Annotated in this window: 203 protein-coding genes and 2 tRNA genes (2 of these 205 cut by a window edge); 117 read left to right on the plus strand and 88 right to left on the minus strand. The window is 33.8% G+C overall.

Annotation, left to right across the window (positions count from 1 at the left end; genetic code table 11):
* The 14 genes from GWR14_RS15350 to GWR14_RS15415 form a co-directional block, all read right to left on the minus strand.
* Positions 1-599, minus strand: the start of a protein-coding gene (locus tag GWR14_RS15350) for a nicotinate phosphoribosyltransferase (protein ID WP_163409959.1). It extends 871 nt beyond the left edge of the window; 599 of the gene's 1,470 nt are visible here — the first part of the coding sequence; the start codon lies at positions 597-599; the stop codon falls past the left edge of the window.
* Positions 596-1,540 (minus strand): ADP-ribosylglycohydrolase family protein, encoded by a 945-nt coding sequence (locus tag GWR14_RS15355; protein WP_163409960.1) that lies wholly within the window; start codon positions 1,538-1,540, stop codon positions 596-598. Before GWR14_RS15355 ends, GWR14_RS15350 begins: the two co-directional genes overlap by 4 nt.
* 78 nt (positions 1,541-1,618) lie before the next feature.
* Complete coding sequence (locus GWR14_RS15360) at positions 1,619-2,071, minus strand: nucleoside 2-deoxyribosyltransferase domain-containing protein (RefSeq protein ID WP_163409961.1); 453 nt, start codon at positions 2,069-2,071, stop codon at positions 1,619-1,621.
* Positions 2,072-2,073: 2 nt separating this feature from the next.
* The gene (locus GWR14_RS15365; protein ID WP_163410151.1) at positions 2,074-2,805 is read right to left on the minus strand and encodes a metallophosphoesterase family protein; all 732 of its coding nucleotides are present in this window, start codon (positions 2,803-2,805) and stop codon (positions 2,074-2,076) included.
* Between the two features lie 34 nt (positions 2,806-2,839).
* Positions 2,840-3,442 (minus strand): macro domain-containing protein, encoded by a 603-nt coding sequence (locus tag GWR14_RS15370; protein WP_163409962.1) that lies wholly within the window; start codon positions 3,440-3,442, stop codon positions 2,840-2,842.
* A gap of 9 nt (positions 3,443-3,451) precedes the next feature.
* Positions 3,452-3,994, minus strand: coding sequence for an RNA 2'-phosphotransferase (locus GWR14_RS15375; RefSeq protein WP_163409963.1), 543 nt, complete (start codon positions 3,992-3,994; stop codon positions 3,452-3,454).
* Positions 3,995-4,008: 14 nt separating this feature from the next.
* The gene (locus GWR14_RS15380; protein ID WP_163409964.1) at positions 4,009-4,479 is read right to left on the minus strand and encodes a macro domain-containing protein; all 471 of its coding nucleotides are present in this window, start codon (positions 4,477-4,479) and stop codon (positions 4,009-4,011) included.
* 90 nt (positions 4,480-4,569) lie between these two features.
* Positions 4,570-5,076: an O-acetyl-ADP-ribose deacetylase gene (locus tag GWR14_RS15385; RefSeq protein WP_163409965.1), complete on the minus strand. Its 507-nt coding sequence runs from the start codon at positions 5,074-5,076 to the stop codon at positions 4,570-4,572.
* Positions 5,073-5,486, minus strand: coding sequence for an ADP-ribosylation/crystallin J1 (locus GWR14_RS15390; RefSeq protein ID WP_163409966.1), 414 nt, complete (start codon positions 5,484-5,486; stop codon positions 5,073-5,075). Before GWR14_RS15390 ends, GWR14_RS15385 begins: the two co-directional genes overlap by 4 nt.
* Before the next feature lie 6 nt (positions 5,487-5,492).
* Entirely contained in the window at positions 5,493-6,020 is a 528-nt protein-coding gene (locus GWR14_RS15395) for an NADAR family protein (RefSeq protein WP_163409967.1), read from the minus strand.
* A gap of 46 nt (positions 6,021-6,066) precedes the next feature.
* On the minus strand, positions 6,067-6,900 hold the full coding sequence (prs, locus tag GWR14_RS15400) for a ribose-phosphate diphosphokinase (protein ID WP_163409968.1): 834 nt from the start codon (positions 6,898-6,900) through the stop codon (positions 6,067-6,069).
* Positions 6,901-6,974: 74 nt separating this feature from the next.
* Positions 6,975-7,667, minus strand: coding sequence for an NUDIX hydrolase (locus GWR14_RS15405; RefSeq protein WP_163409969.1), 693 nt, complete (start codon positions 7,665-7,667; stop codon positions 6,975-6,977).
* A 108-nt stretch (positions 7,668-7,775) separates the two neighbouring features.
* Positions 7,776-8,141 (minus strand): PKD domain-containing protein, encoded by a 366-nt coding sequence (locus GWR14_RS15410; protein ID WP_163409970.1) that lies wholly within the window; start codon positions 8,139-8,141, stop codon positions 7,776-7,778.
* Between the two features lie 86 nt (positions 8,142-8,227).
* Entirely contained in the window at positions 8,228-9,133 is a 906-nt protein-coding gene (locus tag GWR14_RS15415; RefSeq protein ID WP_163409971.1) for a LysR family transcriptional regulator, read from the minus strand.
* 86 nt (positions 9,134-9,219) lie between these two features.
* Here GWR14_RS15415 and GWR14_RS15420 point away from each other — a divergent pair, with 86 nt between their 5' ends.
* The 3 genes from GWR14_RS15420 (at position 9,220) to GWR14_RS15430 (ending at position 12,656) form a co-directional block, all read left to right on the plus strand.
* Entirely contained in the window at positions 9,220-9,981 is a 762-nt protein-coding gene (locus GWR14_RS15420) for a type 1 glutamine amidotransferase domain-containing protein (protein ID WP_163409972.1), read from the plus strand.
* A gap of 146 nt (positions 9,982-10,127) precedes the next feature.
* Entirely contained in the window at positions 10,128-11,285 is a 1,158-nt protein-coding gene (locus GWR14_RS15425; protein ID WP_163409973.1) for an iron-containing alcohol dehydrogenase, read from the plus strand.
* Between the two features lie 375 nt (positions 11,286-11,660).
* Positions 11,661-12,656: an NAD(P)H-dependent glycerol-3-phosphate dehydrogenase gene (locus tag GWR14_RS15430; protein WP_163409974.1), complete on the plus strand. Its 996-nt coding sequence runs from the start codon at positions 11,661-11,663 to the stop codon at positions 12,654-12,656.
* A 72-nt stretch (positions 12,657-12,728) separates the two neighbouring features.
* On the opposite strand, the gene GWR14_RS15435 is transcribed toward GWR14_RS15430, so the two are convergent.
* From GWR14_RS15435 to GWR14_RS15470, 8 genes are all read right to left on the minus strand, one after another.
* Complete coding sequence (locus tag GWR14_RS15435) at positions 12,729-13,475, minus strand: tetratricopeptide repeat protein (protein WP_163409975.1); 747 nt, start codon at positions 13,473-13,475, stop codon at positions 12,729-12,731.
* 44 nt (positions 13,476-13,519) lie between these two features.
* Positions 13,520-15,271 carry a BatD family protein gene (locus tag GWR14_RS15440; protein ID WP_163409976.1) on the minus strand — a complete coding sequence of 584 codons (1,752 nt, stop codon included), beginning with the start codon at positions 15,269-15,271 and terminating at the stop codon, positions 13,520-13,522.
* A 98-nt stretch (positions 15,272-15,369) separates the two neighbouring features.
* Positions 15,370-16,149: a tetratricopeptide repeat protein gene (locus tag GWR14_RS15445; RefSeq protein ID WP_163409977.1), complete on the minus strand. Its 780-nt coding sequence runs from the start codon at positions 16,147-16,149 to the stop codon at positions 15,370-15,372.
* 42 nt (positions 16,150-16,191) lie between these two features.
* A complete protein-coding gene (locus tag GWR14_RS15450) occupies positions 16,192-17,226 on the minus strand; it encodes a vWA domain-containing protein (protein ID WP_163409978.1) in 1,035 nt (344 codons plus the stop codon).
* Positions 17,227-17,393: 167 nt separating this feature from the next.
* Positions 17,394-18,395 carry a vWA domain-containing protein gene (locus tag GWR14_RS15455; RefSeq protein ID WP_163409979.1) on the minus strand — a complete coding sequence of 334 codons (1,002 nt, stop codon included), beginning with the start codon at positions 18,393-18,395 and terminating at the stop codon, positions 17,394-17,396.
* Positions 18,395-20,029 carry a hypothetical protein gene (locus GWR14_RS15460; RefSeq protein WP_163409980.1) on the minus strand — a complete coding sequence of 545 codons (1,635 nt, stop codon included), beginning with the start codon at positions 20,027-20,029 and terminating at the stop codon, positions 18,395-18,397. The genes GWR14_RS15455 and GWR14_RS15460 overlap by 1 nt, the downstream gene beginning before the upstream one ends.
* A 126-nt stretch (positions 20,030-20,155) precedes the next feature.
* The gene (locus tag GWR14_RS15465; RefSeq protein ID WP_163409981.1) at positions 20,156-21,019 is read right to left on the minus strand and encodes a DUF58 domain-containing protein; all 864 of its coding nucleotides are present in this window, start codon (positions 21,017-21,019) and stop codon (positions 20,156-20,158) included.
* Positions 21,020-21,098: 79 nt separating this feature from the next.
* The gene (locus tag GWR14_RS15470) at positions 21,099-22,103 is read right to left on the minus strand and encodes an AAA family ATPase (protein WP_163409982.1); all 1,005 of its coding nucleotides are present in this window, start codon (positions 22,101-22,103) and stop codon (positions 21,099-21,101) included.
* A gap of 224 nt (positions 22,104-22,327) precedes the next feature.
* Between GWR14_RS15470 and GWR14_RS15475 the strand changes: the two genes are divergently transcribed.
* The 3 genes from GWR14_RS15475 (at position 22,328) to GWR14_RS15485 (ending at position 25,324) form a co-directional block, all read left to right on the plus strand.
* The gene (locus GWR14_RS15475; protein WP_163409983.1) at positions 22,328-23,200 is read left to right on the plus strand and encodes an aldo/keto reductase; all 873 of its coding nucleotides are present in this window, start codon (positions 22,328-22,330) and stop codon (positions 23,198-23,200) included.
* A 124-nt stretch (positions 23,201-23,324) separates the two neighbouring features.
* Positions 23,325-24,077, plus strand: coding sequence for an SDR family NAD(P)-dependent oxidoreductase (locus tag GWR14_RS15480; RefSeq protein WP_163409984.1), 753 nt, complete (start codon positions 23,325-23,327; stop codon positions 24,075-24,077).
* Between the two features lie 107 nt (positions 24,078-24,184).
* Entirely contained in the window at positions 24,185-25,324 is a 1,140-nt protein-coding gene (locus tag GWR14_RS15485) for an ATP-binding protein (protein WP_163409985.1), read from the plus strand.
* 22 nt (positions 25,325-25,346) lie between these two features.
* Here the strand turns inward: GWR14_RS15485 and GWR14_RS15490 are convergent, their stop codons facing one another.
* On the minus strand, positions 25,347-26,090 hold the full coding sequence (locus GWR14_RS15490) for a DUF3298 and DUF4163 domain-containing protein (RefSeq protein ID WP_163409986.1): 744 nt from the start codon (positions 26,088-26,090) through the stop codon (positions 25,347-25,349).
* Between the two features lie 105 nt (positions 26,091-26,195).
* Between GWR14_RS15490 and GWR14_RS15495 the strand changes: the two genes are divergently transcribed.
* Positions 26,196-27,338: a cystathionine gamma-synthase gene (locus tag GWR14_RS15495; RefSeq protein WP_163409987.1), complete on the plus strand. Its 1,143-nt coding sequence runs from the start codon at positions 26,196-26,198 to the stop codon at positions 27,336-27,338.
* Positions 27,339-27,388: 50 nt separating this feature from the next.
* On the opposite strand, the gene GWR14_RS15500 is transcribed toward GWR14_RS15495, so the two are convergent.
* A complete protein-coding gene (locus GWR14_RS15500) occupies positions 27,389-28,174 on the minus strand; it encodes a THC0290_0291 family protein (RefSeq protein ID WP_163409988.1) in 786 nt (261 codons plus the stop codon).
* A 325-nt stretch (positions 28,175-28,499) separates the two neighbouring features.
* On the opposite strand from GWR14_RS15500, the gene gdhA reads away from it, so the two are divergent.
* The 10 genes from gdhA (at position 28,500) to GWR14_RS15550 (ending at position 46,660) form a co-directional block, all read left to right on the plus strand.
* A complete protein-coding gene (gdhA, locus tag GWR14_RS15505; protein ID WP_163409989.1) occupies positions 28,500-29,843 on the plus strand; it encodes an NADP-specific glutamate dehydrogenase in 1,344 nt (447 codons plus the stop codon).
* Between the two features lie 170 nt (positions 29,844-30,013).
* Complete coding sequence (porZ, locus tag GWR14_RS15510; protein ID WP_163409990.1) at positions 30,014-32,293, plus strand: type IX secretion system anionic LPS delivery protein PorZ; 2,280 nt, start codon at positions 30,014-30,016, stop codon at positions 32,291-32,293.
* Positions 32,294-32,367: 74 nt separating this feature from the next.
* Complete coding sequence (gene recO / locus GWR14_RS15515) at positions 32,368-33,081, plus strand: DNA repair protein RecO (protein ID WP_163409991.1); 714 nt, start codon at positions 32,368-32,370, stop codon at positions 33,079-33,081.
* 129 nt (positions 33,082-33,210) lie between these two features.
* Positions 33,211-36,612 (plus strand): isoleucine--tRNA ligase, encoded by a 3,402-nt coding sequence (ileS, locus tag GWR14_RS15520; protein ID WP_163409992.1) that lies wholly within the window; start codon positions 33,211-33,213, stop codon positions 36,610-36,612.
* A 7-nt stretch (positions 36,613-36,619) separates the two neighbouring features.
* Positions 36,620-37,000, plus strand: a complete 381-nt coding sequence (locus GWR14_RS15525) for a TraR/DksA family transcriptional regulator (protein ID WP_163409993.1) — start codon at positions 36,620-36,622, stop codon at positions 36,998-37,000.
* Between the two features lie 91 nt (positions 37,001-37,091).
* Positions 37,092-37,691, plus strand: coding sequence for a lipoprotein signal peptidase (locus GWR14_RS15530; RefSeq protein WP_163409994.1), 600 nt, complete (start codon positions 37,092-37,094; stop codon positions 37,689-37,691).
* 132 nt (positions 37,692-37,823) lie between these two features.
* Entirely contained in the window at positions 37,824-40,982 is a 3,159-nt protein-coding gene (locus tag GWR14_RS15535) for a UvrD-helicase domain-containing protein (protein WP_163409995.1), read from the plus strand.
* Between the two features lie 81 nt (positions 40,983-41,063).
* On the plus strand, positions 41,064-42,257 hold the full coding sequence (gene kbl, locus GWR14_RS15540; protein WP_163409996.1) for a glycine C-acetyltransferase: 1,194 nt from the start codon (positions 41,064-41,066) through the stop codon (positions 42,255-42,257).
* 112 nt (positions 42,258-42,369) lie between these two features.
* Complete coding sequence (locus GWR14_RS15545; RefSeq protein WP_163409997.1) at positions 42,370-43,830, plus strand: OmpA family protein; 1,461 nt, start codon at positions 42,370-42,372, stop codon at positions 43,828-43,830.
* Between the two features lie 64 nt (positions 43,831-43,894).
* Positions 43,895-46,660, plus strand: a complete 2,766-nt coding sequence (locus GWR14_RS15550; protein WP_163409998.1) for a PD-(D/E)XK nuclease family protein — start codon at positions 43,895-43,897, stop codon at positions 46,658-46,660.
* Positions 46,661-47,347: 687 nt separating this feature from the next.
* On the opposite strand, the gene GWR14_RS15555 is transcribed toward GWR14_RS15550, so the two are convergent.
* Both GWR14_RS15555 and GWR14_RS15560 read right to left on the minus strand, forming a co-directional pair.
* A complete protein-coding gene (locus GWR14_RS15555; RefSeq protein WP_163409999.1) occupies positions 47,348-48,127 on the minus strand; it encodes an alpha/beta fold hydrolase in 780 nt (259 codons plus the stop codon).
* Between the two features lie 25 nt (positions 48,128-48,152).
* Entirely contained in the window at positions 48,153-48,692 is a 540-nt protein-coding gene (locus GWR14_RS15560; RefSeq protein ID WP_163410000.1) for a sigma-70 family RNA polymerase sigma factor, read from the minus strand.
* A gap of 167 nt (positions 48,693-48,859) precedes the next feature.
* On the opposite strand from GWR14_RS15560, the gene GWR14_RS15565 reads away from it, so the two are divergent.
* The 3 genes from GWR14_RS15565 (at position 48,860) to GWR14_RS15575 (ending at position 55,410) form a co-directional block, all read left to right on the plus strand.
* Complete coding sequence (locus tag GWR14_RS15565; protein ID WP_163410001.1) at positions 48,860-49,999, plus strand: FecR family protein; 1,140 nt, start codon at positions 48,860-48,862, stop codon at positions 49,997-49,999.
* Between the two features lie 220 nt (positions 50,000-50,219).
* Positions 50,220-53,543 carry a TonB-dependent receptor gene (locus tag GWR14_RS15570; protein ID WP_163410002.1) on the plus strand — a complete coding sequence of 1,108 codons (3,324 nt, stop codon included), beginning with the start codon at positions 50,220-50,222 and terminating at the stop codon, positions 53,541-53,543.
* A gap of 4 nt (positions 53,544-53,547) precedes the next feature.
* Positions 53,548-55,410 carry a RagB/SusD family nutrient uptake outer membrane protein gene (locus tag GWR14_RS15575; RefSeq protein WP_163410003.1) on the plus strand — a complete coding sequence of 621 codons (1,863 nt, stop codon included), beginning with the start codon at positions 53,548-53,550 and terminating at the stop codon, positions 55,408-55,410.
* A gap of 255 nt (positions 55,411-55,665) precedes the next feature.
* Here the strand turns inward: GWR14_RS15575 and GWR14_RS15580 are convergent, their stop codons facing one another.
* Complete coding sequence (locus tag GWR14_RS15580; protein ID WP_163410152.1) at positions 55,666-56,469, minus strand: TIGR00266 family protein; 804 nt, start codon at positions 56,467-56,469, stop codon at positions 55,666-55,668.
* 303 nt (positions 56,470-56,772) lie between these two features.
* Between GWR14_RS15580 and GWR14_RS15585 the strand changes: the two genes are divergently transcribed.
* Positions 56,773-57,129, plus strand: coding sequence for a hypothetical protein (locus GWR14_RS15585; protein ID WP_163410004.1), 357 nt, complete (start codon positions 56,773-56,775; stop codon positions 57,127-57,129).
* Between the two features lie 89 nt (positions 57,130-57,218).
* Positions 57,219-57,737, plus strand: coding sequence for a ferritin (locus GWR14_RS15590; RefSeq protein ID WP_163410005.1), 519 nt, complete (start codon positions 57,219-57,221; stop codon positions 57,735-57,737).
* 257 nt (positions 57,738-57,994) lie between these two features.
* Here the strand turns inward: GWR14_RS15590 and GWR14_RS15595 are convergent, their stop codons facing one another.
* Positions 57,995-59,287 carry an aminopeptidase P family protein gene (locus GWR14_RS15595; protein WP_163410006.1) on the minus strand — a complete coding sequence of 431 codons (1,293 nt, stop codon included), beginning with the start codon at positions 59,285-59,287 and terminating at the stop codon, positions 57,995-57,997.
* 650 nt (positions 59,288-59,937) lie between these two features.
* On the opposite strand from GWR14_RS15595, the gene GWR14_RS15600 reads away from it, so the two are divergent.
* The 6 genes from GWR14_RS15600 (at position 59,938) to GWR14_RS15625 (ending at position 64,151) form a co-directional block, all read left to right on the plus strand.
* The gene (locus GWR14_RS15600; protein WP_163410007.1) at positions 59,938-61,326 is read left to right on the plus strand and encodes a hypothetical protein; all 1,389 of its coding nucleotides are present in this window, start codon (positions 59,938-59,940) and stop codon (positions 61,324-61,326) included.
* A 126-nt stretch (positions 61,327-61,452) separates the two neighbouring features.
* Positions 61,453-62,019 (plus strand): hypothetical protein, encoded by a 567-nt coding sequence (locus tag GWR14_RS15605; RefSeq protein WP_163410008.1) that lies wholly within the window; start codon positions 61,453-61,455, stop codon positions 62,017-62,019.
* Positions 62,020-62,060: 41 nt separating this feature from the next.
* A complete protein-coding gene (locus GWR14_RS15610; protein WP_163410009.1) occupies positions 62,061-62,432 on the plus strand; it encodes a hypothetical protein in 372 nt (123 codons plus the stop codon).
* Positions 62,433-62,508: 76 nt separating this feature from the next.
* Positions 62,509-62,688 (plus strand): hypothetical protein, encoded by a 180-nt coding sequence (locus GWR14_RS15615; RefSeq protein WP_163410010.1) that lies wholly within the window; start codon positions 62,509-62,511, stop codon positions 62,686-62,688.
* Positions 62,689-62,943: 255 nt separating this feature from the next.
* Positions 62,944-63,678, plus strand: coding sequence for an alpha/beta fold hydrolase (locus tag GWR14_RS15620; RefSeq protein ID WP_163410011.1), 735 nt, complete (start codon positions 62,944-62,946; stop codon positions 63,676-63,678).
* A gap of 14 nt (positions 63,679-63,692) precedes the next feature.
* Complete coding sequence (locus GWR14_RS15625; protein WP_163410012.1) at positions 63,693-64,151, plus strand: SRPBCC family protein; 459 nt, start codon at positions 63,693-63,695, stop codon at positions 64,149-64,151.
* Positions 64,152-64,210: 59 nt separating this feature from the next.
* Here the strand turns inward: GWR14_RS15625 and GWR14_RS15630 are convergent, their stop codons facing one another.
* Positions 64,211-65,572 (minus strand): hydroxymethylglutaryl-CoA synthase family protein, encoded by a 1,362-nt coding sequence (locus GWR14_RS15630; RefSeq protein ID WP_163410013.1) that lies wholly within the window; start codon positions 65,570-65,572, stop codon positions 64,211-64,213.
* Positions 65,573-65,933: 361 nt separating this feature from the next.
* Between GWR14_RS15630 and GWR14_RS15635 the strand changes: the two genes are divergently transcribed.
* From GWR14_RS15635 to GWR14_RS15650, 4 genes are all read left to right on the plus strand, one after another.
* Positions 65,934-66,599: a succinate dehydrogenase cytochrome b subunit gene (locus GWR14_RS15635; protein ID WP_163410014.1), complete on the plus strand. Its 666-nt coding sequence runs from the start codon at positions 65,934-65,936 to the stop codon at positions 66,597-66,599.
* Between the two features lie 11 nt (positions 66,600-66,610).
* Positions 66,611-68,611: a fumarate reductase/succinate dehydrogenase flavoprotein subunit gene (locus GWR14_RS15640; protein WP_163410015.1), complete on the plus strand. Its 2,001-nt coding sequence runs from the start codon at positions 66,611-66,613 to the stop codon at positions 68,609-68,611.
* A gap of 94 nt (positions 68,612-68,705) precedes the next feature.
* On the plus strand, positions 68,706-69,452 hold the full coding sequence (locus tag GWR14_RS15645) for a succinate dehydrogenase/fumarate reductase iron-sulfur subunit (protein ID WP_163410016.1): 747 nt from the start codon (positions 68,706-68,708) through the stop codon (positions 69,450-69,452).
* Positions 69,453-69,531: 79 nt separating this feature from the next.
* Entirely contained in the window at positions 69,532-70,299 is a 768-nt protein-coding gene (locus tag GWR14_RS15650; protein ID WP_163410017.1) for an amidohydrolase, read from the plus strand.
* Here the strand turns inward: GWR14_RS15650 and GWR14_RS15655 are convergent.
* Positions 70,296-71,987, minus strand: a complete 1,692-nt coding sequence (locus GWR14_RS15655) for an Ig-like domain-containing protein (RefSeq protein WP_163410018.1) — start codon at positions 71,985-71,987, stop codon at positions 70,296-70,298. The two genes, GWR14_RS15650 and GWR14_RS15655, sit on opposite strands and share 4 nt — an antisense overlap.
* A 169-nt stretch (positions 71,988-72,156) precedes the next feature.
* Here GWR14_RS15655 and GWR14_RS15660 point away from each other — a divergent pair, with 169 nt between their 5' ends.
* The 5 genes from GWR14_RS15660 (at position 72,157) to GWR14_RS15680 (ending at position 76,520) form a co-directional block, all read left to right on the plus strand.
* A complete protein-coding gene (locus tag GWR14_RS15660; RefSeq protein ID WP_163410019.1) occupies positions 72,157-73,161 on the plus strand; it encodes a hypothetical protein in 1,005 nt (334 codons plus the stop codon).
* A complete protein-coding gene (locus tag GWR14_RS15665; protein WP_163410020.1) occupies positions 73,121-75,475 on the plus strand; it encodes a hypothetical protein in 2,355 nt (784 codons plus the stop codon). Before GWR14_RS15660 ends, GWR14_RS15665 begins: the two co-directional genes overlap by 41 nt.
* A gap of 11 nt (positions 75,476-75,486) precedes the next feature.
* Positions 75,487-75,891, plus strand: coding sequence for a methylmalonyl-CoA epimerase (gene mce / locus GWR14_RS15670; protein WP_163410021.1), 405 nt, complete (start codon positions 75,487-75,489; stop codon positions 75,889-75,891).
* A gap of 137 nt (positions 75,892-76,028) precedes the next feature.
* Positions 76,029-76,102: transfer RNA gene (locus tag GWR14_RS15675), tRNA-Ile, on the plus strand.
* 169 nt (positions 76,103-76,271) lie between these two features.
* Entirely contained in the window at positions 76,272-76,520 is a 249-nt protein-coding gene (locus GWR14_RS15680; RefSeq protein ID WP_163410022.1) for a hypothetical protein, read from the plus strand.
* A gap of 33 nt (positions 76,521-76,553) precedes the next feature.
* On the opposite strand, the gene GWR14_RS15685 is transcribed toward GWR14_RS15680, so the two are convergent.
* Positions 76,554-77,144 (minus strand): riboflavin synthase, encoded by a 591-nt coding sequence (locus tag GWR14_RS15685; RefSeq protein ID WP_163410023.1) that lies wholly within the window; start codon positions 77,142-77,144, stop codon positions 76,554-76,556.
* A gap of 57 nt (positions 77,145-77,201) precedes the next feature.
* Here GWR14_RS15685 and pdxA point away from each other — a divergent pair, with 57 nt between their 5' ends.
* The 9 genes from pdxA (at position 77,202) to GWR14_RS15730 (ending at position 87,528) form a co-directional block, all read left to right on the plus strand.
* Complete coding sequence (gene pdxA / locus GWR14_RS15690) at positions 77,202-78,251, plus strand: 4-hydroxythreonine-4-phosphate dehydrogenase PdxA (RefSeq protein ID WP_163410024.1); 1,050 nt, start codon at positions 77,202-77,204, stop codon at positions 78,249-78,251.
* Between the two features lie 106 nt (positions 78,252-78,357).
* Entirely contained in the window at positions 78,358-78,900 is a 543-nt protein-coding gene (locus tag GWR14_RS15695; protein ID WP_163410025.1) for a YceD family protein, read from the plus strand.
* Between the two features lie 9 nt (positions 78,901-78,909).
* Positions 78,910-79,104, plus strand: a complete 195-nt coding sequence (gene rpmF / locus GWR14_RS15700) for a 50S ribosomal protein L32 (protein ID WP_008465217.1) — start codon at positions 78,910-78,912, stop codon at positions 79,102-79,104.
* A gap of 172 nt (positions 79,105-79,276) precedes the next feature.
* Positions 79,277-80,275 (plus strand): beta-ketoacyl-ACP synthase III, encoded by a 999-nt coding sequence (locus GWR14_RS15705; protein WP_163410026.1) that lies wholly within the window; start codon positions 79,277-79,279, stop codon positions 80,273-80,275.
* 23 nt (positions 80,276-80,298) lie between these two features.
* Positions 80,299-80,784 (plus strand): acetyl-CoA carboxylase biotin carboxyl carrier protein, encoded by a 486-nt coding sequence (gene accB, locus GWR14_RS15710; RefSeq protein WP_163410027.1) that lies wholly within the window; start codon positions 80,299-80,301, stop codon positions 80,782-80,784.
* A 98-nt stretch (positions 80,785-80,882) separates the two neighbouring features.
* Complete coding sequence (gene accC / locus GWR14_RS15715) at positions 80,883-82,229, plus strand: acetyl-CoA carboxylase biotin carboxylase subunit (protein WP_121359945.1); 1,347 nt, start codon at positions 80,883-80,885, stop codon at positions 82,227-82,229.
* Between the two features lie 125 nt (positions 82,230-82,354).
* A complete protein-coding gene (locus tag GWR14_RS15720; RefSeq protein WP_163410028.1) occupies positions 82,355-84,187 on the plus strand; it encodes a cytochrome-c peroxidase in 1,833 nt (610 codons plus the stop codon).
* A 129-nt stretch (positions 84,188-84,316) separates the two neighbouring features.
* The gene (locus GWR14_RS15725) at positions 84,317-86,476 is read left to right on the plus strand and encodes an alkaline phosphatase PhoX (protein ID WP_163410029.1); all 2,160 of its coding nucleotides are present in this window, start codon (positions 84,317-84,319) and stop codon (positions 86,474-86,476) included.
* A gap of 149 nt (positions 86,477-86,625) precedes the next feature.
* Positions 86,626-87,528 carry a leucine-rich repeat domain-containing protein gene (locus GWR14_RS15730; protein ID WP_163410030.1) on the plus strand — a complete coding sequence of 301 codons (903 nt, stop codon included), beginning with the start codon at positions 86,626-86,628 and terminating at the stop codon, positions 87,526-87,528.
* A gap of 155 nt (positions 87,529-87,683) precedes the next feature.
* Here GWR14_RS15730 and GWR14_RS15735 read toward each other — a convergent pair whose 3' ends face one another.
* Positions 87,684-88,946 (minus strand): OmpA family protein, encoded by a 1,263-nt coding sequence (locus GWR14_RS15735; RefSeq protein ID WP_163410031.1) that lies wholly within the window; start codon positions 88,944-88,946, stop codon positions 87,684-87,686.
* A gap of 580 nt (positions 88,947-89,526) precedes the next feature.
* Here GWR14_RS15735 and GWR14_RS15740 point away from each other — a divergent pair.
* The 5 genes from GWR14_RS15740 (at position 89,527) to GWR14_RS15760 (ending at position 92,236) form a co-directional block, all read left to right on the plus strand.
* Entirely contained in the window at positions 89,527-89,823 is a 297-nt protein-coding gene (locus GWR14_RS15740) for a hypothetical protein (RefSeq protein ID WP_163410032.1), read from the plus strand.
* Positions 89,824-89,850: 27 nt separating this feature from the next.
* Positions 89,851-90,141 carry a hypothetical protein gene (locus tag GWR14_RS15745; RefSeq protein WP_163410033.1) on the plus strand — a complete coding sequence of 97 codons (291 nt, stop codon included), beginning with the start codon at positions 89,851-89,853 and terminating at the stop codon, positions 90,139-90,141.
* Between the two features lie 21 nt (positions 90,142-90,162).
* Positions 90,163-90,456 (plus strand): PepSY-like domain-containing protein, encoded by a 294-nt coding sequence (locus GWR14_RS15750; protein ID WP_163410034.1) that lies wholly within the window; start codon positions 90,163-90,165, stop codon positions 90,454-90,456.
* Positions 90,457-90,474: 18 nt separating this feature from the next.
* Positions 90,475-90,771, plus strand: coding sequence for a hypothetical protein (locus GWR14_RS15755; RefSeq protein ID WP_163410035.1), 297 nt, complete (start codon positions 90,475-90,477; stop codon positions 90,769-90,771).
* A gap of 124 nt (positions 90,772-90,895) precedes the next feature.
* Positions 90,896-92,236, plus strand: a complete 1,341-nt coding sequence (locus GWR14_RS15760; protein ID WP_163410036.1) for a sigma-54-dependent transcriptional regulator — start codon at positions 90,896-90,898, stop codon at positions 92,234-92,236.
* Here the strand turns inward: GWR14_RS15760 and GWR14_RS15765 are convergent.
* Together GWR14_RS15765 and GWR14_RS15770 are read right to left on the minus strand one after the other, a co-directional pair.
* Positions 92,233-94,674, minus strand: coding sequence for a hybrid sensor histidine kinase/response regulator (locus GWR14_RS15765; protein WP_163410037.1), 2,442 nt, complete (start codon positions 94,672-94,674; stop codon positions 92,233-92,235). The two genes, GWR14_RS15760 and GWR14_RS15765, sit on opposite strands and share 4 nt — an antisense overlap.
* A 137-nt stretch (positions 94,675-94,811) precedes the next feature.
* A complete protein-coding gene (locus GWR14_RS15770) occupies positions 94,812-96,713 on the minus strand; it encodes a S9 family peptidase (RefSeq protein ID WP_163410038.1) in 1,902 nt (633 codons plus the stop codon).
* Between the two features lie 291 nt (positions 96,714-97,004).
* On the opposite strand from GWR14_RS15770, the gene GWR14_RS15775 reads away from it, so the two are divergent.
* From GWR14_RS15775 to GWR14_RS15790, 4 genes are all read left to right on the plus strand, one after another.
* Positions 97,005-98,117: an NAD(P)/FAD-dependent oxidoreductase gene (locus GWR14_RS15775; protein ID WP_163410039.1), complete on the plus strand. Its 1,113-nt coding sequence runs from the start codon at positions 97,005-97,007 to the stop codon at positions 98,115-98,117.
* Entirely contained in the window at positions 98,117-98,884 is a 768-nt protein-coding gene (gene mtgA / locus GWR14_RS15780; RefSeq protein WP_187356537.1) for a monofunctional biosynthetic peptidoglycan transglycosylase, read from the plus strand. The genes GWR14_RS15775 and mtgA overlap by 1 nt, the downstream gene beginning before the upstream one ends.
* On the plus strand, positions 98,874-99,830 hold the full coding sequence (locus GWR14_RS15785) for a lipid A deacylase LpxR family protein (RefSeq protein WP_163410040.1): 957 nt from the start codon (positions 98,874-98,876) through the stop codon (positions 99,828-99,830). The genes mtgA and GWR14_RS15785 overlap by 11 nt, the downstream gene beginning before the upstream one ends.
* A 114-nt stretch (positions 99,831-99,944) precedes the next feature.
* On the plus strand, positions 99,945-100,274 hold the full coding sequence (locus GWR14_RS15790; RefSeq protein ID WP_163410041.1) for a YegP family protein: 330 nt from the start codon (positions 99,945-99,947) through the stop codon (positions 100,272-100,274).
* Positions 100,275-100,487: 213 nt separating this feature from the next.
* Here GWR14_RS15790 and GWR14_RS15795 read toward each other — a convergent pair whose 3' ends face one another.
* Entirely contained in the window at positions 100,488-101,051 is a 564-nt protein-coding gene (locus tag GWR14_RS15795; RefSeq protein WP_163410042.1) for a DUF6642 family protein, read from the minus strand.
* Between the two features lie 165 nt (positions 101,052-101,216).
* Between GWR14_RS15795 and GWR14_RS23725 the strand changes: the two genes are divergently transcribed.
* Positions 101,217-101,393, plus strand: coding sequence for a hypothetical protein (locus GWR14_RS23725; protein ID WP_187356538.1), 177 nt, complete (start codon positions 101,217-101,219; stop codon positions 101,391-101,393).
* Between the two features lie 146 nt (positions 101,394-101,539).
* Here GWR14_RS23725 and GWR14_RS15800 read toward each other — a convergent pair whose 3' ends face one another.
* From GWR14_RS15800 to GWR14_RS15810, 3 genes are all read right to left on the minus strand, one after another.
* The gene (locus GWR14_RS15800) at positions 101,540-103,810 is read right to left on the minus strand and encodes a cation:proton antiporter (protein ID WP_163410043.1); all 2,271 of its coding nucleotides are present in this window, start codon (positions 103,808-103,810) and stop codon (positions 101,540-101,542) included.
* A gap of 212 nt (positions 103,811-104,022) precedes the next feature.
* Entirely contained in the window at positions 104,023-104,742 is a 720-nt protein-coding gene (locus tag GWR14_RS15805) for a LytR/AlgR family response regulator transcription factor (RefSeq protein ID WP_163410044.1), read from the minus strand.
* A complete protein-coding gene (locus tag GWR14_RS15810) occupies positions 104,705-105,466 on the minus strand; it encodes a sensor histidine kinase (RefSeq protein WP_163410045.1) in 762 nt (253 codons plus the stop codon). The genes GWR14_RS15805 and GWR14_RS15810 overlap by 38 nt, the downstream gene beginning before the upstream one ends.
* Before the next feature lie 260 nt (positions 105,467-105,726).
* Here GWR14_RS15810 and GWR14_RS15815 point away from each other — a divergent pair, with 260 nt between their 5' ends.
* The gene (locus GWR14_RS15815; RefSeq protein ID WP_163410046.1) at positions 105,727-108,102 is read left to right on the plus strand and encodes an efflux RND transporter permease subunit; all 2,376 of its coding nucleotides are present in this window, start codon (positions 105,727-105,729) and stop codon (positions 108,100-108,102) included.
* Between the two features lie 213 nt (positions 108,103-108,315).
* Here the strand turns inward: GWR14_RS15815 and GWR14_RS15820 are convergent, their stop codons facing one another.
* Together GWR14_RS15820 and GWR14_RS15825 are read right to left on the minus strand one after the other, a co-directional pair.
* Entirely contained in the window at positions 108,316-108,570 is a 255-nt protein-coding gene (locus GWR14_RS15820; protein ID WP_163410047.1) for a GIY-YIG nuclease family protein, read from the minus strand.
* A gap of 56 nt (positions 108,571-108,626) precedes the next feature.
* Positions 108,627-108,700, minus strand: a tRNA-Ala gene (locus tag GWR14_RS15825).
* A gap of 104 nt (positions 108,701-108,804) precedes the next feature.
* Between GWR14_RS15825 and GWR14_RS15830 the strand changes: the two genes are divergently transcribed.
* The 3 genes from GWR14_RS15830 (at position 108,805) to GWR14_RS15840 (ending at position 111,039) form a co-directional block, all read left to right on the plus strand.
* Positions 108,805-109,569 (plus strand): enoyl-CoA hydratase/isomerase family protein, encoded by a 765-nt coding sequence (locus tag GWR14_RS15830; protein WP_163410048.1) that lies wholly within the window; start codon positions 108,805-108,807, stop codon positions 109,567-109,569.
* Positions 109,570-109,733: 164 nt separating this feature from the next.
* Entirely contained in the window at positions 109,734-110,186 is a 453-nt protein-coding gene (locus GWR14_RS15835; protein ID WP_163410049.1) for a 6-pyruvoyl trahydropterin synthase family protein, read from the plus strand.
* A gap of 109 nt (positions 110,187-110,295) precedes the next feature.
* Positions 110,296-111,039, plus strand: a complete 744-nt coding sequence (locus tag GWR14_RS15840; protein ID WP_163410050.1) for a UDP-2,3-diacylglucosamine diphosphatase — start codon at positions 110,296-110,298, stop codon at positions 111,037-111,039.
* On the opposite strand, the gene GWR14_RS15845 is transcribed toward GWR14_RS15840, so the two are convergent.
* The 4 genes from GWR14_RS15845 to recJ all read right to left on the minus strand — a co-directional run bounded on the left by GWR14_RS15845 (position 111,040) and on the right by recJ (position 115,827).
* Positions 111,040-112,254, minus strand: coding sequence for a cytochrome c3 family protein (locus GWR14_RS15845; protein ID WP_163410051.1), 1,215 nt, complete (start codon positions 112,252-112,254; stop codon positions 111,040-111,042).
* Positions 112,255-112,327: 73 nt separating this feature from the next.
* Positions 112,328-112,684 (minus strand): hypothetical protein, encoded by a 357-nt coding sequence (locus tag GWR14_RS15850; RefSeq protein ID WP_163410052.1) that lies wholly within the window; start codon positions 112,682-112,684, stop codon positions 112,328-112,330.
* A gap of 172 nt (positions 112,685-112,856) precedes the next feature.
* Positions 112,857-114,137: an MFS transporter gene (locus GWR14_RS15855; protein WP_163410053.1), complete on the minus strand. Its 1,281-nt coding sequence runs from the start codon at positions 114,135-114,137 to the stop codon at positions 112,857-112,859.
* Complete coding sequence (gene recJ / locus GWR14_RS15860) at positions 114,127-115,827, minus strand: single-stranded-DNA-specific exonuclease RecJ (protein WP_163410054.1); 1,701 nt, start codon at positions 115,825-115,827, stop codon at positions 114,127-114,129. The genes GWR14_RS15855 and recJ overlap by 11 nt, the downstream gene beginning before the upstream one ends.
* Before the next feature lie 187 nt (positions 115,828-116,014).
* On the opposite strand from recJ, the gene ade reads away from it, so the two are divergent.
* On the plus strand, positions 116,015-117,667 hold the full coding sequence (ade, locus tag GWR14_RS15865; RefSeq protein ID WP_163410055.1) for an adenine deaminase: 1,653 nt from the start codon (positions 116,015-116,017) through the stop codon (positions 117,665-117,667).
* A 73-nt stretch (positions 117,668-117,740) separates the two neighbouring features.
* Here ade and GWR14_RS15870 read toward each other — a convergent pair whose 3' ends face one another.
* The 4 genes from GWR14_RS15870 to GWR14_RS15885 are packed head-to-tail and all read right to left on the minus strand — an operon-like array spanning position 117,741 to position 120,343.
* Positions 117,741-118,088 (minus strand): HopJ type III effector protein, encoded by a 348-nt coding sequence (locus tag GWR14_RS15870; RefSeq protein WP_163410056.1) that lies wholly within the window; start codon positions 118,086-118,088, stop codon positions 117,741-117,743.
* Positions 118,089-118,147: 59 nt separating this feature from the next.
* Positions 118,148-118,600, minus strand: a complete 453-nt coding sequence (locus tag GWR14_RS15875; RefSeq protein WP_163410057.1) for a hypothetical protein — start codon at positions 118,598-118,600, stop codon at positions 118,148-118,150.
* Positions 118,600-119,322 (minus strand): 16S rRNA (cytidine(1402)-2'-O)-methyltransferase, encoded by a 723-nt coding sequence (gene rsmI, locus GWR14_RS15880; RefSeq protein ID WP_163410058.1) that lies wholly within the window; start codon positions 119,320-119,322, stop codon positions 118,600-118,602. Before rsmI ends, GWR14_RS15875 begins: the two co-directional genes overlap by 1 nt.
* Positions 119,323-119,365: 43 nt before the next feature.
* A complete protein-coding gene (locus tag GWR14_RS15885) occupies positions 119,366-120,343 on the minus strand; it encodes a hypothetical protein (RefSeq protein WP_163410059.1) in 978 nt (325 codons plus the stop codon).
* Between the two features lie 231 nt (positions 120,344-120,574).
* Here GWR14_RS15885 and GWR14_RS15890 point away from each other — a divergent pair, with 231 nt between their 5' ends.
* Together GWR14_RS15890 and GWR14_RS15895 are read left to right on the plus strand one after the other, a co-directional pair.
* Positions 120,575-121,165 carry a thymidine kinase gene (locus GWR14_RS15890; protein ID WP_144337108.1) on the plus strand — a complete coding sequence of 197 codons (591 nt, stop codon included), beginning with the start codon at positions 120,575-120,577 and terminating at the stop codon, positions 121,163-121,165.
* 26 nt (positions 121,166-121,191) lie between these two features.
* Positions 121,192-121,611, plus strand: a complete 420-nt coding sequence (locus GWR14_RS15895; protein WP_163410060.1) for a hypothetical protein — start codon at positions 121,192-121,194, stop codon at positions 121,609-121,611.
* A gap of 105 nt (positions 121,612-121,716) precedes the next feature.
* Here the strand turns inward: GWR14_RS15895 and rpoN are convergent, their stop codons facing one another.
* The 8 genes from rpoN to pyrH form a co-directional block, all read right to left on the minus strand.
* On the minus strand, positions 121,717-123,177 hold the full coding sequence (gene rpoN / locus GWR14_RS15900; RefSeq protein ID WP_163410061.1) for an RNA polymerase factor sigma-54: 1,461 nt from the start codon (positions 123,175-123,177) through the stop codon (positions 121,717-121,719).
* A 92-nt stretch (positions 123,178-123,269) separates the two neighbouring features.
* On the minus strand, positions 123,270-124,715 hold the full coding sequence (asnS, locus tag GWR14_RS15905; protein ID WP_163410062.1) for an asparagine--tRNA ligase: 1,446 nt from the start codon (positions 124,713-124,715) through the stop codon (positions 123,270-123,272).
* A 310-nt stretch (positions 124,716-125,025) separates the two neighbouring features.
* A complete protein-coding gene (locus GWR14_RS15910; protein WP_163410063.1) occupies positions 125,026-125,325 on the minus strand; it encodes a hypothetical protein in 300 nt (99 codons plus the stop codon).
* A gap of 260 nt (positions 125,326-125,585) precedes the next feature.
* Positions 125,586-126,689 (minus strand): carbohydrate binding domain-containing protein, encoded by a 1,104-nt coding sequence (locus GWR14_RS15915; RefSeq protein WP_163410064.1) that lies wholly within the window; start codon positions 126,687-126,689, stop codon positions 125,586-125,588.
* Positions 126,634-126,771: a hypothetical protein gene (locus GWR14_RS15920; protein ID WP_163410065.1), complete on the minus strand. Its 138-nt coding sequence runs from the start codon at positions 126,769-126,771 to the stop codon at positions 126,634-126,636. Before GWR14_RS15920 ends, GWR14_RS15915 begins: the two co-directional genes overlap by 56 nt.
* Before the next feature lie 296 nt (positions 126,772-127,067).
* Positions 127,068-129,563 (minus strand): DUF5686 family protein, encoded by a 2,496-nt coding sequence (locus GWR14_RS15925; protein ID WP_163410066.1) that lies wholly within the window; start codon positions 129,561-129,563, stop codon positions 127,068-127,070.
* A gap of 116 nt (positions 129,564-129,679) precedes the next feature.
* Positions 129,680-130,243, minus strand: a complete 564-nt coding sequence (gene frr / locus GWR14_RS15930) for a ribosome recycling factor (protein ID WP_163410067.1) — start codon at positions 130,241-130,243, stop codon at positions 129,680-129,682.
* 160 nt (positions 130,244-130,403) lie between these two features.
* The gene (gene pyrH / locus GWR14_RS15935) at positions 130,404-131,111 is read right to left on the minus strand and encodes a UMP kinase (protein ID WP_163410154.1); all 708 of its coding nucleotides are present in this window, start codon (positions 131,109-131,111) and stop codon (positions 130,404-130,406) included.
* Between the two features lie 191 nt (positions 131,112-131,302).
* On the opposite strand from pyrH, the gene GWR14_RS15940 reads away from it, so the two are divergent.
* On the plus strand, positions 131,303-131,920 hold the full coding sequence (locus tag GWR14_RS15940; RefSeq protein WP_163410068.1) for a thioredoxin family protein: 618 nt from the start codon (positions 131,303-131,305) through the stop codon (positions 131,918-131,920).
* Between the two features lie 345 nt (positions 131,921-132,265).
* Here GWR14_RS15940 and truB read toward each other — a convergent pair whose 3' ends face one another.
* From truB to GWR14_RS15960, 4 genes are all read right to left on the minus strand, one after another.
* On the minus strand, positions 132,266-132,955 hold the full coding sequence (truB, locus tag GWR14_RS15945; RefSeq protein WP_163410069.1) for a tRNA pseudouridine(55) synthase TruB: 690 nt from the start codon (positions 132,953-132,955) through the stop codon (positions 132,266-132,268).
* Positions 132,955-133,752 carry an undecaprenyl-diphosphate phosphatase gene (locus tag GWR14_RS15950; protein WP_163410070.1) on the minus strand — a complete coding sequence of 266 codons (798 nt, stop codon included), beginning with the start codon at positions 133,750-133,752 and terminating at the stop codon, positions 132,955-132,957. The genes truB and GWR14_RS15950 overlap by 1 nt, the downstream gene beginning before the upstream one ends.
* 89 nt (positions 133,753-133,841) lie before the next feature.
* On the minus strand, positions 133,842-134,090 hold the full coding sequence (locus tag GWR14_RS15955; protein ID WP_163410071.1) for a DUF3098 domain-containing protein: 249 nt from the start codon (positions 134,088-134,090) through the stop codon (positions 133,842-133,844).
* An 80-nt stretch (positions 134,091-134,170) separates the two neighbouring features.
* Positions 134,171-135,046, minus strand: coding sequence for a cell division protein FtsX (locus GWR14_RS15960; RefSeq protein WP_163410072.1), 876 nt, complete (start codon positions 135,044-135,046; stop codon positions 134,171-134,173).
* A 464-nt stretch (positions 135,047-135,510) separates the two neighbouring features.
* Between GWR14_RS15960 and GWR14_RS15965 the strand changes: the two genes are divergently transcribed.
* The 5 genes from GWR14_RS15965 to GWR14_RS15985 all read left to right on the plus strand — a co-directional run bounded on the left by GWR14_RS15965 (position 135,511) and on the right by GWR14_RS15985 (position 141,136).
* Positions 135,511-138,132 carry a T9SS type A sorting domain-containing protein gene (locus tag GWR14_RS15965; RefSeq protein WP_163410073.1) on the plus strand — a complete coding sequence of 874 codons (2,622 nt, stop codon included), beginning with the start codon at positions 135,511-135,513 and terminating at the stop codon, positions 138,130-138,132.
* A gap of 287 nt (positions 138,133-138,419) precedes the next feature.
* The gene (gene modA / locus GWR14_RS15970) at positions 138,420-139,193 is read left to right on the plus strand and encodes a molybdate ABC transporter substrate-binding protein (protein ID WP_163410074.1); all 774 of its coding nucleotides are present in this window, start codon (positions 138,420-138,422) and stop codon (positions 139,191-139,193) included.
* On the plus strand, positions 139,190-139,594 hold the full coding sequence (locus tag GWR14_RS15975; RefSeq protein ID WP_163410075.1) for a TOBE domain-containing protein: 405 nt from the start codon (positions 139,190-139,192) through the stop codon (positions 139,592-139,594). The genes modA and GWR14_RS15975 overlap by 4 nt, the downstream gene beginning before the upstream one ends.
* Positions 139,587-140,261, plus strand: a complete 675-nt coding sequence (gene modB, locus GWR14_RS15980; RefSeq protein WP_187356539.1) for a molybdate ABC transporter permease subunit — start codon at positions 139,587-139,589, stop codon at positions 140,259-140,261. Before GWR14_RS15975 ends, modB begins: the two co-directional genes overlap by 8 nt.
* A complete protein-coding gene (locus tag GWR14_RS15985) occupies positions 140,261-141,136 on the plus strand; it encodes an ABC transporter ATP-binding protein (RefSeq protein ID WP_163410076.1) in 876 nt (291 codons plus the stop codon). The genes modB and GWR14_RS15985 overlap by 1 nt, the downstream gene beginning before the upstream one ends.
* Positions 141,137-141,213: 77 nt before the next feature.
* Here the strand turns inward: GWR14_RS15985 and GWR14_RS15990 are convergent, their stop codons facing one another.
* The 5 genes from GWR14_RS15990 to GWR14_RS16010 all read right to left on the minus strand — a co-directional run bounded on the left by GWR14_RS15990 (position 141,214) and on the right by GWR14_RS16010 (position 148,084).
* Positions 141,214-141,729, minus strand: coding sequence for a molybdopterin-dependent oxidoreductase (locus GWR14_RS15990; protein WP_163410077.1), 516 nt, complete (start codon positions 141,727-141,729; stop codon positions 141,214-141,216).
* 44 nt (positions 141,730-141,773) lie between these two features.
* A complete protein-coding gene (locus tag GWR14_RS15995) occupies positions 141,774-142,877 on the minus strand; it encodes a cytochrome-c peroxidase (protein WP_163410078.1) in 1,104 nt (367 codons plus the stop codon).
* 83 nt (positions 142,878-142,960) lie between these two features.
* Entirely contained in the window at positions 142,961-144,958 is a 1,998-nt protein-coding gene (locus tag GWR14_RS16000) for a TonB-dependent receptor plug domain-containing protein (RefSeq protein ID WP_163410079.1), read from the minus strand.
* A 93-nt stretch (positions 144,959-145,051) separates the two neighbouring features.
* A complete protein-coding gene (locus GWR14_RS16005) occupies positions 145,052-147,610 on the minus strand; it encodes a TonB-dependent receptor (protein WP_163410080.1) in 2,559 nt (852 codons plus the stop codon).
* A 126-nt stretch (positions 147,611-147,736) separates the two neighbouring features.
* Complete coding sequence (locus GWR14_RS16010; protein ID WP_163410081.1) at positions 147,737-148,084, minus strand: winged helix-turn-helix domain-containing protein; 348 nt, start codon at positions 148,082-148,084, stop codon at positions 147,737-147,739.
* Between the two features lie 228 nt (positions 148,085-148,312).
* Here GWR14_RS16010 and GWR14_RS16015 point away from each other — a divergent pair, with 228 nt between their 5' ends.
* Both GWR14_RS16015 and GWR14_RS16020 read left to right on the plus strand, forming a co-directional pair.
* Positions 148,313-151,501: a leucine--tRNA ligase gene (locus GWR14_RS16015; RefSeq protein ID WP_163410082.1), complete on the plus strand. Its 3,189-nt coding sequence runs from the start codon at positions 148,313-148,315 to the stop codon at positions 151,499-151,501.
* Positions 151,502-151,956: 455 nt separating this feature from the next.
* Positions 151,957-152,643, plus strand: a complete 687-nt coding sequence (locus tag GWR14_RS16020) for a zinc metallopeptidase (protein WP_163410083.1) — start codon at positions 151,957-151,959, stop codon at positions 152,641-152,643.
* Positions 152,644-152,843: 200 nt separating this feature from the next.
* On the opposite strand, the gene GWR14_RS16025 is transcribed toward GWR14_RS16020, so the two are convergent.
* The 3 genes from GWR14_RS16025 to GWR14_RS16035 all read right to left on the minus strand — a co-directional run bounded on the left by GWR14_RS16025 (position 152,844) and on the right by GWR14_RS16035 (position 154,936).
* Complete coding sequence (locus GWR14_RS16025; protein WP_163410084.1) at positions 152,844-153,314, minus strand: Lrp/AsnC family transcriptional regulator; 471 nt, start codon at positions 153,312-153,314, stop codon at positions 152,844-152,846.
* A gap of 186 nt (positions 153,315-153,500) precedes the next feature.
* Entirely contained in the window at positions 153,501-154,250 is a 750-nt protein-coding gene (locus GWR14_RS16030; protein ID WP_163410085.1) for a uroporphyrinogen-III synthase, read from the minus strand.
* Between the two features lie 11 nt (positions 154,251-154,261).
* Complete coding sequence (locus GWR14_RS16035) at positions 154,262-154,936, minus strand: DUF4271 domain-containing protein (protein ID WP_163410086.1); 675 nt, start codon at positions 154,934-154,936, stop codon at positions 154,262-154,264.
* A 105-nt stretch (positions 154,937-155,041) separates the two neighbouring features.
* Here GWR14_RS16035 and GWR14_RS16040 point away from each other — a divergent pair, with 105 nt between their 5' ends.
* The 3 genes from GWR14_RS16040 to GWR14_RS16050 are packed head-to-tail and all read left to right on the plus strand — an operon-like array spanning position 155,042 to position 157,613.
* Positions 155,042-155,767 (plus strand): polyprenol monophosphomannose synthase, encoded by a 726-nt coding sequence (locus GWR14_RS16040; RefSeq protein WP_163410156.1) that lies wholly within the window; start codon positions 155,042-155,044, stop codon positions 155,765-155,767.
* A gap of 10 nt (positions 155,768-155,777) precedes the next feature.
* Positions 155,778-157,118, plus strand: coding sequence for a dihydroorotase (locus tag GWR14_RS16045; RefSeq protein WP_163410087.1), 1,341 nt, complete (start codon positions 155,778-155,780; stop codon positions 157,116-157,118).
* A gap of 6 nt (positions 157,119-157,124) precedes the next feature.
* Complete coding sequence (locus tag GWR14_RS16050; protein WP_246236329.1) at positions 157,125-157,613, plus strand: DUF4296 domain-containing protein; 489 nt, start codon at positions 157,125-157,127, stop codon at positions 157,611-157,613.
* 4 nt (positions 157,614-157,617) lie between these two features.
* On the opposite strand, the gene GWR14_RS16055 is transcribed toward GWR14_RS16050, so the two are convergent.
* Entirely contained in the window at positions 157,618-158,616 is a 999-nt protein-coding gene (locus GWR14_RS16055; RefSeq protein ID WP_163410088.1) for an NAD-dependent epimerase/dehydratase family protein, read from the minus strand.
* A 228-nt stretch (positions 158,617-158,844) separates the two neighbouring features.
* Between GWR14_RS16055 and tyrS the strand changes: the two genes are divergently transcribed.
* The gene (tyrS, locus tag GWR14_RS16060) at positions 158,845-160,140 is read left to right on the plus strand and encodes a tyrosine--tRNA ligase (protein WP_163410089.1); all 1,296 of its coding nucleotides are present in this window, start codon (positions 158,845-158,847) and stop codon (positions 160,138-160,140) included.
* A 141-nt stretch (positions 160,141-160,281) separates the two neighbouring features.
* A complete protein-coding gene (locus GWR14_RS16065) occupies positions 160,282-160,626 on the plus strand; it encodes a hypothetical protein (protein ID WP_163410090.1) in 345 nt (114 codons plus the stop codon).
* Here the strand turns inward: GWR14_RS16065 and GWR14_RS16070 are convergent.
* The 4 genes from GWR14_RS16070 to GWR14_RS16085 form a co-directional block, all read right to left on the minus strand.
* Positions 160,623-161,603: a LuxE/PaaK family acyltransferase gene (locus tag GWR14_RS16070; RefSeq protein ID WP_163410091.1), complete on the minus strand. Its 981-nt coding sequence runs from the start codon at positions 161,601-161,603 to the stop codon at positions 160,623-160,625. The two genes, GWR14_RS16065 and GWR14_RS16070, sit on opposite strands and share 4 nt — an antisense overlap.
* A gap of 91 nt (positions 161,604-161,694) precedes the next feature.
* Entirely contained in the window at positions 161,695-162,033 is a 339-nt protein-coding gene (locus tag GWR14_RS16075) for a T9SS type A sorting domain-containing protein (RefSeq protein WP_163410092.1), read from the minus strand.
* Between the two features lie 107 nt (positions 162,034-162,140).
* Positions 162,141-163,355 carry a hypothetical protein gene (locus GWR14_RS16080; protein ID WP_163410093.1) on the minus strand — a complete coding sequence of 405 codons (1,215 nt, stop codon included), beginning with the start codon at positions 163,353-163,355 and terminating at the stop codon, positions 162,141-162,143.
* A gap of 131 nt (positions 163,356-163,486) precedes the next feature.
* Positions 163,487-166,303, minus strand: a complete 2,817-nt coding sequence (locus GWR14_RS16085; protein WP_163410094.1) for a TonB-dependent receptor — start codon at positions 166,301-166,303, stop codon at positions 163,487-163,489.
* A 233-nt stretch (positions 166,304-166,536) separates the two neighbouring features.
* Here GWR14_RS16085 and GWR14_RS16090 point away from each other — a divergent pair, with 233 nt between their 5' ends.
* From GWR14_RS16090 to GWR14_RS16100, 3 genes are all read left to right on the plus strand, one after another.
* Positions 166,537-167,220: a response regulator transcription factor gene (locus GWR14_RS16090; protein ID WP_163410095.1), complete on the plus strand. Its 684-nt coding sequence runs from the start codon at positions 166,537-166,539 to the stop codon at positions 167,218-167,220.
* 233 nt (positions 167,221-167,453) lie between these two features.
* Positions 167,454-168,533 (plus strand): sensor histidine kinase, encoded by a 1,080-nt coding sequence (locus GWR14_RS16095; RefSeq protein WP_163410096.1) that lies wholly within the window; start codon positions 167,454-167,456, stop codon positions 168,531-168,533.
* A 166-nt stretch (positions 168,534-168,699) separates the two neighbouring features.
* The gene (locus tag GWR14_RS16100; RefSeq protein ID WP_163410097.1) at positions 168,700-169,998 is read left to right on the plus strand and encodes a porin; all 1,299 of its coding nucleotides are present in this window, start codon (positions 168,700-168,702) and stop codon (positions 169,996-169,998) included.
* A 1-nt stretch (position 169,999) separates the two neighbouring features.
* Here the strand turns inward: GWR14_RS16100 and GWR14_RS16105 are convergent, their stop codons facing one another.
* From GWR14_RS16105 to GWR14_RS16125, 5 genes are all read right to left on the minus strand, one after another.
* Complete coding sequence (locus GWR14_RS16105) at positions 170,000-171,070, minus strand: glycosyltransferase (protein ID WP_163410098.1); 1,071 nt, start codon at positions 171,068-171,070, stop codon at positions 170,000-170,002.
* A 283-nt stretch (positions 171,071-171,353) separates the two neighbouring features.
* A complete protein-coding gene (locus GWR14_RS16110) occupies positions 171,354-171,866 on the minus strand; it encodes a hypothetical protein (RefSeq protein WP_163410099.1) in 513 nt (170 codons plus the stop codon).
* A gap of 63 nt (positions 171,867-171,929) precedes the next feature.
* Positions 171,930-175,361, minus strand: coding sequence for a hypothetical protein (locus GWR14_RS16115; protein WP_163410100.1), 3,432 nt, complete (start codon positions 175,359-175,361; stop codon positions 171,930-171,932).
* A 168-nt stretch (positions 175,362-175,529) separates the two neighbouring features.
* Positions 175,530-176,789 carry an aspartate kinase gene (locus GWR14_RS16120; RefSeq protein ID WP_163410101.1) on the minus strand — a complete coding sequence of 420 codons (1,260 nt, stop codon included), beginning with the start codon at positions 176,787-176,789 and terminating at the stop codon, positions 175,530-175,532.
* A gap of 106 nt (positions 176,790-176,895) precedes the next feature.
* Complete coding sequence (locus tag GWR14_RS16125; RefSeq protein ID WP_163410102.1) at positions 176,896-177,372, minus strand: GNAT family N-acetyltransferase; 477 nt, start codon at positions 177,370-177,372, stop codon at positions 176,896-176,898.
* A 174-nt stretch (positions 177,373-177,546) separates the two neighbouring features.
* On the opposite strand from GWR14_RS16125, the gene fbp reads away from it, so the two are divergent.
* Both fbp and GWR14_RS16135 read left to right on the plus strand, forming a co-directional pair.
* Entirely contained in the window at positions 177,547-178,554 is a 1,008-nt protein-coding gene (gene fbp / locus GWR14_RS16130) for a class 1 fructose-bisphosphatase (protein ID WP_163410103.1), read from the plus strand.
* 63 nt (positions 178,555-178,617) lie between these two features.
* Positions 178,618-178,992: a hypothetical protein gene (locus tag GWR14_RS16135; RefSeq protein WP_163410104.1), complete on the plus strand. Its 375-nt coding sequence runs from the start codon at positions 178,618-178,620 to the stop codon at positions 178,990-178,992.
* A gap of 132 nt (positions 178,993-179,124) precedes the next feature.
* Here the strand turns inward: GWR14_RS16135 and GWR14_RS16140 are convergent, their stop codons facing one another.
* On the minus strand, positions 179,125-179,556 hold the full coding sequence (locus GWR14_RS16140; RefSeq protein ID WP_163410105.1) for a TerB family tellurite resistance protein: 432 nt from the start codon (positions 179,554-179,556) through the stop codon (positions 179,125-179,127).
* A 171-nt stretch (positions 179,557-179,727) separates the two neighbouring features.
* On the opposite strand from GWR14_RS16140, the gene GWR14_RS16145 reads away from it, so the two are divergent.
* From GWR14_RS16145 to GWR14_RS16165, 5 genes are read left to right on the plus strand one after another with little or no spacing between them, the layout of a single operon-like run.
* Positions 179,728-180,321 carry a HupE/UreJ family protein gene (locus GWR14_RS16145; protein WP_163410106.1) on the plus strand — a complete coding sequence of 198 codons (594 nt, stop codon included), beginning with the start codon at positions 179,728-179,730 and terminating at the stop codon, positions 180,319-180,321.
* Positions 180,322-180,328: 7 nt separating this feature from the next.
* Entirely contained in the window at positions 180,329-180,760 is a 432-nt protein-coding gene (locus GWR14_RS16150; protein ID WP_163410107.1) for a deoxycytidylate deaminase, read from the plus strand.
* A complete protein-coding gene (locus tag GWR14_RS16155) occupies positions 180,761-182,338 on the plus strand; it encodes a S41 family peptidase (protein ID WP_163410108.1) in 1,578 nt (525 codons plus the stop codon).
* A 17-nt stretch (positions 182,339-182,355) separates the two neighbouring features.
* Positions 182,356-182,721, plus strand: coding sequence for a nuclear transport factor 2 family protein (locus GWR14_RS16160; RefSeq protein WP_163410109.1), 366 nt, complete (start codon positions 182,356-182,358; stop codon positions 182,719-182,721).
* Positions 182,722-182,738: 17 nt separating this feature from the next.
* Positions 182,739-183,050 carry a hypothetical protein gene (locus GWR14_RS16165; RefSeq protein ID WP_163410110.1) on the plus strand — a complete coding sequence of 104 codons (312 nt, stop codon included), beginning with the start codon at positions 182,739-182,741 and terminating at the stop codon, positions 183,048-183,050.
* Between the two features lie 121 nt (positions 183,051-183,171).
* On the opposite strand, the gene GWR14_RS16170 is transcribed toward GWR14_RS16165, so the two are convergent.
* From GWR14_RS16170 to GWR14_RS16180, 3 genes are all read right to left on the minus strand, one after another.
* Positions 183,172-183,777: an FAD-dependent oxidoreductase gene (locus GWR14_RS16170; protein ID WP_163410111.1), complete on the minus strand. Its 606-nt coding sequence runs from the start codon at positions 183,775-183,777 to the stop codon at positions 183,172-183,174.
* A gap of 1 nt (position 183,778) precedes the next feature.
* On the minus strand, positions 183,779-183,979 hold the full coding sequence (locus GWR14_RS16175; RefSeq protein ID WP_163410112.1) for a hypothetical protein: 201 nt from the start codon (positions 183,977-183,979) through the stop codon (positions 183,779-183,781).
* 86 nt (positions 183,980-184,065) lie between these two features.
* The gene (locus GWR14_RS16180; RefSeq protein WP_163410113.1) at positions 184,066-184,644 is read right to left on the minus strand and encodes a MarC family protein; all 579 of its coding nucleotides are present in this window, start codon (positions 184,642-184,644) and stop codon (positions 184,066-184,068) included.
* 317 nt (positions 184,645-184,961) lie between these two features.
* Between GWR14_RS16180 and GWR14_RS16185 the strand changes: the two genes are divergently transcribed.
* The 19 genes from GWR14_RS16185 to GWR14_RS16275 all read left to right on the plus strand — a co-directional run bounded on the left by GWR14_RS16185 (position 184,962) and on the right by GWR14_RS16275 (position 210,563).
* Entirely contained in the window at positions 184,962-185,531 is a 570-nt protein-coding gene (locus GWR14_RS16185) for a DUF3109 family protein (protein WP_163410114.1), read from the plus strand.
* 335 nt (positions 185,532-185,866) lie between these two features.
* Positions 185,867-186,844, plus strand: coding sequence for a ribonucleotide-diphosphate reductase subunit beta (locus tag GWR14_RS16190; protein WP_163410115.1), 978 nt, complete (start codon positions 185,867-185,869; stop codon positions 186,842-186,844).
* Between the two features lie 266 nt (positions 186,845-187,110).
* Positions 187,111-189,501: a ribonucleoside-diphosphate reductase subunit alpha gene (locus tag GWR14_RS16195; RefSeq protein ID WP_163410116.1), complete on the plus strand. Its 2,391-nt coding sequence runs from the start codon at positions 187,111-187,113 to the stop codon at positions 189,499-189,501.
* Positions 189,502-189,763: 262 nt separating this feature from the next.
* On the plus strand, positions 189,764-191,161 hold the full coding sequence (locus GWR14_RS16200) for a DUF1800 domain-containing protein (RefSeq protein ID WP_163410117.1): 1,398 nt from the start codon (positions 189,764-189,766) through the stop codon (positions 191,159-191,161).
* A gap of 11 nt (positions 191,162-191,172) precedes the next feature.
* Positions 191,173-192,339: a DUF1501 domain-containing protein gene (locus tag GWR14_RS16205; RefSeq protein WP_163410118.1), complete on the plus strand. Its 1,167-nt coding sequence runs from the start codon at positions 191,173-191,175 to the stop codon at positions 192,337-192,339.
* A gap of 915 nt (positions 192,340-193,254) precedes the next feature.
* Positions 193,255-194,094, plus strand: coding sequence for a prephenate dehydratase (locus GWR14_RS16210; protein ID WP_163410119.1), 840 nt, complete (start codon positions 193,255-193,257; stop codon positions 194,092-194,094).
* A gap of 80 nt (positions 194,095-194,174) precedes the next feature.
* A complete protein-coding gene (locus GWR14_RS16215) occupies positions 194,175-195,320 on the plus strand; it encodes a pyridoxal phosphate-dependent aminotransferase (RefSeq protein WP_163410120.1) in 1,146 nt (381 codons plus the stop codon).
* A gap of 45 nt (positions 195,321-195,365) precedes the next feature.
* Entirely contained in the window at positions 195,366-196,220 is an 855-nt protein-coding gene (locus GWR14_RS16220; RefSeq protein ID WP_163410121.1) for a prephenate dehydrogenase, read from the plus strand.
* Positions 196,221-196,233: 13 nt separating this feature from the next.
* Entirely contained in the window at positions 196,234-197,316 is a 1,083-nt protein-coding gene (locus GWR14_RS16225) for a bifunctional 3-deoxy-7-phosphoheptulonate synthase/chorismate mutase type II (protein WP_144217355.1), read from the plus strand.
* Positions 197,317-197,581: 265 nt separating this feature from the next.
* A complete protein-coding gene (gene rsgA / locus GWR14_RS16230; protein WP_163410122.1) occupies positions 197,582-198,559 on the plus strand; it encodes a ribosome small subunit-dependent GTPase A in 978 nt (325 codons plus the stop codon).
* Between the two features lie 143 nt (positions 198,560-198,702).
* The gene (dtd, locus tag GWR14_RS16235; RefSeq protein ID WP_163410123.1) at positions 198,703-199,155 is read left to right on the plus strand and encodes a D-aminoacyl-tRNA deacylase; all 453 of its coding nucleotides are present in this window, start codon (positions 198,703-198,705) and stop codon (positions 199,153-199,155) included.
* A gap of 63 nt (positions 199,156-199,218) precedes the next feature.
* Complete coding sequence (locus tag GWR14_RS16240) at positions 199,219-201,126, plus strand: DUF3857 domain-containing protein (RefSeq protein WP_163410124.1); 1,908 nt, start codon at positions 199,219-199,221, stop codon at positions 201,124-201,126.
* 25 nt (positions 201,127-201,151) lie between these two features.
* Complete coding sequence (locus GWR14_RS16245; protein WP_163410125.1) at positions 201,152-203,170, plus strand: DUF3857 domain-containing protein; 2,019 nt, start codon at positions 201,152-201,154, stop codon at positions 203,168-203,170.
* Between the two features lie 3 nt (positions 203,171-203,173).
* Entirely contained in the window at positions 203,174-205,144 is a 1,971-nt protein-coding gene (locus GWR14_RS16250; protein WP_163410126.1) for a DUF3857 domain-containing protein, read from the plus strand.
* A 2-nt stretch (positions 205,145-205,146) separates the two neighbouring features.
* Positions 205,147-205,473: a nucleotide pyrophosphohydrolase gene (locus tag GWR14_RS16255; RefSeq protein ID WP_012022600.1), complete on the plus strand. Its 327-nt coding sequence runs from the start codon at positions 205,147-205,149 to the stop codon at positions 205,471-205,473.
* Between the two features lie 99 nt (positions 205,474-205,572).
* Entirely contained in the window at positions 205,573-206,802 is a 1,230-nt protein-coding gene (locus tag GWR14_RS16260) for a 3-phosphoshikimate 1-carboxyvinyltransferase (protein WP_163410127.1), read from the plus strand.
* Positions 206,803-207,167: 365 nt separating this feature from the next.
* Entirely contained in the window at positions 207,168-208,217 is a 1,050-nt protein-coding gene (queA, locus tag GWR14_RS16265) for a tRNA preQ1(34) S-adenosylmethionine ribosyltransferase-isomerase QueA (protein WP_163410128.1), read from the plus strand.
* Positions 208,218-208,634: 417 nt separating this feature from the next.
* Positions 208,635-209,909 (plus strand): kynureninase, encoded by a 1,275-nt coding sequence (gene kynU, locus GWR14_RS16270; protein WP_163410129.1) that lies wholly within the window; start codon positions 208,635-208,637, stop codon positions 209,907-209,909.
* A 228-nt stretch (positions 209,910-210,137) separates the two neighbouring features.
* The gene (locus GWR14_RS16275) at positions 210,138-210,563 is read left to right on the plus strand and encodes a YMGG-like glycine zipper-containing protein (RefSeq protein ID WP_163410130.1); all 426 of its coding nucleotides are present in this window, start codon (positions 210,138-210,140) and stop codon (positions 210,561-210,563) included.
* 56 nt (positions 210,564-210,619) lie between these two features.
* Here the strand turns inward: GWR14_RS16275 and GWR14_RS16280 are convergent, their stop codons facing one another.
* Together GWR14_RS16280 and GWR14_RS16285 are read right to left on the minus strand one after the other, a co-directional pair.
* Positions 210,620-212,416, minus strand: coding sequence for a hypothetical protein (locus GWR14_RS16280; RefSeq protein WP_163410131.1), 1,797 nt, complete (start codon positions 212,414-212,416; stop codon positions 210,620-210,622).
* Between the two features lie 216 nt (positions 212,417-212,632).
* Positions 212,633-214,189: a hypothetical protein gene (locus GWR14_RS16285; protein WP_163410132.1), complete on the minus strand. Its 1,557-nt coding sequence runs from the start codon at positions 214,187-214,189 to the stop codon at positions 212,633-212,635.
* Positions 214,190-214,304: 115 nt separating this feature from the next.
* Here GWR14_RS16285 and GWR14_RS16290 point away from each other — a divergent pair, with 115 nt between their 5' ends.
* Positions 214,305-216,695, plus strand: a complete 2,391-nt coding sequence (locus tag GWR14_RS16290) for a penicillin acylase family protein (protein ID WP_163410133.1) — start codon at positions 214,305-214,307, stop codon at positions 216,693-216,695.
* A gap of 108 nt (positions 216,696-216,803) precedes the next feature.
* On the opposite strand, the gene GWR14_RS16295 is transcribed toward GWR14_RS16290, so the two are convergent.
* Both GWR14_RS16295 and GWR14_RS16300 read right to left on the minus strand, forming a co-directional pair.
* Positions 216,804-217,253: a hypothetical protein gene (locus tag GWR14_RS16295; RefSeq protein WP_163410134.1), complete on the minus strand. Its 450-nt coding sequence runs from the start codon at positions 217,251-217,253 to the stop codon at positions 216,804-216,806.
* Positions 217,254-217,433: 180 nt separating this feature from the next.
* Positions 217,434-217,913, minus strand: a complete 480-nt coding sequence (locus GWR14_RS16300) for an SLATT domain-containing protein (protein WP_163410135.1) — start codon at positions 217,911-217,913, stop codon at positions 217,434-217,436.
* 303 nt (positions 217,914-218,216) lie between these two features.
* Here GWR14_RS16300 and GWR14_RS16305 point away from each other — a divergent pair, with 303 nt between their 5' ends.
* On the plus strand, positions 218,217-219,557 hold the full coding sequence (locus tag GWR14_RS16305; protein ID WP_163410136.1) for an FAD-dependent oxidoreductase: 1,341 nt from the start codon (positions 218,217-218,219) through the stop codon (positions 219,555-219,557).
* Between the two features lie 93 nt (positions 219,558-219,650).
* Here GWR14_RS16305 and GWR14_RS16310 read toward each other — a convergent pair whose 3' ends face one another.
* On the minus strand, positions 219,651-221,168 hold the full coding sequence (locus tag GWR14_RS16310; RefSeq protein ID WP_163410137.1) for a helicase HerA-like domain-containing protein: 1,518 nt from the start codon (positions 221,166-221,168) through the stop codon (positions 219,651-219,653).
* Between the two features lie 379 nt (positions 221,169-221,547).
* Between GWR14_RS16310 and GWR14_RS16315 the strand changes: the two genes are divergently transcribed.
* The 8 genes from GWR14_RS16315 to GWR14_RS16350 all read left to right on the plus strand — a co-directional run bounded on the left by GWR14_RS16315 (position 221,548) and on the right by GWR14_RS16350 (position 228,036).
* The gene (locus GWR14_RS16315; protein ID WP_163410138.1) at positions 221,548-222,372 is read left to right on the plus strand and encodes a MotA/TolQ/ExbB proton channel family protein; all 825 of its coding nucleotides are present in this window, start codon (positions 221,548-221,550) and stop codon (positions 222,370-222,372) included.
* A 54-nt stretch (positions 222,373-222,426) separates the two neighbouring features.
* The gene (locus GWR14_RS16320) at positions 222,427-223,053 is read left to right on the plus strand and encodes an ExbD/TolR family protein (protein ID WP_163410139.1); all 627 of its coding nucleotides are present in this window, start codon (positions 222,427-222,429) and stop codon (positions 223,051-223,053) included.
* Positions 223,054-223,072: 19 nt separating this feature from the next.
* On the plus strand, positions 223,073-223,618 hold the full coding sequence (locus GWR14_RS16325; RefSeq protein WP_163410140.1) for an ExbD/TolR family protein: 546 nt from the start codon (positions 223,073-223,075) through the stop codon (positions 223,616-223,618).
* 40 nt (positions 223,619-223,658) lie between these two features.
* A complete protein-coding gene (locus GWR14_RS16330) occupies positions 223,659-224,462 on the plus strand; it encodes an energy transducer TonB (RefSeq protein ID WP_163410141.1) in 804 nt (267 codons plus the stop codon).
* Positions 224,462-224,692 (plus strand): hypothetical protein, encoded by a 231-nt coding sequence (locus tag GWR14_RS23910; protein WP_163410142.1) that lies wholly within the window; start codon positions 224,462-224,464, stop codon positions 224,690-224,692. The genes GWR14_RS16330 and GWR14_RS23910 overlap by 1 nt, the downstream gene beginning before the upstream one ends.
* 2 nt (positions 224,693-224,694) lie before the next feature.
* Positions 224,695-225,624, plus strand: coding sequence for a PstS family phosphate ABC transporter substrate-binding protein (locus GWR14_RS16340; protein ID WP_163410143.1), 930 nt, complete (start codon positions 224,695-224,697; stop codon positions 225,622-225,624).
* Positions 225,625-225,635: 11 nt separating this feature from the next.
* Positions 225,636-227,303, plus strand: coding sequence for a tetratricopeptide repeat protein (locus GWR14_RS16345; protein ID WP_163410144.1), 1,668 nt, complete (start codon positions 225,636-225,638; stop codon positions 227,301-227,303).
* 100 nt (positions 227,304-227,403) lie between these two features.
* A complete protein-coding gene (locus GWR14_RS16350) occupies positions 227,404-228,036 on the plus strand; it encodes a 7-carboxy-7-deazaguanine synthase QueE (protein ID WP_163410145.1) in 633 nt (210 codons plus the stop codon).
* An 84-nt stretch (positions 228,037-228,120) separates the two neighbouring features.
* On the opposite strand, the gene GWR14_RS16355 is transcribed toward GWR14_RS16350, so the two are convergent.
* Positions 228,121-228,828, minus strand: coding sequence for a class I SAM-dependent methyltransferase (locus GWR14_RS16355; RefSeq protein ID WP_163410146.1), 708 nt, complete (start codon positions 228,826-228,828; stop codon positions 228,121-228,123).
* Between the two features lie 73 nt (positions 228,829-228,901).
* Here GWR14_RS16355 and GWR14_RS16360 point away from each other — a divergent pair, with 73 nt between their 5' ends.
* Both GWR14_RS16360 and GWR14_RS16365 read left to right on the plus strand, forming a co-directional pair.
* Positions 228,902-229,396, plus strand: a complete 495-nt coding sequence (locus GWR14_RS16360) for a YkgJ family cysteine cluster protein (RefSeq protein ID WP_163410147.1) — start codon at positions 228,902-228,904, stop codon at positions 229,394-229,396.
* A 112-nt stretch (positions 229,397-229,508) separates the two neighbouring features.
* Positions 229,509-230,686 carry the 5' portion of an ABC transporter permease gene (locus tag GWR14_RS16365; RefSeq protein ID WP_163410148.1) on the plus strand. It continues 58 nt past the right edge of the window, so only the first 1,178 of its 1,236 coding nucleotides appear in the window; it begins with the start codon at positions 229,509-229,511; the stop codon falls past the right edge of the window.

The following is a 230,686-nucleotide window of genomic DNA, read 5'->3' on the forward strand; positions in this document are numbered from 1 at the left end:
GCTGCAGAAGTTAGCGCAGCTTCAATTCCGCCCATTCCTCTCATTGAGAAATCATGTGCCTGCCAGTCTACAAATTCTGGCACAGAAGAAGTTTCTCCCGCGTACTTATCTAATACTTTTCGATATTCTTTAGCAATAGTCGCTGAATTACAAGGAAGCCAGATTACGGCTGAAAGCAAGGTTTCGAAATAATTCGTCAACCAGAAAAATTCCGGAATTGTATTGTACATCGTAAACATAGGAACTCTTAACGGAACACTTGCTCCTTCTGGCAATGCTTTAAAAACCATCGGAGTATATCCTAAATCGTGTAAATCTTCGATATGTTTGGTACCAACTTGGTTTTCGCCTAAATAATTATTGATTCTTCTAGCGTATTTTGCAACAACTTCTTCTTTTGATTTTTTAAAGAAATACTCTTCAAAATCGTGAATAATATATTTTTTAATGAAATACTGTAATCCGAAAAACACAACTTCGTCAAGACCTTCAATTCTTGATTTACGAGGTGTCCAGTTAGAATATACTAATGTTGTTCCGTCTGGGTATTGTCTTCTGTGGTCAACTTTGTAACCGTCGGTTAATAATAATGGGTTCATATATTTTTATTTAGGTTTTCTAATAATCTTTCTGCTAAATCTTTTATTTCATTGGATTTGACTAATCGGTCAATCCATTTTTCGGGAATATTTTCAATTCCATAATAAATACCTGCCAATCCTCCGGCAATTGCGCCAGTTGTATCTGTATCTTCTCCCAAATTAACTGCTTTTAAAACTGTTTCTTCGTAAGTATCAGAATTTAAAAAACACCAAAAACTTGCTTGTAAACTATCCAGAACATAACCAGATGAATGAATATTTTCTTCTAGATATCTTGAAATATCATTCATTAAAATTCTATCAAACAATTGAATTTCAATAGGATTGTATTTTTTATCTTCTAAAAATTTAGAAAGAATACTTTGCATTTCTTTATAAGCTTCGAATTTATCTTTCCCTTTTAATATTTCCAAACAATAAATCACATAAATAAAACAAGAAAATACCGAACGGAAATGCGCATGAGTTATAGATGAAACTTGTTTTACTTTTTGATAAATAACTTCATCGTCTTTTTCATTTTGAAGATAAAAAACCAATGGCAAAATACGCATTAAAGAACCATTTCCGTTATCTCCTTCTGAAAAACCTCCGCATAAATCTGGCTGATGTCCTTTTGCTATATTAAGAATAGCGTGTTGAGTAGCAATTCCGATATCGAAAACTTTTCCATGTGGTGTCCATAAATTGCCACTATACCATTTCACGAAATTCTTCGCAATATCATTTAAGTCATAACCTGAGCATAAACTTTCTGCAAGACAAAATGCAAGTGAGCTGTCATCGCTCCAAGTTCCAGCCGGCTGATGATGTGTGCCAAAACCAAACATTTCTGTAACTGGGTTTTCTTTTAAATAATTTCTTGATTTAAACTCAACGGGAACGCCTAAAGCATCACCCACTGCTAAACCAAATAATCCAGATTCTATTTTATTCATTTTTTAAAGTTTTGGAGACCTAACAGGTTTTTAAAACCTGTTAGGTCTGAAAAGAATAATCTCTTCTTATTCATACTTTTAGTCAAGGAGATTTAGGATTAACTCGCCTAAAGTTTTAAACTGCTCTATTCCGTATCTCTCACACACAACATCTATATTTCCCTTGCGCCAAAAACCTTCTTCTACAACCACTTTCATTTTATTAGATTGAGCATAAAGTCCGAACTCCAGTAAAGATATTGGTGACATTGTATTTCCTACAAAAAACATAATAATTATGTCTGCTTTTTCTAATGCATTTAATTCCCAGTTAACCTGTTCTTTAAAATTATCATTTTCGATCGTTTGTAACCAGCTGCCGTCCCATTCATTTCTTCTAGGGTTGAAAATAATATATTTGTCTTGCAATTGCTCTTCACAATGTAATTGCCAGTTCACCGCTTTATCCATTTCTATAGAACCAGCCAAAAAGATGGTTTTAGCATCAGTCTGTAAAAGTATTTCTTCAGGTGCTCTAAAAATTCTTTTCATGATTACTTATTTCTTCCTTTTTCATTTGGATAAAATGACTGGACAACATCACTCTGCCAAAATTCTTTTGTTTCAATATCCATACAACTCAGTTTTCCATAAAAACCTGCTCCGGTATCCACATTCCAAACATTACAACCCTGCATCGGAATTTCTACATCATAATGTAATGTTGGTGTATGACCGATATAAATTTCATTAAAAAGCAATAATCGTTTTGGGTAAGAAAGAGAATCTTTTTTGATTCTTTTATCCATTGTTAAAGCCATTTCCCACAATGTTCTGTCCCAGGAATAATTGGTTTTATAATGCTCTTTTTCCGGACCGTGCATGGATGAGAAACCAGCGTGAATGAATAAGTTGTTATTTTCATCTACAAAGTAATCTTTCATTGCATTGAAAAAATTACGATGTCTTTCTTTTTCAGAAAGAGCAATTCCTGTATAACTCTCTATTGTTGACTTTCCTCCGTGCAGAAACCAAATATCGTTTACAACATTGTCTTCTAGCCATTCCTGACACCAGGCATCATGATTTCCTTTTATAAAAATACATTCCTGTTTTTGAGACAATTCAATAAGAAAATCAATCAATTGTTTTGACTCGCTCCAACCATCAACATAATCACCAAGAAAAATAAAACGGTCACTTACTGAATATTCAATTCTTTCCAACAATTGAGTTAAAGCTTTCAAACCGCCGTGAATATCTCCAAAAACTAAGGTTCTCATTATATTTAATTATAAATAAAGTAGTGGTTTTTAGTACTTAATAATCCCAGATTAATCCTTTTTCGTTTAGTGTATATTGGTACTTTTGGGCATCTCCGAAAGTTTTATATTCTTTGTAATTTTTATTTATAATTTCATCATAAGCCAAAAACATTTGATTTGAAGCTGTATGAAAAGGCATTCTTCCACATCCAGTACATAACCCCGGAATTGTGACTGTTTCTATTTTAGGATTATTTATACAGGCTATCAAAATTGCTTTCATAGCTAGATAGGCATTTACTGAAGTTGCAATATTAAAGCTCATTGGAACTCGCATAGTTGGAGCTGAAATCAAAAAAGGAACTTCACTATCTCCCGTTTCTAATGTGATTGATCTTCCAATTAAGAGTTCTCTTTCATCAAGTTGAGCAATTTTTGTTTGAAGTTCATCTTGCAAATGCCATCCAAATCTTTCTGATAAATGCCAATCTAATCCACCGTCCATGAAGCCGAATGAATTTGCCGGACTTACAACTGCATCCGATTTTATTTTTGTAATATCCCCTTTTATTATACTGAGATTCTCACATTCTGAAAAATCATTTCTCCATGAATTGCCAAGTTCATCTTCTAAGTAAACCAATTTTATATGTAGCATAATTTTGAATTAAAATTGAATATATTTTGCCGGAACCTCATCTGTCAGCCAAACATTATTTTCAGACAAATAAAATTTGAATCCGTCTCTATACATGGCACCGCTTCTAACGGTTAAGATTTGAGGAATTCCACGACGGCTTCCTACTTTTGTTGCCGTTTCTTTGTCTTTGGAAAGATGTACGTGCTGACGGCTCATTTTCTTCAAACCTTCTTTTCTGATACTTTCCATAAATTTTCCAACGGTTCCGTGATATAAATATTCTGAAGGTTCTGTTTCAGGTAAGTCTAATTCAACCGAAATAGAATGTCCCTGACTTGCACGGATTTTGGTTTTATCTTCGTTATAAGCAAAACGCTTTTTATCGTTATTTTCTACAACGTAGTGTAAAAGGACTGCGTCTAATTTATTTCCTTTTTGTGAGCATTTCAAGATCAATTCTTCTACATCTGCCCAGCCATTTTCGTCTAATTTTAAACCGATTTTTTCTGGCGAATGTCTAAGTACGAGACTTAGAAATTTGCTTACGGTTTTTGCTGTTTGTTCATTCATTTTTATTTCTTTATCTAAAAGTCATATACAATGACTTCAATATTGTTATCTAAAAGCGTTTTAAGAATGATTGGTTCAATCATTTCCCATTTTCCGCCTGCTAATCCGCATCCAATTCTTGGCATATGAATAGATGCTTTATTTGTTTTTGCAAAATCAGAAACCGTTTTTAATCCCTCTTCAATAGCGTTATATCGAATTGGAGCGCCGCCGTTTTCGTCTTTATTTATTTTATGCTGTCCTATTAAATTGGCTACCCATAAATCTTCTTCGACTTGGACAAACTGCACTTTACCTAATTCAAAATTATTTTTCGTTTTAAACCATTCACGATATTGTTTTTCAGGTTCTTTCCATCTTTTTGAAATTGCCATAACAAATCCTTTTCCCCAACCACCTATATCATTACAAACATGAACGATTATTTTGTTTCCCGAATTCTTAGGTGATGTTGCATCTCCTTTTATATATTGAATGTCTTTCATTTTTATTCTTATTACAATCAAACGTTCCTACGAAACGTAAATAACAACTGATAATTTTTATTCTACCGACGAAATGTTCCGATGGAACATTTACAATAGGTTTTTGTAAATTTTGTAATTTTCATCATCGAAACAGACAAATATTACTTTTTCTATTTCAATCGATTTTTCAAAATCTTTTACTGTTTTTACTGCTATTTCTGCGGCTTTATCTTTTGGAAAATGATAAATTCCAGTACTAATATTTGGAAAAGCAATAGATTTTATTCCATTTTGAATGGCTAGATTCAGACTATTTTTATAGCAGTCAGCCAACAGCTTTGATTTTTCTTCTTTATCACCATTCCAAACTGGTCCAACAGTGTGAATTACATATTTAGAAGGCAGATTTCCTGCTGCTGTTATAACAGCTTCTCCTGTTTTACAACCTCCTTGTTTATTTCGAATTTGAATACATTCATCTAAAATTGCTTTACCTCCTTTACGATGAATTGCTCCATCAACACCTCCGCCTCCAAGTAAGGAAGTATTAGCTGCATTTACTATTGCATCAACCTTGATTTCTGTTATGTCTGCTTTTAGAAGTTCAATTGTCATTTTCTGAATCTGTTTAATCGAAGCATTAATTCTGCATTAGTACTTTCGATGGAACGATTTGTAAAATAAACGTTTACCAATTCAATTTCTCCAACAATATTAGAATTGAAATCATCTAAATCTTCAGACGGAATCCAAAGTTCATTATGATTTTTATCGCCTACATTTTGAATTTCATATTTCTCCAGAAAAGCAATTTTTACTTCAAAGACAGTTACAATTCCAATAAATCCTGAAAATTCATCGACGGTATTCCATTCAAAAGCAATTTGATCTGCATATTGCTGATTCGTTACTGGATAAAAAATAGGTTGCCATTCTAATCTTGGCGGAAATGATTTATAATCGGACTCTGCGATTAATTCCATCTCTTTTAATCCTACCGGACGATATAATCTTGTTGTTTCCATAATCCTTTATTTCAATTCATCCCTAACTTCCATCAAAGCAAAACCTAAAAGATTCAAGCCTCTCCATTTTTCAGGAATTAAAATATCTTTATGATCTTCAGCCATTCCAATTCCCCAGATTGGATCTACGGGGCTTGCTTCAACCAAAACTCTTTCTTTTGTATTTAAAAGAAATGTTTTTAAATCTTTATTTTGGCTGAACTTATGATAGTTCCCTTGTTTTACAATCTCAAATCGGTTTTCTAGCCAAAGGTTGTCATCATAATTTCTTACCTCACGACCCAATTTTTTGGCTTCGGCAGGAGAATCCGCTTGAAGGATTTTTTCTAAGATTTCTTCATCCTGAAACAATTCGGCTTTTTTGGCCATCATCCAGTGTTCGGCCGTTTTATAGGTCACTTTTTCAACTTTAAAAGAACTTAACCACCATTGACTAAAACAGGTTTTGGTAATTTTTCCGTCTTTATTAGGTTGATGTCCCCAGAAAAATAAAAACTTACTTTCTGGAGCTATATTTTCTGTATTGTATTTCATTTTTTTCAAGTTTTAGGTTTCAGGCTCTTAGAGAACTTGAAACTTTTTAAATTAATTGATCTAATCCAATTACTTGAACATTTTCTCCGTCAAAGTCTTTAAAAGAGTTCGTTGTAAAAATGCCGTCAAAGCAATTTAAAACTTCGAATCCTTTGTTGAAAATTCCGTGGCTTACTGCTAAGTAAAGTTTTCCGGCATTTTTCTTTTTTAGTTCTTCTGCTAAACCAACGAAAGTTCCGCCGCCGTCACAGATATCATCTACAATTAAACAATCCATTCCCTGCAAATCCTCTTCATAAACTTTAAATCCAGATAATTTTCCTGTTTTTACATCTCGGCTTTTACTACATTCTACAACTTCAACTCCGCCTAAATATTCAGAAACTTTATAGATTTTCTTCAAAGCACCGCCGTCTGGAGAAATCAATTTTACGTTTTGACCAATCTTATTTAGCACTTCTTTTATAAAAGTATAGTTCGGAATTACGGTACTATTATTCAACAAAGCCGGAGTTACTTCAGAGTGAGCATCAAAAACAAATACTTTATTCAATTGCATGGCATTGATAATATCAGCATATACTTTTACAGATAATGGCTCACCGGGAATCATAACACGGTCTTGTCTCGCAGCTGGAAAATACGGAATAAAAAGATCGATAATCTTAACGTCCATTCTGCGTAACGCATCTACTGTGATACACAACAATCCCAAATCGTTGAAAGAATTTAATCTATGTGTAATCGTTACTTTCTGGTTTACATCAAAATCCGGATTAATTTTGATATGAGGTTCTCCTCCAGAAAAGGTAAAACTTTGAAATTTGATTTCTTCCTGATCTTGAATAGGAGCAAATTTTGGGTCGAGATTTAGTATCATAGTTTTTTAGTTTGCGTTAATTATAAGCAAATGTAGAATTAAATTTTAAATAAACAATTTATTTTGTGTAAAAATTACGCAAACTTTATTTCGAAGTGAAAACCTTTTTCAGTTAATTCATTATATTTCAATTTATTAAACTTAAAAAGCTTGGCTGGACGACCGGTTTTTATGGGTGAAAATTTTTCGGTTTCTTCTAAAATTCCGTAACTGAGTATTTTTTTTCTGAAGTTTCTGCGGTCAATTTCTTTTTCTAAAATCGTACAATACAGGTTTTCGAGATCTGAAAAAAGGAATTCTTCCGGAAGTAAATCAAAACCAATTGGCTCGTATGTCAATTTTGATTTTAATCTGTCAATTGCTTTTTGTAATATCAAATTATGATCGAATGCCAAAGGCGTAATTTCATCAATTTTAAACCATTGTACTCTTTCGGCATCCGTATTGGCTTTAATATCTAAATTAGAAGCATCGACTAAAGCATAATACGCCACCGAAATAACACGATTTCTGGAGTCTCTGTAAATATCATCTCCAAAAGTATAGAGCTGCTCCATAAAAGTAAGTTTTACATTGGTTTCTTCGTGCAGCTCGCGAATAACAGCATCGCTCAAAGATTCTGAATTTTGAACTAAACCGCCAGGTAAAGCCCAATATTTTTCTGAAGTTCCAAATTGCTGTTCAATCAATAGCACATATAAACCATTGTTTTTATATCCAAAAACAATCGCATCTACAGCAATTCTAATATTTTGTAAATTTTCCATAATCAAAAATCGTATCAAACAAATATAACGAATGAGAGCCAATTTTATAATCTAAAGCTTTCGCCTAAATCATAAAATTGACTCTCCGTATTTTTTATTACTATTTATTTAATCTATCACTACATCTTTATCTAAAGTCATTGTACAACTACTTCCTAATCTTGAAAGTGTTATATCGGCTTTAACCTGATAAGTTCCTGAACCGGCATAAGTATGCGGAACAGCACCTGGTGTCTTAATATTTTTTACTGGTGTTCCATCGCCAAAAGTCCATTTCACATAAGTTATTTTGTTGGTTCCGCTGTATTGTATAGAATAATTAATAACTTTTGAATTGGATGGATCTGGCGAATGTTTCAGTTCTGTCAGAAGTGAATCTTCAAGACAATCTACTATATGTTCGTCATCGTGTTTACAAGAATTCGCGATGAAAGACAATGATACAAGCATCAAAATTGCTGTAAACTTTTTCATAATCAGTTTGTTTTTTTAATCCCTATATCAAATTTATTCTTTTTAGAAACAAATCGGGAATAAAATTCTGATTTTCAAATAGTTTATCACAGTCTGTTTCCAAAAAACAATTTAAGTTCCTTTTCAATAATATCAAAAAATGATTTCAAGTTATTGTTTTTGGGAGCCAGCAAATACACAAATTCTTCAGGTACGTGAAAACTATTCCACAATAACTGCAATTTGTTTTTCTTAATAAAATCTCTTGCGTTACAATTCCATGTAGCAGCAACTCCTTCATTTTTGCCTAAAAGTCGAAGCATTTCAGATTCTGAAGGAATAATGTAATTAGGAACCATTGAAGGTCTCTTTTTATTGAAAGCATGAAGCCAAAATAACTTTATATGCGGAATTCTCGCATCGTGACTGTACCATTTTTGCGCATTCAGCCATTGTTCGATTTCGGTAAAATTATCTGATTTTAATTTTTGACGGAATTCGGTTATATCTAAAGAAGTTGGAGCAACTAATATCAATTTAATTTTTCCGACAATTTCATAAGTAGTATCAAACGTATCAAACCTTTTTGTTGTAATGGCAAAATCCAGTTTTTTGGCATCGACCAATGCAAACAGTTCATCATTTTCTGCGAAAGTAAAATCAATTAAATCAAATTTTGAAATTAGAAGATTTCCAACGCATTCAAAAAGGTGTTTAGAGATCCCAACAGAAATTAAACGATTTGCATCTTCTGCTTTCGCTCTAAAACTGGTTTCGACACTTTCGAGACGATCAAGTGCATCTATAATCAAATTATTCAGTAACTTAGCGTATTCTGTTGGTTCAACACCTTTTGATTTTCGGTTAAATAATTTATTACCAACATGCGCTTCTAACATAGAAATTTGCTGACTAACCGCAGGCTGACTCATAAACAACTCTTTGGCGGCAACCGAAAAATTACCATTTTTATAAACCGCTTTAAATGTTCTGTACCATTCTAGATTTACCATGATATAATTTTATTTATAACAAACATAGTTTATTTTATTTTTACTGATATCACTTAAGGCGTAAATTTGTTAAAAATTTTAATCTTATGAAGAAAATAGCATTACTCGCAATAATTGCATTTACAGCTGTAGGTACGTGTGCCTTTGCTCAAAAATCAAATAAAAAAGGAATGAAAAAAGTATTATTTGTTGTTACCAGCAACGATAAGCTGGGCAACACTGGAGAAAAAACTGGGTTTTGGTCTGAAGAGTTTGCTGCTCCTTATTATGAATTGTTAGATCAGGGTGTAGAAATTGCAATTGCTTCTCCCCTTGGAGGACAACCGCCAATTGATCCTAAAAGTGCTGATCCTTCTTCGGCAACTGAAGACACAAAACGTTTTGACACCGATAAAGTTTTACAGCAAAAATTAAAAAACACTTTAAAACTTTCAACCGTTAATCAAAAAGATTACGATGCTGTTTTTTATCCGGGAGGTCATGGTCCGCTTTGGGATTTGGTTGAAGATAAAAATTCAATTGCTTTAATCGAATCTTTCTACACGCACAACAAACCGGTAGCTTTTGTATGTCACGCTCCTGCTGTTTTGAAAAATGTAAAAGTAAAAGGAGAGTATTTAGTAAAGGGTAAAAAAATAACCGGTTTTACGAATGCCGAGGAAGAAGCAGTTGGTTTAACGAAAGTGGTTCCGTTTTTATTAGAAGATGCCTTATCTGCAAACGGAGGAATTTTTTCGAAAGGGCCCAACTGGCAGCCTTATGCTGTAGCAGACGGACTTTTAATTACAGGTCAAAATCCGGCATCATCTAAATTGGTGGCTGGAAAATTGCTACAGAAATTGAATTAAGAGGTGCTAAGTTTCTGAGTTGCTAAGGGACTAAGATTTCTTTTAGCAACTTAGACTTTATTAAAAAATTAAAAGAATAAAATTAACCCGATGCTAAGAAAAACTTAGAATCTTAGTAGCTTAGCATCTTAGAACCTAAAAAAAAAATGCTAAACTTTGAATTATATAATCCGACAAATTTAGTTTTCGGAAAAGGACAAATTGAAAAACTTTCAACTCTGGTTCCAAAAGATGCCAAAATTCTTTTGGCTTACGGAGGTGGAAGTATCTTTAAAAACGGTATTTACGATCAAGTAATCGCTAACTTAAAAGGTTTTGAAATTGTTGAATTTGGCGGAATTGAGCCGAATCCAAGATTCGAAACTTTGATAAAAGCCGTTGATGTGATCAAAGCAGAAAAAATCGATTTTATTCTCGCAGTAGGAGGTGGATCTGTAATTGATGGTGTGAAATTTATTTCGGCTGCGGTTAATTTTGAAGGAAATCCAATTGATATTCTTCAAAAGAGAATTTTAATTAAAGAAAATGCAATGCCTTTCGGAACTGTTTTAACTCTTCCTGCAACGGGAAGCGAAATGAATTCAGGATATGTGGTAACGATTGAAGCGACTCAGGAAAAACTATCTTCAGGAGGAAGTGCTTTGTTTCCGAAATTTTCAATCTGTGATCCAACTGTTATTGCTTCTTTACCAAAAAGACAAATCGAAAATGGTGTTGTAGATGCTTTCACACACGTGATGGAGCAGTATTTAACCTATCCGCACGATGCTTTCCTTCAGGATAGAATTGCAGAAGGAATTTTGCAGACTTTGATTGAAATTGGTCCCGGAGTGGTTCAAAATCCAACCAATTATACTTTGGCATCCAACTTTATGTGGAGCTGTACGATGGCTTTAAACGGATTAATTCAAAAAGGGGTTCCGAGCGACTGGGCAACTCACATGATTGGTCACGAATTAACAGCTTTGTATGAAATTGACCACGCCAGAACTTTGGCTATTATTGGCCCAAGTTTGTATACAATAATGTTCGAAACTAAAAAAGGAAAACTGGCTCAGTACGGAAGACGTATTTTTAATCTTTCCGGTTCTGATGAAGTAGTGGCAAAAGAAGCCATCAACAAGACCGTTGAGTTTTTCCATACGATGGGAATGGATACCAAACTTTCTCAATACACAAGCGATTACGACAAAACAGCAGAGTTTATTGTAGACCGTTTTGAAGAAAGAGGATGGAAAGGTTTAGGAGAAAATCAACTGGTAACTCTGGATAAAGTAAAATCTATCGTAGAAATGAGTTATTAATAGAATAAATTCCAAAGTTTTTTAAAGTTCCAAATTCTAATAATCTTGTGTTATTGGTTTTTGGGATTTTTTATTTGGAATTTAGGAATTGACATTTAAACAAAAAGGCGCTCTTAAAATTTTTTAGGAACGCCTTTTTAAAATACTAAAACAAAACTAACTAACTCAAGTCTTACTAAATTCATTTAATAATCTAATTAATAATAGGTTACAACGCAACTGTTTGTTTTTTATTATATGAAGAAGAAAATATTTTTTAATTTTTTTGAAATTCTTTAAAAAGTCTTGTATTTAAAAGCTGTTTTTAAAATTCTTAAATCACATTTTGTGATATTACTGCATTATTAAGTACTTTTGCTTTAAATTATCTGAATAATGAGTCAAAATTTAAAATTTGCAGTAATTGGTGGTGGGAGCTGGGCAACAGCTATTGCAAAAATGTTATGTGTGAATCTGGATGAAATTTCGTGGTACATGCGAAATGATGCTGCGATAGAGCACCTTTTAAAATACAAGCATAATCCAAATTATTTAAGTTCAGTAGAGTTTGATACCAATAAACTCAAATTAACCAACAATATAAACGAAGCAGTTGAATATGCAGATTATTTAATTTTTGCGATTCCTTCCGCTTTTTTAAATGCAGAATTAGAGCAGTTAACTGTTTCTTTAGAAAATAAAATTATCTTTTCAGCTATTAAGGGAATTGTTCCTGAAACGAGTTTGATCGTTGGAGAACATTTTCATATTCAATATGATATTCCATACTACAATATTGGTGTTATTACAGGACCTTGTCATGCTGAAGAAGTTGCTTTGGAGCGACTTTCATACTTAACGATTGCATGTGGTGATCCGGAAAAAGCATGTATGGTTGCGAAATCCTTATCCAGTAATTATATAAAAGCTAAAATTTCAGACGACATCATCGGAACAGAATATGCTGCAATGCTGAAAAATATTTATGCGATAGCTGCGGGAATTGCGCATGGTCTTGGGTATGGCGATAATTTTCAGTCTGTATTGATGAGCAACGCAATCCGTGAGATGCGAAAATTTATCAAGAAAGTACACAGAATGAAACGAAACATCAATGACTCTGCATATTTAGGAGATTTATTGGTAACAGGATATTCAGTATTTTCAAGAAACCGAATGTTCGGTAATATGATTGGAAAAGGTTATACCGTAAAAAGCGCCATGATGGAGATGAGTATGGTTGCTGAAGGTTATTACGCTGCTAAAAGTGCTTATAAATTAAATCAGGGCTATGGTGCTAAAACGCCAATTATTGATGCAGTGTATGCTGTTTTATATGAAGGTAAAAACGCAAAAACTGTATTTAAAAAGCTAACAGAATCTTTAGATTAAGATATAAATTCAATACATAAAAAAAGAGTCCGTTGCTGTATAGAAACGGACTCTTTTTTATATATGATTTATTTATTTTACTTCTTTGATGGCAGAGGCATCAATCCAGCCTTCGGTACCATCTGTCAATTCGATTTTTTTCCAATTTTCAAGGCTTTCGGTTACGTAAACTTTTGCGCCTTCGTGTAATAAGAAAATGCCAGAAGCTGCCTTTTGAGGTTCGCTTCGCACTTCTGTCATTTCAGCAAAAACTATAGCAGGGCGGTCATTATCGTAATGTCCTTTTTCAGACATTCCCGCTGAAGCACTTAATAATAAAGCAAATAATAATACAATCATTCCGATAAAATAAATCCTTTTCGAAAGTGTAAGCTGTGAAAAATAATAACCAATAAAGCTAAGCAGAAATGCAAATGCAATTCCTACCGAAATCCATGCCCAGGTATTGTAATTAAAAATGCCTGTAAAATTCTGAATCAGTTTTGCAAAACCAACTTTTGGAACTTCCTTAATTTCGTCAATAGTTAGCTTTTTGGCAAATTTCAGGTTGTTCAAAGTTTCGGGATCATGTGGTTTAAGTACGAGTGCTTTTTCATAATTATAAATAGAAAGAGCTACTTTATTAAGTTTATAATAACAATTTCCTAAGTTAAAATACAATTCAGCCGAATGTTGTTTGTCTTCTTTAACAATGCTTTCATAAACCTGAGCAGCCTGCTGATATTGTCCCTTCTGATATAAAGCATTTCCTTTTTCAAAGCTGCCCTGAGCAAAGAAAACCTGTGTGATTAATAAAAAGAGATATACTATATTTTTCATTTTCGTGGTTTGTAAATTTAACCTTCGCAAACTTGCGGCTGAGTTTAAACAATTTGTTTTTCTAATTCTGAGATAATCAAAACAGCTTTGTCATAATCCTGTTGGATAGAAGCACTTGATGCAGGTGCATAACGGGCAAATTCACAGTTTTCGGTCAGATTAATAAAACTCTGAACTGTTTCAGGATTCGCATTTCTTGATAACAGCAATTCGCGGATATTGTCTTTGCTCATTTCTGATGTTTCAATATGTAATTTGGCTTTCAGGAAATTATGCATTGCTTTTTCCAGTGCAATATAAAATGGTTCTTTATTGTTAAGCTGTTTTTTGGCTTCAGATAAATATTTTTTCGCCAGTTTATTATTCATTTTAATTCGGTTACCTGTAACATCACTGTCAATTGCCTCTTTTTTCTTCTTGGCAATAATAATAATCGGTAAAATCACGAAAGGCAATAATAATAAGCTGTAATATAAATCAGAGCCATAGAAATCATCTTTTACTGTCGAAACTAAAACAGTTTTTGGCTTAATGTATTTAAACTGTTCTGATTTCGTGATTACATTTTTCGATGCATTGTTGGATCCAGCAGCTTCAGCCTGAACAGGGCCATCTAAGACATCAATCATAATTTCAGGAGAAGTTATGGTTTTATAACTTCCTGAATTTAAATCGAAATAAGAGAATTCCATCGGTTTTATAGCATACTTTCCTTTGAATTGAGGTATAATGGTATACTTGTCTGAAATTTTTCCAGACATGCCGGCAAGTGATGTATTTACTTGTTCGTCATGAACAGGGTCATACATTTCTAATGCATTTGGTACAACAGGTTTTGGCAATGTAAACAATTTCATGTTGCCAGTTCCTGCTGCACTAACAATTAAATCAAGGCTTTCTCCGCTTTTTAAAGTAGTTTTTGAAGGGGTTACTTTGAAATCAAATTTACCAACTGCTCCAGTAAAACCAATAGGTTTATTTGCTTCCGGAAGTGCTTTTACATTAATTGTTTTGGCGCCTGCAGAAACTGTTTTGTTTCCGTCATCAAATACAATCTGACCAAACATATTACGACCTCTCGGTATCTGAACACCTATGTCTAAAGAAAGTGGTTCAATAGTGAGATTCCCTGATTTTTGAGGGTATAAAATTGTTTTTTTAAGCACAACAAAATAACAACGTTCCCCTTTGAATATTCCTTCTTCAACCTGTAGTTGTTTGATGTCAATGTTCTGATTCCAGAAGTCTTTGTATTTTGGTTTTGCAAGTTCTTTAAAACCGGTTACATTAATACCATTGAAATACAATTTATAAACAACCGTTATAGGCTGATTTATATAAGGATTTGTTTTTGAAATCTCTGCTACAAGATTCAGAACCTCATTTCCACCTCCTTGCTGTTGTTGCTGATAATTAGGATCTCTTTCCTGAGCTACGGCATTGGTAACGGTTATTTTTATAGGAGAGGTTTTGTAAACCTGGCCGTTGTATTCAATTGAAGCCTGTTTAATTGTAAAAGTTCCTTTTTGATTAGGTAACAAAAAGTAGGAGTATATTTTTTGGAATGAGCTGCGTCCGTTAACCCATGACTGACTTATCTGCTGGCTTGGTCCGGCTACAATCCTGAAACCGTCAAACGAAGGCTGATCGAAGTTATCTCCATCAACATTCATGATAAAGTCAATACGAAGTCTTTCATTAACCCCAAGTGTATTCTTGCTTACTCTGGCTTCAAACTGAACCTGAGCCATAAGCCCCTGAAAAGTAAATAGTAATAGAATTAAATATCTTTTCATTACTTGTTTAATCGTTTGTTTAAATCTTTTTTAGTTAAAAAATATATCCTTTTTTGTCCGGTTAAATGGATTCCAAACCTCCATTTAGGACGATAATTTTACCAGTCTTTTTCTGCTTTTCTAGGGCTTCCTTTTACTTTTTGTGCATTTACCTTGTCCTGAATTTTCTTTTCTTCATTATTTACAGCATCGAGTAAATTTTGGACACGATCTTTTGAAATTCCGCCCGGCATAGGTTTTGGCTCTCCGTTATTGTTTGATTTATCATCTTTTTTCGGATCGTTTTTACCGTCTTTTTTGTCTTTGTCCTTATCGCCTTTGTCGTCTTTCTTCTGATCGTCTTTCCCGTCTTTTTTATCTTTATCCTTATTGTCGCCGTCCTTTTTCTGGTCGTCTTTTTTGTCGTCCTTTTTATCCTTGTTCTTGTCTTTGTTTTTATCGTTTTTAGGAGGATTCTCTTTTAGTTTTTGTTTGGCCAAAGCATAATTATAACGTGTCTCATCATCTGCAGGATCATTACGCAGTGCATTTTTATAAGCTTCAACAGCTTGCGAATAATCTTTCTCTTTCATAAGTACGTTTCCTAAATTATGAAAAGCTTTGTGTTTCTCAGGTCTGGTTTTGGCATTTTTAATCGCTTTTGCATAAGCATATTTTGCCTCTGATATCTGATTTTGTTTGTAAATAGTATTTCCTAAATTATACGAAGCAGTAGCTTTTTTAGGGAATTTTGATTGTGAAATCCTATAATCTGCCTCAGCATCAACAAATTTATTCTGTTTATATTCTTCATTGGCTTGAGGCAATGTTTTATCTTTTTCCTGGGCACTAATTGCCAAAGAAAAGCTTAGTAAAATATAAAGAAGTAAATTTTTCATTCTGTTTTTTTATTTTTTGTTTCCGTAATTTATCCGAAACAATTATTTCTTTTCGTTAAATAAATTCAACTCGTTTATCCAGTTTGTTTTTCTTTCCAGAAGGAAAATATCCAAAAACAACAGTAGGAAGGCAAAACCTAAAAACCACTGAAATTGAGATTGAAATTCGGCCATTTGTGTAGCTTCAAATTCTGTTTTCTGAATATTATTTAAAGCATTCTTTACGTATTCCAGAACTTCTTTTGTGCTTCCTCCGTAAACATACCCGCCTTTGGTTGCTTTTGCAATTGCTTTTAAACCTTCCTGATTTAATTTGGTAATAACAGTTTCACCGTTTTGATCCTGCTGATAGCTTCTGATTACACCATTTTCTTTTAACGGAATTGTAGCTCCTTTTTCTGTCCCAATACCAATAGTAATGATTTTCATTCCAATTTTATTGGCTTCTTCTGCTGCGATTTCAGCTCCTTCTGAGTGGTCTTCACCATCAGAAATCAGGATTAACAGTTTACTCGTTTTGCTTTTTTCATCAAAATAAGTTGCTGATAATTTTATTGCTTCGTCAAGTGAGGTTCCCTGCGATGATACCATTCCGGGATTCATGCTCTGAAGGAACATTTTGGCAACACTGTAATCTGTTGTAATCGGTAAAACCGGAAAAGCACTTCCGGCATAAGCAACAATTCCAATCCTGTCGCTTCCTAACTGATTGATGATTTGAGAAACCAACTGTTTGCTTTTTTCCAAACGGCTTGGCGCCACATCTTCTGCAAGCATACTTTTTGAAACGTCAACAGCAAAAACAATATCAATTCCTTCACGCTTCACGGTTTCCATTTTAGTTCCAATTTTTGGATTTACCAAAGCTATAATCAGACAGGTTATGCCCAAAAGAAACACAATTAATTTTAAGACTGGTTTAAAAACAGAGCGTTCAGGGCTTAGTTTTTTTACCATTTCCAAATCACCAAACTCACGTTGTTTTTTTCTTTTCCAATATAGATTAAAAAGAAAAATACATACCACAATCGGGATGAGAAATAATAGATATAAATATTTTTTTTCGTCTAGTTCCATATAATTTTTAAATTCCAAAAATTAAATTCCAAATTCCAATCTTTGTTATATCTAAATATTAATTTTTAAATTTCAATTTTTTGTTTGTTTTTACTTTTTATATTCCTTGTTTGAAGCTCAAATTTGTTATTTGGAATTTCAAAATTGGAATTTTTTGATTTGAAAAATCAAATAAAGCTTCTGTAAACTGTATTTCTTAAACCAACTTCTAATAGTAATAAAACCCCGGCAATCAATACAAAAAACCTATATTTTTCATCGTAATCATAGAATTTTAATTCCTGAATTTCAGTGGTTTCAAGTTTGTTGATAGAATTGTATATTTCGGCTAGTTTATCGTTACTGGTTGCTCTGAAATAAGTTCCATCTGTTTTTCTGGCGATGCTTTTCAGTAATTGTTCGTCAATTTCTACCTTTTGCATTTTGAATAAAAATCCGCCATTTGGAGCGTATGCATAAGGAAATTCAGCCATTCCGTTAGTTCCGATTCCAATGGTATATACTTTTATTCCGTATTGTTTTGCAATGTCAGAAGCTGTTTCAGGCTCAATGAATCCTGCATTATTTACACCATCTGTCAAAAGGATGATAACCCTGCTTTTTGCTTTACTGTCTTTAAGTCGGTTTACGGCAGTTGCAAGTCCCATTCCAATTCCGGTACCGTCCTGCAATACATTATCGTATTTGATTTCTTTAATAGCTTCTAAAATGATGGCTTTATCACTTGTAACAGGAGTCTTGGTATAGGCTTCAGAAGCATATAAAACCAATCCGATTCTGTCATTTGGTCTTTCGTTAACGAAATCAGCAGCAACTCTTTTCAAAGCTTCCATACGGTTAGGCTTTAAATCTTTTGCCAGCATACTTCCGGAAACGTCAATTGCCATTACAATATCGATTCCTTTTGTTGTTTTAGTCTCATTGCTGATGTCAACCGTTCTTGGTCTTGCCAAAGCAATAATCAATGAACACAAAGCGATAATTCTGAAAACATATAAACAAGGTTTTAATTTTGTTAAAAGGGATTCACTATTTTTGAAACCCTGAGTTGAACTCATTTTTAAGGTAGCAGATTGCTGGTTACGTTTCCAGAAAAACCATCCTATTGCAATTGGGATTAGTAAAAACAGCCAAAAAAATTCCGGATTTAAAAAAGTTATTTTTTCCATTAGTTGCTCGCTCTTTTAAGTTCAACAGAATTTAAAATTCGATCTGAAATATCATTGGCATAGGTGTCTCCTTCTTCATGGAATATAGCAATTTGCTGCAATCCGCCTTCTTGTTTAAACATTAGGACTTCATAGTAAATTTTAGTACTCGATTTTAGGGTTTCGTTAATAAGAGTAAAAGTTCCGTAACCTTTTATACCAGTAATTCCTTCTTTGGTTTCAAAATCTTCCTGCTTAACAATCATATTTCTGGCTCCCTGGCTTTCGATAATTTTCAAATTACCTTCAAGCGCTTTTGATAAATCAATTTCTGTTTCGGCTTTAAATTTTGCTGTAGAAACCGTAATGTAAAAGTTGTCTAATAAGCTTCCATAACCAAAAAGCTGCATTTCTTTTATGAGTGCCATTGCTTCTTTTGGCAGTACTTTTTGAGTATCTAATCGTTTTAAAACTTTAGGAGTTTCAACTAAAACCCCGGGATTTCCGTATTCGCTTTTTACCCATTCTCCTTCCAGTAATTCCTTTGTTGGATGCCCAATCAAATTGTCTTTTACAAACTTGAATCCTTTTGTAACAATAAAGTAAGTAGTAGTAGCAGTTATTAAAAACAATACTGTGCCCACTGTAATTGCAATACGTTTGTTTTTTTGTTTTTTTAACTGAAGCTTGATTTGTTTTTGTTTTTGCGCTTCATTTAATAACTGATCAGCTTCCTCAACAGGAACTTCTGTTGGAATAGCATTATCCAGCGTTAAAATTGCCTTCTGAATTTTATTTCTGTCTTCTGTAATTTCGAATTCTAATGGTTTAGATTTTGCAAATTTTACCAAATCGGCCTGTCTTAAAACGCGTTCCAGGTTTTCTACAGTTTCAGGAGTCAGACTCATTTTCTTTTTAGTAGAAGCCGCTTTAAGTCCCTGAATCAATTCAGAAGTTGTGCTTTCCATCGCTGGAATCTGAATTGCCTCTTCGATATAATTTCGGGCAATATCAGTCAGTTCGCTATAATATTCTTTCACTTCACCTTTTTGCCAAAGTTCTTTTTTCTCTAATACATTTAGCAAACTCGTAGCTTTTTCGATTGGTGTTTTATAAACCTCCTCTTCAATTTTTTTCTTCTGATGTTTTTTGATGTACCAGTAAACAAAAGCACCAATTCCGATGATTGTAATTATTGTTAAAAGATAAATCCAGCAGTCACCAATGCCATTTTCTACAGTAGAAATGTCTTTAATGTCATACATTTTTTGCTGAAGGGTATCTACTTTTATGCTGGCAACTTCAACAGAAACAGGGTCACTTAAATGAGGTTTTTTATCAATCAGGATTTTAACCGGAGGAATAACATATCTTCCGGAGTCAAATTGTGTTAAACCATACTTTTTAATAAGCTCATAAGTGCCGTCTTTTTTAACGGTATCAACTGGATACGATTGAATAACTTCTAACGGGCCAATGTTTTTTAAAGCAGGAAATACAACTTTAGATTTTGAATTTACTATGGTTTTAAGGGTTAGCTTAAACTCGGCGCCAATTTTATTTTTTGTAGTATCAATAGTGGTCTCAATCTGCTTGCTTTGTGCAAAAACAGCTGAAGAAAGTAAAAATAGAAATATGTAAAATTTTAATTTCATTTGGTTTTGATTTCAGATTTTAGTCTAAAATGAATATTTAAAACGGATTCAGCTTAAGCGATTTTATTTATGATTATTTCAAATTAATCTAATATTCTAACAATCTAAGATGTCTGATAATCCAAATTATCTCGATTTAAAATAACCCAGTAATTTGGTTACATAACTTTCGTCCACTCTTGTATGCACAACTCCGGCTCCTGATTTACTAAAAGTTTCTTTGAAATAATTTAATCTTTCCTGATAATGTTTTTCGTAATTCAGGCGTACTTTTTTTGAACCGGTATCTACCAGCTGAATTTTACCACTTTCAGCATCAAGCATAGAAACCATTCCTAAATTCGGGATTTTTTCCTCACGGATATCATATACACGAACACCGGTAATATCATGTTTTTTAGAAGCAATTTTTAAGGTATGCTCATAATTTTCAGACATGAAATCTGAAATCATAAAAACAATAGCTTTCTTTTTCTGTGTTCCAGATAAAAATTTCAAAGCTTCACCGATATCGGTTTTCTGGCTTTTTGGTTCAAATTCGATTAACTCACGAATGATTCTCAAAACATGTGAGCGGCCTTTTTTAGGAGGAATATATAATTCGACATTATCAGAAAACAATATCAGACCAATCTTGTCGTTATTTTGTGTAGCCGAAAAAGCCATCGTTGCTGCAATTTCGGTTACGATGTCTTTTTTAAACTGACTTTTTGAGCCAAAGCCTTCAGAACCGGAAATATCTACCATTAAAACCATGGTGAGTTCGCGTTCTTCTTCAAAAACTTTTACATGGGCTTCGTTATAACGTGCGGTTACATTCCAGTCGATGTTACGAATATCATCGCCATATTGATATTGACGGACCTCGCTAAATGTCATTCCTCGTCCTTTAAATGAAGAGTGGTATTCTCCCGAAAAGATATGATTGCTCAGTCTTTTGGTTTTGATTTCTATTTTCCGTACTTTTTTTAAAAGCTCTTTTGTATCCATTTTTTAATTTGGTTTATGGTTTATGGTTGTTGGTTGATGGCGTATATACCATCAACAAAAAACTATCAACCATCAACTTTTAAGGTACTTCAATCTCGTTTATGATTTTGTTGATGATGTCTACAGAAGTAATATTTTCAGCTTCAGCTTCATAAGTGATTCCAACCCTGTGGCGGAGAACATCATGTACAACGGCACGCACATCTTCAGGGATTACATAGCCACGACGTTTGATGAAAGCATAACATTTTGCTGCATTGGCTAAATTGATACTTCCACGAGGAGAAGCTCCAAAACTGATAAGAGGTTTTAGATCTGCCAGTTTGTATTTCTCAGGATAACGGGTTGCAAAAATGATATCAAGTATGTATTTCTCAATTTTTTCATCCATATAAACTTCACGAACAGCTTCCTGCGCACGCAAAATCTGATCAACAGAAACTACAGGATTTACTTTTTCAAAAGATCCTTTTAAGTTCTGACGGATTACAAAACGCTCTTCATCGATTTTAGGATAATCGATTACAGTTTTAAGCATAAAACGGTCAACCTGAGCTTCGGGAAGCTGATAAGTTCCCTCTTGCTCTACAGGGTTCTGGGTTGCTAATACTAAAAACGGACGGTCAAGTTTGAAAGTCGTGTCACCGATAGTAACTTGCTTTTCCTGCATCGCCTCCAAAAGTGCAGACTGAACTTTTGCAGGAGCACGGTTAATCTCATCGGCAAGTACGAAGTTGGCAAAAATAGGTCCTTTTTTTATAGAGAATTCGTTTGCTTTGATGTTGTAAATCATTGTTCCGATAACATCAGCTGGTAATAAATCCGGCGTAAACTGGATACGGCTGAAAGAACCTTGTACTGCCTGAGACAATGTGTTTATCGCTAAGGTTTTTGCTAATCCCGGAACTCCTTCCAGCAAAATATGCCCTTGTCCCAAAAGCCCGATTAATAAACGCTCGACCATGTGTTTCTGACCCACAATAACTTTGTTCATTTCCATTGTAAGAAGGTCTATAAAAGCACTTTCTCTTTCAATTTTTTCATTTATCGCTCTAATGTCTAAAGTCGTTGTATTTTCTTCCATATAAATATTTTTAAAAACCTTTTAAAACTCTTGATTTTTATGCCTGATTTTTGAGAGTGCAAATTGAATATTTTTTGAGAAGTAAGATGTTAAAGAATGGTTAAAAATTCGACCAAAGACCTAATTTTAAGGACGAATTGTGAATCTATTTTTATATTTTTAAGAACTTTGATGATTATGCTTTAATGAAGCATGTTTACTACTAAAAATAATACAGCAAAACCATGAGCAAAACGTTACTATCACCTGTAATTTCAGGTATCAGGAATTGGGGGGTGTGGGATAAAAATCTGTCTCCTAAAGAAATGGAAAGTATGATACAGCTTTGTATCGAAAATAAAATTACCACTTTTGATCATGCCGATATTTATGGAGATTATACCACTGAAGCCGAGTTTGGAAAAGCGCTTCAGGATAGTAAAATTTCACGTGAAAAATTACAGTTAATTACAAAATGCAGTATTCAGATGGTGAATACAAACCGTAATAATAAAATCAGACATTATGAACATTCTAAAGAATACATTATCTGGTCTGCAGAAGAGTCCCTGAAAAAATTAAGAACAGATTATATTGATGTTTTTTTACTACAAAGACCAAGTCCGTTGATGCAGGCTGATGAAATTGCAGAAGCAGTAGAAAAATTAAAATCAGAAGGGAAAATTATTGATTTCGGGGTTGGAAATTTCAGCAATTCACAAGTTGAATTAATTCGTCAGAAAACAGAAGTCAGTTATCACTCTGTACAGTTTTCGGCAACGAATTTTGAACCGATGACAGACGGAACTTTTGATTATGCACAAATTCACGGTATCTGTCCATTGGCATGGAACCCACTTGGAACTGTTTTTAGGGAAGATACCAAACAAACACGCCGTCTGAAACAATTGCTTTCGGTTCTTGTAGAGAAATATCATTTAGGTTCAGACACCCTTTTGCTGGCATGGATTTTAAAACATCCGGCAAAAATAATTCCAGTTGCAGGTACAGTAAACGTAGCCAGAATTCAATCACTGATGAAGGCAGTCGAACTGCAAATGGATAAGGAAGACTGGTTTGCCATTTGGGCAGAAAGCAGAGGAGAAGAGTTGCTTTAAATAAGTGATTTTCAATTATACGAAATTTTTAAGTTTCGCTTAAAGCGAAAAAATATTTGCCACAGATTATCAGGTTTTAATTTGTAAAGTATACGTAATCTGTGGCTCAAAAAACTCAAACAGAATGAAAAAAACAATTTTAATCACGGGTGCTACAAGTGGTATTGGCAAGTCAACAGCACAAATATTTGCGCGTAACCATTATAAAGTGATTATTTGCGGAAGACGAAAAGAAAGGCTGACCGAACTGGAAAAAGAACTTTCAGAATATACAGAGGTGCATTCATTAGCTTTTGATGTCAGGGATAAAAATGCTGTTTTTGAAAGTATAAATTCATTGCCGGAATATTTTTCGGAAATTGACGTTTTAATTAATAATGCAGGGAATGCCCATGGATTAGACCCAATTCAAAATGGAGATGTCGAAGATTGGGATGCCATGATTGATATCAATGTAAAAGGACTTTTATATGTTTCGAAAGCTATTATTCCGCAAATGACAAAAAGAGAATCCGGGCATATTATCAATATTGGTTCAACAGCCGGAAAAGAGGTTTACGCCAACGGAAATGTATATTGCGGATCAAAACATGCAGTAGATGCTATTACTCAGGGAATGCGAATCGATTTGAATCCATACAAAATAAAAGTAAGCGGAATCCATCCGGGTTTGGTTGAAACAGAATTTAGTGAAGTACGCTTCAAAGGTGACGCTGAAAGAGCTTCAAATGTCTATAAAGGTTTTGACCCTTTGAAAGCAGATGATATAGCTGATATTATTCACTTTGTGATTTCACGACCATATCATGTAAATATTGCCGATTTGATTGTTATGCCGGCAGCACAAGCATCATCAACAATTGTGAAAAGAGACTAGCTTAGATTTTAGACTTATTAGATTTAGCTGTTTAATAATCTGAGAAGTCTAAAATAAAACAATCTAAGAACTCTAATAATCTAAGCCAGTCTAATATCTAATAAGAAATGATTAACAAACGCCTTTTAATTAAAAATCTTCTCGCTCACAATGACGAGAGTAGTTTTTATGATAAAAAAAGGCAGCTGAATTTACATTCGCGTGAAGGAAAAGGAAAGTTCCTGAAACACATTTGTGCATTGTCAAATTCAAATCCGGCAAATAATTCTTATATTGTTGTTGGTGTTGAAGATCATGATAACGAAATTGTAGGGGATGATTTTTTTGATGACAGCCGGATTCAGAATCTTGTCAATGCGTTTTTAGAAAATCCGCCTAAAATTCAGTACGAAAATGTACCTTTCCCAAACCTGCCGAAAGACAAGGTTATTGGACTGGTTACCATTAAACCCAAAAGCCAGATTTCATTTTTCAAAAAAGGAATTCATACTATTCCTGCTAATAGTATTTTTGTCAGGCGCGGCAGTAATTCGGTTCCTGTAGAAGGTGAAGTTGAAAAAAATTATCAGAATACAGAAACCGTTATTGGAATAGAAAACAGTTCCCGAAACAGTATTCAGTATACGCTTGACGGTGTTTTTGATTTTATGAATTTCAGACATAAAGATATGTCACCAAAATATCGGGTTTTTAAAGAATTGTTTGTGATTTGCTGGGCTGGTGTCCCAAAAAAATCAAGAGATAAAACTTTTCTTTCACGTGTCGATATCGAATTGATAAATGAACAGATTAAGCTTTTTTACTCAGCACAGGATGTTGTTACAATTGTTTTTGATGATGATACTTTTACTATAACTGAATATGTTCCTCTGGGATTAAATGATAAAACCAGTTATTATCCATTGGAGAAGCAAACCATACATTTTTTTGATAACGGATATTATAAAATTGACCGGCAAATGCTTTTTCAGCCTCCGGAATTCAATAAACGAATGTTGTTTCATATTTATAATTCAAATATTGCCCTGCTTCAAAAATTACAAAAAGGTTTTGCTTTATCAGAACGTGAATTAAAAGATTTAGAGAACCTGCCTTCTACTTTTATGATTTGTTATCTGAATGGTTTTGATGAAGCCAAACAAAAACTGATAGATGCCAAATTACTTTTAAAACCTTTTGGGCATGTGTATTTGTCTTTTAAGGAAGCATTACGGGTTTTACGTAAAATGAAATACGACGTTCAATAATCTAATCAATTTATATTTAGATCTATAGAAGTTTTAAATATTTACTCACCTGTTCATACGGAAATAAAATCTCTTTTGGCCCGTCTGCATAAGAAGCTGCTTCATAAGAGTTGTAATATAAAAGCAGGCCTTCTGTAGTATAAAAAATATTCTGTGGCAGTTGAAACTTATCATTTTCAAACATCAAACCGGTTGAATTTATATTTACATTGTACGGAATTTTATATTTTTTTCGGAATTCTTTTTCGGCAAAATCTTTAAATTCCTTTTCGCTTTTAAACAAATCCTCATTAAAAATGGTTTTTCCGGTATTGGGGTTAAAGATAAGAGAGCTATAACCCTGATAGCCATGAGCACCTCCGGTAAAAGTATAGTGATCAATTTTTATGTTTAAAATCTGATCAGATTGATATTCGATATTTCCTGTGATTTTTGCTTCCCAGCCAAAAGTTTCAGTTGGAAATTTTTTATGCATTTCTTCATATGAAGCAATAAAAGAGTTAGCAATCGAATTATAATCTTTTACAGTTGATGGTTTTTCACCAAAATAGGCGATTTCTTTTAAAGTATTTAATATTTTTTTGTTGATGCTGTCAGCGGTTACAGGAATATTTTTTGCAACTGGTATATCGATTGTTATTTTAGGGCAATCTTTTTTGCAGGGTATTTTGGATTCTTTTTCAAAAATCTCGTTTTCAATTGTTAGCGTTTTGGTACAGCCGGTGAGTAATATAATCACTATGAGAAGAAGAGTTAAGTATTTCATCTTAAGAAGTGTTAATTATATACAAAGGTAGTGAGTTGTGTCAGGATTTGAATAAATTTAGAGGTAAATTTGTGAAAGAATTATGTAATAAAAATTTGTAACTATATGAAATTCAATACTAAAGTAATACATGGTGGACAACATCATGATCCAGCCACAGGAGCAGTAATGCCTCCGGTTTATCAAACTTCAACTTTTGTTCAGAGCAGTCCGGGAAAGCCATTAGGTGATTACGAGTACAGTCGTGCATCGAATCCGACCCGTACAGCATTAGAAAATGCTTTGGCAAGTATTGAAAACGGTACCAGAGGGTTAGCATTTTCGTCAGGTTTAGCAGCGACAGATTGTATTTTGAGATCTTTTAAAGCCGGGGACGAAGTAATTGCTATGGATGATTTATATGGCGGAACTTACAGAATGTTTTCAAGAATTTATAAAGATTCGGGGATTAAATTTCATTTTGTTGATATGACTGATATTGCAAAACTGAAATCATTAATCAATGAAAATACCAAATTGATCTGGATAGAAACACCAACCAATCCTTTGATGAAACTGGCCGATATCGAGGAAGTCGCCAAAATCACAAAAGGAAACAAAATCTGGCTTGCAGTTGATAACACTTTTGCAACACCTTATTTGCAAAAACCGCTTGATTTAGGAGCAGATATCGTAATGCATTCGGCAACTAAATATTTGGGCGGGCATTCAGATGTTATTGCCGGAGCTATAATTGTAAATGATGAAGCTTTAGGAGAACAATTGCATTTTCAGCAATTTGCAACGGGAGCTAGTTTGGGACCAATGGATAGTTTTTTGGTTTTGAGAGGAATTAAAACGCTTTCATTGCGAGTACAGAGGCATTGTGAAAACGGAGAAAAAATAGTTGAATTTTTAAGTAATCATCCTAAGATTAAAACGGTTTATTATCCGGGTTTAGCAAGTCATCCTTTTCATGAAATTGCAAAAAAACAAATGAAAGCTTTTGGTGGTATGGTGTCTTTTGATTTTGTTTCAGGAAAAAAAGAAGATGCTATTGCGTTTTTAGAAAAGCTAAAAGTATTTACGCTGGCAGAATCCTTGGGCGGAGTAGAATCTTTAGCAAATCATCCGGCTTTAATGACCCATGCTTCCATTCCGGTAGATAAAAGAGCTGAAGTTGGAATTACAGATGATCTGGTACGCTTGAGTGTAGGGATTGAAGATGCCGAAGATTTAATAGCTGATTTAGAACAGGCTTTAGCATAAAAAAATAACCCCTAACTCGAAAGAATTAGGGGTTGTTTTTATATCGTTTTTTAGAATTCTAAATAATGTGAATATCCAAAATTAAACCAGACCTGTGAGTCATTTGCTTTATTTTCTTTGTAAAGATCTCTGTTAGGGTTTAATCCATCAATCCAGTCAGAATTGAATCCCTGGTAACGAACTTCAAAAAGTAAATCGTTCATTTCATCCAGTTTATATTGTACGCCAACTCCAAGAAGTACAGAGAATGTTATACCGCCTTCACTTGCAAAACCGTATTGATGACCGTCTGAAGGTGTTAGATATTTATTAAAAGTTGTAGCTGATGTTCCTAATGGTCCAAGAGAAGAATTGGCTTTAGTGTCATAATAACTCGCCATAGCGCCTACACTAAAGTAAGGGTAGAAACTCCCCACATGTTTTTCAAATTCATGAATTGTCATAAAAGGAGAATAAGTTAACTGAGCACCAATGTTTAATGTGCTAGTTTTTCCACTCATGGCTTTTAGTTTATCTTTTTCCACTGATGGTTTGCCTTCAATCCATTTTCCATAATGCTGGAAATTGGTGTGAGTGAAAGAAATTTCAGAACGAACTTTAAAGTGTTCGTTGAAATATTCGTTTCCGTTTGCTGCAGATGAAAAATTTATCCAGTGTACCGCTCCAATTCCAAACCCGGTATTTCCGATGTTGGTGGATTGATCGTTTCTTTGTCCATAGTCAGACTGAAAAGCTACAGGACCGGCAAAGAATCCAATTTCGTAGGCTAATTGTGCATTTGATACCGTGGAAATACCAAATAATGTAAAAAAAGTAAATACTATTTGCTTGAACATGAGTTTTTGGGCTTTCAAATCATTGGCAAATATATAAAAAACATAACCGACTTTGAAATAATTAATTAGCCAATTAAAAAATAACTAATAAAACACTTAAAAGGCTAATCATAATTTTAGGTTTGATTTAGAATATAATAGTTGCTTTCATGTATTGTAGTTTTGTTTGAAAAATATATAATTCTTATAAAAATGTTATAAAAATGAATTTTGAAATATGATTTTGCTTTACCTTTGTTATTAATAACGAAAACGTTTTCTTAATGATGTTTTCTTATTTAACTGATACTATAAATGATTTGTCAGCGTAATTTATTTCAAAATGATGAAACAAAAAATAAATGAATTTATGGCTCTCATAGAGTCAAAAAATCCAAATGAACCTGAGTTTCTTCAGGCAGTAAGAGAGTTTGCAGAAACGGTAATTCCGTTTATCGCAGAACAAAAAAAATATGATGGGAAAAACCTACTTTTAAGAATAGCAGAACCCGAACGCTCGATAATATTTAGGGTTCCATGGGTAGATGATAAAGGTGAAATCATTGTAAATAGAGGATTTAGAATTCAGATGAACTCAGCAATCGGACCATATAAAGGAGGAATAAGATTTCATCATACAGTAAACCTTTCTGTGCTGAAATTTCTGGCATTCGAGCAGGTTTTCAAAAATAGTCTTACGACCCTGCCAATGGGAGGAGGAAAAGGAGGGTCTGATTTTGACCCGGAAGGAAAATCTGATGCTGAAATTATGCGTTTTTGCCAATCCTTTATGACAGAGTTATGCCGTCATATTGGGCCAGACCTGGATGTTCCGGCTGGGGATATCGGTGTCGGAGCAAGAGAAATCGGTTATTTGTTCGGGCAGTATAAAAGGATTAGGAATGAATTTACAGGAGTTTTAACTGGAAAGGGTTTGGCTTACGGAGGTTCATTAATAAGGCCTGAAGCTACTGGTTATGGCGTAGTATATTTTACAGATCAAATGCTCCGTACTATAGGGCATGAAATTAAAGGTAAAAGAGTTGCTATTTCAGGTTTTGGAAATGTTGCCTGGGGAGTAGCTTTAAAGGTAAATGAACTCGGAGGTAAAGTAGTGACACTTTCTGGTCCTGATGGCTATATTTATGATGAAGAAGGAATTTCCGGAGAAAAAATCGACCATATGTTGGAGATGAGAGCAACCGGGGATAATAGGGCAGAAAGATATTTAGAGAAATACCCGAATGCTGTTTTTCATAAAGGGAAAAGTCCCTGGGAGGTAAAAGTGGATATCGCAATTCCATGCGCAACACAAAATGAATTAAATGGTGAAGATGCCCAAAAACTTATTGATAATGGCGTTTTGTGTGTAACCGAGGCTGCAAATATGCCTTCGACATTAGATGCAATTAAATTATTTTTAGATAATAAAGTGCTGTTTGCACCTGGAAAAGCTGCAAATGCCGGTGGAGTTGCTGCTTCCGGATTAGAAATGACGCAAAATTCTATTCGTCTTAACTGGACAAGTGAAGAAGTGGATTTGAGACTAAAGGACATTATGATTGGAATTCACAATCAATGTAAAAAATATGGAGTTGAAAAAGATGGTTATGTGAACTATGTAAAAGGAGCTAACATTGCCGGATTTGTTAAAGTTGCTGATGCTATGCTTGCTCAGGGAGTAGTGTAAATATTTATAGAATTTACAAAATGCCTTCATTCATTCTTTAATAAGGATAGAATTGGAGGCATTTTTGTTTTCCGAATTTTGTTCTGCTTTAAAAAAGAATAATTTAAAACAGAACAAAAATCAAATACTTTCGTTTGTAGTATATTTGTCAATCTGAATCTTTCAAACAAATGAAAAAAAAGTTTCTATATATTCTGTTTTTTATAGCTGTTCAAAATTGTTTTTCGCAGGGATCATCTTCCTGGCAAGGTTATTTTTCATATAATGCTATTAAAGATATTACTACTGGGCCTACAAGCATTATTGCTGCTTCTGAAAATGCTCTGTTTTCAAAAAATTTAACGACTAATGTTCTTAAAACTATAACAACTATTGACGGGCTTTCAGGGCAGACTATATCAGTAATGCATTATAGTGAAGCTTTAAAAAAAATGATAATAGGTTATGAAAACGGGTTGATTATTGTTGTAAATGAAGATGGGAGTATGCTTAAAGTGGTAGATATAATTAATAAACAGTTACCGTCTAATCTAAAAAAAATCAACCATTTCATGGAATATAACGGATTGATTTATGTTTCCTGTGATTTCGGAATTGTGCAGTTTAATTTAGCAACTTCGAAATTTGGAGACACTTATTTTATTGGTGATGGCGGTGCTGAAATTAGTGTAAAACAAACTACTTTTTTTAATGGCTTTATTTATGCGGCTACTTCAAGCGGGATAAGACGAGCAGATAGTACTAATCCAAATTTAGTCGATTATAATCAATGGGCCGTTGTTAATTCCGGTAATTGGTCGAGTGTAGAAACGTTAGACACAGAACTCATTGCAATTAATTCTTCCGGATACATTCATAGGTATAATTCAAATTCTTTTGTTGGTTTTTTTCAGCTTCCACAATCTTCTTCAGATATGAGGGTGGTAAATCACCAGTTGTTTGTTACAACTCCAGGTACAGTTTATATTTATACTAATCAAATGATTCTGAGTCGTCAGATTTCTAATACTCAGGTTCTCGATGCTGGGGTAAATTTTAGCTGTGCAACTGCAATTGGAGATACGATTTATATTGGTACAACAGAAAACGGGGTGTTTAGTTCGTCTTTGTTTGCTGTGTCTGTTTTTGAGAATAGTACGCCAGAGGGACCTTTGCGAAATAATATTTTTTCAATAGATGTATTTGCGAATCAGATATGGATGGTTTATGGGGATTATACTATGACTTATAATCCTTATCCTTTAGATAGTTACGGAATAAGTAAATATAGTTCTTCTGGTTGGCTCCATATTCCTTATTCTCAGGTTTTTGATGCTAAATCAATGACTAGAATTATAATAAATCCGAACAATGTAAATCAGGTTTATGCCAGTTCTTTTTTTTCGGGATTACTTAAAATTGAGAATGAGGTACCATCGATTTTATACAATGAAAAAAATAGTGGCTTGGAAAGCTTAACATTTGCCGGGGCGAACTATATAGATATCCGGATTAATGGAACTGTATTTGATAAATCAGGGGATTTATGGATTACCAATAGTTTAATTAAAAATGGATTAAAAGTTTTAAAAGCCAATGGTCAGTGGCAAAGTTATTCAATGACAGGAATTCTTGATAATGCAGAAGGTACTTCTTATTCTGATATTGTTATTGATAAAAATAATACAAAATGGATAGCAACAAATATAAATGGGGTTGTCGGATTTAACGAAAAGTCTAATACTTATAAAAAGATAACTACAGGGACTGATGATGGCAATTTGCCAAATCTTTATGTAAGTTCACTGGCAGTTGATATTAAGAATCAGCTTTGGATAGGAACATCAAAAGGACTTCGTGTGTTGTCCAATGTAGGGAATTTTCAAACGGATTCACAATTAAAAACGAATCCAATTATTATAATGGAAGATAATTTGGCTCAGGAGTTGCTCTATGAACAATTTATAAGTTCTATTGTAGTAGACGGTGCCAATAACAAATGGATAGGTACTGCTGATTCGGGTGTGTTTATGGTGTCTTCAGATGGTCAGGAGACAAAATATCACTTTACTATAAACAATTCTCCTCTTCCAAGTAATACTATAAATGATATTAAAATAAACAATATTACTGGTGAAGTTTTTATTGTAACAAATAAAGGTATGATTTCCTTCAAAGGTGTATCAACAGAAGCAAATGAAAATTTAAACAATGTTTATGTTTATCCTAATCCCGTACGTCCTGCTTATTCAGGTACAGTAAAAATTGCGGGATTGATTGATAAAGCCAATGTAAAAGTGACTGATATAGAAGGAAATTTAGTTTATGAAACAATATCAGAAGGAGGAACAATCGAGTGGGATACAACTGCCTTTGGCAAATATAAAGTAGCTTCGGGAGTTTATATGATTTTTATTTCTGCACAGGATGGTAGCGAAACTAAAGTTAAAAAAGTGATGATTATAAGGTAGTTAAAAAGTCTGAAAGTCAAAAGTCGGGAAATTTAAAATAGTATAACATCTAAGAAGTCTAAAAATCTAGAATTTTGCTTGTCAAAACCAAAGCCATAGTAATTTCATCTTTAAAATTTCAGGAAAAAAGTCTGATTGTAAAATGCTTTACACTTTCAAACGGACTGAAATCTTATTTTGTTCGTGACGCTTTTTCGATCAGAAAAGCAAGCCAGAAGATTGCTTATTTTCAGCCTTTTTCGATTTTAGAAATTGAGGCCGTTCATAAGAATAAAGGAACTTTAGAAAATTTTAAAGAAATAAAAAGTGCGGTTCCGTTTCAGAGCATTCATACGAATATTGTAAAAAGTACGATGGTGATGTTTCTTTCAGAAATGCTTCATTATTCCATTCAGGAAGAAGAAAAAAACGAACAGCTTTTTCTATTTTTAGAAACAGCGCTGACCTGGTTGGACCATCATCACGAAATTTCTAATTTTCACTTAATACTACTTTTAGAGATTACTAAATATCTCGGATTTTATCCTGATGTTTCAGAAACTGATTTGCCTTATTTTGATATGAATGAAGGTGTTTTTACACTTTTTCAAAAAGGGAATGTGCTATCTGAACATGAGACTAATTTGTTTAAAAAATTATTGGAATTAAAATTCGATAACGATCAAAAAGTCTTTCATGTTTTAGAAAGACAAATTCTTCTGAGAGTTCTAATTGAGTATTACGGTCTGCATCTTGACGGATTCAAAAAGCCCAAATCATTAGAGGTTTTAAAAGAAATTTTCTCTTAAATCAATAAAAGAGTCAATTTTTGTTGTAGGTTCTGTTCTAAATTTACCGAAATCGGTCTTTTTTACTACATTTTTATCTATTTTCCTCAAAATTCCTTACTTTCGCACCTCGTTTAAGAAAAGGATAAAATGAGTACAAAATTTACTGAATACAAAGGACTTGACTTACCAACTGTAGCGTCTGAAGTTCTTGATTTTTGGAAGAAAGAAAATATATTTGAAAAGAGTGTAACAACTCGCGAAGGTGCTGAACCTTTTGTGTTTTTTGAAGGTCCGCCTTCAGCAAACGGATTACCTGGAATTCACCACGTAATGGCACGTGCGATTAAAGATATTTTTTGCAGATATAAAACTCAAAAAGGTTTTCAGGTAAAAAGAAAAGCCGGATGGGATACTCACGGTTTGCCTGTAGAATTGGGTACCGAAAAAGAACTTGGAATTACAAAAGAAGATATTGGTAAAACAATTTCGATCGAAGAATATAACGAAGCGTGTAAAAAAATCGTTATGCGTTATACCGATGTATGGAATGATTTGACCGAAAAAATGGGGTATTGGGTTGATATGGATGATCCGTATGTGACTTATAAACCGAAATATATGGAATCGGTTTGGTGGCTTTTGAAACAAATCTATGATAAAGGTTTGTTGTACAAAGGTTATACAATTCAGCCTTATTCTCCGAAAGCAGGAACTGGATTGTCTTCTCACGAGGTAAACCAGCCTGGAGCTTACCGTGATGTTACGGATACTACAATTGTGGCACAGTTTAAAACACTTTCAGAAACTTTGCCTTCATTCTTGCAAGGTTTTGGAGATATCCACATTTTAGCTTGGACGACAACTCCTTGGACACTTCCATCGAATACCGCTTTGACAGTTGGTCCAAAAATCGATTATGTTTTAGTAAAAACTTTCAATCAATATACTTTTGAGCCAATCAATGTTGTTTTGGCGAAAAACTTAGTTGGAAAACAATTCGGAAAAGGATTTTTCTTAAGCGAAGACGATGCTGATTTTGAAAACGTTAAAAACGGCGACAAAAAACTTCCTTACAAAATCTTAACCGAAGCAAAAGGAGCAGATTTAGTAGAAATCCGTTACGAGCAATTATTGCCTTATGTATTGCCATACCAAAATGCTGAAAATGCATTCAGAGTAATTTCAGGAGATTTCGTTACAACAGAAGACGGAACAGGGATTGTACATACAGCGCCGACTTTTGGAGCAGATGATGCTAAAGTAGCAAAAGAAGCAAAACCGGAAGTACCGCCGATGTTGGTTTTGGATGAAGAAGGAAACGCGGTTCCGTTAGTTGATTTACAAGGAAAATTCACTTCTCATTTGGGTGATTTAGCTGGTAAATATGTTAAAAACGAATATTACGATGCAGGGCAAGCACCAGAGAAATCTGTAGATGTTGAAATCGCTATTCGATTAAAAGAAGAAAATAAAGCCTTTAAGGTTGAAAAATACGTACATAGTTATCCACACAGTTGGAGAACTGATGAGCCGTTATTATATTATCCACTAGATTCTTGGTTCATAAAAGTAACCGATGTAAAAGATAGAATGTTCGACCTGAACGAAACTATCAATTGGAAGCCTAAATCTACTGGTGAAGGACGTTTTGGAAACTGGCTTAAAAATGCCAACGACTGGAACTTATCTCGTTCTAGATATTGGGGAATTCCGTTGCCAATCTGGAGAACTGAAGATAAAAAAGAAGAAGTTCTGATTGGTTCTGTTGAAGAATTATACAATGCGATCGAAAAATCTATCGAAGCTGGTTTTCAAAAAGAAAATCCATTCAAAGGTTTCGAAATCGGAAATATGTCTGAATCAAATTATGATTTAATTGATTTGCACAAAAATGTAGTGGATGGAATTACTTTAGTTTCAGCTTCTGGGAAACCAATGAAGCGCGAAAGTGATTTGATCGACGTTTGGTTTGATTCTGGAGCAATGCCTTATGCACAATGGCATTATCCTTTCGAAAACAAAGATAAAATTGACGAGAATAAAGATTTTCCAGCGAATTTCATCGCAGAAGGTGTAGATCAAACTCGTGGATGGTTTTATACTTTACATGCTATCGGAACTTTGGTTTTTGATAAAGTAGCGTATAAAAATGTAGTTTCAAATGGTTTGGTTCTGGATAAAAACGGACAAAAAATGTCTAAACGTCTTGGGAATGCAACAGATCCTTTTGAAACAATTGCAGAATACGGCCCGGATGCTACTCGTTGGTACATGATTTCAAATGCAAATCCTTGGGATAACTTGAAATTTGATATCGAAGGAATTGCTGAGGTACGCCGTAAGTTCTTTGGAACACTTTATAATACCTATTCATTCTTTTCGTTATATGCGAATATTGATGGATTTAAATATGCAGAAGCTGAAATTCCATTAAACGAAAGACCAGAAATCGATCAATGGATTATTTCTGAACTTCATACATTGATAAAATTTGTTGACGAATGTTATGAAGATTATGAGCCAACGAAAGCTACAAGAGCTATTTCTGACTTCGTGCAGGAAAACTTGAGTAACTGGTATGTTCGTTTATGTCGTCGTCGTTTCTGGAAAGGGGAATATGCAAAAGATAAAATTGCAGCTTACCAAACGCTTTATACTTGCTTATTAACGATAAGTAAATTAAGTGCTCCTGTTGCTCCTTTTTTCATGGATAAATTGTACAGAGATTTAACTGCTTCGACAGGAACTGAGGATTTTGCCAGTGTTCACTTGGCTGAGTTCCCAAAATTTGTCGAAAACTTTGTTAATAAAACGTTAGAGAGCAAAATGCAGAAGGCGCAAACGATCTCATCTTTGGTTTTATCGCTACGTAAAAAAGAAATGATAAAAGTTCGTCAACCTCTGCAAAAGGCAATGATTCCGGTACTTGACGAGAATCAGAGAGCTGAAATTGAAGCTATTTCTGACTTGGTAAAAGCCGAAGTAAACGTGAAAGAAATCGAACTTTTAGACGATGCTTCTGGTATCTTGGTAAAACAGATTAAGCCTAATTTTAAAGCATTAGGACCACGTTTTGGAAAGGATATGGGATTGATTTCTAAGGAGATACAAGGTTTTTCTGCAGAACAGATTAATCAGTTGGACAAGCAGGGGACGTTAGATATTGTTATTTCTGGAAATAATGTAACTTTATCACTAGAAGACGTCGAGATAACATCTCAGGATATCGAAGGATGGCTGGTTGCTAATTCAAACGGAATTACGGTTGCGCTTGATATTACAATCTCCGAAGAATTGAAAAACGAAGGTATCGCGAGAGAATTGGTAAACAGAATTCAGAATATCCGTAAAGATTCAGGATTTGAAGTTACTGATAAGATCAAAGTACAAATAAAGAGAGACGGTATTTTAGAAGAAGCTGTTTCAAAAAATGAAGACTATATTAAGTCTGAAACATTAACAGACGAACTGGTTTTTGCTGACACGTTAGAAAACGGCACAGAAATTGAGTTTGATGACATTAGAACCATTATATTAATTTCAAAATAGTTAGAAAATGATAGATGAAATTACAAGATACTCTGATGCAGATTTAGCAGAGTTCAAAGAGATAATCCAAGCAAAAATTAAAAAAGCACAAGAAGATCTTGATTTGATCAAAAGTGCCTATATGAACGATTTGAATAACGGAACTGACGATACTTCTCCAACTTTTAAAGCTTTTGAAGAAGGAAGTGAGACCATGTCTAAAGAAGCAAACTCTCAGTTAGCTATCAGACAAGAGAAATTCATTCGTGATTTAAAAAATGCTTTATTCCGTGTAGAAAATAAAACTTACGGTATCTGCAAAGTAACAGGTAAATTAATTAGCAAGGAAAGGCTTAAAATTGTCCCTCATGCTACAATGAGTATCGAAGCTAAAAACTTGCAGAAATAATATAGAAATTTCTATTTTAGATAAAAGAAACGCTCCTTGTAGGGGCGTTTTTTGATTTAATTGTTATTTTTGCCACATTAAAATTCAAAAAATGTCATTAAGAAAAGCATATCTCCTTATATTTCTAATATTATTAATTGATCAGGTTTCTAAGATCTATGTAAAAACGAACTTTATTCTCGGTGAAGAAACTCATGTTTTTAATTGGTTTAGGATACATTTTATTGAAAATGAAGGAATGGCCTGGGGAACTAAGATTCCTGGTGAATACGGAAAATTAATTTTGACGGTTTTTAGGATTTTTGCTGTTTTTGGAATAGGGTATTGGCTTTACGATTCTGTAAAAAAGAATGCTTCTTCTTATTTGGTTGTAGCTATTGCACTTATTTTGGCAGGTGCGGCAGGTAATATATTAGACTCAGTTTTCTACGGTGTTATTTTTGATGACAGTTATAATAATCTGGCAACTCCTTTTGCAGCAGAACCATACGGAACATGGTTTCATGGTTTAGTTGTGGATATGTTTTATTTTCCTATTTGGAAAGGGAATCTACCTGGTTGGATACCATTTTTCGGAGGAAAAGAATTTGAATTTTTCAATGCTATTTTTAATGTAGCCGATGTAGCGATTTCTACTGGAGTTGGGATTTTGTTAGTTTTCAACAAAAAAGCTTTTCCAAAGCACGGATAATCAATTTAAAATTTTAGAAATTCTAAATTCCGAATATCAGTTTCAATTGCGGCAGATATTCGGAATTTGGAATTTTGCTTTATTGGGTTTTAATGTTTAATGTGTTATTTTTACCATATTAAAACCAAACTTATGCAAAGTCCGTCTTTTTCTATTTATGATGCTTCTGCAGGTTCAGGAAAGACTTATACTTTGGTAAAAGAATATCTTAAAATTATTCTTTCCTCTCCAAAAAACGATGCTTATCGAAACATTCTGGCGATAACCTTTACCAATAAAGCGGTTCATGAGATGAAAAGCCGTATCGTTGGAAGTTTGTCTGAATTTGCGAAGGACTATCCTTCGGCAAAAGCTAGCGATTTAATGGAAGACTTGTCTCGTGAAACGGGGCTTTCGATAATTCAAATCAAAACAAAATCCCAAAATATTATCAAGCATCTTATTCATAATTATGCTGCTTTTGATATTTCTACTATTGATAAATTTACACATAAAGTAATCCGGGCTTTTGCGCACGATTTAAATCTTCCAATGACTTTTGAGGTTACTTTGGATACCGAAAATTTATTGATTGAAGCTGTGGATGCTATTATTGCTCAGGCTGGTCAGAATGAAACTTTGACAAAATTGCTGGTTGATTTTACGATGGAAAAAACCGACGATGATAAAAGTTGGGATGTTTCTCGTGAAATTCTTGAAACAGGCAGATTGGTTTTGAATGAAAATAACCGAAATGAAATTTTGCATTTTCATGACAAATCAATTGAAGAATTTGTTGAAATCAAAAAGAAAATGGCAGTTTTGTGCGCTGATTTAGAAAAAGAAAATGCTGATTTTGCGATAGAAGTTCTGACTTTGATTGATGAAAACGGAATTGATTTAAAATCATTTTCAAGAGGAACTTTTCCAAATCATTTAGAAAGTATTCGGGATGGTAAATTCAATCCAAGAAACAAAACTTTTCATGAGTTTGAGGATATTGCAATCAATAAAACAGCAAAAGACCGGGCTTTGATTGAAAATATTATTCCTGATTTTCTTAAAATATTAGAAAAGGTTTATAAAAATTTCGAGAAGAGAGATTTTTATAAGGCGTTTCTAAAAAATATTACCCCTCTTTCTTTGCTGAATACGGTTAGTAATGAATTGTCAAAAATTCAGTCCGAACAAAATATTTTGTCGATTTCAGAATTCAATGCCATCATTCATCGTGAAATTCAAAACCAGCCGGCGCCTTTTATTTATGAGCGTTTGGGCGAGCGTTACCGTCATTTTTTTATTGATGAATTTCAGGATACTTCAGAAATGCAGTGGCAAAATTTAATTCCTCTTATTGACAATGCACTTTCCGGACAGGATGATTTCGGTAATAAGGGAACTTTGATGATTGTTGGTGATCCGAAACAATCTATTTATCGCTGGCGTGGTGGAAAAGCAGAGCAGTTTATCGAATTAAGTAAAGATGTAAATCCGTTTAATAATCCTGATAAATTAATTAAACATTTAGATACAAATTATCGAAGTTATAGTGAAGTTATTGAGTTTAATAATGCTTTTTTTAAGCTGATTTCGAATGAATTTTTGAATGAAGATTATAAAAATTTATATGAAAATCATAGTTTCCAGAATACAAATTCTAAAAAAGGAGGGTATGTCAATATTTCTTTTCTGCCCATAATTGAAACGAATGATTTTGCCGATGAAGAAGAAATTATTGAAAAATCAGACTTGTATGTTTTGGCTACTCTCAATACGATTCAAAATGTAGTTCGTGAAGGTTTTGAGTATAAAGATATTGTAATTCTAACCCGAAAAAGAGATCAGGGAATCGTAATTGCTAATTACCTCACGGAACAAAATATTCCAATTTTATCGTCAGAAACACTGATGATTCAAAATGCAACTGAAGTGCGTCTGATTATTCATTTGCTAAAATATCTGAATAATAGTATTGATTTAGAAGCAAAAGCGAACTTTCTGCATTTTTTAGGAAATACAAAAGAAATTGAGATGTCGATTCATGATTTTATTGCGGAAGGAATGAATCAGAGGCTTGAAAATGATTTTGAACAATGGCTTTTGGCTTTCGATGTTTCGCTCTCTTTTGAAAACATCCGAAAAAAATCACTTTATGAAGCGGTAGAAATTATTATATCAAAATTTATTCTTCCTTCGGAGGGAAATGCCTATGTGCAATATTTTCTTGATATTGTTCTGGAACGAGATATGCGGAATCAGGCAGGAATAGCTGATTTTTTAACTTACTGGGATAAGAACGGAGAGAAATTCAGTATACCGTCACCGGAAGGAAAAAACGCAGTGCGGATTATGACTATTCATAAATCAAAAGGATTGGAGTTTCCTGTCGTAATTATGCCTTTTGCAGAAGAAGATTATAACAGAAAACCAAAAGACAAGTTATGGCTTGATGCAGAAGACGAAGGTTTGGGAGTTCCAAAAGCATTAGTTGATAACAGCAGTGCGGTGGAAGGTTTTGGAGAAAGCGCATCGGCTGTTTTTAATTTGAAAAAGCAAGAGGAGTTGCTGGATAATATTAATGTTTTGTATGTGGCGTTAACGCGTGCAGAAGAACAATTATATATTATTTCGCAATCATTGAAAGAAAGGAAAGATGGGGATTTTCCAAATAATATGGCTTCGTTTTTTATTAAATACTTAATTCATAGAGGTGTTTATAATTCAGAGAAATTGGAATATGAATTCGGAAACAGATTCAAGCTTTCTGCTTCTGATAAATCTTTAGATCAGGTAAAAACAATTCCGATAGTTACAGAAGTTTTAAATCCGAAAAATATAAAAATTGCCCAACGCGAAGCTTTAATGTGGGGTACACATCAGCAGGAGGCAATTTCGTACGGAAATATAATTCATGAAATTTTGGCTTTTATAAAAGACCGGTCGGATATTGATTTAGCACTTACCAAAGCAATAGAAAACGGATTGATAACTTTCAGCCAGCGGGAAGTTGTTTTGAAAACCCTGCATGAAATTGTACATCATCCGGAAATTAGTATTTGTTTTGATGGAAAAAATATGATTTTAAATGAACAGGCGATTATTCAGAAAGAGGGTAAAACATTAAAACCGGACAGAATTGTTTTGACGGACAACAAGGAGGCTTATTTACTGGATTATAAAACCGGAGCAAGAAATCCTAAATATATACAGCAAATTCACGAATATCAAAATGCAATTGAAGAATTAGGATACAAAGTGTTAAAAAGGGCTTTGGTGTATATAGGAACCGAAATTGATGTGGTAAATTTGTGATAAAATTAATCAGATGTTAAAGGATTTACGTAGCTTAATTTTTGCTAATGTATTAATTTTTAACATTTTAAAAATATAAAGATGTACGGAAAAATTAAAGAATATCTGCAAAGTGAGTTGCAGACTATTGAAGAAAACGGGATTTTTAAAAAAGAACGTATTATTACTTCAGCACAGGGTGCAGAAATCACAATTTCTACCGGAGAAACAGTTTTGAACTTTTGCGCAAATAATTATTTAGGACTTTCTTCGCATCCAGAAGTAGTTCAGGCTGCAAAAGAGGCAATGGATACTCATGGTTTCGGAATGTCGTCAGTTCGTTTCATTTGCGGAACTCAGGATATTCATAAAACATTAGAAAAAAAGATTGCAGATTTTTATGGTACCGAAGATACGATTCTTTATGCAGCAGCTTTTGATGCTAATGGAGGTGTTTTTGAACCTTTATTGGGGGAAAATGATGCTATAATTTCGGATAGTCTTAACCATGCTTCAATTATTGACGGAGTGCGTTTGTGTAAAGCTGCACGTTACCGTTATGAAAATAATAATATGGAAGATCTGGAGCAACAATTAATTAAGGCAAACAAAGCAGGAACTCGCTTTAAACTGATTGTTACTGATGGTGTTTTTTCTATGGATGGACTCGTTGCGCCGTTGGATAAAATCTGTGATTTGGCTGATAAATATGATGCCTTAGTAATGGTTGATGAATGTCATGCTGCCGGATTTATTGGTGCTACTGGAAAAGGGACACTAGAGGTAAAAGGGGTTATGGGCAGGGTTGATATTATAACCGGCACGCTGGGAAAAGCTCTGGGAGGAGCAATGGGTGGCTACACCACAGCTAAAAAAGAGATTATCGAATTATTACGCCAGCGTTCAAGACCGTATTTGTTTTCAAACTCCTTAGCGCCTGCTATTGTTGGAGCTTCGATTAAAGTCTTTGAGCTTTTGGAAAAAGATACTTCCTTAAGAGATAAGTTAGAATCGAATACCAATTATTTTAAAGTTGGAATGAAAAAAGTCGGTTTTGATATTATAGACGGAGATTCGGCCATTGTGCCAGTTATGTTGTATGATGCAAAATTATCCCAAATGATGGCTGATGAACTTTTAAAACAAGGGATATATGTAATTGGATTCTTTTATCCTGTTGTGCCTAAAGAAAAAGCAAGAATCAGGGTTCAATTGTCTGCGGCACATTCAAAAGAACATTTGGACAAGGCAATTAATGCTTTTGAAGTTGTCGGGAAAATGTTAAAAGTTATATAATTGCCATTTTATTCAATTTTTGTAGGTTTTTTTTAACATTACATTTTGTATTTAAAAAATTAGGTGTTACTTTTGTCTGTAATTAACTAAATTGTAATTAAAAAAAATAAGTATGAAACATCTTAACAAACTTTTTGTTGCTGTGTTAATGGCGATGGGTTTAAATTCCCAGGCACAAGACAGTAACAACCCATGGGCGATCTCTTTTGGGGTTAATGCCGTAGATACCAGAACAAGTTCTGGTTCAGGAAGTGGTTTTTTTGATCAACACTTTTCTCAATTATTTGCTGTAAAAGATAACTGGAATATTCTTCCTTCTTTGTCTTACATCGGAGTTAACAGATATGTAGGGCATGGTTTTTCTGTTGGCCTACAAGGATCTGTAAATAAAATTGATAAATATGTTATTTTTGATCCATCTAATGCAGATGCTGATTCAAGAGGAAATGTTGTGTACAATCCAGGTGATTTAATGTATTACGGGATTGATGCGACTATTAAATATAGCTTTCAGGAATTAATTAAATCTAAGGTGGTTGATCCTTCGTTATCTGTTGGTGGAGGTTATACTTTCTTTGGCGATAGTAGTTTTGGAACGGTAAACCCAGGTATTGGTGTGACTTTCTGGTTTACAGATGCTATTGGTCTTGAGCTTGCTTCAAGATATAAATGGGCTGTAGGTGGTGATAGAGATACAAATGGTGAGCCAGATGCTCCATCTCACTTCCAGCATACTGCAGGTTTAGTGTTTAAATTCGGAGGTAAAGATACTGACGGAGATGGAATCTATGATAAAGATGATGCTTGTCCGGATGTTGCTGGTTTGAAACAATTCAACGGATGTCCTGATACTGACGGAGACGGAATCGTTGATGCTTCTGATGCTTGTCCAGATGTATTTGGTTTAGCTGCATTAAACGGATGTCCTGATACTGACGGAGACGGAATTGCTGATAAAGATGATGCTTGTCCAGATGTTGCTGGTTTAGCTGCTTTAAAAGGATGTCCTGATACAGACGGAGACGGAATCGCTGATAAAGATGATAAATGTCCTACTGTTGCAGGTCCGAGAGAAAATGGTGGTTGTCCGTTCTTAGATGCTGACAAAGATGGTGTAGCTGATAAGGATGATGATTGTCCTACTGTAGCTGGTCCAGCTAGTAACAGAGGTTGTCCAGAAGTAACTACAGAAGCTTTAGAAGAACTTAAAGTTCAGGCAAGAGCGGTTTACTTCAACTCAGGTAAAGCTACTTTCAAAACAGGAGATAAAGAAACTCAGGCTAGATTAGATGCTATCAAACAAATCCTTGTCAACTATCCAAATGCTAAATTCAGCATTGAAGGACATACAGATAGTACAGGTTCAGCTAAAGTTAATCAAAAACTTTCTGAAGACAGAGCTGCTGCTGTTAAAAATGCTTTAATTGAAAGAGGTGTAAATCCTGAAAACTTAGAATCTAAAGGATTTGGATCTTCTCAGCCAGTTGCAAGCAATAAAACTGCTGCAGGTAAAGCTCAGAACAGAAGAACTGAAATTAGACATATTGGTTCAAAATACGAAGGTAAATTATAATTTACTTTTAAAATAAATATTAAAAAGCCATTCTTAATTGAATGGCTTTTTTTATTTTTATCAAATGATAAACACTTCTTTTTTGCAGAAAATTGCTGCTTCTGTCATTCATAATTATTCTGGCAGGTTAACGGAGCTTACGATTATATTGCCTAATAAAAGAGCAAAGGTGTTTTTGATCGAAGCGTTAAAAAAACAGACTGCTGAAACAATTCTTTGTCCCAATATTGTTTCAATTGAGGATTTTGTACAAGAAATCGCTTTTATTCGTTCTGTCGATTCGGTTGAATTGTTATTTGAATTTTATGAAGTGTATCTTTCAATCACAGAAAAACAGAATCAACAGCCGTTTGAACTCTTTGCTAATTGGGCAAAAACACTTCTTCAGGATTTTAATGAAATTGATCGTTATCTTTTAGATCCGTCTCATGTTTTGTCTTATCTGAAAGATATTGAAGATATTAAAAGATGGGGTATCGAAGTGGAGAATAAAACAAAACTTCTCGAAAATTATATTGATTTTTGGAAACTTCTGCCAAAATATTATGATGCGTTGTATCAACATCTGCTGAATAAAAGTATCGGTTATCAGGGGCTTATTTATCGAGAAGCAGTAAATAATCTTAATCATTTTTCGGATAGAAAACCCGATAAATTATTTGTTTTTGCGGGTTTCAATGCGTTAAATGCTGCGGAAGAAAAGATAGTGCAACATCTTTTAGCGTTGGATCAGGCTAAAATTTATTGGGATGCTGATCAAACTTTTTTGAATGACCCCTATCATGATGCAGGGCTTTTTTTAAGACGTTTTAAAGAAAGCTGGAAACATTATAAAATGCATCCTTTTGAATGGATTATGAATGATTTTTCTCAGTCTAAAAATATTAGTGTAATTGGTACTCCAAAAACTATTGGACAGGCAAAACTTGCAGGAAGTATTATTGAAAAAATTATTAAGGATAACCCTGTTACAGCTCTCGACAAAGTTGCAGTTGTGTTGGGGGAAGAAAATTTATTATTGCCTGTTTTGTATTCATTACCTGATGCAGTGGGGGCATTAAATATTACAATGGGTTTCTCTGGAAAAAATAATCCATCACAAATTTTAATTGCAAAATTGTTCAGAATGCATGTTAATGCACTTTCCAGAAATAATACAAGTTATGTTTTGTATTACAAAGAGGTACTTGAAATCCTGACACATCCTTTGATTCAGCCTTATGCCAGAACAAGCCAATTGGTTAAAATTATAAAAGAGAACAACTATACTTTTATTACACATTCTAAATTAAATGAACTCAATTTTAATCCTTCTGAGTTGTTTAATTTACTATTTCAAAAATGGGATAATGGGGCTTTGGCTGTTCTGGAAAATATTTCTGAACTTTTGCTTTTGATAAAAGAAAATTTTAGTAACGATAATGAAGAGGAAAAAATCGCTAAAACTTTTGTGTTCTCTGTTTTCAAAGTGATTAACAAATTGATTAGTTATTACTCCAGATATAATCATATCGATGATATACAGACATTGTATGCAATCTATAAACAGGTTATTGATGTTGCAGAAGTGTCATTTGAAGGAGAGCCTTTGAACGGATTGCAGATTATGGGTGTTCTGGAAAGTCGTGTTTTGGATTTTGATACAGTGATTGTTACGTCAATGAACGAAGGAAAGTTTCCGGCTGGGAAATCTCAAAATTCTTTCATTCCGTATGATGTGAAAAGAGAGCTTGGCTTGCCGACTTTTAAGGAAAAAGATGCTATTTATACCTATCATTTTTATCATCTTTTGCAAAGAGCAAAGAATGTTTATTTGATCTATAATACTGAAAATGATGGATTAGACGCTGGGGAACGCAGTCGTTTTATCACGCAACTGGAAGTAGAGAAGCAGTCAAATCATAATTTAACCTTTGATATTTATAATCCGGTTTTGCCTGCTACTGCTTATCAGCCGATGGTAATTCCAAAATCTAAAGCTGTTATGGACAGGCTGAGAGAAATTGCCTTGTTGGGTTTTTCTCCTTCGGCATTGACTAGTTATATTCGGAATCCAATCGATTTTTATTTTCAAAAAATTCTTAGAATTCGCGAGGTTGAAGAAGTTGAAGAAAACATTGCTTTAAATACCTTAGGGACGATTATTCATGAAACATTAAAAGTGCTTTATGAACCTTTTATAGGAAGATTTATTTCGGAAACAGATCTTTTAAATTGTTTTAAATTGTTAGATGATGAGGTTCTCAAACAATTCAAATTGGTTTATAAGGAAGGCGAAATTAAAAAAGGACGAAATTTACTGGCTTTTGAAGTGGCGAAACGAAATGTTTCTAATTTTTTGAAAATGGAATTGGAAGAGGTTCGTAATGGTGATGCAGTTAAAATTATAGCTTTAGAGAAAACATTTGAAAGGTTTTTAGAACATCCGGATTTGCCTTTTTCGGTTTTAATTAAAGGAAATGTTGATAGAATAGAGTTACGTAATGGCAAGGTAAGAATCATCGATTATAAGACCGGTAAAGTAGAAAAAACGAATGTGGTTCTGAAGTCCTGGAAAGGATTGACTCAAGAGATTAAAAACGATAAAATTATTCAGGTTCTGGCTTATGCTTTCATGTTTGAAAAGGAGGCTGGAGATTTGCCTATTGAAGCTGGAATTATTTCTTTTAAAAATTTAAAATCGGGTTTCATGCCATTTGGTTTTAAAGAAGATAAGGATTTGTGCACTACGATCAGTAATGATGTTCTGAAAAGTTATCTGGAAGAAATCGTTTTGCTTCTGACTGAGATTTTTAATCAGAATATCTCTTTTAAAGAAAAGATAAACTAATTTTGATGTAATAATATATTAGACAAAGAGCTTCGATTATACATGATCGAAGCTCTTTGTTTTTTACGAAATATATTTTTGAAAGGTTCTCTTTTGGTTTCTGAATATATTATTTATAGGCTTGTTTTTTAAAACGAAATCTTCTTAATTTTTATAAGTCAAATGAGTTAAAGATTATTTGTTTAACGGTTTTCATATTGCAATTTTCCTAAAATTTGGAAAAACTTCTTTACTAACCGGAATATTTATAATTTCTACATTAAATTTTATTAAAAAAATACTTCATTTTTTAAACAGATTCATTTTTTCAGTAAATTTTTTTTATACATCTTATTTTAAAAATCAATAAAAATTAAGGGATAAATAAAAGTTAATCAATGAGTTATAATAAGACCTGTTTTTAACATATGTTTATAGGTGGGTTTCTGTTAAAAAAAATAACTTTGGCACTTCTAAAAATGATTATTTAACAAGTTATTTTTACCCAAAAGGATTAGCTGAATATTAAGGTTGGAAAGGCCTATTAGGTGTTTAGTATGTAGATCAGAAAAAGGATTAATTTAGCATTGACAAGAATAGTTTTGTCATAATTTAAGAAGATATAATTTTAAAGTTATAATAATTTTTGCCCCCAATTAATGAGGAAAAGGCTGTTTCATTTATTTTGAACAGCCTTTTTTGATTTTATTAATTGCTGAAAAATTCCAGGAGCATGGTTTTCAGTTCTTCTTTGTTTTCAATGTGGCTCATGTGGCCATCTTCGAATGAAACAAGTTCAACTATTGTATTTTCAATCTGAGAAAGACTCTCTTCGTAACTTAATACAGGATCCTTTTTGCCTAAAATCAGTAATACCGGAAATAATTGTTTTTGTAGTAAATACTGTCTGTCTTTTCTGGCTTTCATTCCTTCCAAAGAAGCAATAATTCCCTGTAATGGTGTTTTTAAAGCCTCGGTTTTTACTTTTTCAATTTCGTCAGCGAGACGAATTCTGTTATTTTCACTGAATAAATTGGCAATCGCCAAACTAACAAAGTTGATATAGTTTTGTTTTACTGCTTTAATCGCACGTGTTCTGTTTAGTTTTTTCTCGGCACTGTCTTCTTTTGAAGTTGAATTAAGTAAAACCAGTTTTTGTAGTTTTTCAGGGAATAATTCGGCGAAAGCCAGAGCAATATAACCACCCATAGAATGTCCAAGAATTGTGGCTTTTTTAATTTTTAAATGTTCTAAAACTTCATTGACAACTTTAGCATTGTCTTCCATTTCGTGAACATAGCCCAGGGAGTCAGATTCACCGTGACCTAATAAATCAATCGTGATTACACGATAAGTTTCAGAGAACAAAGAAACATAATCTTTCCACATTTTTTTGTTTTCGAGAAAGCCATGAAGTAAGACAATTGCAGTTCCGTTTCCGGTATCGGAATAGGATATTTTGGTGTTTTTGTATAGGATTTGATTCAAAACGGAAATTTATAGCAAAAATAAGCTATTTTATGAGCCACATGAAATATATGATAAAATTTAAACGTGAGGTGTTTTTTGATTCTCTCAGGGATGCATAAGCTCTTTTCATTTGTGTTTTTACGGTGTTTACAGAGATATTACAGTTTTCTGCAATTTCTGCATAACTAAGTCCTTCAACAACATGAAGCATAAAAATTTCTCTTCTGGACTGAGGAATCTTTTCGATTAAAGTCTGAATTCCGGATTTTTTATCTTCTGTATTTTCAAAAACAATTTGTTCTTCAGATTTTGGAAGTACTATTTTGTTATTCTGCAAGCTGATTGTTTTGTTTTTTTCTAAGTGTTGGAGGCTTAAATTTTTTACTGCTTTTGTACCGTAAGCTTTAAATGAAATACTAAAGGTTGGAGCTTCTTCTTTTTCCCATAGATAAATAAAAAAATCCTGAACAATATCTTTTGCGACATCTTTATCCTTGACTATGTTGAAAGATACTAAAGAAAAAAAGACAAAATGTTCTTTGTATAAGGTTTCAAATATTTTTAAATCTTTATGGTTCAGCATCTAAAAATAAAGTTTATTCTTTTTGTAATGGATTACACGGTGTCAAAAGTAGAATAAAAAGTTAGTTTTTTTTTGTAATGTGTAAAAAAAATCAAAATTTATTGATTAGTTGTCACCCTAAAAAACTTTTTTTCTAACATAGATAAATAACCATTCATAATGAAACAATGAATCCAGACCCAAAATTGATTAATATTCTAAAGGAAATAGCAGGTAAAGGAGATCTTGATACTTCTAAAATGGCATTGCTGTCTCAGGAAGAGCAGGAACTGATAAAAGATCTTCAGCGTAATGGCTTGCTTGAAGAAGCATTGGCATATGTAGAATCCATGGATACCGATAAAAGCTGGGAAGAATTAAAAGAGAAAATAAATGGAAATGAAAAGCCAGTTGTAATTAACTGGAGAAGTATTTTTCAATATGCAGCAATTTTTCTCTGTCTGTTAGGTTTGGTTTATGTTTTTCAATACAAAACGGGTAAACAGACTGAGATAAAAGTTCCTTCCGATGCCATTCAATTGGTTTTAGAAAATGGCGATATCCAGATATTGAGTCCTAATGGAGAGCAGCAGATAATTAAGAAAAACGGAGAAGTAGTTGCTTCTCAAAAAAATAATGAAATTAATTATCGTTCGTCTAATTCACTAAATAAATTGGTTTATAACGAAATTAAAATTCCTTACGGAAAAACCTTCAGAGTAATGTTATCGGATGGTACAATGGTAAATATGAATGCAGGTTCTTCTTTAAAATACCCAGTTCAGTTTATTAAAGGACATAATAGGGAGGTTGTGTTAGATGGAGAAGCTTTTTTTGATGTTGCAAAAGATAAATCACATCCATTTATTGTAAAAACAAGGGGTGTTGCTATAAAGGTCTTGGGGACAAAGTTTAATGTGAGCTCTTACAAAGAAGACATGGATATTAATACAGTTTTGGTAGAAGGTTCAGTTAGTTTGTTCGCTATTGCTGATGCAAATAGAAAAGCAATGCTGGCTCCGGGTGAAAAAGGATCCTGGAATAGTAAAAACACTGAGATAGCGGTAGAAGAGGTAGATACCCGTTTTTATACGGAATGGATAAATGGGGAAATTGTTTTCAGAAAAACTGCTTTTAGGGATATTATAATAAAATTAGAACGAACCTACAACGTCACTATTGAAAACAACAGAAAAGATATTTTAGATAAAAAATTCAATGCCAGTTTTAATAAAAACATTGAAAGTATAGAAAAGGTATTAGAAACAATGAGCAAAATTCAGGGCTTTACTTATCAAAAAGAAGGAAGGCTTATAAAAATAAACTAACTATTTATTAACCAATTAAAAAACTTTATATGAAGTGAGGATGTAATTTTTTTAAGAAATACAAAAAAGAAATCGGAAAATAGTACCAGTATTTCCCGATTTAGTAATGTGTTTTTAAACGACGTATCGAGATTAAATCATTTAAAATCAATCCAAAATTATGAAAAAAATAATTAAGAGGAATTGGCTTAGTCCTTATTTGCCTAAAATTAGCCTAAGAATGAAACTAACCACACTACTATTGATGCTTTCTTTGATGAAAATCCAGGCAAGTGTCTATTCGCAAAATACAAAGCTGACATTAAATATAAATAATGCTCCTGTTGAGAAGCTGTTCAACAAAATAGAGTCTGTTTCTGAATACAGATTTATTTTTGAAAGCAGTATAATTGATCTAAACAGAAAGGTTACTATTAATGTTAAGAAAAAAGGAATAACTGAAATACTCGATAAGGTATTCAGAGAGACTAACATTTCTTATACTATAAATGATCGTCAGATTATATTGGTAAAGAAAAAACAACAGGTAAATCCGCAAGAAAAAAGCACTGTTCAGAAAGTAGCTGAACAAGGTATTGAAATTACAGGAGTAGTAACCGATTCGAAAAATATGCCGATACCCGGAGCTAATGTTACAGAAAAAGGAACTACTAATGGAGTACAAACTGATTTGGACGGAAAATTTACAATCCGTGTAAATGGATCAAACAGTGTTTTGGTTGTTTCTTTCATAGGGTTTGAAACCTTAGATGTAACAGTGGGTCAAAGTAAGTCATTGAGCGTAATCTTAAAAGATCAAAATTCAGCATTAAATGAAGTTGTGATTGTCGGGTATGGGGCGGTAAAGAAAAAAGATTTGACAGGAGCTGTGGCGACAGTGAAATCATCTGATATTGTTCTGAATCCTGTGGCTAGTCCAATGGAAGCCCTTCAGGGAAGAGTTTCAGGTCTTGATATTCAACGTGGATCAGGTAAAGCAGGAACTGCCCCAAAAGTCTTACTGAGAGGAAACAGATCTTTGACAGCCAGTCAGGATCCGCTGTATATTGTGGATGGAATTCCTTCAAGTATCAATAATCTGAATACGAATGATATTGAAACTATTGATGTTTTAAAAGATGCTTCATCTACTGCAATATATGGTTCTTCAGGAGCCAATGGAGTTATTATTATTACAACTAAAAAAGCAAAAGCAGGAAAACTCCAAATAGACTTAAACAGTTATTTTGGACTTAATGGTTTTTCGTCTTTTCCTGCTCCGCTTACGGGAGATAAATGGCTGAATTACAAACGCGATCGGTTTTATCTGGATAATGGTTACGAAGCTACAAATTTAACCGATTTAGGTTTGAATGCTGCGGCTGTGGCTGCAATTGAAAAAGGACAATATGTAAACTGGATTGATGAAACTTTGCAGGTAGGCACACAGCAAAACCATAATCTTTTTATGAGAGGAGGTTCAGAAAAAGTTCAGGGTTATTTCTCTTTAGGATATGTAGGTGAAGAAGGAATTTATAAAAATGATAAAGTAAACAGTATAAATTCAAGAGGAGGGGTTGATCTTAAATTTAGTGATAAATTCAAGACCGGTTTTCAATTGATTTTAAATTATCGAAAAGGAACCACTACAAACAGTAGAATTAATAAAGCGTATAGTGTTTATCCTTTGGGAGTACCATTTGATGAAGATGGTATTGTGAATCTTTATCCGTTAGAAGGAGACCCTAACAACATCAGTATTTTGGCGAATAATTATCCGGAGGCTTTTGCTGACGAATCTATGAGTTATAATATTCAGTTTAATCCTTATATGGAGTTTGAATTTGCTAAAAACTTCAAGCTGAGATCTAATTTAGGAACAAGATTTTCAGGAAGCAGAGCGGGTACTTTTCAGAATAAAAATTCATACAATTTGTTAACGGAAGGAAGAACTGCAAGTGAAGCAACGTACAACATGGAATTGGATTACAGTTATATTTGGGAAAATATCCTGAATTATAATTTTAAACTTGGCAAAGATCATGATTTTGGTTTGACAGGAATTACTTCATGGGCTGATAGCAGATCCGAAGGAACTTATTTAGGTGGGAACGGTATAGATTATGACGACTTTAAGTTTTATAACATGGGAGCGATAAAAAATCTAACCACCAGAATGAATACATATAGCCAGTTTAACAGAATGTCATTTGCCGGACGTTTTAATTATAGTTTTAAAGGAAAATACCTGTTTCAGTTAACCAATCGATGGGATGGAGTTTCTCCGTTAGCAGAGGGTAATAAATGGGCATCGTTTCCATCTGCGTCTTTAGCCTGGCGTATTAGTGACGAAAGCTTTATGGAAGGAACAAGTTCATGGTTAAATAATTTAAAACTGAGACTGGGTTATGGAATTTCAGGATCGGCAAATATTGATCCGTATTCCAGTTTGACCCGTACTTCAACTAAAACAAGCAGCCTTTCTCTTGGTGGTGGTACAGCATTGCCTATGTATGTGCCTACTGAGCATATTTCAAATCCGGATTTAACATGGGAGCGTTCAACCAATACGAACTTAGGTTTGGATGTTTCGGTATTGCATAATAGAATTGATCTTGTAGCCGAATATTATTGGACGCATACCGACGGTATTTTATGGGATCGCCGTTTACCTACCAGTTCAGGTGGTTATGATGCCAAAACACCTTATAAAAAGACTTCTAATATCGCTTCTTCTGAAAACAGAGGATTTGAACTTGCCATTAATACTAAAAATGTTGATAATGAAAATTTCAAATGGAGTACTTCGTTTACCTACACAAATGCTGAAGAAAAGCTTACTAATATAGATTTAGGAAATTTAAGCGTTACTCAGTTAATTTCAGAAGGTCTTTTTATCGGAGAAACTCCGGCATCACAAGGGGTATTTTATGATTATAAAAAAATAGGGATCTGGCAATTAGGTCAGGAAGCAGAAGCGGCGCTGTATGGTGCCAAACCGGGAGATATTAAACTACAGACTGTAGAGCAGTTTGATGCCAATGGTGTGTCTGATAATGGCGTACATGTTTATTCTACAAAAGACAGAATGATTGTAGGGAGTAATGTTCCGGATTATTTCTTTGGTTTACAAAATACATTCAAGTATAAGAATTTTGATCTTACGGTATTTGTAAACGGAAGATATGGCGGAATGATGCGCGCTCAGGTACTTGGATACTGGAATAAAGAAGCACAGCCGGAAACCTATAATTACTGGACACAAGACAATCCTACAAATGATTTTCCAAGGCCGGGAGGTAGTTTTAATACCCAATTTCAGTCGGCACTAGAGCTTGTAGATGCTTCTTATGTGAAAATCAAGAATATTACTTTCGGGTATTCAATGCCGGAAGAATTTCTTAAAAGAACAGGTATGAGCAGTATGAGGCTTTATCTGACATCTTATAATCCTTTTGTTTTTAGCCGCAGTCATTTATTGAAGGATGTAGATCCGGAAAACGGAGGATCTGATTCATTCCCATTATTTAAACAAGTCGTTTTTGGTCTTAACCTATCATTATAATAGTATGAAAAAATATATAAACTTAAAAACAGTAATTGTTTTACTGTTTTTTACTGCCGGATTACTTCAGTCCTGTAGTTTAGAAGAAGAAAACCTTACCACTATTTCCCTGGATAAATCCTATAGTGAAAGACCGGGATTCGAAGGATTAATTAACAGCTGTTATGAGAATTTGTATTTCTTACACGGAAAGGTTGATTATATAGCACCAACAGAAGCAGGAACTGATTCCTGGGAAAATGTAAGTACTAGCGGAATTGGTTATGCACAATATGCCAGCCAGTTAAATCCGGACGATGGAAACATTAAAGTGATTTGGGGAACGACATATGCGACTATAAATCTTTGTAATACGGCGATTTATTATTCAAAAGATGTTCAGGGTTATTCCTCTACAGATGAAATGAATGCTAAATTGGCGGAAGCCTATTTTCTAAGAGCTTTTTGTAATTTTATATTGGTAGAACAATTTGGAGGTGTCGTTTTAAGAACAAAATCATCCATTATTGAAGGAGCTGATAATGCCCCTGTGCGAAGTTCTGAAGAAGCGTTTTACGATTTAATTATAGAGGATTTAAAATTTGCCTGTACACATCTTCCGGTTCAGCAGACTTTACAAGGGCGTGTTGCCAAAAAAGCGGCGTATGGTTTGCTGGCCAAAGTTTATCTGCAAAGAACACGATTAGGAAACGTTTCGGAATATGCAAAATTAGCGTTGGAAACTGCTGAAGAATTAATTAATAATCCTTCCAAATATAATACTGCTTTGTATTTAAGCGATAATACCAAATCGGGATTTAAGAAGCTGTGGGAGGGCAACAATAACAAGAAAAATACAGAATTTTTGTTTACCCAGGGAATTGATCCGGGAGGTCTTAATCCGGAAGGTTTCAACAGAGGAAGAACAAGACAGTATTATTTGCCTGATTTAGCAACCAGAGGTGCCGAATGGGGTGCAGGAGCAACCAGTATTTTGTACGGAAGAGCCAACAGTCGTTTGCTAAAACCAAGTAAATATTTGCTAACAGAGGTGTTTTCTCCGGTAGAATCGCCTGCAGATACACGTTTTGCGGAAACGTTTACGTATAAGTTTTATGCCGTAGCAAACAAAACGATTACACAAACAATGGCTACTGCTTATAAAAAAGATGCCTCAGTAGTGGGTTATACCATTAAAAATACTTTAGCTCAGGCACTTCCAACGGTTAATTTTTATTCGCAAAAAATAGAGGAACAAATCAATATGAATAATGATGAAGGTTTGTCTGTTTTTACGCCTAACTGGAACATCGATCCTGCTGTGAAAAGTAAAATGCCTGTACTTGTTGCTGATCCAAGTGATCTCTTTGAACCGGGAACAAATAGATATAAGGATCCAACATTATATCCAAACGACCCAAATCTTATCAATATTTTTCCGGCTATGCGAAAATTTTCTGCCGCATTGTATTGCCAGAGTAATCAGTATTGGTTAGGTGATATCCCTATTATTCGTTTGGGAGAAATTTATCTGGTTGCAGCAGAGGCCGCTATCTTAAATGACAATAATCAGACTAAGGCTGCGGGTTATGTAAATACTTTAAGAAAAAGAGCTGCTTTGACATCAAGAGAAAACGAAATGTTAGTCTCAGATTCTCAAATGAATATTGATTTTATTTTAAAAGAAAGAGCAAGAGAGTTATCCGGTGAACACACAAGATGGATTGATCTAAAACGTACGGGAAAATTAAACAAAGCTTATCTGGAGCAGACAAATCCAATTGCAGGAACAAATTTTGTTGACAATAAACATAAGGTTAGGCCAATTCCAAGATCCTTTTTGGATGCCATTTCAAATGCAAAGGAATTTGGTAATAACGGATATTAAAAATAATTTTTGGTTGGTTGTTGAAGGCAGGTCGAAAGGTCTGCCTTTGGCTTTTTATGAAAAACGGCTTCCATTTCTGAATCAGAAGGAGTAAAAGGTTTTAAAACAACAATTCGTGAGAAAATTTTAGAAGTGCTAAGTGAAAAGAAATAAAAAAAATCTGCTCAATCTGCAGAATCTGCGAGAGTAAATTTTTCACGCAGATTTAGCAGATCAGGCAGATAAAATGCATCAGCAATAAACCATTTTTATAAATTAGAATCGATTGTCCCCATCCAAAAGATTTCCTAGTCCGCCCAGCAGGCTTCCTTCGTCACGGCTATTTCCACCGGATCTTGGTGCTGATGCAATAATGCGGTCTGCCAGTCTTGAAAAAGGCAATGATTGTATGTAAACTGTTCCCGGACCTTTCAGGGTAGCATAAAATAAACCTTCGCCACCAAAAATGGAGTTTTTAATTCCGCCAATAAATTCAATGTCATAATCAACGTCTTTAGTAAAACCAATAATACATCCTGTATCTACTTTCAGGACTTCGCCGTGAGCTAATTCTTTTTTAGCCATTGTTCCTCCAGAATGTACAAATGCCATTCCGTCTCCTTCGATTTTCTGCATGATAAAACCTTCACCGCCAAATAAGCCGCGTCCCATTTTCTGAGAAAATTCTATCCCAACAGAAACACCTTTGGCAGCGCATAAAAAAGAACTTTTTTGACAGATAAATTTGCCCTGAAATTCGGTTAAATCAATCGGAAGGATTTTTCCCGGATATGGCGATGCAAATGAAACTTTACTTTTTGTGTGACCCTGATTTAAAAATGCGGTCATAAACAAGCTTTCACCGGTAAGAACTCTTTTACCTGCATTTAAAAGTTTGCCAAACAAACCCGACCCCTGTTGTTGTGAACCATCGCCAAAAATGGTTTCCATCTGGATATTGTTTTCCATCATCATAAAGCTCCCGGCTTCGGCAATTACAATTTCCTGTGGATCAAGTTCTATTTCAACATATTGCATTTCTTCTCCAAAAATCTGATAATCTATTTCGTGTGCCTGCATAATTTCTAAGTTTTTTATTTTTAAAATTAGACGAAACATGATTCCGAATGTTACAGTTCTTTGTATTCTTTGTTTTTAGATAAAAAATTATTTAAGGAATAGTGTCATCCTGAGCGGAGTCGAAGGCTTTAAACAAAAATTCTTCCGGCTAAATTTGTCTTTCACAAAGCGGAATGAATGAGGTTTAGACCATCTTTTTTAAATTTTAAAAACATTAACAGCTTTTGTTATTTTAAATTAGTCTTAATTACGTGTTTATTTGATGTAAATTATATATTTTTGCACCGTTATAATTTTATCAGAATGGCATTAGTTAGCGATTTGACCACCAACATATTGTTTGAAACCGAAAAAGGATACAGTTATCAATGTGATTTGACAAACAGTATCATCATTAATTTTATTGATACAGTATCAAATTATAAAATTCATGATTTTTTGATTTTCCAAAGAAAGGTCAATAGCGTTGATATTCTGGATATGCTTTATGATTTGTCTGATCAGTCAGATGCACAGCTGATTGAAACTACTAAGAAAAATTTCTCCAGAAATCTTACCATCTGCGAAATAGTTCAGCTTCGTGAATTATTAAACGGAACTAAGTTTACCCTCAATTTGCATTCTATGCTCTGCAATATTGTGAATGTTGAGCTTATTTAGAATCTTACTTAGATTAAATCCAAATTTTCAGACATTTAGGGCTGCTTTCTTAAGTTTTTGTAATTTTACAATTATAAAAATTAAAGGTTATGAAAGATTTACTAAGAACAAGCACTTCATTAACTGAAGGCGTAGAAAATATATTGAATTTACAGGCAAAATTAGAAAGTGACGCTTCTAACAAATATTTGGCTATGGCTGCATGGCTTGATAGAAATGGTTATGCAAATACCGCATCGTATATGTATAAGCAGGCAGAAGAAGAAAGAGAGCATTTTCTAAAAGTTTTCAAATATATTACAGACATGGGAGGGATTGCAGTTACGCCATCTATTCCGGAAGTACAGCAGGAATTTGCTTCTTTCAGAGAAGTATTTGAAACTGCTTTACAAAATGAAATTGCAGTTACTCAGGCTGTAAACAAAGTAATCGCAAAATGCAGAGCTGAAAATGACTATGCTACAGAAGATTTTATGATGTGGTATGTAGCTGAGCAAAGAGAAGAAGAGAAAAATGCAAGAAGAGCATTAGAACTTTTCGAACTAATCAACGGAAACGAAGCTGACGGTAAATTCCAATTAGACCTTCAGATTTCAAAAATCGGATAATAACCGGTTTATAAAATTTAAAAAGCCCTTAATATTGTTTTATTAAGGGCTTTTTTATGTGTTTTTAGGAGCAGAAATATCAGGTGTTTTAGAGACATCGTTCCTGCTCTCCACTATATCTTTGCTTTTTTAAAGAAAAAAAGCAAAGGATGCCGTTGCGATCAGGGCTAAGACAAGTAAAGTATTCTTTATTTAAATTAAAAAAAAGACAGTTTTCAGTAATGAAAACCGTCTTTTCTCTTTATTCTATTCTCTAATTAAGAATTCATCAAAGTCTCAATCTCATCCACTTCAACCGGAATATTACGCATCAGGTTAAAAGGTTCTCCTTTTTCCTGAACCACAACATTGTCTTCCAGACGGATTCCGAATTTCTCAGCCGGAATGTAGATTCCAGGTTCAACTGTGAAAACCATATTTGCCTTCATTGGCTCATGAAGCAAACCGTAATCGTGAGTATCCAGTCCCATATGGTGAGACGTTCCGTGCATGAAATACTTTTTGTAAGCAGGCCAGTCCGGGTTTTCGTTCTGAACATCGGCTTTGTCGATTAAACCCAAACCTAATAATTCAGAAGTCATGATTTTTCCCACTTCAACATGATATTGTTTCCAAAGCGTTCCTGGCGTAAGCATTTTTGTAGCTTCGTTTTTTACTCTTAAAACCGCATTGTAAACCGCTTTCTGACGATCAGAAAAACGTCCCGAAACCGGAATCGTTCTCGTCATGTCGCTGGAGTAATTGGCATATTCAGCAGCAACGTCAAGCAGAATCAAATCTCCTGCTTTACATTGCTGGTTGTTTTCGATATAATGTAAAACGTTCGCATTGTTCCCCGAAGCAATAATTGGCGTGTAAGCAAAACCTTTAGAACGGTTACGGATGAATTCGTGTGCCAGTTCAGCTTCGATTTCGTATTCGGTAACATTTGGTTTTACGAATGACAATAATCTGCGGAAACCTTTCTCGGTAATATCACAGGCGTGCTGAATCAAATCAATTTCTTCGCTTTCTTTTACAGAACGGATTCTTTGTAAAATCGGGTTACTTTTTGCCACATTGTGTGCCGGGTATTTTTCTTTCCACCATTTTACAAAACGGGCTTCACGTGTTTCAGTTTCAACAGCAGCGCGGTAATGCTCGTTGGTATTGATGTACATCGTATCAGCATACGTCATCATTTCGTTCAAAACTTTATGAAAATCCTGCAGCCAGTAAACCGTTCTGATTCCCGAAACCTGAAAAGCACGTTCTTTGGTCAGTTTTTCGCCTTCCCAAATGGCGATATGCTCGCTGGTTTCTTTCAGAAAAAGCATTTCTTTCTGGTTTTCATAAGGTGCATCCGGAAACAAAAGCAAAATACTCTCTTCCTGATCCACACCGCTTAGGTAAAAAATGTCTCTGTGTTGTGCAAAAGGCAAAGTACTGTCGGCACTAACAGGGTAAATGTCGTTTGAATTGAAAATGGCAACAGAATTAGGTTTCATTTCTGCCGTAAATTTTCTGCGGTTTTTTACAAAAAGATTGCTGTTTATTTGATGATATTTCATAATTGTTTCATTTTTGAACTTGGAATTTCAAAATTACATATTTTAAGTCATCAACGTAAAATTGATTTCTTAAAGTTTTATTATTTGTTTGGGATTTTTTATTCGTTCTAATTTTAGCCGCAAAGTTCGCTAAGGTTTACCAAAGCACGCAAGTTTTTTTGCTCGCAAAGACGCGAAGTCGCATAGTTTTTCTTCAATCTTGTCATTCGAGGGATGAGGACATGAGCGAAAGCGAATTGGCGAAGTTAATCCCCGCAAGTAAACTCGACAAAGCTTAATAAGCGCAAAGTTCTGTCAATTTCGACGGAGGAGAAATCACACTCGTAAATCGACAAATATTAGTTATTCTCTTTGCGGAGTTTCTGTTATGATTTTTCCTACTTCGAAATGACAATATTGTGAAAATCCCAGCAACTTAGTTTCTAAGTACTTTAAAAGTTTTAGAATGGCGTGTCCCAAGAGCCGGGGCTTTCGGTTTTATTACCAATTAACAAAAAGTAGGGTTAAAAAACTTGTTTTTCTAAGTTGGGAGATACTGCCTCTATCCCTAACGCAATTCTCAATTTCATAAGGAATTTATTTTTTTAATATAGGAATAATTTTTTCAATTGTGGGAATTTGTATATTGGTGTAATAAAACAACAATAATAATGATAGAATTAATTATAGAGAATAAATTTGACAAGCTAAAAGAATATTTGAAAGATTCCAAAGATTTTCAAATACATAAATTTCTTTTAGAAGTTTTAGAAGGCAATGAAAAAATTGAAATTGATGGTGAAAGTTTTGATGCTGTAAAATTTCAGGAAGAATTTTTAGAAGGTTTGAGAATATATTTAACTCTTCAAAAATCAAATCTAAACGATTTTCAATTTAAAGCATATTCTTCAGTTTTGGTTGAATTGACTTTTAAAATGTGTGGATTTATAAGATTAATGGCAGATAAAGCAATGGAAAATGGAGTTTATTTGTCTGATCTGGAAGATGTCTACAAAGTAAACCCTGTTATCAGACAAGAGTTGCAAGTTTTTATTGATGTTTTGAAAAGTAAAAATGAAAGTAATTCAGTTGCAAATGTTGCTGCAGGTAAAGCGCAGGTGACTAACTCAATTCAAAACTTACTTGAAAAATTTGAAATAGGTGAAGACATGTTGCAATTTGCTGAAAGTTACGAGAAGGTGGGACAAATAGAATTTGCTGCTGATATTTATAAAGGTATAATCAATGATTTTGAATGTGACTCTGTAAAATTTTCTAGTGGGATATTTCCTGAAATTTCCCATATTGATACTCGTTCACAAAAAGAAATTGATGTTTTTGAAAAAGCTAAATTAAATTTAGTAAGGATAATAGGGGAAAATGTCCAAAATGAAGCTCCGAATATTGAAGATAATGATAAAAATAACAACAAATATTTAAATGATAAAAGAATCAACGATAGACTTTATCAAGAAATATATGACTCATCGGTATTACTTTTAAAAAGCGAAAAGGATGCTAGTTTAGGGCTGCTGGATGCACTAAGCTATTTTAGTAAAGTTTCAACAAATGAGGATTTAAATGATGTTACTGATATTTATATATATGAAGAATCTTTTAGTAAAAGTGATGATCAAATAAAAAACACATTTTTACATGCAATAACTGCTCTAATTACAGATGATTATAAAGTAGATAATTTTAAATATCTTGAAGAAATTATATTAAAAGATAAAACAAGATATGGAGAAGGAGCATTGCGTTTTATTTTGAATATTGGTAGATATAAAGAAAAATTCAAAAGTGATATTTTGAATTTTTTAGATAAAAATTTAGCGTCACTTTCAAAAAATCAGACAAGTATACTGGCTTACTTTTTAGTTGAATTATATGTGAGTGACTATAATGTTGTTAATTTACTTAATAAAATAAATAAGAAAGAGGGAGTGTCACTTCCCACAGTTCCCCAAAAAAAATTAAACCCGATAGTTGAAGAAAAAACTATAGTTACTCAAACAAAAAGTTTTGAGATGGCAACACCATGGTGGAAATTCTGGTAGTTTAAAAGAAAAGTAAATATTTTACAAATTATAAAAAAAAGGTGGATTTGTAATCCGTGCCCAAAAAGAATATAAAAACCTGTAACAAACCCCAACTTCACAAGTCTTTACAATAAACCAAAATCTATGAAACCAAAAACCATCTGCTTAATCGGACTGTTCTTCTTTGTGCTGAGTTATATTATGTTTTCAAACAGTGCTGCTTTTGAGTATTTCAAAAAACCGGTCGATTTTGCGCATTGGTTTAATTTAATTGGGGCTTGTCTGCTGTTGTCATTCAATAATGTATTTCCAAAAAACAGATTAAATTCGGTTGCTTCTTTCATCACAGCTTTAGGAGTTGCGGCTCACGTAGGACTTTGTACAATCGATTTTATCATGTGGAGTTACGGCGACAACGAAGCTGCAAAAGCTCTCTTGACTGAACATATCAGTAATACGCCTTCTATTTTGTTTCCGTTTGTTGTTGTAGGGCCATCGTTGCTTTTTGTAGGGTTGGCGGTACATGCTGTAAACTTTATCAAAACGCATACAATAAATGCTTTAATGGTAATTGTGGGAGCGCCATTGGTAGGGGTTTCATTCTTTGTATTAAAAAATGGAATTTTAATGTTGTTGAGCTGTCTTGTTTTTTCTTTGGGATTGGTTTTGCTTCTTCATAGAAAAGAAAACAGAGAAGCGGTAATTGTTTAAAATTAATCTACTTTTGCAGTATTCTTTTAAAGTACACGGATTTGAAAAACCACTTAAAATACCTGGTTTCGCTCTTTATGGCTTTAGTCGTGATGACAGGTGACGGTATTTTGTGTTCTCAGTCTCATGTTCCCGAATATTACCAGTCTTCTTATGTCACTTCTGGAAAAGAAACTGATCTAAAGAATATTCGGTTATACGTTTTCAATCGTATAAAATCATTTGAGAAAATTTTATTTCCGATACTTTTAAGTTACCTTGAGTTTAAAGAAGTTTTCAGTCTGCAGACTAAAATTCTTTTGCAGGTTTGTAGCAATCTTCATCAAAATATTATTTCATTTATAAAGCAGTTTGTTTTTATAAACGAACATACTATTTCAGCCAACTTCAGAGAAAGTTTATACAGCGCTTAAGGAATTTCTTCCTCAGTAATTATGCTATTTCAAAGCATAAGATGATTCATAATGTCTAATCATTTATCATTTTATAATGTATAAACAAAATCATAAAAAAGGTTTAGAGCAATCTAAACAGCCGCTTCATTGGCTCAAAAGAAAAATTATTGTAATACTAACCGCCTTCATGTTAGGAATGGTAAACGGAATGCACACAGAAGATACCAGAATTAAAGGCAATCAAAATTATACCGAACAGCATAAAAAAGATTGATTTCAGTTGTTCAGAATTTCAGAGTGAAACCGAAGTAATTTCTGCTTCGGTTTTTTTTGTAGAGTTATTCAGAGAAATGCTAAATTTGAGTATTTGTATTTTTATAAGTGATATATTATTTGCAATTTAAGGAATAGATGTCATCCTGAGCGGAGTCGAAGGCTTATGAATCCGAAAAGGCTTCGAATAAGTTTATCCTGAGCGAAGCAGAATGGACTCAGCCTGACACTCTTTAATTTAATAAACCAACTTGATATGGCAGGAAAAACATGGAAGCTGAAAAAAGTTTTAAAAACAATCTGGATTACAACAGGAGTTCTGTTTACCATCTGGCTGTTTTATTCTTATGAATCGGATGGTGTGGACAAGTCTTTTTTGCAAAGCAATGATTTGGTTAAAGTTGAAGAAGTTTCCGATTACTATTTATTTGCGCCTAAAAAAGAATTTAAAAATGTTGTTATCTTTTACCCCGGTGCAATGGTAGAAGCAGAAGCTTATGTTCCGCTTTGTCGAAAATTAGCTGATCAAAACATGAAGGTTTATTTAATCAAAATGCCATGGCGACTAGCCTCAAAAGGATATAATAAACCCAAAGATTTACATCTTTTTGGCGATGATTCTAAAACATACATTCTGGCAGGACATTCGCAGGGCGGAAAAATGGCAGCGCAGTTTGTATATGAAAATCCTAAATTAATAGACAAACTGATATTGATAGGAACTTCGCACCCAAGGGATATTTCTTTAGCAGATGCTGAAATTTCAATATTAAAAATTTACGGTTCAAAAGACGGTGTGGCAGATGAAGGATCTGTTTTGAAAAACAAATCGAAACTGCCTGAAACTGCAAGATTCATAAAGATACAAGGAGCAAATCATTGTCAATTTGGTTATTATGGGTTTCAGTTAGGAGATGACAAAGCTGATATTAGCAGAGAACAGCAACAGAAAGAAACTTTAAGCGCAATGGTTTCATTTATAAATGAATAATCAAATGAAAAATTATGCCATCAAACAATATTTCAGCAAAATCCGAAAACGAAATCGTATCAACCAGAATTGTAAATTTCGCTCAGCAACTTGTTTACTCCGCATGGACAGAACCGGAACATTTAAAAAGCTGGTGGGGACCAAAAGGTTTTACCAATACGTTTAATGAATTTGATTTGCGCCCCGGCGGGAAATGGAATTTTATAATGCATGGACCTGATAAAGGGAATTATGCCAATGAATGCGAATTTCTAAAAGTAGAAAAACCTGATTTTTTAAGTTGGAAACGATTCTCAAAACCGCTTTTTCAGGTGGCTGTATCATTTGAAAAGGTTTTAGATAATGAAACAAAAATTATTTTTAAAATGATTTTTGACACTCCCGAAGAATGCAATAAACTGAAACCATATGTAGTTGATAAAAATGAAGAGAACTTTGATAAACTGGAAGCTGAATTATCTAAAATGATTTAATGAAAGTCAAGATATAAAAAAACCGAAGCCTTAAACTTCGGTTTTTTAGAATTTGAATTTTAATTCACCCATTTATAATAACGAGCGCCAATTAAGGTTGAAATTTCTTTTTCGATTCGGTCTAAAACCCATTCGTTTTTTGGAGTTCGAACACTTTGCTTTTGTTCTTTTTTGTGAAGACTTTCGTAAGTATTGAAATCAATTTCTGTGCTTTCTGCTAAGTTTTCAAAAAGTTTCACATTTATTAAAGCTGATTTCCATTCCGGTTGAATTGTACCTTCAAAAACTTTTGATTTTGATCCGCTTCCGTAAGCTAAGAAACCAAATTTAGTTCCTGTAACTTCTTTGTTTGTATCATTAAAATGAGCCAGAGTTGATAATAATCCCATGAAAATAGAACCGGTGTAAAGATTTCCAATTAAAGAAGAAGCTAATTCAGCAGGCTGTAATTTCTCGGTTACAAATTTTCGGTATTCATCAGATTTTGCTACTTCCTTAATTTTAGTCTGATAATCAGCAGAGGAAATGCCATCAGCAATAACTTTTTCAGCACCGTCTAAAGCATAAATTTCAGATAACATTCGTCGCCCCTGAAAAGAATACGGCAAGTGCATCACAATACTATGCCAGGTGTTGTATAAAGTTTCGGTAGTATTTTTTAATTTTTTGAATGAAAAGTAAGCGTTTCGTGTACGATCCATATAACATTGGTTTGAATATTGTCCGTCAAAAACCGGCTGATCTTTATGGATTTCGATTTCAGCTTCTAAATTGTCAAACCAGGAATCGTTATTTGTGTTTTGTGTAATGGCTTCTTTTGAAATGCTTCTGTAAGGTTTGAAAAAGTCAAAAACACCTTTTGTGCTGGTTGCCCAATTGTCATCAAACGCAATGATTTTTGGATCTGAAGTAATCAGCATCGCAACAGCTCCGGCACCCTGAGTGTATTCTCCGCCAGAATTTAAATCGTATTTTGCAAAGTCACTCGTTACTACGATTGCTTTTTTAGCCGGATTTAATTTTATAAAGTCAAGACAGTTTTGCAAGGCATCAACTCCCCCGATACAAGCGAAAGTAAAATCGACAACGTCGCATTCGGCTAAAGCGTCTTCACCAAATTTTTGCTCCATTAAATTGATCAGATAAGAAGCAATTGGTTTTGAACTGTCAATACCACTTTCGGTACCAACATAGATTCGGCTTATTTCGTTTAGATTGATTTTATTGTCAATGATCAATTTTGTTAAGGCGTTTGCTCCAAAAACTACTGCGTCCTGATGAACGTCAGGGAAAGTCATTTTTAGTAATCCTAGACCTTTTTCCAGTTTTTCTGGTTCAATATTTCTGGCAACAGCCAATGTTTTTATGGGTAAGTGTATGTTGGCTACATCAAAAGAAATAGCATCAATTCCTGTTTTCATTCTCATTTTTTTTGAAGGCGGTAAAGGTAAAGTTATTAGAATGGAATGGCAATTTTTTACGTGTATAAAATTCCTGTTGAACAGTACTTTTGTAGAAAACAAGTCAAAAGTTGGAGTAAAATAATAATTTAGTAAACTTTTGTTATTTTTTTGTGCGATGCATATTTTTTGAAATAAATCGACTTAATTATAGATTTGAAAATTTTTATAATAAATTAATGAGTAATTCATTTTTTTATACGTAAAAGTACGTATACGTAGTCTATTTTAAAATGATTATAAATAACAACGAAATGGTTGTAGTTGACGTGTATTTGAGTTATTTTTGCCTAATTTTTAAAACAAAACTACTTAAACACTTATGGCACAATCTGCACTATTGAATGCTTCCATCTTAAAGAAAGTAGCTATGGCTCTTTCGGGAATATTCTTAATCACGTTTTTAGCGCTGCATGTTACCTTAAACTTCATTTCTATTATTAGTGAAGACGTTTTTAACGAGGCTTCACACTTTATGGGTTACAATCCGCTAATACAATTTGTAATGCAGCCAATTTTGGCAATCGGAGTAATTTTCCATTTCGTAATGGGATTTATACTTACTGCTCAAAACAGAGCTGCAAGACCTATTGCGTATGCGAATTACAATGGGGCTGCAAACGCATCATGGAGTTCCAGAAATATGATTATTTCCGGATTGGTTATTTTAGCATTCTTAGGACTGCATTTTTATGATTTCTGGTTTCCTGAAGTTACGTATAAGTACATAGCAGGTACAGCGCCAGATGCTACTAGGTATTATGGAGAGTTAGTTCATAAATTTCATGACCCGATCCGTACAGGATTATACTGTGTGTCTTTTATCCTTTTAGGATTCCACTTATGGCACGGGTTTGCATCTTCTCTTCAGTCTGTAGGGATGCACAACAAATATTCTAGATTTTTAGCAAAAGTTGGTTACTGGTTTTCAGTTGTAGTTCCTGGTCTTTTCGTAATTATCGCTTTATTTCATCATTTCAATAATTAATATCAATTATAATGGCATTAGATTCAAAAATTCCAAATGGTCCTATAGCGGACAAATGGACAAATTATAAAGATCATATTAATTTAGTAAACCCGGCTAACAAACGTAATTTAGATATTATCGTTGTTGGTACAGGTTTGGCTGGAGGTTCTGCTGCGGCTACTTTGGCTGAGTTAGGATATAACGTAAAAGCATTTTGCTTTCAGGATTCTCCACGTCGTGCACACTCTATCGCTGCACAAGGAGGTATTAATGCTGCAAAAAATTATAAGGGAGACGGTGACTCAGTTTACAGATTGTTCTACGATACTGTAAAAGGAGGTGACTACCGTGCACGTGAAGCAAACGTTCATCGTTTGGCTGAGGTTTCTGCAAACATTATTGACCAGTGTGTGGCTCAAGGGGTACCATTGGCTCGTGAATATGGTGGATTATTAGATAACCGTTCTTTCGGAGGAACTTTGGTTTCACGTACATTCTACGCACAAGGGCAAACAGGACAGCAATTGTTGTTAGGAGCTTATTCTGCAATGAACCGTCAGATTGGTCGTGGAAAAATAAAAATGTACAACCGTCATGAAATGCTTGAATTAGTAGTTATTGACGGAAAAGCGAGAGGAATTATCGCTCGTAACTTAATTACAGGAGAAATTGAAAGACATTCTGCTCACGCGGTAGTAATTGGTTCTGGAGGATATGGAAACGTATTTTTCCTTTCTACAAATGCTATGGGAAGTAACGCAACAGCAGCCTGGAAAATTCATAAAAAAGGAGCGTTTTTCGCAAATCCTTGCTACACACAAATTCACCCAACATGTATCCCGGTTTCAGGAGATCATCAGTCTAAACTGACTTTGATGTCTGAATCGTTACGTAATGACGGTCGTATTTGGGTTCCTGCAAAATTAGAAGATGCTCAGGCAATCCGTGAAGGAAAGAAAAAAGCAACTGATTTATCTGAAGAAGAAAGAGATTATTTCTTAGAAAGAAGATACCCTGCTTTTGGTAACTTAGTACCTCGTGACGTTGCATCCCGTGCAGCAAAAGAAAGATGTGATGCTGGTTTTGGTGTTAACAAAACCGGTGAAGCAGTTTACTTAGATTTTGCAGCAGCGATCAAACGTTACGGAACTGAAGATGCTTACGTAAAAGGTTTAGATGATAAAGATGCTGCTTTGGTCACTAAATTAGGAGCTGCAATCGTGAAAAGTAAATATGGAAACTTATTCCAGATGTATTACAAAATCGTTGATGAGGATCCTTATACGACTCCAATGATGATTTACCCGGCGGTTCACTACACAATGGGTGGTACCTGGGTTGATTATAACTTAATGACTACAATTCCTGGATGTTTCTCAATTGGAGAGTCTAACTTTTCTGACCACGGAGCAAACAGACTAGGAGCTTCTGCTTTGATGCAGGGATTAGCTGATGGATATTTCGTATTACCTTATACTATCGGAGACTATTTAGCTCCGGATATTAAAATGGGTGAAATTTCTACAGACTTACCAGAATTCGTTGAAGCTGAAAAATCAGTAAAAGATTTAATCAACAATTTTATCAATAACAAAGGAACTCATTCTGTAGATTATTTCCATAAGAAATTAGGTAAAATTATGTGGAATAAAGTAGGTATGGCCCGTAACGCTAAAGGTTTAGCTGAAGCTATGGAAGAAATTGCCGCTTTACGTGAAGAGTTTTATAAAGATGTAAAAGTTCCTGGAAGCGCTAACGAATTTAATCAGGAATTAGAAAAAGCAATCCGTGTTGCCGATTTCTTGGAATTAGGAGAATTGTTTGCGAAAGATGCTTTACACCGTAACGAATCTTGTGGAGGTCATTTCCGTGAGGAGTACCAGACAGAAGAAGGAGAAGCACTTCGTGATGATGACAACTTTGCATACGTTGCAGCCTGGGAGTACAAAGGAAAACCAAGTGATGCAGTGTTGCACAAAGAGCCTCTGAATTACGAAAACATTAAATTAGTTCAAAGAAGTTATAAATAAGAATTTGGTCGAAAGCCCAAAGTATTAAAGTCAAAAGGCAGAATGTGCCAGCGACTTTCGACTTTCGACTTTATGACTTTCAAACGAAAAAGGTATGAAACTTACATTAAAAATATGGCGTCAAAAAAACGCTCAAGATAAAGGAGGGATTGTAGAATATCCTATCGATGGAATCGAACCAGACATGTCTTTCCTTGAAATGTTAGACGTTCTTAACGAAGGTTTAATCAACAAAGGAGAAGAGCCTGTAGCATTTGACCACGATTGTCGTGAAGGGATTTGCGGAATGTGTTCTTTGTTCATCAACGGTGAAGCACACGGACCGGACAGGGGGGTTACAACTTGCCAGTTGCACATGCGTATGTTTAAAGATGGTGATACAATTTTTATCGAGCCATTCAGAGCAAAAGCTTTCCCTGTAATTAAGGATTTAGTTGTTGACAGAAGTTCTTTCGACAGAATCCAGCACGCAGGAGGATTTATCTCGGTAAATACTTCAGGAAACACAATCGATGCGAATACTATTCCGGTACCAAAAGTGGATGCAGATAAATCATTTGATGCTGCAGCTTGTATTGGTTGCGGTGCTTGTGTGGCAACTTGTAAAAACTCTTCAGCAATGTTGTTCGTTGGTGCAAAAGTATCTCAATATGCTTTATTGCCACAAGGTAAAGTTGAGGCTACAGAGCGTGTATTAAACATGGTTCACCAAATGGATTTAGAAGGTTTTGGTAACTGTACCAACACAGGAGCTTGTGAAGTAGAATGTCCTAAAGGAATTTCTCTTGAAAATATTGCACGTATGAACCGTGAGTATTTAGCAGCAAGCTTAAAAGGATAAGTAAAATACAACTTAGTTATAGAAAAACGCATTCAAATTATGAATGCGTTTTTTTTATCTTTATATTAAAATAAACAACATGAAAATTGCCCTTATTCAATCAAATCTTGTTTGGGAAAGCTCAAAGGATAACAGAGTTAATTTCGAAGCTAAAATAAACGAAATAAACGCTTCTGTTGATTTGATTGTACTTCCGGAAATGTTTTCGACAGGTTTTAGTATGAATGCTTTAAAAATGGCTGAAACGATGCAGGGAGAAACTGTTTTGTGGATGAAGGCTTTAGCGAAAAGCAAAAATTGTGCGATTGCAGGAAGCCTGATTATTTTTGAGGACAATAAATACTATAATCGGTTATTGTTTGTTTTTCCGACTGGGGAGATTCAGTATTATGATAAAAGACATTTATTTACACTGGCAGGAGAAGATAAAATTTATACTGCCGGGACTAAAAAACAGATTGTTGAGTATAAAGACTGGAAAATTTGTCTTCAGGTTTGTTATGATTTACGCTTTCCGGTCTTTGCCAGAAATGTAGATAATTATGATTTGCTTTTGTATGTTGCCAACTGGCCAAAAGTAAGGATTAATGCGTGGGATATTTTGTTAAGAGCCCGAGCTGTTGAAAACCTTAGTTATGTCATTGGAGTAAACAGGATAGGAGAGGATGCGAATAACTTTGAGCATAACGGTCATTCGCAGGTTATAGATTATTTAGGTAATTATATTTTAGAACCTCAGGAAAATGAAGGTGTTTTTCTAGTAGAATTAGACAAAAATATAATGCTCGAAACTCGTAAAAAAATGAATTTCCTTAATGATAAAGACAGCTTTGAAATTAAAAATTAAAACGCAGTTTTCTTTTTCTTTTTTTCTGCCTTTAATTTTGCTTCTTCATTCTTCTTCGCCAGTTCAGGACTGTAAGGAATGCTTAAATCTATAGATTCAACTTTGTCCCAATTCGCATGTAAATCAATTTCTTCCTGATAATAAAATACCTCTTCTGCATATCTTTTTTCTAAATAGCTTCCGGTATCGTATGTCCTGTTTTTATTGTCGTCATAAATAACTCGTACAGTATATACACTTGGTTCTAAAAGAAGAAAATCAAATTTAGTCTGGTTTTCAGAATAATCGCTCGCCATTACGACGTCTCCTTTTTTATTGGTCAGTTCCACTATAACCGGGAAACGTTTCACATTTTGTAAATTCAGTGTAAGATTACCGTATTCCTCAATTTCTCTTGTTGTGAGTTTGTATGATAAAGTGTCATTCGATTTCTCGTAAAAATCGGTTAATGCACCCGGTAAAAAAGTAAAATTGTACTTTTCAGAAGGCTCTTTTTTTAAATCGATGTATAGTTTTTGTTCAAACTCATCATATTCTGTTGTATAAGCCACTGCTGTAGAGTCTTTATTGACTAATTTTATTTTTGATTTATCAAATTTAATAAGCGGTGTAGCAGTTTCCAGTGTAAATCGGTCTCTGAAATTTATAATCCCATTTTGTAAAGCAGTAATATTCAGGGTGTCTTTTTTCTGGTTTTTAATTTTAAATGTAAACTTTTTATCATAGTTGTCCTTGTTGATTTCTAACGATAATGAATCTACTTTTAAAGGTTTGTACCAGACTTGTAAAGAGTCCTTTTTTGGAAATTGAGTTATAATGGTTTCAAGAACATCATTGCCATTTTTAAGCACAATTTTAGGTTTCGAATCTTTAAAGTTTCGTTTTCCTTCATACGGAAGTAATAATCGGTTTCCGGAAGCCTGTATTGGTTTGAATGCTTTTAAAGGAAGCTGCTCCTTGAATAATTCCAGTTCAAAAACAGTATCGTTTGGTATGGTTATAGGTTGTTTTAGGAAACCTATTTTGTCATCTTTTGGATTGAATTTATTATTGCTTCCCTTGTCTTTTAATGCAACTAAAAGATATTTTCCGGCTTTAAGGTTCTCTAATCGGAAAGTGGTTAAACTGTCTAAAGTATTGGTAATATAACGTGGATTTTCTTTGTAGATAACAGAGTCTTTGAATTTGTCATTAACCTCATATAACATTACAGATACAAAGTTGTCTGCATTTTTTTCATAGGAATCCTTAATTCTTCCGTTTAGCGCAAGTGAATCAATATAAGAACCTGTTGAAAAAACGTATTTGAATTGATTCAACGGATTCCCTTCGTTGTTGTCAGCAATACTTTGCCCGAAATTAAAGCTGTAAGTGGTATTAGGCTGTAAAGTGTCTTTAATCTTGATGCTGATAAATTTACTTGCGTTAGTAGGTTCAATAATTGGTGGGTTTTTCAAAGGAGGAGAAACAATCAGCTGTTTATTGGCGTTTTTAAGTTTTACATATTCATCAAACGTCAGAATGATTTCATTAGCCTTGAAATCAGTACTGAAATTTTTAGGAGAACTTGATTTTAAAATTGGAGCAAGTGTGTCTTTTAAACCTCCTGTTATGCTGCCACGCTTTGCGCAGCTTATCATTAAAAATACGAATAAAAAAGAAAAATATTTTAAACTGTTTTTCAGCATAACGATTTGTGATTTAATTCCACAAAATAACAATTATATTTGCTTTAATCGAAATTTTTTATCGTTTTATTGGGTTTTGAAACTTAGCTTAAATTCAATATTTTTTTATGGTAATCTGTAATCAGTCTATAATATTCTTACATTTGAGTTAGAATTTAATATTGCAGGTTTGAAAAAGAATTCCTTTTTGGTATTGCTCTTCCTTTTGTTGGTTTCGTGTAATGAAAATACTAAACCAATTGTTTCATTTTACTATTGGAAAACTATTTTTAAGTTATCGGAAACTGAAAAAGAAGTTATTCATGAAAATGATGTCCGAAAAATTTATATCCGTTATTTCGACATTGATTTAAATTCGAATGATCAAAGTCCTATTCCTTTAGCTCCGGTTCGTTTTCAGGAAGCAATGAATAATTTTGATATAGTTCCTGTGGTTTATATCAAAAATAAAGTCATGCTAAAGCAAAATATTGATTTAGAAGATTTGGCTCAAAAAACTATAAAACTGATAAATGAGATCAATTCAAAAAATAAAATTTACAACAAAGAAATTCAAATCGACTGCGACTGGACGCTTTCAAGTAAGGACAATTATTTAAAATTTATTGAGGTTTTGAAAAAGCTTTCGCAGAAGAAACTCTCTGTAACAATACGATTGCATCAGGTAAAATATTTCATGAAAACCAAAATACCAAATGCTGATTCGGGAGTTTTGATGTATTATAATATGGGATCAATTGCTCCTGATTCTTTAAATTCTATTTACGATAAAAAAATCGCAGAACGTTATCTTAAAAGTTTGAAAAGATATCCGCTGCATCTTAATTTTGCTTTGCCTATATATTCCTGGGCAGTTCATATCAGAAATAAAAAAGTGATTGGACTGTGTTCAAAACTGAATGTTTCGTCTCTCAAAGAAGATAGAAATTTCGAGCAAATTAATTTGACTTTTTTTAAAGTTAAACACTCTAATTATAAAAATGGCATTTTTTATGAAGAGAATGATTTGCTGAAAACAGAGTCTGTTTCTCAAGAAGATTTGAAAGAAATGGCTCAGGATTTGGAAGAGAACCTGGTAGAGTCTCCAAATGAAATTATTTTTTACGACCTAGATGAATTCAATATAAAAAACTATGAAAAGAATATTTTTAAACAAATTGTTTCTTATTTCTAGTGCTTCTTTGCTTTTTGCTTACGGAGTAATATTCGCCTGTGCAGACGGAGATTTTGGGTATTTTGGAGGAGATTCCAATTTTACACCTGAAACATTTGTTGATGAATCCTATACGCCGCTTTTTTTGTCTGGTGATATTTTTTACGGAATCGGTTTTGATACCCGGCATAATTCCAGATTTAATAATGAAATCAAATCAGACTGGAATAAATATTTAAAATCAAAAGTTGATACAACTGCCGTAAATTATTTTTTGATAGGAGAAATAGAGACGCGCTCTTATTCTGAAGAAAAGAAAGTTTCTCAAAATAAAAAGGATATTACACATCTGCATGTTTTTCTTAAAACCAAAAAGCAAAATCAGGTTGCTTTAAAATGGGGTAAAAAAATGGATTTGAAAGATGCGAAAGTTAAAAGCTTCATCGAGTTTCTATATTTGGCGCAAAAAATAGAAATGGTTTCTGTAAATACAGATTATTGGAGTTATGAGCCCGTCGTGGCTAAAACGTTTAACGATTTGAAAATGATTCAGTCTATTGAAAATGTTTACAATACAACTTCAGATCCTTTCCTGAAAAACAGATATTGGTTTTTGACTATGAAGGCTTATTTTTATAGTAACAACAAACAGAAAGCAATTACATTTTTTAATAAAACTGAAAAATCAGTGCCGAAAAACAGTTTGTATTACAGGGCTCTGGCTTATGTTGCTGGAATTCAATATAAATCAAAACAATATGCTGTTTCGAACTATTTGTATGCTTTGGTTTTTGATAAATGTCCTGAAATGCGAATTGTTACGGCGTATAGTTTTCGTCCAAAAAATGAATCTGACTGGAATAAATCATTGGCAATGGCTAAAAATAATGATGAGAAAGCGGCACTTTGGGCTATTCATGGTTATTATAAAGATGAAATTCAGGCGATAGAAAAGATATATGAATTAAATCCTAAAAGCCAGCATCTCGATTATTTGTTAACGAGATTGGTAAATAAACAGGAGCAGCAAATAAATAATAACTTTTATGAAAGATCTGCCGATTATAAAATTTCAAAATATCTGACTGTAGCAGAAAATAAAGTGGAGAATAAAAATAAAATAAATGCAAAAGCTTTTGAACTGGTTACCAAAATTGCAGCAGGCGGAAATACAAAACAGCCTTATTTATGGGATATTGCTTTGGGGTATTTGCAAATTTTAAAAGCAGATTATACAAAAGCAGATACAAATTTTGATAAAGCCGAAAAGACAATGCCAAAAACAGAACTTTCACTTTATCAACTGCGGTTGCTTCGATTTGTAAATAATCTGAGCAAAATTGACAAGCTTACGACTAAAAATGAAAAGACAATTTTAGCTGATTTGAATTGGTTGTATCAGGAATTACCTAAGACATATAGGGGGCAGGAGTTTCGTTATGAAAATGCTTCGGCGTGGAGCAAGAGATATCTGGCAGCACTCTACAAAGAAGAATCAAATCCGGTTATGGCAGAATTGTTTGGAAACTCACAGGATTATTATTGGGGAGAAGGAAATTCTTTTTATGATAATGAAAAAGATTTACTGACCATGAAAAAGTTTTTGGCTAAGACAAATAAAACTGAAATAGAGAAAATTGGTTCGGAGATTTATAGGTTGAAGCTAAAAGATGTTAATAATTTTCAGGCTGTTCAGGCGACTTTCAAAAATAAAATTAATGAAGCTATTGGGTTTATGAAAGAAACAGATTCGATTCAGAATATTCTCTTTTTAGGAAATCCGTTTAACGGAAGTATAAAAGATTGCCACGATTGTGATCATGCTGCTTATCAAAAGAAGAAATATTCGTTTATTGATTTTTTGAATACTATAAAAATAATGCAGGATAAAGTTGCTCAGAAAGAAGATGAGTATATGAATAATTTACTGCTTGGAAATGCATTTTATAATATTACTCATTTTGGAAACGGAAGAACTTTTTATGAAACGAATATTGTAGGCTATGGCTCAAGTCCATATTCTTTTAGAGATCCAATGAAAGAAATGATAACAAATTGCAGTGTTTCGAAAATGTATTATCAAAAGGCATTTGAAGCGGCTGCAACAAAAGAGCAAAAGGCAAAATGTGTTTATTTGATGGCTAAGTGCGAACGCAATCAATATTATAATGATAAATACAGTGCAGCTAAAAGCTGGTGGGAAATTCAGGATGATAAAATTAATTTTATAGCCTGGAACGGATTTAAAACACTACAAAAAGAGTACTCAGACACAAAATACTATCAGGAGGTAATTGCAGAATGTGGTTATTTTAATACTTATGTCAATCAATAAATTGTAATAATATGGTGAACAGAATTGAACATATAGGAATCGCAGTGAAAAACATGGATGATGCCAATGTTTTGTTTGAAAAATTATTAAGTGTTGCATCATATAAAACAGAAACGGTAGAAACAGAAAAAGTTGTGACTTCTTTTTTTCAGACAGGAACTAATAAAATTGAACTTTTGATGGCAACCGACCCCGAAAGTCCAATTGCGAAGTTTTTAGAGAAAAAAGGAGAGGGAATACATCATATTGCTTTTGATGTTGATGATATTTTTAGAGAAATAGAACGTTTGAAAAAAGAAGGTTTTGTTCTTATAAACGATGTTCCCAAAAAAGGTGCCGATAATAAATTAGTAGTTTTTTTACATCCTAAGAACATAAATGGTGTTCTTGTTGAACTTTGTCAGGAAATTAGATGATTTTTTTGAATGTAATAATTGATTGATAATCAATTTGATTTCAAAGAAGAATTGTTAATATTGAAATTAAGTATAAATGATAGTGCAAAATATTTGGAGCAAATAAAAAATAGTAGTAATATTGCAAACTCTTAACCGGTCCTATAGCTCAGCTGGTTAGAGCACCTGACTCATAATCAGGTGGTCCCTGGTTCGAGCCCAGGTGGGACCACAAAAAAAAAGCTTCATAATTTTTTATGAAGCTTTTTTTGTTTTTGGGTAATGTTTTTTGAATAAAAAGCATACATTTGTGGCAGATTTTTGTGAAAGAACCACGCTTTTGTAGAAATTCAAACAAAACATTTTTAGTATTATTCTAAGATTTTAAATTGTCCCATTCTATGAAAATACCAGGTAAAATTGCAATTTTGTTGCTGATGTTGTTTAATGCGGTAATGGTTTTTGCTGAATCAGCTTCAACTCCCCCGCCTCCTTCTACTGCTAAAGGAGCTGCAGTTGCAGCAGGTCCTCCTCCTACTCCCGAGGTGCCAATTAATGGTGATTTCTTGTATGGATTAATTACAGCAGGTTTGTTGTTAGGGATTTGTGTAATATATAAACATAAACTAAAAATAAAAGCTTCAGTATAAAACTGAAGCTTTTTTTATAAATGTTTGTCGGGACTATTTATTTATAGCGTATAATTTTGAAATATATTTTCCGACAACATCAAATTCTAAATTTATTTTAGTACCAATTTTAAAATTTTTGAAATTGGTGTTTTCAAAAGTATAAGGTATTATCGAAACGCTGAATTCGTTGGTTTTAGAATTTACGACAGTTAGACTGACGCCGTTTACGGTTATTGAGCCTTTTTCGATGGTGATGTTGCTTAAATTTTTGTCGTATTCAAATGTGTAATTCCAGCTTCCGTTTGCTTCTTCGATTTTGCTGCAGGTTCCGGTTTGGTCAACATGACCTTGTACAATATGTCCGTCAAGACGGTCGCCAAGCTTCATTCCTCTTTCCAAATTAACAATATCATTGATCTTCCAGTCGCCAATGTTGGTTTTTAAAATAGTCTCGTTAATAGCTGTTACGGTATAAAACGTGTCTTTTATGGTGACTACTGTCAGGCAGATTCCGTTGTGGGAAACACTTTGGTCGATTTTTAATTCGTTTGTAATAGAAGAGTCTATCGTAATATGGAGGTTGTTCTGGTCTTTCTGTATTTCGTGAATCCTTCCTAAGGTTTCTATGATTCCTGTAAACATTGTTGGTTTATTTTACTAAATTTGCACATCAAAATTAGTAATAAATAATTGGAGGTCATGAATAAAAAAGCAGAAAATATAATTGTTGGAATTTCAGTCGGAGATTTAAATGGTATTGGAAGCGAAGTTATCTTGAAAACATTCGAAGATTCCCGTATGTTAGAATTGTGTACGCCCGTTATTTTTGCAAATGCCAAGATACTTTCTTTTGTTAAAAAGAGTTTTACCTCTACGGTTCAGTTTCATGGCGTAGATAAATTAGATCAGGTGATTCCGGGAAAAGTAAATGTTTATAATCTTTGGAAAGAAGGGGTTGATATTAATTTAGGGACAAATGATGAAAAAATAGGTCAATATGCTATTAAATCGTTTGTTGCAGCTACCAAGGCTTTGAAAGAAGGAGAGATTGATGTTTTGTTGACAGCTCCAATAAATAAATATAATATCCAGTCGGAAGATTTTAAATTTCCCGGGCATACAGACTATCTGGATCAGGAGCTTGAAGGCGATGCGCTAATGATGATGGTTCATGATGATTTGAGAGTTGGGTTGCTGACGGATCATGTTCCTTTGAATGAAGTTTCTTCTCATTTGACTGAAGAATTAATTGCAAGAAAAATCGAAACTGTCAGAAAATCATTAATTCAGGATTTTAGTATTGTAAAGCCTAAAATTGCTGTATTGAGCTTAAATCCACATGCTGGTGATGGAGGTGTAATAGGAAAAGAGGATGATTTAGTGTTGAAGCCAGTTTTAAAGAAAATATTTGATGCCGGGACTATGGTTTTTGGCCCTTTTCCTGCAGATGGTTTTTTTGGAAGCGGTCAGTATGAAAAATATGATGCAGTTGTGGCAACATATCATGATCAGGGATTGATTCCTTTTAAAACATTGTCATTTGGGAAAGGAGTAAATTATACTGCAGGTCTGAATAAAGTAAGGACTTCTCCTGATCATGGTACAGCTTATGATATTGCAGGAAAAGATATGGCAGATTATAATTCTTTTAAAGAAGCAGTTTATCTGGCAATTGATGTATTTCGTTCGCGCAATCAGTATGAGGAGATTAGCAAAAAAACTCTTAAAATAAAAGAAAAACAGTTATAAACAAAAAAAGGTGAATAAGATTATTAGTTTTATAATAATTTTATATCTTTGCACCCCAATTCAGGTATCTGAGTTTTAGATCCTAATTGTACAAATTGATGTTGAAATGAGCAAGACAAAAGAATTTTTAATTCCTTTCGTAGGGTTAAAGCTGGGAAAACACAATTTTGAATATCAAATAAATAAGAAGTTCTTTGAGGACTTTGATTACGATGAATTTCAAAATTCAGATATCAAAGTCGGTTTAGTTTTGGACAAGAAAAGCAATATGCTGGAGTTGGATTTTAAACATAAAGGTACGGTAAATGTTCCTTGTGATCTGACCAGTGAAGATTTTGATTTGCCTGTGAAAGGAAAGATGAAACTCATCGTTCGTTTTGGAGAAGAATTTAATAATGATAATGAAGAATTGCTGATCTTGCCTCATGGTGAATTTGAAATAGATGTGGCGCAGTACATTTTTGAGATGATTGCATTGTCAATTCCTCAAAAAAGAGTTCATCCAGGAGTGAAAGACGGGACTTTAAAAACTGAAGCCTTGTCAAAACTAAATGAGTTAAAAGTCAGAGAAGCAAAAGAAGAGAGTAAACAAGAAGAAGATATTGACCCGCGTTGGGAAAAATTAAAAAAACTATTAACGGATAAATAATATAGTAAAATGGCACATCCTAAGAGAAAAACCTCGAAAACAAGAAGAGATAAGAGAAGAACACATTATAAAGCTACTGTAGCTCAAATCGCTACATGTCCTATTACAGGTGAAGCGCATTTATACCACAGAGCTTACTGGCATGAAGGTAAAATGTATTACAGAGGGCAAGTTGTTATCGATAAATCTGAAGCGGTTGCTTAATATATTTTTGTAAATGATATTGGAACTCTCACTATGTGAGAGTTTTTTTTGTTGGATAAAACTTTATTTTTTAAAGAAATTTACGACAATACGTTTAGATTTTTTTTTGTAATTTTCACGTCTTTTAAAAATTTTTCAAATAGAAATATTTGAAAGGAAATAATAGAATATAATGAATACAATCACAGCCGCAATTACCGCTGTTGGAGGATACGTTCCTGACTTTGTACTTTCTAATAAAGTACTAGAAACAATGGTTGATACCAATGATGAATGGATTACTACCCGTACCGGAATAAAAGAAAGAAGAATTCTTAAAGATGCTGATAAAGGAACTTCCTATCTTGCTATAAAAGCAGCACAAGATTTAATAGCAAAAGCCAATATTGATCCGTTAGAAATTGATATGGTAATAATGGCAACGGCAACACCGGATATGATGGTGGCTGCTACAGGTGTATATGTTGCTACAGAAATTGGGGCAACTAATGCATTTGCCTACGATTTACAAGCTGCCTGTTCAAGTTTTTTATACGGAATGTCAACTGCTGCAGCCTATGTGCAATCTGGACGTTACAAAAAAGTGTTATTAATTGGTGCTGATAAAATGTCATCAATTGTAGATTACAAAGACAGATCTACCTGTATTATCTTTGGTGATGGAGCGGGAGCGGTTTTGTTCGAGCCAAATTATGAAGGTTTAGGTTTACAGGATGAGTACTTAAGAAGTGATGGTGTAGGGCGCGATTTTCTTAAAATCCCTGCAGGAGGTTCTTTAATTCCTGCTTCTGAAGAAACTATTAAAAACAGACAGCATAATATTATGCAGGATGGTAAAACAGTATTTAAATATGCTGTTACTAATATGGCTGATGCAAGCGAATTAATTTTGCAAAGAAATAATTTGACAAAAGAAGATGTAAGCTGGTTAGTGCCACATCAGGCAAATAGACGTATTATCGATGCTACCGCAGGCAGATTAGATCTTGAAGATTCTAAGGTGCTTGTGAATATCGAAAGATATGGTAATACAACTTCAGGAACTTTGCCATTAGTGTTAGCAGACTTTGAGCACAAGTTCAAAAAAGGAGATAATGTTATTTTTGCCGCTTTTGGAGGTGGATTCACATGGGGATCTATTTACCTGAAATGGGCTTACGATAAAAAATAAATTAAAACTAAAAACGAATCATTATGGATTTAAAAGAAATTCAAAACCTAATCAAATTTGTAGCAAATTCGGGTGTTGCAGAGGTAAAGTTGGAAATGGATGATGTGAAAATTACCATCCGAACAACTTTGGAGACAAATTCAACTGAGGCTACTTATGTACAGCAATTACCAGCTCAGGCTGCTTTACCTCAGGTTGCAGTTCCTCAGGTTACTGCTCCGGTAGTTGTAAATGTAACTCCGGAAGCACCGGTTGCTAACGATTCTAAATATATTACTATAAAATCTCCTATCATTGGAACATTCTACAGAAAACCTTCTCCTGACAAACCTGTTTTTACAGAAGTAGGAAGTACTGTAGCAAAAGGTGATGTTCTTTGTGTAATTGAAGCAATGAAATTATTCAACGAAATCGAATCTGAAGTTTCTGGTAAAATTGTAAAAATTCTTGTTGACGATATGTCTCCTGTAGAATTTGATCAACCTTTATTCTTAGTAGATCCATCTTAATTTTAGATCGTTAGATTTTTAGATTTTAGACTTTTTCGAAAGTGCTTAAAATCTAATTATCCAATTGTCTAATTATCTAATTATATAATTTTAAAAAGATGTTTAAAAAAATATTAATTGCGAATAGAGGAGAAATTGCACTTCGTGTAATTCGTACTTGTAAGGAAATGGGAATAAAGACTGTAGCAGTTTACTCTACAGCGGATGCTGAAAGCTTACATGTGAAGTTTGCTGATGAGGCAGTTTGTATTGGTCCTCCTCCAAGTAACTTATCGTATTTAAAAATGTCAAATATCATTGCTGCTGCAGAAATTACAAATGCAGATGCAATACATCCAGGATATGGTTTCCTTTCTGAGAATGCTAAGTTTTCTAAAATTTGTCAAGAGCACGGAATCAAATTTATTGGTGCAGCTCCTGAAATGATTGACAGAATGGGAGACAAAGCTTCTGCAAAAGCTACAATGAAAGCTGCAGGAGTTCCATGTGTACCAGGTTCAGATGGATTATTAGAATCTTATGAGCATGCACAAAAAACAGCAGCAGAAATTGGTTACCCGGTTATGATGAAAGCTACTGCTGGTGGTGGTGGAAAAGGAATGCGTGCGATCTGGAAAGAAGATGAGCTTTTAAAAGCATGGGAAAGCGCACGTCAGGAAGCTGCTGCAGCGTTTGGAAATGATGGAATGTACATGGAGAAACTTATCGAAGAACCACGTCACATCGAAATTCAGGTTGTTGGGGATTCTTACGGAAAAGCATGTCACCTTTCTGAAAGAGACTGCTCTGTTCAGCGTCGTCACCAAAAACTTACCGAAGAAACACCTTCACCTTTCATGACGGATGAATTGCGTACGAGAATGGGAGAAGCGGCTGTAAAAGCGGCTGAATTCATTAAATACGAAGGAGCCGGAACGGTAGAATTTCTTGTAGACAAACACAGAAACTTCTATTTCATGGAAATGAATACACGTATTCAGGTTGAGCATCCTATTACTGAACAAGTAATTGATTACGATTTAATTCGTGAGCAAATTATGGTTGCTGCCGGAATTCCAATTTCTGGAAAAAACTACCTTCCAGAATTACACGCTATCGAATGTCGTATTAATGCCGAAGATCCTTATAATGATTTTCGTCCTTCACCAGGAAAAATTACTACGCTTCATATGCCAGGAGGGCACGGAGTTCGTTTAGATACTCATGTTTACTCAGGATACAGTATTCCTCCAAATTACGATTCAATGATTGCGAAGTTAATTACAACAGCACAGTCTCGTGAGGAAGCTATCAGTAAAATGAGAAGAGCTCTTGACGAATTCGTAATCGAAGGGGTGAAGACTACAATACCTTTCCACAGGCAATTAATGGATGATCCAAAATACATTGCGGGAGATTATACGACTGCTTTCATGGATACTTTCAAAATGAATAGTCCGGAATAAATACCTAAAACCTCATTGAAAAATGAGGTTTTTTTATGTATTGGTTTAACTGAAAAATGCCGATTATTTAATCCAGATTTAAAATTAGGATGAACTAAAGAAAATATTTTTGCAGACAAAAAAATATGAAATCTTTTTTGTTCCTCGGTATTGCACTTTTTACAGGTTTTGTAATAATGTCATTTAATCCCGGAGATAATGAATATATCACAACAAATGCATTAGTTAACCACGGTTTAAAGACCTTTAAAGATCAGTTAGGTGTTTTAAAACTGGATGTCCGTCTCTTTCAGCGACATAAGATTTCAAAAGAAGACTTACAGGAATCATTAAAAAAAACCAGAAATTCATATAAAGAAATAGAATTTTATATCGCTTATCATTATCCTGAATTTTCCAAAACGCATCTTAATGCTGCACCATTATTTCATATAGAAGGTACGGGAACCGCTTCTAATACTTTGCCTCCGGAAGGGTTACAGGTTTTGGATGAACTTATCTTTTCAGATGAAGTTAGCCTGAAACAAGACAAGATTGTTGAAATAACAGACTTTCTTTATAATAGTTATAATGATTTTTACCTGAGCGCATCAAAAAATGGCTTTTCAAAAGAAAACAATAAAACACTGCCATTGCGTATAGAACTTATCAGAATTTATACAATGGGGGTTACAGGGTTTGATACACCGGGATCACTTAATGTTTTTGAAGAAGCTGTCCATGCCCTGACTGGAATCGATAATTACATTAAAAAAGACGATTATTTTAAAAAATTTGATACTCAAAAAGTCGAAAATTTATTGAAAGGCTGCATTGATTATCTTTCTAAAAATACCAATTTTGATACTTTTGACCGAATAGAGTTTTATAAAGTTTATCTTCAGCCTTTATATGAAGAATTAGGAAAATGGGATAATTCTCCAGATGATTTGAAAGAGGTTTCGGGCTGGAACATCAATAATAAAAACTTTTTTAATGATGATTTTCTGGATCCTTATTTTTATACACTCTTAAAACCATCTGAAGATAATGCTGCATTAAGGTCTTTAGGAAAAGAGATTTTCTATGATAAAAGTTTAAGTAATAATGAAAAAATGAGCTGTTCCTCATGTCATTTACCTGAAAATGCTTTTACCGATTTAAAAACAAAATCCTTAAGTAATGTAGAAGGTAAAACTGTCTTAAGAAATTCTCCTTCTTTATATAATGCTGTTTTTGCTAAAAGATTCTTCTATGATTTACGCGCTTTCTATCTTGAACAGCAGGTAGAACATGTGATTTATAATGAACAGGAATTTAATACCAGTTACGAAAGCATTATTAAAAAACTGAGAACAAATCCGCAGTATAAAAAAGCTTTTAAAAAGGCCTTTAAAAATGGAGACATCACTAAACAAAATTTCTCTAAAGCATTAAGCTCTTATGTGGCTTCGTTATATTCTTTCAATAGTGATTTTGATAAATTCATGAGAAACGAAAAAGAAATTTCTGAAGATGCCAAAAAAGGATATAATCTTTTTATGGGTAAAGCTGCCTGTGCAACTTGTCATTTTGCTCCTCATTTTTCAGGATTGGTACCTCCGTTTTATAATGAAAATGAATCTGAAGTTTTGGGGGTAACAAAACAACCATTACAAATATTTCCGATTGAAATAGATGATGATAAAGGCAGAATAAACAGCAATGTGAAAAAAGAAAATTCATGGATTTATGAAAACTCTTTTAAAACAATGACAGTAAGAAATGCGACTCTTACAAAACCGTATTTCCATAATGGAGCATTTTCAACCTTAGAAGAAGTGATTACTTTTTATAACGAGGGCGGAGCCGAAGGAATGGGGCTGGAAATTAAAAACCAGACGTTAGCTCCGGATAAACTTAATCTTGATCAAAAAGAAATAAAACAGCTTATTGCTTTTATCAATTCTCTGACTGACATTAGTAAAGTGCAATACTAACTTAATCTTAACAGATTAACATTAAGTTTAAGATTTACTAATTTATCTCTATAGTTATTTAAAATAAGCTTAATATAAAGTCCGGCAGAGGAAAATAACTTCGCACTGTATAACAAAACAAACTATACCGTGAAAAGAAAATTACTTTCAGTTGCAGCTTTTTTATTAATGACTAATTCAGTTATTCAGGCTCAAACCACAATTTTTGATAAAGGTTCATCATGGAGTTATGATGATAAAGGGGTACAATTGGCAGACCAATGGAAAGATCCTGGATTCGACATTTCTGGCTGGTTATCAGGAAATGGACCATTAGGATATGGTGATCCCGTGACTACAACCATTACAAAACCTTTAAATACAGCTTATTTTACAAAAGATTTTACCGTTAATTTAGCAGATCTTACTGAGACAGTGGAGCTTGGAGTGATGAGAGATGATGGTATCCTTGTCTTTTTAAATGGAGTAGAAGTAGTAAGGGATAATATGCCTGCCGGAACAATTACCTATGCTACACTTTCAAGTACAACAATTGACGGAGCAAATGAAAGTGTTTATAATGTTTTCTCTATCCCAAAGGCAAATTTTGTACAGGGAACCAACAGAATTTCGATTGAGTTACACAACAGAGGTGCAAGTAGTTCTGATTTGAGAATGGATGCTTATCTTAAAAATACAACGCCACCAGTAGTTATACCACCGGATACTTCTTGTAATGACGGAAACCACATTAGCTGTTTTACATCTATAGTTCCTACAGCGCAGACTTCAAAATTAATTATTCCTATACAGCATAAGTTTCAATTGATTCTTAAGGAGGGGGATAGTTATACTGAAGGAGGAGGATTTGTTGGTGGACAAAATGATTTTACAGGGTATGTTGCTAAAAAAATAAGTGGTGCGCCGAGCAGTACAGATGGATATCTTTCTGTAAATCATGAAACAAATCCTGGAGGTGTTACAATGGCGGAAATTAATTTTAATGCCACTACCAAACTTTGGGAATTGACAAAATCAAGAGCTGTAGATTTCTCATCTGCTAGTTTAGTACAAACTATAAGAAACTGTTCAGGAGGTGTTACGCCATGGGGTACAATTGTTACTTCCGAAGAATCTGTAGCTGGAAATGATACAAATGGAGATGGTTACAAAGATTATGGCTGGTTAGTAGAAATTGATCCTGCAACTGCTCAGGTTATTTCTAAAAATACTAATGGGACTAAAGGTAAACTTTGGCAAATGGGTATTATGAATCACGAAAACGTGGTGATTAATGATGCTGGTACAACAGCTTATTATGGTGAAGACGGAGGAACTCACATGGTTTACAAATTTGTGATGGATACACCAAACGATTTGTCTTCAGGGAATTTATATGTTTTAAAACTGGATCAGGGTTTAACAAATGGAGATCCTGTAGCTACAACTGCAGTTTGGATTCAGGTTCCTAATAAAACACAAGCTGATCAAAATAATACTGCCTCCTTGGCCGAGTCTTTAGGAGGAACTAAATTCAATGGAATAGAAGATGTAGAAATAAGTCCGTTAGATGGTAAAATATATTTTACAGCAAAAGGACTGGATAAAGTATATCGTTTAAAAGATAACGGAACGACAGCTTCGGAAGTAGAAGTTTTTGTTGGAGGCGGATCAACGGTTTATAATTTGTACACAGCTGATGGGGTTAAAACAGAAGCTTGGGGAGATGGAAATGACAACTTGACCTTCGATGAGTTAGGAAATCTTTGGGTACTGCAGGATGGTGGAAAAAACTATATTTGGGTAATAGCTCCGGATCATACTCAGGCAAATCCTAAAGTTAAGCTTTTTGCTTCAATGCCGGCTGGTTCTGAGCCTACTGGTCTTACTTTTACACCGGATCATAAATTCGGATTTTTCTCTATTCAGCATCCAGGTTCTGGAATTGATACAGATGTTGATGCAACAGGAAACACTATCGATTACAAAGGGAAATCGGCGACTATTGTTATTGCACTTAAACAAAATCTTGGTGGCGGCTCTTTAGGAACTATCGATCATACAATAAATAATGTGGTTGTATCTCCTAATCCAACTTACGGAATAGTAAACATTAATACGGAGAATCTTAAAAACCTAAATGTTACCGCATATAACATGCTTGGTCAGATTGTATATAAAAAATCTTTTGCTGAAACAAATGCTGTTTTGGAATTAGATTTCACAACACAGCTGCAATTTTCAAATATGCTGATTTTAAATATAGAGGCAGACGGTTTCCAAAAAACTGTAAAACTTCTTAAAAAGTAAGTACTAACTTTATTTTTTAGCTGCCGGCAGTAAATGCCGGCAGCTTTTATATTTATGAAATCGCTACTAACAAAGCGTTTGTTGAAAACAAACACCAATAAGAAAAAGCGATACCATATATGACTTCTTAAAAATAAAAAATTACATATATGAAAAATATACTTTTATTTATTGCAATTGTTTTTTCAGTCTCTAATGTAAAAGCACAAATTGATCCGGTTAAGTATCCTACATATACCGATATTGATATGGCGCTTTTAAGTAAAAAAACGGTCTACAGTATGAGTTTTAGGGATAAAGGATTATACAACCTTCCTCCAGATCTTGCAAAAATGGATTCCCTTTTTTTTCTGAATATAATGGCAAATCATTTAGAGAAAATGGATAAAGTAATATTCTCTCTAAAAGAACTCGAAATTTTGAATGTAAACGAAAATAGTATCCGATTTATTCCGGATGGAATTGGCGAGTTGAAAAAGCTAAAAACATTATCGATGAATCTTAATAGTCTGACGGCTATAAATTCAGAAATTTCAAAACTTAATAACTTAAAGATTGTACATTTTGACTCCAATAATTTAAATGTTTTTCCTGAAGCGCTTTTAAGCTTACCATCACTGGAAGAAATAAATCTGCACAGTAATCAGATAAGTAATGTTTCTGATCGGTTAGACAAAATAAAAAACTTAAGATACCTGAATCTTTCTTCCAATCAAATTAACGATTTAGGAGAAATGAAATTACCGAAATATCTGAAATATTTAGAATTACAAAAAAATCGTATTGTAAAAGTTCCTGAAACAGTATTTCAGTCAAAAAATATTGAATATCTGAATATAAGCGATAATGTCATAACGCAGATTTCTCCAAAAATAGGTCAATTGAAAAATGTAGTAAGTATGAATTTGGCCAATAATAAACTAAAAGAGCTGCCGGAAGAAATTAAGTATTTAAAACAACTCAAAACTCTAATCCTGGTTGGGAATCCGATGAGTAAAGAATCTGTAGCTAAACTGAAAGTTTTGATGCCTGAAACAACTATTTATTTTTAATAATAGTTTGCAAATTAAAAGATATTTGGATAAAGATAAAACCGCACAGTAATATGCGGTTTTTTATCGTGTAATTATAAATCCAACTTTTCAGTATAAAAAAAGCTACATCTTCATTGATGTAGCTTTTGATTGTAAGCTTTAATTAGCTAATATTAGTTCTTAATTTTGAAAGTAACTCTTCTTGCTAATTTTCTAGCCAAAGCAGAATCCTTGTCTACAGAAGCATCTATACCTCCACTTGTAACAGTTATTCTTTCAGGAGCAATTTTAGCTTTCGTTAAAATGTTTTTCACATTGTCTGCTCTTTCGTTTGCTAACTTTTCGTTGTATGCAGAATTTCCAATCTCATCTGCATAACCGGTAATTTCAACAGTAGCTGAAGGGTTGTTTCTTAAATAATTTAATACAAAGTTAATTCCGTCTAAAGAAGAATCCGTTGGAGTTGATTTGTTGAAGTCGAAATAAGCTGCAACATAACCTCCGTTAACAAATTTTGTAATTGATTCTTTATCACTTATAGGGTCATCACCGCTTGTAGCTCTAGGATACGTTTTTGTTAAGTAACGCTCTAATTCATCAGGTATTCCGTTATTATTATTGTCAACAGCTCTTCCTTTAGAGTCTACCATAAGTCCTGCAATAGTATTTGGTTCTAAATCCAAGTAATCAGCTACACCATCTTTATCAGAATCTATCAGCATTTTTTCAAGTTCGTCAACCCTGTCTTTTAAATCAGTAGCTTCTCTGTCAGCAAGGATAATCCAGTCTGCATGTTTTTGATTTTTACCCAAATATACTGTTAAACCTAAAGTAGTATTAAATAAAGCTCCTGTAAAACCTTTACTTTTTTCAGTGTTTTTAGCTGCCCCATCATAGGTATATTCCTGAAGTGCGTTAAAAATTGTTGTGAAATCAGCTGTCAGTGCTAATCTGTCTGATAATTTAATTTGTGTTGTTACACCAAGCATGTAGTTGATCATTAGGTCGTCTAATGAAGAATTTTTGTCTTCAAAATATGCGGCTCCAAATCCCGTATGTAATAATAAACCAACAGTGTTAGTCCAGGTTTCAAAATCCATAATTCGGCCTAAATTAGACACACCCTGGATATCAAATCTGTAATACTTTGTGTCAAAAGGTTCTGATCCTTTTCCTTCCTGAAAACTGTTGTAACCCAAATCAGCTTTTAAACCGAATTTAGTGTTAAACATATATCTCGCACCGAGATCTACAACGTACGGACTTACCTTTTCCGTGTAGTATCTCATTGGCTGAACTGGCTTGTTGATCCCACCAGCAAATTCGATAGACCATTTATTGAAATCTACATTTGTTAAACTTTCACCAATGCTTGTCTGAGCGTTAACTTTCCCCAATGTTGCAATTAGAACAAGTAATAGTATTAATTTTTTCATTTAAATTACAATTTTTAAAATTTGACGTAAAATTACGATATAAATGTTAATAATTAAGGCGTTGGACGCAATTCTACCCTCAATGTGGGCAATTATGTGAAAAAAAAGGTCAGACGATGTTTTTTTTGATAATATGCCTATTTAAGATGATTTTTTTTAATTAAAATATGCTTCTTAAATTTCTGTTTATCAAACGATTGATTGAAAAAGTAAGGTTAATATTTCAAATTGTATAAAATTGAATTAACATCTGTAAAATGGTGTTTCTTATTCTGTCTAAAAAAGAAAGGAAATATTCGAAAGTAAATTCTTATTTTATGTGTTTTTGAACAAAATTGTAAAGTATAAAGTTTTGCTGAAAATAGATACAATCACCACAGAAACTCTTTTTTTGTATACTTTTTACACACTATGTTTTTAAAATTACACACAAATGAATACTCTTAAAAAAGAATGTTTCTTTGCTTAATTCCTTTAAAAGTAGTACTTTAGGATGTTTTGTGTATGTGTTTTAAGTTACGGCATAATAATTTCTTTACCTCATGTGTAAAAACAATTATCAATTTAAAATATACACATTATGAAAAATTTATTTTTATCAGCCGCAATCGTTTTGGGAGGTTTCACTTCATTCGCATCAACTTCTCCAGTTTCAAATACTATCGTAAAAGCAACTTCTGTTCAGGATGAATATACAGAAATTAAATTAGAAGAAGTACCAACAGCTATTACTGATGCTCTTAAAAAAGCGTATCCGGATGCCGTACTTTCAAAAGCTTATAAAAATGCAAAATCTGAATATAAATTAGATGTTGCTGTTGGTGACAAAATAGGTAATCTTTTTGCAAATGCAGACGGAACTTGGATCAAAAAATAATCACAATAATCTTTAAAAAATATTATTATGAAAAAGTTAATCTTATCGGCAGCGATCCTTTTAGGAGGGCTGTCAGTTCAGGCAGCTACATTAAATTCAATAAATTCAGTTATTGAAACTGTAAAATTTCAGGATGAATATAAAGAAGTTGATGCTGTGCCTGCAGCGGTTAAAACAGGTTTAGATAATGCTTATCCGGGAGTGAAACTTGAAAAAGCATATGTAAACGATAAAAAAGAGTATAAAGTTGAAATAACAGTAAGAGGTGAAAAGTCTACTGTTTATACAGACGACAAGGGAAATATCCTTAAAAAATAACTCAAATAAAAACAACTAATTATGAAAAAGCTAATCTTATCTGCAGCAATTATTCTGGGAGGGTTATCGGTTCAGGCAGCTGTTCCGGCAATAACAGCTTCGGTTGTTTCGGTAAACATCCAGGATGAATATACAGAGGTTACTGCTGATGCAGTTCCGGAAGCTGTAAAATCTACGATTGAAAAATCTTTTCCGAATACGAAGCTTGACAAAGCTTACAAAAATCAAAAAAACGAGTATAAACTTGAGATTTCCAGTGGAGATAAAAAGTATACCATTTTTACAGACGAATCAGGAAACATCATTAAAAAATAATTTTTAAAACTCAGTATTATGAAAAAGTTAATCTTATCAGCAGCGATAATCCTTGGAAGCTTATCTATTTACGCATCAACAGCTAATGATGCAGAAACCGTAAAAACTACTGTAAATTTTCAGTCAGCATATACTGAAATTAAAACAGATGAAGTACCTGCTGCTGTAAAAACAGCTCTTGAAACTGCTTATCCTGGTGCTAAACTGGACAAAGCATATGTAAACGAAAAAAAGGAATACAAATTAGATATATCAGTTGGAGACCAGAAGGCTACTGTTTATTCGGATGCCAATGGAAACTGGTTAAAAATATAATTAGGTGAATTAGATTTATGTTTTTGGTGAAAAAGAGATTGCTCATAGCAGTCTCTTTTTTTGCATAATTTTGTGAAAATACTGTATTAATAGTGGTATTTTAGCAAAAAAGTCCCAAAAAGCGATGCCAAAGATATTATTAATTGAAGACGATATTTCATTCTGCAAATTATTAGAAAAATTTCTGGTAAAAAAAGCATTTGATGTAACTATTGCTTTCTCAGCAGATGAAGCACGGTCATATATCAAAAAAGAATCTTTTGATTTGATTTTGACAGATCTTCGTTTGCCTGATGCAGACGGTATTGTTTTAATGTCTGAATTTAAAACGGCGCATCCAGAAATCCCTGTTATACTTATGACAGGTTACTCAGATGTAAATACTGCCGTAAAGGCCATAAAAAATGGAGCTTCAGATTATATTTCAAAACCATTTAATCCTGACGAAGTTTTATTGGTTATTACAAATGCATTGCAAACTACTCCAATTGAAAAAGAAGCTATAAAAGAAAAAAAAGTTCCAAAGAAACAGGTTTCTGCTGAAAATGAGTTTGTAAAAGGAATTTCTGTTGCTTCCAAAAAATTATTAGAACATATTAAACTGGTAAGTCCTACCGATATGTCGGTATTGATTATTGGTGAAAGCGGTACTGGAAAAGAAATTATTGCTAAAAGTATACACCAACAAAGCCATAGAAAAAACAATAATTTTATAGCTGTTGACTGTGGTGCAATCCCGAAAGAATTAGCGGCTAGTGAATTCTTCGGGCATTTAAAAGGATCTTTTACCGGAGCAATAAGTGATAAAACAGGTTATTTTGAAGCAGCAAATGGCGGAACTATTTTTTTGGATGAAATAGGAAACCTTTCTTATGAAAATCAGATTCAGTTGTTAAGAGCACTTCAGGAACGAAAAATAAAACCGGTTGGAAGCAATAAAGAAATCAATGTTGATATCCGGATAATTACAGCAACCAACGAAGATTTGCGTGAAGCGGTTAAAAACGGAGATTTTCGTGAAGATTTGTATCATCGAATTAATGAGTTCTCGATCCAATCTCCTTCATTAACAGACAGAGGTGAAGATTTGATGGTTTTTGCAGATTACTTTTTAGAGAAAGCAAATCAACAGCTAAATAAAGATATTATTGGTTTTTCACCGGAAGTGGTAGCCATTTTTCAAAAATACAGCTGGCCGGGAAATTTACGGGAACTTCAAAATTGTATTAAACGTGCTACACTTTTATCTCAGGGAGACTTCATTGAAAGTGATGTTTTACCAATCGAATTTTTTCAAACAGAAAAACGAGGTAATTCAGATAGCTTCTCTTTATCGGATAATGAAAGAGAAGCCATTATTCATGCTTTATCCAGAACCCAAAATAATAAATCTGAAGCAGCAAAGCTTTTAAAGATAACCCGAAAAACGCTTTACAATAAACTGAAGCAGTACAATATTGATTAAAGATTTTCTTTTTTCAGACTTTCAAAAAGCAAGTCTATTTTGGTTTTTAAATTGTCAAAAAGAGATTCCAAATCTGAATTGTTCAAAGTGTTTTGTTCTAATTTGTTCAGGATTTCCCCAATTTCGTGTGCCTGAATTTGTCTGAACATTGGTGCCATTCTGTGGCTGATTGCATTTACTTCAGCTATGTTTTTTTTCTGAACTGCATTTTTCAAAGCATTTAAATTTTGCTTTGTACTTTCTATAAATGATTCAATAAACTCTTTTGCTGATGCAGCATCGTTTCCTAAAAACTCTTTTAAAGTTTCTAAAGAATAGGGTTTTGAAGAAATTCCCTCTTCGGTTTTTACAATTTTATTATCAAAAGTTATAGTGTTGTCTAGAACTTTCTGTATAGCTTCAATTAAGATTTTTGGAGAATAAGGTTTGTTTATTACTGTCGAAAAGCCGGCATTTGTATAAGTAGAAAAATCTAAATCTGTTCTTCCTGTGATGGCAATAACAGGTTGGTTTTTATAAAATGTATCAGTTTCGTTTTTCAATTTTTTAACAAACAAAAAACCATCAATTTCGGGCATTTGAATATCCGTAATAATGAAATCAAAATCAGTATTCTGGATAGTTTTCAGTGCTTCGGCTGCACTTGTAAATGATAAAACCTGATGTTCCTGTTGTTTTAAAACGGTGCTGGTCAAATTCAGTAAATTAATATCATCATCCAAAACAATAAAAGTAAATTTTTCAGAGGTAGGAATAATTTCTTTTGATTCCGGATCTGGCAGGCTTACACTCGTATCAAATAACAGGGGCAGTTTAATTTTAAAAGTACTTCCCTCTCCAAATGTACTTTCAAGCTTTAATTTTCCGCCTAAGATCGAAATGATTTTTTGGCAGATTGCCAACCCTAAACCTGTTCCACCATATTTTTTTTCGATGTTTTCATTCGCCTGAGTAAATTCTTCAAATACCAGTTTCTGATTTTCCTTTTCGATTCCAATACCCGAATCTTCAATGGTAATGGCAAAAAAGTTATTGTCTTCTGCAACATAAGCACTGATTCTTATAAAACCCTGCTCAGTAAACTTATAGGCATTTCCGATAATATTGCTCAAAATTTGTTTTAGACGAAACGGATCGCCAACAATCTTAGAATTCAGCTTTTCATCAGCATTAATAATCAGGTCAATGTTTTTTTGTTTATAAACGGTCTGTATACTTTTAGCAACTTCATCAATGATTTCAGGGAGTAAAAAAGGAACTTTTTCAATCGTAATTTTTCCGGCTTCTATTTGAGAAAAATCCAATAAATCCTTAACCAGCTGGGTAATATATTCAGAAGAATTCTTTATGTTTTTAATAAAATAGGACTGTTTGGTATTGACTTCAGAATTACCCAAAAGTTCTGAATATCCTACAATTGTACTCAACGGAGTTTTTAAATCATGACTTACCGTTGATATAAGCTGTTCCCTGCTTTTTAGAAGGTTCTTAGTTTTAAAATTGGCAATTTCCAGCTGTTTTTTATACAACTGTGATTTAGAATAATCGCTTACAATTATAATCGAAAAAAGAACAGTTAGAAGCAATCCAACAATGGCTGAAACTGTAACGATTTCATTCACTTTTTTAAGTGATTTTTCTTTTAATGAATTGTTCTTGATTGAGTTGATAATAATTTCTCTTTCAATAATACGAAGTACTTTTCGAAGTTGTTCCGAGATTGCAATTTCATTTTTAAGGAGTTTGTTTTCTTCTAAATTCAGGGACTCCTTTTTCTTTTCAGCTTTAAGTTTTACATTGCTTAAAAGCTTTTTTGAGTTTGCTAAAATTGAATCAGAAGCTTTTTTACTTAAAGTGTTGGTGCTGTCATCAGGAATATTCTGGTTGAGGTAATCAACATATTTCTGCAATACGCTACGCTGATAACTTCCCATTTCATTTGGATTTTGGGTAAAATCCTGAAGTTCCAGTTTTCGGAGTTTAAACTCCATCTTGGTAATTTCATCGATGGCCGTATTTACAGAAACCTCGTCGTCTGCTTTATTTTTTATCGTTTTTAATTGTCTGATATTATTTGTTTTTTCAGATAATAAATACGTTACACTATCTAATAAAACCTTTTGATATTCGGTGGTTACAATCTGTTTTAGCGTGTCAATCCTTGATTTTAGTGAATCTGTTTCAATCAGATAATTTTTAAAATCTTTTTCAGAATTGGTCTGAATTGTTTTTCTTGCCAGACTTTCGGTTTTATAGACGTTTGAGAAAAGCTTGCTGACTCTCAGAATTTTGGTTTTTTCATGAGCAATCTTGTTTTCCAATTGATTATAAACCTTATTTTCAGAATATAAAAACCATCCCACAACTACTACTAATCCTACCAGGGTAAGATATCCGAAAAGTACTTTAATAGGCATATAGCTTCTTTTGCTCTCCATGAATTAGGTATTGAGGAATTTATTTTTAGAAATGATTACTGCAATTTATTCAATATTTTCTGTTTTAAAAAGCCAAACTTTCTTTAAAAAATAAGGCCACAGACTGTAAATCTGTGGCCGGTTCTATTTGTTTTTTATTAAAGGGTTTCGCTGAGCCATTTAAAGAATTCGTTTTGCCAAACCTGCGCATTCTGAGGTTTTAAAACCCAGTGATTTTCATCAGGGAAATAAAGAAATCGGCTTTTGATACCTCTTAACTGCGCTGCCTGAAAAGCTTCCTGACTTTGACCAATCGGCACCCGGAAATCTTTTCCTCCCTGAACAATTAAGATAGGTTTGTTCCAGTTTCCAACCAAAGTTGCGGGATTAAAAGTAGTGTATGCTTTTTGCGCAACGGAATTGTCTTTTTCCCAATAAGCGCCGCCAAAATCCCAATTGTTAAAGAAAACTTCTTCGGTTGTTCCAAACATACTTTGTGTATTGAAAACACCGTCATGAGCTATAAAAGTCTTAAAACGGTTTTTGTGAATTCCGGCCAGATAAAATACTGAATATCCTCCGTAGCTTGCACCCACACATCCTAAACGGCTTTTGTCAACGTAGTTTTCTTTGGCAACATCATCAATAGCAGACAGGTAATCATCCATAACCTGACCTCCCCAGTCTTTACTGATCTGCTCGTTCCATGCTACACCATGACCCGGCATTCCACGACGATTTGGCGCTACAACAATATAACCTTTGGCAGCTATTAAAGAAAAATTCCAACGGAAAGAATACGATTGTGTCAATGCGCTTTGAGGCCCTCCCTGACAGAACAGTAAAGTTGGATATTTTTTTGAAGCATCAAAATTTGGAGGCAGAATTACCCAAACCAGCATTTTTTTGCCGTCAGTTGTCGTTACATAACGCTTTTCGGTTTTGCTTAGGGCTAAAGTTTTGTATGTTGCTGTGTTTACATTTGATAATTGCTTCCAGGTATTTTTCTTCAAATTAAAAGAATAAATTTCTGAAGCGTGATTCATATCAGAACGTGTTACAATAATATCATCACCAGCGAACCCAATTAAATCATTGACGTCAAAATCGCCGTTAGTGATTTGGCGAACATTGATTGCAATTTTAGTTAAACCCGGAAAATTTACAATAAAAAGCTGCTTTGTACCGTCAACAGGTGCTACAAAATAGACATTTTTTCCATCTTTGCTCCAGATAAAATTGTCTACAGTTCCGTCCCAGTTTGCTGTTAAGTTTTGTTTGATTCCTTTAAACTCAACAATAATATCATTTTTATCAGACTCGTAGCCGTCACGTTTCATTTGCAGCCACGATAAATTCCCTGTTGGAGAAAATTGCGGAGCCGTATCGTAACCCAAATTGTCTTCAGTTCTGTTTACTGTTTTTTGAGTTTCTAAATTATACTCATAAATATTTGTGTTTGTAGAAACGGCATAATCAGTTCCTGCTTTTTTCTTGCACACATACAAAATGCTTTTGCTGTCCGGGGACCAGATATAATCTTCGTCGCCTCCAAAAGGCTTTTGCGGGCTGTCAAAATTTTCATCTTTTAAAATGTCTATTCCTTTTGCTCCGTTTTTGTTTTCCTTATAAAAAACATGATTAAATTTTCCTTCATTCCAGGTATCCCAATGACGATAGTCCAGACCATCATAAATTTGTGCATCCGATTTATCAAGATTTGGATAAAAATCTTTTCCTAAAACTTTTTCCAGTTTTACCTCTTCATTATACGCTAAAAATTTTCCGTCTGGCGAAATGTTTTTATCTGTTAAAAACTCTTTAGTGTCTTTGATTTCAGTTGTATTTCCTCCATTTACTGGTAAAATGTAATATTTCGAGTTTGATTTGTTTTCCTCTACAGAAGGGATAGAAACCTTAAAAACAATATTTTTAGCATCTTTCGAAAGTCCAAGTGGTGTTACTCTTCCTAATTTCCATAGTAATTCCTGCGACATTACATTTTGTCCGATAGTGTTTAAACTCATCATTATTAAGGTTATAAATAATACTTTTTTCATAATAAAAAATCTAATTTTCGTGACGCTAAAAATACAACATTTAAGCTCCGATTAGTTAAATTTAAAACCACAATAATTGTTAAAGTTTAAACAAGAAATTCCAATTTTTTAAATTCTAAATTCCAAACGGTTTTCCTAAGCGGAGTCGAAGCTTTCAATTCCGCTCAGCCATACAAAGTTCTTGAAGATTAAGTTTTTGGAATTTTGTCTGAAGATTGGAATTTGGAATTTAAAAAATTGTAATTTACACCAAGATTGGAATTTAAAATTTGGAATTTAATAAAAATGCAGATGGAACTTAGTTATTGGGAGTTAAAAAACTGGTTTACAAATGTAGAGTATACCATAGTTGGGAGTGGAATTGTAGGACTTCATGCAGCATTGCGCTTACGCGAAAGATTTCCGGAAGCTAAAATTCTCGTGTTAGAAAAAGGAATGCTGCCTCAGGGAGCCAGTACAAAAAATGCCGGGTTTGCCTGTTTTGGAAGTATTTCTGAAATTATGGAAGATTTAAAAACACATACAGAAGAAGATGTTGTCGAACTGATAGAAAAGCGTTGGAAGGGTTTGCAGCTGCTGCGAAAAAGACTGGGGGATGATGCTGTAGATTTTAGGCCTTATGGTGGTTATGAATTGTTTTTGAAAGAGGATGAATCGGGTTTTAATGAATGTATTTCTAAAATTCCTTTTATCAATGAAGTTTTAAAGCCAGTTTTTAAAGCAGAAGTTTTTACCAAAGAAATTGACCGTTTTGAGTTTAAAAATATTCAGGAGTATTTGATTTTTAATCCGTTTGAAGCACAAATTGATACTGGAAACATGATGCAGGAATTACTGAAACAGGCTGTTGCCGCTAATGTCTTAATTCTGAATAAGCAAACAGTAACTTCTTATACCGATGCCGGCAATCATGTTGAAGTTGTATTAAATGATTTTAGTTTTAAGACACACAAAATACTTTTTGCAACTAATGGATTTGCCAATGCTTTGACAAAAGGTGCTGTACAGCCTGCAAGAGCACAGGTTTTAATTACAGAACCGATTCCAAATTTGGATATTAGGGGAACTTTTCATTTAGACCGTGGGTATTATTATTTCCGAAATATCGATGACAGAATTTTGCTTGGAGGGGGAAGAAATTTAGATTTTGAAACTGAAAATACTACTGAATTTGGACAAACGGAAATTGTACAAAATAAATTGGAAGATTTGCTGAAAAATGTAATTTTACCAAATCAGGATTTCCGGATTGCTCATCGTTGGAGCGGTATTATGGGAGTCGGAAACAGTAAAAAACCTGTTGTGTCGCAACTATCTGAAAACGTGTTTTGTGGAGTGCGTTTGGGCGGAATGGGAGTGGCAATAGGCAGTTTAATAGGAACAGAATTAGCAGATATAATATAATGGCAACTAAAAAACCAATACAAAAAAAAACAACCGCAAGTAAATCTAAACCAGCTTCAAAGAAGTCAAACCGCTCTTGGGGAGAAAAAATAAAATGGTTTTTTATTAAACTCATGTTGTGGTTCTTTGGACTTTCAATAGCATCGGTTATAATTTTTAAATACGTACCTGTACCTTTTACGCCATTGATGCTGATTCGTGCGATTGAAAATAAAATGGCAGGTAAAGAAGTTTATTTTGATCACGACTGGGAACCGATTGAAAAAATTTCGAAAAATCTTCAGAAAGCAGTTATTGCCAGTGAAGATGCTACTTTTTTGTATCACAACGGCTTCGATTTTAAAGCGCTTCAAAAAGCCTATAAAAGCAATGCGCGTGGACGCAGAATTCGTGGAGGAAGTACGATTTCGCAGCAGACAGCCAAAAATGTCTTTCTCTGGCAGGGAAAAAGTTATTTCCGCAAAGGTCTGGAAGCTTATTTTACCGTTCTGATTGAAATCATCTGGGGTAAAGAACGTATCATGGAAGTTTATCTGAACAGTATCGAAATGGGAGACGGCGTTTACGGGGCTTATGCTGCAACTGAGCATTGGTACCGACGTGATGCTTCTAGTCTGACACCGATGCAGGCAGCCGGAATTGCCGCTATTTTACCAAATCCAAGAAAATTTAAGGCAACCGGATCTTCGAGTTATATTGTGAGAAGAAAAGAAAGAATTGTTCGCGAAATGCGTGCAGTTGGTAAAATAAATTATGATGGAAAGTAAAAAAAGCTTTTTTCTGCTTTTCATATTGATAACAGCTTTTGGTTTTGCCCAGGGGAGAAAAGCTGAAATTGGTATTATCTCTGATAATGATTTATATACTTCGTCTAAATATGATATGTATTACACAAACGGGATGGAGCTTTTTTACCGGTTTTTGTCGAAAAACGAAAATGAAAAAATCAGTAAAGAAATTACCGAATTTAGAGTTGGACAGTACATTTATAATCCAAGATTTATTAATAAGGAAGCTGTTGCGATAAATGATCGACCTTTCACAGGCTATCTTTTTGCAGAAGCAGGACGCAGTTTTTTTTACAAAAGTGAATCGGTTTTAAAAACTGATTTTCAATTGGGGTTTATAGGACCGAATGCTTTTGGTGAAGAAGTGCAGGAGAGTTTTCATCATTTCATTGGGTACAAAGAAGTGTATGGTTGGGAAAACCAGCTTCATAATGCATTGGCGGTGCAGGCTCATGTTATGTATTCGAAGAAATTATTTCCAACAAAACATCATGATTTTGTAGATATCCATTTTCAGTCGGAAGCCAATTTGGGAACTGTTTTTACAGGTATTTCTACAGGTGTTTTAACCCGTTTTGGATTTAAAAAGTTACTGCCGGTTTACGATTCTAATTTGCATGATGCTTCGGTAAGTTATGAACCTCAGTATAATATTAGGGAGTTTTACTTTTATGCGATGCCAAGTGTCAATTATCAGTTTTATGATGCTACTATTCAAGGCAGTATGTTCAGTGATACCAGTCCGTTGACTTTTGATCTGGTACCTTTACGTTTTAATGCCGAAGCCGGTTTAAAGTATCGTCACAATAATTTCAATATATCATATTCCTTTATTTACCGCGGAAAAGAACTCAAAGATCCTGATACCAATACCAATACAGGATATTTTTACGGTTCTATTCGTTTAGGTTTTTTATTGAAATAGTTTATAAAATCGACAATTTACGGTTAACCTTAAAATCATATTTCTAAGTTTTGTAATTTTATATAATGCAGAGAAAAAATATTTCTAATTTATAACTTAAAAGTAAAAAACAGCATGGGAAAATTTGTAATCACTAAAAGAGCCAACGGGGAATTTCAATTCAATTTAAAAGCCGGTAATGGTCAGACCATTTTGACAAGTGAGGGATATTCAAGCAAAGCTGCTTGTTTAAACGGAATAGAATCTGTAAAAACGAATTCGCAGGACGATTCAAAATTTGATAAAAAAGAATCTGCAAACGGAAAACCGTATTTTAATTTAAAAGCATCAAACGGTCAAATCATTGGAGCAAGCGAAATGTATGAAAGCACAGCGGCCAGAGACAACGGAATAGCATCTGTAAAAACTAACGCTCCGGATGCAGCTACTGATGATCAGGCATAGGTTTGATTTGTAATACTATAATTGAAAGCTCTCCTTTTTGAGGGCTTTTTTTTATGCTGTAAAGTTTCTTAAATTCTTAAAAATAGATAGTCTCTAACTTAGCCCTGATGGAAGCGGCATCCTTTTTATTGCGTTTTTCAGCAAGAAAAAGATATAGCGGACAGCAGGACAAAATTCCTGTTTGAAAACGAAAACAACCTGCTCCTGAAATATTTAATAATACAATCTAAAATCGAGAAGTTTACAAAGATCGTAATGCTTTTCGTAGAGGGTCTCAACAATTTCAATAAGATCGTCTTCTTCCTGACATAATTTGAAAAATGCTTTGTCAACAGAGCTGGTACTGGTAAATTTATTAGAAACCGTTCCGTAGCCCGAAATAGCTCTTGCTCCGGTAATATCCAGAAAATATTGTGCCTCCTCTTCGTTTAGATCCAATATTTTAGAATTGGCAAAATGCAGGATTTTGCCTTTCATCTTTCCTTCAAAAAGTTCTGCGATTTCTTCTAAACTGTAATAGTAGTCGTGAAGGCAGATGTTGTTTGCTTCGCCTTTCATTACGAGATAGATGATTTCGTAATCTTTAAAATTATGATCGTCATAAAGTAAAGTGTTCAGACTTTCTTCGAGTCCTTCAATCGTGTCACAGGTTTTGTAAATACTTGAAATCCCCTGATTAAAAGCTAGTTTTTCCAGACTTTTAACCACTTCGGTAGCTGTGTTGTTTTCTATATCTGGTACGCCTTCAAGGCAGAAAATAAATTTATCAGAATCCATGACGATTGATTTATACTGTCAAAGTTTTAACCTTTAGTCAGCAATTTAATTATAATAGCTCAGATATAAAAGGCTAGAAAAGCAGTTTAACACAATGATGAGGTTTAACTTTTACATAATACGCTGAAGTTTTAATTTTTTTACTTTTAATTGAAAATTAAAAATATGGAAATCAATTGGATAGTATTAGGAATTGTAGCAGTTGTATTAATTGCTTTGATTTTGTTTATGATTAAGAAAAATCAAAAAGAGAAAAAGAAATTAACGGATCTTTTGAATAATGACTTTAAAAAAACAGAAGAAGATGAACCGGATTTTGAAGATACGGCAAATGAAAAATAAAAACAATAAACCCCCTTTAAAATGAATTTTACAAGGGGTTTTAAATTTGTGGAGAATATCGAAGTTTCTATTCAAACAGCTTTAAGCTACTATTGAATATTCCAATATTTGAATTTGGGATTTCATTTATTGAAATTTTTAAAATCTTAAGGCTTAAGAATCAAAACAGATGGCGTGTTATTCAGCCAGATACTTTGAGACTCGATCAGTTTTTTCCAGCTCTCTAAACTTATAATCATGATGTCCTGAGTTTCCAGAAATTCCTTCTTAATGGTTCTGTCGTGCATAATCATGATATGGTTTGGAGCAATTTGTTCAATAGAACGGATTGTTTCCTGAATATCTCGTGTATTTCTAACCTCTCCGCTTGCATCAAGAACCGTAATCTGTGATCCGTTGTTATTGATTAATTTCTTTGCATAGTCAATTAAAAAATCATCATCTTTGCTAAAAATCGGAATGAAAACCTGATTTACTTCCTCTAAATCTTTATCAATAAAAATTCCAACAGGCATTTTTGTTTTGGCAATAATATGGCGGGTTCTTTCGTCGAAAGGCGAATTTTCAAACAAACCTTCTTTTCCTGTAAACTTATCAATCAACCTGTCCGGGTTTACAATTCGGGTGGTAAAGCCTAAAATCTTTCCAAGAAGAGTTCCGTCAAAAATAGATTGCCCTAAACCAACCAGTAATAAGTCATATTCACTCTGGTTTGCCGTATCAATAATATCGGTATCAATATCATTTGTTACTTTAAAAACACTTACCATATTCTGATTCAGACGTTGTGATTCTTCAATAACCGGAACCAGCATTTTGCGCTCATGGTCTTTCACATCAAATGAATGTATTTCGGTACTCAGCGATAAATGCATTGCTGTAACCATCGAATTATCGCCTTGTTTTTTTACCAGGCTGTTTGCAATTTTAAGTAGTTTCTTCCCTTTTTCAGGAGTAGCAAAAGAAAGCAGGATTTTATATTTGCTTTTATTTCCAATTTCCTGTGGAACTACAGTTGTTTTATCTTTAAAAATAAATGCTATAAAATCTAAAGCCGGTCCGGTCATAAAAGTTGTAACCAAAGCCATAATAACCATCATGGTGAAAATCTCTGTAGATAAAACTCCCAAATCGTAACCGATATTCAGAACTACAAGTTCCATCAAACCTCTTGTATTCATCAAGGCACCGATAGCCAGGCTGTCTTTCCAGCTTTGCCCTACGAATTTTGCTGCCAAAGCACTTCCAAAGAATTTACCCACTACGGCAACTACGATTATCAAACCTGTTATTTTCCATAATTCAGGATCATTTAATAATCCGATTTGGGTACGCAGACCTGTAAACACAAAGAATAATGGTAAAAGGACAATGATGGAAACATCTTCGACTTTTTCGATAAAAATATTTCTGAATTTATTGTTCTCAGGCATAATTGCACCAGCAAGGAAAGCTCCAAATAAAGCATGAATTCCAATTAATTCAGCAGCATAAGCTGAGAACAGAAGAGATAAAAAGAAAATTGCAACAACCGGTTTGTTTAAACTTTCTCGGGTTGAATTTAAATCACCCACTCGTTTTAAGAAAGGGCGAACAATTTTCAGCATAATAATCACGTACAAAATTGCTAAACCAATCACATATAGCGAACTTGCCAGTGAACCTGCTTTTACAATTGCAATTACTACAGCCAAAATACACCAGGCTGTAATATCATCTGCAGCTGCACAAGTTATGGCAATTGTTCCTAATTTGGTTTTCTGAAGACCACGCTCCTGTACTATTCTAGCAAGTACCGGAAACGCTGTAATACTCATGGCAATCCCCATAAATAATCCGAAAGAAGAAAAAGCAACTCCATCGGGAGCAAAAGTCCCATAGATAAAATAAGCTAAGACCAATCCTAAGGCAAACGGAATAACGATACTGGCGTGACTGATAACAACAGCGTCATGAGCTTTATTTTTAAGCACTTTTAAATCCAATTCCATCCCAATCACAAACATAAAAAGAATCAAACCTATCTGGCTTAAAAACTGAAGATTTCCTAAAGATGCCGCCGGAAATAAAGTAGCTGAAAATTCCGGGAAGTACATTCCGACCAAAGAAGGCCCTAAAACAATTCCGGCAATCATTTCTCCAATTACAGACGGCTGTCCTATTTTTCTAAAAAACCACCCAAACAATCGCGCTACCAAAATAATAGTGACAATCTGAGCTAATAATATTGCGAGAGGATGTTGCAGGTTTTCAACCATTGAATGGAGAAAATCATTCCAATGATTACTTTCTATTTTTTTTTCTGCAACGTTTCTTCCGACTTCCAGCGAAGCTCCCTGAGAAATTACCCAATAAATTAAAGCGGTAAAACCACCAATTACCGTAATATAAAATAAGGAGTTTTTAAAGTTATTCATAATTCGTTTTTTAAATTATGAAGCAAATATCAGAAGTAGGGTTTACCTGAAAAAGTATTTTTAAAGGTAATTTTCAATCTATGTAATAAGTCTGCAAAACTTTGTAATAAGTTATAGAAATGATTTCCATCCTTAGCGGAGTCTAAGGCTTAACACCCTGAATTGGACTTTGACTCCGCTCAGCCTGACAAAAAACAATTTGTTACAAAAGGCTATAATTTTACCTTTTTTAAAAATTCGGGGCGATAAGTTTCGCTCAAAATTAAGGTGGTGTTCTTATTATTTTCTTCCTGATGATGTAGTACGATTTCGTTATGATTAAAAAATTTAATTGCTTTTACGGCAATAATTTCTTTTTTGTTCACACGGCAAAAATCAGCTTCCGGTAGTTCATTTAAAAGTGTATCAAATTTTATGTTTTTCAGATTTATAAAGCTTCCGTCTGTCAGTAAAACAGTTTTATCACGGCTGTCACTAAGAGCTGTTTTTATATATTGAATCTGATTGAAATAAAGCAGTGTTTTGCCTTTGTCTGTATTTAACTGAATGAATTTTTTACCCGATTCAGATTTATCCAAACGTTCTATTGTTTTCAAAATCGCTTTTTGAAGACGTTCTAGTTTTACCGGTTTTGTAATATAATCTACAGCATCAATATTAAAAGCATCAGCAGCATATTCTTTGTAAGCTGTACAAAAAATTACCAATTTATTCTGTAACATTTCCGCAAGATGAAGTCCGTCGATTCCCGGCATTTCAATATCAGAAATCAGCAGGTCAAAATCGAGATTGGCAATATCAGATAAAAGTTTCTCAGGATTATTAAATGTTTTTACAATTTCTACTTCGGGAATTTGTTCACAAAGCATTTTTAAGTATGTTAATCCCGGAAGCTCATCGTCCAGCAGCAAGCATTTCAGTTTTGTATTCAAGTAAATCTATTTTTAGATGAGCAATATAGATATCATTTTCTATAAACTTATCGAGTTTGAAATTATTCTTATAAATGATACGAAGACGATGTTCGAGAGTCGCATGTCCAAAACCGCTTCTCTCTTTTTTTAATACTTTTTTATCAGAGATTTTATTCGAAACCGTCATAGAGAAAGCATTGTCCTTAAACTCAAAAACTACCGAAATAAAAGCATCAGCACTCTGAAGATCGGCATGTTTAAAAGCATTTTCAATTAAGTCTATCGAAATTAAAGGCGCCAGTAAAGGCTGATCGTATAATTTATCTTCTTTATTGATATTGGTTTTGACTTTTAATTCAAAAAGAGGACTGATTTTGATTTTGTTGATTTCGATTAGATTCAATGCAAAATCAATTTCTTCTTTGGCAGTCACAAATTTCTTTTTGCTTTCGTATAAAATATAATCCAGAACATTTGCAAGTTTATCGAGGGCAAAATAAGTCTGATAAGCATGTGACTGAATCGAATTTAGAATATTCTTAAACAAATGCGGATTCAGTTTTGACTCTAAATTTTCTAATTGCAGATCGTTTACTTTTGCTTCTAAAGCATAAAAACTTTGTTCTGCATTCTCTTTTGCTTTTTTTGACTGCATTAACAGATACATCATAAAGCAAATGATGATAACAAGCAACACAAGAATTGCTAAAAAAATAAAAGTTATGGTATTGTTTTCCTGCATTGTAATTTATTGTTGACTACAGATTTATACGATTCTGAACAGATTAAAATTAACACTTTTGATATTAAAAAAGCCTGATTCATTTCGTTTCCTTTTTAAATTGATACAAATATGAGAAAAGCTGACGGAGAATAACAGAAAAACAGACCTATTTCATTTAAAGAAGTTTGTTAATTTATGTTAACATATCGTAAAAACAGAACTGCTTTCTAATGATTTTTAGCACTTTTCATTACATTTGCATCCATTTTACAAATTTTATGAAAAACACTATACAAGTTGGATTTTGGGAAAAATTAGCCCGAATCATACTTAAAAACAGAATTACAATTCTAGTTATCCTATCTGTTTTAACCGTTTTCTTTGGTTATCAGTGGAAAAATCTCTCTATGACTTATACTGAAGCTAACCTGCTTCCTAAGGATCATATTGCGAACAAAGAATATCAAAAATTCCTCGATAAGTTTGGTGAAGAAGGAAATCTTGTGGTTATAGGTTTTCAGGATAAAAACTTTTTTACACCAAAAAATTATGCTGCCTGGAACGAATTAATGACTGGTTTAAAAAAATCAAAAGAGGTTGATTTGGTCGTTTCCTTAAATGATTTGAAAAAACTGGAAAAAGACACCATTAACGAAAAATTTGTTTTAACACCTTTTATTGACCAAAGCAAAGTTCTGGATCCAGCTTACTTAAAAAGTGTTCAGCATGAATTGTTCAACAATTTACCGTTTTACGAAGGACTTTTATTCAATAAGGAAAGCGGTAGCGTACGTTCTGCGATTTATATCAACAAAGCTTTAGTAAATACGGCAAACAGAAAAACTTTTATTCTTCAAAATCTGGTTCCGAAAATCGACAAATTCGAAAAAACAACCGGAATTGATCTTCGTGTTTCGGGAATGCCTTACATCAGAACGATCAATGCGGACAATATGAAAGGCGAAATAGGACTTTTTATTGGGGCATCTTTATTGACTGTTTCGTTGATTTTCTTTTTCTTTTTTCGTTCGTTCAGAGCTACGTTTATTTCGATTGTTATTTTAATTGTCGGTGTAACCTGGTCATTCGGAACACTTGGATTATTTGGTTATAAAATCACGATTTTAACGGCTATTATTCCGCCGCTGATTATCGTAATTGGAATCACAAACTGTATTTTCCTGATTAATAAATACCAGCAGGAAATTAAATTACACAACAATCAGGCAAAAGCATTACAGCGTGTTATTTCAAAAATTGGGTCTTCAACTTTAATGACCAATTTAACGGCTGCAATTGGTTTCGCAACCTTGATGATTACCGGAAACGAGTTGCTTTTTGAGTTTGGATTGGTAACATCTATAAATGTACTTTCGGTTTATACCCTGACACTTTTCATCGTACCGATTATTTACAGCTTCATGCCATTGCCAAAAGCAAAACATTTATACCACTTAGATAAAACATATATTTCAACGTTATTGAATGTCGTTTCAAATATAGTTAAAGGTAAAAAGACAATCGTTTATATCATTTATGCGGTTCTTTTTGCTGTCAGCTTAAATGGAGTCAGACAAATGAAAGTTTCAGGAAGTTTGATTGGAGAAATGCCAAAAAGCGCTTCTTTCTTTAAAGATATTTTGTTCTACGAAAAAGAATTTAACGGAGTAATGCCTCTTGAAATTATGGTTGACACCAAAAAGAAAAAAGGTGTCATGAAAGCTTCGACTATTCGTAAAATGGATGAATTGCAGAATACAATTGCTGAAATTCCGGAATTGGCAAAACCGGTTTCAGTTGTGAATCTGGTAAAATATTCTAAACAGGCTTTCTACAATGGAAACCCGGAATATTACCAGTTACCAACTTCGCAGGAACAGACTTTTATTTTGAGTTATGCTAAAAATGCGACTAAAAACAGTAAAGAAAATCTAATGAAAGCTTACGTTGATTCGACTGGACAATACGCACGAATCACAACTTTCATGAAAGATATCGGAACAGATGAAATGGCAAAAGTAGAAGGGAAATTGCGCAAAAAAATTGATGAAATTTTTCCAAAAGAACGTTTTGAGGTTACTATTACAGGAAAAGCTCTGGTTTTCCAGAAAGGAACAACTTACTTGGCTCATAACTTAATTGAATCATTACTTTTTGCGATTTTAACTATTGCGATTTTAATGTTGTATTTATTCAGATCTTTTAAAATGGTAATGGCTTCTTTGATTACGAATATTTTACCGTTATGCATCACTTCTGGGTTAATGGGATATTTCGGAATTCCGTTAAAACCTTCGACGATTTTGGTATTTAGCATTGCTTTCGGAATCTCGGTTGATAATGCGATTCAGTTTATGGCTAAATACAAACATGACCTGATGCAAAACAAAGGAAAAGTGAAGAAATCTGTTTTCAGCGCTTTGAGAGAAACTGGGGTGAGTACTTTTTATACTTCTGTAGTTTTGATTTTAGGTTTTGCGACTTTCACGTTATCAAGTTTTAGCGGTACAATTGCTTTAGGAGGATTGATTTCCTGCACTCTGGTTTTTGCGATGTTTGCAAACTTGGTAGTTTTACCTTCTTTGGTTTTAACTTTTGAGAAGAAAAAAACCAGAAAAGAGGATTTAGAAAATTCACAAAAACAAGGACATTAATTACTTTGGTAAACAGAATATTGAGAGGTGGTTCTTTTTAGAACTGCCTCTTGTTGTTTTATGTCAGACTGTTTTTATGCTTTTAGAAGCTTTAATAAATGGTCTTATTGTAATTTTGCCAATTGTCTGAATGACGTTAAAATAATAGAGTTTATAGTTTGTGGAAAATATCGGGCTCGAACCGATCACTTTCCCGAATGCTTTCGGGACGCTCTATTCAAATGAGCTATTGCATAAAAGATACTCAATATATTTTCTGCTTTTCTTTTTCTTTATTTCTAATTCGCGTCGAACAGCTTCTGGTCTTGTTTGAAAATTTTCGAAATATTTCAAAACCCAATCTTTAGCAGTTTTGGTAAAAGTACTTCTGCCATTCAAATGGTCATTTAACCTCTTTTGTATATTTTCGCAAGACCCGATATAATATTTGTCTAATGTTTCAGAATACAAAATATAGGTGTAAAACATAGGGGGTGAAATATAAAAAAAAACTCAAGCCTTTTGGACTTGAGTTTATAGTTTAGTGGAGAATATCGGGCTCGAACCGATCACCTCTACGCTGCCAGCGTAGCGCTCTAGCCAAATGAGCTAATCCCCCAATTCGATAGCAAATAAAGTCAATTAATTTTCAAAAAACAAATTTAAGGGAGTTTCAGTTAAAATATTTTTCAAAACCGTAACTTTACGTTAAAAACCATTTTTATGAGTTTAGAAAACGTACAAGGAAGTTTAGAAACTTCTTTTCAAGATACAGTTGCAACCGTTCAGTTTGGTCATCCGGCAAGTAATTCTTTTCCCCGTCAATTATTAGACAAATTAACTGCTGAAATTAATTCGTTAAGCCGAAATGAAGACGTTTCAGTAATTATTTTAAAAAGCGAAGGAGCAAAAACGTTTTGTTCGGGTGCTTCGTTTGATGAACTTTTGAAAATTGAAAATCAAGAACAGGGCGTTGAATTCTTTTCAGGGTTTGCTCATTTACTGAATGCAATGCGAAATTGTAATAAAATTATAATTGGCCGAGTGCAGGGAAAAGCTGTTGGTGGAGGAGTCGGAATTATTTCGGCTTGTGATTATGTTTTTGCAACTCCGCAATGCGATATTAAATTATCTGAACTTGCCATCGGGATCGGACCTTTTGTAATTGAACCGGCCGTTTCACGTAAAATCGGTAAAACAGCCATGACCGAAATGACATTGGCAGGACATGAATGGAAATCGGCTGACTGGGCTTTGCAAAAAGGACTTTTTTCAGTTTTGTGTGAAGCTGAAAATCTAGATGCTGAGGTTGCAAATTTTGCTCAAAAACTAAGTTCGTACAATCCGGAAGCTTTAAAAGAAATGAAAAAGATTATTTGGGAAGGAACCGAAGTTTGGGAATCACTGCTTTTTGAACGCGCTGCAATTACGGGAAAATTGGTGCTGTCTGATTTTACGAGAAAAGCATTGTTGCAATTTAAGAAGTAGTTTTTTCAGTAGCTGATTCCTGCTCTCCGCTATATCTTTTGTGGCGAACCCCGCCACAAAAGGATGTCGCTTCGATCAGGGCTAAAAACCGTAAACCAAGACCTTTTTTTATTAAAAGACCATTTCTCAACATCTATTTCCTAAATTTGCAGAAAAAACAACCGATGAGTAATATCAGAATTACAAAACAATTTAGCTTCGAAACCGGACACGCTTTGTACGGTTACGACGGAAAATGCAAAAATGTTCACGGACATAGTTACAAATTATCGGTAACCGTTATTGGTTCGCCAATTACAGACCGATCCAATGTAAAATACGGAATGGTAATTGATTTTTCGGATCTAAAGAAAATTGTAAAAGAAGAAATTGTCGATCAGTTTGATCATGCAACTGTTTTTAATGAAACTACGCCACATATCGAATTGGCAAATGAATTAAAAAATCGTGGACATCATGTAATTTTAGTAGATTATCAGCCAACGAGCGAAAATATGGTAATTGATTTTGCTGAAAGAATCATTTCACGCTTACCTGCCGGAATTTCTCTTTTTTCCCTAAAACTTCAGGAAACCGATTCTTCATTTGCAGAATGGTATGCTTCTGATAATCAATAGAATTATAATTTTTTAAATCCCAAATACCAATTCTTTACTTCAATCAGGATGACAATAGACTAAAGTCTAAAAATCTAAGAAGTCTAAGATCTAACAATCTAAAATCTAAATGAAAAAAATATATTTCGCTTCTGATCAGCATTTCGGTGCTCCAACTCCCGAATTGAGTTTGCCTCGTGAAAAGAAATTTGTTGCCTGGTTGGATGAGGTTAAAGAAGATGCCGAAGCTATTTTTTTATTAGGTGATTTATTTGATTTTTGGTTTGAATATAAAACAGTTGTTCCAAAAGGCTTTGTTCGTATTTTAGGGAAACTTGCTGAACTTCGCGATAGCGGAATCCCAATTTATTTTTTCGTAGGAAACCATGATTTGTGGATGAATGATTACTTTGAAACTGAATTGAATATTCCGGTTTATCACGATAACAAGGAGTTTACTTTTAACGGAAAGACTTTTTTAATCGGTCATGGGGATGGGAAAGGCCCTGGAGACAAAGGTTATAAAAGAATGAAAAAGGTATTTAAAAATCCGTTTTCAAAATGGCTTTTTCGCTGGCTGCATCCTGATGTCGGTGTGAGTCTGGCACAATATTTATCAGTGAAAAACAAATTGATTTCAGGTGATGAAGATGTGAAATTTTTAGGAGAAGAGAACGAATGGCTGGTTTTATATGCCAAACGTAAACTCGAAACCAAACATTATAATTATTTCATCTTTGGACACCGCCATTTACCTATGATTATTCCAGTTGGAGAAGACGCCAAATATGTAAATCTGGGAGACTGGATTGGTTATTTTACTTACGGTGTTTTTGATGGCGAAACTTTTGAACTTAAAAAGTTTGACAAATAATTAATTCTTAGCTACTGGATAAACAGCTATTTTGTGTGTTCTTAGCGAATAATTGTTAACAGCTGAACTATTTGATTGCTGAAAACGAATTGCTTTTGAATCTTGTTTTGGCATATGACATTCTACGCAATTATTTGCTAGTCTGGATTTTGAAATTGTTTTCAGGGTTATGGCTGTGTGTTTAGTACTTTGATGACAGCTCATACATATTTTAGAATAAGAAATACGATTTTGTGGTTTATCCTGATGGGGATTATGACAGGTAATGCAATCCATAGTCTGACTTTTCTGAAAGCATTTACTTTGCGAAAGCAAACCTAATTGATTGCCATGAACATCATAATTTAAAGTGTCTTTTGAACGGGGGTTTTCCTGAAAATAATCGGAAAGATTTTCTCCGGGTTTAAATTGAAATCGTGATTTTAGTTTACTTTTATCATTTCCAGAATGGCATAAGGCGCAGGCATCTATTCTTTGCTGTCTGTTTAGATTACGAAAAGATATCATATTTTGGGCTTTCTTTAAATCAGGAAATTTCAAATGTGTCTGAACATGTGTTTTTGCCGGGCCGTGGCAGCGCTCACAATCGATTCCGTAAACCAGAGTATTTTTACTCATAAAGTCATCAACTTCCATTCCCATAAAAGTATAAGTTTCTGAACTGGATGTAGTCACATATTTACTTGCGATATTAGAACTGTGGCAGGCAAAACATTCTTTCAATATTTTTCTGTTAAAGTCGGGATTTGTAGCAGAATAATTTGGACTCGTTGCCCAATTGTTTATTGATTTATAATAAGAAATGGGCAATTCATAAAAGTAATGATTTTTCCAGTAACCACTGGTTTGTGCATGTTTGGCACCAAAGAGAATATCAAAAGGATAAGCTTTAACTTCTTTTCCGTTTTTATACAAAACCTGATAAAGTGAATCATTGCGTTCTTCCATGACTACTTTAGTGTTTTTGTCATAAACGAAAGCACTTTTATCATCTGTAAAATGTCCTAAGATATTTTCTTTGGTAGCGGGTAGAGTGGCTTTGTAATGAGCGCTAAGGATAGAGGTTTCGTGTTGTTTTTGATGACATTGAATACAGCTTTCAGAACCTGCATAATCGGTTCCGCGTGGATCTGTGTAATTGTCTGAGTCATTTTTGCAGCTTGTTAAAAGTACACCCCAGACAAAAATGATAAAAAGAATATGTGCTTTTTTCATTATTGTAAATATACTTTTTTTGAATAAATATATTTCAATTATGAAAAATAACTGTTAAATAATTTTGATTTTGTTAGTTTAATCCAGGTCCGTATACATATTCATCAAGCTCAATTTTGAATAGTGTACCTTCAACTAAATCTTTTATAGATTTTATTTCTTTCATCGAAACGGCTAAGTCTACCTGAGATAAAGGTGTTTTTAGTAAAAACTTATGGCATGAGTTTCTCATTTCGCAAGCTTTGCAACAAGTATTTTCGATAAGGCTGTTTTCAATCAAATCACAAAACTGATTTAATTCTGCAATAGAAAGATAAAATCCGGTTTCCCTGAAAACTAATTGTACTTTATCTAATATTGTTTTGTTTTCCTTTTTCCAGTAAAAGGCCACTCCAAAGTTATTATGGTATATCTGTTCAATATCTTTCATTATAAAATCCTTTATTTCAACAAATATAAATATTATTTATATTAATTCTAAATAAAAAAATAATAAATAGAGTGAAATTTTTTTATCATATAAGTGATATAAGTTTATTTTAGTTTACACGGCAATTCTCTTTAAATAAATTTATATCACTTAATGGTTTAAAAGTTATTTTTTATTCTATTTTCTGATGATCTTCCATATCTCTATTTAGATCCAAATTTCTAAAAGTTGGTGATTTGAGTGCGGTTATAATAACCGTCAAAAGCGTCACACTTCCACCAAAAATTACTGAAGTTACGGTTCCCATTAATTTGGCAGTTGCACCGCTTTCAAAGGCCCCCAGTTCATTAGAAGATCCAACAAAAATTGAATTTACAGCACCAACACGACCACGCATATGATCCGGCGTTTTAAGCTGCAGGATAGTTTGTCTGATTACAACCGAAATTCCGTCAGCAAGTCCACTCAAAAATAAAGCGAAAACAGAAAGCCAGAAATAAGTTGAAATACCAAATAAAATGATCGACAATCCAAAAACAAATATGGCTGCTAAAAGTTTCTTTCCTGCATTTTTATTTAAAGGTACATAAGCAGAAACGAGTACTGTGATAAAAGATCCTACTGCAGGAGCAGCTCTTAAGATACCAAAACCTTCAGAGCCCACTTTTAAAATATCCTGAGCAAAAACAGGCAATAATGCTACGGCTCCTCCAAAAAGTACCGCAATCATATCAAGTGATAACGCACCTAAAACAATCTGATTTTTGAATACAAAAGTTAAACCTTCAGTAAGACTGTCTTTTATAGATTCTCCAATTTTCGGATTTAAGATTGGTTTTTTACTGATTTGCGATAAGGCAATTAAGGAAAGAATAGAAAATCCGAATACCAGACACATAGACCAGTGAACGCCAATCCAGTTAATTGAAAATCCTGCCAATGCCGGGCCCATAACGGCTCCAATCTGCCAAACTGTACTGCTCCAGGTTGCCGCATTTGGATATGCTTTTTTAGGAATGATCAATGATAAAAGAGAGAAAATAGTTGGTCCCATAAAAGCACGTACAATTCCGCCGACAAAGACAAGAGCATAAATTGAATACAAAATGTAATCTTTAGACCAACCTCCGACAACTTTTGGCCAGGTTAACAAGAAAAGTCCAAAACTAATAGCTGAAAATCCTAAAATACATTTTACCAATAATCCTTTCTTTTCTCTCTGATCGACAATATGTCCTGCAAACAAAGCCATTGAAACGGCAGGAATAATTTCCATCAAACCAATAAAACCTAATGAGAGCGGATCTTTCGTCAAACTGTAAACTTCCCATTCAATCACAATAAACTGCATCGACCAGGCAAAAACCATAGCAAAACGCAATAATAAAAACACATTAAATTCTCTATAGCGTAACGCCTGATACGGGTCGTTTTTCTTTTCGTTATTTTTCATTACTTCTAATATCTTTCAGCATCAGCTGAGTTGAGATGTTTCCGTTCCATTCATTTTCAGCAATGCAATAAGCCAGTTGAAACGGATTTTGATTTTGTACAATATTTATTTTTTTTCCGAGTCCAAAGCCAATAGCGGCAATTCCGTCGGAGTTATTTTGTTTTACAAAGAGCCTTAAATGTTCTTCTTCGGAACCAAGGTTTTTGGCGTATCCCGTATCTTTTGCATTCCGGGTCATAAAAACCGGAGTCATGTTTTGTGGGCCAAAGGGTTCAAATTGTTTTAGAATCCGGATCAGTTTTGGCGTTATATCTGCGAAATCAATTTCGGCATCAATTTCAATTTCCGGAGTACGCATTTCGGGATGAATGGTTTCTTTTACACATTTTTCAAAAGCGGCTTTAAAAGCCTGGTAATTTTCTGCCTTTAAAGTCATTCCGGCAGCGTACATATGGCCCCCAAATTGCTCCAAATGTTCTGAACAGTTATCTAATGCATTGTAAACATCGAAACCTTTTACAGATCTTGCCGAGGCAGCGTATTTATCTCCACTTTTAGTGAAAACCAGGGTAGGACGATAATACGTTTCAATCAATCTTGAAGCCACAATTCCGATTACGCCTTTGTGCCAGTCTTCCTGAAAAACAACGGTTGAGAAACGTTCTTCTTCATTGTTTTCTATGATTTGTTGAAAAGCTTCTTTGGTAATCTTTTTATCTAAATCTTTTCGGTCTGCATTGTATTGCTCAATTTCTGAAGCAAATTGCTGTGCCTGTTCCAAATCAAATTCGGTTAAAAGCTCAACTGCATGATTGCCATGTTTAATTCTTCCTGCGGCATTAATTCTTGGCGAAATGATAAAAACAACATCAGTAATATCTAATACTTTCTTTTTTACCTGATGCACTAAAGCTTTGATTCCGGGTCTTGGTTCGCTGTTAATTACCTTTAAGCCGAAATAAGCCAGAACACGATTTTCACCCGTAATCGGAACAATATCTGCAGCAATTGCGGTAGCAACCAAATCCAGATACGGAACCAGATCTTCTATAGTTTCATCTCGGTTTTGGCCAAGAGCCTGAATCAGTTTAAAACCAACTCCGCAGCCACACAATTCATCGTAGGGGTAGGAGCAGTCTTCTCTTTTCGGATCTAAAACGGCCACAGCATCCGGAAGAAATTCTCCAGGGCGGTGATGATCACAAACTATGAAATCGATGTTTTTGGCTTTTGCGTAGGCGATATGATCAATAGATTTTATTCCACAGTCTAAAGCGACAATTAAAGAAAATCCATTGTCGTCTGCAAAATCAATTCCTTTATATGAGATTCCGTAGCCTTCGTCGTAACGGTCCGGAATATAAGTCGCAATATTTGGGTAATGGGATTTTAAATACGAAGAAACCAAAGAAACCGCTGTTGTTCCGTCAACATCATAATCACCGAAAACCAAAATATTTTCCTGATTTTTAATTGCCAATTCGATTCGGGCAACAGCTTTGTCCATATCTTTCATCAGATACGGATCGTGAAGATGTTCTAATGATGGGCGAAAGAAATTTTTAGCTTCATCAAAAGTTTCAATTCCACGCTGAATCAAAAGTGTGGCTACAAAATCTTCTACATTTAAGGCAGCTGCAAGATGTTTTACCTTTTCTTCTGAAGGTTTTGATTTGATGGTCCAGCGCATAAATAATGATGATTGAAAATTATGAATTTATGTGAGAGAACAAATTTAGTTTAAAATAGCGAATCATTTTAATCTTCTTCAATGCAAATTGAATCATATGTAAACCTTAAGATTAAGGCGGTTTGAGAAAAAGAAAAATGAAAATTTGTTATTACTTTTGACTATATCATTTTTAAAACAAACAAAAATGCAAATTCAGGGACAAATTATAGACATCCAGAACCGACGAATTTATGCTGGGGAAATCACTGTCGAAAACAAAAAAATCATTTCGATAACTGAAAAAGACCACAATGTAAAAAAATACATTATGCCAGGATTTATCGATGCCCATATTCATATCGAAAGTTCGATGCTTGTTCCTTCAGAGTTTGCAAAAATTGCCGTACTCCACGGAACAGTGGGTACCATTTCTGACCCGCACGAAATCGCAAATGTTTTAGGAACTGAAGGCGTTTATTATATGGTTGAAAACGGTAAAAAAGTACCGTTGAAATTTCATTTTGGTGCACCCTCTTGTGTTCCTGCTACTTCTTTCGAAAGTGCAGGCGCTATTATAGATTCCGACGGAATTAAGGAATTACTGGCTTCTCCCGATATTTATTATTTGGCAGAAATGATGAATTATCCAGGTGTTTTATTAAATGATGAAGAAGTTTTAAAGAAAATTCAATGGGCGAAACATTTCAATAAACCTGTTGATGGACATGCGCCGGGACTAAGAGGTGAAGCGGCTAAAAAATACATTTCAGCCGGGATTTCTACCGACCACGAATGCTTTACTTTTGAAGAAGCCGAAGAAAAATTATCTCTGGGAATGAAGGTAATTATTCGCGAAGGAAGTGCTGCCAGAAATTTCGAAGCACTCATCGATTTACTTCCGGAAAATTTCGAAAACATGATGTTTTGTTCAGACGATAAACATCCTGATGATTTAATCATAAGTCATATTAATTCGCTTTGCGCCCGTGCAGTTGCGAAAGGAATTGATGTTTTTAAAGTCTTACAGGCTGCTTGTGTAAATCCTGTCAACCATTATAAGATGGATGTAGGTTTGCTGAAAGTAAACGATGCTGCCGATTTTATCGTAGTCGAGGATTTGGTTGACTTCAAAGTGAAACAAACTTACATTAACGGCGAGTTAGTTGCCGAAGATGGGGAGTCTTTTATTAAACATATTCCATTTGAAACTCCTAATAATTTCAATATCACTTCTAAAGAAATAAGTGATTTTAAAGTTTCGGGTTCGGGTTCAAAAATCAGGGTAATTGAAGCTTTAGAAGGACAATTAATTACTAATGAAATTCACCATCAATCCTTAATCGTTGATGGAAAAATCGTTTCAGATATCGAAAATGATATTCTGAAAATGGCTGTTATAAATCGTTATCAGGATACCACACGAGGTGAAACCGAACTGAGCGAAGCTAAACCTGCAATTGCCTTCATTAAGAATTTTGGACTGAAAAAAGGTGCTATTGCCAGTTCTGTAGCACACGATTGCCATAATATTGTTGTTGTGGGAACTTCTGACGAAGAAATTTGCAATGCGGTCAATCTGATTATTAAAAATACTGGTGGAGTTTGTGCTGTAAATGGTCCTGAAAGCAAAATATTGCCGTTGCCTGTTGCCGGAATTATGAGTGACAAAAACGGTTGGGAAACAGGAAAATTATATCAGGAAGTTGATGCAATGGCAAAAAAATTAGGAAGCAATCTGAAAGCGCCTTTTATGACGCTTTCATTTATGGCTTTACTTGTTATTCCCGATTTAAAGTTATCCGATAAAGGATTATTTAGCGGAAATAGTTTTTCATTTGTTGATCTGGAAATTTCTTAACCATATAAAGGTTAAGAAGTAACTTATTTTTCTTAATAGTAGTGAAAATTCCTTTTATCTGTGACCAAAATATTTAAGATTTCAAAGTTAAAGCTTCTCCTTCAAACTGAATTCCGTCCCAGCCTAAATTGATGAAATTTCTAATATTTTGGTGATTTGTGCCGTTTAGATCGCCTAAAACTTCTTCAAAATAAAAAGCGCCAAAGCATGCTAAAGTTTCTTCTTTGTTTAAATTCTGCAATTTTGCAAAAGAAAATAATTTGCAGGAACCCGAATTTTCACCTGCAGCATTATGTTGTGTCCCGTTTTGAAAAGCAGTTGGAGTAAAGTTGTAGTTTTCTTCAATTACTGCAATAGTTTCAGGAAACGTGATTTGTGTTGGGGTTTGTTTTACTTTTTCTAAAAAGGTTTGAATGCTCATGATTGTATGCTTTCTTTAATATTAATATTTTAAGATATTCAATGTCTTTTTCTCATTAATTACCTGATAATAAATTTCATTATTTTAGGGTAAAATGAGGTTAAAAACTCATCATTTTCTTTTAATTGTTTTGAGTTTTTGATAACGTCTAAAGAATTTTTAAAGTCTAAAGGATCTATTATGGAATTTGGATCTATATCATCATTATCCCAGCCTTTGCCTTCATTAAAATCTTTGATGAAGTTTGGTAATGATTTATATTCATCTTCTGTTATTCCTTCGTAGTGCCAAAATGATAAATATCTTTCGAATTCACCATCTCCAAAGTGAAGTGCTAATTTTTCATTGTCAAATTCAGCCCAAACATATTTATCATCTGGACCTCCACAATTTTCTGCACCACATACCGGGCAAATTGTGATTTGATCAATGAACCGTTCAACTATTTTTAATTTGTGTTTGAATTGTTGACCATTAACGGTACAGGAATAACTAAAATATTCATTTTGCATTATTCTTCTTCCTCGTCTTTAGAATATTTACTTCTTTTACCTTCTTTCTCTATTGTTTTTCCCGCAACCACAACGACAATTTCGCCTCGTGGCGCTGTTTTTTCAAAATGCGTTAAAACTTCTTTCGCAGTTCCGCGAACGTTTTCTTCGTGCAGTTTTGATAATTCACGTGAAACGCAAACTTGCCGGTCTTCCCCAAAATACTGAATAAATTCACCTAAAGTTTTAATTAGTTTATGTGGCGAAACATACAAAATCATCGTTCTGGTTTCTTCGGCTAAAGCCAAAAATCGGGTCTGACGTCCTTTTTTATCAGGAAGGAAACCTTCAAAAACGAATTTGTCGTTTGGGAGCCCGCTGTTTACCAATGCGGGAACAAAAGCTGTTGCGCCCGGAAGGCATTCGACCTCAATTTTATTTTCAACGCAGGCGCGCGTCAGTAAAAATCCGGGATCTGAAATTGCCGGAGTTCCTGCATCAGAAATCAAAGCGATGGTTTCGCCAGCTTTCAAACGGGCAATTAGATTTTCAGTGGTTTTGTGCTCGTTGTGCATATGATGACTGTGCATGTGTGTGCCAATTTCAAAATGCTTTAAGAGTTTACCGCTCGTTCTGGTGTCTTCGGCCAAAATCAGATCGACTTCCTTTAAAACCCGGATGGCCCTAAAAGTCATGTCTTCAAGATTGCCGATTGGCGTTGGAACGATATATAATTTTGACATATTTTTTTATTCGTGAAATGTAAAATGTGAGATGTGAAAAGTGTTATGAGAATTTTTTCTCGATGATTCCCAGAAAACGTTCTGCGTAATCGTCTTTTCCATCCCAATCGTTATAATCAGGTTTTACCATAGTTTCGATAAATTCTTTCGCTTCACTAAAGCTGTCGAATGTTAACAACTGATTCAATACACGACTGTAATCTTCAGTACTGTTTCCGAAAAGGTTTTTGGTAAAGGCAATTCGGTCATTCAGATCAATATGGAAACCTTTGGCTAGTTTTTCGTTTAAAGGAACTGTTCTTGGTTTTGCCGGTTCTGTAATTACACTTTCAGTTACAGCTTTTTTCTCTTTAAATTCATTTATCGATGGAGTAGGTGTAGGAGTGATATTTTCAAAATCATCTACTTTTACAAATTGAGCCTCGGCATAATTAACGCCTAAAATATCTTCAAACGAAATCGAAACAGCCTCTGATTTTGTAGGAGTTTCAGCTTTTGGTTCTTCTGCTTTCGGTTCTTCTTTATCTAATTCAAATGAAGGTTTAAAATCTGGAATTGGTTTTAAATCACTTACGGTTTTAAACGAAAGTTCTTCAGCAGGTTCTGTTTCTTTTTTGGTTTCAAAAACCGGTTCTTGATTTTTTACAGCAATCTCCTCGGTTACTTCTGCCTGAATTTCAGCAACGATTTCTGCCGGAGTTTCTTCAATAATTTTAGGTTCAGCAATAGTTTCGGCCTCAGTTACAGTTTCTTCAACGACAACCGGAAGTATTTCTTCTGCTTTAATTGCTACAGGAAGATTTTCCTCTTTTTCAAAAACAGTTTCAATTTGAGATTCTATTTCACTGTATCCGATAGTTGGTTTTATATCATCGAAATTTTCTTCTACAAATTTTAAAACAGTTAATTTTTCATATAATTTCTGTGTTTCCAGATACAATTGATTGATGTCGGATTTGTTCTTAAGTTTTAAAATTCGATGTGCGATGCTGATTAAATCGGCTTCCAATTTTTTTTTCATAACTATTGAAATTATAGTGAATAGGGTATTTTTAGTATATTTTGATGTCTTTTTAATTCGCGAAGGGAATTCGCCTGATATTTATTTTCTGTTAATAAACGTGAGCGAATCTTCAGTTTGATAAAAATTCTCTACTTTTGAAAAAGTGTAAAAACAGCAATTTTTTGCATTGATTTATTACCAGTACAAAGTAATAAAAACTATTCATTTTTAAAGGCAGAAAAATACAAAATGTTTCTCGAAAATACAGTAAATCACAAAGAACAATTTGGGTGGATTGAAGTTATTTGTGGATCAATGTTTTCGGGTAAAACCGAGGAATTAATCCGAAGATTAAAACGAGCCCAATTTGCCAAACAAAGAGTTGAAATCTTTAAACCTGCTATCGATACCCGCTATCATGATGAAATGGTAGTGTCGCATGATGCAAACGAAATTCGGTCAACACCAGTTCCCGCTGCTGCTAATATTGCCATTTTAGCCCAGGGCTGTGATGTTATCGGAATTGATGAAGCGCAGTTTTTTGATGATGAAATTATTACCGTTTGTAATGATCTGGCGAATCAGGGAATTCGTGTAATTGTTGCCGGACTGGATATGGATTTTAAAGGAAATCCATTTGGCCCTATGCCAGGACTTATGGCTACTGCTGAATATGTAACCAAAGTTCACGCAGTTTGTACCAGAACCGGAAATCTGGCCAATTATAGTTTTAGAAAAACAGATAATGATAAGCTGGTAATGCTCGGCGAAACCGAAGAATACGAACCGCTTAGTCGTGCGGCGTATTTTAATGCTATGAAGAAAATTCAGGAAAAATAGTTTTCAATTAATCCGTAAACTGCAGAATGAGAAAACAGAATATTTTATTATTAGTGTTAATTGGAATTGCGGTTGCTTTTGTCGGTTACTTTCAGTTTTATCTTTCTGAAAATGCCAAAGAAGTGAATACTCAGATAACAGAATTAGTTGCAAAATACAACAAAAATTGTCCGTTGACCATTCAGGAAGGAATTCGTTTGGACAGTGTAAGTTTACATGAAGAAAGAATTGTACGGTACAATTTAACTTTATTAAATGTTGTAAAAGAAACTGCTGAGATAAATATTATAAAAGCAGAAATTGAAAAAAGTCTGATTAGTACTGCCAAAGCAAATCCCGGGCTTCAGGTTTTCAGAGACAATGATTATACATTGATTTACCATTATAGCGATAAGAAGAAAGCTTTTTTATTTGATGTAAAGATATTCCCCGATCAGTATAAATAATTTCAAAGATCATGAAACAACAAACCCGACAGTTTTCAAATGAAATGTCTGTCGGGTTTGTTATAGAGAAACTTAACTTTTCTTAATCTCTTAATGGTAAAAAAATTAAATCTTCTTTCTCATTCTTGCTACCGGAATATCAAGCTGTTCGCGGTATTTTGCAATAGTTCTTCTCGCAATCGGGTAACCTTTTTCTTTTAAGATTTCAGCCAATTGATCGTCTGGAAGCGGTTTTCTTTTATCTTCTTCTTCAATGGTGTTTTTAAGAATCTTTTTGATCTCTAAAGTTGAAACATCTTCACCCTGGTCGTTTTTCATGGCTTCTGAGAAGAATTCTTTGATAAGTTTTGTTCCGTATGGCGTTTCAACATATTTACTGTTTGCCACACGCGAAATTGTTGAAATATCCAAACCAACCATATCGGCAATGTCTTTTAAGATCATTGGTTTTAGCTTGGTTTCGTCGCCGTCTAAGAAATATTCTTCCTGATAGTGCATTATGGCATTCATTGTTACAAAAAGTGTTTCCTGACGCTGTCTTATTGCATCGATAAACCATTTTGCAGAATCTAGTTTTTGTTTGATAAACTGAACCGCATCTTTCTGTGCAGTCGATTTATCACGAGATTCTTTATAGGTCTGCATCATTTCCTGATAATCTTTAGAAACATGCAGGGAAGGAGCATTGCGTCCGTTTAAAGTCAGTTCTAACTCCCCGTCTACAATTCTGATGGCAAAGTCCGGAACTATATTCTCGGTTACTTTATTATTTCCTGTGAAAGATCCACCGGGTTTCGGATTTAATCTTTCGATTTCGTGAATCGCTTTTTTAAGCTGTTCGTTTGAAACACTGTATTTCTGTAATAATTTATCGTAATGTTTCTTCGTAAAAGCATCAAACTGATTTTCAATAATGTCAATGGCTAAATCAACATATTCGGTTGGCGTTTTGTGTTTTAACTGGAGCAATAAACATTCCTGCAAATCACGAGCGCCGACTCCCGAAGGTTCTAATTCGTGAATTACCGTCATCATTTTTTCGACCATTGCTTCATCAGTATAAATTCCCTGGGTAAAAGCCATGTCGTCTACAATATCCGGAATGCTTCTGCGGATGTAACCCATATCATCAATACTTCCAACAAGGAATTCGGCGATTTCGCGTTCTTCATCGTTCAGAATAAAAGTATTCAGCTGATTGATTAAATCCTGATGAAAACTGATTGGAGCCGCAAAAGGAGTTTCGCGCTCTTCATCGTCACTGTAATTATTAACCTGAGTTTTGTAATCAGGTGTGTCGTCATCACTTAGATATTCGTCAATGTTAATGTCATCCGCTTCGATTCTGTCCGATTCATTATCATCATAGTCGTCGTAGTCGTCATTATCGTATTCATCAGCTTCGTATTCGTCTTCTTTTCCAGCTTCAAGTGCCGGATTTTCGTTCATTTCTTCTAATAAACGCTGTTCAAAAGCTTGCGTAGGCAATTGAATTAACTTCATCAGCTGAATTTGCTGTGGAGATAATTTTTGGGATAATTTTAAATTTAAAAATTGCTTAAGCATTATTATGTTTAATCGTTTATTTGTTTAATTGCCAAATCGTTGTTTCGTGAAAATCGGTTAACCGAATGAACGATTAACCGATTAAACTTTTATTAAAATTCCGCACTTCCAGGAGTTCTTGGGAAAGGAATTACATCTCTAATGTTTGTCATTCCAGTTACAAACAATACCAGACGCTCAAAACCTAAACCGAAACCTGCGTGAGTAGCAGAACCAAATCTTCTGGTGTCTAAATACCAGTATAATTCTTCTTTATCAATTCCAAGAGCTTCCATTTTCTGAACCAAAACATCGTAACGCTCTTCTCTTTCAGAACCGCCAACGATTTCTCCAATTCCTGGGAAAAGGATATCCATTGCGCGAACAGTTTCTCTTCCTGGTTCAGTATTGTCGTTCAAACGCATATAAAATGCTTTAATGTTTGCTGGGTAATCAAATAAAATTACCGGACATTTAAAGTGTTTTTCTACTAAATAACGCTCGTGTTCTGATTGTAAATCAGCCCCCCATTCGTTGATGATGTATTGAAATTTCTTCTTTTTATTTGGGGTTGAATCTCTTAAAATGTCGATTGCTTCTGTATAAGAAACACGTTTGAAGTTGTTTTCTAAAACAAAGTTTAGTTTCTCTAACAAACTCATTTCGCTTCTCTCAGCCTGAGGTTTTGATTTTTCTTCTTCAAGAAGTCTTCCTTCTAAGAATTTTAAATCATCTCCACAATTGTCTAAAGCATATTTAATTACATACTGAATAAAATCTTCAGCCAAATCCATGTTGTCATCAAGGTTGTTGAAAGCAACTTCCGGCTCGATCATCCAAAACTCTGCCAAGTGACGAGAAGTGTTTGAATTCTCCGCTCTAAAAGTTGGGCCAAAAGTATAAATCTGACCCAAAGCCATTGCAAAAGTTTCGCCTTCTAACTGTCCGGAAACGGTTAAGTTGGTATGTTTTCCAAAGAAATCTTGTTTGTAATCAATTGCTCCTTCTTCTGTTTTTGGAAGATTATCCAAAGGCAAAGAAGTTACCTGGAACATTTCTCCGGCACCTTCGGCATCAGCTCCAGTGATAATTGGCGTGTTTACGTAAACAAAACCTTTATCCTGAAAATATTTGTGAACCGCATAAGACAATACCGAACGCACACGCATAATTGCTCCAAAAGCATTTGTACGTACGCGCAGATGAGCGTTTTCACGTAAAAATTCTAAAGAGTGTTTTTTAGGCTGCATTGGGAATTTCTCCGCATCAGAATCTCCAAGGATTTCCAATTTAGAAACCTGAATTTCGTATTTCTGACCAGCACCTTTACTTTCTACCAAAGTTCCAATTACAGAAACCGCTGCTCCGGTTGTGATTCTTTTTAAAGTTTCTTCAGGAGTATTTTCAAAATCAACAACACATTGAATATTATTAATGGTAGAACCGTCATTTAGTGCGATGAACTGATTATTTCTAAAAGTTCTCACCCATCCTTTTGCATTCACTTCCAGTAACGTCGTCGTACTGTTTAATAAGTCTCTAACTTTTGTGTGTTTCATTTTGTTTCTAAAATTGATATTTGTAATAGTATTTCAATCGAAGTGCAAATATAATTGATTTGTTTGTAATTGCCACATTGGATATACAAGTTAGAAGCTATTTCCGGCTATCAACTATATCTCTTGTAGCTAACCCCGCCACAAGAGGATGCCGCTGCTATCCGGGCTAGGGCAGTTGGTTTGATGTGAGCTGTTTTAGGTGAAATTGTTATTCCTAATAACGAGGAATCATATTAATAATTCAGCAAAAAAAGTCGTTGTCGAGTTTCGAGTAGGGCTTCTCGTTCCTGGAAATCACATACTTTATGGATTATATATTATTCCATAAATATGATATAAAATCGTCATCAAAAAACATTGTTGCTAAAATTGCGATTAAAAATGAAATAGAAAATGCTTTACAAGTTTGATTTTGTACCAAAAGATTTGATTTTTGCAAAATCAATTTTATTATTGCTCCTCCAATCAATGTATAAATAAAAATAGACAAACAAAGAAATATAATTTGGATAAACATCATAAATCGTGCTAATCCATATTGTCCTTCAGCTAAACAATTGTTGCAATATAAAAACAGTAGCGGAGTTGCTATAAACTTTTTCTTTATCATTTTAATTTGACCTTCTTTTAAAATTTAGTAGTAAAAGGAAAGTTTACTTCTCTAAAATTCTCTCTTTCAATTCATTTTTTTTCAAAAGTAAAAATTAGTAAACATCTATTGAGATATAAGGAACAAATATATCGTTACAGTTTAAAATGCCAAAACACAAATAAATCTGCGTGTTTTATAAGAGTATGAAAAATTTTTATGAATAAAAAAAGCTACAATACTAAGTGTTGCAGCTTTTGAAAATATGATTTAATTAATTTTTAGTTTTTTATAAACTTAAATGTTTGTTTGTTATCAGTAGACAAAATATACAATCCACTGCTTAAACCCGAAAGATTAACAGACTGAATATTTTGAGCGTCTTTAATGGTTTTAACTGTTCTTCCGGTGCTGTCACTGATAATTAAAGATTTTACGTTTGAGTCTGAACTAATATTCAGGTTGTCCTGAACAGGATTTGGATAAAATACCGCTTTGCTGGTTTCGTTTTCAAATTTTTCATTTGCCAGAGTAATATTGGCTCCAATAAAAGTTATATCATCTATATAAAAGGTTGTAGTACTTTTTCCTAAATCAAGATTAAGTCTGGTTGAAGCACTTTTTGCAGCAAAAGTATAACTTATTTGTTGCCATGTTGTACCGATTGTTGTGTTTGGCCCGTAGCTAGCACTTGTAGCAGTAGTTGAAAATCTTACGGTGCTTCCGGCTGCAGAGGCCTTAATCCACATGCTTGCAGTGTAATTTCTTCCTACTACCAGATTCATAGCATCACTTACAAGTTGTACATTGTATTCGTTTGCGCCGGTAGAAACTGCTTTAAGAGCTCTTACGCCGCCATGTACTTCTACGGTTTCTGCTGTCAAATTAGCAGCTCCATTGTATTTTGACCAGTTGGTGAACGTATCTCCCGTTCCGGCTTCAAGATTACCATTTAGAATAAAATCTAAAGTTGGCGCAGTAGTTATGTCATATACTGCGACATCATCAACATAAAAGGTATCGGTTCCTTTTCCTAAATCTAAGTTTATTTTAGTTGCTGTTGCAGTAGCGGTAAAACTTAAAATACATGCTTGCCATCCTGTAGTAACGGTAAAAGCGTTTCCGTAAACAGCAGTTCCTCCTGAAGTAGAAATACGAACTGTATTGCCACCGGCAGTTCCTTTTATCCACATACTAACTTCATAACTGTGTCCAATTACGGTAGCGATATCATCAGATTGAAGCTGGACGCTGTATTCATTTGCTCCTGTAGAAATTGCTTTTAGAGATCTTGCGCCGCCATGTACATTTGTAATATCTGCTGTTAAATTAGCTGCCCCGTTGGTTTTTCCAGTTGGTGAAAATGTCTCCGGTTCCTGCTTCAAAGTTTCCGTTGAGAATCAAATTTTGGGCACTTAATGAAGTAATGCCCGTAGTGAATACTAAAAAAAGTAGTTTTTTAATCATGGTTTAGTTTTTTAAAGGTTTATAGTTAATAAAATTTCAAACAATCGATTGCGTAAACAACTAATGGTTTTAACAAATGTAGGGATTTATTTTGTTCTTAAATTAATTTTAAATATTAATAATCAGTATGTTGTGTAGAATTATTAAAACTTAAAATTTTAAAGCAACCGTTTGTGTAATTTTGATTATTTTTAATGTAAAAAGCCGAAATACAATGATTTTTATTAAACTTTTTTAGTGATAAAGACAAAATGTCTAAAAAATAAAAATATCAAGCAAAATTTAGAGTTTAGATATTAAAGCCCCAAATCAATTACATAAGAAATCTTTACAGCAATGTTATCTTCAAATTTCATCAGTTGATTTGGACCGTAGCGATAGAAACCACCTAAACCAAAACCTTTAAAAATTTTGTTTAATTCAATTCCTGATTCAAAGAAGCCTTTGTTGAGTGTTTTGTATACCGGACCAACATGCTGTTCCGGTTTTTCCATATCACCCCAGGCCATTCTTGTAACTAATACTAATGATGGACGTACTTTTCTCATGATTCTGATTCGTTCAAAGCCATGTTTAATTTGAAAGAAAATATACTGGCTGGAAAAAAACTCATTAAAATACATGGTTTCAAAACTGTTTCTTCCTGCAAAAGTAATACGCTGAAAAATAGTTTCTTTGTTGAGGTTATTCGGCATAGTGTTGTACAAATGTGTAATTGGTATATCGCCTATAGCATAACCACCCTGAAGTAAAAAATTGGTTTTCTGACCATTTAGGTGTTTTTTCTCGTACTCAGTTTTAAAATCTATTTTGCTGAATGTGAAATCATTGTCCAAAACATTAGGCAAAGACTGGGTGAACTGAAAAGTAAATCTCGGAAAACGTTTCTCAGTTTCGGATCTGCCGGTTGGTGTCTGCATGAAATCACTAAACGGTGCCCATACTATAGAAGCCATTGCAGTGGTCATGACATAGTTTGAATACAATTGACCGTTGAAATTAAAAAGATAGTCAAATTTTGGTTCAACATACGTTCTTGCTAATTCAAAAACTGCTTCCGTTTTCGGAATAATTTTCGTCTGCAAATTGGTTTTCCAGCTAATGTAATGGTAAAAAGTACTAATGTTGATCGGACGTGGATCGTAAATTTTAAAGACACGTTTATCAACTGCAAAAACTGTACTCGCAATTTCCCGGACATCATCGGTATAGGATCCGTTTAGCCAGGTATTCGAGTTCTTCTCCAGTAAAAATCCGGAACCCAGATTGTATTTGAAGTTACCGTCTTTTGTTCCATAAGCGCCATAACCCTCAATCCTGTAATGTTTAGAAAAACGATCGTTCGTAATTCCGCCAAGTCCTAAACGAAAACCTTCATAGTTGTTATAACTGATTACCTTTTTTAAATCCAAATCAATTGGGCCCAGAGGGAGATAACCGTTTATAATTTTTCGGCCAAGTCCCAAACGTTTTTCGATTCTTTTTTTGATAGAGATACTATCCAGTAATTGATACGTTCTCTGACTTTTCAAATCAAGGCTTTCTTTTCGGTATTCATCCCAGAATTCTTCCGGTTTTTTACTGGCATCTTCTTTAATTTCGATATAAAGGGATGGATCTTTTATCGGAGCAGTTGTATTGTAATGAATATCAAAATTGTTGCTTTCTGAAAACAGGTATGTAAAATCAGAAGCGGTTTTTTTTCTGGTTTCGAAAAGATTTTCCTCTTCACCGTCAAACTGAATGGTTCCTCCTAAAAAATTAATATCATCATTATTTCTTCCTTTTACAATTTTAAAAGAAGTATTGACAGGAAACCATATTTTTTCTTCAGGAACATATTCAAATTCATGAATTCCGCTTATGTCAAGTACGCCTTTTATACGCATTATAGCTTTTGCAATGGCAAAATTTTCCTGATCGATATACAAAACACCTTCTAAGCCGGCAGCCTTTCTTTTTTCTTTATTCTTAAAATAAATCATAAAAGTATTTCGGCCTTTAATATCAACAGTATCCAGCAGCTTATAATTATAGTCCTTTAATGCATTATCCGAAACAGGATTGTTGTATTTGGTTTCAAAAAGTTCATATTTTGAGTCATAAATAGAAATCGACTGTAAATTAAAGGCAATGATTTCGTAAACTGGTTGTTTAAAACCTGCCATTTTTGTGCCCAGAATGGTTTCTTTGAGTTTTTTATTTCCGAATTGGTATTGTGAAACTTTTTCAGTCTGAAATAAATGCTGTTTGCTGATGACTTCTTTAAACTTATAGTCAGAAGAGTCAATATTTATTCTTTTTTTCTTTAAATCTTTATAAGAAGCAGACGAATCGATCCTGCCGTTAATAGAATCTGGATTAGCTGTTACAATAAGTTTATTGTAGGTTTTATATTCAAAACTCTTGAGCTTTTTCTGCGGATTATTGGTGTTTTTGTATGCAATTACTTTTCTTAAAATAGTCAGTGCAGGATTTTCATTAGAAACAACAACTTCTTTCAGATTATCTGTTTTTTGCTTAAGATAAACTGTGTAAAACTTTTTGTTGTCTGAAATCGCAATGGTTTTAGACTGAAAGCCAACGTACGAAACCGTAAAAGAATTGATTTTTACCTTTGATGTAAGTGTGAACTTTCCATCAACATCTGTAATCGTATTATTGTTGTCTGAAGTTGTAATCGTAGCAAAAGGAAGAGGATCATTGCCTGAATCGTTTACAATTCCGTTTATTTGAAATTGCGCCTGTAGGGTAAGCGTAAAAAACAAAGTAAATAAACAGAATAGTTTCATACAAAGTATTATGGTTTCGAAACCGGAAATTGATTTTTGGTATGCAAAAATAGTAATAAAAAAATCCGTCTGGTAAAAATTTAACCAAACGGATTCTTAATTTTATGTCAAATAAGTTACACCTTCATGATTTCAGCCTCTTTAGCAGCTAATAATTCATCTATTTTTTTGATGTAAGTATTTGTTAAGTTCTGAACTTCTTCTTCGGCAGATTTGCAAATGTCTTCAGAAGTTCCTTCTTTTTCTAATTTTTTAATATCGGTATTAGCATCTTTACGTGAGTTACGGATACCAATTTTTGCATCTTCTGCTTCAGATTTTGCCTGTTTTGCCAAATCTTTACGACGCTCTTCTGTCAATGGTGGTACACTGATAATAATTACATCACCGTTATTCATTGGGTTGAAACCAATATTGGCAATCAAAATTGCTTTTTCGATTACTGATAACATGTTTTTTTCGAAAGGCTGCAACGTAATTGTTCTTGCATCAGGTACACTAATTTTAGATACCTGAGAAAGTGGTGTAGAAGCACCATAATAATCAACAAAAACACCTCCAAGCATAGCCGGAGAAGCTTTTCCAGCACGGATATTTAGAAATTCTTTTTCTAAATGCGCAATCGTACCATTCATTGATTCTTCAGTACTTTCTAATATGAAATCTATTTCTTCAGTCATTTTGTTCAGATTTTTAGATTCTTAGAAGATTAGATTTTTAGGCTTTAAAAATGGTTTCTTCTAATTTACTAACTAATATTATTTTCTTTTTTTGATTGTCTTAATTGTTGTTAAAATTCAGAAATTCTATTTAATCTAAAATTCTAACAATCTAAGCAGTCTAAATATTTACTACAGTTCCGATGTTTTCGCCTGCGCAGATTTTTAAAAGATTTCCAATTTTGTTCATGTCAAAAACAACAATCGGTAATTTATTTTCCTGACTTAAAGTGAAAGCTGTGGTGTCCATTACATTCAGTCCTTTTTTGATTACATCTTCAAAAGAAATAAAGTCAAATTTTACAGCTGAAGCATTTTTCTCAGGATCACAATCGTAAACCCCATCTACACGTGTTCCTTTTAAAATAACATCGGCATTGATTTCGATTCCTCTTAAAACTGCTGCAGTATCAGTAGTAAAATAAGGGTTTCCGGTTCCGGCACCAAAGATTACAATTCTTCCTTTTTCAAGGTGGCGGTCAGCTCTTCTTTTGATATAAGGTTCCGCTATAGATTCCATTTTTAAGGCAGTCTGCAAACGAGTTTTCATCCCTTTATCTTCAAGAGCACCTTGCAAAGCCATTCCGTTTATAACAGTAGCAAGCATTCCCATATAATCACCCTGCACTCTGTCCATGCCTGAACTTGCTCCGGCAACTCCTCTAAAAATGTTTCCTCCTCCGATAACAATAGCAATTTCTACTCCTTTGTCGTGAATCTGCTTAATTTCATCTGCATATTCAGCTAATCTTTTAGGGTCAATTCCGTATTGTAAATCCCCCATTAAGGCTTCTCCACTTAATTTTAGAAGAATTCTTTTATATTTCATGTGCGTTGCATTTGTTTGTGCAAATATAGACATATTCTGTTTTTTTAAAATAGTGTTTTAAAAAATTAATTGTTTCTTTTCTAAATTAAATTCTGACTGATTTTTAGTTGTTGATTTCTTTTAAATATGATAAAAGTCATTCAGACATCTTTTTAAAAAACGTAATTTTATGTTACCAAAACGAAATAAACATGAAAAGTATTGTAGCCAAAGCGTTATTCAATAGTCATTCTTATGCTGAATACCGAAAATTAGTAACCGATTTATTGTCTGAAGGAAAATCAACAGGTGATGAGCAGTCTGAGAGCCTGACAAATTATTCCAAACTGAACGAAGCCAGGATGAACAGGCTTGAAAAAACAATTAAAATTTCTGAAGATGTTATTTCGAAGCTGCAACATCTGGACAATCATTACATCTGGCTTGTAATTTCTGAGGGCTGGTGCGGTGATGCAGCCCAAATACTTCCAATATTAAATAAAATGGCTTTGGCTTCGGATAAAAAGATAGACTTGCGAATCGTGCTCCGTGATGAAAATGACGATTTAATGAATCGCTATCTAACCAATGGAGGAAGAGCTATTCCAAAAGTAATTGTGATTTGTAAAGAAGCCGGAATTGTTCGTGCCGACTGGGGACCAAGACCAGTAGGAGCCACAGAATTAATGGCAAAGCATAAAAGGGAAGTAGGGGCTATTGATGAAAAAATCAAAACCGATTTACAATTGTGGTATCTGACAGATAAAGGAATTTCGGTACAGGAAGAACTGATTCAGATTATGGAAAACATCAAATATAATCGGTTATAAAATGAATTTGGGTGTAATTGTTTGAAAACAAGTGTTTTGGTGTTAAAAATAAATTAAAATATTTTCTGGTTATTTGAAAAAATGTTAACTTAGTATATAATCCCATTTCTATTATTAACTTTCTGATTTACTCTTTTTATTGGTGTTCGTTAATGTCTAACTATTAAAAAACCAATATTATGAAAAAGTTATTCGAAAAGTTTTATGATTTCTTTTCTAAATTTTTATTTGGAGGAAAGAATGTGCCTCACTATTAACTCAGGAAAGGTATAGGGTAAATTTACTTTAATTTCCGGGAGCCTGGCACATTACTTTTTAACTGTGATGTGCTTTTTTTATGGATTATTACTTTAAACTTTCTTCGAATAAAGTAATGTCAAAGGCATCTTTTACGTCATAATCACCAATTTTAGTGCGACGCAAAACGGTTAAATGTGAACCGCTATTCATTGCTTTTCCAAAATCATAAGCCAGTGAGCGGATATAGGTTCCTTTGCTGCAAACAACTCTAAAATCAACTTCGGGTAATGCGATTCGGGTAATTTCGAATTCGTGAATGGTGGTTTTTCTGCTTTCAATTTCTATCGACTCTCCTGCACGTGCATGCTCATACAATCGTATGCCATCTTTTTTTATGGCAGAGAAAATTGGCGGTTTCTGATCAATTTCGCCTAAAAATTGTTTTACCGTTTCATGAATTAAAGCTTCATCAATATGTTCTGTTGGAAAAGTCTGATCGATTTCTGTTTCTAAATCGTAAGAAGGAGTAGTGGCTCCAATGTAAAATGTTCCCGTATATTCTTTTGCCTGTCCCTGAAGTTCAGAAATTCTTTTGGTAAATTTTCCGGTACAGATTAATAATAAACCAGTTGCTAATGGATCTAAAGTCCCGGCGTGGCCAATTTTGAACTTTTTTGGAAGCCCAACTTTATTAATCAAAAGGTATTTTAATTTATTAACAGCCTGAAACGAACTCCATTTTAAAGGTTTGTCAATCAGCAAAACCTGTCCGTTTAAATATTCTTCAGGTGTCATTATATAATGGTAAGCGGGTGAATGAAAAAGTGAATCAATAATAAAATGATTCCGGCAAGGATTCTGTAATAACCAAAAACTTTAAAACCATTTTTAGTTAAAAATCCGATGAATGTTTTGATTGCCAAAAGCGCAACGATAAAAGCAACAATATTTCCAATAATAAGGATATTGATTTGGTCATGCGATAATTCAAAACCATCTTTATAATAATCGTAACATTTTTTTGCTGTCGCTCCCAACATAGTCGGAACAGCCAGAAAAAAAGAAAATTCGGCAGCTGTTGTTCTGGATAATTTTTGAGACATTCCGCCTACGATACTGGCGCCACTTCGTGAAACTCCCGGAATCATAGCAATACACTGAAATAATCCAATTTTGAAGGCCTGTAAATAACTAATCTCCTGAGAGGTTTCAGATGTGTTTGGATTGTTGAACCATTTGTCAACTTTTAGTAAAATAACACCTCCAACTAAAAGTGAAATAGCAACTGTAACCGGATTTTCCAATAACCCATCAATAAAATCACTCAATAACAGTCCTAAAACTACAGCCGGAATAAAAGCGACTAAAAGTTTAAAGTAAAAATCGAATGTCTGAAAGAAACGTTTAAAATATAAAATGACAACCGAAAGAATGGCACCGAGCTGAATTACAATGGTGAAAAGTTTTGTGAAATCTTCCTGTGCAATTCCAAAAAAAGAGGAAGCAATAATCATGTGTCCGGTCGAAGAAACGGGTAAAAATTCTGTAATTCCTTCGATAATGGCAAGAACGATAGCTTGTAATGTGTTCATTTAATTTAGATTTTTAGATCTTAGATTTTTAGACTTCTTAGAAAGATTTAATCTAAATATCTAAGATGTCTAAGGAGTCTTAAAAAAGTCTATTTAGATTTTTTGAAAATAGAATAAATCGTGATTCCAAAACCAATCAAAACAGTTGTTGGAGCTAAACGAATACGTCTAAAACTGAAAATATCCTCATTAAAAACATTAGGATCTTTACTTCCTCCGCCAGACATTAAAATAAATCCTAAAGCGATAACAGCAATTCCAATCAATAAGATTTTGTAATTGATACTGTCAAAAAGGAATTCCTGTTTTTGTTCTTGCTCGTTTTTATTATTTTTCATTATTCTTTTTTTTTGTCACCCTGAGCGGGTCGAAGGGTTATTTGTTTTGAAAATCTAAAAATCTGAACAGTAATCTAAAATTAATAAAGATCGTCTGTTCTTAAGTTAAGGAAGCGCTGTGTTGCAAAGTGTGTGCTTACCCAGGTAATTAAAACACCTAATCCGAAAACACCCACTAGAACTAATCCTATTAAGGCTTTGTCTTCTAATATTCCTAATCCCGGAAAATTCGTTTCGACATACATTAAAAGTGCAATCAGAGCTACGATGGCTAAACCTGCTCCCAGCATTCCAAGTTTTACGCTGCGCATTACAAATGGTTTACGGATAAACGCTTTTGTTGCACCAACCATTTGCATGGTTTTGATGATAAATCTGTTTGAATGAATGGATAAACGCAATGAACTGTTGATTAATAAAACTGCAATTACCGCAAGGAAACCACTTATAATCAAAATCCACATACTTACTTTTTTGATGTTATCGTTTACCATGTTTATTAATTGCTTGTCATAAACGATATCTTCAATCATGGTATTTTTGCGAAGATTACTTTCAATTATGCGGATACTGTCTCTTTCAATATAATCTGCTTTTAAATGAATATCGTAGGAATTCAATAATGGGTTTTCTCCCAGAAAGGTAAGGAAATCTTCACCAATGATATCGGTGTGTTCTTTAGCAGCTTTTTCTTTGGAAACATAAACAAAAGTTTTAGCAAAAGGAGCTCTTTTTAATTCAGTATTGAAGGCTTTGATAACGCTGTCATTTGCTTCGTTTTTAAAGAAAACCGTCATAGCGATTTTCTCTTTAAAATCATTGGCCAGCTTTTTGGAATTAATAATGAATAATCCCAGTACTCCCAAAAGGAATAAAACCAGAAATACACTTAACACTACCGAAAAATAAGAGGAAATTAACCTGCGCTTTTGAAATTTATCAAAGTTAGAACTCATAGTCTGCTTAAATTATGTGGTAAAAATAATAAACAATTTCTTTATTTAAAGTTATTAAAGGTCAAAGTTTTGACTTTGGTATAAAAAAGCTGCTTTTACAAATTAAAAATTTCTGTTTTAAAAGAAAATTTAATTTAAACTGGGAAAATTTTTTGTTCCCGCTTTAATCCCTTTGCACGACAGCGGTACTGAAATTATTATAAACAATCTGTTGTCTAATCAACACTGAATAAAATATTTTTATGGATTTGTATTAATAATTTTATAGTTTAGTAAAATAATAGAAAGTAGAATATAATAAATCAGTTTTTTTATTATTATATCCATAGTAGAAATATAGAAGTATAAAGTTTAACCCTAATAAAAAAATGAAAAAAAATATTATTTTCTTAATTTTAATCAATTCAATTGCTTTCGGGCAAACATATACAATAGATAATAGTTTTAACCCTTCTGACACAGGAGTGTACAGTCAGTATGTTGGAAAATTTGGAATCCCGTTAAATGATGGAAAAATACTTACCACGGAAGGTTATGGATTGGGATATAGAGATATCTACCGCCTTAATAATGATGGAAGTATCGACAACTCGTTTTCTAAATTGCAAATACCTTATCCTGTTGATTATTTATTTGCAAATCCAATTTCAGGAAATTTTATTACAGTTATGGGTAATTCGTATTCAGATAGCACAACTATAAAAAGTTATGATGCTAATGGTGTCCCTGTATCATATTTTACAAGTCCTATATTTACAAAAAATCAAATGACAAGCTATAATGGAGCAGGAATAAATAAAATATACTTTTTAAATGATGGAAAATTTTTAATTTTTGGAGATTTCAAATTTGTTAACGGTGTTTCTTATAATAATATTGTGAGACTTAATGCTGATGGATCAGTAGATACTGGATTTACTATAGGTACTGGCTTTAATGCCCCAACAACAGCATTTGCTATTCAATCTGATGGTAAATATTTAATAGGTGGAAATTTTACAAGTTTTAATGGAGTGACAAGAGCAAGAATTGCGCGTCTAAATCCCAATGGTACTTTAGATTCCTCATTTAATGTAGAAAGGATAACTAATCCTTCTGCTATTGTGAAAGGATATGATAATTATGGTTCTATGAACGATATTATAGTTCAGCCAAATGGAAAAATACTAACCTCTGGTTGTCATTATCTCTCATATGACAGAAGATATTATAATATTGTTAGGCTGAATTCTGATGGAAGTATAGATACTACTTTTTATTTGAAATATTACTCTGATTATTTCTCAAGAAATATTTGTTATGATAATCTAGATGGGAGTATTTTTTTTAAGGATTATACCTCTATCAAGAAATGTAATAATTCCGGAACTATCATTTCCACATTTAAAGATACAAATGTACAAGGAGATGCCAGTTTCACTTCAGAAGGAACAATCCGTTTACAAAACAATAAACTTCTTGTTGTTGGAAACTATAAAAATACAGCTGGTATAACCAGATTAGGTTATCACAGATTAAATTCTGACGGGACTATAGATTTAACTTTTAATCCGAGTTTTGGACCAAATATTAAATATTTTGGGAATCTTACTAATACTTCGGCAACTGGAATTAGCAGTTGTACTTTATTACCCGATAACAGAATATTCCTTACAGGTGGTTTTACGACATATAATGATGTTCCTGTAAAAGGATTACTAATGCTTACAGAAAATGGAGAAATTGATTCTTCCTTCAATAAAAATGTAGCACAGAGTTATAAGGATAATTTTTCAGGTAGTTCTTTCTTAAGAACCAAAAAAAACTATGATGGGAAATTATATGTTGCAGGACAATTCAGTCTAGATGGTAGTGGAAATTATAAAACAATTATAAAATTAAACGATGACGGATCCATTGATACTAGTTTCAATTTTCGTGATCAAGCCAATGATTTTGTTGTAACTGATAAGAATGAAATTATAACGATGAATTATGGCATAATTACTAAATATAATTCAAATGGAGTTGTTGATAATTCATTTAAAGCCCCAAATTATGGATACCCCATATTCCCCCGTTCATTTGAATTACTAGATAATAATCAGATTTTAGTTTCATTAGGAGAGTATTATTTTTATAATAGACACTTAAATAGATTAAATGAAAATGGAACACTCGATACAACTTTTCAACCATATGTGGGTTATTATGGAGTATTAAATACTAAAACATTAAACAACGGAAAAACTTACGTTTTAGAAGAAAAGAGCTCGAACACAGGTCAATTAACTAGATACAATGCCGATTGGACGTTAGACCAATCATTCACACCAATTCCAACATACGGTTATGCATTTCTTTCAAACGAAAGAATTCTTACAGTGGCGGGTGGTGGTACATACAAAATAAATGATTCAAGTGGAAAACAATTGTCTGCTTTTTCATTAACAACGGATCTACCATCTTATTCTAGTCCATCTTTTTATTCGCAAAATTGTGAAAACATTATTTTCTGTGGTGCATTTAATAAAGTAAACGGTATAAATAAGAACTACATTGTTAGATTAAAAGTTCAAGGCTCAACAACAACTTCAGCTCCTGTGGGAGCAATAACCCAATCATTTTCTCAAGGACAGATGTTGTCAGATCTGATCATTAATGGTCAAAATATTAAATGGTATGATTCTCAAAGCCAATGTGCATCCAACGCATTAAATGGGAAAACAAAGCAAGGGAATACCCCTTTACCTGATACTACGTTACTAATTGATGGAATAACGTATTATGCTTCACAAACAATTAACGGTTTTGAAAGTAATTTTAGATTACCGGTAAAAGTCAGTCTAACTTCTTTAGGTATAAATAAATTGGAATTAAAAAATTTAAAATTATATCCTAATCCTATAAAAGATAAACTAACGATATCCAATTCATCAAATATTGAAAAAGTTGAAATCTATAATTTACTTGGACAGAAAATTTTCGAAAACAATTTTAACATTAATGAAATCAATATTGATTTCACTAATTATAATCAGAATATTTATTTAATAAAAATTTTTTCTGAAGGTAAAATTCAAACGAGTAAAATAACAAACGAGTAAATTAACACCGTTCGTGTGTGAATCCTTTCGCGTTCGATTGTACTTGTTTGTATAGCACCCTGAAGGATTCGTGAGGCAAGGGTGTATAAAGATAATTTTCCCAATGAAATTCTCGGTTTTAAAGGTCAAATTATTGTTGTCCGATTTGTGAATCCGAGAAATCCAATTATTCGAAATTAGCAGAAGATTTCAATTATTTGGACCGATAATAATGTTCTTAAAACAAATAAGATTTTTATTCTCTGCCTTATAATACTTATTTTTACAATAACAATAGAATACTAAAAATGAAGATTACAAATAGATATTTATTTACCTTAACGGCACTTTTATTATTAGGGTTTGGAACAGTACAAGGACAGCAAAAAATTACAATTGTTGCTGCCGCTAATCTTAAAGTTGCTTTAGATTCTATAAATACCGTTTTTAAAATTCAAAATCCTGCTATAAATTCTCAAATTACTTATGGAGCTTCCGGAAAGTTATTTGAACAGATTTCTAATAGTGCCCCCTATGATTTATTTTTTTCGGCTGATATGGATTATCCCAGAAAACTGGAAGAAAAAAAGCTGACAGCTTCTAAAATCAAAATGTATGCTACAGGAAAATTAGTGATCTGGAGCAAAAAAACAGATCCTAACAAAAGTAAGATGAATAGTCTTTTAAATCCTGATATTCGAAAAATAGCTATTGGTAACCCGGCAACAGCTCCTTATGGCGAGAAAGCTGTAGAGAGTTTGAAATTTTATAAAATATACGATAAGGTAAAAAGTAAATTGGTTTTTGGCGAAAACATTACTCAGGCGACACAGTTTATAACAACCGGAAATGCCGATATAGGAATTACTGCTCTGTCGCTTGTACTTACGCCAAACATGAAAAAAGAAGGGGGAAAGTATTATATTATCCCTCAAAAAAGCCATACTGCTTTAGATCAGGGTTGTGTAATTTTGAAAAATGCAAAGGGAAATGCAAGTGTAATCAAATTCTATAATTTCATATCTTCAAAAAAAGCAGCAGCAATTTTAAAATATTATGGATATGATACAAAAACAAAATGAACATATTAAACGGAAATATATCTCAAGTTCAATCTCATGAAGGTCTTTCACTTGTAAGGGTACAATCAAAGGATGTTGCATTTTCTGCAATTGTCCTCGATACACCGGAAACTTCTGATTACTTAAAAACAGGGAATGAAGTCAGGATTATTTTTAAAGAAACCGAAGTCATGATTTCTAAAGACTTAAACCCAAATATCAGTATTCAGAATAAGCTGCTGTGCCGTATTGAATCTATTGAAAATGGTGCAATTCTCAGCCAGATTAATCTGATGCATGATCAGCAGGCTATAAAATCTATTATTACAAGAAACGCTTGTGAACAATTAGACTTAAAAGAAAATGATACTGTATTGGCTTTAATAAAAACAAACGAAGTAAGCTTGTCTGCTCATGATTAATCTGGAACCCTTATGGCTTACGGCGAAATTGGCTTTGATTACCACAATAATACTTTTTGTTGTGGCTATTCCGCTTTGCTATTGGTTGTCTTACAGTAAATTTCGGTTCAAGGCATTCATTGAAGCCTTAATAAGTTTACCCTTGGTTTTACCACCTTCAGTTTTAGGTTTTTATCTTTTAATAGCCCTTAGTCCAGAAAATGCTTTCGGTAAATTTTTATCTGATTATTTTTATCTGAGACTGGTATTTACTTTTCAGGGATTAATTCTGGCATCTGTTTTATACAGTTTGCCTTTTATGGTAAATCCTGTTTTATCAGGATTAAAAAATCTGCCGGCCGGTCTTCAGGAAGCTTCTTTTACACTTGGTAAATCAAGATTAAAAACCTTAACGAAAATTTTACTGCCTAATATCCGCACTTCAATACTCACGGGAATTATTATGACTTTTGCCCATACGATAGGCGAATTTGGTGTAGTTTTAATGGTGGGAGGCAGTATTCCCGAAGAGACAAAAGTAGTTTCTATTGCTATTTATGAAGAAGTAGAATCGATGAACTATCAAAGTGCCAATGTATATGCCGGAATTTTATTTGCATTCTCTTTTTCTGTTCTGTTGGCAGTTCATTTAATCAATAATAAATCCAGAAAAACGACTCTTTATTAATGATACAGTTTAATGCTTATAAAATGCTGCAAACGGCTGATGGGGAATTGCCATTAGATGTTTCCCTGACTGTTGAAAAAGGGCAGTTTATTGCTATTTATGGGAATTCAGGAGCCGGAAAAACAACTATTCTTAGAATATTGGCGGGACTTACTGAGGCGGAAAATGTATATATAAAAGTTGGAAATGAAGTCTGGGATGATTCTCAAAAAAAATACCATCTTTCGGTTCAAAAACGTTCTATTGGATTTGTATTTCAGGATTTTGCGTTATTTCCGAATCTGACTGTTCGGGAAAATTTAGAGTTTGCCTTACCTAAAAATGATGTGACAGAAATTGTTTCTGAATTAATAGACCTGATGGAATTGCAGTCGCTTCAGAACAGTAAACCACATCAATTATCAGGAGGGCAAAAACAGCGTGTTGCTTTGGCGAGGGCCATTGTTCGTAAACCTGAACTTCTTCTGTTAGACGAGCCTCTTTCTGCTTTGGATGATGAAATGCGGTTTAAACTTCAGGATTACATTTTAAAAATTCATCAAAAATATCAATTAACCACTTTGATGATTACTCATTCTATTGCTGAAATTTTCAAACTCTCTGATAAAGTTGTGGTTCTTGATAAGGGAAAAATTATTAAAGAGGGAACTCCGGATACAGTTTTTGCAGCACAAAAAATAAGCAGCAAATTCCAATTAACCGGAGAAATAATCAGCATAATCAAAAGTGATATAGTTTATATAGTACAAGTATCTTCTGGAAATTCTATCATAAAAGTAGTTGCGACAGAAGATGAGATAAAAGATTTTAAAATAGGACAAAAAGTACTCGTGGCTTCAAAAGCATTCAATCCGATTATTCAGATTCTGTCGTAAAACTTAAATATTGGTTGTTATTTTGAAAGAAAATGTATTGTCTTATTCCAAAAACAAGAACAATATAATTTTATAAGTTAATCTTTCGCAAACCGAATTATTAAATGGGTTACTTCGTGAGCAGATCGGGCAGGTTTATTTTCATCCGGAACAACTAAACGAAACGGACCTATTCCATCAGCTAATGGTTTGCCATCTTTAGCATCTGCTAAAATAACCACCCGATTGGTAAAACTGGGATCCAATTCTGCTAATGAGAAAACGACTTCATACCCATCGCTGCATCTTACCAGCAAATATTTGGTGAGATTTTCGCCTTTTAGTTCTTTTCCAACAGTAACTCCGGCTTGTTGCAAGAGGTCAAAAATAGCAACTCCTGAATATTGCTGAGCCTTACCATCACGGTCTTTCATACTAGCTTCTACGTGTTTCATTTTTGCGAAATCTGAAAGACTTAACGATAATGGTTTTAAAACTTCTCCTTCAATTTTCACAACAGCTTCTTTGATAATGTTTTGTGCCATTATATTTTGGGAGAAAACACCCAAAAACAAGGAGACTAATAGAATAAGTAATACATAATGTTTTTTCATTTTTTTCTAATTTTAATTGTTTTAATACTTTAGAAGCAGACGATTTATTTTTGACTTAAATGCGGATTAGAAAATGCAGGATTATTAATAAAAGTAGAATCGGTAAGCATTTTCATAAAACTAATAATATTGGCTTTTTCTTTTGCAGTCAATCCCAAACTTTTCCCTCCCATTTCGTTAGGCCGGTTTTGTAAAACTACGCTTAGAGACTTGCTTGGCTTAATATGTTCATTATAATGATCCATTACTTCTTCTAAATTTTTAAATCTTCCGTCGTGCATGTACGGAGCAGTAAGTGCAATATTGCGGAGTGTTACAACCCGAAACCGTCCCCTGTCATTTGGCATCCCGGTAAGTTCTTCTCTGCCTTTATCTTTTGGAATACTATCTAAACCGTTGTTGTGAAACAATTCCATGTACATTTTAGGTGTTCCGTGGCACTGTGCACAACTGGCTCCTCTGATATTTTTACTTGGTTCTGCCGAATTCATAAACAGTTCCATTCCGTTTGACTCTTGTTCAGTAGGGTTGTATTCTCCTCGCAGATATTTGTCATAATTAGAATTGGCCGAAATAAGGGTGCGTTCAAATTGGGAAATGGCTTTTGTAATCCTGTCTGCTGTAATTTCCGGTGTTCCAAATGCATCTCTAAAAAGGACAGGATAGACTTTCGTTTTTTGAAGATCGATAATGGCTTTCTCCATGTAGGCTCCCATTTCGTGTGGATCATTAAGCGGAATTAGGGCTTGCGCTTCTAATCCTTTGGCTCTGCCGTCCCAAAAAAAGTTTCGAACCCAAAGCAAATTTGCCAAAGACATCGAGTTGCGTTTCGTTGGCATATCATTTATTCCGGAACTAAATGTCTTGCCGTCAGTGAATGCCAATTTTTGCTGATGACAACTGGCACAGGAAATGGTTTTACTGGAAGATAATTTTGTTTCATAAAATAACATTCTGCCCAGATAAACTCCTTGTTTTGTTGTCGGATTATTTTCCGGAATACTAATCCTGTTACCGAAATAATCCGGATATTCCAGTTTGTATGGATCAGTATAAAGGGAATTTTTGCCAGTGAATGCAATTAATGTAATCGCAATCACTAAGATAGATAACAAAGTAAGCTTTTTATAATGTGATCCTATTTGCATTATTAAGACTTTCAGAATTGTAAAGTTATTTATTAAAAAGTTGGGTGCAATTATTAAAACGGTCAAATTGCACCCAACCGTTTTTAATTGAAAAATCGAAGCGTCACGAAGAAATTGCGTCCTTCTTCAGGATAACCTTCTACCAGACTATAATTTTTATCGAACAGATTATTTATACCGGCATCAAGGCTAAAGTTTTTCAGTATTTTGCCCGAAGCGTAGAAATTTAGAATCGTATAATCAGGAACATCGGTGCCGTAACTGGTACTGTAACGGGAAGAATTAAATTCGGAATTTGAAATTAGCCGCAATCTCTTAATCGGACTGTATTCTAAAGTTCCTATTACTTTCGTGTTCGGTACATCTGTAAAATGAATGTTTGGGCTGGTGATATTTTTTCTTTCGATATAAGTGTAATTGGCATTAAAAGATAAATTATCTAAAATGGCATAATTCAGCTGTGCTTCAATTCCTTTGTACTCAGCTTCACCAAAATTCTGCATCTGCGATTTCCCGGGCTGAACATTGCTCACACTTAAAATGGCATCGTTAAGCGAACTGTAAAACACTGCGGTTTGAAAAGTCAGTTTGTCATGAATTTTTCCGGTATAGTTCACTTCATAGTTTACCGCTGTTTCCGGTTTTAAATCCGGATTTGGGATTGCTGTCCCCATTCGGTACGAGTAACGGTCTTTGATGGTTGCAAATCGTGTTTTTTGTGAAATTGTTGCGCCTAGTTTCTGTTCATCATTGAATTGGTAAAAAAGCCCGATTTGGGTATTAAAAGCATCGCTGGCATCAGCTGTTGGATAATCTGAAATGACTTTTGTCGTACTGTTGTAATCTTCGGCTTCGATATTTTTTCTGATATTGTAACTCGCGCCCGGGATTACGGTTAATTGAGTCGAAATTTTATATATATCTTCAATTCCGATTAAAATAGTGTTGTCTGTAAAATGACGTACCGGTTCGCCAACATTGTTTTCACGGTGTACATCTTCCTTAAAATGTACGGCAAGTTTAAAATCATTTTTCGGAATTATTTTGGTATTGAATTCCAGATTTCCTCCATAAGTATAATCGTTGTACAAACTTTCAAACGCATACGGTTTTGTTATTGTCGAATAGGTTGCATCGTCATAACTTTTCAAAGTGTTTTTGAAACGGTCAAAATACAATCTGGTTTTAAAACTGTTTTTATCGTCGAAATCTGAGTTTGAAATGAAGTAATAGCTTTCTTTGTTCCAAACAGGCCATTGCCAGAAACGGGGCTTTGCCAAAAGAGAATTTTGTGTGTCACTGCCTGCATAAACGGGATTGCCTTTTTCGCCCTGCTGCTTGATGTATCCCAGCACATATTCATTTTTTTTGTTTGGAGTCCAGCCAATTTTGAAACTTATTTTCTGGTCATTTCGGTATGAATTATCTCTTTCACCGCCATCTTCGTTTTTCATCGGAACAAAACCGGATGACATTCGGGTTGAATTTCTGTCGAAATAGGAATAACCTCCCTGAACATAAAATTTACCTAAATTTGAGCCAATGTTGAGATTTCCTTTGTAGCCATTTTCATTAATCATTCCAAGTGATCCATCGTATTCTAATTTTTTTGAAGGTTTTCTCGAAATCAAATTGATTGCCCCGCCAAGCGAATTTGGACCATAAAGCACTGATGAAAATCCTTTTGAAACATCAACTGCCGAAAGATCAAAAGTGGTAAATCTTGCTAAATCAACATAGCCGTCATACGGAACATACACCGGAATTCCGTCCATATAAACCGGAACCTGTCTTAAATCGAAACCGCGAACAGAAACCATAGATTCGTTTCTTGGACCTGAAGCCGTAAGACTAACTCCCGGAAGCAGATTTAACGCTCTGGAAACCTCCATTCTGTTTTGTGCTTCCATTGTTTTTGATGTAACCCTGTTCAAAGTATCTTTATTTTGATGGCTCGTTACGATTACTTCTCCCAACATGAAAACATTTGATTTTTTAATAGAATCAAGCGTTGCAGGATTGTTTTGCTGACTGAATCCGATCAGTGGAAGGAGTAAAAAAGGGATGATTTTTAATTTCATAAAATAGAAAATAATTCAGTATGTTTTAAAATGAATACTGATGGTTAAAATTGAATTTGGTTTGTTGTTTTTATTTTTTCCGAAGAGTAAATTTTAGATTTTTCGAATTTCCCACACTAATGATAAATAGTATAATCCACCAATGGATGGTCCGCCAAGGATAGAAGTATAAGGTTTGTTTAAAATATTGGTTCCGCCCAGTTTTGCTGTAATTCCTTTTTTGAAATTGTAATTGACCTGCGCATCCATAGTCCAGTAAGCCGGTACATTTCCGCTAACAAGGAAAGAAACATAATCAAAATTGTTTTGGTAGCGGGTACTTACACTTGCACCTAGATTTTTCCAGATGTTTTGGGCAATTAAAGTTCCGTTTACATTAAATTCTGGAGTGTTAAAGCCGTCTTCCAGTCCGTCTTTGTCGTCTGTTCTGTCAAGTTTGGTATAAGTTACATTTGTCAATGCGGTAAAAGTTTGATCAAATCGGTATTTTAAACCTAAACTTCCACCGTAATTGTAAATTTTACTTTTCGAGTTGGTCCATAAACGATATCTGTTTTGGGTTGTTCTGGAATATAAAGATGTCGGAATAAGGGCAGGGTCGGTAGTGTTTGGAATACTGGCTTCGACCTGAGCAATGAAGTTTTTATAAGAGTTGTAATAGAAATCGGCATCAATGAAAAGGTTTTGGTTTAATGCCATTCCTCTAAAACCAACTTCAAATGATTTCACAAATTCAGGTTCCAGATACGTGTATGGATTTTTCTGAATGATGTTTTTATTCTTTTCAATAGCCTGTGCCTGAGTTAATCCAAGTGTGTTTACATCACTGTTAACCTGCGCCTGAAATTTATCGATAGAAGCTTTGGTATACGAATTCTCAAAAATACCGTCAGACATAATTCGTAAACCGCCCACACGTTTTACGCCGCCCGAATTCACATTGGAAAATCCTTCAAAAATACTTGGAAAACGATAACCGTTTTGATACGAAGCTCTAAAGTTGAGTGTTTCTTTTGGAGAATAAACAGCTGTAAACTGCGGAGTGAATTTAGCATCAAAATAATCGGCTTTGTCCATTCTGATTGTTGCGCCTAAGCGTAGTTTTGAATGAAATAAATCTTTTGTCAATTGTGTAAAACCTCCTGTTTTTTGATACGTCAGATTTTCAGAATCGCTTTCGGGATTGATAAAATAATTCCCATCTGGAACAATAATGTAGTTTCTGTAATCAAAACCGCTTAAAAGTTTAGCGTCGATTTTTTCGAAGAAAGAAGTAAAAGCTTTGTCCCAATTGATCAATCCTTCACCATGAACCAAAGTCGATTTTACACGCAAAGCCGCTCCAATATCCCAGTTATTGATGTCAATTAATTCATTTTTCTTTGTTTCATAAGTATCAGTTCCAGGTTCAAAACGACCATTGTCAGATGTTGTTCTGGCAATTCGATGTGCATCAGCAACACTGGCACCATTTGTTACGGCATTTTTATAAGCAGTACTATAATCTGCAAACCATTGGTTATCTGATTTAAAAGCACGGTCCATGTTTTCAGCCAATGATCGTATGTTGTATGAATCACCGGTATCTTCAGTTGTGGCGTAGGCTTTTACCTGAAAAACAGGTGTGTGATAATCAACAGTAAATTGATTTAGCGTATAATTGTCAAGCCTGAAACGGTTTGAACGCTGATAAATCGTATTGATTAATGCCGTTTTATATGTCAGAGAAAGTTCATGACCTTCTTTTGGACGAAAAAATAATCCAAGATCTGCTTTGTAATTTTTAATTTCATAGTCCGAAATATCAGTTTCACGATAACCCGTTCTGGCAACAACGTAATTTTTACCGTTTAAGTTTAAAGTTTTTCGGTTGGCCGATTCATTTCCGTAACCGTTCACTTCATCGTATGCCGGATTATCTGCTCCGAATAAACCAGTTGAAGCGTTTGCATTTGGAGCCAAATCGGTTCTGTCATCGGCAACCCAATCTGTTCCTCCGGTCGTAGAAGCATTTATTTTAAGCGCCAATTTCTCATTGAAAGCTTTGGCAAATCTCAAATTAAATTGTGAATAGACTTTCGGTGAAAACCGATCCATATTTCCAACATGATTTACGCCCGTTAATTGCTGTACTGAAATTCCCTGATATTCAAATGGATTTTTGGTTTGGATATTGGCTAAACCATTAATGGCATTCATTCCATATAAAGCGGCGGCCGTTCCGGGAATAATTTCGATTTTATCAATATCCAAATCATTTGTGCCAAGAGCATTGGCAATTGGCGTACCCAGATGTGGTGCCTGATTATCGATTCCGTCCACCAATTGTGCAAATCTAACGTTTGTCGTGTTGGCAAAGCCTCTTGTGTTGATGACTTTGAAACCTAAACTTGGCGTAATTATCTGAACTCCTTTTACATTTTCGAGTGCTTCGTAAATACTTGGTGATCCCATTATTTTGGCTTCCGCCGATTTTAACTGTTCGATACTTATCGGGGAACGCATTAAATTTTCAGAACGTCTTGAGGCTGTAATGACAATTTCGTTTAACACTTCTTTTTTGATACTGTCCTGATTTATTTTTGAATTTTCTGCCTGAGAAAAGCATTTAAAGCTTATAAAAAGCAGAAACAGGTATAATTTGATCTTCATAAATAGATATTTAATTTCAGTATGTTTTAAAATGAATACTGAAAATTATTAAAACTGGTTTTGGTTATTTAATTTTTTTAAATGCACAACCATTGTGTTTTAAAATGAATAGTGCTGTTTAAATTTTTAAAATTTCAGATTTTGAGTTTCTTTAATGGCAAAATCCTTAATTCGTTTTTCGATTTCATAAAAAACAGCTATGGCTCTTTCGCCGGCTTCTGTTAATCGGGCACCGCCGCCGCCTTTTCCTCCAAGCAGTTTTACAACCAGGGGAGATTCGGCACGCTGATTCATTTCTTCGACCAATTGCCAGGCCTGACGATACGCCATTTTCATTTCTTTGGCAGCATTGGTAATCGATCCGGTTTTCCTGATATTTTCAAGAAGCCAGACTTTTCCAATACCCAGAAACGGACCATCAGATTCTTCAATCCAAAGCCGGACTTCGACATTGTATTTTTTATTCTCACTCATCGATGCAGATTTAAAAAGAAACTCTTTTGATAATCGATTATCTTAGATACGTATTTGCAGTTGTAATATTACGTATTTTTACTTAAATAAAATACGTATTTTGTTATTTTATTTGTTTGTCAATGAAATAGCTTTGCTACAATGCGCAATAAATGTAAATTTGCGCCATAATTCACAAAGTGAGAAAACCTTAGAGTCTTTGTCACTTTGCAACTTTGAACCTTTAAGATGAAATACAATCCAAACGAAATTGACGCCAAATGGCAAAAATATTGGGCAGAAAATCAAACTTTTGCAGCAAAAAACAACTCTGAAAAGCCGAAGCATTATGTTCTCGATATGTTTCCTTATCCATCAGGAGCAGGATTACACGTAGGACATCCGCTGGGTTATATTGCTTCAGATGTGTATTCTCGTTTCAAAAGACATCAGGGCTTCAATGTTTTGCATCCCATGGGTTACGACAGTTTCGGATTGCCGGCAGAACAATATGCGATTCAGACAGGTCAGCGTCCCGAAGATACAACACGCGTAAATATCGACGGTGGAGTAGATAAAGAAGGAAAACAAATCGCTGGTTACAGAAAACAATTAGATAAAATCGGATTCTCATTTGACTGGGCTCGTGAAGTGCGTACGTCAAATCCGGATTATTACAAACATACACAATGGATTTTTATCGAGTTGTTCAATTCCTGGTACAATAAAACGACAGACAAAGCAGAAGATATTTCGACTTTAACTGCGATTTTTGAAAAAGAAGGAAATGCTAGTGTTAATGCAGTTTGTGATGATACTGTAGAAGCATTTACAGCTATTGAATGGAACGCTTTCGCGAAAGAACAGCAGGAGAAAATCTTACTTCAATACAGATTAACGTATTTGGCAGAAACCGAAGTAAACTGGTGTCCGGGCTTAGGAACGGTTTTGGCAAATGACGAAATTGTAAACGGAGTTTCAGAGCGCGGAGGCTTTCCTGTTATAAGAAAAAAAATGACACAATGGAGTATGCGAATTTCTGCTTATGCCGAGCGCTTACTTCAAGGTCTAAATGATATCGATTGGAGCGAGTCTATCAAAGAATCACAGAGAAACTGGATTGGGAAATCGGTTGGAGCTTTAGTTAAGTTTCAAGTTTCAAGTTTCAAGTCTCAGGTTGACGCGCAAAGTGATGAAACTTTAAACGTGAAACCTGAAACAAATTTTATTGAAGTTTTCACAACGCGTCCTGATACAATCTTCGGAGTAACTTTTATGACTTTGGCGCCGGAACACGATTTGGTTGCAAAAATTACAACTCCGGAACAAAAAGCAGAAGTTGAAGCGTATATCGAAAAAACAGCTAAACGTTCGGAACGTGAGCGTATGGCCGATGTAAAAACCATTTCAGGAGTATTTACCGGAGCTTATGCAGAACATCCATTTACAAAAGAACCAATTCCGGTTTGGATTGGTGATTACGTTTTGGCAGGTTACGGAACAGGCGCTGTAATGGCGGTTCCTTGCGGAGACGAAAGAGATTACGCTTTTGCTAATTTCTTTAAAGGTCAAAACGGAATGCAGGAAATCAAAAATATCTTCGCAAATGTTGATATTTCTGAAGCCGCTTACGGATCAAAAGACAACGTTGAAATCGCAAATTCTGATTTCTTAAACGGATTAGATTATAAAAAAGGAACTCAAAAAGCGATTGAAAAACTAGAAGAAATCGGTCAGGGAAAAGGTAAAACCAATTACCGTTTGCGTGATGCTGTTTTCTCTCGTCAGCGTTATTGGGGTGAGCCGTTCCCAGTTTATTATGTGAATGGATTGCCTAAAATGATCGAGTCTCAACACTTGCCAATTATTTTGCCTGAAGTGGAGAAATACTTGCCAACAGAAGATGGATTACCACCATTAGGAAATGCAGGAGTTTGGGCTTGGGATACCAATCAAAACAAAGTTGTAGCAACTGATTTGGTTGACAATGCGACTATTTTTCCTTTAGAATTGAACACCATGCCAGGTTGGGCGGGAAGCTCATGGTATTGGATGCGTTACATGGATGCACACAATGAAAATGAATTTGCAAGTAAAGAAGCTTTGGCTTACTGGGAAAATGTAGATTTATATATCGGAGGAAGCGAACACGCAACAGGTCACTTATTGTATTCTCGTTTCTGGAACAAATTCTTAAAAGATAAAGGTTTTGCTCCAACCGAAGAACCATTCAAAAAACTGATTAATCAGGGAATGATTTTGGGAACTAGTGCTTTTGTGTATAGATTAAATGTTACAAGTGTTTCGGGAGGAAGAGATGATTTTGGAAATGATACTGTTGGAGATGGTATTTATGGAAAATCATTATTTGTTACATCAAAATATTATAAAGAATTCATTAAGCATAGAGATAGATTTTATAACTCAAAGGAATATTTGGATTTTATTAAAAATCCAGAGAATGTTAGTTCTGAATTTAGAATTGATTTGAGCAGAGGAAATAAAGTTGTTGTTTTTAATGAAGAAAGCGAAATATTAAAAGAATTGTCAGATTTATTGTTTGATAAAGCTTCTATTGAAACTTCTACAATTAGAATTTATGATCAATCATTTGCTAAATTACATGTAGATGTTTCCATCGTAAATTCTTCTGATGAATTAGATGTTGCAAAATTCAAAGCGTGGAGAGAAGATTATGCTGATGCTGAATTTATTTTAGATGATAACGGAAAATACATTGTAGGTCGTGAAGTCGAAAAAATGTCTAAATCGAAGTACAATGTAGTAACTCCAGATGATATTTGTGAGGAATACGGTGCAGATACATTACGTTTATACGAAATGTTCTTAGGGCCTTTAGAACAAGCAAAACCTTGGAATACTGCTGGTATTTCAGGAGTGTTTGGTTTCTTGAAAAAACTATGGAGATTGTATTTTGATGATAACGGTTTAATCGTAAACAACGATGAACCAACAAAAGACAACTTAAAATCGTTACACAAAACCATCAAAAAAGTGGCAGAAGATATCGAGAATTTCTCTTTCAATACTTCAGTTTCTCAGTTTATGATTTGTGTGAATGAATTGTCTTCTCAAAACTGTCATTCAAGAGCAATCTTGGAGCCATTAGCGATTTTGGTTTCGCCTTATGCACCGCATATCGCTGAAGAATTATGGTCACAATTAGGACACACAACTTCAATTTCTGAAGTAGCTTTCCCTGTTTTTGAAGAGAAACACTTAGTTGAAACGAATAAAGAATACCCGGTTTCTTTCAACGGAAAAATGCGTTTCACCATCGAATTGCCTTTGGATTTAACCAAAGAACAAATCGAAGAAATTGTTATGAAAGACGAAAGAACTCAAAAACAATTAGATGGTAGGACTCCAAATAAAGTGATTATCGTTCCTGGGAAGATTATTAATTTGGTTGGATAACCAAATAAATTCCAATATTTAAAATTCCAAATTCCAATTTTTACGATTGGGGTTTGGGATTTTTTTATACACAGTTTTTTGCCACGAATTAACGAATTGATTGAAATAAAAATTCTTGAATTGCTTTGCCTGTTTTTTTTCGCTAGAGTATTGGAGGAAAATTTTTGTGGGTTTTTGACTTCGCCGAGACTGACAAAGATTGCGGAAAAAACTTTACGTGATAACCTTTGCGAGTAAAAAACTAAAGTTCTTTGTGTAACTCTTCGTGGACTTTGCGGTTAAAAAAAACAACATTGGAATTTGGATTTTTTTTATTGAAATTTAGATTTTAATCAACTAAAAGAATTCATAATTAAAATCTAAAGTTATGTGTCATTTTGGCATTTTACAAAAATGGTTCGTAAATTGTTGTGATTTTACAAAGACAAAACATAAACTAATAAAAATATAAAAACATGGGAAGCGGATATTTAATTCTTGCCGGAGCTATTATGTTATTTAGCTGGCTGGTAAGTTCAAGGTTAAAAAGTAAATTCGAATTGTATTCAAAACTGCAATTGCAAAACGGAATGAGTGGAAGGGAAATTGCTGAAAAAATGCTGGCAGACAACGGTATCCGGGATGTTCGTGTAATTTCGACTCCGGGACAATTGACCGATCACTATAATCCTGCCGATAAAACAGTTAATTTAAGTGAGGCGGTTTATAATCACAGAAATGCTGCTGCAGCAGCTGTTGCAGCACACGAATGCGGTCATGCCGTACAGCATGCGATTGGTTATGAATGGCTGACAATGCGTTCGGCATTAGTTCCAATTGTTAGTGTAGCGTCAAATTATGTACAATGGATTTTACTGGCCGGAATCCTGATGATTAGGACTTTTCCGCAGTTATTGTTAATCGGAATCATCATTTTTGCTGCCACAACCTTATTTACTATTATAACATTGCCTGTTGAATACGATGCGAGTAATCGTGCACTGGCGTGGTTAGAAAATAAACGAATGCTGACACAACAGGAGCAGGCGGGTGCAAAAGATGCCTTAAAATGGGCTGCAAGAACTTATGTTGTTGCTGCAATTGGTTCGATTGCAACTTTATTGTATTATATTTCGATTTATTCAGGAAGCAGGAGAAATTAATTTTTAATGTGACAATTTAGATAATTAGTCAATTAGATAATTATAGTAAACCCCGACAGATTCTAAAATCTGACGGGGTTTATGTTTTTTTATGAAGTTTGTCTGGCTAAGCGGAGTCGAAGCCTTAAGTCTTTTGAGTTTATTCAGGCTGAAAGTTCTATAGAAATTATCTAATTATCAAATTGACACATTATCTAATTTTACAGCTGTATCTGCCTGTCAATCTGCTGATCCAGTGAAATAAAGGTTTCAGTTCTTGAAACACCTTCAATTGCCTGAATTTTGTTATTTAAAAGCTGCATTAGATGTTCATTGTCGCGACAGATAATTTTAATTAAAACAGACCAGTTTCCTGTCGTGTAATGGCATTCTAAAACTTCAGGGATTTTTCTCAGTTCTTTTACTGCTTCAGAATTTCGTGAAGCTTTATCGAGGTAAACACCAATAAATGCCATGGTATTATAGCCTAAAACCTTAGGATTTACAGTGAATTTTGATCCTGAAATCACACCCGATTGTTCCAGTTTTTTCAATCGCTGATGAATTGCGGCTCCCGAAATACCAATCTTGTTGGCAATTTGAAGAATAGGTTTTCGGGCATCATCCATTAAATAACGAAGGATTTCTTTGTCGATTCCGTCAATTTCGATTAATAGCGAGTTGATTTTCATAACTTAAAATTTGAAACTATTCTTGGGATTTGCGTTTAGAACAGAAATCAAATGTAATTAAATTACAATAGAAAAGGAAATTCCAAATCTCGAATTCCAGGGAGTAGGATTATTGTAAAAGAAAAAATCCAAATCCCAAGTGTAAAGTTGGAATTTGGAATTTTTAAGATTGTATATTTTTAGAGTTTATTTCGCTTTGTTTGCTTCGGCGATGTATTTTTCTAAAGCCATTGTCATAGAAGGAGTTTCAGGAGTTGGGGCAAGAATATCGATTCTTAAACCGTGGTCCAGAGCTTCTTTTTGGGTTGTGCTTCCAAATACAGCAATTCGGGTGTTGTTTTGCTTAAAATCAGGAAAGTTTTTAAACAATGATTTTATTCCGGTTGGGCTGAAAAAAGCTAAAACGTCATAATAAACATCGGCTAAATCAGATAAGTCGCTCATTACAGTTCTGTAAAAAATTGCTTGTGCCCAGTCTACTTTTAAACCATTTAAGGTTATAGGTGCGTCAGCATTTAATTGATCAGAAGCAGGCAATAAGAATTTTTCGTCTTTATACTTTTTAATTAAAGGAGATAAATCTGCAAAATCTTTGGCGCCAACGTAAATTTTACGTTTTCTGTACACCACATATTTTTGCAGGTAAAATGCAACCGCTTCAGACTGACAAAAATATTTCAGTCCTTCAGGAACTTTGTAACGCATTTCATCAGCTACCCTGAAAAAATGATCAACCGCATTTCGGCTTGTTAAAATAATTGCAGTGTAATGATTAAGATCGATTTTTTGTAATCTGATCTCTTTTGCACTAACTCCCTCCACATGAATAAAAGGTCTGAAATCAATTTTTATTTTGTGTTTCTGTTGGAGCTCAAAGTAAGGGGAGTTTTCCACTTTAGGTTCAGGCTGTGACACCAAAATTGTTTTCACTTTCATATTATAGACATTTACTGAGCCACCTTTGTAATCCAATAATACATGAAATAATAAGGGGCTATTTCAAGAGCGCAAAGATATAAAATAAAATAAAATAACTTGTTGATTATTGTATTTTGATAAGTTTTAATTGAAATAAAGTAGGAAAACAGGTTTATACATGCTGAAACCCCTATTATTGCTAGTGGTACAACTTTAGATACATCGTCACGATAAAACAAAACTGCATTGACAGGAAGGATTAAAAGGCCAATATAAGTCCTGTAGGTTGCTTTTTGCAGGTTAAAAAGATCGACAAACTCATCAATATTGAAAGCAGTTCCTATAATTTTTTCGATTAAATATTTTGCTAAAATAAAATAGCTCAAAAAAGTAGCGATTCTGGCAAAAAGCATCCAGTCTGTTTTTTCAGTGCCGGCAAATCCAAAAATAGATAGTGTCAGCTGTATGAAAAATGCATAGGAAATGATTTGTACAATAAATAAACCTACGGTAAAACTGCTTTTTAGATGTGAAACATCACGATAGATTTTGACGTATTTGTCCGAAAAAATAAGTTTTGTAAACTCACTGAACCTATTTTCGTAAGCTGTTTTCGTAATAGCTACAACAGCAAAAGCCAACACAAACAAAAGTGTTGCCCAATCTTTGTTTTCAATAATTCGTGGATGAAGTTGTTCAATCATAACGATACAAAATTAGTAATTTTTTGTCGCAATACTTTTATTATATATTTATTGTGAATGAAATGGCATAAAAAGTTTACTTTTGCGATGAAATTACCCGAAAAAATGAATGATTGTATTGTCATAATCCCCACTTATAACGAAATTGAAAACATAGAAAGTATAGTTAGAGCCGTGCTTTCGCAGCATAAACCTTTTCATCTTTTAATTATTGATGATAACTCCCCGGACCGTACTGCCAATAAAGTAATTGCATTGCAGGAAGAATATCCGGGAAGATTATTTTTAGAAAAAAGAGAAAAAAAATCAGGTTTAGGAACGGCTTATGTGCATGGTTTTAAATGGGCTTTAGAACATAAATATGATTTCATTTTTGAGATGGATGCTGATTTTTCGCATAATCCAAACGATCTTGAGAAATTGTATGATGCCTGTCATTTTGGAGGGGCAGATCTGGCCATTGGTTCACGTTATGTAACAGGTGTAAATGTTGTAAACTGGCCTTTAAGTCGTGTTTTGATGTCTTATTTTGCTTCGGTTTATGTGAAGTTTATTACCGGAATGAAAATTCACGATGCGACGGCAGGTTTTGTATGTTATAAAAGAGCGGTTTTAGAAAAAATAAATCTTGATAAAATTAAATTTGTAGGCTATGCTTTTCAGATTGAAATGAAATACAGAACCTATTGCAATAAATTTGAAATTACTGAAGTTCCGATCATTTTTACAGACAGGACGAAAGGAGTCTCTAAAATGAGCAATGCAATTATTAAGGAAGCAATTTTGGGTGTAATTTCACTTCGATTAAAAAAATTATTCAATACACTATAAATAAAAGGCGATGAACAGGATTTTAATTAAAAATGCCAAAATTGTAAACGAAGGGTCCGTTTTTGAAGGAGATGTTTTGATAGAAAATGACTTAATTGTTGAAGTTGCCGATAGTATCAGCCTAAAATCATCAGATTGTAAGGTAATAGATGCAGAAGGAAATTATCTGATTCCTGGTGCAATTGATGATCAGGTACATTTTAGAGAGCCGGGTTTGACACATAAAGGAGATATTGAAACTGAGTCGAGAGCAGCTGTTGCAGGTGGAATTACTTCTTTTATCGAACAGCCCAATACAGTTCCGAATGCGGTTACTCAGGAAATTTTAGAAGATAAATACCAAATTGCTTCTCAGAAATCATTTGCGAACTATTCGTTTATGATGGGCGCAACCAATGATAATCTGGAGGAAGTTTTAAAAACGAATCCCAAAAATGTTGCCGGAATTAAGATTTTCCTTGGTTCTTCAACAGGAAATATGCTGGTTGACAGAGAAGAGACTTTAGAAAAAATATTCTCAAGCACGCCAATGCTGATTGCTGTTCATTGCGAAGATGAAACTACGATTCAGAATAATTTGGCCGAATTTAAAGCAAAATATGGTGATGATGTTCCAGTAACGGCTCATAACTTAATAAGAAGTGCCGAGGCTTGTTATATTTCTTCTTCAAAAGCGGTAGCACTGGCGAAAAAAACAGGTGCAAGACTTCATATTTTCCATCTTTCTACTGCTAAGGAAATGGAATTGTTTACGAATAAAATTCCATTAGAAGATAAAAAAATTACAGCTGAGGTTTGTGTACATCACCTTTGGTTTACAGATGAGGATTATAATACAAAAGGAAATTTCATCAAATGGAATCCTGCTGTAAAAACGGCGGCAGACCGTAAAGCGCTTTGGGAAGCTTTGAATGACGGCAGGATTGATGTCATTGCAACAGACCATGCGCCACATACAAAAGAGGAAAAAAGTAAGTCCTATCTGGAAGCCCCTTCCGGAGGTCCGTTAGTGCAGCATGCAGTAGTTGCTATGTTCGAAGCGTACCATCAGGGAAAAATCACGGTAGAGAAAATCGTAGAGAAAATGTGTCATAATCCTGCGAAGATTTTTAAAATCGAAAAAAGAGGATTTATCAAAGCGGGTTATTATGCAGATTTAGTTATTGTAAACCCAAGCTTGCCATGGAGTGTAAAACCTGAAAACATATTGTATAAATGTGGCTGGTCTCCGTTTGAAAATTTTACTTTTAAATCGAGAATTACACATACTTTTGTAAATGGCGAAATGGTTTATAATAACTTTAAAGTAAAGGATGTTCGCGCCGGAAAACGTTTATTATTTAACAGATAAATTGTAATGAAAAATTTTGTAGTTATACTATTGATCTTGCTTCTTTCTGTAAGCTGTAAAAAAGAGCTTGTCAAAGAGCCTGAACATCTTATAGAGAAAGAAAAAATGGTTAATATTATTTACGATTTGTCTCTTTTAGATGCGATAAAATACCAACAGCCTTTGTCGCTGGATTCACTTGAATCTAATCCTAAGAAATTTATCTTTAAAAAATATAAGGTGGATAGTCTTCAATTTGCTCAGAGCAATATGTATTATGCTGCTGATTTCGATACTTACAAAGAAATGTTTGACGAAATAAGTGCCAGGATGGAAAAAGAAAAAAAGAGAAATGAGAAGAAATTAAAAGCGGAAGAAAAAAAGGAAGCTAAAGCTAAAAAAGATGCTGAAGCGAAAAAAAAGAAGCTAAAAGAAAACTCCAAAAGATTCAATAAAAAAGACAGTAAAAAAAGTAAATCTCGATTCTATAAAAAGAGTAAAAAGATTACAGCATAAAGGATTATAACTTAGACACTTTTACGTACTGATGTACATCTGAAAAAACCGTTCCCAGAGCGGTTTTTATTTTTTTATTTGAATACAGATTTTTAGAATAAGAAGCTTTTGCGGTTGCTTTTGTAATAGTTCTTTTTTGGAAAAATAAAGTTGAAAACAGAGTGTCAGCAATCCAAAGTAAATTCATAAAAAAAGGAGTTGCGTGAATGCGGGGTCTTTTAACTTTAAAAGTGTCTGCAATTGTATTAAAGATATCTCTGAAAACAATATTGTCTACAATTAAAGTAAACCGTTCGTTTTTAATATCGCTTTTCATTAGCTGATGAGCTGTTTGTACAACATCTTCTACCGTAATAAAACCAGTGCTTCCAAGCATATAAAACGGAAGTCCGTCAGCAATTTTTGTATATAATTCGGCGCTTCCGTCAGGATAAATTTTTGCAGCAGGAATCGAAGCTAAAATAACGCCCGGATTGATTATAATTACATCTAAACCTTCCTGAACACCTCTCCAGACTTCCATCTCGGCACCATATTTTGAAATGGCGTAATCGCTGTGTGGTTTTTCCGGATTCCATTCGGTTTCTTCGGTAATGTGTGTTTCGTGTGGGGCAATATCTCCTAAAGCAGCAATAGAACTTACATGACAGAATTTTTTGATTCCATATGCTAAAGAAAAATTAACCATATTGGCTGTTCCTTCGATATTGGTTTTTCGAAGAGCATCTTCATCTTTTGGGGCGAATGAAATTAAAGCAGCGCAATGGTAGACGTATTCAATACCGGTAAAAGCAGTTTCTAATGAAGGAATGTCTAAAATGTCGGCTTCAAGCCAGTTAATTTTTTCAAATAAATCGCCTTTTTTATAAAGTTCAAAAATCGATTTTGTTTTTTGAATGTTATTCAGGTTTCTGTAAATAGCCCGGACGTTTTCTCCATTTTCAATTAAATGAAGCAATAAATGTGCGCCGACTAAGCCTGTTCCTCCTGTTACTAATACCATTTTGTAAAGATACCTTTTTGGCTGAAAGGAGCAAAGTTACAGAGGTACAAAGTTGCAAAGGTTTTTATGGAGGCTCAAAATTGGAGAGGCTCAAAGGTTTTGTTGTTTTTTTTGAAATTTGAAATTGTTATTGCTTTTTGAATTTGAATCTGAATTTGCCATTGATATTGTAATTGTTTTTTGACATTGCCATTGACATTGATTACATTTGCGCAAAAATATTTTAAAATGAAGAATCTAGTTGAAGAATTAAAGTGGCGCGGTTTGTACCATGATAGCATGCCAGGAACGGAAGAACAATTGCTAAAAGAGGTAACATCGGCTTATATTGGTTTTGATCCAACAGCAGATTCACTGCATATTGGCAGTATGGTTCAGATTATTTTGCTGGTTCATTTAAAGAATTTTGGTCATCAGCCAGTTGCTCTTGTGGGCGGTGCGACCGGAATGATTGGTGATCCATCCGGGAAATCTGACGAAAGAAATTTGCTGAATGAAGAAACTTTGGCTAAAAACGTTGCCGGAATCAAAAGTGTTTTGTCGCGTTTTTTAGATTTTAATTCAAATGAACCAAACGGACCAATCATGGTAAATAACTATGACTGGATGAAAGAATTCTCGTTTATTGATTTTGCCCGTGAAGTTGGAAAACGTATCACGGTAAATTACATGATGGCGAAGGATTCTGTTAAAAAGAGAATTAACGGCGAAGGGGAAGGAATGTCTTTCACAGAATTCACATACCAATTAATTCAGGGATACGATTTTTATCATTTATATAAAAACAATAACTGCCTTTTGCAAATGGGAGGTTCTGATCAGTGGGGAAATATTACCACAGGTACAGAGTTGGTGCGCAGAATGGGAGGCGAAAATGCGAAAGCTTTTGCATTGACAACTCCATTAATTACAAAAGCAGACGGTTCTAAATTCGGAAAATCTGAAGGAGGAAACGTTTGGTTAGATGCGGATAAAACTTCGGTTTACAAATTTTACCAGTTTTGGGTAAACGCTACAGATGCTGATGCTGAGAAATACATTAAAATTTTTACTTTTTTAGATAAAGAAACAATTGAAGCCTTAATTGCAGAACATCATGAAGCACCGCATTTAAGAGTTTTACAAAAGAAATTAGCCGAAGAAATTACGATTTTTGTTCACAGTAAAGAAGAATTAGAAAAAGCGATTCAGGCTTCGAATATTTTGTTTGGAAATTCTACTGCGGAGGATTTGAAGAAACTGGATGAGAAAACCTTTTTAGAAGTTTTTGACGGTGTTCCTCAGGCAGAAATTGCAAAAACAGATTTAGAAAACGGATTAGAAATCATTACAGTTTTAAATGAAAAGACAGGTTTTTTTAAATCAAACGGAGAGGCGAGAAGAGCTCTGGCGGCTAATTCTATTTCGGTTAACAGAGAAAAAATCAAGGAAGATTTTGTATTGACTGCAAATGATCTGATTAATAATCAATTTGTATTATTACAAAGCGGAAAGAAAAATTATTTTGTGATAAGAGTTGTTTAACTGTTTAATCGGTTAATTGTTTAATCGAAAAACAGACTCTATATGAATTTAAATGTCCCAATAGTTTGAAAGAGCTGTTGGGATTTTTTTATTTAATATCAAATAATATTTTTAGTATGTTTATCAGCTAAAAACAAAACTATGATCGGATTTATATTTATTTACTGGATTTGGAAGGCGTTTAGCAATTTGGCTATTACGTATGATAAAAATAAATGGAAATATTTCTTTATTGGGTTAGGGTCTTATTACGGAATTACTTTTTTGGCAGCCACCCTTTATGTGATCATAATTGCAGTTATAAATGGAATTGATGCTCTGGATGATCAGAGTTATTACAACTCAGGTCTGGATTTTGCATGTGCCGTTTTAGGAGGTTTGGGATGCTATGGTATCTATAAATTTTTAGAAAATAAAGGACTTGAGGAAAAAGAATTATTAAGAAAAGAAGGAATTGATAGTATAGGACTGGCAGAAGAAAATTAAAGTACCATCAAATTACACCCACGAATATCAGAATTATCAAAGCGTCCCAATACCTCGAAAGAGTTGTTGGGATTTTTTTTGCCTAAATCCTGTGTAGCGATAAATGAACACGAATTGATATTGGCTAAATCAATAACGTTGATTCCGCCGGTTTTTCCATCTTTTACGTAAGTGAGAGCGTCTTCGGGATCACGCATTAAGACATGCATCCAGGAAGGACATTCGAAAACACCTTCGCCTAAAGAATACGCTTGAGCTAAAAGTTCGGTCATGCCGTATTCTGAATGAATGGAAGATACTCCAAAACCTTTACATAAAATTTCATGCAGTTCTTCGCGAATCATTTCTTTGCGTTTGCCTTTCATTCCGCCTGTTTCCATAATAATGGTATTTTGAAGGTTGAATTGGTGTTTTTCAATCAAATCTAATAATGCATAGGTAACACCAATCAAAATCACATTCTGTCCTGATTCATCCAAAGCGGTCAATTTTTTGATTAAGTCGTCGTGATTGTGTAAATAAAACCCGCTTTCAGGCTGATTGGATTGTTTTATTAAGTCTTCGACCATATAAATTAACGAAGAGCCATCGCGTTCCAGATAAGACGGCAAAAGGGCTAAAACAACGTAATCTTCGATATTGCCGTAGAATTGAGAAAAGCCTTTTCGGTAACTTTCTTCGTAAAGTGAAACATCGGTAACCAAATGCCGGCTTGTAACCATTCCGGTAGTGCCGCTGCTGGTAAAAGTCACTTCGGCAAAATCAGAATTAGAAACGACTTCGTGGCTTTTGAAAAACTGAATAGGCAAAAAAGGAATTTTTTCCAGAGATTTTACCTGTTGTGGATTTACGTTTAAAAAGTCACAGAAATCACGATATACTTTGTTGTTCTCATGCTGAAAACGAAACACTTTAAGCGCTATTTTTTCAAATTGTTTCTGACCCGAAATGGTAAATATATCGTTGGCTGTAATCAAAACTTTTTTTATGCAAAGGTATAAATAATTGTAGGATGTAAAGGCAATAAAAAAGCCCCAAATTATTGGAGCTTTATATGAATTTTATGTTTTACCTGACAATCAGTTTTCGTGTCGCTGAATTGTTTTGTTCTGTTATTTTTATAATATAAACACCAGGAGTCAAATCTGCGACGTTTAATTCTTTTGTGGTTATATGTGCCTGAAGTATCTTTTTTCCTAAAACATCAAAAATTATAATATCTTTTTCTAAATCATTTTTTGAAGATACATATACTTTTCCGTTTGTCACAGGGTTAGGGTATAGGCTCAATCCTTCTATTGTGACAGCATCACGGGTTTTCGGCAACTGCTTACTGTCCTGAGCTGAGCTGCTCACAGTAAAGAAAAATGCCAGTAAGAGAGTAATATAAAAGTAATTTTTTGCCATCGCATTAATTTGGATATGTAAATATACAAAAAAAGTTTTCAATAATTACGCCAAAAAAAAACATCCTAAATTTTTAGGATGTTTTTAACAATTTATGTAGACTAAGATTAGTTTAGATTGCTCAATAAATTTACACCATCAACAGTAGCCCATGCACCAGGAGTTAAAGTAGCTCCTGTAGCAGTAGTACTAGTTGTCCAGTTTGATGCAGGAACAAAACTAGCTGCAGTTACTGTGAATGAAGCAGGAACTCCTGAAATGAAAGTAATAGGAGAGTTAGTAATTTTTACGTTGTTTAATTTGATTTTTCCTGCAGCAACCTGGTGATCATATGTAGCTTTATCTAATATTTGAATCACACCGCCATTGTAAGCAGTTGGAGTAGTCTGGCTACCAAAACCATCAATTACGATGTTGCTGTAATCACCATTTCCTTCTTTTTTAAATTGGATAGCATCCAATTGAATTTCACTTTGTGCTTCTGTAGTTGTACCAACAGCTCTTTTAAGAGTGATGTTAGTAACTTTTGGCCAGAACGCATTGTCAACACTTTTAGCTTCTACTTCTAAACCGTAGTTAGCAACACCTGTTTGATAAGCATACCAGTTTGTGTTGTCTTGACCTCTCCATCCGTCTTGCCAGTCAAAAGAGTCGTCACTATTACCGTAAGAGATTGCATTTGTTAAGCTTACTGTTCCTCCGTAAAATTCAAAACCATCATCATTACCTTTGTAAGAAACCAAGTGATCTAATACAGTTCCTGTTCCAACAGAGTAGAATGAGAATCCGTTATTTTCTTTACTGTTAGATGTAATTACCTGTCCAGCATATTCAACTCTTACATATTTCAACGAACCTCCATTGTGTGTAGAATTTGAACCTCCGTATGTCAATCCTAAACCGTCTTCTGAGACAGCTGTTTGTGGAGCAGCAGCAGTTGCTGAGTTTACGATTGGAGCATCACCATACATAATAATACCAGCCCAAGAACCTCCTACTTTTGATTTTTCAGTAAAAACTATTGGTTGATCAGCAGTACCATTAGCGATTAGTTTTCCTCCATTTAATATAACAAGACCATTTTGTCCTGTAGATTTGTCACAAGTAATTGTAGAACCAGCCTCGAAAGTAAGAGTTACACCACTGTTAACTTTGATCATTCCTTTTAAGGTGTAATTACCATAAGCATAAGTTGTATTTGCTGTAATGTCTGAAGATATTTCTCCGGTTACTGGTTGTTTTACAGGTGTATCATTATTGTCGCTTGAGCAACCTGTAAAGATACTTCCCAAAACTGCTAAGCAGAATACTAATTTTTTCATAATTGTGTTTTTTTATTTGATTTTTAATCCTGAACAAATTTAATTCGAGTCTCTTTTAATCTATTTAAGAGAATGTTACCAAATTGCAATTCGTTTTTTAAGTTTGTGTTTTGTAATTGTTAAGTGTGTTTTTAAAATGTATAAGATACATTCATAGAGAAGCCAACTCCTTTTTTGTATTCTCTTATGGTTAAATCACTTTCGGTTATTGGAATTCTGCTCTTTTCACCCATTTCTATTCTATAAGCAGGGTTTAATATGTTGTCTACAGATAATTTAACATCGAATTTGTCTGAAATTTTGTTTTGCCAAATAAAGTCAAGCTTACCAAATGGCATTTCATAATAATGATCTAATTTATTTGTTCCTACAGCATAGATTCGTTTACCATAAAGATTGTATACCATAGTCATAGAGCTTTTCCATTTTTCACTAAACTCAGAATCGTATTTAAGATCAGCATTTATTATCCATGGTGATGCTCCTTGTAGTTTTCTTGATGGATCGGCATCAGCTGCAATAGTTTCGGGATTGTTAACTCCATTTGCAAAAACTTTTTCAATAGTTACTTTTGTATCCATTAAAGAGGCATTTGCACCCAAAGAGAAATTAGATAATGATTTTGAAATTCTTTCTAATTGGAATAAGAATTCGAATTCAGCACCATAAAGAAACGCTTTTTTAGAATTACCATATGTCATAATCTGCCCGCCGCTTCCTGCTGAATTTGTAAATAATCTTTCAATAGGGTTTTCTATTATTTTAGAAAAAAGTGTTGCAGAAATTAATTCCTTACTGGTTGGGAACAACTCGTATTTCAAATCAAAGTTATAGTTGTCACTGTTGATTAATAAAGGATTACCTTGTTCTATGGTAGCGTCTGGATTTACAAACTCAAGAGGATATGACTCCATAATTACTGGTCTTGTAATTGTTTTTGAGGCAGCAAATCGTAAGTTTGACTTTTCGTTTACAATGTATTTTGTATTCAAAGAAGGCAAAATATCTGTTTTTTCAACAATGTCTTTTATATAAGGATCGTCGAAACTTCCTGCCTCTTTATATGTTGTTTTTCTATAAGTTTGTTCGACTCTTGCTCCTGCATTTAATTCTATTTTGTCAGAAAATTTGAAGGCCATGTCTACATATCCGGCGTTAATGAACTCATCTAACATTGCTTTGTATGTTGGATTGGTTCCATCAGTATAGGTGAAATTATTTTTTAAAATCTCATCTTTTAAAGTCGCATCAGGAGTATTAGTTGGGAAAGTAATACTGTTTGAGTTTAGTCTTTGTGATACTAAAAATCTATATTCAGATCCCATTTTGTTCATATAGCCGCTATATCCTGCCGTAAGTTTGTGTGCTTTGCTGATGTCTTCATTGCCAAATTTCCAGCTGTATTCCAGTAAGCCAGAAATGTGCTGGTCACCTTTAACATCGAAATATTGTCTAACTATACTATTTCCGGAGTAGCTTATTGAAGTGTTGTTGTCATCAATCTTAATACCGGAAAACGACTTTCTGTCTGGAAGTTCATATTTTGTTGTAGAGAATGAAATACCGGATTTTATAGTTTGTCTTTCGTCTTCGGTTAGTTTGTAATTACCGAACAATTGTGTGTTTAAAAAATTAGACTCCTGTAATTGGTTCATTCTGATAAAACCATTAGTCTGGGCCGCATTAGAATTCGTATAACCTAGCTGATCTTGTATTGAATTTTCAGTTGATTTTAAATAGAGTGTATTTGAAGTTAAAGAAAGTCTTTTTGTTTTATAAGTTAAAGATGCTAATGCAGATGAGTTTGTTATAAATTTATACTGTGTTGTAACTAGATCATTACTATAGTTTCCTTGTCCTGGATTAAAAAATCTATCAGCTCCACTTCTAATTTGAAATTTATTATCATAGTTAATAGAAAACAAATATTGTAATACGTTATCTTTTTTGCCTACATTGAATTTTTCTGAATGAAGGATTCCAAAACTGGTGTTTAAAGGGGATACATCGCTTTTAACATCAAAACCAGATCCAAACCCATTTGCAGCCTGATCTGCAGTTAATGTTTGAAAATTAGGATTTTTGTTTATAAAAGACGGCAAATCTCTTTCGTTGCCTGAAAATCCAAAAAAATCTCCTGTTGAAGTTGCATCTTCAGAGATGAGGAATTTTTTTAGGTTATTATTGATAGTGTAACCAACTCCAAAATTAATTTTAGTCTGGCTTTTCCCAGAGCCTGCTGTTACGATATTAAAGGTAGCTCCTGCAAAATCACCGTATAAATTAGGATTGAAAGTTTTATATGTTTCCAAAACACTTACAATATCGGTTGGAAAAATATCTAAAGGAATGATTTTTTTGAACGGATTGTTTGATGGGATAGCCAAATCATTAAGTAAAAGGGTATTGTAGCGATCTTCTAAACCTCTTACAAACAAACCTCTTCCTTCTACTTTTGTGATTCCGGTAATTTTTGTTAAACCTTCTTCAACATCGCTAACTCCTTTTCGGGACATTTCTTGTGCTCCGATACTTTGTTTAATAACGACAGCATTTTTTTGTTCCAAAAGTAAAGCAGTTTCTTTTTCTCTGTTGCCTCCTGTTGATTTAACAACTACATCTTTAAGTGTATAACCACCGGCAGATAATACCTGGTTAACAGTAATTGTTTCGTTTGCTTTAACAGTAACAGGTTTTTCTACAGATTCATATCCAACGAAACTAAAAATAAGAGTATAGTTTCCCGGATTTACAGATAAGGAATATTTTCCTTCAATGTCAGTGTTGGCACTAATGTTTGTTCCTTTAATTAAAATATTTGCAAAAGGAAGTGCTTCATTATTAGTTTCTTTGTCGGTTAGTACACCAGAAATCGTACCTTTGTTTTGTGCGATCGAAATCGTACAGATAAATAATGCAATAATTAGAAATCTTAAATTGAATTTCATTTCAGTGTTGTGTTTAATTTATTTTGGTGCAAAGAAATATACACACTGTAAAGTTCATGTTAGGCACTTGTTATGTTTTTGTGTCTTGTAGATTATCAAATTGTTACCAGATTAAATTACCGTTAACACAACTTTTTAACCGTTGTTTTTATATTATATTTACCATCGCAATTCAAAAACATCGAATATTTAATGAAGAAAATTTGATGTGAAAATTTCAATTTTTGCTATTTATGAAAAAAACACAAACCAAGATTTTGTTAGTTGATGATGAGCCGGATATTCTTGAAATTGTAGGTTACAATCTCGCTCAGGAAGGCTATCAGATCGTTACCGCTTCAAATGGAAAAGAAGCAATCACAAAAGCTCAGAAAGAACTCCCGGAACTTATTATTATGGATGTAATGATGGCCGAAATGGACGGGATGGAAGCTTGTGAAAACATCAGAAAAATTCCGGAGCTAAATAACGTTATCATAACATTTTTAACGGCAAGAAGTGAAGACTATTCACAAGTAGCTGGTTTTGATGCCGGTGCTGATGATTACATTACTAAGCCAATAAAACCAAAAGTACTGGTAAGCAAAGTAAAGGCTTTGTTAAGAAGGTTAAAAGAACAGGAAGTGGTTACAGATACCTTAAACGTAGGCGGAATAGAAATCAATCGCGAAGAATATAAAATTATCAAAGATAATGTTGAAATTTCCCTGCCAAGAAAAGAATTCGAACTATTCTATTTGTTAGCTTCAAAACCAGGTAAAGTATTTAAAAGAGATGAAATCTTAGATAAAGTCTGGGGAAATGAAGTGGTAGTTGGAGGAAGAACTATTGATGTGCATATCCGAAAATTACGAGAAAAAATTGGTGAGGACCTTTTTAAAACCATAAAAGGAGTCGGCTATAAATTTGAAGCTTAAACATTCAATATAAAATGTTTTAAATCATCAAAAATTAGGTTTAATTAAGCTTTAAACTGATTTTGGATTGGTAAAAACATTAATTAGATTTAAACCATATAAGGAATTGAAGTTCATATGATCTTCGATTTTTTATATGGTTTTTGAGTTAACTTTGTTTTGACTTCTAAAATTATTATTAAAAAGCAAGCTTAATTTTCTTAATACCTTAATGGTTAATTAATTTAATTTAAATGAAAATCAATTTCAAAAAAACCTATAGATTCGCTATCAAATCAGCATTGTACATAAGTCTTTTTACAACGGGATTTGTGTTGTTGCTGATGAATATATTTTATAAAAACCAATTAAAATATCAGGCAGGATTTGGAATAATCTTTTTAATTTCAGTTTACATCTTTTCATTTTTGGTACTTCAGTATCGGGTGGAGCGTTTTATATACAGAAGGGTGAAGAAAATCTATGATGAGGTTTCTTTACTTGAATCAACCCCTCTTATCAATCAGCCAATCACAACTGATATGGAAACGCTTTCACGCGAAGTGAAAAAGTTTGCGACAGATAAAAAACTCGAAATCGAAATGCTTGAGATTAGGGAACAATATCGAAGAGAGTTTTTAGGAAACGTTTCGCACGAACTTAAAACACCACTTTTTACTGTTCAGGGTTATGTTTCAACTTTGCTGGACGGTGCTATGGATGATAAAACCATTCGAAAAAAATACCTCAAACGTGCAGAAAAAGGGGTAGAACGTCTGATTTACATTGTTGAAGATCTGGATATGATTACGAAATTAGAATCAGGAGACCTTGATTTGAATATAATCGAATTTGATATCGTTGAATTGATTCGCAATGTTTTTGAGTTATTGGAAATGAAAGCCGATAAAAAGAAAATCAAACTGGCATTTGAAAGCAAAAATTTGCAATCCTTAATTGTAAAAGGTGATAAAGACAGAATTCAGCAGGTTTTAGAAAATTTGATTGTAAATTCAATCAAATACGGAAAAGAAGGCGGTTTGACGGAAGTTGGGGTTGTAAATCTGACTAAGAAAAAAGTCCTGATTCGTATTAGTGATAATGGTGAAGGTGTTGAAAAACAAAATATTCCAAGGCTTTTTGAGCGTTTTTACAGGGTTGATAAAAGCGGAACACGTTCTGAAGGAGGGTCTGGCTTAGGTCTGGCAATCGTAAAGCATATTATAGAAGCTCATAAAGAGAAAGTATACGTAGAGAGTGAATTCGGAATAGGTTCTGAATTCTCTTTTACACTTGAAAAAACACAAAAAGCACAAAAAGCTGAAGTTAAATAATTGTAAGTAGAGTTTTCTTAAAAGCCGTAAAACAAGGGTTTTAACAATAAATCAACGTACAGATTTGACTCGTAACATTAAATTTTTATTATAGTAACATCTGGTTAATGATTTCTTAACATAGGTGATACATCTTTGCATCCTGAAATTAAGGGCATTAGAAAAAATGATAAAAAGAACAATTATGGCAGTTTTAGTACTGCTTGCCTGTGGAACCAACGCACAGGAATTAAATAAACAAGATGTGAAAAACGAAGTAATGCGCATTTTGGATTCTATTAATAAAGCAAAACTTCCGGATACTAAATCGGGAGGTGGTGTCGAAGAACACTGGTATGATAAAATCTCTCTAAGAGGTTATGCACAAATCAGATATAATGGTTTGTTCTCTACAAACGACAAAGTTTCCTGCGACCAGTGTGATAAGTCCTGGGGAACAACTTCTACAGCTCCGGATGCAAAAGCAAACAATGGACTTTTTATCCGTCGTGCACGTTTGGTATTTTCAGGACAGGTTCATCCAAATGTATTTTTCTATTTTCAACCGGATTTTGCGAGTTCACCAAGTAGTGGAATTAATAATTTCGTTCAGATCCGTGATTTGTATTTCGATGTTTCTTTCGATAAGAAAAGAGAATATCGTGTTCGTGTGGGGCAAAGTAAGATTCCGTACGGATTCGAAAATATGCAGTCCAGTTCACAGCGCTTAACATTAGATCGTTCTGATGCTGTAAACAGTTCGATAGCTAATGAACGTGATTTGGGAATATTTTTTTATTGGGCACCTGCCAAAATAAGAGAACGTTTTGCAATGTTAGTAAAAGATGGTTACAAAGGTTCCGGTGATTTTGGAGTTTTTGCTTTTGGTGCTTATAACGGACAAATTGCAAATAAATTAGACGGAAACAGAGATCTGAATGTAGTGGCAAGGGTTACTTATCCCTTTGTTATCGGAAACCAGATTATAGAACCCGGAATTCAGGCTTATACCGGAAAATGGGCTTTTACCGGAGAAGTTTCTTCTGGAGTTATTGTTAATGGCGATCCCCAATATATAAAAGACCAAAGAATTGGAGCAACTTTTGTTTTATACCCAAAACCTTTTGGTATTCAAACGGAATATAACATTGGGACCGGGCCACGCTATAACCCTGCAACAAACAGAATCGATGTAACGGATATAAACGGAGGATATGTACTGCTGAATTATAAATGGGATTTTAAAAAACAGCATGTTTATCCATTTGCCAGGTTTCAATATTATGATGGTGGAAAAAAATATGAAAAAGATGCCCGTACGTATGTCGTCAGAGATTACGGATTAGGTGTGGAATGGCAGCCAATCAAAGCATTTGAGCTGACAGCAGAATATGTTATTGCTGACAGGACATTTGAAGACAGTGCTATCTTGGTTAACAGGCAGCAGGGAAATGTATTGCGATTACAGGCGCAGTTTAATTTCTAATTTACTTCTCAAAAACTGTAAATAACGAATCCCAGTCGATATTATTTTCAAATTGGGACAAACCTTTAAACGATTTTACTTTTGAAAGATCTTCAATCGTAAAGTCGTTTTGCGTTGCATAAGGTATCAATTGTTCCTCCTGAAGTTTTATGGCTAAATATTCCTGTTCATATTGGCCTGGTGTTGGGATAAAAAAAGCTTTTTTGCCCAGTTTTGCCAAATCCATAACCGTAGTGTAACCAGATCGACACAAAACCAAATCACTTTCGTTAAAAGTCTGTTCCAGCTGTTTGGTATTCATGAAATTGTAATACGTCACATTTTTGATTTGTTGTTTGGTTTGTGTTTTTTCCACAACACCTTTTACAAAAACAATTTCGCCTCTGTAACGTGTGATTTCTTTTTGTAGTTTCTCTTCCAGCAAAGTGCGTTGAGGTTCCGGACCGGACAAAATAATCATTAAATCATATTGTTTCTGAGTTTCTTTTTTGCGCATTCTGCTCAAAGGGCCAATATATTTCAGATTTAAATGATTGCTTTTAAGATGTCCCAGGTCACCGGTCAGATTTGGATTTTCACTAGTGTCGGGTACCCAGCATTCATTATATTTTTTTATGAAATATTGATGACATTTACTCGTAAACTTTGTGGTGTTTCCTGTCATCACATTCAGTTGATGCGTAATAAATACCGAAGGAACTTTTTTACTGAAGACACCAAGTCTGTTATCTGAGATGATACCGTCAATATCATATTTTCTTATCCATGAATTTACAATTTTCTTTTCATCCAGAATAGCAGTAATCATTTTAGGTAAACTTTTGATAAGTTTCCATTTAAAGTTTTTGCCGTTTTTGGCATATTCAATATGATAAGAAGGCAATTCTAAGGTCTGTATATATGGAAATTCTTTTTGTAATAATGCTAATGCAACACCATCCGAAGCAATTATGGGAATATAATTGTTCTCCTGTAAAGCCTTAATTATCGGAATACATCGGGTCGCATGACCTAATCCCCAGTTCAAAGGAGTTATTAAAATAGTTTTATTGGCAGTATATTCGATGCTCATATTGGGCGATTTTCAAACGAAGATAAAGAAATGATCTTTTTCTGTTATTTCGAATATATTACTAAATTATTAACTCTGAATTTTCAAAATCAAAAATCAATTTCAATGAAAATTAATATCTAACCTGATGACTGAAATTGAAAGTGTCAGGCTGATCGGAGTCGAAGCCCTTCAAAGTTAAAAAGAGCCTTCAATTTAGTTTTGTATGATTTTCTTAAATAAATTAAAAAAGCCCGGACTTTCATAATGGAAATCCGGACTTTTATGGTCAGACAGAAAGTTTTTAATCCTGAATATACGTTTTGTTACCGTTTTTATTGATGTAGTATTTTCCGCCTTTTGGTCCGGTGTATACTTTTTTACCATTGTATTCTCCCGTAACTTTATCAGCTACTTTTGGTGCTTTTTCGTTTGTTTCTTTTAGAGTTTTAGCACCTGTTTTTGATGCAGATTTTTTAGCTTTGTCAGTTTCATTTTTAGCTTTATCAGCTGTAGTTTTTACATTCGAAGCTTCTTTTTTAGTTTTTGAAGCTTCTTTATCTGCTGAAGTTTTAGCTTTTGCTGCCTCTTTTTTTGCTGAGGCTTTTGCACTGGATGCTTCTTTCTTTGCTTTTACGGATGTTTCGGTTGCTTTATCAGAAGCTGCTTTAGCTTTGTCGGCTTCTTTTTTGGCATCTGTTTTAGCTTTTTTTGCTGAAGCTTCGGTTTTGCTCTTAGTTGCTTTTACAGCTGTTTCCTGTGCGTAAAAATTAGATGAGAAAATAACTGCAAAACAAAGGAATACTAATTTTTTCATGAGATTAGGAGTTTAAATTTCAATTAAAATTAATCAATTTTAGCATAGCTTTTCAGTAAAGTGTTAAAAATAAGCACGAAGCTGTATATTTCCGGTATGTACGGTAACACCTGTTTCGCTTTTTCGTCCCTGATAATTTAAATTGACATCTAAAAATTGCGTGATGTTTTTCTGCAAAAGTAGTTTCCATACTAAATTTTCACCCGCCTGAAGCCCTTCGAGCATCTGAAACCCAACAGAGGAAAATTCGTCTCCGACAAATTTGTTTTCATAAAAAGAAAACTCTCCGTTTACAGTTACTTTTTTATCTCCTGCATAAGAAAACGAAGTTCCCAATCGGTTTTGGGTTAAGGTTTCAAAGTTTCCAATTTGGTTTTCTTTTTTTTGCAATTCATAAAAAAAGTCAAGGCTTGTATTTTTTGAAAATAAATAACTGATTTTAGGTGCAATCTGATAACCGGTTAAATCATAATTTTTGGTTTCAAAATCTTTTGAATTTAACGAAGTCTGAATTGTTTTGGTAAACAAATTCAGTAGCCAGCTTTTTTGATATAAATGGGTGTATTGCAATTGATGTGAATAGTTTTTTACTGATTGTGAACCAATCGAAAGCAGATTTTTTCCGTTGTTAATCAAATATGAATAAGTTACAGAATGCTTTTGCTTGCCCCGGTTATAAAACAAACTGTTCCTAAAACTCGAATTTAATCCTAAGATGTTTTCTTCAGAAGAGTGAAACGGATTCAGTTCAAAATTATTTCCATCGCTTTTTACTTTTCGATCCATAATAAACGAGGTCTGATTGTAAAAATAGGAAGCCATTTTTTTGAAGCCTTTTGCGTTCTGCCACTGTAGCGGATTTATAGTGAGGGATTGCGAAAATTTGTTCTGGTTGGTTTTGATGTAAATCTGATTAGGTAAAAAAACACGGATGAATTTTGCCTGATCAGGAAAAGGAGCGGTTTCAAATTCTTCCAATTCCTGAATGCCATTACCATTATAATCATTCCACGCATAGACACCCTGACCTGCTGAAACTTCCAGATAGGTATATTCCTGTTGCGCTATAGTTCCCGAACTGGTTTCGTAAACTGTTCCAATTTGAACAAATTGATTGAAGAAACGGTCGTTGTATAAAATCCTTGAATTTAGAGAAGGCTCATTTTTCCGGTCAGCAGCTGTAAAATCCAAATTTCGGTAACTGGCATAAACGGCCAAATCTGTTTTTTTGTTCTGAATTAGTTTCGATTTCAGATAATAAGTTTGTGAGTTGCTTACATGCTGCAATAAGCCATTTTGTAAACTATCGTTTTTTCTACGTACATAACCCAGCTCCACAAAAACTTTTGTGCTGTCACCTCGTCCAACAAAAGCCCCGTATTCTGAAAACCGCTGACTGATAGCCGAAAATTGATTGGTAGCTTTGTCTTTTTCCTGATTATCTTCTATCTGAATATTTCCTCCAACCCAGTTTTTACCAAAATGATATTTGGTTTTGGCAAGGTTTCGGATAAATTTTGAAGTTGAAGCCGTGGCATCACTATTTAAAAAACTTCCCTGATTTTCTATCGTCCAGTTTTTTATTTTAAAAGAGGCTGTAGTAGTATGTCGGTTTCCCGAATAACTTTCGGTAAAATCTAACTTTTCAAACTGATAGGTCAGCAAACCAATATTATTTGTTTTTTTATTTGAAAAGAAATCAAAATTTAAACCAGCAACTAATAAGCTCTGATTGCCCAGAAGTGTAGGGCTTAAATTCCAGTCACGATTAAATTCAATATTATACAAACGTTCTATTGATTTGAAATCCTTATCGACATACTGGTAATTAGCATAACCGTCAAGTGTCCAGCTCTTAGTGAAAAGACGTTTTTTGGTATTTAATTTTAAAGCTATTCCGTTGTTATTGCCATCATCAAGATTCGAAAATAAATTCTGGTCATTGTTACTAATCCCGATTTCAAAATCAACCAGTGTTTTTTCATTCGGATTGTATTTGCCTAAGAAAGTTGCTGCCTGAAGTTTCATAGGAGCTACTAATTGTACAATAGGCTCGTAATTTCCCTGAAGAATTCCGTTTACAGGAGCAACATATTCGTAAATTCGTTCAACCGAATTTGCATTCTGAATCACATAATTTCCTGAATTGGCTCCAACAAGACTAAATTTCACATTGTATAAAACGTCTTCTGGATTGTTGGAATATTGGTAAATCTCAACTGAATTTTCAATTGTTTTTTTATACAAAATCTTATTGTCAGCATAAGTGTCTTCGTAGGCTGAAGGCGCTTTCATCAAAGTGGTGTCATCTCCTGCTTCATTTAAAATCTGAACTTGCTCTGTGGAGAGATTTTGCTGTAAAGGCTGGTTTTTTAAATCGTTTTCTGAATATAAATAACCGGCAAAACTCCATTTTTTATTTTCATGTGAAGCTCCTGCGTACGTGACCATACGGTTGTAATTCCGGTCTGAATATTGGTATTCAATGTTGATTCGCATTTCAGAAGTAATCGTAAAAAGCGATGTAAAAACAATTTCACCCGCATTGTAATCAATCACATAATCATTGTTTTCACCTCTTTTAAGCAAAACACCATTCACATAAACACGCTCAGATCCTGAAATTACCAAAACATACAATTCGCCATTTTGTCCTTTTAGTTTATAGGGACCCTGATTGCCTTCCTGTCCTGTAAAAGTACTTTTAGCATATTGCCCTTTTGCGAAAGCTACCGAGGCAAAAACATTGGTTTTATTGTCTTCTTCGCCAAAATCAAAACTGGCCGAAAGTCCCTGAACTTTTTTATTAAAACTTAAAAATTGCGCCTTTCTGTTTTCTAAAAATACATCTCCCGCCCGAATATTCCAGTCATCGCTGAACAATTCCATAAAAATATTATCAAACTGATCCAGTTTTTGCGAATATCCGCCTTCCTGCAGCGGAATATTATTGTCCTGTAATGAAGCCCTCAGACTTATTTTGTCTGAAATTTTTCCTGTAATCTGAAGGTCTAAATTGGAGTTTAAAACAGTATTTTGATTGTTTCCGATTGTAAGACCTCGGGTAATACTACCTGAAGTATTCAAACCATCAAACGGAGTAGCTTTTTTAGTGCTGGGATTATCTATTTTGTACAGCTTTTCAGAACCAATATCACTGCTCACAATCTGACTCGAATTGTAAAGACTGTATTCTTTGGTTAAAAAGTCAGGATATTTTAAATAATTGACAATTAAACTGTCTGAATCTGAAGTGAATTTTTCGTTTAAAAGAAGATGCCCTTTTTGAAAATCGATTTTATAAAAAGTCGAATCTATAGGTTCATTTTTAGAATTCAAAAGCTGAAAAAATCTGGAGTTGATACTCACATTTTCCAGATGAATGGTATCCCGTGTGATCTTTACCTTTTTGGTTTTGTAGAGCGGATTGGTTTCCTGGGCATGAAGCCAGGAAGAACAAATTATAACCAATAAATAAAGTAATTTTTTCAGCATAAATACTTTAACTCTAAAAAGCCAAAAGTAGTATTTATAATTGGGAATTGTTATGTAGTATATTTTAGTTTTATTGGTTTCGGTAGGTAATAAAACAAGAAAGGTTTCACTGTATTAGTGAAACCTTTCTTTATAATCTGAATTGAATAATTACCTGTTTACAAACTATTATTTTAATTCTTTAGTTACAATCTGCATTGTTTCGCGACTTACCTGTTTTAGTAAAACCTCTTTGTTTTTCTCAACAGTTTCTGCAGCCTGCTCATTAAAATGACGAATCGTGTACAATGTTACATTTTCGTTATAATCAACCTTGAATTTTTTCGAAAGAATAGCATTCAGTTCATTAAAGTTTCCAAATTTATCTTCGACACAAACAGAAAAACTAATCGCAGAGTTCTGAATCAGGTTTACTTTCAGTTTAAATTGATGGAATAATCCGAAAATTTCGCTAATGTTTTCTTCCATAATGAATGAAAAATCAATAGAAGAAAGCGAAATCAAAAGCTGCTCTCTTTTTACGATAAAACAAGGAAGATATGGTTCTAAATCTACTCCTTTAGAAACGGAGGTTCCTTTTAGTAACGGATTAACAAACGATTTTACATATAAAGGAATTTCTTTTTTCTGTAAAGGCTGCAAAGTTTTCGGGTGAATAACTGTTGCTCCGTAAAAAGCAAGTTCAATAGCTTCACGGTATGAAATCTGGTTTAACAGACTTGCATTTTCAAAATAACGCGGATCTGCGTTCATAACTCCTGGGACGTCTTTCCAGATCGTTACACTTTCTGCATTTAGGCAATAAGCAAAAATTCCGGCAGTATAATCAGAACCTTCACGACCTAAAGTTGTAGTGAAATTGTTTTCATCTGCACCCAAAAATCCTTGTGTAATGTTTAAGATTTTGCGAGGTACATTTTTGCTGATGTTTTGCTCGGTTGTTTCCCAGTCAACTTCTGCATCTCTGTAATTTGCATTGGTTTTAATGAAGTTGCGAACATCAAGCCATTGTGTCTGAATGCCCATGAAGTTCATAAAATGACTTAGGATATTTGTTGAAATCAATTCACCGAAACTCACAATCTGGTCGTAAACAAAATTGTAATTTGGAGATTTGTTATGCGCCAGAAAGTATTCTAATTCTGAGAATTGCTCATTAACAGCTGCAAAAACTGCATGCTTTTCATCTTCAAATAAATCCAGTAATATTTGATTGTGATATTTTTTTATCTCTTGTACAGATGAACTAAGTTCATCCGATTTATCAAAATAATTTTTAATAACTACCTCTAATGCATTTGTGGTTTTTCCCATCGCTGAAACGACCAAAATCACATCTTCATACCCAACTTTTTGTAGAACGTCGTAAACGTTTTTAATTCCTTCGGCATCTTTTACAGATGCTCCACCAAATTTAAATACTCTCATCTTTAATTTGTATTGTTGAGATGCACGGCTGTGCGTCTCTGTCTGTTTTTAAAATTTTAATGTTTGACAGATGTTTACTCCTTATTGATCTGTCTGTTTTTTATAATTAATTAATTTTTTCTAAGTACGAATTAATTCCTGTTTCATCCATTTGTACTACCCTCCATTCTTCGATAACTTTTGCGCCAGAGTTCTCGTAGAAATTTACGGCAGGAGTATTCCAGTTCAGAACATTCCATTCGATTCTTCGAACATTATCTTTTTTTCCTTGTTTCATTATTTCAGAATAAAGCACAGAGCCTAAACCCGTACCTCGCATTTCTTCTTTTACAATTAAATCCTCAAGGTGAATTGTTTTTCCTTTCCAGGTTGAATATCTGTAGTAATACAATGCTATTCCGACAATCTGCTTTTCAACTTCAGCCACAAAAACATGAAATAAAGGTTTTTCACCAAAACCATCACGTATTAAATCCTCTTCGGTTATTAAAACGGCATCAGGCTCTTTTTCGAATATTGCAAGCTCCTGAATTAGCCCTAAAACGGCTTTCATGTCTTCAGGTTTTCCTTTTCTAATATTCATAAATTCATATTTTTAATCTGTTATTCACTAATTAAGTATTTTTTTATTGAATACTTATTGCATTTAATTAGCAAATATACAATAGTAGCAAACTAACGAAATAATTTTTGAATCATTCTCACAAAAAAAGCGATATTTGTGACTTATAATTAAAAACTACAACGATATAGCAAAATGGAAGAACGCAATAAAACACTGGGAGAGTTTATTATTGAGAACCAAAAAGCATTTCAGTATTCATCTGGGGAATTATCCCGGATTATCAACTCTATACGTCTGGCAGCAAAAGTTGTCAACTATAAGGTAAATAAAGCTGGATTAGTGGATATAATAGGCGCCGTGGGCGAACAGAATGTTCAGGGAGAAGACCAGCAGAAATTAGATGTGTATGCAAACGAAGTATTCATTCAGACGTTAATAAACCGTGAGATTGTCTGTGGAATAGCTTCAGAAGAAAACGACGAATTTATTACTGTCAAGGGGAGCGACAACAGTAATAATAATAAGTACGTGATCTTAATGGATCCGCTTGACGGGTCATCAAACATTGATGTAAATGGTTCTCTTGGAACTATTTTTTCTGTTTTCAGAAGAATTACTCCAATAGGAACTCCGGTAACGAGCGAGGATTTTTTACAGCCGGGAATTAATCAGGTTGCCGCTGGATATGTGATTTACGGAACATCAACCATGTTGGTTTACACAACAGGTCATGGGGTTAATGGCTTTACGCTAAATCCTGCAATTGGGACTTTCTATTTGTCACATCCAAATATGAAATTTCCGAACAGTGGACATATTTATTCTGTGAATGAAGGAAATTATGTGCATTTTCCGCAAGGAGTAAAAAATTACATAAAATATTGTCAGCGTGAAGAAGAAGACAGACCTTATACTTCCAGATATATTGGAAGTCTGGTCTCAGATTTTCATCGAAATATGATTAAAGGCGGAATTTATTTATATCCAACTAGTTCAAAAGCACCAAAAGGGAAATTACGACTCTTATACGAATGTAATCCAATAGCATTTATTGCAGAACAAGCTGGAGGAAAGGCAACAGATGGTTTTGGAAGAATTATGGAAATTCAGCCAACCGAATTGCATGAACGTGTTCCTTTTTTCTGTGGAAATTATGATATGGTAGAAAAAGCTGAAGAATTTATGAAGGATGAACAATAGCCATAATATTTTTTTAACGCAACCTTTTTATATTTTCAATATCTTTTAAGTAAAATAAACCTTATGAAAAAAATATTGATTTTAGTTCTCATAGTCCTGGCCCTATTTGGTTGTTCTAATGACGATTCGTCCGAATTAAGAATTCGATTGTCGAATGCGAGTAAATTTAATTTTCAAAATATTACAGTAAATACTTCAACTGGAAATGTGAATTTTGATAATATAAATCCCGGACAGAATACGGGATATAAAGTGTTTTCGAAAGCTTACAGCTATGCATTTGTTGAATTACAAATTGATGGAAAAACGTATACATTGCAGCCTATTGATTATGTGGGAGAAACAACACTGGAAAAAGGAAATTATACTTATGAGATTACTGCAAATGACTCTCAGGAGAGGTACGGGAAATTGATGTTGAAATTAATTAAGGATTAAAGCACGATTCAGTTTTTATGATAATGAATTGTTTAAAATTAAAATATTATAAAAAAAGAAACCCGACAAGTTTAAAATTGTCGGGTTTTATAATTTAATTTCATATTTAAAATAAAATGAAAAAGCAGAATATTATTTATTCATGTTTTGCATTTCAAACATAAAAGTATCCAAATCTACTTTTTTATCAACCAGTGATAATGCTTTTGATATAATGTAATTTACGTTTCCTGGCGTAAAACCTAAAGCTAATCCGATACGTCTCAACATTACTTCCTGTTGGTCTCCCAATTGGTGGTCGATGTGGACCATTCTTGCTAAATCGTATAAACGCTCTAAACGTTGGGCATGCAAGTATGGAGGATTTATATCGTGACTCCACGGATCTTTAAGGATTTCCTTGTATTCGTCTTCTGAAATTTCTAGTCTTGTCGCTAATTTATCAAGAAACGCTTGCTCGTCTTCATTAATTCTTCCGTCAGCAAAAGCTACACGCACAATTGCAGAGAAATGGCCTCTGTTTCTTTCTTTGAATTCGTTATCAAATAATTCTGAAAATGGCATAATTAAAAGGGTTTTTTATTGAACAAAGATAAATTTTATTTTAAATTATTAATTTTAAAGTTCTCATAAAATTTAACTTATTTTTATCCGTTGATTAGCTTAGGGACTTATTTGGCTTTTCAAAATAAATCGTAAGTTTACATCCCCCAATCAATTAATATAATTAGCCTAATGTCAGAATTTTGGATTTATTTTCAGATAGGTTTAAAGCATGTTTTGGATATTCATGCGTATGACCATGTATTGTTTTTAATTGCTTTAACAACGCCGTATGCTTTTAAGGACTGGAAACGGATTTTATTACTTGTTACAGTTTTTACAGTCGGTCATACACTGGCTTTGCTGCTTTCGGTTTTTGGTATCATAGCTGTGAAAGCAAATTTGGTTGAGTTTTTAATTCCAATTACCATTTTGATAACGGCAATTTTTAATCTTTTTACAGCAGGAAAAACATTTAAAAACGAAAGCCTTAACCTGGTGTTTTTTCTAACATTGTTTTTTGGAATTATCCATGGTCTTGGATTTTCAAATTATTTTAAAACTATTTTAGGCGGTACAGCTTCCTCAAAATTACTACCTTTAGGGGAATTTGCTCTTGGAATTGAAGCGGCACAGCTGATAGTTGTTTTTATAGTTTTGATTATATCCTATATAGTTCAGACGGTTTTCCGTTTTTCGAAACGCGACTGGGCTTTGGTAATGTCGGCTTTTATTATAGGAGTTGTAATTCCGATGATTGTGGAGAGTCCAATTTGGAACAGATAAATTTTAAATGGAAATAAAAAAATTAAATAAATACGATAAAGCTTATTTGCGAATTGCAAGGGAATGGGGTTCATTGTCGTATTGCAAACGTAAGCAGGTAGGTGCTATAATCGTAAAAGACCGTATGATCATTTCAGATGGTTACAACGGAACACCAACCGGATTCGAAAATTGCTGTGAAGATGAAAATGGTTTAACTCGCTGGGATGTTTTGCATGCCGAGGCAAATGCAATTTTAAAAGTAGCAAGATCAACACAGTCGTGCGAAGGGGCGACATTATATATTACACTTTCGCCATGTAAAGAATGCAGTAAGTTAATACACCAGTCAGGCATAAAAAGAGTGGTATATCAAAACGGTTATCGTGATGATTCCGGAATTCAGTTTTTATTGAAAGCAGGTGTCGAAGTAGAGCATATTCCTGATTTAGAAGAATAAATGAAATTCAGTTCAAAATATTTACCAGTTATTGTAGGAGCAACCTTTGCTCTCGGAACCGTATTCGGAAGCCTTATGAATGCTCCCGTTGAGGATCAGCTTTTGGCAAAAAACAACTCCAAAACCAAACTGAATAAACTGATTGACTTTATTAATACTGAATATGTGGATAATGTCAATACAGATTCGATTGTAAATCTTACGGTAGATAATATTTTGTCGAAACTGGATCCGCATTCGGTTTATATTCCGCCAAGCGAACAGGCCGAAGTTGCCGAAAGTATGAAAGGGGACTTCGTAGGTGTCGGAATTAATTTTTACATGTATAAAGATTCGGTTGCGATTATTAAACCTGTTGAAAATGGACCTTCAGCAAAAGCGGGAATAAAATCGGGAGATCGTATTTTATATGCAGGTAAAACAAAATTGTTTGGTAGAAAATTGCCTTCAGATAGTTTGTTTTCTAAACTAAAAGGAACGAAAGGCTCAGAAATCGAATTGACGGTTTTTAGAAAATCAGAGCATAAGAAACTTAAATTCAAAATAAAACGAGATGTTATTCCTATAAAAAGTGTTGATGCTGCAATGATGCTTTCCAATAATACAGGTTACATCAAAATAAATCGTTTTGCTGAAACCACTTATGATGAGTTCAAAGCCGGATTAACAAAATTAAAACAAAAAGGAATTCAGTCTTTAGTAATTGACGTTCGTGATAATGGAGGCGGTTATATGGAAGAAGCTGTGGCTATTGCCGATGAGTTTTTGAAAGACAAACAACTAATAGTTTTTACCAAAAATAAAAATGGTACAACCGAAAAAACATACGCTACAAAAAGCGGAAGTTTTGAAACCGGCAAGGTAACAGTTTTGATTAATGAAAATAGTGCTTCTGCAAGTGAAATCCTGGCAGGGGCTATTCAGGACAATGACCGCGGAACTATCGTAGGAAGACGTTCTTTTGGAAAAGGACTGGTACAGCGGGAAATGGATTTTAATGATGGATCGGCTGTTAGATTGACTGTTGCTAGATATTATACGCCTACCGGAAGATCTATTCAAAAACCATATGCCAAAGGGAATGATGAGTATTTTAAAGAGTCAGAAACAAGAATAAAAACAGGTGAATTATATGCTAAAGATAGTATTAAAGTAGCAGATTCATTAAAATTTAAAACGCCAAAAGGCAGGATTGTTTATGGCGGCGGTGGAATTGTTCCGGATGTATTCGTTCCTATGGAAGCAGAACATGGTAATGAAAATGTAGCGTATTTGCTGCAAACCGGAATTGTAGGACATTTTGTTTTTGAAGAACTGGATAAAAACAGAAATGCATTTGCAGGACTGCATTTTAATGAGTTTTTAATTAAAATGAAAAATTCAGATACATATTTCAGGAAATTCAAAAATTATATTTTTATGACTGGTCTGGATCTTAAATTAGATAAAACTAAAGATTTAGTCAATCGTTATATTACTGCTGAATTTGCCCGACAATTATATGGTGAATTGTATTATTACGATGTGATTTTAAAAGAAGACGCCATGATTAAAAAAGTTCTGAGCTTAAAGAAATAATCTTTTAATTTTTTATAATGAACACAGAAACTATTGTAAATGCTGAAATTCAACTTTTGACAGCTATTAAAAATGCTGATGTTTCGGTTTTAGAAAAGATGCTGCATGACGATTTGCTGTTCAATTTGCCAGACGGGAATACCATTACAAAAGAATTTGATTTGAATTCATATCGTTCCGGTAAAATGAAAATCGATTCACTAGAGGCTTCTGATCAGATTATAAATATAATTAATGATATCGCGGTGGTTGTAGTAACCATTTCTTTAAAAGGAATGTTTGATAATAATTTGATAAATGGTACTTTTCGTTACATCAGAGTCTGGAAAGAATATGGTGAAAGTTTAAAAGTAATAGCAGGAAGCTGTGTCGCTTTACAATAAAATTAATAAAACTAAACATGAAAAATCTAATAAAAATAAGCTTTCTATTCGTTTTAATGACTTTTGTAATTTCATGTGCAACTATGAAAGAAAATAATAGCGTTTCGGGAAAAGTTGATTCGATAGAATCAGGAAAAGATGGTTATACGGCTAAAATTACTACGGCTGCAAAAGAAGTATATTTTGCGACAATCAGTATTGTAAATGTGGGCGGGCCTCAAAACTACAAGCAATTGAAAATTGGTGATGAGGTTTCGCTAAAAGGAGAAAAATGGAAAACCAACGATGAGAATCATATTAAGGTATCGGAAATCGTTTCTGTTAAATAAATATAGAAATCGTAGAAAAAATTTAAACCATTAAGAAATTAAGAGAGTTTAGCAAGAATGCTTTGTAAACTTAATTTCTTAATGGTTTGTGATTTTATAAAAAAGAAACTTATTTTGAAATTTATCGGATACTGTCATGTGAATGGGTCTGCACACCGTTGTTCCATAAAGTAAGAATGTCTGTAGCAACAGCAGCGCCACTTCCTGCAGCAATGGCCAATTGACTTCGCCAGCCGGCTAAAGTCCCAATAACGTAAATGCCGTCTGTAACTTTATGGTCTTCATTTTTAAGTTGAATACGCTGTTTTTCAGGTAAAGCCTTTTTGTGAGGTTCAATATATTGCATTAAACCTTCGATGTCGAAAGTGTTTGCGGAACCAATTCCAACTACGATATTTTTTGCTTTGTATGTGTTTTTGTTTGTAACTATAGTAAATTCGGGATAAGTACCCTCGATTTTAATTACTTTTTCATTAGGAATCTGAGAAATATGCGGATAGGTCTGGGCTAAATCCTGAGTACTTTCGAATAATAATTCAGAACCTAATTTACCTGGTTTTATGCCGTAAGCATTATAGAAAATAGCTTCCTGTAGAGAAGAATTTTTCTGATGTGTAAAAATTCCGATTTTTTTATCGGTTACAAAAGCTTTCTTTTTGGCAGATCCTAATACCAGTGCACACGAGATGCCTGAAACACCCCCGCCAACAATTAAAACATCAAACATATTATCTGCCGTTTGTTTTCTCTTCGATTTTTTTTGAAATCCTGAAAATCAAAAGAATCAAAACAGCACAAAATGAAGCGGCAATTCCAATAAGGGCAACAGCGCTGTCTCCTTCAAAAGGGTTTTGAAAGTCAAGCTGCGTAATGTTAAAAACAATTAAAGCTAATGCCAAAAGCACTAAGATGGAAGTAAAGATTTTCATAAGTTGGTTGTTTGTCTAAAATAATAAAGAAGAGCTCTTTGAGCTGTATTTTAGAATTTTATGGAGCAAATTTAAAAAAATATCCTTTAGACGAACAAACCTTTAACATTAGCGGCAAATAATTTAACAGCTATTGCCAAAAGTATTACTCCAAATGTCTTGCGAACTACCCCAAGACCGTTTTCGCCTAATAAATTTTCGATTTTTTTAGACGATTTCAAAACAATATAAACTAAGATGATATTCAGTAAAATGGCGATAATGATGTTAATGGTGTGAAATTGAGAACGCAACGATAATAAAGTTGTCATGGTCCCCGCTCCGGCAATCAACGGAAAAGCTAATGGAACGATAGAGGCGGATCCCGGTTCTTCATCACGGTAAATACGGATTCCGAGAATCATTTCCAGTGCCAGAAAAAACAGAACAAAGGAACCCGCTACGGCAAATGAATGTACATCAATACCAATAAGGTTAAGCAGACCTTCTCCAACAAAAAGGAAAACAATCATAATCGTTCCGGCAACAAGAGATGCTTTCTCTGATTCGATATGTCCAACTTTTGCTCTTAGATTTACAATAATAGGGATTGAGCCTACAATATCAATTACGGCAAAAAGGACCATACTAACTGTGATGATTTCTTTAAAGTTGATTTCCAGCATATTGCTTTAATTTTTAAGGTTTAAAAAACTGCTGCAAAAGTAGTTAATAAAGTTATGTGTTTTTTCATTATAGTATTTTTTGTTATAAAAACACGTTTTAAAGATTAAATAAGTGATATTTGTAACTTTTGTGAGTTTTATCACAGAGTTTCACAAAGATTTTTCGCAAATATTCACGAAGTAATATTTTTTAAATATCCTTTATAAACAGAAAATCTGTGAAAGTTTGAGGAAGCCTCTGCGAATATCTGCGGTAAATTTTTTATGTCTATTCTTTGACTATCTTTGCACTTTATAAATCTCAGTATTTTATTATCATGTTTCAATTAGGGAAAACTATTATTTCGGAAGATATTCTTGAAAAAGAATTTGTATGCAACTTGTCAGCTTGTAAAGGAGCTTGTTGTGTTGATGGAGATGCCGGGGCGCCTTTGAATGAAGCGGAAACTAAAATTCTGGAAGAGATATATTCTAAAGTAAAACCTTTTTTACGCAAAGAAGGAATTGAAGCTATAGAAGCACAGGGAGCCTGGGTAAAAGGGACTGATGGTGATCTTGAAACACCCTTAATTGACAATAAAGATTGTGCTTATGTAATTTTTGACGGTAAAACCGCTCTTTGCGGAATCGAGCAGGCCTACAATCAGGGAATCGTTGACTGGAAAAAACCTGTTTCCTGTCATTTGTATCCCATCCGTGTAAAAGACTTTACAGAGTTTGCGGCAGTAAATTATGATAAATGGGATATTTGCGATGACGCCTGTTCTTTGGGTAAAGAGCTGGAAGTTCCCGTTTATAAATTTGTTAAAGAAGCCTTGATTCGTCGTTTTGGCGAAGACTGGTATATGGAACTGGAAAAAGTAGCTGAAGAATATAAAAAAGTGTAAAATTCACACCCTTTTTTACTGCTTTATTTTGGTCTTTTTTAACTCAAAAAATAAAACTTTTAACTCAAAAAAAACTTTTTAAAACAATCTTAAATTGCTTGCTTTTTATTCCAAAAAGTCTATATTTTACGGGGCTTTAAGGTGTAAGTATGTTATTTAAGTGTTTCATTTGCAATAAATTAAATATTGTGTGAAAAAAGTTTCAATTTTCAGCCTTTGTTAAAAACTACGCTCGATTGTGAATAAGTTTGACTTTTATTTTTGGCGATAAATGACAATCTTTGTAATCGTTCTGAATAAGGGGAAATTCATTATAAAAATTAAACAAAAATACAATGTCACAAGTTGAACCAATTTTACAAGAAAATAAGAATCGTTTTGTTATTTTTCCAATTAAACATCATGATATTTGGGAATGGTATAAGAAAATGGAAGCTAGTTTTTGGACTGCCGAAGAAATCGATTTGCATCAGGACTTGACAGATTGGAACAACAAATTAAATGATGACGAAAGATACTTTATCAAACATATTTTAGCATTTTTTGCTGCTTCTGACGGAATCGTAAATGAAAACCTTGCTGAGAATTTTGTAAACGAAGTACAATATGCGGAAGCGAAATTTTTCTATGGTTTCCAAATCATGATGGAGAATATTCATAGTGAGACTTATTCTTTATTAATCGATACGTATGTGAAAGATGAAGCGGAAAAAGCAGAATTATTTAATGCTTTGGAAGTTTTTCCTGCAATTGCGAAAAAAGGAGAGTGGGCTTTAAAATGGATCGAATCAGATTCATTTGCTGAAAGACTAATTGCTTTTGCTGCAGTTGAAGGTATTTTCTTTTCAGGTGCTTTCTGTTCAATTTACTGGCTGAAAAAACGAGGTTTAATGCCAGGGTTGACTTTTTCTAATGAATTAATTTCTCGTGACGAAGGAGTACATTGTGATTTTGCGGTTCACTTGCATAATCATCATTTGATTAACAAAGTTCCAAAAGACAGAATCAAAGAAATCATTGTTGATGCTTTAGACATCGAAAGACAATTTGTAACCGAATCCCTTCCGGTAAGTTTGATTGGAATGAACGCTGCTTTAATGACACAATACTTAGAATTTGTTGCTGATAGATTATTGGTGGAATTAGGTTGTGAGCGTGTGTATGGATCAGCGAATCCGTTTGATTTTATGGACATGATCTCTCTTCAGGGAAAAACTAATTTCTTTGAAAAACGTGTTGCAGAGTATCAAAAATCTGGTGTGATGAACACTGACAGTGATGCTCAGAAAATTTCATTTGATGCAGATTTTTAGACAACAAAAATACTTTTAGCGTTTACTTCTCTTCAAGAGACGCTGAAAAAAAGATTAACAGAATATTTTAAGGTTGAATCTCTTTCCCAAATCGCAGATTCAATAGCAATTTTTGACGTATTTAAATTCGGTTTTCGGATTTGAAACGAGTAACTATTGAGAATTTGGTAATTCTCGAAAAATAATTTTAAAACACGCAATGTTTAAGTGCCGGAAAACGTTTTTCCAGTGTCTTTCATTTTTTCAATAACTTAAATAGTAAGCTTATGTATGTAGTAAAAAGAGATGGCCACAAAGAGCCTGTAATGTTTGATAAGATTACAGAACGAATCAAAAAATTGTGTTACGGCTTGAATGAGCTCGTAGATCCTGTTAAGGTAGCGATGAGAGTTATCGAAGGATTGTATGACGGTGTTTCTACATCTGAACTGGATAATCTTGCAGCAGAAACGGCAGCTTCTATGACTATTGCGCATCCGGATTATGCACAATTGGCGGCGCGTGTGGCAATTTCTAACCTACATTCAAATACCAAAAAATCTTTCTCTGAAACGATGAAAGATATGTATCACTATATCAATCCAAGAAATGGTCAGGAAGCACCATTAATTGCGGATGACGTTTTTAAAGTGATTCAGGAAAATGCTGCTTTTTTAGATTCTCATATCATCTATACAAGAGATTTTAATTACGATTACTTTGGTTTTAAAACTTTAGAACGTTCTTATCTTCTTAAAATAAACGGAAAAATTGTAGAACGCCCACAGCACATGTTAATGCGTGTTTCTGTTGGTATTCATTTAGATGATTTAAAAGCAGTTATTGAAACTTACGATTTAATGTCTAAAAAGTTCTTTACGCATGCAACGCCAACGTTGTTTAATGCGGGAACTCCAAAGCCACAAATGTCTTCTTGTTTTCTTTTGGCAATGCAGGATGATAGTATCGACGGTATTTACGATACATTAAAACAAACAGCAAAAATCTCGCAGTCAGCGGGAGGAATTGGTCTTTCTATTCATAACGTTCGTGCTACAGGATCTTATATTCGCGGAACGAACGGAACGTCAAACGGAATTGTTCCGATGTTGAGAGTATTCAATGATACAGCCCGTTATGTAGATCAGGGTGGTGGAAAACGTAAAGGAAGTTTTGCGATTTACATCGAAACATGGCATGCTGATATTTTTGATTTTTTAGATTTAAAGAAAAATCACGGAAAAGAAGAAATGCGTGCAAGAGATTTGTTCTTCGCTATGTGGACTTCAGATTTATTCATGAAACGTGTTCAGGAAGATGGTCCCTGGACGTTAATGTGTCCTAATGAATGCCCAGGATTATACGATGTTTACGGAGAAGAATTTGAGACATTATATCTTGATTACGAATTCAGAGGAAAAGGTAGAAAAACAATCCGTGCCCGTGAACTATGGGAGAAAATTCTTGAATCGCAAATCGAGACCGGAACACCATATATGTTATACAAAGATGCGGCAAACCGTAAATCGAACCACAAGAATTTAGGGACTATTCGTTCTTCAAACTTGTGTACAGAGATTATGGAGTTTACCTCTAAAGATGAAATCGCAGTTTGTAATCTGGCTTCTATTTCGTTGCCAATGTTTATTGAAAACGGAAAATTTGATCACGAAGCACTTTACAATGTTACAAAACGTGTAACACGTAATCTAAATAAAGTAATTGACAGAAACTATTATCCGGTAAAAGAAGCAGAAAATTCTAACTTCCGTCACCGTCCGGTAGGATTGGGTGTGCAAGGTCTGGCAGATGCTTTTATCATGTTGCGTATGCCGTTTACAAGTGATGAGGCTAAAAAACTGAATCAGGAAATTTTTGAAACATTATATTTTGCAGCCGTAACCGCTTCTATGGAAATGGCTAAAGAAGAAGGATCATACTCAACTTTTGAAGGTTCTCCAATGTCTCAGGGAGAATTCCAGCACAATATGTGGGGGATGAAAGATGAAGAATTATCAGGTCGTTGGGACTGGGCTTCATTAAGAAAAGAAGTAATGGAACACGGAGTTCGTAACTCATTATTAGTTGCGCCGATGCCAACAGCATCTACTTCTCAAATTCTGGGAAATAACGAAGCTTTTGAACCATATACATCAAATATTTACACACGTCGTGTATTGTCTGGAGAATTTATCGTAGTAAATAAACATTTACTGGAAGACTTAGTAAAACTAGGTTTGTGGAACGAAGATTTGAAACAGGAAATCATGCGTCATAACGGATCTGTTCAAAATATAGATAAGATTCCACAAGATTTAAAAGATCTGTATAAAACCGTTTGGGAAATGTCGATGAAAGATATTATCGATATGTCCCGTCAAAGAGGATATTTTATTGATCAGTCTCAATCGTTGAACTTGTTTATGCAGGATGCCAACTATTCTAAACTGACTTCAATGCATTTCTACGCATGGCAGTCAGGGTTGAAAACCGGGATGTATTATCTAAGAACCAAAGCGGCTGTAGATGCGATTAAATTCACATTAAATAACGATAAAAAAGAAGAAATACCAGCTTTAGCAGCAGAAACTGAAGAAATAAATATTGAGGAATACAAAGCGATGTTGCTAAAAGCACAAGCTGCAGGTCCGGAGGATTGTGAGATGTGTGGGTCTTAATTTTTTTTAGAAGAAAGAAAATAGAATAAAGAGGAAAGATTTTATTCTCGATTAATAAAAAGCAGTTATTGTCATGATAGCTGCTTTTTTTTGTTGCTATATCTTATTGTTTTAAATTTTAAAATAACAATGCTAAATTATCGTTTATGTTGTGTTATTCATAATGTTATTTAGGTGAAATTGTAATATTTATTTTTTATTGCGTATTTCGTTAAACCTTTTTTAAAAACAAAAGTCTTATTCTTAAATAATTCTTAGTTGTATGAAAAAAAGTAATCTTTGGTCGTTACGATTGGGCTTCTCAGGAAATGAAGCCAAAATAATTGAGAAAATTGGATTAGAAAAATTTCTAAAGCGATCATACGATTCAAAGTTTGATACACAGCTTCCTGCATTTTTGCAGGGACATCCCCAAACGCTTCTTCAAATGAAAGAATTTCGGGAATCCATTAAAAATCTCGATAAGGAAGAAAAAAAGAAAATCCAGAGAGAAGAAATCTATGCTATAGGCGAACTTAAAAAATGGTGGATTGCCAAAATGAATACGGATGAATTTCCTTTGCGTGAAAAAATGGTTTGTTTCTGGCACAATCATTTTGTATCGACTTCACAAAAAGTAAAAATCAATTACTGGATCTATCAGCACAATATGATTTTACGCGAAAATGCTTTTGGAAATTTCAGAGAGCTGACCAAAAAGATGGTAAAATCTAACGCAATGATTAAATACCTGGATAATGTCGATAATAAAAAAGGTAAAATCAACGAAAACCTGAGCCGTGAACTACTCGAATTATTCACCATTGGAATTGGAAATTATACTGAAGAAGATATTAAAAACGGTGCAAGGGCTTTGGCTGGACTGACTTATGGTGACGAAGGAGGAGTTTACAAAAAAGGCACAGAGGATAATAGTGACAAAACCTATTTTGGAAAGACAGGAAACTGGAAATCCGATGATTTGGTTGATATTATTTTCGAACAAAAAAATATTCCGTATCTCATTACCGGTAAAATCCTAAAATGGTTTCTTTATGATAATCCTTCAGAAAAAATGGTGAAGTATTATGGTGATTATTTTAGAAAAGTAAATTTTGAAATAGCACCGTTACTGACTAAAATATTTACTGAAGAATATGCTAAGGATATTTCAGGTAATAAAATCAAAGATCCGCTGGTTTATATTTTTCAGCTTATTGACGAATTGCAGTTAAAGGATTATGATGAAACCATGATTGCTTTTTTCTTAAAACAGCAAGGAATGGATTTGTACAATCAAGTTAATGTGAAAGGCTGGGATGGAGGAAATTCCTGGCTTACTTCTCAGGTCTATCTGCAGCGGAATAATACTTCTGATATGCTTTGCAGTGGGAAGAAGCTTTCAAAAAGGGTTATCAATTCGATGAGTAATGAAAATTCAAAACCTAAAGTAGAGTTGGAGAAAAGAGAAGTCAATATAGAATTTGATGCCAATGGAAATAACAAAACCATTATAGCCGAATTATCCAACAGGCTTTTATTTAATGTAAATGAATCCATACAAAAGGATATGGAAAACTTACTTAAATATGATTTTGATCCTAAAAATACTAATGCTAATTACGCAGTTGTTCGTTTGTTTAATTATATCACTAAATTACCGGAATACCAATTAATTTAAAGTTTATCATTATGAACAGAAGAAATTTTCTAACCTTAACGGGGACTTTTACCGGCGGGATGCTGGTGCTTCCAAGCTTTTTGCATGCATTTGGTGAACAAAGTAATTTGGTAATCGGTGAGCAATGTCTGGTTTTTGTTCAGCTCAATGGAGGAAACGACGGACTGAATACTTTTATTCCGTATGAAGATCCTTTGTATTACGACTTTAGAGCCAAAATTGCTTTAAATAAAGATATAGTTGTAGGTAAAAACAAAGGCATGGCGTTTCATCCGGCATTAAAAGATTTTGCCCAGATGCAGCAAAACGGAGATTTAAGTGTAATTCAGAATGTGGGGTATCCTGAGCCAGTTCGATCACATTTTCGCAGTCAGGAAATTTGGCAGACAGCTGTTGATTCTAATAAATATATAAACGAAGGCTGGTTAGGAAGATATTTAGATTTACAATGTCACGATCATCAGCCAACAGCCGGAATTAATCTGGATGCCATAGATAATCTGGCATTGAAGGGATTGGAACCAAACGTGATAACGGTCAAAGATCCTGATCGATTTAAAATAAAATCCAATAAAGAAGATGATGCAAAATTATCCGATAATCCACAATTAGATTTTGTTCGAAAAATAGCCAATTCGGTAGTAGAAGGTTCAGATGATATTCAGAATGCATTGAAGCAGTCCAAAACTGAAATCAGTTATCCGAAAACCGGATTATCTAAAAATCTGGAATGGATTGCAAGACTGGTAAAAGGAAACCTGAATTCTAAAGTGTATTATACTTCCCTTGGTGGATTCGACACGCACGATAATCAACTTTCTATTCATGAAAGAAAATTGACAGAATTAAATGATGCGTTATTTAGTTTTTATACTGATTTGAAACAGGCTCAATTACTTCAAAACGTAACGATTGTTGTGTTTTCTGAATTTGGAAGACGTGTAAAAGACAATGGAAGCGGAACTGATCACGGAACAGCCGCTCCAATGTTCATTATCGGAGGTAATAACAAAGGAACAATTTTAGGTAATAATCCAAATTTAGCAGATTTGGATAATGGTGATTTAAAACATCAAATTGATTTTAGGTCTGTCTACGCTTCGTTGTTACAGCAAAAAATGGGTTTTGATTATTCAAAAATCGGGATTAAAAATAAACCGGTTTCGGGATTGTTTTAAATTTTGAGATGTTTTTTACTCAATCATGTTTCTATTTCTTTTTTCTGCCACAATTTTATATGAAATAATTTTTATTGAAATTAGATTTGACAAAACATGCTATTTCAAAATAATTGATTTTATAAAATAAAAAAAGAGCCATTGGCTCTTTTTTTAGGCTTTGTTTAAATGGGAACAAATAGCTTTATAGTCCCTTGCTCTGTTTTTTGAAGGAGAAACTTAGCTTTTCCTTGTGCTTTGTTTTTTTGGGACAAATAGCTTTATGAACCCAAGTGCTCTGTTTTTTGTGGGCTAAACTTAGCTTTGCCCATGCTTTGTTTTTTAGGGATCAATTAGCTTTATAAACCCTTGTTCTATTTAGTTTAGCAAATTTCATTTATTATGATGAGGTTTGCAATACCTGTTTTTAGTGATTTTTTGTTATAAATTAAATTTTAGGTTTGAAACAATTTAAAGGAGTGTAATAATGAAGTTAAAAACGTATTACTAATATTTTAAAGAGAAAATGTGTTTATGGTTTAAGAAGAATGTTTAAATGATCTGGATTTACAAATTGGGTTTTTATTTTTTCAAAGGATAAAATTTTTAAAATGGGCTTATAGTCAATTGAATAAATGGTGTTTCGAGTGTTCTTTGTTGAAATATCATACAAAACCGCCTAAATTTGTTAAGAATTCCTTTTTTGTTTCATAAAATGCATTATTTTTTTTGGTGAGGTTAAAATAATTTATACATTCGCACAGAATTTAAAAAATAACACAAACAAAATGGCGACTAACCGTTTTTATTTTAGCAACAACTTTTATTTCTTCTTTAGTAGAAGTTAGGATTGTGCTATGGTTATTTGAAACAGAATTAAAGACAAATAAAACTAATATACAATCCTGATGAAAATCAGGATTTTTTTTTGACTATATGACATCTAAAATTGCAATACAAGGTATTAAAGGTTCTTTTCATCATCAGGTTGTGAAAGAGTATTTCTCTGAAAATGTAGATATTGATGAATGCCTGTCTTTTGAAGAATTGATCGACAGCCTTATTGCCGGAAAATCTGATCAGGCCGTTATGGCGATCGAAAACTCAATTGCGGGTCCGATTATTCCAAATTATGCATTGATTGACAAGAACAATCTGCACATAATTGGAGAACATTATTTAAATATTCAGCAGAATTTAATGGCTTTAAAAGGTCAGAAGATCGAAGATATAAGAGAAGTTCACTCACATCCAATGGCACTTTTGCAGTGTATGGATTTCTTAAAACAATATCCAAATATCAAATTGGTTGAGGATAAAGATACGGCCGAAACAGCAAGAAGAATTCAGGAAAAGCAGTTAACCGGAATTGCTGCAATTGCGAGTGTAACGGCTTCTGAAATGTACGATCTGGATATTATTGCATCGTCAATTCAAACGATCAAAAACAATATGACGCGTTTCGTAATCATCAAAAAGCAAAATTCATTTTTGCCGGAAAGCGAAATCAACAGAGCTTCTGTAAAATTTGAATTGGATCATAAAAGAGGAAGTCTGGCAGCGGTTTTGAATGTAATGAGCGACTGCAAACTGAATTTGACAAAAATCCAGTCGCTTCCAAAAATCGAAACGCCTTGGAAATATTCATTCTTTGTAGATGTAACATTCGAAAAATATGAAGATTATGCAAAAGCAAAATCGCTCTTAAATATAATGGCAGAATATTTTAAAGTATTAGGAGAATACAGAAACACAAAACCTTTGACTGAGTCATAAAGTTGAAAAGTCGAAAGTCTTAAAGTCAAAAATAAAAGCATATAGCCTAAGGCATAAAGCATACAGCAAAAATTAAAACAATGAGTACAACAGCAAAACGATTAGACACAGTTGAAGAATACTACTTCTCATCAAAACTTAGAGAAGTTCGTCAGTTGATGTCTGAAGGAAAACCGATCATCAACATGGGAATTGGAAGCCCTGATTTGAGTCCGTCAAAAGCAGTAATTGAAGCAGTCGCTGCGGCAATTCAAGACGAAAACGGACATGGCTATCAAAGCTATCAGGGATTGCCAGAAATGAGGCAGGCGATGGCGGATTTTTATCGTGATCAGTTTGGTGTTGAAGTGAATCCGAATAATGAGATTTTACCTCTTATGGGTTCAAAAGAAGGAATTATGCACATTTCGTTAGCATTTTTAAATGAAGGCGATCACGTTTTGATTCCGAATCCAGGTTATCCAACTTATACTTCGGTAACCAATTTGGTTCAGGCAGTTCCGGTTTATTATGATTTGAAAGAAGAAAATGGATGGGAACCGGATTTTGAAGCTCTTGAAAAATTAGATCTTTCGAAAGTTAAAATTATGTGGCTGGGTTATCCGCACATGCCAACAGGAGCGAGAGGGAGTTTAGCGTTATTTGAAAAATTGGTTGCTTTTGCTAAAAAACACAATATATTATTGATCAACGACAATCCGTATAGTTTTGTTTTGAATGATAATCCAATGAGTTTATTGCAAGTTGAAGGTGCGAAAGATGTGGCTTTAGAATTGAATTCATTAAGTAAGACATTCAACATGGCAGGCTGGAGAGTCGGAATGGTTTTAGGAAATCCTGAAATTATCGACGCGGTCCTAAAAGTAAAAAGCAACATGGACAGCGGGATGTATTACGGAATTCAGAAAGGAGCAATCGCAGCTTTAAAATGTGATAAATCTTGGTTCGAAGACCAAAACAAAATTTACAGACGCCGAAGAGAATTAACGGAGAAGTTAGCAGAAAAGTTAAACTGTAAAGTATATAAAGAAGGAGTTGGTTTATTTGTTTGGGCAAAACTTCCGGAAGGAATAGCATCAGCAGAAAAGTTCATTGACGAAATATTATATGAGAAACATATTTTCATCACGCCGGGAACCATTTTCGGAAGCAGTGGCGAAGGATATATTAGATTCTCACTTTGTGTAAAAGAAGAAAAAGTACAAGAAGCTATTGATAGATTTTAGAAGCAAGAGCCAAGACTTTTTTTAAACTTGGAATTTTTAAAAATTATGAAAGTATACGTAATAGGAATAGGATTAATAGGCGGTTCGATGGTGCTGGACATCAAAGAACAACATCCTGATTCGACCATTTTTGGAATCGATAATAACGAGAAACATTTGCAGGAAGCAATTGATCTTGGAGTTATCGATCAGGCAGGAAGCTTTGAAGATCTGGCTCATGCAGATTTTGTAATTGTTTCGGTTCCGGTAGATGTGGCGCTGACGGTTCTGCCAAAAGTTCTGGACATTGTTGGGGATAAAACAATTGTTTTTGAAGTAGGGTCGACTAAAAAGCCAATTTGTGATGCAGTTGCCAATCATCCGAAAAGGAGAAATTTTATTGCTACGCACCCAATTGCAGGAACAGAGTTTTCAGGACCTTCGGCAGCAATAAAAGGTTTGTTTAAAGGAAAGACAAACATTATCTGCGAAGTGGAAAAAACCGCTTTCAAATTGCAGGAAAAAGCGTTACTGCTTTTCAGCGAAATAGGAATGAGGATTCGATATATGGATCCGGTTTCGCACGATAAACACATTGCTTACGTTTCGCATTTATCGCACATCAGTTCGTTTATGCTCGGAAAAACAGTAATGAACAAAGAAAAAGACGAACAGGATATTTTTGATATGGCGGGAAGTGGATTTGAAAGTACTGTTCGTTTAGCAAAAAGCTCACCAGCGATGTGGACACCGATTTTTAAGCAGAATAAAGAACATGTTCTGGAAACTTTAGAAGCTTATATTGCAAATCTCAGTCGGTTTAGGGATTTGTTAAAAGAAGAAGATTACAATGCCATTTTTGAAGAAATGGAAAGTACAAATAAAATAAAAGAGATATTAAACGGATTAATTAAAAAGTAAAAACTATAATAAAATGGAAAATAAGAAAGAAATGAGAAAGTGGTTAGAAGATTTCAATTTAAATCACCCACTTGTGATAGCTGGACCTTGTAGTGCAGAAACTGAAGATCAGGTATTGAAAATCGCTCACGAATTAAAAGATTCTAAAGTAAGTGTTTTCAGAGCTGGAATCTGGAAACCAAGAACTCGTCCGGGAGGATTTGAAGGTATTGGAGAAATTGGATTAAAATGGTTGCAAAAAGCAAAAGCTGAAACTGGTTTATTAATGGGAACAGAAGTTGCGACTGCAGCTCACTGTAAACTAGCTTTAGAATACGATATCGACGTTTTATGGGTTGGAGCACGTACAACGGCAAACCCTTTTGCAGTTCAGGAAATTGCAGATACTTTAAAAGGAACTGATAAAATAGTTTTGGTTAAAAACCCTGTAAACCCGGATTTAGCTTTATGGTTGGGTGGTGTTGAGCGTTTACACATGGCTGGAATCGAGAAATTAGGAGTTATCCACAGAGGTTTCTCTACTTACGAAAAAACAAAATACAGAAACATTCCAGAGTGGCAGATTGCTATCGAATTGCAAAATAAATTCCCTGATTTACCATTAATCATCGATCCATCTCACATTACTGGAGATCGTAAAATGATTTTCGAAGTAACTCAAGAGGCTTTAGACTTGAACTACGATGGTATGATTATCGAAACGCATATCGATCCAGACAACGCTTGGTCTGATGCTGCGCAGCAAGTAACTCCAGACACTTTGAAACAAATCATCAAAGATTTGACGATTAGAAAAACAGATGACACTACAGATGAGTACAGCCAAAAAATGACTAAACTAAGAGCTAATATCGATGTTTTGGATGCTAACTTATTAGAATTATTAGGAAAGCGTATGAAAGTAGCTGACGAAATCGGTCAAGTAAAAAAAGATGCTAACGTGGCGATTCTTCAAAACAACCGTTGGAACGAAATCTTAGGAAAAATGATTTTAGAAGGTGAGAAAAAAGGTCTTACTGAAGAGTTTGTTTTAAGAATGTTCAAAGCAATTCACCAAGAGAGTATTGGTCACCAAGAGAAAATTTTTAACGCATAATTTTCTTTAAATCCTATAAGTGATATAAGGTAATTTAAGTCTGACTTAAAAGTTGTTTTTAAGTTTTGTTATATCACACATTTAAAATTAGATTGTTTTTTAAAAAATCCCTATTGCTTTGAAAAAAGTGCTGGGGATTTTTTTGTTATAAAGAGCCACTATTTATATTCACTTATATAACTTATATGGTTTAAATTATTCATTTATCTTTGTAAAGAAATTTGGTTTAATCTAAAATCTAAAATCCGCAATCTAAAATTAAAGAATGACAGGAACCGTTTATAAATCTACAGGAAGCTGGTATACCGTAAAATCTGAAAATGGAGATTTTATAGAATGCCGTATGAAAGGGAAATTCAGAATAAAAGGAATTAAAAGTACCAATCCTATTGCTGTAGGCGATATAGTTGATTATGAATTAGATGAAACTTCGGATACCATTACCGGAACAATTCATAATATTCAGGAAAGAAAAAATTATATCGTTCGTAAATCGGTTAATTTGTCTAAACAGATTCATATCATTGCTTCAAATATTGATCAGGTTTTCTTATTGATTACCATTGATAATCCGCCGACAACAACCAGTTTTATAGACCGTTTTTTGGTTACCGCAGAAGCTTACGGAATCGAAGCAATTCTTGTATTCAACAAGATTGATACCTTAACAGAACAGACTTTAGACGATCAGCTTTATCTACAGCACATTTATACTGAAATTGGATACAAATGCCTCCGAATTTCATCCACAGAAAACAAAGGTGTTGATAAACTGAAAGAAATGATGATTGGTAAGGTAAGTATGTTTTCCGGACATTCCGGAGTTGGAAAATCAACTTTGGTAAATGCAATGGAAGCAAGTCTTCACTTAAAAACTTCAGTAATTTCAGAACAAAGTAAACAAGGCCAGCATACAACCACTTTTGCAGAAATGTACGATTTGTCTTTTGATGCCCGAATTATAGATACACCAGGAATAAAAGGTTTCGGAATTGTTGACATGGAGCCATCTGAAATAAGCGGTTATTTTCCTGAATTCTTCAGACTGAAAGATCAATGCAAGTTTAACAATTGTCTACATAAGGAGGAACCACATTGTGCGATAAAAGCAGCTTTAGAAAAAGACGAAATAGCCTGGTCGCGTTACAACAGTTATCTTAAAATCCTTGAAGGTGACGAAGAACATTACCGTACAGATACTTATGGGGAAGATCGCGCTGCTAGTGATGAAACGAGAAAATAATCTTTTGAAATTCCAATTCAAAAAATCCAAATTCCAATTTAAAAAAATAACAGCAATATTTTGTAGAGATGCACCGCAGTTCATCTAACATTAAAATTTAAAATCTTTATAATCCTTTTAATCTGTGGCTAAAAAATAAAAAAATGAGAGTTGTAATTCAAAGAGTATCTGAAGCATCAGTAACCGTTGATGGTCAAAAAACAGCAGACATACAAAAAGGATTGTTAGTTTTAGTCGGAATTGAAGATGTCGATACTCAAGAAGATATTGACTGGCTTGCTGGGAAAATTATAAAAATGAGAATTTTTGGTGACGAAAATGACGTCATGAATTGTTCGGTTCAAGATGTAGATGGCGATATTATTGTGGTAAGCCAATTTACACTTCATGCTTCTACAAAAAAAGGAAACCGTCCTTCGTACATAAAAGCTTCAAAACCGTCCTTTGCAATTCCAATGTATGAGAACTTCGTTAAGGTATTGGAAAAAGAATTTAAAAAGAAAGTTCAGACTGGAATCTTTGGTGCAGAGATGAAAGTCAGTCTGTTAAATGATGGCCCTGTTACTATCGTAATGGACAGCAAAAACAGAGAATAAAATTATTAAACATTTGTTAAGGAGTTTTCAGAAAATATATATATTTGGTGAAAATACTTACTAATGAAAATTCCTTGTTACGCGTTACTTTTTTTCTTATTTACTTTAGTTTCTTCAGCTCAAAAAGGTACTTATCTTATCTCTACAATTAAAGACAGTCTCAAAGAAAATGCCAATTCTGTTGTTCGTTTAGATCAAATGGATATTGTTATTGCTTCACAGCGAAGTATGAACATCAAAACACAAAGGGTAGTATCGGTTTTAAATGAAAAAGGGCTGAATGATATTGATGCGTATCAGCACTATGACAAAACAACTGCTATAAAAAACATCGAGGCAGTAGTCTATGATGCATTTGGTAATGAAATAAAGAAAATTAAACGGAAAGATTTTAGAGACCAAAGTGCTGTAAGCGGAAGTACTCTTTTTTCAGATAGTCGTGTGGTTTATTTAGATTATACACCTATTTCATATCCTTTTACTATTGTTTATACCAGCGAGACAGAAACTTCAAATACAGCATTTATTCCACAATGGTATTTTTTGGGAGGATATTATCTGAGTATTGAAAAATGTGTTTTAAATGTTGCTTTTCCAAATGATTTAGGATTTAAAAAGAAAGAATTTCAGTTTTCAGGATATAACATTAAAAAGACAGTTGATACCGATACCAGATTAAGTTATGAGGCTGTTAATATTTCAGCTCAGAAAGCAGAAGATTTAAGTCCATCTTCACGTGATCTTTTTCCGAGGATAATGATGGGGTTAGAGCGTTTTCATCTTGAAGGTGTTGATGGAGCAGCCACAAACTGGACTGATTTCGGTAAATGGTATTCGGATAAAATATTAGCAGGAACAACTGATTTACCTGAAAGTACAAAACTCAAAATCAAAGAAGTTGTTGGAAATGAAAAAGATCCAGTAAAAAAAGCAAAACTGGTTTATGATTTTGTTCAGAAAAAATCAAGATATGTTAGCATTCAGGTTGGTATAGGCGGTTGGAAACCTATGCTTGCAAGTGATGTAGATCGTTTAGGATATGGAGACTGTAAGGCATTGTCAAATTACACAAAAGCACTTTTACAGGTAGTAGACGTTCCTTCTTATAATACTGTTTTGTATGGAGACCGTTACAAATTTGATATTCAGTCTGATTTTGTTTCGATGCAGGGGAATCATATGATATTGGCAATTCCAACAGGAAATAATTATACTTTTTTAGAATGTACAAGTCAGGATGATCCGTTTGGATATCAGGGTACATTTACAGATGACAGGGATGTTCTTGTTGTTAAACCTGAAGGAGGGGAAATTATCAGAACAAAGATTTATGAAGATAGAGGAAATATTCAAAGAGATAAAGCAGTCTATACTATAGATGAAAATGGTCATTTTTCAGGTTCGATATCGATACTTTCTGAAGGTTCTGTTTATAGTAAAAAAATGCAGCTGGAACATTTACAGCCCACAGAAAAAGAGGCGCATTATAAAGAATATTGGGATAATATTAATAATCTGAAATTAGGGAAAGTTACTTTTACTAATGATAAGGAAAATATTCGTTTTACTGAAGATATTAATGTTACTGCAGCAAATTATGGAGCAATTTCAGCTAATAAAATGATTTTCGTAATAGATGCCTTTAACCAATATACCGGAAGTGTTAAACGTATAAGAAATCGTAAAAATCCATTTCAGATTCAGCGTGGTTATTTAGATACAGATGAAATTGAAATTAACCTGCCAACAGGTTTTTCTATCGAATTCCTGCCTTCAAATTTTGAATTAAAAAATAAATTTGGAGAATATAAGACCGAAATCATCAAAAGCGAAAATAATAAGCTCATTTATAAACGCTCGATGTTTTTAAACAAAGGAAAATATTCAAATAAAGAATATGACGAATACCGTCTTTTTATGGAGCAGGTTTCCAGAAATGACAATGCCAAAATTATATTAACCAAAAACTAACCCAAACCAATCAAAAACTAATTAAATGAAGTCTATTAAATTTTTCAGAATTCTATTTCTATTCTTTATTTTTTTCAAAACAACTGCACAGGAATTTAAATTAGGAAAAGTATCTGTTGCAGAATTAGAGCAAAAAGTACACCCGAAAGATTCATCGGCTGCAGCAGCAATATTATATAAAAAAGGAAAAGCTAGAGTTGAATATGATACGAATGATGGATTTATTTTAGTGACACAAGTAGACACTCGTATCAAAATTTATAAAAAAGGGGGGTATGACTGGGCAAACCAAGGGGTTGTGTATTATGTTGGCAGTAATGATTCGAGAGAAAAAGTTGATTTCTCAGATGTGAATACTTATAATTTAGTAAATGGAAAAATTGAAAAGACAAAGCTTAAAAGTGATGGAGTTTTTAATGAAGAAGTGAATAAATACAGATCAAGAAAAAAAATTACAATGCCTAATGTAAAAGAAGGGTCTGTATTAGAATTTAGCTATACAGTTAGATCACCAAACATAGGAATGATGAGAGAGTGGGCATTTCAAACAGGTATTCCGGTAAATTATTCTGAGTATGCAACCTATATACCTGAATATTTTACTTTTAATGTCAGACAAAAAGGATATATTTTTCCTAAAGTAACTTCAGAAAGAAACAATAAATCAATAATGATTAACAGTAAAGAAAGATCTGAAGGGATAGGGCCTACTACAACTACATTTTATACAGATAAGGTTGATTATATGGAAACAGAAACAACCTATATTGCTCAGGATTTACCAGCAATGAAAGAGGAATCCTATGTTAATAATATAGATAATTATACCTCAAGTTTAGAACAGGAACTTTCAATGGTTAAGTATCCTAACAGTCCTATGGAAACTTTTTCAACCGATTGGAATTCAGTTGCAAAGACAATTTATGAATACAGTGATTTTGGCCCTGAATTAAACAAGACAGGCTACTTTGAGAACGATTTAAAGGTTCTATTGGCAGGAGTTACAAAACCTGAGGAAAAAATATTAATTATTTTCAACCATGTTAAATCAAATGTGAAGTGGAATAAATATTATGGTTATTCGTGTGAAAAAGGGGTACGTAAGGCATATCAGGAAAAATCAGGAAATGTTGCAGAAATTAATTTGATGCTTACAGCAATGTTACGTTATGCAGGTTTAACGGCTAATCCGGTTTTGGTGAGTACAAGATCTAACGGAATTGCTTTGTTTCCAAACAGAACAGCTTTTAATTATGTGATAGGAGCTGTTGAAACACCAGAAGGAAATATTTTATTAGATGCAACAGATAATTTTTCTGTACCGAATGTTTTGCCTACTAGAGCTTTAAATTGGTATGGCAGATTAATCAGAAAAGACGGATCTTCAGATGAAGTTGCATTAATGCCTAAAAAACCATCGAGTGATATTGTTTTTATGAATTATAGCGTTGATGCTGATGGTAAAATTACCGGAAAAGCAAAAAGACAATGTTCAGATTATAATGCTATGATTTTCAGAGGAAATATAAGTGAACAAAAAGAAGAAGCTTATCTGGAAAAACTGGAAAATGATAATAACAAAATAGAAATAAGTGAATACAGCCGGGCAAATGAAAAAGAACTGCTTCTACCGGTTTCTGAAACCTATTCCTTTACCGGCTCAAATTTATGTGAAAAAATAGGGGATAAAATTTATGTATCTCCAATGTTGTTTTTTGCCGATGAAAAAAATCCTTTCAATCAGGAAACAAGAGAGTATCCGGTTGATTTTGGCTTTCCTTTTTTAGATAAATACAACATAACAATTAAAATTCCGGATGGATTTGAGATTGAAACTTTGCCGGTTCCTGCGGCTATGAATATGGAAGGAGATCTAGGGGCTTTCAAGTTTAACATTGCAGCCAGTGAAAACACTCTTCAAATGAGTGTTTCACATCAAATTAATGAAGCAATTTTTTCTACAGAACAATATGAAATGCTTAAAGAATATTATAAAACAATGATTGCCAAGGAAAGTGAGAAAATTGTTTTAAAGAAAATTTAGAAAATGAAATTAAGTACCATAATTATTTCTATAGTTTTAATTCTTACTTCTATTATTGCCAAAGCTCAAAATTATGAGTTAGGAAAAGTAACAGTTGCTGAATTAGAAGAAAAAGTTCATCCAAAAGATACTGCAGCTGCAGCAGCAATTTTATTTAAACGGGGAAAAACTTTTTTTACCTATTCATCCGAGAGAGGTTTTACGGTTAATAATGTATATGAATTCAGAATCAAAATTTATAAGATAGAAGGCTTAAGCTGGGCAAATCAAAAAGTTTCCTATTATGTAGGATATGAAAATCTGGACGATGACAGTGTTAAATTTTCAAACGCTGTGACCTATAATTTGGAAAACGGAATAATTGTAAAAACAAAATTAGACAGCGAAGGACATTTTAAGAATAAAATAAATAAATACTGGAATCAGGAAACAATAACACTGCCGAACGTAAAAGCAGGTTCAGTTATAGAATTTAAATATATTCTAAAATCAGAAAACATTGTCAGGCTTCCTGATTTTGATTTCCAATATGAGATTCCTGTTAATTTTTTTGAATACAAAACCGAAATCCCGGAGTTTTTTATTTACAAATCATTACTAATAGGAACTACAAAAATTCAAGCGAATGCAGAAGTTGTTGAAAGCAGACAAGTTTATGCAAGTGGTTATAAACAGATTAATAGTTTGTATACCTCTCAGGATATTCAGCCACTCAGGAATGAAAAATTTGTTGATAATATAGAAAACTACAGAGGTTCGATACAAAACGAATTAGAAAGAAAAAGATTTCCCGATATGCCGGTTGTAGACTATACAAACACATGGGAAGGTGTTGCAACTACAATTTATAAAAATAAAGATTTTGGAGAGGAGCTCAAACTAAAGGATTATTTTTTAAATGATTTAAAAGGGCTGTTACAAAATGTCGATTCTCATGAAGAACGTCTAAATGTAATTTTTAAGTTTGTGCAGAATAAAATGAACTGGAACAAGGAAAAAGGCTATTATGTAGACAAAGGCGTTAAAAAAGCATATGAAGCCAAAACCGGGAATGTTGCTGAAATAAATTTTATTCTGATTGCAATGCTTAAAAGTGCCGGTATCAATGCAGATCCGGTTTTGGTTAGTACACTTGAAAATGGTATACCTGTTTTTCCAAACCGAACGGTTTTTAATTATGTCATTGCCCAGACTGAAATCGGCGGTAAGAAAATTTTATTAGATGCAACAAATAAGCTCACAGTGCCAAATATCTTGCCGTTAAATCTTTTGAACTGGAAAGGAAGACTTATTAAAGAAGATGGCTCGTCGGAAGAAATAGAAATGATTACTTCAGTGCCTTCTAAAGATAATTATAATTTAACAGCAGCGATAAATCCCGCTTTAGGAAAAATTGAAGGGCAGCTGAGAATAAAAAGATCAGATTATTCGGCATTTAACTTTAGAGAAATAAATTCAGGCAAAAGTGAAGATTCTTATCTTGAAAAATTAGAAAATGATTTAAATAAAAGTGAAATCACGGCTTATACAATCGAAAATAAAAAAGAGGATTTATCAAAACCTGTTATTGAAAACCTTAGCTTTACATTAAACAGCCCGTATGATATCATTAATGGAAAAATATTTTTAAAGCCATTACTTTTCTTTACAGACGCTAAGAACCCATTTGTACAGGAGCAAAGACAAGCGTCTGTTTATTTTGGTTACCCACACCAGTATGTATATAATATTTCTTTTGAAGTACCTGAAGGCTATATAGTAGAATCTATGCCTAAACCTAAGAGAATTTCGCTTGAAAACAAGGAAGCCTCTTATTTGATGAATGCTGTCTCGAATGAAAATAAAATACAAATTCAGGTTATAAAAGAAATAAACAAACCTATTTTTGCAGCAGAAGATTATGATATGTTAAAAGAGTTTTTTCAGAAAATAATCGTCAGTCAAAACGAGAAAATTGTTCTTAAAAAAGTATAACGATGGATTTGAAAAATGCACAATTAGACGTTGACACCTGGATAAAAGAACACGGTGTTCGCTATTTTAATGAGTTAACGAATATGGCTCAGCTTACAGAAGAAGTAGGTGAAGTGGCCCGGATTATTGCCCGCAGATACGGAGAACAATCTGAAAAAGAAAGTGATAAAAACAAAGATTTAGGTGAAGAATTAGCCGATGTTGTTTTTGTAGTTCTTTGTCTGGCGAATCAAACGGGAATCGATTTGCAAGCAGCTTTCGATAAAAAAATGGACTTAAAATCGGTTAGAGATAAAGATCGTCATAAAAACAATGATAAATTGAAATAATTGTGAAATATCAGCGTAGATTTTGATTTAAGGGCGAGGAGTGTTAAATTGCGAGCCTGAATTATATTTACTCATAATTCACAACTCATAACTAATATCATGAATTTAAAATTAACGACGAATTCACCATTTACAATTGATAATTCGCAACTCAATATCACAGGTTCTAAAAGCGAAACAAACCGCTTATTATTACTAAAAGCATTATTCCCAAATATTACTTTAGCCAATACTTCAAACTCAGATGACAGCGAAGTAATGCAGAAAGCATTAATTGGGAATGACGAAATTGTAGACATTCACCACGCCGGAACTGCAATGCGTTTCTTAACTGCTTATTTTGCTGTAAGCGAAGGAAGAGAAGTAGTTTTGACAGGATCTAGCAGAATGCAAGAACGTCCAATCAAAATTTTGGTTGATACTTTAGCACAATTAGGTGTTGAGATCTCTTATGAAAAAGAAGTGGGTTATCCGCCAATTCGAATCAAAGGAAAAAAAGTAACACAATCAAAAGTTACGTTGGCTGCCAATGTAAGCAGCCAGTATATTTCGGCTCTTTTATTAGTGGCTTCAAAATTAGAAAATGGTTTAGAATTAACTTTAGAAGGAGAAATTACTTCGATTCCATACATCAAAATGACTTTGGCTCTGCTAAACGATTTAGATATTCAAACGAGTTTTGAAGGCAATGTGATCAAAGTTTACCCAAAAGAATCTGTTGAATCAAAAGAAATGGTTGTAGAGTCTGACTGGAGTTCAGCTTCTTATTTCTTCAGTCTTGTTGCTTTATCAGATGCTGCAAAAATTACTTTAAGTAGTTATAAAGAAAACAGTCTTCAGGGAGATTCAGAATTGGTCTCTCTTTACGAAAAAATGGGTGTGAAAACGACTTTCCAAAACAACAAAATGACTTTGGAGAAAGTGGCAGGTTTCAATTATCAGGATGTGAATTTTGAATTGAATAATACGCCAGATATTGCTCAAACGATTGTTGTAACATGCCTAGGTTTAGGAATTGGATGTCATTTGACTGGCCTTCACACTTTAAAAATTAAAGAAACAGACAGACTTGAAGCTCTAAGAATTGAGTTGACAAAATTAGGAGCCAATATTTCTGTGACTAATGACAGTCTGACTTTAGAGCGTTCAGCAAATATTAATCACGATGTGCATATTGCGACATACAACGATCACCGTATGGCAATGGCATTTGCGCCTTTAGCAATCAAAGTTCCAATTATCATTGATGATGCAGAAGTAGTTTCTAAATCATACCCGGATTTTTGGAGCGATCTAAAAGCATTAAACTTTCAAATTTCAGAATTGTAAAATTTTTTGAACCATATAAGTAATATAAGTTCATTTAAATAAAGCTTAATAATATAGCCTCTGGTTTCAATCAGAGGTTTTTTTATGTCTTTCTAAAAGCAAACCTAACAGGTTTTTAAAACCTGTTAGGTTTAATATGTAAAAATCCAGTATTTAAGAAACTCTAGTTAATATGAACTTATATTACTTATATGGTTCAAAAAACACATTTTTAGTGGTTCTCGAAACCTCACAAAATCAAGGACTTTTGAAAATAAACGTCAAAACACTTGACAACGCCTATCTCACAATCGTATATTTGCATCCGATTTAAATTTTTAGATAAACAAATCTAAAAGCTACACTCTAAAATCAATAATTCAAATATGAAATTATCACACTTCAATTTCAATTTACCGAAAGAACTTTTGGCTGAATTCCCGGCAGAAAACAGAGATGAATCTCGTTTAATGGTAATTGACCGTAAAAAAAATACGATCGAACATAAAATGTTTAAAGATGTTATCAATTATTTTGATGACGGGGACGTTTTAATTCTTAATAATACAAAAGTTTTCCCTGCACGTTTGTACGGAAACAAAGAAAAAACGGGAGCTAGAATTGAAGTTTTCTTATTAAGAGAATTGAACTCTGAGCAACGTCTTTGGGACGTTTTAGTTGATCCGGCCAGAAAAATTCGTATCGGAAACAAACTTTACTTTGGTGATGACGATTCTTTAGTTGCTGAGGTAATTGATAATACAACTTCTCGTGGAAGAACTTTACGTTTCTTATACGATGGTTCTTACGAAGAATTCAGAAATAAATTGACAGAACTTGGAGAAACTCCAATTCCTAAATACATCAACAGAGATGTTACTCCTGAAGATGCAGAAAGATACCAAACAATCTATGCAAAAGAAGAAGGAGCTGTAGCGGCACCAACTGCTGGTTTACACTTCTCAAAACACCTTTTGAAAAAATTAGAAATAAAAGGAGTAAATTTTGCTGAGGTAACTTTGCATGTAGGTTTAGGAACTTTTAACCCAGTTGAGGTTGAAGATTTATCTAAACACAAAATGGATTCTGAGGAATTGATTATTACTCAAGCAGCTTGTGATATTGTAAACGAAGGAAAAGGAAAGAAAAAACGTATTTGTGCTGTTGGAACAACTTCTATGCGTGCAATCGAAAGTTCTGTTTCTTCTGCTAATACTTTAAATCCTTACGAAGGTTGGACAAATAAATTTATTTTCCCTCCTCACGATTTCAGTATTGCAAACTGTATGATTACAAATTTCCACACACCAAAATCAACATTGTTAATGATGATTTCTGCTTTCTGTGGTCACGATTTAATGAAAAAAGCATACGAAGAAGCGATCAAAGAAGGATACAAATTCTATTCTTACGGAGATGCGATGTTAATTCTTTAATTAGAATTCATATTATAAAAAGACCCGACAAGTTTTATAACCTGTCGGGTCTTTTGGTTTTTAATGGTTTCAAGTTTAAGGTTTCAGGTTTGATGTTCGTTATGAAATTTTGACCACAATCCTATAGCTATCGTGTAATGTCATTAAGTTAAGAGTTTCCCTCTAAGATTTTCCTTAATCTAACTCTCGCAAAGTAGCGAAGATGCAGACAAAATCGTTCTAAACTTTGTGTCTTTGCGCCTCTGCGAGAAAAAAATCAAGTTTAACTTAATGAGATTGAGCTATCGGGAGCAAAGTTTTTTTTGCTTAGTTTGTGTTTGAAAAATGTAAAAGAACGCAAAGCATTTCAACTTGAAACTTTAAACCTGAAACAAAACAAACAATTTTTGTTATTTTAGCAGGCAAAACAAAAACACAATGACTTTTCAAAATACACGCGAATTCGCGAAACAACTTGATGTACAAGACACATTGAATCATTATCAGGAGCAATTTATTTTTCCAAAAGTACATGACAAAAGAGTAATTTATTTTACTGGAAACTCATTGGGATTACAGCCAAAACGTACCAAAGCTTATATTGATGAAGTAATCAATGACTGGGCAGAACTTGCTGTAGAAGGTCATTTTTATGCAGAGAAACCTTGGTGGGATTATCAGGAAAGATTTGCCGAGCCATTGAGTAAGATTGTGGGAGCGCTTCCGTCTGAAGTTACGGTGATGAATACTTTGACAGTAAATCTTCATTTACTGATGGTTTCTTTTTATCAGCCAAAAGGAAAACGTTACAAAATTATCTGCGAAGAAAAAGCTTTCCCATCAGATCAATATATGTTTCAGAGTCAGGTGAATTTTCATGGTTATAAACCAGAAGATGCAATTGTAGAAATCAAACGCCGTGAAGGAGAACATAATATTCGTTTAGAAGATGTTTTGGCAAAAATTGAAGAAGTTGGAGACGAACTTGCTTTGGTTTTAATTGGAGGAGTAAATTATTATACCGGACAAGTTTTTGATATTAAAACCATAACTGCTGCAGGACAAAAAGTTGGTGCAAAAGTAGGTTGGGATTTAGCTCACGCTGCTGGAAATATCAAATTAGAACTTCACGATTGGAATGTAGATTTTGCTGCTTGGTGCAGTTATAAATATATGAATTCAGGTCCTGGAAATGCATCTGGATGTTTTGTTCATCAGAAACATCATAATTCAGATTTGCCAAGATTTGCTGGCTGGTGGGGACATAATAAAGAACGGCGTTTTAAAATGGAACCAACATTTGATCCCGTTCATGGTGCAGATGGCTGGCAAATTAGTAACCTTCCAGTTTTATCTTTGGCTTCCTATTTAGCTTCAGTAGAAATGTTTGCTGAGGTTGGAATGGATGCTTTAATTAAAAAACGTGATCATATTACATCTTATTTAGAATTTATCCTTCACGAAATTGATAAAGAAGTCGAAAGTACTTTTGAAATCATCACACCTTCAAATCCTGAAGAAAGAGCTTCGCAGTTATCTGTTTTTCTTCACGGAGAAGGAAGAGCTTTATTTGATTATTTAATGAAAAACGGAGTTATTACAGACTGGCGTGAACCAAACGTAATTCGTCTGGCTCCAGTTCCGTTATATTGCTCTTATGAAGACATGTACGATTTTGGACAGATTCTTAAAAAAGGAATTTTAGGGAAGTAAATAACATTAGTTTGTCATTTCGAGGAACGAGAAATCACACTAGAAACTCCGTAAAGCATGTCGTCAATCTTTGTCGAATCTCGAGTGTGATTTCTCCTTTCGTCGAAATGACATAAATGAGAAACATCATAAAATCTGCTAATAATATAAATTTTCTAAAAAATTCTGTAATAAACATTATATCAGATCTTTCGAATTTTGTAGTGTATAATTTAAATAACTATAATCATGAAAGGCTTATACATTTTATTAGTAGCAATAATTTTTACTTCTTGCCAACAGCAAAGCAAAGAAGATATCAATAAAGCCAAACAAGCCAGTATTGATTCAATGAAAGTTGAAATTAACAAACAACGGGTTATCGATTCAATGAAGACTGAAATGGCTAAATTAAATGAGGAAAAGATTGAAGCTCAAAAAGAGAAAGTCGTTGTAGTACATCAGCAAGACGCAACAGCAGCTGCACCGGCTAAAAAGAAAGGTTGGAGTGCAACCGCTAAAGGTGCTGTAATTGGTGCAGGAGTGGGTGCTGCGACTGGAGCAATTGTAAGTAAGAAAAAAGGGGAAGGTGCTATTATTGGCGGTTTGGCCGGAGCCGCAGTAGGAACCGGAACTGGAGCTGTTATTGATAGCAAAAACAATAAGAAAGAGTAGTTATTCTATAGATAAAAACAACCCCCAAATTAGATTCTAATTTGGGGGTTTCAATTTTAAATAAATTCTAAAGCGGGAATTTTAATGCCAACTAATTCTGATTTGCAAGAATCGAGTTGATCAAGGTCACCTTTAAAGACTGTCGTCGATTCAAATAAATTTTTATAATACTCAATTCCATCTAACAGATTAGACTTAAAAGTATTCCATTTTTTAAGCTGAGCCGTTGTAAGTTCTCCAGAAATAGACTGAATTTCATTTCTAAAATAAGTAACATACATTTTAAGCTCTTTTATAAACAAGTTTGGGCGTTCAGTTCTAATAATTGATTTTCCTTGATAAATATGATGAATCATATCTTTTAAAGAAACTTCCTGATCAAAATAAGCCAAATTTGGGCCCGGACAAATTACGACACCTTGTGCCTGACCTTTTATTTTGATATCATTTTCAAGATAAGAAGCATTTGCTAAACCTACGCACAAACATGATTTCTCGGTAATCCTGATTTTACTTTTTTCGAATTCGTCAGCAGATAAAGAATCTTTTTTTGCTTCTAATTCTTCTAGCTTTATATCCTGATACTTTTTTGATGCAGTACAAATTCCATGTGGATCGTATTCTTTGCTTAAAGCTAAAAATTTCTTTGGACACGAACTTCCTGCTTTGTTTTCCTGAATTCTTTTTTGCTTTAAAAATTCGTTTGTCGTTCCTTTCAAAGTATTAAACGGAACTCCCAAAGGCGAAATGTTGCTTAAATAAAAATCATCTTCTTTGGCATTCATTAATAAATTACGAGTTTCCTGATCTACAGAAGTAGCTTCAGGAACCAATAAAAATGGTGATCCCCAGCCAACAGCGTCTACTTTGTATTCATCCAGTAAAAACTCATGTTCTTCTGCGGTTCCAACACCGCCCTGAACTGTAATTTTTAAATCTAAAGGCTTTTCTGGGAAAGCTTGATTTTTTACCTGTAAAGCTTTAATCATTAAATCATGAGCAGATTGTACTAATTGCTCTTTTTTTTGCCTGAATTCTTCTAAAATGGCACCTAAAAGAAGTCCATCGGTGGCAAAGGCGTGACCACCGCAGTTTAATCCTGACTCAATTCGGTATTCTGAAACCCAAAGTCCTTTTTTTGCAAGGAAATTTCCCTGAATCATTGCCGATCTAAAATCGCTTACTTTTAGAATGATTTTCTTTTTAAGCTCATTATTTTTATTCGGAAAAAAATCTTTAAAGTTTTCGAAATAGCCAAACAATCTTGGGTTCATTCCGGCTGAAAGTACAACTGAAGATGCCAAATTACTATTTGCAAAACCTCTTAAAGCGGCATGGGCATCGTTAAACTCAATCGGAAGCTGTTCGTTTTTCACGAAGTTATCTTTGTCCAGTTTTGTCATAATGTTCACATCAATTTCGCCGGGAAAAAGATTTGATTCGATATAATGCTGCATGTTTTCTTTAAATGCAATTCCGTCATCTATTAAATTCTGAAAACCTTTTTTGATGTCCGAAGTGTTTGGCAACATCGATATGAAATTTTCAAGAGCAGTTTTGCTCTCCACTAATTCGGTTTTGAAGCTTTCGAATTTTTCTTTGACAATTTTGTCAACTAAATTGAGATAAGAAGTAATTCTTTCTGCTCGGTAATCGTGAAATTTCTGTGTAATTTCTTCGTAAGGGATATTGAATTTAGTGCTATAAAAGTTACGCATCTTTTCAATCAAGTCGTCATCAGCAAGTGCGATAACAGACGAAATCCCGTATTGCGCTACACGAATCGGACTGTCAATCGTGTACGCAAGCCCCATTACCGGAATGTGAAAAGTGTGTAAAGGCGTTTTTGTCATTTGTCTTCCAATTAAAATAAAGACAAATATTGAAAAAAGCATTTTTCTAAAACCTGATAATTGTCAGGTTTGTGGGTAAAGTTTTTATCGCTACGAATTCACGAATTATTTTTTATAATGCTTCTTAGAAAAAATAGTGTAAATTAATGTAATTCGGAGATTGTTTTATTTACCCAATCATTTTAAATAAAATACGTGAATTCGTGGCTAATAAACTTATATCAAAATCTTCTTCAAAGACTCTGCAATGCTTCGCCATAAAAAGTTGTAGAATGATTTTTCCTGAATTCTTTCGAGTTCAACATCGGCGGTTTTGGCTTTGTTTTTCGAGTCATTTTTGACTAATAAATTAGCAATTGCCGATTTAAGTTTGGCTTCTTTCTCTGGATCTTTCTTTTTGTATAATTTCACTTTTAGATCATCATAATCCAGCGATGCATTTCCTTTTGAGATATTATCATTTCCGTAGAAATTAAAGCGATATTTATGGAAAGTTCCATTAAATGAAGCGTTCATATACGGTTTACTGAATTGTCCCATTGCCGAAACATCAAAATTGGAGATTACACCCTGAATATGAAAACCATCGTTTTTGTCCAGAACATTAAAACTCCAATCCACATCAAGCGGAGAGTTTTTCATGAAAATGGTTTTTACTTTGATTTTTACGTCATCGGTTTTTTTCAGGCCAAAACCACTTCGAAGATTGGTTGCCTGCAAGTTGAATTTATCAAAAGTTAAAACTCCCGGACCTTTAGAAAAATCTATTTCTTCTTCGTAAACCAATTTTGATTTCAAAACTTGAAGTGTGTCAATTTGAAGTGGGAATTTTATATTTCGAAGTAGATGATTGTAAAGATATTTTTTACTCAAATCGTCTTTTGGCATTTTCCCTCGGTAAATATTCGCATCAAAATGATTCATTACAATGGAGTTGGCTTTAAAGAAAAAACGATCATCTTTAAAACCCCAATCCATTTTTTGAATGCTGACCGAATCTACTTTTAACGTATAAATATCTTTTTCTGTTTTTAGTCTTTTTACAAATTCAGGACGATTAAACTGCGGAATATTAGCAAAATTATTAATCTTCATAAAGTTCTTTTCGGTGCTGATTTTTCCAATTGTGATATGATAAAACTCACTCGGACGATAAAACAAACTATCACAGACTAAAGCATAACTTTTATACTGAAGCGGAATCTTTTCTTTTAAAGTAGCATCAGTTATTAGAATTCCTTCCAGTTTCAGAAGGATTTTTTTTATGCTAAAAATTGGTTTCTCGGTATTCAAAGAAACAACATCGATAGTTCCGTCATTGAGATAAATATTCGAAACACCAACGATTTTTCGGAATGGTTCGACGATTTCGTTTTTGATACTTTTGCTGTTGTTTAAAAGTTTTTCGCCTTTTTTATATAAAATCACTCGGGGTTTGTTAATGATAATACTTTCGGCCTGAATAATATCACGAAAAGCCAAATCCCAAATATTAAAATGTTTTATCGTAATAGATTCTATTTTGGTAAAAAGCCCATTTTTACTGTCTTTTGGCTCGTTTTTCGGATTTACCAATAAAGTTTGTGCGTAGATATTTCTGGAAAAAAGAGAAACTTCAATTTTTTCGTAATTGATATTATAAGCCGTTTTGTTTTTTTCGTGAATAATAATCGGAAGCTGTTTTCTAATCCAGTAATTCAGACCAATATTGGTCAAAATCACAACAATAAACATAGAAATTACTCCAATCGCTATTTTTTTATAGACTGACATTTATAGTATTAATTTTAAATACATAAATTTAGATTTAAAAAAAGGAATGCTTATTACATCATTCTGTAATTTCGTTATATCATTTCAAATTCATCTTTTATACTTGTTGCTTAATATGAGAATACTTAAAAAAATTCTTTTGACTTTATTGGTTGTGGTTATTGTGCTTGCAATTGGTTTGTGTGGTTATATTTTTCATTTAAAACCGAAATACGAAGGGGAAATTCAATTAAAAAATCTGCAAAAAGAAACTACAGTTTATTTTGATGATTTTGGAGTGCCGCACATTTATGCAGATTCTGAAAAAGATGCGATGACAGCGCTGGGATACGTTCATGCGCAGGAAAGACTATGGCAGATGGAATTGCTTCGCCGAATTGCTCCGGGAAAATTATCCGAAATTTTTGGAACGGTGGCACTTAAAAATGATAAGTTTTTTGCAGGCATTGGAATCGATGAATCTTCTGCTAAAGCCATTGCGAAATTGGATAAAAACAATGAAAGTTATAAACTAACTGAGGCATATTTAGATGGAATTAATCAATATCTGGATGAAGGAGTTACACCAATAGAATTTACCTTGGTGGGAGTAAAAAAGCAAAAATTTACCATAAAAGACGTTTATAATATTTTTGGATACATGTCTTTTAGTTTTGCGATGGCTCAGAAAACAGATCCATTATTAACAGATATTAAAAATAAATATGGCGTTGCTTATTTGAAAGATTTAGGTATTGAAGGAGAATTTAATAACACGAGAATTAAAATTTCAAAAGAGAAAGCAGAAGAATACAGCGAGATTTCAAAATCTATTTCGGCAATGTTGGATCAATCTCCGATTCCGCCATTTGTTGGAAGTAACAGTTGGGTTGTCAGTCCTCATAAATCGAAGACTGGAAAAGTTATTTTTGCAAATGATCCGCATATTGGATTTTCGCAGCCTGCTACTTGGTACGAAGCGCATTTGGTAACGCCGAAGTTTGAATTATACGGTTGTTATCTGGCAGGAACTCCGTTTCCTTTATTGGCACACAATCGTGATTATGCCTACGGATTAACAATGTTTGAAAATGACGATATCGATTTTTATCAGGAAAAAAATAAGTCTGATGATGCAAGTCAATATCAAACACCAACTGGTTTTACAAAATATGAAATCAGAAAGAAAACAATTAAAGTAAAAGATTCTTCAGATGTGGTTCTGACAATTAAATCGAGCCGTCATGGGCCAATCATGAATGATTTTATGGAACGATTAGAAAAGAAAAATCCAATTGCAATGTTGTGGACTTATACGCATCAGCCAATTCAGATTCTGGACGCGGCTTATGGGCTTTCTCATGCTGAAAATACAACCGATTTTAAAAAGTCTGTTAGTTTGATTGCTTCGCCAGGACTAAATGTAATGTACGGGGATGTCAAAGGAAATGTAGGTTGGTGGGCTAGTGGAAAATTGTACCGACACAATGAAGGCGTTAATACACATTTGATTTTAGATGGCTCAAGCGGAAAAGATGATATTACGAAGTTTTTAGATTTTGAAGAAAATCCATCAGCTGAAAATCCGAAATGGGGCTATGTATATTCTGCAAACAATCAGCCCGAAGCTATCGATAATGGTTATTTATACCCAGGATATTACCTCCCGGAAGATCGTGCTAAGAGAATTTCAGGGATTTTAGATGCAAAATCAGATTGGGATAAAGAGGCCATTGGCAAAATGATTTTTGATAATACTTCTGATGTTGCGGTTGAGGTTTCGAAAAATTTAATGGCAAGTTTAGATAATAAACCACTTTCTACTACTGAAAAAGAAATTTTGAAAGTTTTAAAATCCTGGAAAGGAACAACTAATTTGGAAGATGTTGCTCCAACGATTTACAATAAATGGATTTATCTGTATATGAAAAATACATTTGAAGACGAAATGGGTAAAGACAACTTCAATTTGTTTTTAGGGATTTCTTTAGGGAAACAAGTTATTGCGAATCAAATAAAAAACGAAAACTCGGTTTGGTGGGATAATATAAAAACAAAAAATGTAAAAGAGACAAGAAAAGATGTTGTTTCAAAATCATTTCATGATGTTGTTATTGCATTGCAAAATCAGTTAGGAGAAAATATTTCAGATTGGAATTGGGGAAAAGTACACACCGTAGAACATGAACATCCGTTAGGCAAAGTTGCAGCACTTCGAAAATTGTTTAATGTTGGTCCGTTTAATTCTTCAGGTTCAAATGAAGTAATCAATAATTTGTTCTTTGGATATAATGAGGAAGGAAAGTACTATGTCAAAGGCGGCCCTTCAACAAGGAGGATTGTTGATTTTGGTGATGTAGAAAACAGTTGGAGTATTTTACCAACGGGGCAGTCAGGAAATCCGTTTAGTAAACATTATGATGATCAGGCAGAAATGTACAATGCAGGAAAGTTTAGAAAAATGAAACTGAACAAAGAGGAGATTATAAAAACATCAACAAAATTGGTTTTTAAACCTAAGAAGTAAATTTTGTTTCAAGTTTGAGGTTTTCGTATTCACTTCAAAAATCTAAAAAGGTTCAATGATTTTTTGAATAGAAATCATTGAACCTTTGTTATTTTGTATTTCTGAACCTTATTTCAAAAGGTATTTCCCCTTCACAATATCCCTGGCATATATATCAAGGTTAAAATTAAGGACCTTGTTGGTTGTCATGATATTTGTAGTCTGGTATATTTTGTCTTTTTGGTAAGTTTTTAAAAGAGTTTCCAACTCTATTTCATCGTGAAACGCAAATAAATTATAAACAGCGTCACGGAAGTTTCTGAAATTGATGGTTTCTGTTATTTCCAAAGTTTTTTGTTCATTCCATTTTTCCTTGTTAGCAGTTTCATTTATCTTATTGAGGCAATAATCTACAAAATAAGTTTTGTAATTAGTGGCTTCAATAATTTTATTGACAATAATTGTATTTTGCTGGGTTGGCATTTGTACAGCATTCCTGTATTGTTGGCAAGTACCAGAATAAGGAATAAGTGTCAAAAGTAATAGAACGAAAAAGAATTGCTTTTTAAAGTTTTTCATAGGTTGTTTAGTTGTTTTCGGGACAGGGCTAAAATATATTTTTATGATAAATTTTCAAACGGAAATAGAGATTTAATCGAGAAAATAATTGAAGAAAAGTATATTTTAAAAAAGGCTTTGGAATTGATTTCTAATTTTTCGGGCTGCTTTTTTGTCTAAAGAATTGATTAATAGTTAGTTTTATGCTTTGTTTTCGTTATTATTTTTAGTTGATCGAATTCTGCGATAATTCTTCCCTATTTCTAAACAGATGGTCAGATATTTTTGAAACAATAAATCAATTTGTTCATGCTTTATGTTTTCAATTCCTGATGCTTCTAAATAATCTAGTTCAGCAAGGAGGGTTATGAATTCATTTTTTGAAATTTTATATTCTATCCACAAATCTTTATAATCAAAAAAGTTGAAGAGCATATTTCCGCCGGCTGTAATTGCACTGCAAATGAGGGCTATATTAGTGAGCATTGTATTGTCTGTTGTTTTCCATCCAATTAAAATAGGAGTAGCTACAGAGAAAATAATAATACAGATTTGTGCAGCAGAAGCTCCTATTTTATTTTTTTTCCCTTTGTGGGTTAAAACTTTTATTTTATTTGTCACAGAGTTTCGTAACGAATTTATTTTTTCTTCAGTAGTACTGATTTTTTTAGGCGTCTCCATAATGTATTGTTGTTTATTTGGTTAGTGTTGTTTATGTGCTAAAATACTTATTTAATTTAAATTTTTGATGCATCCCTGAACACATGGTTTTATTATGAAAATGATTGTGACATGAGGGATAGGAGCGGTATCCTTTTGTGCAGGGGTTCGGCGCAAAAGATATAGCGGATAGCCCGACCCGCTTTTTCGGCGGGTCATGCCTAAGCAAATATTAGACTTTCGGGCAAATAAATTGTTTTATTTTAAAGCTCATGTATAATTATTACTTATTTTTACGGCCCAATATATTAGATTTTCTCCTTGATGCAAACTTCACTTAAAATTGCTGTTGTAGGTTCCGGACTTGTAGGATCGCTTTTGGCAATTTATCTTAAAAAAGCCGGTCATGCCGTTCATGTTTATGATCGTAGTCCAGATATTCGCAAAATAAATTTCTCTGGCCGTTCCATTAATCTGGCGATGTCAAATCGTGGCTGGAAAGCTCTTGATGCTGTTGGTGTTGGTGATTCGGTTCGTGAAATTGCAATTCCGATGGATAAACGTGCAATCCATTTGATTGATAAACTGAATTTTCAGAATTATGGTCAGGAAGGAGAATCTATTTATTCGATTTCGAGAGGAAAACTAAACCGGAAAATGATTGATTTGGCGGAAAATGCAGGTGCTGAGTTTTATTTCGAACAGAAAATCTGGGATGTAACACTTAACGATGCTACTTTGCATATTGGAGAAAGTGAAAGAGGCGAGTGGGAAGAAAGAAAGTATGATATGGTTTTTGGAGCCGATGGAGCTTTTTCGAGAATCCGTCACAGAATGCAGCGTCAGAGTATGTTCAATTATTCACAGGAATTTTTGAATATGGGGTATAAAGAGCTTAACATTCCGGCAAATGCTGACGGGACTCATAAATTAGATAAAAACTCTTTTCATATTTGGCCAAGAGGAGAGTATATGCTAATTGCGCTTCCAAATCTTGATGGAAGTTTTACCTGTACCTTATTTATGCCTTTTGAAGGAGAAAATTCTTTTGAATCACTGACAGACCGAAAAATGGTGGAAGATTTTTTCGAGAAAAATTTCCCTGATTCTATTGAAGTGATTCCGGAACTTGCAAATGATTTCTTTAAAAATCCAACAAGTACACTGGTTACAATGAAATGTTTTCCATGGACTTATGAAAATAAAATTGCTTTAATTGGTGATGCTTGTCACGCTATTGTTCCGTTTTATGGACAAGGAATGAATGCGGGTTTTGAAGATATTACCGTTTTGAATGAAATGATGGAGAAATTTGGCGATGACTGGAAAAAAATATTTTCAGAATATCAGATTTCAAGAAAGCCAAATGCCGATGCAATTGCAGAGCTTTCGTATCGAAATTTCATGGAAATGAGTACAAAAACCGCAGATGAAAAATTCTTACTGCAAAAGAAAATCGAAAAAGTTTTTTCGGATAAACATCCTGATAAATGGATTCCGCTTTATAGTCGTGTGACTTTTAGTGATCGTCCTTATGCAGAAGCTTTGGCGATTGGTGATTTTCAAAACGAAATCATGGAAGAAGTTCTTCGAATGGACAATATCGAAAATATCTGGAATACACCGGAAGTAGAAGGTAAAATTCTGGAGTTGCTTTCGAAATAACAATTTCAAATTTCAATGACAATTTCAAAATTCAATAGCAATCTCAATGAAAATACTAATTGTTATTGCTATTGAATTTGAATTTTAGAATGGTTACTTTTTTAAGAATTTTGATAAAACGCCAAAAACGCCTCTTATAAAGGTAGCACTGGTAACAACCTTAAGAACAGATTTTGTAACTACTTCTGTAGTGCTTGGCTCTGTTTTTGAAGATTTTGCCTGAGTTTGTTCTTCTTTTTGTTGTTGTACCTGAGTAGCTTCTTCAATTTTTTTGTTCAGAATTTCATAAGCGCTTTCACGGTCAACTTCTTCACTGTATTTTTTAACGAGCTTAGACTTGCCGTTTATTTCTTCAATTTCTTCTGACGTTAAAATATCCATCCGGCTTTGTGGGGCACGCATCATAGTAGCCACAAGAGGAGTCGGAATACCTTTCTCATTTAGTGCTGTAACTAAAGCTTCTCCAATTCCTAAATTAGTCAGCAATTCATCAGTTTTATAATATTCAGAAGTCGGGTAATTATCAGCTGTTTTTTTAATGGCCTGACGATCGTTTGCGGTAAAAGCCCTGAGTGCATGCTGGATTTTTAAACCTAATTGTGCCAAAACACCGCTAGGCACGTCCATTGGATTCTGTGTTATAAAATATATACCAATTCCTTTTGAACGAATCAGTTTTACGATAGTCTCAATTTGTTCCAGCAAGACTTTACTGGCTTCATTGAAAATCAAATGCGCTTCATCAATAAAAATAACCAGTTCAGGCTGAGGAGCATCTCCTTTCTCGGGCATCTGCTGATAGATTTCGGCCAAAAGGCTTAACATAAATGTAGAGAATAATTTAGGCTTGTCCTGAATATCCGTCAGGCGGATAATGTTTATATATCCTTTTCCGTTTTCATCAATTCGCATCAAATCGTCAATTTCAAAAGATAATTCCCCAAAAAACAAATCACCTCCCTGTTGTTCCAGTTCTATTATTTTTCTTAAGATTGTTCCTGTTGTAGAGGTCGAGATTTTACCATAGCTTTCTTCGATTTCAGCTTTGCCTTCTTCTGTAATATAATTGATTACTTTTTTAATGTCTTTTAAATCCAGTAAAGGCATTTTGTTATCATCACAGTATTTAAAGATAATAGCAATCACACCTGCCTGTGTATCGTTCAGGTCTAAAATCCTTGAGAATAAGACTGGTCCGAATTCAGAAACTGTTGCACGCAGGCGAATCCCGCTTTGTTTAGAAAGGGACATGAGTTCAACAGGAAAAGCAGATACATTATAAGGTATGTTTATTTTGGCATGCCTCTCAGTAATAAAACCTTCTTCTTTTCCTTCTTTAGCTATTCCGCTGAAGTCTCCTTTTATGTCCATCATCAGGACTGGGATTCCGGCATTCGAAAGCTGCTCAGAAAAAACCTGAATGGTTTTAGTTTTACCTGTTCCTGTTGCGCCGGCAATCAATCCGTGACGGTTTAATGTTTTCAAGGGAATCTTTACATGGCTTTCTGCTATAGCCTCCCCGTCAAGAATAGCACCACCTAATGTAATACTGTCGCCTTTAGACAAATATCCGTTGTTTATATCTTTAATGAAGTTATCTTTTTTACTCATTTTTTATTTTGTAATTTAGAGGTTTATACAAGAATTACTTTAGTGTTTTGATATTTTTATTTGTTTTTTTTAACATTAAAAGCACTTTTTTGCTTAAATATGTTGTAAAAAATGATTTCGCAACTTTTTAAGAAGATAACAAAGGAATATTTGAATATTTACTAAAACGTTGTAATTTTTTCATAATTTAACCATTTTTTTGTTTTATCGAAAAAATGATGTAGGCAAATTAATGAGAACTTTTTTAAATTCAAGTTAAATTTACTTCAATTAAATTAAAAAAAGTTTTTTTATTTGAACGAAACGTATAAATTTGCTACCCTACAAGTTAAATATAACTAAAAATAAAAATTATTTAAAACTATTAAAATTAAAAAAAATGGCAAACGTTAAAGTTAAAAAAGAAAGCACTTCGAATGGAGGAGGAATGGTTTCAGGAATCATTATTGCAGCATGTGTTTTTGTTGGTTGGTTAATTTGGAAATTCGTTATGGGATCACCTGCAAACTTTGAAGGAGGGAATCCAGAAACAGGTCACCCAATCAATACTTTAGGGATGGTATATAAAGGAGGTTTCATTGTACCGGTATTATTAGGTATGTTTTTAATGGTTGTTGTTTTTTCTATTGAAAGATATTTTGTTATTTCAAAAGCTGCTGGTAAAGCTAACTTAGATGCATTTATGAAAAATGTACAAGGAAGTATTAAAGAAGGAAACATTGAGGCTGCTATCGCTTCATGTGACAAACAACAAGGTTCTGTTGCTAACGCAATTAAATCTGCTTTGATTAAATATCAGGATGTTAAAAAAGAAGGATTCAATAGTGAAGAAGCTTCAGAAGTAATCCACAAAGAAATCGAAGAGGCAACTTCATTAGAAATGCCAATGTTAGAGAAAAACATGACTATCATCTCTACTTTAGTATCATTAGGAACTTTAGGAGGATTGTTAGGAACTGTATCTGGTATGATTAAAGCGTTTGGTGCGTTAGCTTCTGCTGGTACTCCGGATCAGGCTGCCCTTGCAACAGGTATCTCTGAAGCACTTATCAACACTGCAACAGGTATCTCTACGTCTGTAATGGCAATTATTTCTTATAACTTCTTTACTGCTAAGATTGATGATTTAACTTACTCTATTGATGAGGCAGGTACTACAATTGTAAATACTTACAGAAAATTCAGAGGAAGCTTAAGACAATAATTAATTTTTGATATTAATAATTAGAATTAATTATCAAAATAAAACAAAAAGAGAATGGCTAAAATAAAAATGAAAAAAAAGTCAACATCGACAGATATGACTGCCATGTGTGATGTTGCGTTCCTTTTGCTTACGTTCTTTATTTTGACCGCTACTGCTAAGGTGCCAGAGGCACTTCCTGTTGATACGCCATCATCTACTGTACAGACTAAATTGCCGGATTCAGATTTGGCCATTATCTCAATAGGTAAAGGAAAAGACGGAAAAAGTAAAGTGTTTTTTGATATAAAAGGAAGAGAGTTACGTAAAAAAACTCTTGAAGGGATGGGTGCGAAATTAGGAGTTCCTTTTTCAGAAGAAGATAAAGCGAAATTTGCATTAATGGATGACTTTGGTGTACCGCTTACAAGTTTGAAGCAAATCATCGATATGAAAGCTGCAGACAGAAGTAAAGCAAATCAGCCTGGAATTCCAATCGATTCTTTAAATAATCAGTTAAAAGAATGGCTTTTAGTTTCAAGAAGAGCAGCGATTGACTTAGATGAGAAAGAATTGCAGATTGCAATAAAAGGAGATGCTAAGGAAGATTATCCACAAATCAAAAAGATTATGGATATCCTGCAAGATCAAAAAGTCAATACCTTTAACTTAGTTACAGGTATGAGAGGGAAAGATTTTTAATTAAAAAAGATACACTAAAATGGCTGAATTAAATACCGGCGACGGTGGCGGCGGGAAAGGTGGCAAAGTAAGAAGTAAAAAGCAAAACTCGAAAGTCGATTTAACGGCGATGGTAGATCTAGCTTTCTTATTAATCACATTCTTTATGTTGACCACAACGTTGTCAAAACCTCAATCGATGAATTTAGGTTTGCCAGATAAAAATGAGAAAGAACCTGAGAAACCAATTAAGGTAGATGAGAAACGTACGATGACTATTATGATGGGTGAGAATAATAAACTTATCTATTATATGGGATTGTTAGAGTCTCCTATAGCTGGTCCGAAAGATATCGAGTATGGAAAAGGTGGTATTCGTAAAGAATTGTTAGCTCGTAAAAAATCTGTATTAGCTTATACTGGTGACAAAACAAAAGGGATTATTGTTATCATAAAACCAGGGAAGAAATCTAAGTACAAAAACTTAGTAGACATTTTAGATGAAATGGCTATTACGGGAGTTGAAACTTATGCAATAGTTAATGATTTTCAACCTAAAGAGAAAGAATTGTTAGAGAAAGAATAAAAGTAATTTTATTTTATCAATAACCTAATAATTAAGAGATATGAAATTAGATATTATTAAAAATCAGTGGCTTGATATCGTATTCGAAGGACGAAATAAGATATATGGAGCATACGAGCTGAGAAAATCAAATACCAAAACCACGGTAAGAGCGCTTATCATTGGTTCTGTTATTTTTAGCTTGGCTGTTGCTGCCCCTCTTATCGCCAGCCTTTTACCTGATTCTGAGGAAGAAGTGGTAGATAACGATATTAAAATTATTACGGCAAAAATACCTCCTAAGAAAAAAGAGGAAGTTAAGCCAAATACACCACCGCCACCACCTCCTCCTCCAAAAGTGGATCAGGTGAAGTTTGTGAAGCCTGTAGTGGCTAAAACTGAGGAAATTACGGAAGATCCACCAAAAATTGTAGATCTTAAAGATAAGAAAATCGGTTCTGAAACAATCAAAGGTGACCCGGATGCAGTTTTAACTGTTGATGAGCCTGTAGGTAAAGGTCCGGTTGCTGAAATCGTACAAGAAGATAACAACGTATATAACACAGCTGGTATCGAAGTAAAACCAGATTTTCCAGGAGGAATGGAGAAATTCTACAAATTCGTAGGAAACAATTACAAAACTCCGGAAGAAGAAGGTTTAAAAGGTAAAGTATACGTTACGTTTGTTGTTGAAAAAGATGGTTCATTAACAGATATTAAAGTTTTAAGAGATATCGGTTACGGAACTGGTGCAGAAGCTATCAGGGTTTTGAAAAAATGCCCAAAATGGACTCCTGGCGAACAAAACGGTAAAAAAGTAAGGGTTCTTTACTCTCTGCCTATTACAATACAATCTGCAGAATAATGTTGAAGAATTTACTTAATAACATTCAGAAGAAATCGCTCAAAGAGCGATTTCTTCTCGTTTTAGGAATATTGTTTTTTTTGATTTATCTTGTGCTGGGTTTAATGATTATGTTCTGGAAAAGCCTGCCATTGAACATGGATCCGATATACAGATATGCATTTGGGATTTTACTGATAGTATATTCAGCGATTCGATTTTTGAGATTAATAAATTCTAACACAGAATGAGCATGTTAAAGTATGTTAAAGTTTTAGCATTAGTTGTTTTTATTTTTTTGTTTGCAATGTGTAATCAAAAAAGTAAAAATGATTTAAATAAGGAAACAATTTTAAAAGGAACAATAGATATTGCAGTTGATGAGACTGTTAAGCCAATTGTAGATGATCAGGTTGCTGTTTTTGAAGGAACATATTATGATGCGAAAGTAAATGTTAAAGCTAAATCTGAAGCAGAGTTGATTAATGACCTGTTAAATGTGAAAACAAAGGTTGTTATAACAGCAAGAGATTTAACTCAGGCAGAAAAAGATAAATTTACAAAGCTGAAAATTAATCCGAGAGTTACCCCGTTTGCAGTTGATGCAATTGCTTTTATTTCTAACAAGAGCAATAAAGATACTCTGATTGCGTTGAAGACAGTAATTGATTTTATGAAGGGCGCATCAAATACGGGAATAAAAGGTTTAGTGTTTGATAATCCAAATTCAAGTACAGTTCGTTACATGAAGGATTTGGCTAAAGTTAAGGATATTCCAACGGCAGGTGTTTTTTCATTCAAAACAAATGATGAAGTAATAAAATTTGTTTCAGAAAATGACGGAATGATTGGTGTGGTAGGAGTCAATTGGCTATCACAGCCGGCGCCTGAAATGCAGGATATAGTTCATAATATAAATGTTTTAAGTGTTAAAGGATTAAATGATAATAAATATTACAGTCCTACACAAAATGACTTAGCCGAAGAGAAATATCCTTTGGCACGTGAATTGTATATCATCAATTGTCAGGGATACACTGGATTAGGAATGGGATTTGCATCATTCATTGCCGGAGACATTGGACAGCGAATTGTTTTAAAATCAGGCTTAATGCCGGTTAAGACTCCAGGTAGAAAGCTGCAAATTAGAAATCAAATTTCAAACGATAAAGAAAATAATTAATTACAATAAAGATGAACAAATTTAAAATTTTAAGTCTTGCCTTAGTTGCTTCAGCTTCTGTTGTAAAAGCGCAAGATATCAAAGAAGCTAAAAAAGCAATTGATGCAGAACAATTTCAGAAGGCAAAGTCTTTACTGAAATCTATCATAAAGGCTAAACCTTCTGATGGTGAAGCTAATTTTGTTTTAGGGAACATATATTTGAATGAAAGTGTTGTTGACTCTGCCAAAATCTATTACTTAAATGGATTAGAGGCTTCAGAAAACAAGAATTTGAATTATATTGGATTGGGTCAGCTTGATCTTGATCAGAAAAATACTGCCGCCGCTCAGGCTAACTTTGGCTTGGCAACAAAAGACATGAAACGTAAGGATGTAGAAGAGTTTATCTATATCGGAAGAGCATACATAAATTCTGAAAATCCTGATTACACTAGTGCTATTGCAGTTTTACAACGTGCTTTGGCTTTAGAACCACAGAATGCTACTGCTCTTTTAGCTATAGGAGATGCATATTATGGTGCAAATAATCAAAATGATGCTTATAAAGCTTACCGTGATGCATTTACGGCTGATCCAACACTTTTAAGAGCAAAAATGCAATTAGGAGTTTTGTTGAAAGGGGCTAAGTCTTATGATGAAGCTATCAAATCTTTTAATGAGGTTATTGCTTTAAATGCTAATTATGGTCCTGTTTACAGAGAGTTGGCTGAAACTTATTACAAGTGGGCAAGAAATAAGCCTTCTACTGCTAAAGTAAATCTACAAAATGCAATTACGAATTATGAAAAGTATTTAAGTCTTACAGATTATTCTTTAGATTCTAAAATGCGTCATGCTGATTTCTTAATCTTAGTTAAAGATTATAAAAAACTTGAAGAAGTAGCAAATAAAATGATTGCAGAGGATAAAGTTAATCCAAGAATTTTTAGATATTTAGGGTATGCTGCTTACGAAAATGGTAATGCTGATGTAGCAATTAAATCTATTGAAGATTTTATAAAAACTCCTACAAACAAAGTAATCGGTAGAGATTATTTATATCTTGGTTTATCTAAAATCAAAAAGGGAACAAATGCTGAAGGTGTTGTTGATCAAGCGGCTTTTGAGGCTGGATTAGCAGATATCAAAAAAGCGATTGAGTTGGAACCATTAGTTGTAGAAGAACTTGCTGATTTTGGAAAAGCTTTGTTTGGTAAAAAACAATATCCTCAGGCTGCAGCAATTTTTGAACTTGGAGCTGCTAACGCAGAATCTAAAAATTATTTAGATGATGCTGTATATTATGGAATTTCTGTTTACTATGGTAATGCAGGTAAACCTGCTGAAAGTCGTGATAAAGCTGCTTTATCTAATGCTGATGCTACTTTTGATAAAATTTTGGTTGCTTCTCCTTCTTATACTGAAGCATTTTTGTATAAAGGAAGAATCAATAGTTTATTAGATAAAGATGATATGATTATTAAAAATTACGAGCAATATGTTTCTGCCACAACTGCAAAGGGAGCTGAGGAATTAGCTAAACCTGCAACAGTAAAAAAAGTAGTTGAATCGTATAATGCAATTGGTGCTGCTTATGCCAATACTGATAAAGCTAAAGCTGTTGAGTATTTTAATAAAACTTTAGTTTTAGATCCTGCAAATACTTATGCTGCTCAATCAGTGAAAGCTTTGAAATAATAAATTGCAATTGTTAAAATATAAAACCGATAGTTTTCAAAAGCTATCGGTTTTTTTGTTCCGTATTTAATTGACTATCTTTGCACTTTAAAATAAAATAATGTTATCAAAAGAAATACAATTAGAAGTAAATAAAGGAGCAATGTTGCCTTTGATGGAAGAATTTTATACCATTCAGGGGGAAGGTTTTCATACAGGTACAGCTGCTTACTTCGTAAGAATTGGAGGGTGTGATGTTGGATGTCATTGGTGTGATGTAAAAGAAAGCTGGAATGCAGAATTACATCCGCCGACAAGTATTGATTTAATTGTAAAGAATGCATCAACTTATGCTGATACGGTTGTTGTTACAGGTGGAGAGCCTTTAAGTTGGGATATGAGTTTGCTTACGGCTAAACTAAAAGATAAAAATTTAAAAGTTCACATAGAAACATCGGGTGCTTACCCTTTGTCTGGATTTTGGGATTGGATTTGTCTATCTCCAAAAAAAAATAAATTGCCTACACAGACTGTTTATGATAATGCAGATGAGCTGAAAGTAATTATCCATAATAAACATGATTTTATTTTTGCCGAAGAACAGGCAGAATTGGTAAATAAGAATGCGATTTTATTTCTTCAGCCCGAATGGAGTAAAAAAGAAGAAATGACTCCGCTGATTGTTGATTATGTAATGAATAATCCAAAATGGCGGGTTTCTCTACAGACACATAAGTATTTGAATATACCATAAAAAACAAAAATCTCTTCATCTGAAGAGATTTTTGTTTTTTATGATTGAATATAAATAATGATAAATCAAATTTTCCTATTGGTGCTAAATTAATAGTCTGGCTAAATAATCATAATGTTCACCTTCTAAAATCAATTCACATTTTAAGCCATTGGCAATCGCAGCATTTTGAAGGGTATTGTAATCTAAGTAAAGCCAGTCAAAGGGTTCTTCTTTTTCTCCTTTATATGATATATTAAAGACAAGTTCTCCATAATAATCATTATCTGATGGAATCCATTTTCCTCCGTCTTCATCTTCATCAAACATATAAATGATGTCTGAGCTGTCTATTAAAATCTGACCGCCTTCATTTAAAAGAGATTTTAGTTTAGATAAATATTTATTGCAGTTGTGTAGTTTACCAAAAATCCCGGTACCGTTCATTAATAAAAGGATCGTATCAAATTTTTCTCCTTCAAAATCTAAAATGTTTTGGACTTTGGCATTTTTCACACCTCTCAATTTACAGGTTTCAACTGCTTTTTCTGAAATATCAATCGAAGTCACATCTAAATTGCGGTCTTTTTGTAATGAAAGAGAATGGCTTCCTGCCCCACAGCCTACATCTAAAATTTTTCCGAAAGCTAACTCCAAAGCTTTTTGTTCAAGTTTTGGCATTTCATTATAGGAACGGAATAGATATTCAACGCTCATTTCGTCTTCTTCAGAAATTGAAGTTTCAGTAATAATATCTTCTGGTGAATTATTGGTTTGAAAATCAAACATTGCTTTTCCGAAAAGATCTTTCATTGTAATTTAATTCAAAGTTTAAGGTTTCAAATTTAAAGTTGTTTAATTTTGCAGATTAATTTAATTAGTAAACTTGAAACAAATTTTAAACAACTTAAATAAGTTAGCCAAAGATAAGCATATCGAAAATAAAAAGTATTTTGATAAGCTGAAAAAGAAACAACCTAAGAATTTGGATTATGTGATGCAGGATCTGCATGACGCAGAATTCAAAAAGACAGATTGTTTGCAATGCGCTAATTGTTGTAAAACCACCGGACCTTTATTTACTTTGGCTGATATTGAGAGAATATCCAAATCTTTCAGACAAAAGCCACAACAATTTATTGAACAATATCTTCGAATTGATGAAGACAAAGATTATGTTTTAAAAAGCGTTCCATGTACTTTTTTGGATAATGAAAATTACTGTATGATTTATGATGTCCGTCCAAAAGCATGTAGAGAGTTTCCGCATACTGATAGAAAAAAGTTTCATCAAATTGCAGATCTTACCTTAAAAAATGTAGCAATTTGTCCGGTAGCTTATAATATAGTTGAAGAGATGAAAAAGAAAATGCCTTTGTAAGAGACTTAAATAATTTGTAATTGTTTTTAGTTGTAAATCATTTTTGTTTTTTTAAATGTATTTTTGACCTGTGGTAAATGAACGGACTTATAAATTAACTTGAAGAGATAAATTGAATCTGGAATATTTTATAGCTAAAAGACTGATTACTGCTAAAGATTATAAAAGCAGTATTTCGGCTCCTATTATTAAAATTGCGATTTCGGCAATTGCGATTGGTATTATTATGATGTTGGTTTCAGTTGCTACCGGAATTGGTCTGCAGGAAAAAATTCGCGAAAAAGTTTCAGCTTTCAACGGGCAGATTGTTATTTCGAACTATGATAATAATAATTCAGATGTAACATTGATTCCAATTTCAAAAAAGCAGGATTTCTATCCTAATTTTAAATCCGTTCCAGAGGTAAGCCATATCCAGGCTATTGCAGCCAAGGCAGGAATTATTAGAACCGAAAATGCTTTTGAGGGAATTATTTTTAAAGGAGTAGGTGCAGATTATAATTGGGATAATATTGGTGAATATTTAGTAGAGGGTAAATTGCCTGACTTTTCTAAATCCTTAAATGAAGAAGTAATAATTTCTAAATTTCTTGCAGATAGACTCAATTTAAAAGTTGGGGATAATTTTAACACCTTTTTTATTAAAGAAGAACAAGGTAAATTGCCAAACAGTCGTCGATTTAGGATTGTGGGGCTTTTTAATTCGGGCTTTCAGAATTTTGATGCAACTTATATCCTAGGAGATATTCGTCATATTCAAAGAATAAATAAATGGACACCGGATCAGGTTGGTGCTTTTGAAGTTTTTGTAAAAGATTTCAAAAATATAAAAGCAACCGGAGATCAGATCTATGAACAAACTTCATCGAGTTTAGATACTAAAACGATAATTGAAAAATATAGTTATATTTTTGATTGGCTACAGCTTTTTGATTTTAATATCATTATTATTTTAGCAGTGATGATTTTAGTAGCAACGATAAATATGGTAGTTGCTTTATTGGTTCTTATTTTAGAACGTACTCAAATGATAGGGATTCTGAAATCATTAGGTGCTAATGACTGGACGGTTAGAAAAGTATTTCTTTATAATGCTTTTTATTTAATTGTCCGCGGGTTATTTTGGGGGAATCTAATTGGAATTTCAATATTGCTTATTCAGCAACAATTTGGAGTAGTTCAACTCAATCCTGAAAATTATTATGTCAATCAGGCACCGGTTTATTTAAACTGGGGTTATGTTATATTGCTAAATTTATTGACCGTTACAGTTTGTTTTTTGGTTTTATT

It is taken from the genome of Flavobacterium ajazii (genome assembly GCF_010614725.1).
In the GTDB taxonomy this organism is placed as follows: domain Bacteria; phylum Bacteroidota; class Bacteroidia; order Flavobacteriales; family Flavobacteriaceae; genus Flavobacterium; species Flavobacterium ajazii.

Coding starts and splice junctions, on each gene's coding strand:
- GWR14_RS16125 (WP_163410102.1), bottom strand. CDS start 177,372: ATGAATATTAGAAAAGGAAAACCTGAAGACATGAAAGCCGTTTTAGGG.
- GWR14_RS15990 (WP_163410077.1), bottom strand. CDS start 141,729: ATGAAAAAACATTATGTATTACTTATTCTATTAGTCTCCTTGTTTTTG.
- GWR14_RS16030 (WP_163410085.1), bottom strand. CDS start 154,250: ATGAAAGTGAAAACAATTTTGGTGTCACAGCCTGAACCTAAAGTGGAA.
- GWR14_RS15680 (WP_163410022.1), top strand. CDS start 76,272: ATGAAAATACCAGGTAAAATTGCAATTTTGTTGCTGATGTTGTTTAAT.
- GWR14_RS16040 (WP_163410156.1), top strand. CDS start 155,042: ATGAATGATTGTATTGTCATAATCCCCACTTATAACGAAATTGAAAAC.
- GWR14_RS15410 (WP_163409970.1), bottom strand. CDS start 8,141: ATGAAAAAGTTTACAGCAATTTTGATGCTTGTATCATTGTCTTTCATC.
- GWR14_RS15375 (WP_163409963.1), bottom strand. CDS start 3,994: ATGAATGAACAAACAGCAAAAACCGTAAGCAAATTTCTAAGTCTCGTA.
- GWR14_RS15635 (WP_163410014.1), top strand. CDS start 65,934: ATGGCACAATCTGCACTATTGAATGCTTCCATCTTAAAGAAAGTAGCT.
- GWR14_RS15440 (WP_163409976.1), bottom strand. CDS start 15,271: ATGAAAAGATATTTAATTCTATTACTATTTACTTTTCAGGGGCTTATG.
- prs (WP_163409968.1), bottom strand. CDS start 6,900: ATGATACTAAATCTCGACCCAAAATTTGCTCCTATTCAAGATCAGGAA.
- modB (WP_187356539.1), top strand. CDS start 139,587: ATGATTAATCTGGAACCCTTATGGCTTACGGCGAAATTGGCTTTGATT.
- GWR14_RS15835 (WP_163410049.1), top strand. CDS start 109,734: ATGAGTAATATCAGAATTACAAAACAATTTAGCTTCGAAACCGGACAC.
- porZ (WP_163409990.1), top strand. CDS start 30,014: ATGAAAAAAAAGTTTCTATATATTCTGTTTTTTATAGCTGTTCAAAAT.
- GWR14_RS15430 (WP_163409974.1), top strand. CDS start 11,661: ATGAGTCAAAATTTAAAATTTGCAGTAATTGGTGGTGGGAGCTGGGCA.
- GWR14_RS16290 (WP_163410133.1), top strand. CDS start 214,305: ATGAGAATACTTAAAAAAATTCTTTTGACTTTATTGGTTGTGGTTATT.
- GWR14_RS15355 (WP_163409960.1), bottom strand. CDS start 1,540: ATGAATAAAATAGAATCTGGATTATTTGGTTTAGCAGTGGGTGATGCT.
- GWR14_RS23725 (WP_187356538.1), top strand. CDS start 101,217: ATGGAAATCAATTGGATAGTATTAGGAATTGTAGCAGTTGTATTAATT.
- GWR14_RS16095 (WP_163410096.1), top strand. CDS start 167,454: ATGAAAATCAATTTCAAAAAAACCTATAGATTCGCTATCAAATCAGCA.
- GWR14_RS15705 (WP_163410026.1), top strand. CDS start 79,277: ATGAATACAATCACAGCCGCAATTACCGCTGTTGGAGGATACGTTCCT.
- GWR14_RS15940 (WP_163410068.1), top strand. CDS start 131,303: ATGAAAAGTATTGTAGCCAAAGCGTTATTCAATAGTCATTCTTATGCT.
- GWR14_RS16200 (WP_163410117.1), top strand. CDS start 189,764: ATGAAAAAAAGTAATCTTTGGTCGTTACGATTGGGCTTCTCAGGAAAT.
- GWR14_RS15575 (WP_163410003.1), top strand. CDS start 53,548: ATGAAAAAATATATAAACTTAAAAACAGTAATTGTTTTACTGTTTTTT.
- GWR14_RS15645 (WP_163410016.1), top strand. CDS start 68,706: ATGAAACTTACATTAAAAATATGGCGTCAAAAAAACGCTCAAGATAAA.
- GWR14_RS16085 (WP_163410094.1), bottom strand. CDS start 166,303: ATGAAATTCAATTTAAGATTTCTAATTATTGCATTATTTATCTGTACG.
- GWR14_RS16260 (WP_163410127.1), top strand. CDS start 205,573: ATGAATTTAAAATTAACGACGAATTCACCATTTACAATTGATAATTCG.
- asnS (WP_163410062.1), bottom strand. CDS start 124,715: ATGAAACACACAAAAGTTAGAGACTTATTAAACAGTACGACGACGTTA.
- GWR14_RS15490 (WP_163409986.1), bottom strand. CDS start 26,090: ATGAAATACTTAACTCTTCTTCTCATAGTGATTATATTACTCACCGGC.
- GWR14_RS15655 (WP_163410018.1), bottom strand. CDS start 71,987: ATGCTGAAAAACAGTTTAAAATATTTTTCTTTTTTATTCGTATTTTTA.
- GWR14_RS15765 (WP_163410037.1), bottom strand. CDS start 94,674: ATGGAGAGCAAAAGAAGCTATATGCCTATTAAAGTACTTTTCGGATAT.
- GWR14_RS15550 (WP_163409998.1), top strand. CDS start 43,895: ATGATAAACACTTCTTTTTTGCAGAAAATTGCTGCTTCTGTCATTCAT.
- GWR14_RS15445 (WP_163409977.1), bottom strand. CDS start 16,149: ATGAAAAATTTACTTCTTTATATTTTACTAAGCTTTTCTTTGGCAATT.
- GWR14_RS16320 (WP_163410139.1), top strand. CDS start 222,427: ATGGCTAAAATAAAAATGAAAAAAAAGTCAACATCGACAGATATGACT.
- GWR14_RS15920 (WP_163410065.1), bottom strand. CDS start 126,771: ATGATTAAAAAACTACTTTTTTTAGTATTCACTACGGGCATTACTTCA.
- ade (WP_163410055.1), top strand. CDS start 116,015: ATGCAAATTCAGGGACAAATTATAGACATCCAGAACCGACGAATTTAT.
- GWR14_RS15885 (WP_163410059.1), bottom strand. CDS start 120,343: ATGAAAAAAAAATTGGAAGCCGATTTAATCAGCATCGCACATCGAATT.
- GWR14_RS16220 (WP_163410121.1), top strand. CDS start 195,366: ATGAAAGTATACGTAATAGGAATAGGATTAATAGGCGGTTCGATGGTG.
- GWR14_RS16025 (WP_163410084.1), bottom strand. CDS start 153,314: ATGAAAATCAACTCGCTATTAATCGAAATTGACGGAATCGACAAAGAA.
- GWR14_RS16215 (WP_163410120.1), top strand. CDS start 194,175: ATGAGTACAACAGCAAAACGATTAGACACAGTTGAAGAATACTACTTC.
- GWR14_RS15465 (WP_163409981.1), bottom strand. CDS start 21,019: ATGGATACAAAAGAGCTTTTAAAAAAAGTACGGAAAATAGAAATCAAA.
- GWR14_RS16145 (WP_163410106.1), top strand. CDS start 179,728: ATGTCAGAATTTTGGATTTATTTTCAGATAGGTTTAAAGCATGTTTTG.
- pdxA (WP_163410024.1), top strand. CDS start 77,202: ATGAATAAAAAAGCAGAAAATATAATTGTTGGAATTTCAGTCGGAGAT.
- GWR14_RS15695 (WP_163410025.1), top strand. CDS start 78,358: ATGAGCAAGACAAAAGAATTTTTAATTCCTTTCGTAGGGTTAAAGCTG.
- GWR14_RS16165 (WP_163410110.1), top strand. CDS start 182,739: ATGAAAAATCTAATAAAAATAAGCTTTCTATTCGTTTTAATGACTTTT.
- GWR14_RS15415 (WP_163409971.1), bottom strand. CDS start 9,133: ATGGTAAATCTAGAATGGTACAGAACATTTAAAGCGGTTTATAAAAAT.
- GWR14_RS16190 (WP_163410115.1), top strand. CDS start 185,867: ATGTCACAAGTTGAACCAATTTTACAAGAAAATAAGAATCGTTTTGTT.
- GWR14_RS15395 (WP_163409967.1), bottom strand. CDS start 6,020: ATGAAATACAATACAGAAAATATAGCTCCAGAAAGTAAGTTTTTATTT.
- GWR14_RS15740 (WP_163410032.1), top strand. CDS start 89,527: ATGAAAAATTTATTTTTATCAGCCGCAATCGTTTTGGGAGGTTTCACT.
- GWR14_RS15820 (WP_163410047.1), bottom strand. CDS start 108,570: ATGTTTTACACCTATATTTTGTATTCTGAAACATTAGACAAATATTAT.
- GWR14_RS15560 (WP_163410000.1), bottom strand. CDS start 48,692: ATGCTGAACCATAAAGATTTAAAAATATTTGAAACCTTATACAAAGAA.
- GWR14_RS16140 (WP_163410105.1), bottom strand. CDS start 179,556: ATGCCATTTTCAGAATTATTTGATAACGAATTCAAAGAAAGAAACAGA.
- rsgA (WP_163410122.1), top strand. CDS start 197,582: ATGACAGGAACCGTTTATAAATCTACAGGAAGCTGGTATACCGTAAAA.
- GWR14_RS15495 (WP_163409987.1), top strand. CDS start 26,196: ATGAAATTCAATACTAAAGTAATACATGGTGGACAACATCATGATCCA.
- GWR14_RS15760 (WP_163410036.1), top strand. CDS start 90,896: ATGCCAAAGATATTATTAATTGAAGACGATATTTCATTCTGCAAATTA.
- GWR14_RS15840 (WP_163410050.1), top strand. CDS start 110,296: ATGAAAAAAATATATTTCGCTTCTGATCAGCATTTCGGTGCTCCAACT.
- GWR14_RS15845 (WP_163410051.1), bottom strand. CDS start 112,254: ATGAAAAAAGCACATATTCTTTTTATCATTTTTGTCTGGGGTGTACTT.
- GWR14_RS16330 (WP_163410141.1), top strand. CDS start 223,659: ATGAAATTAGATATTATTAAAAATCAGTGGCTTGATATCGTATTCGAA.
- GWR14_RS16195 (WP_163410116.1), top strand. CDS start 187,111: ATGTATGTAGTAAAAAGAGATGGCCACAAAGAGCCTGTAATGTTTGAT.
- GWR14_RS15565 (WP_163410001.1), top strand. CDS start 48,860: ATGAATCCAGACCCAAAATTGATTAATATTCTAAAGGAAATAGCAGGT.
- GWR14_RS15810 (WP_163410045.1), bottom strand. CDS start 105,466: ATGCAGGAAAACAATACCATAACTTTTATTTTTTTAGCAATTCTTGTG.
- dtd (WP_163410123.1), top strand. CDS start 198,703: ATGAGAGTTGTAATTCAAAGAGTATCTGAAGCATCAGTAACCGTTGAT.
- GWR14_RS15380 (WP_163409964.1), bottom strand. CDS start 4,479: ATGAAAGACATTCAATATATAAAAGGAGATGCAACATCACCTAAGAAT.
- GWR14_RS16020 (WP_163410083.1), top strand. CDS start 151,957: ATGGGAAGCGGATATTTAATTCTTGCCGGAGCTATTATGTTATTTAGC.
- GWR14_RS15800 (WP_163410043.1), bottom strand. CDS start 103,810: ATGAATAACTTTAAAAACTCCTTATTTTATATTACGGTAATTGGTGGT.
- mtgA (WP_187356537.1), top strand. CDS start 98,117: ATGGCAACTAAAAAACCAATACAAAAAAAAACAACCGCAAGTAAATCT.
- GWR14_RS16210 (WP_163410119.1), top strand. CDS start 193,255: ATGACATCTAAAATTGCAATACAAGGTATTAAAGGTTCTTTTCATCAT.
- GWR14_RS16185 (WP_163410114.1), top strand. CDS start 184,962: ATGTTTCAATTAGGGAAAACTATTATTTCGGAAGATATTCTTGAAAAA.
- kynU (WP_163410129.1), top strand. CDS start 208,635: ATGACTTTTCAAAATACACGCGAATTCGCGAAACAACTTGATGTACAA.
- GWR14_RS15985 (WP_163410076.1), top strand. CDS start 140,261: ATGATACAGTTTAATGCTTATAAAATGCTGCAAACGGCTGATGGGGAA.
- GWR14_RS15425 (WP_163409973.1), top strand. CDS start 10,128: ATGCTAAACTTTGAATTATATAATCCGACAAATTTAGTTTTCGGAAAA.
- GWR14_RS15895 (WP_163410060.1), top strand. CDS start 121,192: ATGAGAAAACAGAATATTTTATTATTAGTGTTAATTGGAATTGCGGTT.
- GWR14_RS16310 (WP_163410137.1), bottom strand. CDS start 221,168: ATGAGTAAAAAAGATAACTTCATTAAAGATATAAACAACGGATATTTG.
- GWR14_RS15450 (WP_163409978.1), bottom strand. CDS start 17,226: ATGGAACTAGACGAAAAAAAATATTTATATCTATTATTTCTCATCCCG.
- GWR14_RS16160 (WP_163410109.1), top strand. CDS start 182,356: ATGAACACAGAAACTATTGTAAATGCTGAAATTCAACTTTTGACAGCT.
- GWR14_RS16110 (WP_163410099.1), bottom strand. CDS start 171,866: ATGAAAAAATTAGTATTCCTTTGTTTTGCAGTTATTTTCTCATCTAAT.
- GWR14_RS15890 (WP_144337108.1), top strand. CDS start 120,575: ATGTTTCTCGAAAATACAGTAAATCACAAAGAACAATTTGGGTGGATT.
- GWR14_RS15685 (WP_163410023.1), bottom strand. CDS start 77,144: ATGTTTACAGGAATCATAGAAACCTTAGGAAGGATTCACGAAATACAG.
- GWR14_RS16355 (WP_163410146.1), bottom strand. CDS start 228,828: ATGAAAGATCTTTTCGGAAAAGCAATGTTTGATTTTCAAACCAATAAT.
- GWR14_RS15385 (WP_163409965.1), bottom strand. CDS start 5,076: ATGACAATTGAACTTCTAAAAGCAGACATAACAGAAATCAAGGTTGAT.
- GWR14_RS15950 (WP_163410070.1), bottom strand. CDS start 133,752: ATGAACACATTACAAGCTATCGTTCTTGCCATTATCGAAGGAATTACA.
- GWR14_RS16115 (WP_163410100.1), bottom strand. CDS start 175,361: ATGCTGAAAAAATTACTTTATTTATTGGTTATAATTTGTTCTTCCTGG.
- GWR14_RS15745 (WP_163410033.1), top strand. CDS start 89,851: ATGAAAAAGTTAATCTTATCGGCAGCGATCCTTTTAGGAGGGCTGTCA.
- GWR14_RS16300 (WP_163410135.1), bottom strand. CDS start 217,913: ATGGAGACGCCTAAAAAAATCAGTACTACTGAAGAAAAAATAAATTCG.
- frr (WP_163410067.1), bottom strand. CDS start 130,243: ATGACTGAAGAAATAGATTTCATATTAGAAAGTACTGAAGAATCAATG.
- GWR14_RS15530 (WP_163409994.1), top strand. CDS start 37,092: ATGTCATTAAGAAAAGCATATCTCCTTATATTTCTAATATTATTAATT.
- GWR14_RS16340 (WP_163410143.1), top strand. CDS start 224,695: ATGTTAAAGTATGTTAAAGTTTTAGCATTAGTTGTTTTTATTTTTTTG.
- GWR14_RS16000 (WP_163410079.1), bottom strand. CDS start 144,958: ATGAAATTAAAAATCATCCCTTTTTTACTCCTTCCACTGATCGGATTC.
- GWR14_RS16080 (WP_163410093.1), bottom strand. CDS start 163,355: ATGAAAAAATTAGTATTCTGCTTAGCAGTTTTGGGAAGTATCTTTACA.
- GWR14_RS16240 (WP_163410124.1), top strand. CDS start 199,219: ATGAAAATTCCTTGTTACGCGTTACTTTTTTTCTTATTTACTTTAGTT.
- queA (WP_163410128.1), top strand. CDS start 207,168: ATGAAATTATCACACTTCAATTTCAATTTACCGAAAGAACTTTTGGCT.
- GWR14_RS15735 (WP_163410031.1), bottom strand. CDS start 88,946: ATGAAAAAATTAATACTATTACTTGTTCTAATTGCAACATTGGGGAAA.
- GWR14_RS15795 (WP_163410042.1), bottom strand. CDS start 101,051: ATGGATTCTGATAAATTTATTTTCTGCCTTGAAGGCGTACCAGATATA.
- GWR14_RS16275 (WP_163410130.1), top strand. CDS start 210,138: ATGAAAGGCTTATACATTTTATTAGTAGCAATAATTTTTACTTCTTGC.
- GWR14_RS16035 (WP_163410086.1), bottom strand. CDS start 154,936: ATGATTGAACAACTTCATCCACGAATTATTGAAAACAAAGATTGGGCA.
- rpoN (WP_163410061.1), bottom strand. CDS start 123,177: ATGCTTAAGCAATTTTTAAATTTAAAATTATCCCAAAAATTATCTCCA.
- GWR14_RS15475 (WP_163409983.1), top strand. CDS start 22,328: ATGAGCAAAACGTTACTATCACCTGTAATTTCAGGTATCAGGAATTGG.
- ileS (WP_163409992.1), top strand. CDS start 33,211: ATGAGTACAAAATTTACTGAATACAAAGGACTTGACTTACCAACTGTA.
- GWR14_RS16075 (WP_163410092.1), bottom strand. CDS start 162,033: ATGGCAAAAAATTACTTTTATATTACTCTCTTACTGGCATTTTTCTTT.
- GWR14_RS16155 (WP_163410108.1), top strand. CDS start 180,761: ATGAAATTCAGTTCAAAATATTTACCAGTTATTGTAGGAGCAACCTTT.
- accC (WP_121359945.1), top strand. CDS start 80,883: ATGTTTAAAAAAATATTAATTGCGAATAGAGGAGAAATTGCACTTCGT.
- GWR14_RS16280 (WP_163410131.1), bottom strand. CDS start 212,416: ATGACAAAAACGCCTTTACACACTTTTCACATTCCGGTAATGGGGCTT.
- GWR14_RS15600 (WP_163410007.1), top strand. CDS start 59,938: ATGATAGAATTAATTATAGAGAATAAATTTGACAAGCTAAAAGAATAT.
- GWR14_RS15875 (WP_163410057.1), bottom strand. CDS start 118,600: ATGCAAAATGAATATTTTAGTTATTCCTGTACCGTTAATGGTCAACAA.
- GWR14_RS15370 (WP_163409962.1), bottom strand. CDS start 3,442: ATGCTACATATAAAATTGGTTTACTTAGAAGATGAACTTGGCAATTCA.
- GWR14_RS15455 (WP_163409979.1), bottom strand. CDS start 18,395: ATGGAAAAAATAACTTTTTTAAATCCGGAATTTTTTTGGCTGTTTTTA.
- tyrS (WP_163410089.1), top strand. CDS start 158,845: ATGAAGAATCTAGTTGAAGAATTAAAGTGGCGCGGTTTGTACCATGAT.
- GWR14_RS15545 (WP_163409997.1), top strand. CDS start 42,370: ATGAAACATCTTAACAAACTTTTTGTTGCTGTGTTAATGGCGATGGGT.
- GWR14_RS16205 (WP_163410118.1), top strand. CDS start 191,173: ATGAACAGAAGAAATTTTCTAACCTTAACGGGGACTTTTACCGGCGGG.
- GWR14_RS16100 (WP_163410097.1), top strand. CDS start 168,700: ATGATAAAAAGAACAATTATGGCAGTTTTAGTACTGCTTGCCTGTGGA.
- GWR14_RS15995 (WP_163410078.1), bottom strand. CDS start 142,877: ATGCAAATAGGATCACATTATAAAAAGCTTACTTTGTTATCTATCTTA.
- GWR14_RS15775 (WP_163410039.1), top strand. CDS start 97,005: ATGGAACTTAGTTATTGGGAGTTAAAAAACTGGTTTACAAATGTAGAG.
- pyrH (WP_163410154.1), bottom strand. CDS start 131,111: ATGAAATATAAAAGAATTCTTCTAAAATTAAGTGGAGAAGCCTTAATG.
- GWR14_RS15500 (WP_163409988.1), bottom strand. CDS start 28,174: ATGTTCAAGCAAATAGTATTTACTTTTTTTACATTATTTGGTATTTCC.
- truB (WP_163410069.1), bottom strand. CDS start 132,955: ATGACACCTGAAGAATATTTAAACGGACAGGTTTTGCTGATTGACAAA.
- GWR14_RS15770 (WP_163410038.1), bottom strand. CDS start 96,713: ATGAAAAAAGTATTATTTATAACCTTAATAATGATGAGTTTAAACACT.
- GWR14_RS15405 (WP_163409969.1), bottom strand. CDS start 7,667: ATGGAAAATTTACAAAATATTAGAATTGCTGTAGATGCGATTGTTTTT.
- GWR14_RS16005 (WP_163410080.1), bottom strand. CDS start 147,610: ATGAAGATCAAATTATACCTGTTTCTGCTTTTTATAAGCTTTAAATGC.
- GWR14_RS15595 (WP_163410006.1), bottom strand. CDS start 59,287: ATGAAATATCATCAAATAAACAGCAATCTTTTTGTAAAAAACCGCAGA.
- GWR14_RS15640 (WP_163410015.1), top strand. CDS start 66,611: ATGGCATTAGATTCAAAAATTCCAAATGGTCCTATAGCGGACAAATGG.
- gdhA (WP_163409989.1), top strand. CDS start 28,500: ATGAAACAAAAAATAAATGAATTTATGGCTCTCATAGAGTCAAAAAAT.
- GWR14_RS16010 (WP_163410081.1), bottom strand. CDS start 148,084: ATGAGTGAGAATAAAAAATACAATGTCGAAGTCCGGCTTTGGATTGAA.
- GWR14_RS15650 (WP_163410017.1), top strand. CDS start 69,532: ATGAAAATTGCCCTTATTCAATCAAATCTTGTTTGGGAAAGCTCAAAG.
- GWR14_RS15605 (WP_163410008.1), top strand. CDS start 61,453: ATGAAACCAAAAACCATCTGCTTAATCGGACTGTTCTTCTTTGTGCTG.
- GWR14_RS15535 (WP_163409995.1), top strand. CDS start 37,824: ATGCAAAGTCCGTCTTTTTCTATTTATGATGCTTCTGCAGGTTCAGGA.
- GWR14_RS16170 (WP_163410111.1), bottom strand. CDS start 183,777: ATGTTTGATGTTTTAATTGTTGGCGGGGGTGTTTCAGGCATCTCGTGT.
- GWR14_RS15625 (WP_163410012.1), top strand. CDS start 63,693: ATGCCATCAAACAATATTTCAGCAAAATCCGAAAACGAAATCGTATCA.
- GWR14_RS16105 (WP_163410098.1), bottom strand. CDS start 171,070: ATGAGCATCGAATATACTGCCAATAAAACTATTTTAATAACTCCTTTG.
- GWR14_RS15850 (WP_163410052.1), bottom strand. CDS start 112,684: ATGAAAGATATTGAACAGATATACCATAATAACTTTGGAGTGGCCTTT.
- GWR14_RS16305 (WP_163410136.1), top strand. CDS start 218,217: ATGCAAACTTCACTTAAAATTGCTGTTGTAGGTTCCGGACTTGTAGGA.
- GWR14_RS16045 (WP_163410087.1), top strand. CDS start 155,778: ATGAACAGGATTTTAATTAAAAATGCCAAAATTGTAAACGAAGGGTCC.
- mce (WP_163410021.1), top strand. CDS start 75,487: ATGGTGAACAGAATTGAACATATAGGAATCGCAGTGAAAAACATGGAT.
- GWR14_RS16255 (WP_012022600.1), top strand. CDS start 205,147: ATGGATTTGAAAAATGCACAATTAGACGTTGACACCTGGATAAAAGAA.
- GWR14_RS15665 (WP_163410020.1), top strand. CDS start 73,121: ATGAAAAGAATATTTTTAAACAAATTGTTTCTTATTTCTAGTGCTTCT.
- GWR14_RS15620 (WP_163410011.1), top strand. CDS start 62,944: ATGGCAGGAAAAACATGGAAGCTGAAAAAAGTTTTAAAAACAATCTGG.
- accB (WP_163410027.1), top strand. CDS start 80,299: ATGGATTTAAAAGAAATTCAAAACCTAATCAAATTTGTAGCAAATTCG.
- GWR14_RS15390 (WP_163409966.1), bottom strand. CDS start 5,486: ATGGAAACAACAAGATTATATCGTCCGGTAGGATTAAAAGAGATGGAA.
- GWR14_RS15830 (WP_163410048.1), top strand. CDS start 108,805: ATGAGTTTAGAAAACGTACAAGGAAGTTTAGAAACTTCTTTTCAAGAT.
- GWR14_RS15750 (WP_163410034.1), top strand. CDS start 90,163: ATGAAAAAGCTAATCTTATCTGCAGCAATTATTCTGGGAGGGTTATCG.
- GWR14_RS16295 (WP_163410134.1), bottom strand. CDS start 217,253: ATGAAAAACTTTAAAAAGCAATTCTTTTTCGTTCTATTACTTTTGACA.
- modA (WP_163410074.1), top strand. CDS start 138,420: ATGAAGATTACAAATAGATATTTATTTACCTTAACGGCACTTTTATTA.
- GWR14_RS16250 (WP_163410126.1), top strand. CDS start 203,174: ATGAAATTAAGTACCATAATTATTTCTATAGTTTTAATTCTTACTTCT.
- GWR14_RS16180 (WP_163410113.1), bottom strand. CDS start 184,644: ATGCTGGAAATCAACTTTAAAGAAATCATCACAGTTAGTATGGTCCTT.
- GWR14_RS16325 (WP_163410140.1), top strand. CDS start 223,073: ATGGCTGAATTAAATACCGGCGACGGTGGCGGCGGGAAAGGTGGCAAA.
- GWR14_RS16090 (WP_163410095.1), top strand. CDS start 166,537: ATGAAAAAAACACAAACCAAGATTTTGTTAGTTGATGATGAGCCGGAT.
- GWR14_RS15580 (WP_163410152.1), bottom strand. CDS start 56,469: ATGCAGGCACACGAAATAGATTATCAGATTTTTGGAGAAGAAATGCAA.
- recJ (WP_163410054.1), bottom strand. CDS start 115,827: ATGCGCTGGACCATCAAATCAAAACCTTCAGAAGAAAAGGTAAAACAT.
- GWR14_RS15730 (WP_163410030.1), top strand. CDS start 86,626: ATGAAAAATATACTTTTATTTATTGCAATTGTTTTTTCAGTCTCTAAT.
- GWR14_RS15615 (WP_163410010.1), top strand. CDS start 62,509: ATGTATAAACAAAATCATAAAAAAGGTTTAGAGCAATCTAAACAGCCG.
- GWR14_RS16015 (WP_163410082.1), top strand. CDS start 148,313: ATGAAATACAATCCAAACGAAATTGACGCCAAATGGCAAAAATATTGG.
- GWR14_RS15570 (WP_163410002.1), top strand. CDS start 50,220: ATGAAACTAACCACACTACTATTGATGCTTTCTTTGATGAAAATCCAG.
- GWR14_RS15755 (WP_163410035.1), top strand. CDS start 90,475: ATGAAAAAGTTAATCTTATCAGCAGCGATAATCCTTGGAAGCTTATCT.
- GWR14_RS16315 (WP_163410138.1), top strand. CDS start 221,548: ATGGCAAACGTTAAAGTTAAAAAAGAAAGCACTTCGAATGGAGGAGGA.
- GWR14_RS15955 (WP_163410071.1), bottom strand. CDS start 134,090: ATGAAAAATAATAAAAACGAGCAAGAACAAAAACAGGAATTCCTTTTT.
- GWR14_RS15870 (WP_163410056.1), bottom strand. CDS start 118,088: ATGAGCATTCAAACCTTTTTAGAAAAAGTAAAACAAACCCCAACACAA.
- fbp (WP_163410103.1), top strand. CDS start 177,547: ATGGAAGAACGCAATAAAACACTGGGAGAGTTTATTATTGAGAACCAA.
- GWR14_RS15420 (WP_163409972.1), top strand. CDS start 9,220: ATGAAGAAAATAGCATTACTCGCAATAATTGCATTTACAGCTGTAGGT.
- GWR14_RS15590 (WP_163410005.1), top strand. CDS start 57,219: ATGAAAGATTTACTAAGAACAAGCACTTCATTAACTGAAGGCGTAGAA.
- GWR14_RS15855 (WP_163410053.1), bottom strand. CDS start 114,137: ATGAAAAATAACGAAAAGAAAAACGACCCGTATCAGGCGTTACGCTAT.
- GWR14_RS15525 (WP_163409993.1), top strand. CDS start 36,620: ATGATAGATGAAATTACAAGATACTCTGATGCAGATTTAGCAGAGTTC.
- GWR14_RS15630 (WP_163410013.1), bottom strand. CDS start 65,572: ATGAAAACAGGAATTGATGCTATTTCTTTTGATGTAGCCAACATACAC.
- GWR14_RS15360 (WP_163409961.1), bottom strand. CDS start 2,071: ATGAAAAGAATTTTTAGAGCACCTGAAGAAATACTTTTACAGACTGAT.
- GWR14_RS15975 (WP_163410075.1), top strand. CDS start 139,190: ATGAACATATTAAACGGAAATATATCTCAAGTTCAATCTCATGAAGGT.
- GWR14_RS16350 (WP_163410145.1), top strand. CDS start 227,404: ATGTTATCAAAAGAAATACAATTAGAAGTAAATAAAGGAGCAATGTTG.
- rpmF (WP_008465217.1), top strand. CDS start 78,910: ATGGCACATCCTAAGAGAAAAACCTCGAAAACAAGAAGAGATAAGAGA.
- GWR14_RS15910 (WP_163410063.1), bottom strand. CDS start 125,325: ATGATAAAGAAAAAGTTTATAGCAACTCCGCTACTGTTTTTATATTGC.
- GWR14_RS15720 (WP_163410028.1), top strand. CDS start 82,355: ATGAAATCTTTTTTGTTCCTCGGTATTGCACTTTTTACAGGTTTTGTA.
- GWR14_RS15485 (WP_163409985.1), top strand. CDS start 24,185: ATGATTAACAAACGCCTTTTAATTAAAAATCTTCTCGCTCACAATGAC.
- GWR14_RS15435 (WP_163409975.1), bottom strand. CDS start 13,475: ATGAAAAATATAGTATATCTCTTTTTATTAATCACACAGGTTTTCTTT.
- GWR14_RS15960 (WP_163410072.1), bottom strand. CDS start 135,046: ATGAGTTCTAACTTTGATAAATTTCAAAAGCGCAGGTTAATTTCCTCT.
- GWR14_RS15790 (WP_163410041.1), top strand. CDS start 99,945: ATGGGAAAATTTGTAATCACTAAAAGAGCCAACGGGGAATTTCAATTC.
- GWR14_RS16055 (WP_163410088.1), bottom strand. CDS start 158,616: ATGGTATTAGTAACAGGAGGAACAGGCTTAGTCGGCGCACATTTATTG.
- kbl (WP_163409996.1), top strand. CDS start 41,064: ATGTACGGAAAAATTAAAGAATATCTGCAAAGTGAGTTGCAGACTATT.
- GWR14_RS16050 (WP_246236329.1), top strand. CDS start 157,125: ATGAAAAATTTTGTAGTTATACTATTGATCTTGCTTCTTTCTGTAAGC.
- GWR14_RS15785 (WP_163410040.1), top strand. CDS start 98,874: ATGGAAAGTAAAAAAAGCTTTTTTCTGCTTTTCATATTGATAACAGCT.
- GWR14_RS16065 (WP_163410090.1), top strand. CDS start 160,282: ATGATCGGATTTATATTTATTTACTGGATTTGGAAGGCGTTTAGCAAT.
- GWR14_RS16285 (WP_163410132.1), bottom strand. CDS start 214,189: ATGTCAGTCTATAAAAAAATAGCGATTGGAGTAATTTCTATGTTTATT.
- GWR14_RS16150 (WP_163410107.1), top strand. CDS start 180,329: ATGGAAATAAAAAAATTAAATAAATACGATAAAGCTTATTTGCGAATT.
- GWR14_RS16135 (WP_163410104.1), top strand. CDS start 178,618: ATGAAAAAAATATTGATTTTAGTTCTCATAGTCCTGGCCCTATTTGGT.
- GWR14_RS15585 (WP_163410004.1), top strand. CDS start 56,773: ATGGCATTAGTTAGCGATTTGACCACCAACATATTGTTTGAAACCGAA.
- GWR14_RS16225 (WP_144217355.1), top strand. CDS start 196,234: ATGGAAAATAAGAAAGAAATGAGAAAGTGGTTAGAAGATTTCAATTTA.
- GWR14_RS15470 (WP_163409982.1), bottom strand. CDS start 22,103: ATGGAAGAAAATACAACGACTTTAGACATTAGAGCGATAAATGAAAAA.
- GWR14_RS23910 (WP_163410142.1), top strand. CDS start 224,462: ATGTTGAAGAATTTACTTAATAACATTCAGAAGAAATCGCTCAAAGAG.
- GWR14_RS15815 (WP_163410046.1), top strand. CDS start 105,727: ATGAAAAACACTATACAAGTTGGATTTTGGGAAAAATTAGCCCGAATC.
- GWR14_RS15460 (WP_163409980.1), bottom strand. CDS start 20,029: ATGAAATTAAAATTTTACATATTTCTATTTTTACTTTCTTCAGCTGTT.
- GWR14_RS16120 (WP_163410101.1), bottom strand. CDS start 176,789: ATGAGAGTATTTAAATTTGGTGGAGCATCTGTAAAAGATGCCGAAGGA.
- rsmI (WP_163410058.1), bottom strand. CDS start 119,322: ATGTCAAAATTATATATCGTTCCAACGCCAATCGGCAATCTTGAAGAC.
- GWR14_RS16345 (WP_163410144.1), top strand. CDS start 225,636: ATGAACAAATTTAAAATTTTAAGTCTTGCCTTAGTTGCTTCAGCTTCT.
- GWR14_RS15925 (WP_163410066.1), bottom strand. CDS start 129,563: ATGAAACTATTCTGTTTATTTACTTTGTTTTTTACGCTTACCCTACAG.
- GWR14_RS16175 (WP_163410112.1), bottom strand. CDS start 183,979: ATGAAAATCTTTACTTCCATCTTAGTGCTTTTGGCATTAGCTTTAATT.
- GWR14_RS15480 (WP_163409984.1), top strand. CDS start 23,325: ATGAAAAAAACAATTTTAATCACGGGTGCTACAAGTGGTATTGGCAAG.
- GWR14_RS16245 (WP_163410125.1), top strand. CDS start 201,152: ATGAAGTCTATTAAATTTTTCAGAATTCTATTTCTATTCTTTATTTTT.